This is a genomic window from Ensifer sp. R-19 (assembly GCF_049905105.1).
In the GTDB taxonomy this organism is placed as follows: domain Bacteria; phylum Pseudomonadota; class Alphaproteobacteria; order Rhizobiales; family Rhizobiaceae; genus Ensifer.
In genome coordinates this window covers 3,387,844-3,613,674 of the sequence record NZ_CP184569.1, presented here as the reverse complement: position 1 = coordinate 3,613,674, position 225,831 = coordinate 3,387,844, and the positions used below count along the sequence as shown (strand labels likewise).

Genomic DNA, 225,831 nt, shown 5'->3' with positions numbered 1-225,831 from the left:
TGACCTTCGACTGCTTGCGGTAGACGAGGCCCTTCTCCAGGAAGTCCAGGAACAGGTGCTGCTGGCGCTGGTAGTAGGCGGGGTCGCAGGTCGCGAATTCGCGGTTCCAGTCGAGCGACAGGCCCATGACCTTGAGCTGCGCCTTCATCGAGGCGATGTTCTGGTAGGTCCAGCTTGCCGGATGCACGCCGCGTTCCATGGCAGCGTTTTCGGCCGGCATGCCGAAGGCGTCCCAGCCCATCGGGTGCAGCACGTTGAAGCCGCGGGCGCGCTTGTAGCGCGCCACCACGTCACCCATGGTGTAGTTGCGCACGTGGCCCATATGGATGCGGCCCGACGGATAGGGGAACATCTCGAGCACGTAGTACTTTTCGCGCGGATCGTCGTTCTCGGTCTGGAAGACCTCGTTCTTTTCCCATTCCTGCTGCCAACGGGGCTCGGCATCACGCGGATTGTATCGTTCGCTAGACATGTCTTTTCGATGTTCCGGAAGTTCTGCGGCGCATAGGGCGCGCCTCATGATAGTTGGGGTGACCTTCACCACGAAACCGCCTGACGGTCAAGTTTTTGAAGGGTTTGCCGCGACACTTTGGCGGATTTGCGCCCGTCATGAGGGTGGCGGTCTTGGCAAGCCGATCAACTTTGCCTAATCCGCTCGGTGAGTGGTTTGAGAAATCCGTTTCGGAGAAAAGGTCCATGGAAGTCCAAGAGCGATTGCAGGATGTCGTGAGCCGGATTCAGGCGGCAGAGAAGTCTGCTCATCGCGCCAAGGGTGCAGCCACGCTGGTCGCCGTGTCCAAAACCTTCGACGCCGATGCAATCCGGCTGGTGATTTCCGCAGGCCAGCGGGTCTTCGGAGAGAACCGGGTTCAGGAAGCGCAAGGCAAGTGGCCGGTGCTGAAGGCTGAAACGCCCAGCCTCGAACTGCACCTGATCGGCCCGCTGCAGTCGAACAAGGCGGCTGAGGCAGTCGCCCTTTTCGACGTCATCGAGACGGTCGATCGCGAGAAGATTGCCCGCGCGCTTGCCGCGGAAATGCAGAAGCAGGGCCGGAACCTCAGGCTCTACGTTCAGGTCAACACCGGGCTGGAGCCGCAGAAGGCCGGCATCCCACCGGAGGAAACGGTCGCCTTCGTCGATCTTTGCCGCCAGGAGCTGGGTCTGCAGATAGAGGGGCTGATGTGCATTCCGCCGGTCGAGGAAAATCCCGGCCCGCATTTCGCCCTGCTCGCCAAGCTGGCCGCCGCCTGCAAGCTCGAGAAGCTGTCGATGGGCATGTCCGGCGATTTCGAGACGGCGGTGCAGTTCGGCGCCACCAGCGTCCGTGTCGGTTCGGCCATTTTCGGCGCGCGATAACGCCATTTCGCCGCATTACGCTTTCGTCGGGGTTCCCCTGCCCACCCATTAGCCTATCCTTGTGCACGAGGAGGCCGGACATGTCCGGCAAATGCATAGGGAGGAACGGAAATGGCGAGTCGCTATTCCGAAGTGTACGCCGCCTGGAAGGCGGATCCGCAAGGTTTCTGGTCCGGTGCTGCCGACGCCATCGACTGGTTCGAACGCCCGCAACGCGCTTTCGATGCCGCGGGCGGCACCTATGGGCACTGGTATGCCGGTGGCTCGACGAACACCTGCTATAACTGTCTCGACCGCCACGTCGAAGCCGGGCGCGGCGAGCAGATCGCTTTCATCTATGACAGTCCGGTCACCGGCCGTGTCGAGCGCATCTCCTATGCGGCATTGCTTGCCGATGTGGCAGCACTGGCTGCCGTCTATCGGAAGCTCGGTGTCGGCAAGGGTGATCGCATCATCATCTACATGCCGATGATCCCGCAGGCGGCGGTTGCCATGCTGGCCGCCGCCCGCATCGGCGCCGTTCATTCGGTGGTCTTCGGCGGTTTTGCCGCCAACGAACTGGCGGTGCGCATCGACGATTGCCAGGCTAAGCTCGTGGTGTCCGCAAGCTGCGGCATCGAACCCGGCCGAACCGTCGCCTATAAGCCGCTGCTCGATGCAGCGCTGGAGATCGCGACCCACAAGCCGGCGCATTGCCTCGTCTTCCAACGGGAAATGGCGGAAGCGGACATGATGGAGGGACGCGACATCGATTTCGCTGTGGCGCTGGCGGCGGCGAAGCAGGAGGGTGAAGGGGTCGGATGCACGCCCGTTGCCTCAACCGATCCGCTTTACGTGCTCTATACGTCGGGCACCACCGGCCAGCCCAAGGGCGTGGTGCGCGACAATGGCGGCCACATGGTTGCGCTCAAATGGTCCATGGAGAACTTCTTCGGCGTCCAGCCGGGAGAGGTATTCTGGGCCGCCTCCGATATCGGCTGGGTCGTCGGCCACTCCTATATCGTCTATGGCCCGCTCCTGAACGGCAGCACCTCGATCCTCTTCGAGGGCAAGCCGGTCGGCACGCCCGATCCCGGAACCTATTGGCGGATCATCGCCGAGCACGGGGTCGTGGTGATGTTCACGGCGCCGACCGCTCTGCGCGCGATCCGCAAGGACGATCCCGATGCGTCCTATGTCGGCCGCTATGACCTGTCGCGCTTCCGCGCGCTGTTCCTTGCCGGTGAGCGGGCGGATCCGGATACGATCCGCTGGGCGGAGAAAGCGCTTGGGGTGCCCGTTATCGACCACTGGTGGCAGACGGAGACCGGTTGGCCCGTGGCCGGCAATCCCATGGGTCTCGGCCTGTTGCCGGTCAAGTACGGTTCTCCGGCGGTCCCACTGCCGGGGTATGATGTCCAGATTCTCGACGATGCCGGACATCCGGTCGGCCCGGGCACGCTCGGCAATGTCGTCGTAAAACTGCCGCTGCCGCCCGGCTGCCTGCCGACGCTTTGGAACGCAGACCATCGGTTCCGCGCGGCCTATCTCGAAGATTTTCCCGGCTATTACAAGACCGCCGATGCCGGCTATCTCGACGAGGATGGCTATATCTTCATCATGGCGCGCACCGACGACATCATCAACGTCGCGGGTCACCGGCTCTCGACCGGGGCAATGGAGGAGGTCTGCGCCAGCCATCCTGATGTCGCCGAATGCGCTGTCATCGGGATAGCCGATGATTTGAAGGGTCAGGTGCCAGCGGGCTTCCTCGTCATCAATTCCAATGTTTCCCGTGAAACGTCGGAGATCGAACGCGAAGTGATCAGCCTCGTGCGCGAGCGCATCGGGCCGGTGGCGGCCTTCCGCATGGCGATTTGCGTCAAGCGACTGCCGAAGACGCGGTCGGGCAAGATCCTGCGGGCTACGATCCAGAAAATTGCCGATCGCCAACCCTGGAAAATGCCGGCGACGATCGACGACCCGGTTATCCTGGACGAGATCACGTTGGCGCTGCATGGCCGGGGAATCGGCATCTAGCGACTTCCTGAGCCGGCTTATGATGTGAGCGCCACGGCGCTTGCATTAAGACCTGACGACGGTCGCGAACCAGTCGCTGAACACTGACACTGCCTTTGAGCGCGCGGTCTTGGTAATGAGAAAGTAGCTCTCGTCTTCGAGAGTGGCGATATCGGAGAGGATCACGAGGTCGCCGCTTTCGATTTCGCGCCGGAAGACCTCGACCGGACAAAGGGCCACGCCATGGCCGGCAATGACGGCCGTGGCGAGCAGGTTGAAGTCCTGGAAGATGGGACCTCGCAGGCTTTGTCCCGTCGTCACCCCTGCCCTGGCGAACCAATCGCGCCACCGCGAGGTTGTCTCGTCGTGCAGCAGATCGGCGGAAGCGATCGCCTGCACTGCCCTCAACTCACCTTTCCGTTCGATGTAACGGGGGCTCGCAACTGGCCGATTGATTCGCGAAAACAGCCGGTCTGACCGCGTCCCTTCGCTCGTATCGGCGCCGAGAGTGATGAGGATATCGCAGCCGGTTTCGCGCAATTGCTGTTCGGCCATGGCGTAGACGACCTTGACGTCGACCTCGGGATGACGGCCGAGAAATTCACCGAGTGCCGGTATCAGCCAGCGGGTGGCGATCGAGGGAATACAGGCGACGCTCACTTGCGCCTTGGCATTCAATCGCAGCAACTCCGTTTCCGCGGCGATGCGCTCGAACGCCGATGTCAGCGCCGTTGCTAGGCTTTCAGCCTCTGCTGCTAGCCGCACTCCACGTTTCTCCCGCACGAAGAGCGGGCGGCCAAACCACTCTTCCAGCAAGCGGATCTGGTGGCTGACGGCCGCATGCGTCACATGCAGTTCGTCGCCGGCGCGGGAGAAACTTGCCAAACGCGCTGCGGCTTCGAAGGCGCGCAGCATGCCGAGTGGTGGCAGCATCATCTGTAAATTTTCCTCATCAATTCCGTGAGGAATCGTCGTTTGATTGGCTTCCTATGTCAACGGATACTGAGCTCATCGTGGAAAGGGCGGAAGAATCCCGTCCGAAAACATTAGAAATCCTTACAGATGGAGAGACCCATGTTCGTGCGCAGCCTGCAGCAGATCGAAGCAACCGATCATTTCGTCGAATGGGGCAGCGGCACCAGTCATCGGCTGCTTACCGAAAGGGATGGCATGGGCTTCACCGTATGCCACACGGTGGTGCGCGCCGGCACGGTATCGCTGCTCGAATATCGCAACCATCTGGAGGCCTGCTACTGCATCGCCGGCCACGGTGAGGTCGAGGATATGCAGGGCAAGATCTTCCCGATCAACAAGGGCGATATCTACGTGCTGGACCAGCACGACAAACACTATCTGCGCGGCGGCAAGGACGAAGATCTGATCCTCGTCAGCATCTTCAATCCGCCGCTTAAAGGGACCGAGCGCCACAACCTCAACGATCCATCCGGTTCGGCCTATTGAACGTATTGAACACTGGCCAACAAAAAAGCCCGGATCGACGATCCGGGCTTTTTTCATCGAGCTGGACGGCGATCAATAGTGATCGTCTTCGTCCTCGTCCTTGCGGTCCGACTTCAGCGACTTGAGCTTGGCGAAGACGGCATCGGCGTCAATTTCCTTCTCTTCCTCGCGCTCGTAGTTGAAGCCCAGCTTTTCGGTCTCCTGAGCCGATTCCAGCGTCTGGCCGAGTTCGGCAGCCGTCGGCAGCGGACGGCCCTTGGAGGCGCGTTCGACTTCGAGGTCGAGGTCGATCTGCGAGCAGAGGCCGAGTGTCACCGGATCCATCGGCGTCAGGTTGGCGGAATTCCAGTGGGTGCGCTCGCGGATCTGCTCGATCGTCGACTTGGTGGTGCCGACGAGGCGCGAAATCTGTGCATCCTTCAACTCGGGATGGTTGCGAACCAGCCAGAGAATGGCGTTGGGGCGATCCTGGCGCTTGGAGACCGGGGTGTAGCGCGGACCTTTACGCTTCGAGTCAGGAACGCGGACCTTCGGCTCGGAAAGCTTCAGCTTGTGGTTGGGGTTTCCTTCTGCGCGAGCGATCTCGTCACGCGAAAGCTGGCCCGTGGCAATCGGGTCGAGGCCCTTGATGCCCTGCGCGGATTCACCGTCGGCGATCGCCTTTACTTCAAGCGGGTGCAGCTTGCAAAACTGCGCGATCTGGTCGAAGGACAGCGCGGTATTGTCAACGAGCCAGACGGCTGTTGCCTTGGGCATAAGCAGTTGCTGAGCCATGGATATAGTCCTTTTGTCCGCCGCGCCGGTGTCGCGGGCCGTGGAGTCTACCACTGATTTCCGGGAAATGTGGGCCTCTATACCGTCCTTGTCTCAAAATTGCAATTCTTCAGTTCCAAATGTCCTTTTGTCTAATTGCGGCAGCCATTTGACCTGCTATGTATGTCCGCGAAACGGGCTGGCCCTGGGAGTGGCGAGCCGCACTAGGAATGCGTAGGGAGGAAAATATGTCCGCCAAAATCTATCCGGTGTTGAAGTCTGCCAAGAGCCGGACGTTGCTCGACAACGCCACTTACCTGAAGTGGTACGAGGAGAGTGTTTCGGACCCGGCAAAGTTCTGGGGCAAACACGGCAAACGGATCGATTGGTTCAAGCCCTATACCAAGGTCAAGAACACCTCCTTCAAGGGCAAGGTTTCGATCAAGTGGTATGAAGACGGCCTCACCAACGTCTCCTACAACTGTATCGACCGCCACCTGAAGACGCATGGCGAGAAGACGGCAATCATCTGGGAAGGTGACAACCCCTATATCGACAAGAAGATCACCTACAACCAGCTCTACGAGCAGGTTTGTCGCCTCGCCAACGTGCTGAAGAAGCACGGCGTCAAAAAGGGCGACCGCGTCACCATCTACATGCCGATGATCCCGGAGGCGGCCTATGCGATGCTTGCCTGCGCCCGCATCGGTGCCATCCATTCGGTCGTCTTCGGCGGTTTCTCGCCGGATGCGCTTGCCGGCCGTATCGTCGACTGCGAATCCACCTTCGTCATTACCTGCGATGAGGGCGTGCGCGGCGGCAAGCCGGTACCGCTCAAGGAAAACACCGACACCGCGATCGACATCGCGGCTAAGCAGCATGTCATCGTCAACAAGGTGCTCGTGGTCCGCCGCACCGGCGGCAAGACCGCCTGGGCGCCTGGCCGCGACCTCTGGTATCACCAGGAAATCGCCACGGTGAAGCCGCATTGCGAGCCGGCGAAGATGAAGGCGGAAGATCCGCTGTTCATCCTCTATACCTCAGGCTCGACCGGCAAGCCGAAGGGCGTGCTGCACACGACCGGCGGTTACCTCGTCTATGCGTCGATGACGCATGAATATGTCTTCGACTACCGCGACGGCGAAGTCTACTGGTGCACGGCCGACGTCGGCTGGGTCACCGGCCACTCTTATATCGTCTACGGCCCGCTGGCGAATGCGGCGACGACCGTCATGTTCGAAGGTGTCCCGAATTTCCCGGATGCTGGGCGCTTCTGGGAAGTGGTCGAAAAGCACAAGGTCAACGTCTTCTACACGGCGCCGACGGCGATCCGCTCGTTGATGGGTGCCGGTGACGACTTCGTCAAGCGCTCGTCGCGCTCGTCGCTCCGCCTGCTCGGCTCGGTTGGTGAGCCGATCAACCCGGAAGCCTGGGAGTGGTACTACAACGTCGTCGGCGAGCAGAAGTCGCCGATCGTCGATACCTGGTGGCAGACGGAGACCGGTGGCATCCTGATTACGCCGCTGCCGGGCGCAACCGATCTCAAGCCCGGTTCCGCCACCCGGCCGTTCTTCGGTGTGCAGCCGCAGCTGGTCGACAATGAAGGAAACGTGCTTGAGGGCGCCGCTGACGGCAACCTCTGCATCACCGACAGCTGGCCCGGCCAGATGCGCACGATCTACGGCGATCACGCGCGCTTCGGCCAGACCTACTTCGCCACTTACAAGGGCAAGTATTTCACCGGTGACGGCTGCCGTCGCGATGAGGACGGCTATTACTGGATCACCGGTCGCGTGGACGACGTTCTCAATGTTTCCGGCCACCGTCTCGGAACGGCAGAAGTCGAATCGGCGCTGGTATCGCATCACCTCGTCTCGGAAGCGGCAGTTGTCGGCTATCCGCATCCGATCAAGGGCCAGGGCATCTACTGCTATGTTTCGCTGATGGCCGGCGAAATCGGCAATGACGATCTTCGCGCTGCTTTGGTGAAGCACGTCCGTTCGGAAATCGGACCGATCGCCACGCCGGACAAGATCCAGTTCGCACCGGGCCTGCCGAAGACCCGCTCTGGCAAGATCATGCGACGCATCCTGCGCAAGATCGCCGAAGACGATTTCGGCGCGCTCGGCGATACTTCGACGCTCGCCGATCCGGCCGTCGTCGACGACCTCATCGCCAATCGTCAGAACAAGGCCTGATCTCTTGCGGCCGCTACGAGCCCACTGGGTGTGTAGCGGCCGTTTCGACTGAAACAAATAAGGTTTGCACGTGATTTGCGGTGTCGCTGCACGCAGTGCTCTGCACCTGTGGCGATTTAGTGAGCCGGATTCAGTTCGCAGCTAAGGGGCCGGCGGCTTGCCGCCTCAAGCTTAGAAGTCGATCGCCCGACCCTTGATCTCCCAGTCGCCGTAGCGGGCAGGATCTTCACCGCCGCGTCCGCCGATCTCTGGTGGCAATTCCTTCTTCTCTTCCGCCTGACGCCGCTCTTCGGCTTCCTTCAGCGCGCGCATGGCTGCGGGCGGCAGTGGCCGTTTCGGGCGATCGGGAGCGTTGTCATTGTCGTTCTGCATCTGAACGGTATCCGGATTCGAGCATCAATATTGAAGAACGGGGCATTTGCACCCATCATATAGGATGCCGTTCACACAACGGGAACCCTGATTCACGTGAAACATCGACGATCCGGAGACTTAGATGAACCTTGTCCGCACCGCCATGCTGCTTGCAGTCATGACCGCCCTGTTCATGGCGGTGGGCTTCGTCATCGGCGGACGCGGCGGCATGATGATCGCCTTCGTCATGGCCGCGGGCATGAACTTCTTCTCGTACTGGAACTCCGACAAGATGGTGCTGCGCATATATCGCGCCCAGGAAGTCGATGAGCGCTGTGCGCCGGAGTACTACGGCATCGTGCGTGACCTTGCCCGGAATGCCGGTCTGCCGATGCCGCGCGTCTATGTGATCGACAGCCCCCAGCCGAATGCCTTCGCCACCGGTCGCAATCCCGAAAATGCCGCGGTTGCCGCCTCCACCGGCCTGCTGCATGCGCTGAACTATGATGAAGTGGCGGGCGTCATGGCGCACGAACTGGCGCACGTGCAGAACCGTGATACGCTCACGATGACGCTGACGGCGACGCTTGCCGGCGCGATCTCGATGCTCGGCAACTTTGCCTTCTTCTTCGGCGGCAACCGTGAAAACAACAATCCGCTCGGTTTCATCGGCACGCTGGTCGCCATGATCGTGGCGCCGATGGCGGCGATGCTGGTGCAGATGGCGATCAGCCGTACCCGTGAATACTCGGCTGACCGGCGCGGCGCCGAGATCTGCGGCAAGCCCATGGCGCTGGCCTCGGCGCTGCAGAAGATTGCCGGTGCGGCGCAGCAGATTCACAATGACGACGCCGAACGCAATCCGGCGACGGCGCATATGTTCATCATCAACCCGCTCTCCGGCGAGCGGATGGACAACCTGTTCTCGACCCATCCGAACACCGAAAACCGGATTGCGGCCCTGCAGCAGATGGCCCAGGAAATGTCTTCGGTCTCGACGCCGCCGGTTCGGGCTGATAATCCGGTGCGCAAATCGCGCTCTGTACCCTCTACCGGTTGGGGTCGCGGTGGTTCCGAACCACCCAAAGGTCCCTGGTCCTGATGTCCACAGATAACAAGAACGATTCACTCCCGAAACGATCGCACCGAAACGGCGCCGCAGCGAAATCGAAAAAACCCGCCGATGCGCCTCGCGGCCCGGAAAAACCGGGGCTGAGAGCACGTCAGGCCGCCGCCAAGATTCTCGGCGCGGTGATCGACCGCAAGACGTCGCTCGACGGCATGCTCGACAGCGAGCACGGCAATCCGGCCTATCGCGAACTCAGTGAGGCCGACCGTGCTCTGGTGCGGGCGATCCTGAACTCAGGGCTTCGCCATCTCCCGCGCATCCAGGCCGCCATCAATTCGCTGTTGCAGACGCCTTTGCCGGAGGGCGCGCGCGCGCTCGATCACGTACTTGCCGTCGCGGCAGCGCAGATCCTCTATCTCGATGTGCCTGATCATTCCGCCGTCGACCTCGCCGTTGAGCAGGCGCAGGCGGATCCGCGCAATCGGCGTTTCGCCAATCTCGTGAATGCGGTTCTTCGGCGCCTGTCACGTGAAAAGGATGCCATTCTCGAAGGTATGCGTGATGTCCCGGCGATGCCGGATTGGTTCTTCGAGCGCCTGGTCGCCCGCTATGGCGCTGGACCAGCCCAACAGATCGCGGAAGCGCAGCTGACGCCGGCGGCAATCGATTTGTCGGTCAAGTCTGAGCCCGCAGCTTGGGCCGAGCGTCTTGGTGGCATCGTCTTGCCGACCGGTTCGGTCCGTCTCGGCGCATTTTCCGGCTCCATCCCTTCCTTAGCCGGATTCGACGATGGCGCATGGTGGGTTCAGGATGCTGCAGCGTCGATACCGGCGCGGCTGTTCGGCGACCTCAGCGGCAAGCGGGTCGTCGATCTCTGTGCCGCACCGGGCGGCAAGACCGCACAGCTCATCCTCGCCGGCGCCGAAGTGACGGCGCTTGATCAGTCCGGCAGCCGTTTGCGTCGGCTGAAGGGCAATCTGAAGCGGCTTGGCCTGGAGGCGGAGACGAAGGAAGTTAACATGGCCGACTTCCAGCCGGAAATGCTGTTCGATGCGGCCCTGCTCGATGCACCCTGCTCTTCCACCGGCACGACACGTCGTCACCCCGACGTGCTGTGGACCAAGGGGCCGGAGGATATCGCAAAGCTCGCCACCTTGCAGGAGCGGCTGCTCCGCCATGCGCTCACCGTCGTCAAGCCCGGTGGCATCGTCGTCTTTTCCAATTGCTCTCTCGATCCGCTCGAAGGCGAAGAGGTTGTTAAGCGAGTGATCGGTTCCGGTGCTGCCTATGAACGGGTTGCGATTTCGGCTGCGGACTGGCCGGGGCTGGAGGACGCAATCACGCCGCTCGGCGAAATGCGCACCACGCCGGCGATGTTCCCGCTCGACGCGCCCTTTGCCAGTGGTCTCGACGGCTTCTACGCGGCGGTGATTCGCCGCAAATAGCAGCGCCAACCGAAGTTGAGTCGGTCAAAATGGGGCTCAAGGCCCTGTTTTGCCGCGTCATTTGACGCTATCGCGCCAGAGGCCTATCAAAGACGACAATATTGATAAAAGTTTAACGGTCTCTCTGACACCATGCGGCGGCTGGCGCGAGACCATCGCCCGTTCAGATGTCTTGAGCGGTCGTGCCAGAAATGAGGAAACCGGCGGCCTTGATGTTGTTTTCCGGCAGGCGGAGGCTTTCTTACCTGTATGTGCGTGAAGGTTGGCGCCGGGTGTCGCGCCGGCTGTCGATCGGTCGCGTCTCCACTTTGCGTTTTACTGGCTCGACGCCCAACCGCCTGATCGTCGCGCCGACCGATCTTAGAGCCGTCGATCCCTTTGTTGCCGAAGAAATTCTCGCCGGCCGTTTCCCGCTTGCCGGCCGCGTTGTCGATACGGAAGGCGAGTCGCCGTTCGAGATCGACCTGCCGTCGCGCGAGTTCGCGGCGCGTCTCCACTCCTTCGGCTGGCTGAGGCACCTGCGTGCGATCCGCGAGGATGCCGGCTATGTGCGTTTGCGCCAGATCGTCGACGACTGGATCGCCACCCACGGCCGCGATCTCGGCGGCATTGCCTGGGATCCGGATATCATCGCCCAGCGTATCATTGCCTGGCTTTCCCACTCGCCCGTTGTTTTGCGCAATGCGGAGCATGGTTTCTATCGCCGTTTCCTGAAGAGTCTGGCGCTTCAGGTGCGCTACCTGCGCCACATCGCAGAGACGGTGCGCGATGGCGAGGCGAGGCTTCGGGTGCGGCTTGCGCTTGCCATGGCGTCGGTCGCCATGCCAGCTTCGCCGAGCGCCATTCGCAAAGCCTCGCGCCATCTCGACCTCGAACTCGATCGCCAGATCCTGCCGGATGGCAGCCATTGCTCGCGCAGCCCGCGGGCCGGGCTCGAATTGCTGCTCGATCTGCTGCCGCTTCGGCAGACCTACGTCAATCTCGGCCATGACGTGCCGTCGCGGCTGATCCCCTGCATCGACCGCATGTATCCGGCCCTGCGCTTTTTCCGCCATCAGGGCGGCGAGCTCGCGCTGTTCAACGGCGCGACGTCGGTCCTGGCGCACGAACTGGCCTCGGTGCTGCGTTATGACGAGACCGCAGGCGAACCGTTCCGTTCGCTGCCCCATGCGCATTACGAGCGTCTGGCGATCGAGAACACGGTCGTCATCATGGATACCGGCCGGCCGCTTTCCGTCGATCTCTCGCGCAGCGCCCATGCCGGCTGCCTGTCCTTCGAAATGTCGTCGGGCAAGACGCGCTTCGTCGTCAATTCCGGTGCCCCGAAATTTGCCGGCGACCGTTTCCGGCAGATGTCGCGCACGACCGCAGCGCATTCCACTGTCACCGTCAACGACACGTCCTCTTCGCGCTTCTCGCACTCCCGTTTCCTGGGGCCGATCATGACGACAGGCGTTTCGAAGGTAACGGTGGCACGGAAAGACGAGCCTGGCGGGCTGGAGTCGGTGACGGCAAGTCATGACGGTTATCTTGCGGCCTTCGACCTGGTCCACGAACGCGACATCGGCGTCCTGAACGGCGGCCGCATGATCCGTGGCCGCGACCGGCTGTCGCGGGCCGATGGCAGTGATCCGGACGACGGCAATACGGCAACGGCTGTCGCGCGTTTCCACATTCATCCGGCCGTGGGCATCCGCCAGAATAATGCGCGCGAGATCTTTCTGACCGCGCCGGATGGCGAAATCTGGCTCTTTGCCTGCCAGGACGGAGAGCTTGCGGTGGAGGAGGACATCTTCTTTGCCGATCCTTCGGGCATCCGCGCGTCGTCGCAACTGACCGTAACCTTCGCCGTCGCCCGTCAGCCGGAGATCCAGTGGACCTTCTCGCGCGTGAACTGAGGTGCTTATTTTAGCGCTACCGTCTCGTGGAGGTTCCTTCTCCAGACAAGCTATGCTAACGGGCAGCCATCCCAACCGCCGGAGCTTCCTCCCGGGCGTCCGGCGCCGCCAAAGGAGCATGGTGATGGCTGTCGCCTCGAAGAAAATCCCCGCCCCGAACGAGGTTACGGTCCGCACCGCCCTCCTCTCCGTGTCCGATAAAGCAGGCGTCGTCGATCTGGCGCGCGCTCTTCATGAAAAGGGCATCCGGCTCGTATCGACCGGCGGCACGCACAAGGCGCTCTCGGAGGCCGGCCTGCCGGTGAGCGACGTTTCCGAACTGACCGGCTTTCCTGAAGTCATGGATGGCCGCGTGAAGACGCTGCATCCGGGCGTGCACGGCGGCTTGCTCGCGATCCGCGACGATGCCGATCACGTCGCCGCGATGTCGACGCACGGCATCACCGCGATCGACCTTGCGATCATCAACCTCTATCCCTTCGAAGAAGTCCGCGCCCAGGGCGGCGACTATCCGACCACAGTCGAAAACATCGACATCGGCGGCCCGGCAATGATCCGCGCCTCGGCCAAGAACCATGCCTATGTGACGATCGTCACCGATCCGGCCGACTATCCGGTTCTTTTGGAAGAGCTTGCTGCCGGCAAGACGACCTATGCCTTCCGCCAGAAGATGGCGGCCAAGGCCTATGCCCGCACCGCGGCTTACGATGCAGCCATCTCCAACTGGTTCGCCGAGGCGCTCGATACGCCGATGCCGCGCCACCGGGTGATCGGCGGCGTGCTCAAGGAAGAGATGCGCTACGGCGAGAACCCGCATCAGAAGGCGGGCTTTTATCTCACCGGCGAGAACCGCCCGGGTGTCGCCACCGCGACGCTGCTTCAGGGCAAGCAGCTCTCCTACAACAACATCAACGACACGGATGCGGCCTTCGAACTGGTCGCCGAATTCCTGCCGGAGAAGGCGCCGGCCTGTGCCATCATCAAGCACGCCAATCCTTGCGGCGTTGCAACGGCACCGACGCTGACGGAAGCCTATCGCCGGGCGCTTGCCTGCGATTCCACGTCGGCGTTCGGCGGCATCATCGCGCTCAACCAGGAACTCGATGCGGAAACGGCGGAAGAAATCGTCAAGCTCTTCACCGAAGTGATCATCGCGCCTTCCGTCAGCGATGCTGCCAAGGCGGTCATCGCCCGCAAGCCAAACCTTCGCCTGCTTTCGACCGGTGGCCTGCCGGACCCGCGCATTCCCGGCCTTGCGGCCAAGACCGTCTCAGGCGGTCTGCTGGTGCAGACGCGCGACAACGGCATGGTCGAAGATCTCGAGCTCAAGGTCGTGACCAAGCGCGCGCCGACGGCCCAGGAACTCGAGGACATGAAGTTCGCCTTCAAGGTGGCGAAACACGTCAAGTCGAACGCGATCGTCTATGCCAAGGACGGCCAGACCGCCGGCATCGGCGCTGGCCAGATGAGCCGCGTCGATTCCGCCCGCATCGCTGCGATCAAGGCCGAGGAAGCGGCCAAGGCGCTCGGTCTCGCGACGCCGCTCACCAAGGGCTCCGCCGTCGCCTCCGAAGCCTTCCTGCCCTTTGCTGACGGTCTGCTCTCGGCGATTGCCGCAGGTGCCACCGCCGTCATCCAGCCGGGCGGCTCGATGCGTGACGAAGAGGTGATTGCCGCTGCCAACGAGCACGGCGTTGCCATGGTCTTCACCGGTATGCGCCACTTCCGCCACTAAGGCGCGTGAACGACAAGTCAGAGGCCGTCGCGTCCGAAGGATGCGGCGGTTTTTTTGCGCCCGTCGTCAGCCGGATAGGGCGTGCGCAGGAGGATCAACAGGCCAACGACCAGAAACGCGATGAGGGCCATCATGCCGATGCGGGCCGAACCGGTGGCAAGCGTGATCGTCGCGACCGAGGCAGGGGCAAGGAACGACGTGGCGCGGCCGGAAAGCGCATAGAGACCGAAGTAGCGCCCGGCCTCGTCCAGGCTGACGCTGCGGGCAAGATATGAACGCGACGAGGCCTGAACCGGGCCGAAGGCTATGCCAACCAAGAGGCCATAGAGGATGTAGGCCTTCTCAGCCGCCGTGCCGAACAGGCCCCCGGTATCCTCCGTCGACAGCGGCATGAGACCGAACAGGGTGAAGCCCGGGCCGGTCGAGACGATGCCGATCGTTGCCAATGTCAGGCAGATCAGGCTGGCAGTGACGATGACCTTGGAGCCGAGCCGCGTATCAAGCCTGCTTGCATAGAGGCAGCCGCCGATGGCGACGACGTTCAAGATGATGCCGTAGATGCCGAGTTCCAGCGTCCGCCAGCCAAACATTGCGGCGGCGAAGGTGCCGCCAAGCGCCAGAAGGCCGTTGACGCCATCCTGGAAGATCATGCGCGCGATGAGGAAGCGCAGAATGCCCGTTCTTTCCTTGAGTTCGCCGAGCGTGCCCTTCAATTCCCGAAGGCCGGTGACGGTTGCCTTGCCAAGCGACATGGTCGCCTTAGTCGCATCCGGGGTGAACAGGAACATCGGCAGGATGAAGACGAGGTACCAAAGCGCCGAGATCGGGCCGGTGATGCGCGCATCCTCTCCCTTGGCAGGATCGAGACCAAACAACGGATCGATGCCGGCTGCCGTCTTGCCGGTCTCGGGGCTGCCGGCAAGGAGTGCCACGACGGCGATCAGCACGATCATGCCGCCGAGATAGCCAAGCCCCCAGGCGATATTCGAGATGCGGCCGACGTCCTTCTCCGGAACGAGGCGCGGCATCATCGAATCGTTGAAGACGATCGAGAACTCGGCCGCGATGCTTGCGAGGATCATGAAGATCGCCGGGTAGAGGATGGGCGAGCCGGGTGCCGCGAACCAGAGCATGGCGAGTGATGCGATCTTGATGACCGCAAAGAAGGCGATCCAGGGTTTGCGCGGCCCCGTCGCATCGGCGATCGAGCCAAGTACCGGTGAAAGCACGGCGATAATGATGCCGGAAACCGTCAGCGTATAGCCCCACATCGCCTGGCCGACGGCGTGATCCTCCGTCAGGCGCGAGACGAAGTAGGGGCCGAAGATGAAGGTGGTGATGACCGTGAAGAAGGGTTGCGCCGCCCAGTCGAACAGCATCCAGCCAGCGATGCCCGCGCGCGACGCCCGCGGTTGTTCCTCAGTCCTCTCGGCCGAAATCTGCAAGGTCCCCTCCCGAAACGACTGCGCCGCGCGTCCTCTCGAACGCGCGGCGCAGCCTATCTTCAATCCCACCGATTCCAAAAGGTCCAGAGCAGGATGCGGACGAAAAAACTGCCCGCATCTGCGTTTGTCCCGTTCAGGCGGGCCGGTTCCATCCAACCCGCGCCGATCGGTACGGGATAAAATGCCTTACTTCGCCCTACCGCGTGCGAGGTCATTGAGGAGACCTGCAGCAACGGTGATCTTGGCGAGCGTCGTTTCGCCCTTCTCGGTCAGGAGCCGCAGCTGGCCGGTCGCCTGGGCGACTCGGACGCGTTCGCTCTCTTCCCAGGCGGCTACCGGATTGCGGTCCTTCTTCTGCTCGCGCAGCGCTGCCGCGGTGATATCCCGCCGCGCTGCGGCGATATCGGATACGGCCCGCGACAGAGCCATTGCCTCGAACTGCTCCGTTGCCGGAACACGATCGGACGCCGCAAGCAGGCGGTTGATCCGAAGCGTGTCGGTGACGGCGAAGTAGCCCTGGGCCGTGCGGCTCAGCGTTTCGCCGGTTTCAGCGGCAATCTGCATGATCTCGGGCACGAGCGTCATCAACGCCAGTTCCGAAATCTCCTCGGCGAGCTTGGCGGGTACCCCGCCCTCGACGAAGGCAGCCGTCTTCAACCGGGCCTCTTCGGCGCTCTCGCCGGAGACGGCGGTCCGCATGGTAGCGCGCAGCTTCTGCAGGCCGTCGCCGAGACGCGATACGGCTTCGGAGACCGAGCCGGTCGCCGCGTGGGTACGCAACGCCCGCTCGGTGACGAGTGTGAAGATGCGACCGACTTCCTGGTAGAGGATGTTCTGCAGGCCGCCGCCGATCTTGTTGTCGAGTGCGTCGATCTCGTCATAGATCCGCGGCAGGTCGAAGCCGTCGAGCGCCAGCACAGCGGCCTTGACGACGTCGGCCGAGAGGAAGCCGGTGGCATCCGTCAGCGTCGAGACGAAGGCCGGGCCACCGCGGTTGATGACTTCGTTGGCGAGGATCGTCGCGATGATTTCGCGGCGCAGGCGATGGCCGTGAATGTCGCCGGCATAGGTCTTGCGCATCTTGCCCGGGAAGTAGCGCTCCAGCGTTGCCGTGAAGTACGGATCGTCGGGCAGTTCGCTCGCAATCAGTTCATCGAAGAGAACGAGCTTGGAGTAGGAAAGCAACACGCCGATTTCCGCGCGGGTCAACGGCTTGCCTGCCTGGTAGCGCTCGGTCATCGCCTGGTCGGTCGGCAGCGTCTCGACCTTGCGGTTGAGATGGCCGTCGGCCTCGAGGCGCGTCATGAGCCGGCCAAGCGTCGTGCGGTTGCCGAGCCCTTGCATCGCGGTCAGCGAGATCGCCAGCGATTGCTCGTAGTTGTTGCGCAGCACCAGATGGCCCACTTCCTCGGTCATCGAGGCGAGCAGCGTATTGCGCTTCGGGCGGGTCAGGCGACCATCGCGCATGGCCGAAGCAAGCGCGATCTTGATGTTGACCTCGACGTCGGAGGAGTTGACGCCGGCCGAGTTGTCGATGGCGTCCGAGTTGCAGCGGCCGCCATTGAGGCCGAAGCCGATGCGGCCCTTCTGGGTAACGCCCAGGTTAGCGCCCTCGCCGATGACGCGGGCGCGGACCTCTTCGGCCGTCACACGGATGGCATCGTTGGCGCGGTCGCCGACTTCCGCATCCGTTTCGTTGCTGCCGCGGATGTAGGTGCCGATGCCGCCGAACCATAGCAGATCGACCTGGTTCTTCAGGATCGCATTCATTATCTCGAAGGGCGTTGCCTTCTGCTTGTCGAGGCCGATGGCGGCCATCGCCTGAGGCGTGAGCGTCACCGACTTTTCGGCACGCGAGATGATCATCGCGCCCTCGGACAGCGTCTTGCGGTCATAGTCCTGCCAGCTCGAACGCGGCAGAGCGAACATGCGCGTGCGCTCGGCGAACGAGGCATCGATATCCGGCGACGGATCGATGAAGATGTCGCGGTGGTCGAAGGCCGCGATCAGGCGGATCTTCTCCGAGAGCAGCATGCCGTTGCCGAAGACGTCACCGGACATGTCGCCGACGCCGGCAACGGTGAAGGGCGTCGTCTGGATGTCGATGTCCATCTCGCGGAAGTGCCGCTTGACGGTCTCCCAGGCGCCGCGGGCGGTGATGCCCATCTTCTTGTGGTCGTAGCCGGCGGAGCCGCCCGAGGCGAAGGCGTCGTCAAGCCAGAAGCCCGCTTCCTGCGCCAGGCCGTTGGCCGTGTCGGAGAAGGTCGCAGTGCCCTTGTCGGCGGCAACGACGAAATAGGGGTCGTCACCATCGCGGCGCAGCGTATCGGCGGGCGGCACGATATCCTGGCCGACGATGTTGTCAGTCACCGAAAGCAGAGTGCGGATGTAGGTCTTGTAGGCTTCGGTACCGGCCCTGAAGACCTCGTCACGGGTGCCGCCGACGGGGAGTTGCTTCGGATAGAAGCCGCCCTTGGCGCCAACCGGTACGATGACGGCGTTCTTGACCTGCTGCGCCTTGACGAGGCCAAGCACTTCCGTGCGGTAGTCCTGGGCGCGGTCCGACCAGCGCAGGCCGCCACGGGCGACCTTGCCGAAGCGCAGGTGCACGCCCTCGACCTCGGTGCCGTAGACGAAGATTTCGCGGAACGGACGCGGTTCCGGCAGGCCGTCGAGCTGCTTCGGGTCAAGCTTGAAGGCGAGAACCGCGCGCGGCTTGCCGTCGGCGCCATGCTGGAAGTAGTTGGTCCGGAGCGTCGCTTCGATCGCGTTGACGTAGCGGCGCAGGATGCGATCCTCGTCGAGGCTCGGAACGGCAGACAGCGCGTCCTCGATCGCGGAAAGCAGGGCGCTGCACTTCTTTGCACGCGGCTTTTCCTCGAGCTTCGGATCCATCCGGGTCACGAACAGCTTGAAGATATCGGCTGCGATCGCCGGATACTTGTTCAGCGTGTCGGCGATATAGCCCTGCGAATAGGTGATGCCGGCCTGGCGCAGATAGCGGGAATAGGCGCGCAGCACCGTGACTTCGCGGGCATTGAGGCCCGCAAGCAGGATCAGCCGGTTGAAGTTGTCGTCCTCGATCGTGCCGTTCCAGGCGGCGAGGAAGGCTTCCTCCAGCGCCGCACCCGACTTTTCGAGATTGAGCGCAAGGCCGTCGCGATGGATCAGCTCCATGTCGTGCAGCACGACGCGGTGCTTGTCCTCGCCGTGCCTGCCGACATTGAGGTCGTAGGTCTGTTCGCTGATGACCCGGAAGCCGAGGTTTTCCAGCAGCGGCACGCGGCGCGACAGCGACACGGGCTCGCCGGCATGGAAGATCTTCAGCTCGGCCGTGTCAGGACGGTTGACCGGGCGGTTATAGTTGTAGAACGAGATCCGGATCGGATCTTCCGCCTTGCAGGCGGCAATGTCTGCAAGGTCGGCATAGGCTTCCGCCGGCGTGAAGAACGACTGGTAGGCGCCGTCGACATCAAGCTCGATGCCGTCCTTACGGGCGAGAAGGTCGAACCGATCGATCCAGCGCGTGACGATGCCGCGAACGGCCTCTTCAAGCTTGGCCTGCGGAATGCGCGGGGTCTTGCCGCTGGTGCGGCCTATGATGAAGTGGACGCGCGCCAGACCGCCTTCGGGGAAGGCCGGGTAATAGGCCGAAACGCGGCCGTCATAGGCGGTCTTCAGGTAGTCGCCGATCTTTTCGCGTACGTCGGAATCATATTGTTCGCGCGGCACGAAGACGATGACCGAGACAAAGCGGTCGAAATGGTCGATGCGCGGCAGGACGCGGATGCGCGGCCGGTCGCCCAACTCGTTGATCTGTTCGCAGAAGGCGGCGAGCAGACCGACATCGATCTGGAAGAGGTCGTCGCGCGGATAGGATTCGAGCGTGTTGTCCAGCATCTTGCCGGAGTGGCTCTGCGGGTCGTAGCCGAAATGGTCGACGATCTTCTCGATCTTGTGGCGCAGCAACGGGATTTCAGCCGCCTGGCGGGTATAGGCCGAGGAAGTGAACAGGCCGACAATGCGCAACTCGCCGGCGACATTGCCGTCGGCATCGAAGCGCTTGATGCCGATATAGTCCATATAGGCGCGGCGATGGACGACCGATTTCACGTTGGCCTTGGTGACGATCAGGAAATCGGGGCCGTCGAGGAAGGCGAGGATTTCCGGCGTGGTCAGTACTGCGTCCTTGCCCTGGCGCAGAACGCGCACGTCGGGGTTGGAGAGGATGCCGAGGCCCCTGCCCTTGCCGCGCTCGACCGTCGCCTTTCCGCCCTTGCCCGAGTAGGTATACTCGCGCATGCCGATAAAGGTGAAGTTGTTGTCGCGCAGCCAGCGAAGGAAGGCGAGCGCCTCATCACGGTCGCTTTTCTTGCGCGAGGCGTTGTAGGCCTCGAGTTCCTGCACGGCCTGGTCGAGCAGCGCCGTCATCGCCGGCCAGTCGTGTACCGTCTGGTGTACCTGCTCCAGCACGTCGCGGATGCGGTTGCTGAGCTGCTCGGCTTCGACGGGCGCCAGCTTCGTCAAGTGGATCTGGATGTGGCTGACGCGGTGCGCCGGATCGCTTGCCTCTTCCGGATCGAAGAGTTTTACCGGCTTGCCCGGTTCCTTGACCAGGATGGGATGGATCGCAAGGTGGATATCGCGGTGCGTGCTGGTGATTTCCCCCATGACCGAATCATAGAGGAACGGCATGTTGTGTTCGGTGATCGCGATGATCGAAACCTCGGTGCCACCCGGCGCCACGCCGGCGACGGTTTCGACCGAAACTTGCGGCTTGCCGCCATCCCAGCGGGCGAGTTCACGATGCGCATGGGCTGCAATCAGCGCCAGCATGTCCGCCGAATAAAGATCGAGGTCATCGTTGCTGGCCCCACCGAAGAGGCTCTCCGGCGCCAGCGCGTCGACGCCCAGTTTGATGGCGGCCGCCTTTGCTGCGTCGATGTGTCTGTCCCGCTTCGGATTGTATTTCACGCCCATGAAGTCTCTCCCACTCATGATAGGCCAAACCCTATCAGAACCATGGCTAATGGCGACCGCTATTTACGCCGATTTCGGCAAAATCGAGCCGAAAATTGGAGAATTTCACGTGAAAACAGCTTAAATCCATTTAAATCGAAGGCAATTTCGCGAAAATTGCTCGAAAATCGATGAAAAAGCACGAAAACGCCAGCGGCTTCCACCGGACCTATCTGCCATCGCCTGTTGACAGGGCGGTGACAGTCGGGTGATCAGAGTTTGTAGACCGAAGGATTGGACTCGTCGATGCCCGAAATGCCCTCCCTGCCCGGCGCCGTCATCGTCATCTCGAGCCATGTCGTGCGTGGCAAGGTCGGCAACCGGGCCGCGGTGTTCGCGTTGGAGACGCTGGGGCATCCGGTCTGGGCACTGCCGACGGTCATTCTTCCCTGGCATCCCGGACACGGGCGCTCGACCCGCGTCACCATTTCAGACGCGGATTTCCAGTCGATGATCGACGATCTCATTGCCGCGCCCTGGGTCGGGGAGGTGCGCGCCGTGCTTTCGGGCTATCTCGGATCGCCCGGTCAGGCCGAAGGCGTTGTGCGGTTGGTGACGACTCTCAGGGAACGTAATCCCAAGCTGATCTACGCCTGCGATCCCGTCATTGGCGACGCCGGCGGGCTCTATGTTCCGGAGGCGACCGCGACGGCCATCCGCGACCAGCTGCTGCCGCTCGCCAACCTGGCGACGCCGAACCGCTTCGAGCTCGCCTGGCTCGCCGGCGCGACGCTGGAGACCAATACGGCGATCCTCGATGCCGCCCTCGGCCTCGGTCCGGCCCGCGTGCTGGTGACCTCAGCGGTGCCGATGATGAGCGGCGGTACCGGCAATCTCTTCCTTTCGGGCAATCACGCGCTGCTCGCCGAACATCGGCTCGTCGAGAACCCGCCGAATGGCACCGGAGACTTGCTGACTGCCCTGTTTCTCGCGCGGCTTCTCGAAGGACTATCGGAAGAGCGCGCATTGCAGATGGCGACCGCAAGCGTGTTCGAGATCATCGCGCGGAGCGTCAAACGCGGTGCCGACGAGTTGACGATCGAGCAGGACGCTTCGAGCCTTTCGACGCCGATGGCGATGGTGCAGATGCGCCGCCTGGTGCATCCGAATCAGATGCGGCGCAAATAGAAGAAACTGTTCATGGGCAGCAGCCCTTGTCGCATCGTGGATTGAACTTTAGGTCATGATGATATTCATGGCGGGGCGTGATGCGGGCGGAAGTCCGCTCATCCCGCTCGAAGCAGCAGCGGAGTAATCGATGGACAAGCAGCAACAGCGTTTTCCGGACCACCTTCTGAACGGCTACCACAACTTCATGAATGGCCGCTTCAGCGAACAGCAGAAGCGCTACAAGGTGCTGGCGGAAACCGGCCAGAAGCCGAGGACGATGGTTGTTGCCTGTTGCGATTCGCGGGCGGCGCCGGAAACGATCTTCGACAGCGGGCCGGGTGAACTCTTCGTCGTGCGCAACGTCGCCAATCTCATGCCGCCCTATGAGCCGGACGGCCATTACCATTCGACGTCGGCCGCGCTTGAGTTCGCCGTGCAGTCGCTCCGCGTCAGCGACATCGTCGTGATGGGGCATGGCCGCTGCGGCGGTATCAAGGCGGTGCTCGATCCTGATGCCGAGCCCTTGTCGCCGGGCGATTTCATCGGTCGCTGGATGAACCTCCTGAAGCCGGCCGCCGAGCAGATCCAAAGCAACGACGTCATGACCCAGGCGGAGCGGCAGCGTGCGCTCGAGCGGGTCTCGATCCGCAACTCGCTTGCCAACCTGCGCACCTTCCCTTGTGTTCAGATCCTCGAAGCCAAGGGCAAGCTGCATCTGCACGGCGCCTGGTTCGACATCTCGACCGGCGAGCTTTGGATCATGGATCCCGCGACCGGCGACTTCTCCCGCCCGGGCATGTAACCAGCAAAAAAGCCCGAATCGACGATCCGGGCTTTGCAATCTTCCGAAAGGCATCGTGCATCCGGAGAGATGCGCGAATTGGGTTCGATCAGAGGCCGTCGATCTCGGCGCCGATGATGGCGATTGCCTGCTGGTAGACGGTTGCCGCGTTCCAGCCCTGGATCGCGCCGAAATTCGCCTGGCCTTGTTGATAGCCGGCACCCGGCTGCCAGCCGTGACCGCGCAGGAAGTTGGCGGTCGAGGCCAGCGCGTCGGCCTTGGAGCGAACCATGTCGATGTGGCCGTTGCCGTCGCCATCGACGCCGTATTTCAGGACGTTGGCCGGCAGGAACTGGGTCTGCCCGATCTCGCCGTGGGCCGCACCGCGCGCATCGGGGCTCAGGTCACCGCGCTGTACAAGCTGCAGGGCGGCATAGAGCTGGTCGGTGAAATAGTCCGAGCGGCGGCAGTCATAGGCGAGCGTCGAAACCGCCGAGAGCGTATGCTCTTTGCCCATGAAGCCGCCAAAGCCTGTTTCCATGCCCCAGATAGCGATCAGCGGGCCGGCGGGCACGCCGAAGCGGCGTTCAATGCTGGTGAAGAGCGCCGCATTCTGCTGCTTCATCTTCTTGCCGCGGGAAATGATCGTCTGACCGCCGCGCTTCTGCATGAACTGGTCGAGCGACAGCTTGAAGCTCTTCTGGCCGCGGTCGGCGCGGATCGTCGCCTTGTTGTAGGAGACGCTGGAAAGGGCGCGGTCGAGCACCGCAGGGCTGATGCCGCTGCCTGAGGCTTCCTGCTTGAAATTCTGCACCCAGGCAGCAAATCCGCTTCCGTCGTTGCCGCATTGGGCGGCGGAGGCCACCGCCGGAAAAACTACAGTCGAAACCAGGGCAGCAAGCCCCACCGCTACGCACTTTGCCCTGTGCATGAAATACCCCGTCATAGCCCGAATCTCATTGCTTTCAAAAATGCCAGCCTTGGCCGGCCATGTCACCTGCCGGAAGCGGCGGTAACTTTTTCGTGGTTTCACGTGAAGCCGGGGCGAAACGACCCGCGATTGTGAAACAGGAAACCCGCCAAGCCCGGATGGGCTCGGCGGGAACGAATTGCTCAATTGCCGTTTCAGGCGGCCTGCTTACGCGGCTTGATGAGACCGCGGTTGACCAGGAGCTCGGCAATCTGGATCGCGTTGAGTGCCGCACCCTTGCGCAGGTTGTCGGAAACGACCCAGATGTTGAGACCGTTTTCGACGGTTGCGTCCTCGCGGATGCGCGAGATGTAGGTCGCATCTTCGCCGGCGCATTCGTAAGGCGTGACGTAGCCACCGTTTTCGTGCTTGTCGACGACCAGGCAACCCGGTGCTTCGCGCAGGATGTCGCGGGCCTCGTCTGCGGTGATCTCGTTCTCGAACTCGATGTTGACCGATTCCGAATGGCCGATGAAGACGGGAACGCGCACAGCCGTGCAGGTCACCTTGATCTTCGGATCGAGCATCTTCTTGGTTTCGGCCAGGACCTTCCACTCTTCCTTCGTGTAGCCGTCTTCCATGAACACGTCGATGTGCGGGATGACGTTGAAGGCGATGCGCTTGGTGAACTTCTTCGATTCGATCGGATCAGCGACGAAGACGGCGCGGGTCTGGTTGAAGAGTTCGTCCATGCCGTCCTTGCCGGCGCCGGAAACCGACTGGTAGGTCGAGACGACGACGCGCTTGATCTTGGCATGGTCGTGCAGCGGCTTCAGCGCCACGACGAGCTGGGCCGTCGAGCAATTCGGGTTGGCGATGATGTTCTTCTTGGTGAAGAGCGAGATCGCGTCCGGGTTCACTTCCGGCACGATCAGCGGCACTTCGGCGTCGTAGCGCCAGGCCGAAGAGTTGTCGATGACGACGCAGCCCTGCTGGCCGATCTTCGGCGAATACTTGAGAGAAACAGCGCCGCCGGCCGACATCAGGCAGATATCGGTATCGGAAAAATCGTAGTTTTCGAGGTTCCTGACCTTGAGGGTCTTGTCGCCAAAGGAAACTTCCGTGCCCTGGGAGCGGGCGGAAGCAAGCGCGACCACTTCATCCGCGGGAAAGCCGCGTTCGGAAAGGATGTTCAGCATCTCCCGGCCGACATTGCCGGTGGCGCCTGCGACTGCAATCTTGAAACCCATGATCTAAGCTCTCTTTCTGTCTCTCCTCGTCGGGTGGAGGGGGAACCGCGCGCGTTGCCACGAAGGTTCCGGTCCCCGGCCTTACCGGGGAGAGAGCGGAGGGCCAGAGACGTCAGACGGTTTTCGTCGTCGTTTTGGCCGTTGTTTTGCAAGCGAACGAAAAATCGACATCCTGCCCCGCGGCAAGGGCCGGCAGGATCAAAGCAGCGATGGCTGGACCGATCGGTCGCATGGTGGTGATTTCCTCGTTCGTCGCTGCTCTTACGCGGTTTTGGGGAAGAGTCAAGACGCCGCTGCATCGTGGTGGCTTCCCCGGCGTGGTCCGCGGTCGATCGCCGCATTAGACGAAAGTCATAAGCCGAAAGCATCTCTGCCTGCGCCGCAGGTTTTCTGACATCCTCTTCAACAGGCGCACCACGTCCGGCGGTTCTAGGGAGGAATGCCGGACCAGCCAATGGGCGCTCCAACAAGCTGTTTTGGAGTGGAGGATAAACGAAATGGCAAATGTCGCGACAGTGGACGACGCAAAAACGCGTCCAATGACCGGCGAGGAGAAGAAGGTCATCTTCGCCTCGTCGCTTGGTACCGTGTTCGAATGGTACGATTTCTATCTTTACGGCTCGCTTGCCGTCTATATCGGCGCGACCTTCTTCAGTTCCTATCCGGAAACGACGCGTAACATTTTCGCGCTTCTGGCCTTTGCCGCGGGCTTCCTCGTTCGCCCGTTCGGCGCCCTGGTCTTCGGTCGCCTCGGTGACCTCGTCGGCCGCAAGTACACCTTCCTCGTGACGATCCTGATCATGGGTCTGTCGACCTTCCTGGTCGGCATCCTGCCCGGCGCTGCCTCGATCGGCATTGCCGCACCGATCCTGCTGATCGCGCTGCGCATGCTGCAGGGCCTGGCGCTCGGCGGTGAATATGGCGGTGCCGCCACTTATGTGGCCGAGCATGCGCCGCACGGGCGCCGCGGTTACTTCACCTCCTGGATCCAGACGACAGCGACGCTCGGTCTGTTCCTGTCGTTGGTGGTGATCCTCCTCGTCCAGTTCCTGGTCGGCAAGGAAGCCTTTGCTGCCTGGGGTTGGCGCATTCCGTTCCTCGTCTCCGTCGTGCTTCTCGGCGTTTCCGTCTGGATCCGCCTGAAGATGAACGAATCGCCGGCCTTCAAGAAGATGAAGGAAGAGGGCAAGGGCTCCAAGGCACCGTTGTCGGAAGCTTTCGGTCAGTGGAAGAATGCCAAGATCGCGCTTCTGGCACTGTTTGGTGCCGTCGTCGGCCAGGCCGTCGTCTGGTACTCCGGTCAGTTCTACGCGCTGTTCTTCCTGACGGGCGTGCTCAAGGTGGACGGCCAGTCGGCAAATATCATGGTCGCCGCTTCGCTCTTGATCGGTACGGGCTTCTTCGTGCTCTTCGGCTGGCTCTCCGACAAGATCGGCCGCAAGCCGATCATCATGGCCGGCCTGCTGCTTGCCATGCTCACCTACTTCCCGCTGTTCAAGGCGCTGACCTGGGCTGGTAACCCGGCACTCGCTCAAGCCCAGGCAACCGTCCGCGCGACGGTGACCGCGGCCCCCGGCGATTGCAAATTCCAGTTCAACCCGACGGGCACGGCGAAGTTCACCACCTCGTGCGACATCGCAACCGCATTCCTCACCAAGAACTCGGTGCCCTACGACGTGGTAACGACGGCCGCCGCGGGTACGGCCGCAACGGTCAAGGTCGGCGAAACCACGATCAACAGCTACGACGCGGTCGCCGCAGGCGATGGCGCCAAGGCTGCCAATGCCGCCTTCGAAAAGCAAACCAACACGGCGCTTCACAATGCCGGCTACCCGCTGGTTCGTGGTGCGGCAAAGGTTCCGGAATCCAAGCTTGACGGCTTTGTCGCCGCCAACCCGGAACTGGCGCTTGATCCGGCTGCCGTTCGCGGCGGCGAGAAGACCATGGTTCCGGCCGACAAGCTCGTCGCCGACAAGCTGTTGACGAAGGATGAAGTCGGCACTGCCACCGAAATGGCCGTCTACACGATCGCGGGCGGCGGCACCTACGCGATGGTGGCGGATCCCGCCAATGTCAACTGGACGACGATCATCGCCGTTCTGACCGTGCTCGTCATCTACGTGACCATGGTCTACGGCCCGATCGCTGCGCTGCTGGTCGAACTCTTCCCGACCCGCATCCGCTACACCGGCATGTCGCTGCCCTACCACATCGGCAACGGCTGGTTCGGTGGCCTGCTTCCGGCAACGGCCTTCGCGATGAGTGCTGCCCAGGGCGATATCTACTACGGCCTCTGGTACCCGATCGTCTTCGCAGGCATCACGCTGGTCATTGGCCTCCTGTTCCTGCCGGAAACGAAGGACCGCGACATTCACGCGATGGACTAAGTCTGCAGTCACGCGCTCCCGGGAGAACCATTTCCCGGGAGCGCGCCAAATCTTCCCCGAGCTACTATGGCTCTCCTGACTCCGGCGCGGCCTTCCGCGCCGGCTTTTTTATGGGCGCGGATCGCTGCGCCCCACGAGCGGCCATCCACCCTCGCTCAGATGAAACAGCCGGTTCTGCCGTGCGAAGAGAAACGCCACCATCACGGATGTCCAGAGACCGAGCAGCAGCCCGGCTGCGACGTCGCTTGGGTAGTGTGCGCCGACGATGACGCGGGAAACGCCGATCGTCAGCGCCAGGATCAGAAAGAGTGGCCTCAGCTTCGGCATCAGCATGGCGAAGACACCGAAGAAGGCGCCGGCCGCGGTCGAATGGCCGGAGGGGAAACTTTCGTACAGACCGCTGTTGGCAAACGGCGTCAGGCTGTAGGCGCCGAGCTCGGTGAAGAGTTCCGGCCGGGCCCGGCCGACGATAATTTTCAGTGTGTGGACCAGCGCGCTGGCTGTGCCGATCGTCAGGAGGAAATAGGCCGCAAGATCGCGGGCGGCACTTGCCCTGCGCTGAAGCGGCCCCTGGTTTGCCGCGCGGTGCAGGATGAACGTCGCTGCCAGGACCCCAGCTGAAAGGTAGATCATCCAGGCGAACGTCCCAAAGTCCGTGATCATCCGATTGAAATCGACGATGCTTTCCGGCAGCGCCTGCGCGCTTTGCGACAGATACGGATCCAATGGAATGAGTGCGAGCACGAGGACGAGGGTAGTCAGTGCAATCCATCCGGTGGTCGCAAGTGGTCCGTTCATGAATCTCCGTCCTGCCGCCGCGTCGCATGTCTGCGCAGCGTTCGTTCTTCTCATGGCGTCTAGTTCCCCGATGTGTCGGTTCTTTTGGCAAATTCAAGGCCATGAAACGCAAAACACCTCCGGATGCGCTCCGGAGGTGTCTGTTTTCGCTATGCCTGAAGGCGTCAGATCACGCCGACTGGAATCGTTGGTGGCTCAGGCCGACAGCGCCTTGAACGCGGCGAGGATGGCATCGCCCATTTCCGTCGTGCCGACCTTCTTCGCACCCTCGGCCATGATGTCGCCGGTGCGGATGCCCTGATCGAGCACGGCGGCGATCGCCTTTTCCAGATTGTCGGCTTCCGTCACCAGGTTGAAGGAATAGCGCAGGCACATGGCAAAGGAGGCGATCATCGCGATCGGGTTGGCGATGCCCTTGCCGGCAATGTCGGGGGCCGAGCCATGCACCGGCTCGTAGAGCGCCTTGCGCTTGCCGGTCACCGCATCCGGGGCACCGAGCGAGGCCGACGGCAGCATGCCGAGCGAGCCGGTCAGCATCGCCGCCACGTCCGACAGCATGTCGCCGAACAGGTTGTCGGTGACGATGACGTCGAACTGCTTGGGCTGGCGCACCAGCTGCATGCCGCCGGCATCGGCCAGCATGTGCTCGAGCTGGACGTCGGAGTATTTTGCCTTGTGCGTCTCGGTCACCACCTGGTTCCAGAGCACGCCCGACTTCATGACGTTGCGCTTTTCCATCGAGCAGACGCGGTTCTGCCTCGTGCGGGCAAGCTCGAACGCGACGCCGGCGATGCGTTCGATCTCGTAGGTGTCGTAGACCTGGGTGTCGATGCCGCGCTTCTGGCCGTTGCCGAGATCGATGATTTCCTTCGGCTCGCCGAAATAGACGCCGCCGGTCAGTTCGCGCACGATCAGGATGTCGAGGCCTTCGACGAGTTCGGGTTTCAGCGACGAGGCGGCAGCCAGCGCCGGGTAGCAGATCGCCGGACGCAGGTTGGCGAACAGTTCGAGATCCTTGCGCAGGCGCAGCAGACCGGCTTCCGGACGCACCTCATAGGGCACCGCATCCCACTTCGGACCGCCGACGGCGCCAAACAGCACCGCATCGGCGGCCAGCGCCTTCTTCATGTCCGCTTCCGAGATCGCCTGGCCATGGGCGTCATAGGCCGAACCGCCGACCAGGCCCTCGTCGGTGACGAAACCGGCTGAAAGCTCGGCATTCATGTAGGCGATGATTTTGCGGACTTCCGCCATGGCTTCCGGGCCGATGCCGTCGCCGGGCAGAAGGAAGAGGTTGCGCACAGTCATGGATAGTCCTTCTCGCGGGGGAAAACTCGGCCGCGTTCTAGCGCAACTTCGTGTCGAGGGAAATCGCCGCGACGAAAGATTTGTGCGCGGCTGCGAGCGGCACGTTCCCGGCGGAACAGCTGCTCTACCGAGGAAGTGGGATGCTCTTTTCGAGGCCGCGCATCTTGCCCGGCCATCGATTCTCCGAGGAGAAAAACATGCGCAAGTTCGTCTATGCAGTCGCCACACATATCCGCGCCACGGCCAAGAATCTAACCTTTGCTGGCAAGCGGTCACCTGCGTCGTCATATAGCTGGCTTAGCTTTCCTCTTGACTGAATCGGTGCCTCCGGATCGAATGCGGGCAACACAACCGGGAACCCGCCATGTCCGAGACGCTGCTGATCGGAGCCTTTCTCGCCGCCCTTTCCTATGTCCTCATTCCCGGACCGGCGTTTCTGGCGTTGCTCGGCATCGGCGCCGGCCAGGGGCGCAAGGCAGGCGCCTTGTTCATGGGCGGGCACCTGGCGGGTGACGTTCTCTGGTCGACCCTGGCGCTGGTTGCCATCGTTGGCGCGCGCTCGGTCGGCACCACGATCTTCGATATTCTCGGGCTGTTTTGCGGCGCCTATCTCGGCTGGATCGGCTGGACGGCACTCCGTGCGAGGCCGGCGGGCGAGAACCGGGCACTCCTGACCGTCGAGCGTCCGCTGCGGCGCGGCCTGATCTTTGGGCTCACCAATCCCAAGGGATATCCGGTGGCGCTCGCAACCTTCACGGCGCTGCTTGCCAGCTCGGCGAACGCGCTTGAGTTCAATACGCTTCCGGCGCTGCTTGGCGTCTCGCTCATCGGCTTTCTCGTTGCCGACCTGATCCTGATCGTCATCATCGGCACCTCTGTGGTGCGGCGTTTCTACCGACGCCACGAACTGGCAATCGTCAGGCTCTCCGGTCTCCTGTTCATGGGCTTTGCCGTCCAGGCGATCTGGCACGCCGCGCCGGGGCTTCTCGGCCTGCGCAAGCCTTGACGGTATCCCTGCCGGCAACCACCTTCATTTTCGCCGCTTCCTCATGTCAGAGGTCGCCGGCCCCCCTCCCCGGACCTAAGCCGGACCGCATGCGAAAGGATTTCTGATGACCACCAGCACCCCGCTCAATCCCGCGCTCACGTCATGGACAGGCCACGAGGGCCTGCCGCGTTTCGATCTGGTAAAGGACGAGGATTTCGCGCCGGCGTTCGAAGCGGCCTTCCGGGAGCACGAAGCGGAGATTGACGCGATTGCCGATAATTCCGCCGGTCCGACCTTCGGAAATACTATCGTTGCTCTCGAAATCGCCGGCGATGCACTTTCGCGCGTGTCCTCCATCTTCTGGAATAAGGCCGGGGCCGACACGAACGAAACGGTTCAGGCGCTGGAGCGCGATATCGCCCCGAAGATGTCGCGGCACTATTCCAAGATCGGCATGAATGCCGCGCTGTTCAAGCGCATCGACACGCTGTGGGAAGGCCGCCAGTCCCTGGGGCTTGATCTTGAAGCGACCCGTGTGCTCGAGCGGCACTGGAAGGGTTTCGTCAAATCCGGCGCCAAGCTCGCAAAACCCGAGCAGGAGCGGCTGGCCGCGATCAACGAAAAGCTCGCCGGCATCGGCGCGAAGTTCGGGCAGAACGTGCTTGCCGACGAGAAGAACTGGGTTCTGTTCCTCGAAAGCGAGGAACAGCTCGCCGGTGTGCCGGACTTCCTTCGCGACGCCATGGCGGCAGTGGCCGAGGACCGTGGCCAGAAGGGAAAATACGCGGTTACCCTGTCGCGCTCGATCATCGAACCGTTCCTGACCTTCTCGGAAAATCGCGAGCTCCGTGAACAGGCCTTCCGCGCCTGGGTCGCGCGAGGCGAAAACGGCGGCGACACCGACAATCGCGGGCTGATCGCCGAGATGCTGGCGCTGCGCGCGGAAAAGGCGAAGCTGCTCGGCTATGAAAACTTCGCGTCGCTGAAGCTCGACGACACCATGGCGAAGACGCCGGCCGCAGTGAACGGTCTCCTGATGCAGGTCTGGGAAAAGGCCGTTGCCCGCGCCCACGAGGAAGAGGCGGAGCTTGCCCGGCTCGTTGCCGGCGAGGGTCGCAATCACGACGTCATGCCCTGGGACTGGCGCCATTATGCCGAAAAGCTCCGGGCCGAGAAGTTCAATTTCTCCGAAGGCGAGCTCAAGCCTTACCTGCAGCTCGAAAAGATCATCGAAGCTTGCTTCGACGTTGCCAAGCGCCTGTTCGGCATCACCGCGACGGAGAAGAAAGGCATCGCCGCCTATCATCCTGACGTGCGGGTCTTCGAGATCAAGGACGCGTCCGGCAAGCTGGTGGCCCTCTTCCTCGGCGATTATTTCGCCCGGTCGTCGAAGCGTTCCGGCGCCTGGATGAGCTCGTTCCAGTCGCAGCACAAGCTGAAACTGAAGAACGGCGCCGAAGGCGAACTGCCGATCATTTATAACGTCTGCAATTTTGCCAAACCCGCCGAGGGCAAGCCGGCACTGCTGTCGCTCGACGATGCCCGCACGCTCTTCCACGAGTTTGGCCATGCCTTGCATGGCATGCTATCCAACGTCACCTATCCGTCCGTTTCGGGTACCGGTGTGTCGCGCGATTTCGTAGAGCTGCCGTCGCAGCTCTACGAACATTGGCTGACGGTGCCGGAGATCCTCAAGCGCTACGCAGTGCATTACCAGACCGGCGAGCCGATGCCGCAGGCGCTGCTTGACAAGGTGCTCGCCGCCCGGACGTTTAACTCCGGCTTCGCCACCGTCGAGTTCACTTCTTCTGCTCTGGTCGACATGGCCTACCACACGGCCGAGGAGACGGCGGAGCCGATGGCGCTCGAAGCAAAGAAGCTCGATGAGATCGGCATGCCGAAATCCATCGTCATGCGCCACCGCAGCCCACATTTCCTGCACGTCTTCTCGGGCGACGGCTATTCGGCAGGCTACTATTCCTACATGTGGTCGGAAGTGCTCGACGCCGACGCCTTCGCGGCCTTCGAGGAAACCGGCAATGCCTTCGATCCGGCGATGGCCGCCCGCCTCAAGGACAATATCTATTCGGTCGGCGGCTCGATCGATCCGGAGGATGCTTACAAGGCGTTCCGCGGCAAGCTGCCGAGCCCGGATGCGATGCTGGCAAAGAAGGGCCTGGCGGCCTGAGGTGTCCTGAAACCTGCCCGGTTGGCTGGATATGGAACGGCGCCCTCGGGCGCCGTTTTAGCATTCTGCTCAAGCGCTCTGCTCGACGCCAAATGTCGATAGCAGGCTTTGCATCCGTTGCGCCGCCAGTTCCGGCCGGTCGAGCACATTGGCGCGGTCGGCGAGACGGAAGATGTCGGCATAGTGCAGCGCCCCGCGGGCGGACTGCATGCCGGCGGGCATGGTGAAGTGGCGCTGGTGCCCGTTCAGCCAGGCAAGGAAAACGACCCCGGCCTTGTAGTATTGCGTAGGCGCCTCGAAGATCTTGCGTGACAACGGCACGGTCGGCTCGATCACGCCGCGGAAGGTGGCGAGGTCACTCTTGGCGAGTGCTGCGAGCGCCTTGGAGGCGGAGGGTGCCACCGCATCGAAAATGCCGAGCAGGGCGTGGCTAAACTTCGTGCCGTCGCCTTCGATCAGTTCCGCATAGTTGAAATCGTCGCCGGTAAAGCAGAGCACGCCGTCCGGCAGGCGGTTGCGTAGCGCCACTTCCCTGGCGTTGTCGAGCAGCGAGATCTTGATGCCTTCGACCTTGTCGCGGTTGGCTTCGATGCTCGAGAGCACGGTATCGAGCGCCTGGTCGAAGTCCTCAGAGCCCCAGTAACCCCGAAGTTGCGGGTCGAACATGTCGCCGAGCCAGTGCAGCACGACCTTGTGTCGGGTCTGGCCGAGGATGCGCCCATAGACATGGCGATAGTCGTCGGCGGAGCGGGCAACGCGGGCGAGTGCGCGGCTTGCCATCATGATCGCCCTGCCGCCCTCGCCTTCGACGAAGCCGACCTGCTCTTCGTAGGCGGCAATCACGTCGTCCAGCGATCGCGCATCGGTCGGCGCCAGGTGGTCGGTGCCGGCACCGCAGGCAAGATCGGCGCCCGGAACCTGCCGCGCTTCGGCGAGCGAGCGGCGGATCAGTTCCTGCGCGCCGGGCCAGGCAAGACCCATACCGCGTTGGGCGGTGTCCATCGCCTCGGCGATCTTGAAGCCAAGGCTCCAGAGATGGTGGCGAAACGCCAGCGTCGCCTCCCAGTCGATCGCCGGATTGCCCCAGGGATCGAGATCCCGGAGAGGATCCGAGACCACATGGGCGGCCGCATAGGCGATGCGGTTGAAGGTCGGCGGCGTCTGCGGCCGCGCGATTGGCGTTCCCGTCAGGCGGTAGTGTTCGAGCGAGCCGTCTTGGCGCGGCAGCGTCAGGCTTGTCATCGGGGTTGGTCTCCTCCGCGGAAGTTTGTCTTGAAATACTTTGGATCGTTCCAAATGGCAAGCGGCAATGTTTTCGGGTGTATGGCATGCGCCTGATCGTTGGTGCCGCGACAGAGAAAATATTATTTCTTTTCATTGGTTTAAAGTTCACGATGGTCACACGTGGCATCGGTCAACCAGGCTGACCAATCCTGCAGTGAGCGAGCAAAACGGAAAAAAGTGATCAAGGCTCTCTTGACGAAATTGGAACGTTCCAATTATGAAAGAGAAAAGCAGGTACGAGAATTCGGGAGGATGCTGTGGTCAAGGAACGGGTGACGGTCATCGATATTGCGCACGCCGCCGGCGTGTCGAAGTCGACCGTGTCGCTCGTCCTTCAGGGCAGTTCGCTCGTCAACGAGGCGACCCGCGCCAAGGTGAATGCGGCCATCCGCGATCTCGGCTATGTCTACAACCGTGGAGCTGCCAATCTTCGCCAGTCGAAATCCAAGATCATCGGCATCGTCGTCAACGATCTCACCAACAGCTTCTTTGCCGAACTCGCTGTCGGCGTCGATGCGGTCGTTCAGTCGGCTGGCTTCGTGCAGTTCCTCGCCAACACCGGTGAAAAGATCGAGCGTCAGCGCGAAGTGGTGGCGTCGATGCGTGAGCACGGCGTCTCCGGCCTGATCGTCTCTCCGGCGCGCGGCACGGAAGTTGCCGATCTCGCGCCTCTGGTCGATAGCGGCATTCCCGTCGTGCTTGTCGTGCGCGACATTGCCGGCGCCGACGTTTCTTCACTGATATCCGACAACCACGCCGGCGCCATGGCGGCCGTGCGTCACCTGATCGAGCGTGGCCACCAGCGCATCGCCTTCCTCGGCGGCTTTTCCGATACTGCCGTGTTCGAGGCGCGCATGCGCGGCTACTGCGACGCCCTTATCGAGGCCGGGATGCCGGTGTCGGAGGCGCTGATCATCGGTTCGGCGCCGTCGCGCGCCGGCGGGGTAACGGCGGTGGAACAGGCGATGATGCTCGCCGACCGGCCGACGGCGGCGCTGTGCTTCAACGATGCGGTCGCCTTCGGCGTCTGCGATGGCCTCAGGGCGCGGCGGCTGGAGCCAGGCGCCGATTTCGCCGTCATCGGCTTCGACGACGTGATCGAGGCGAAGACCGCCGTGCCGGCACTGACGACGGTTTCCGTCGATCCGCAGGGCATGGGTCAGCGGGCTGCCGAATTGCTGTTGAAGCAGATCAAGGCCGGCAAGGCGGAACCCGAAGCGATCGTCGGTTCGGTGCGCCTCGTCGTTCGCCAGAGCTGCGGCGCTGCGGTCGAGAGGAAAAGGGAGGTTTTGGCATGACGCGGTGGGGTCTGATCGGCGCAAGCACGATTGCGCGTGAATGGGTGATTGGCGCGATCCGCGCCGCCGGCGGTGAGGTCGTCTCGGTCATGAGCACCAACGCCGAGCGAGGCGCTGCCTATGCCGAAGAAAACGGCATTCCGAAGTCGGTGACGTCAGTTGCCGAACTTGTCGGCGATCCCGACGTCGATGCGGTCTATGTCTCGACCACCAACGAATTGCATCGCGAACAGACGCTGGCGGCGATCGCCGCCGGCAAACATGTGCTTTGCGAGAAGCCGCTGGCGATGAACCTCAATGATGGCTGCGAGATGGTGCTGAAGGCGTGTGAGGCGGGCGTGGTGCTCGCCACCAACCACCACCTGCGCAATGCCGCCACCCATCGTGCCATGCGCAACGCGATCGCCGAGGGTAAGATCGGTCGGCCGATTGCCGCACGCGTCTTCCATGCGGTCTATCTGCCTCCGCATCTCCAGGGCTGGCGGCTGGAGCGGCCGGATGCCGGCGGCGGCGTGATCCTCGACATCACCGTGCACGATGCCGATACGCTGCGCTTCATTCTCAATGACGACCCGATCGAAGCGGTCGCCATCAGCCATAGCGCCGGCATGGGCAAGGAAGGTCTGGAAGACGGCGTCATGGGCGTGCTCCACTTCCGCTCTGGCGTCATCGCCCAGTTCCATGACGCCTTTACCACCAGGTTTGCCGATACCGGCCTTGAGGTGCATGGCACCGACGGTTCGCTGATCGGCCGAAAGGTCATGACGCAGCGACCGGTCGGGACCGTGACGCTGCGCAATGCCGATGGTGAGACCGAGCTATCGCTCGACCATCGCAATCTCTACGAAACCGCACTTTCCGCCTTCCATGCTGCCGTCAGAGGCGAAGGCCGTCCTTCGGCGACGGGCGAAGATGGCGTCTGGTCGCTGGCGACGGGTCTTGCCGTGGCCAAGGCGGCTGCGACCGGCCAGGCCGTGGCGATCGAAACGGGACTTTGAACGATGTCGATGAACAAGCATATCTCGCCGGCCGAAGCGGCTGCCCTGATCCCGGATGGTGCGGTGGTTTCCGTCTCGTCGTCCAGCGGACTCGGCTGCCCCGACCTGATGCTGAAGGCGATCGGTGAGCGCTTCGAGGCGACCGGTCATCCGCGCGATCTCACGACACTGCACCCGATCGCCGCCGGCGACATGAGCGGCATCAAAGGTGTCGACTACATCGCGAAGAAGGGCCTCCTGAAGAAGATCATCGGCGGCTCCTATCCCTCGGGCCCGTCGAGTGCGGAACCGCCGCTGATCTGGCAGATGATCGGCGCCAACGAGGTTGCCGCCTACAACGTCCCGTCCGGCATCCTCTTCGATATGCACCGCGAAGCCGCGGCCAAGCGGCCGGGCGTGATGACCAAGGTCGGCCTCGACACCTTTGTCGACCCGTCGCGCGAAGGCTGCGCGATGAATGCTTCGGCCGCCGCCGAGCCGGTGGTCAAGAAGGTCTCGTTCGAGGGCGAGGACTGGCTGTATTTCAAGGCGATCGCGCCGCAGGTGGCCATCATCCGCGCCACCACCGCGGACGAGCGCGGCAACCTCACCTATGAACACGAGGGCGCTTATCTCGGCGGTCTCGACCAGGCGCTCGCCGCTCGCAACAACGGCGGCATCGTCATTGCCCAGGTCAAGCGCATCACCAAGGAAGGCTCGTTGAAGCCGCACGACGTGCGGGTGCCGGGCGTGCTTGTCGACTATGTCATCGTCGATCCCGACCAGAAGCAGACGACCCAGACGCTCTACGATCCGGCGATCTCAGGCGAAATCTTCCGACCGCTCGAGAGCTTCCGCGTGCCGGAATTCAACATCCAGAAGGTCATTGCCCGCCGTGTGGCGCAGGAGCTTGAGGCTGGCAGCGCCGTCAATCTCGGCTTCGGCATCTCGGCCAACGTGCCGCGCATCCTGCTCGAAGAAGGCCTGCATGGCGCGGTCACCTGGGTGATCGAGCAGGGCGCCGTCGGCGGCGTGCCGCTTCTCGATTTCGCTTTCGGCTGCGCCTCGAACGCTGATGCCTTCATGCCTTCGCCCTACCAGTTCACCTATTTCCAGGGTGCCGGCTTCGACGCGTCGCTGCTTTCGTTCCTCGAGATCGACCGTCACGGCTCGGTCAATGTCTCAAAGCTCTCGTTCCGTCCGCATGTGACGGCCGGCGCCGGCGGCTTCGTCGACATCACGGCGCGGGCGAAGAAGATCGTCTTTTCCGGCATGTTCAATGCCGGCGCCAAGCTTTCGATCGGCGATGGCAAGCTGGTGATCGAGAAGGAAGGCAAGCTGAAGAAGCTGGTCAACGAGGTCGAACACGTCACCTTCTCCGGCCGTCGCGGCATCGAGCAAGGCCAGGACATCACCTATGTGACCGAGCGCTGCGTGATGAAGCTGACGCCTGAGGGCGTCATGCTGACGGAGATCGCGCCGGGCGTCGATCTGCAGACCCATATTCTTGATCAGTCGGAGTTTCCGCTGATCGTGTCCAATCAGCTGAAAACGATGGATGCTGCCCTCTTCCAGGACGCACTGATCGGGCTTGAGCTGCCGAAAAAGGCGCAGCGTCGGCTCGACGGAGGCCACCATGGCTGAGGGGCGCATCCGAATTGAGATAGAAGGCGCGATCGCGACCATGACGGTCGCCCGCCCGGAAAAGCTCAACGCCTTCGACATCGACATGCTGAAGGCCCTGGCCGCCGCCTGCGATACGGTAGAGGCCGACCGCAACATCCGCGTTGTCATCCTCACCGGTGAGGGCAAGGCGTTTTCGGCCGGCGGCGACATCAAGGCCTGGGGCGGCATGGATGCGCCCGCATTCGGTCATGACTGGGTGCGCTTCGGCCATCGTGTGTTCGAGCGGCTGGCGACGTTGCGCATGCCTGTGATCGCCGCGCTCAACGGCCACGCGCTCGGAGGCGGGCTGGAGCTTGCGGCCGCGGCCGACATCCGCCTGGCCGAGGCGCAGATCAAGATCGGTCTGCCGGAAACGAGCCTCGGCATGGTTCCCGGTTGGTCGGGCACGCAGCGCCTGGTCTCGCGCTTCGGTGCCCAGATCGTGCGGCGCATGGTGCTGGGTGGCGAGATGTTCACTGCCGAGACTGCGCTCAAGGAAGGTTTGGTCGATGCCGTCGTCGAGACCGGCACGGTCCTTGCTGCCGCCCGCGACTACGCGGCGCGTGTTGCGAAGCGCGGCCCGGCGGCACTCGAAATCTCGAAACTGATGATCGCTTCGGCGAATGGCGAAGACAATGGCTCGGCGGTCGAGGCTCTCGGTTCGATCCTGGTCGCCAAGACCGGCGACCTCAGGGAAGGCGTTGCCGCCTTTTCCGAAAAGCGTGAAGCCCAATTCAAGGGAGAATGGTAATGACCGTGCTCGTGAAACCCAAGGCGCTTGGCGACCACAAGGTCCGCGCCTTCCAGATGCTGATCGACGGCAAATGGGTGGACAGCGCCGAGGGGCGCATCATCGAGCGCGTGTCGCCGGGCCATGGCGTCGTCGTCAGCCGCTACCAGGCGGGCACGAAGGCAGACGCCGAAAAGGCGATCGCCGCCGCACGTCGCGCCTTCGACGAGGGCAGCTGGCCGCGCATGACCGCGTCGCAGCGTTCGCTTGTGCTGCTTCGTGCCGCCGACATCATCGCGGAACGGGCCGATGAGTTGGCCTATCTCGACGCGATCGAATCCGGCAAGCCGATCAGCCAGGCTAAGGGCGAACTTGGCGGTGCCGCCGATATCTGGCGCTATGCCGCGGCCCTTGCCCGCGATCTGCATGGCGAGAGCTACAACACGCTCGGGGATGGCACACTCGGTGTCGTGCTGCGCGAGGCGATCGGCGTCGTGTCGATCATCACCCCCTGGAACTTCCCCTTCCTGATCGTCAGCCAGAAGCTGCCGTTTGCCTTGGCTGCGGGCTGCACCACGGTCGTCAAACCGTCGGAACTGACCTCGGCCTCGACCCTGCTGCTCGGCGAAATCCTCGAAGCGGCCGGCGTTCCCGCTGGAGTCGTTAACATCATCACCGGCACGGGGCCGGAGGTCGGTGCGCCGATGACGACGCATCCGGATGTCGACATGGTCTCTTTCACCGGTTCGACCGGTGTTGGTCGCCTGACCATGGCCAATGCCGCACAGACGCTGAAGAAGGTGTCGTTGGAACTCGGCGGCAAGAACCCGCAGATCGTGTTCCCGGACGCCAATCTCGACGAATTCATCGATGCCGCCGTCTTCGGCGCCTATTTCAACGCCGGTGAATGCTGCAATGCCGGTTCGCGCCTGATCCTGCATCGCGATATCGCCGACGAGGTGACGCGGCGGATCGCTGAGCTTTCGGCCAAGGTCAAGGTCGGCGATCCGCTCGATCCGGAAACCCAGGTCGGCGCGATCATCACGCCGCAGCATCTGGAAAAAATTGCCGGCTATGTTTCTGCTGCGTCGAAGGAGGGGGCGGCGGTCGCGCATGGCGGCACGGCGCTCGATCTCGGCATGGGCCAGTTCATGGCGCCGACGATCCTCTCGGCCGTGCGCCCCGACATGGCGGTGGCGCGCGAAGAGGTGTTCGGCCCGGTTCTCTCGGTATTGACCTTCGAGTCGACCGAGGAAGCGATCAGCATAGCCAATGCGATCGACTACGGTCTTTCGGCCGGCGTCTGGAGCCGCGACTTCGACACCTGCCTGACGATCGGCCGCCGCGTGCGCGCCGGCACCATCTGGATGAACACCTTCATGGATGGTGCGTCGGAGCTGCCCTTCGGCGGCTACCGCCAGTCCGGCCTCGGCCGCGAGCTCGGCCGACATTCGGTCGAGGATTACACTGAGACCAAGACGCTCAACATGCATATGGGGCCGCGCACCGGCTGGTGGATGCCGCGTTAAGGCTAGGGCGAGGGAGGAGAAGACATGCGGATCGAGGGCGGAGATCAGAGGCGGCAGGAGGCAGCGTCACGCGACGCGGCCTTGCGCATCTTTTCCGCCCGCTCAGCCCGCCGTGCTGAAACTCGCGGGGATCTGCGGACAGAGCAACAGTTGCAGCTTGCTGACGTCGCTTTCGCCGCCGATCTTCTGCAGGAGCACCCGGCCCATATCCTCGCCGGTTGCCGTCAGGTCTTCGTAGATCGTCTCGACCTGCGGCTGGATGGCGCTCAGCAGATGCGAGGTCTGCTTGGCCACGATGTCGTATTCGCGGCCAAGCGTCAGCCCGCAATCGCTCATGCCGGTGATGGTTGCGAGCGCGCAGACCTCCCCGCCGCACATGAAACTGTCCGGCGGACCGGGCTCGGCGTAGCGCTGCCGGATACGGTCGCGGATCGCGCCGGCGGGGCTATCAAGGTCGATGCCGGTGAGGATCTCATAGGCGCAGCCGGCCTCGCGCACGGCGGTCATGAAGCCATGCTGCAGATGACCGGCGAAGGTGAAACCGGCGGGACCGCTGATGAGAGCCGGCTTGCGCCTGCCCTTGGCGATCAGGCGTTTCGTCGCCTGGTAGGAAAAGGTGAAGTTGTCGTAGTCGACATAGGGATGCGGGGTGGAAAGCTCAGTGCGCCCATGGGTGACGAAGGGAAAGCCGAGATCCGACAGCAGCCGGACGCGGGGATCGAGCGGTTCCGTGCGCGAGAAGATCAGGCCGTCGGCCATGCCGTTGCGGGTGATGTAGTTGACCGCCTCGACATTGGTCGAATTCAGGAAGTTCGGCATGACGATCAGGTGAAACGCCGTGCCCTGCAGCGCCTTGGCGATGCCGCTCATGATCGACGTGCCGTAGCCCAGGATTTCCTCATGCGGGTCGAGCAGCACGCCGATGACATTGGTGCGGCCGGTCTTCAGGCGCTGGGCGGCGCGGTCGGGCGAGTAGCCGATCTCATCGGCGACCTCGCGCACCCGCTTGCGGGTATCGAGCGAAATCTGCGGCGCATCGGAAAGCGCGCGGGATACGGTGGTGACCGCAAGGCCGGTGATTTCCGCGATCGTGCGAAGGGTCGGCTTGCCGCGCTTGGCGGTGGAGCCACCGTCTTCGCGATGGGCGGGCTTGGAGGGATCGGCCAATGCAAGTCATCCTGAGAGCGGGCGAGAGCGGGTTTTGTAACGTGGTGCGAACGCTTAGGCAATCGAATCATGAAAACGTTTTAAATCTCGCATCGCGGCATGATTTGCTGCACTGCAATAGCTAATGCGTGCTATATAATTCAGCAAATTCAAAAGGTTCCGAAGGTGCTAAAATACAAAATGGCGGAATGCTTGACTTGCTGAATTTATAACGTTTTAAATGGCCAGCCGCTGGCTAGAGCGGCGCGAATTCCGGGGTGGAAGGAGGTTCCACTTCGAAAACTTGCAAACGGGAGGATAACGATGCGCAAGTTGATGACGACGACGGCCGTTGTGGCGCTGATGATGGCGGCCACCGCCGCGCGCGCAGCCGAGAATGTGGAAGTTCTGCACTGGTGGACATCCGGTGGCGAAGCTGCCGCGCTCGACGTTCTGAAGAAGGATCTGGAAAGCAAGGGCATCACCTGGACCGACATGCCGGTTGCCGGCGGTGGCGGCACGGAAGCCATGACCGTCCTGCGCGCTCGCGTCACCGCGGGCAACGCTCCGACCGCCGTGCAGATGCTCGGCTTCGACATTCTCGACTGGGCCAAGGAAGGCGCGCTCGGCAACCTCGACGAGACGGCTGCCAAGGAAGGCTGGGACAAGGTCGTTCCGACCGCCCTGCAGCAGTTCTCGAAGTATGACGGCCACTGGATCGCAGCTCCGGTCAACGTGCATTCGACCAACTGGGTCTGGATCAACAAGGCCGCACTCGACAAGGCTGGCGGCAAGGAGCCGGCCAATTGGGACGAGCTGATCGCTCTGCTCGACAACTTCAAGGCTCAAGGGATCACCCCGATTGCTCATGGCGGCCAGCCCTGGCAGGATGCGACGATTTTCGACGCCGTCGTGCTTTCGCTCGGCACCGACTTCTACAAGCAGGCCTTCATCGATCTCGACCCGGCAGCGCTCGGCGGCGACAAGATGAAGGAAGCCTTCGATCGCATGACGAAGCTGCGCTCCTATGTCGACGACAACTTCTCCGGTCGCGACTGGAACCTCGCTTCCGCCATGGTCATCGAGAACAAGGCCGGCCTGCAGTTCATGGGCGACTGGGCGAAGGGCGAGTTCCTGAAGGCCAAGAAGGTGCCTGGCACCGATTTCGTCTGCATGCGCTTCCCGGGCACGCAAGGCTCGGTCACCTTCAACTCCGACCAGTTCGCGATGTTCAAGGTTGCTGACGACAAGGTTCCGGCGCAGCTCGCCATGGCTTCGGCCATCGAAAGCCCGACCTTCCAGTCGGCCTTCAACGTCGTCAAGGGTTCGGTCCCGGCCCGCACCGACGTTCCGGACATGGACTTCGACGCTTGCGGCAAGAAGGGCATCAAGGACCTCGCCGAAGCCAACAGCAACGGCAAGCTTTTCGGTTCCATGGCGCATGGCCATGCCAACCCGGCTGCCGTCAAGAACGCGATCTACGACGTCGTGACGCGTGAGTTCAACGGCGAACTGACGTCCGAAGAGGCCGTCAAGGAACTGGTCACAGCGGTCGAGGCCGCGAAGTAACGGGCTCGTTCCGGGGCGCTCAAAGCGCCCCGGACACCCATTCCGACATGCAAGCGTCGTCGTACCGCCGTGGCCAATAGGACGCGGGGAAGGGCGCTTCGATACCCAGAACCTCGCGCGGATGCCGATATCAGGGATTTCCCGACGGCCGCGCCAGAAGTGGTGAACGTTCATGGATAGCCGCAGCCGCCTGCAGGACCTGATACCGAAGCTGGTCCTTGCCCCGAGCTTCCTTATCGTCCTGATCTTTGTCTATGGCTTCATTGCCTATACCGGCTTCTTGTCGATGACGGACAGCAAGATGCTGCCGTCCTACAATTTCGTCGGGTTCAGCAATTACGCGAAACTGTGGGCGCTGCCGCACTGGTGGCGGGCGGTGAGCAACCTGGCGATCTTCGCCGCGCTCTATATCGCCATCTGCTCCGTGCTCGGTCTCGGGCTGGCAATCCTGCTCGACCAGAAGATCCGGGCCGAAGGTTTCCTGCGGCCGATCTACCTCTATCCGATGGCGCTCTCGTTCATCGTGACGGGAACGGCCTGGAAGTGGTTCCTCGATCCTGGCATCGGTCTTGAAAACACCATGCATCTCTGGGGCTGGGAGAGCTTCTCCTTCAACTGGATCAAGGACCGCAACTACGCGATCTACTGCGTCGTGATTGCCGCGGTCTGGCAGTCGACCGGCTTCATCATGGCGATGTTCCTGGCCGGCCTTCGCGGCGTCGACAACGAGATTATCAAGGCAGCACAGATCGACGGCGCCAAGACCTCGACGATCTATCGCCGGATCATCATTCCCTTGATGCGGCCGGTGTTCCTGTCGGCCTTCGTGGTGCTCGCGCACCTGGCGATCAAGGCCTACGACCTGATCATCGCCTTGACCGGCGGCGGCCCGGGGCAGGCGACCGAACTGCCGGCGACCTTCATGTATTCCTACACCTTCACCCGCAACCAGATGGGCATCGGCGCGTCCTCGGCGATCATCATGCTGGTGATGATCTTCTCGATCATCGTGCCGTACCTCTATTCCGAAATCCGGGGAGCAAAACGCTGATGAGCGCTCCGAGCCCAGACAACATCATCTCGCACAACCGCCTCACCCGTGCGCTGATCTATACCGCACTGATCCTTTTCGCGCTCTATTCGCTGCTGCCGCTCTATGTGATGCTGGTGAATTCGGTGAAGCCGCTCGATGAGATCCGCCAGGGCGGCATGCTCAACCTGCCGCAAACCTTTACCATCGAGCCCTGGCTTCAGGCCTGGTCGACGGCGCAGATCGGTGTGCAGCCGACCGGCCTGAAACCCTTCTTCATCAACTCGATCCTGATGGTGGTGCCGGCCGTGGCGATCTCGACGATCATCGGCGCGCTCAATGGCTACGTGCTGACGAAGTGGCGCTTTCCCGGTGCCAACATCTTCTTCGGCATGCTGCTCTTGTCCTGCTTCATCCCGTTCCAGATCGTGCTGATCCCGATGGCGCGCATCCTCGGTATCCTGGGGCTCGCCGGTTCGATCTGGGGCCTGATCTTCGTCCATGTGATCTACGGCCTGGGCTTCACGACGCTTTACTTCCGCAACTACTACGAGGCGTTTCCGACGGAACTGGTGCGCGCGGCGCAGATCGATGGCGCCAGCTTCTTCCAGATCTTCTGGCGCATCCTCCTGCCGTCGTCCGGCCCAATCATCGTCGTTTCGGTCATCTGGCAGTTCACCAACATCTGGAACGACTTCCTGTTCGGTGCGTCTTTCTCCGGCCCCTATTCGACGCCGATGACGGTCGCGCTCAACAACCTCGTTTCGTCGTCGACCGGGGTCAAGGAATACAACGTTCACTTCGCAGGCGCGATCCTTGCCGCCCTGCCAACGCTCATCGTCTACATCGTGTCCGGCCGCTACTTCGTTCGCGGGCTGATGTCGGGCGCCGTGAAAGGATAAGCTCATGTCTTTCTTGAAAATCAGCAACCTGCGCAAATCCTATGGCTCGCTCGAGATCCTGAAGGACATCAACCTGGAGATTGAAAAGGGTGGTTTCCTCGTGCTCGTCGGCCCCTCGGGCTGCGGCAAGTCCACGCTGCTCAACACGATTGCCGGGCTGGAGCCGATCACGTCGGGGGAGATCGCCATCAATGGCCGCTCGGTCGCCGATCTGCATCCGTCGAAGCGCGACATCGCCATGGTGTTCCAGTCCTACGCGCTCTATCCGAACATGACGGTCGCCGGAAACATCGCCTTCGGCATGGAAATCCGCGGCGTGCCGAAGGACGAGCGCGAAAAGGCGATCAAGCAGGTCGCCGACATGCTGCAGATCGGCCATCTGCTCGACCGCAAGCCGAGCCAGCTTTCCGGCGGTCAGCGCCAGCGCGTCGCCATGGGCCGTGCGCTGGTGCGCAACCCGCAGGTCTTCCTGTTCGACGAGCCGCTGTCCAACCTCGACGCCAAGCTGCGCGTCGACATGCGCACCGAGATCAAGCGCCTGCACCATCGCATGAAGACGACGATCGTCTACGTCACGCACGACCAGATCGAGGCGATGACGCTGGCGACCAAGATCGCGGTCTTGAAGGACGGCGTGCTGCAGCAGTTCGGAACGCCGGCGGAGATCTACAACAATCCGGCCAACATGTTCGTCGCCGACTTCATGGGCTCGCCGGCCATGAACCTGTTGACGGCGCGCATCGAAAAGAGCGGTTCCGACGTTGCCGTCACGCTCGCGCGCCCGAACGCCGAGCCGATGAAGCTGGCGGTGCCGCATAACGGCGCACTCGCCCCCTATGCCGGCAAGGACGTCGTCTTCGGCATCCGTCCGGAAGCGCTGACCGATCCTGACGGGGCCGACCGCAATGCCAAGGCGATCGTCGAAGGTGAATGCCTGATCGAGGTGGTTGAGCCCGCGGGTTCGGACACTTTCGCGGTGACCCGTCTCGGCGGCAAGGAGGTCGTTGCTCGCCTGCGCGCCGATGCGCGCATCGCCCCCGGCCAGACCTCGCGCCTTGCCTTCAACCTCGACAAGGCGGTGTTCTTCGACCCGCAGAGCCAGCAGCGGATCGTGTAACGAACGATGCAGGAGCAGCCGGACATCGTCATCATCGGGTCGGGTATCGGCGGCTCCACCCTTGCGGCGGGGCTTGCCGGCTCCGGTGCCCGCATCGCCATCCTCGAGCGCGGCGAGCGCCTGCCCGATACGCCGGAGGCGCGCAGCTACAGCTCGATCTTCGTCAAGGGCCATTTCCGGCCAAAGGAGATGTGGCGCGAGCCCGATGGTGCCGAGTTCAATCCGGGAAATTTCTACTTCGTCGGCGGCAATTCCAAGCTGTTCGGCGCGGTGCTCCTGCGCTACCGTGCCGAGGATTTCACCGAGATGCAGCACCTTGGCGGCGTCTCGCCGGCCTGGCCCTTTGCCTATGAAGAGCTGGAGCCGTGGTACGGCAAGGCCGAGCAATTGTTCGAGGTGCGCGGCGAGCTGGGCCAGGACCCGACGGAGCCGTTCCATGCCTCGCCCTATCCTCACGGCCCGGTACCGGACGAGCCGGCGATTGCCCGCGCGCGCGCCGAGTTGAAGGCGCAGGGACTGCACCCGGCGACGCTGCCGCTCGGTGTCGATATCGAGACGTGGCTCGCCGGCGGGCGCACGCCATGGGACGGATTTCCCAACACCGGCAAGGGCAAGAAGGATGCCGAGACCGCATCGCTTGCGGCCGCCCTGAAGGACCCCAATATCGAGCTGATCACCTCAGCCCATGTCGACACGTTGGAGGCGGGGCCGGGCGGCCGGATCGAGGCGATCCACTATACCCACAGGGGCGAGAAGAAGAAGCTGTCGCCGAAGCTGGTGATCCTGGCGGCGGGCGCGATCAATTCGGCGGCCATCCTGCTGCGCTCCGGCGACGGCAAGGGGCTGGCAAACGCTTCCGACCAGGTCGGCCGCAACTTCATGAACCACAATTGCAGCGCCATGCTGGCGATCAATCCGTTCAGGCGCAACGACAGCATCTACCAGAAGACGCTGATGCTGAACGACTATTACCTGACCGGCGGTAGGGATGGCCTGCCACTCGGCAATGTCCAGCTGCTCGGCAAGATCAATGCCGACATCCTCAAGGCCAATGCGCCGATCTGGGGGCCACGCTTCGCCTTCGACTTCATGGCCGGTCATGCGGTCGACTGGTACATGATGACCGAGGACCTGCCGAACCCGGAAAGTCGTATCATGGTCGACGGCAAGGGCATCATCATGCAGTGGCGGCGCTCGAACATGGAGGCACTTTCCGGGCTCGAAGCGAAGATGCGCGCGCACTTCAAGGCCGCCGGCTATCCGATCGTGCTTTCCCAGGCCTTCGACAAGCGCACGCCGTCGCACCAATGCGGCACGGTGCGAATCGGCACCGACCCGAAGGACGCGCCGCTCGACGTCTATTGCCGTGCCTTCGACCACCCCAATCTCTTCGTCGTCGACGCCGCCTTTCTGCCCACGTCCGCCGCCGTCAATCCGGCGCTGACGGTTGCCGCCCAGGCGCTGCGCGTCGCCGACCATATCGTTGCGAAGGAGTTCCGATCATGACGTCATCGACGCGTCCCGTCGCCATCGTCACCGGCGGCCGCCGCGGCATCGGGCTCGGCGTTGCCCGCGCGCTTGCGCGCGACGGTTTCGACATCGCCATCACCGGTCTCGGCGCTCCAGACACTGCCACGGACCAGACGCTTGCCGAACTTGCGGGCGACAGCGGCCGGGCCATCTACATCGAGGCCAATCTTGCCGATGTCGGCGGGCATGGCGCCACCGTTGAGCGCGTTCGCGCCGAGCTCGGCCCGATCCGCTGCCTCGTCAACAATGCCGGCATCGCCTCGGTCGTCAGGGGTGACTTTCTCGACCTGCTGCCGGAGAATTTCGACACGATCGTCGCCACCAACCTGCGCGGCACGGTGTTTTTCACCCAGGCCGTTCTGGTGTCGATGCTGACCGATCCGGCCGATGTGACGCCGCGGTCGATCATCAACATCACCTCGGTTTCGGCGACGATGAGTTCGCCGGAGCGGCTCGACTATTGCATGACCAAGGCCGGGCTTGCCGCCTTCAGCCAGGGGCTGGCGCTACGGCTCGCCAATACCGGAATCTCGGTCTTCGAGATCCGGCCGGGCATCATCCGCTCCGACATGACCGCGGGCGTCTCGGCGAAATACGACACTCTGATCGATGGCGGGCTGGTGCCGATGCGCCGTTGGGGCGAGCCGGCGGATATCGGCAACATGGTGGCCGGTCTCGCCGGTGGCAAATTCGGCTTTGCCACGGGTTCTGTCATCCAGGCGGATGGCGGCCTTTCGATCGGCCGACTCTAGGAAACAGGCAGGACTTACAGACGCTCGCAAGCGGGCAGGGTTTGGAGTTATCACGTCGAAAACTTGGAACGTTCCAAATGGCGGCGGCGGAGGAAAACAGGGAATGAGCTACGACTACATCATCACCGGTGCCGGCCCGGCCGGCTGCGTTCTTGCCAACCGCCTCTCCGAGGATCCGTCGGTGCGCGTCCTGCTGCTGGAGGCCGGCGGCGGCGACTGGAATCCGCTGTTCCACATGCCGGCCGGCTTTGCCAAGATGACCAAGGGGGTGGCCAGCTGGGGCTGGGAGACCGTGCCGCAGAAGCACATGAAGGGCAGGGTGCTGCGATATACCCAGGCCAAGGTCATCGGCGGCGGCTCCTCGATCAATGCCCAGCTCTATACCCGCGGCAATGCCGCCGACTACGATCTCTGGGCTTCCGAGGACGGCTGCACCGGCTGGGACTATCGCAGCGTACTTCCCTATTTCAAACGCTGCGAAGACAACCAGCGCTTTGCCGACGACTATCACGCCTATGGCGGCCCGCTCGGCGTCTCAATGCCGGTCTCTGCCCTGCCGATCTGCGACGCCTATATTCGGGCCGGCCAGGAACTCGGCATTCCCTACAACCACGATTTCAACGGCCGCCAGCAGGCGGGCGTCGGCTTCTACCAGCTTACCCAGCGCAACCGTCGCCGGTCGAGCGCGTCGCTTGCCTATCTCTCGCCGATCAAGGATCGACGTAATCTGACGGTCCGCACCAGCGCGCGCGTCGCCCGTATCGTGCTTGAGGGCACCCGCGCCGTCGGCGTCGAAGTCGTCACGGGCAAGGGCAGCGAGATCATCCGGGCGGAGCGGGAAGTGCTTGTTTCCTCCGGCGCCATCGGTTCGCCAAAGCTCTTGCTACAGTCCGGCATCGGCCCGGCCGATCACCTGAAGTCGGTCGGCGTCTCGGTGAAGCACGACCTGCCCGGCGTTGGCGGCAACCTGCAGGACCACCTCGATCTCTTCGTCATTTCCGAATGCACCGGCGACCACACCTATGACGGTGTGGCGAAACTTCATCGTACGCTATGGGCCGGACTGCAATATGTGCTGTTCCGTTCCGGACCGGTGGCGTCCTCGCTCTTTGAAACCGGGGGCTTCTGGTATGCCGATCCCAATGCGCGCTCGCCGGATATCCAGTTCCATCTGGGGCTTGGCTCCGGCATCGAGGCGGGCGTCGAAAAGCTGAAGAACGCCGGCGTGACGCTCAATTCCGCCTATTTGCATCCGCGCTCACGCGGCACGGTCCGGCTTTCGTCCTCCGATCCGGCGGCAGCGCCTCTCATCGACCCCAACTATTGGGAGGATCCGCACGATCGCAAGATGTCGATCGAGGGGTTGAAGATCGCCCGCGAGATCATGCAGCAGGCGGCGCTGAAGCCTTTCGTGATGGCGGAACGTCTTCCCGGCAATTCGGTCATCAGCGATGAACAGTTCTTCGACTACGGCTGCGCCAATGCCAAGACGGATCACCACCCGGTTGGGACCTGCAAGATGGGGACGGACGCCATGGCGGTGGTCGACCTCGATCTCAAGGTGCGGGGGCTGGAGGGACTGCGCGTCTGCGACAGCTCGGTGATGCCGCGCGTTCCCTCTTGCAACACCAACGGGCCGACGATCATGATGGGGGAGAAGGGCGCCGACATCATTCGCGAGCGCCAGCCCCTGCCGCCTACCATCTTTGCCCACGAACGTAACGACAGCCGCCCGCGCGCCCGCGCCGATATCCGTTGAGGTCCCCATGATCCGCCATTGCGTCTTCATCCGCTTCCGCCCCGAAATCTCCGAGGAGGAGAAAGCAACGATCTTCGACGAGATCGTCGCGCTGAAATCACGGTTGCCGGGTTTCATGGCAGCCCATATCGGTGGCAATGTCAGCCCGGAAGTGGGCATGGACAAGGGCCATGGCCTAGGTTTCATCGTCGACTTCACCGATGCGGCGGCCCGCGACGCCTACCTGGAAGACGAGGCGCACCGCAAGACCGGCGCCAAGATCGTCGCTGCGGCCGAAGGCGGCGTTGCCGGTATCTTCGTCTACGACCTCGAAATTGCCGATTGAGTGACGATCATGCTCGAAGCGCGCCCGTTCCTGACCCGGCTATTCGAGGAAGCCGTAAGAGCCGCCGACCCCTATGAGGCAATCAAGGCGCATCTGCCCGATCCGCCAAAGGGGCGGACCGTGGTCGTCGGCGCCGGCAAGGCGGCGAGCCAGATGGCGGCCGCCTTTGAGCGGCTCTGGAAGCATCCGTTGCGCGGGACGGTGGTGGCACGACACGGCCCGATCGAACATTGCGAGCGGATCACGGTGCTGCAATCGGCCCACCCTGTGCCGGACGAAGCCGGCCTCGCGGCCTCGAGCGTGCTGCTTTACGCCGTCTCCAACCTGACAGCCGACGATCTCGTGGTTGCGCTGGTTTCCGGCGGCGGCTCGGCCCTGCTGCCGGCGCCGCCTGAAGGCTTGACGCTTGCCGACGAGATTGCGGTCAACAAAGCGCTCCTTGCTTCCGGTGCACCGATCTCAGCGATGAATGTGGTCCGCAAGCACGTGTCGCGCATCAAGGGCGGTCGGCTCGCTGCGGCGGCTTTCCCGGCGCGTGTCGTCACCCTGGTGGTCTCCGACGTGCCCGGCGACAATCCGGCCTTCGTCGCCTCGGGTCCAACCGTTCCGGATCGCAGCACGCCGGCGGAGGCACTTGATATCGTTGCTCGTTACCGCATGGCGCTGCCCGATGGGGTGATGGCGCATCTGCGCTCGGAAGCGGCAAGAGCGCCCGATCCGGACGATCTGCGTTTTGCCGGACATGAATGCCACGTGATCGCCTCGGCGAGCGTGTCGCTCGAAGCGGCCGCGGCTAAGGCGCGCGAACTCGGTATCGAGGCGCGCATTCTATCCGATGCGATCGAGGGAGAGGCGCGTGATATCGGCCGCATGCATGCGGCGCTCGCTCGTGAAGTGGCGCTCAGGAGCCGCCCCTTCGAGAAGCCGGTGGTGCTGCTTTCCGGCGGCGAGACGACGGTGACGATCTCAGGCAAGGACTACGGCAAGGGTGGGCGCAACAGCGAATTGCTGCTGTCGCTGTCGCTCGATATCGATGGCGTTGCGGGCATTGATGCGCTTGCGGCGGATACGGATGGCATCGACGGTTCCGAGGACAATGCCGGCGCCTTTGCCGACGGTGAGAGCATAACCCGCATGCGGGCGGCCGGCATCGATCCGCGCCTGCACCTCGCCCGCCATGATGCCTGGTCGGCCTTTGCCGCGAGTGGTGATCTCTTCGCGCCCGGACCGACCGGAACGAACGTCAACGATTTCCGGGCGCTGCTGATCCGCTAGGACGCGGCTTTCTCGCAGAGATGTTAGCCGGATTCGGCGCCGCATGTGAAATGCAAACGCCGCCGCCGATATCCGCGGCGGCGGCGCTGTTTTGACTTGCTTCGCTTTGACTTACTTGGCGCGCTTCAGCGCATCGCCAAGGATCGATACGATCTCGGCGAAATGCTTCTCTTCGGCGATCAGCGGCGGCGAGAAGGCGATGATGTCGCCGGTGACGCGGATCAGCAGACCCTTTTCGAAGCAATCGACGAAGACGTCATAGGCGCGGGCGCCGACAGCGCCGTCGCGCGACTGCAGCTCGATGCCGGCAATCAGGCCGATCGTGCGGATGTCGATGACGTTTGGCAGGCCCTTCATGGAATGCATGGCATCGTGCCAGGCGTCCTGCAGCTCGACAGCGCGGGTCATCAGGCCCTCGTCGCGGTAGATGTCGAGCGTGGCGATGCCGGCGGCGCAAGCGGCCGGGTGGCCGGAGTACGTGTAGCCGTGGAAGAGCTCGATCGCGTTTTCCGGACCATGCATCAGAGCATCGTGCACCTTGCGGCTGGCAAAGACAGCGCCCATCGGGATCGCGCCGTTGGTAAGCCCCTTGGCGGTCGTCACCAGATCGGGCGTGACGCCGAAGAAATCCGTCGCAAAGGGGGCGCCCAAGCGGCCGAAGCCGGTGATGACTTCGTCGAAGATCAGGAGGATGCCGTGCTTGTCGCAGATGGCGCGCAGGCGTTCCAGGTAACCCTTCGGCGGGATGAGCACGCCGGTCGAGCCGGCGACCGGTTCGACGATGCAGGCGGCGATGGTTTCGGCGCCGTGCAGCGCCACCAGCCGCTCGAGATCATCGGCAAGTTCGGCGCCGTGCTCCGGCTGGCCCTTGACGAAGGCGTTCTTGGCGAGGTCGTGGGTGTGGCGAAGGTGGTCCGAACCGGGAAGCTGCGGGAAGACGCGGCGGTTGTTGAGGATGCCGCCGACCGAAATGCCGCCAAAGCCGACACCGTGATAGCCGCGCTCGCGGCCGATCAGGCGGGTGCGGGTGCCCTGGCCAATCGCGCGCTGGTAGGCGATCGCGATTTTCAGCGCCGTGTCGACCGATTCGGAACCGGAGCCGGTGAAGAACACGCGATCAAGCTTCTGTCCCTCGGGGCCGGGGGCGATCTCCGCAAGGCGTTCGGCGAAGTCGAAGGCGATCGGGTGGCCCATCTGGAAGGAGGGGGCGAAATCCATGGTTGATAGCTGGCGCTCAACCGCGGCTGCGATTTGGCGGCGACCATGGCCGGCGTTGACGCACCAGAGGCCGGCGGTGCCGTCGAGGATCGTGCGGCCATCGGTGCTGGTGTAGTGCATGCCCTCGGCGGACGCGAGCAGGCGCGGTGCCTGTTTAAACTGCCGGTTGGCGGTAAACGGCATCCAATAGCTGTCGAGTATGGGAGCGTTGGGTTTGGTGTGCTGGTTCATGGCATCCTCCTAAGGTCGGCGATTGACGCCATGATTTGATTTGCCAAACAAGTCCTTTTCTGCTGTCACTTAACTCATTGAATTTCATCGGGTCGATGCAGTGTGTTTGCGCTATTTCGAACAACCTGAACACCAAGGTTTGATCTGCATGACAGTCGACATCGGAAACCGGCTTCGTCATCTGAGGCTGATGCACAATCTGTCGCAACGCGAACTCGCCAAGCGCGCCGGCGTCACCAACTCGACGATCTCGCTGATCGAATCGAACGCCTCCAATCCGTCCGTCGGGGCTCTGAAGCGCATCCTCGACGGTATTCCGATCGGGCTTGCGGAGTTCTTCTCCTTCGAGCCGGAGAAGCCGCGCAAGGCGTTTTATGCGGCGGAGGAACTGGTCGAAATCGGCAAGGGGCCGATTTCCTACCGGCAGATCGGCGAGAACCTCTTTGGCCGCAGCCTGCAGATCCTGAAGGAATGTTACCAGCCGGGCGCCGACACCGGAAAGGTGCCGCTGGTGCATGATGGCGAGGAGGGAGGCATCGTACTCTCGGGCCGCATCGAGGTGACCGTCGATGACGAGCGGCGGATACTGGGGCCGGGGGATGCGTATTACTTTGAGAGCCGGCGGCCGCATCGCTTTCGCTGTGTTGGGCCGGTGCCTTGCGAGGTGATCAGCGCTTGTACGCCGCCGACGTTTTGAGGGGCAGGGTTGAGATCGGAAAGCCCCTCATCCCGCTGCCGCGACCTTCTCCCCGCAGGCGGGGCGAAGGGATATGCGGTCTACCTCCCAATCGCTCTCAAGCTTTGTCGGGAGGTAGCAATTCCGGCGCGGATGCGAAGACCTGCCTGGCAAGTGGGGCCGATGCTGCACACTCGACCGTCCCCTCTCCCCGCAAGCGGGGAGAGGGCTAGGGTGAGGGGCCGATCAGCCGGTTACGAAAGCCGCGCGCAGGCGTCGGCGATGCGTTTCAGTGCTTCCTGCAGTTCCGCTTCCGACGTCGCGTAGGAGATGCGGAAGAACGGCGAGAGACCGAAGGCCGAGCCTGGAACGACGGCCACGTGGGCATCGTCGAGCAGGTAGGCGCAGAAGTCCGTGTCCGTCTCGATCTTTTTGCCCGATGGCGTCACCTTGCCGAGCATGCCGGCGCAGCCGGAGAAGGTATAGAAGGCACCTTCCGGAACGCGGCAGTCAAGACCGTCGATGGCGTTGAGGGCGGCCACGACGAGATCGCGGCGGTGCTGGAAGCTGGCAGTGCGTTCCTTCAGGAATTCCTGCGGGCCGGTCAGCGCTGCCACCGAGGCGGCCTGGCTGACAGACGAAGGGCAGGAAGTTGCCTGGCTCTGGACCACGGCCATAGCCTTGATCAGGTCGCGCGGGCCACCGGCATAACCGATGCGCCAGCCGGTCATGGCATAGGCCTTGGAGACACCGTTGACCGTGAGCGTCCGGTCCTTGAGCCGAGGCTCAAGCTGGGCCGGGGTGACGAAGCGGAAGCCGTCATAGACGATGTGCTCATACATGTCGTCGACCAGCAGCCACACATGCGGATGCTTCAGGAGCACGTCGAGCAGCGGACGATAGTCGGCAGCGCTGTAGGCGGCGCCCGACGGGTTCGACGGCGAGTTGAGCAGCACCCAACGCGTCTTCGGCGTAATTGCAGCTTCGAGCTTGTCGGCAGTCAGGCGGAAACCGGAGGAGGCGTCGCAGGGGATCAGAACCGGCTTGCCTTCGCAGATCTGGACGATATCCGAATAGGAGGTCCAGTAGGGCGTCGGGATGATCACTTCGTCGCCGGGATTGATCGACGCCATCATGGCGTTGAACAGGATCTGCTTGGCGCCCGTTGCCACCGTGATCTCGTCCTGCTCGTAGGCAAGGCCGTTTTCACGCTGGAACTTTTCGCGGATTGCCTTCTTCAGGTCCGGCGTGCCGTCGAGCGCGGTGTACTTGGTGTCGCCGCGCTTGATCGCCTCGCAGGCGGCATCCTTGACGTAGTCGGGCGTGTCGAAGTCGGGCTCGCCCGCACCGAGGATGATGACCGGCTTGCCTTCGCGCTTCATCGCTTGCGCGCGGGCGCCGATTTTCAGGATTTCGGAGACTCCGATCGAGGAGATCCGCGAGGCGGGCTGAAAGCCCGCCTCCTTGACCGTTTGATTGATGGTCATGATCGAATCCTACCTGGGTGCGCCGATTATTCGATGTCGAACGACACGCCCTGCGCCAGCGGCAGAGCCTTCGAATAGTTCACCGTGTTGGTGGCGCGGCGCATATAGGCCTTCCACGAGTCCGAGCCGGATTCGCGACCGCCGCCGGTTTCCTTTTCGCCACCGAAGGCGCCGCCGATTTCAGCACCCGAGGTGCCGATGTTGACGTTGGCGATGCCGCAATCCGAGCCGTCGACCGCCAGGAAGCGTTCGGATTCCTGCATGTCGCGGGTGAAGATCGAGGACGACAGGCCGGCCGCGACCGCATTGTGGTCGGCAACGACGGCGTCGAAGTCGCTGTACTTCATGACGTAGAGGATCGGCGCGAAGGTCTCTTCGAGCACCGGGCCAGCCTGCTTCGGCATTTCGACGAGGGCCGGCTTGGCATAGTAGCCGTTATCATAGCCGAGTTCGACGCGTTCGCCGCCGGTGACGGTGCCGCCATGGGTCTTGGCTTCGCCGATTGCCTTCTGCATGCTGTCGAAAGCAGCCTTGTCGACGAGCGGGCCGACGAGGGCGGTCGATTCCAGCGGGTTGCCGACCGAGACCGAGCCATAGGCCTTCTTCAGACGCGGAACGAGCTGGTCATAGACGCTCTCGTGCACGAAGAGACGACGCATGGTGGTGCAACGCTGGCCGGCGGTGCCCATGGCGCCGAAGGCGATGGCGCGCAAGGCCATGTCGAGATCGGCCGAGGGGCAGACGATGCCGGCATTGTTGCCGCCGAGTTCGAGGATGGCGCGGGCAAAACGCTTGGCAAGGCGCGGGCCGACGTCGCGGCCCATGCGGGTGGAACCGGTCGCCGAAACGAGCGGAACCTTCGGGTTGTCGACGAGGACTTCGCCGACGGTGCGGTCGCCGATGAGAACCTGCGACAGGCCTTCCGGCGCATCGCCGAAGCGGGCGAGTGCACGCTCGAAGATTGCCTGCGAGGCAAGCGCCGTGAGCGGGGTCTTTTCCGACGGCTTCCAGACGACGGAGTTGCCGCAGACGAGCGCCAGCGCCGTGTTCCACGACCAGACGGCGACCGGGAAGTTGAAGGCCGAGATGACGCCGACGACGCCGAGCGGATGCCAGGTTTCCATCATGCGGTGGCCGGGGCGCTCGGTGGCGATCGTCAGGCCGTATAGCTGGCGGGAAAGACCGACGGCGAAATCGCAGATGTCGATCATTTCCTGGACTTCGCCGAGGCCTTCGGAGGTGATCTTGCCGGCTTCGATCGAAACCAGGCGGCCGAGGTCGGCCTTGAAGGCGCGCAGTTCTTCGCCGAGCAGGCGGATCAGTTCGCCGCGCTTCGGTGCCGGAACCAGGCGCCAGGCCTTGAAGGCTTCATGAGCCTTTTCGATCTTGGCAGCGGCTTCCGCGGCCGAAACCGTCTTGAGGTTGCCGATCTTTTCGCCGGTGACCGGGCTGTAGGACGGCATGTCGCCGCCGGTGTAGAGTTCCTTGGCGACGCCCATCTTTTCGAGAAGCGCTGCGGCTTCCTTGGTCACGTCGACTTTTTTGGTTGCGATGTTCATGGTCTGACTCCCGTTTTCCTGGCTTGACCTATCCGAAGCGCACGCTGCCGAGCTTTCCCGGCGAGGTGAGCGACTTCAGGCCCGCGGCCATGTCCTTGAGTTTGTCTGGTGTATAAAAGTCGTAATAGGCCTGGTTGCGGCGGCCGATCGCATGTTCCGCGCTGAAGCTGCCGTGATACTCCTCAACGGCGACGGCGAAAACCCATTCGCGAAGCCGGGATTCGAAGGTCTCGTCCTTGAGAAGGTCGCTGTCCTTCGGCACGACGAGGTTGAAGTGCACGCCGCCGTCGCCGATATGGCCGAAGTCGCAGACGGTCACATCAGGGAATTTCGCCGGCATTTCTGCCTTCATATGGTCGCAGAAGGCCATGATGTCACCCCTGCGGAAGGAGACGTCGAAGGCGATCAGCTTGCCGAGATGCTTGACGCCCTCGGACAGCGCGTGGCGCAGCGCCCAGATCTCGTGCGGCGGGCCGACGAAGGCATCGGCGAGCGGTGCCTCTTCCATTTCCCAGATCTCGGCGAGCGCCGATTCCAGCACGGCGTCGAGCGACTGTTCGCCGTCGCGGGGTGCCCAGGTGCGGCTGATCTCGGCGAGGATGACATAGTCGGGAACGTTGCCGCCCTGGAAGGGGTTCTTCAGCGACGGCACATGGGCGAAGGCGGCCGTGACGGCGTTCTTCGACATGCCCTCGAAGGCCGAGAGATAGGCGCCGAGCCGCTCTTCCATGGCTCGGAGCAACGGCAGTACATGGGCGCCGCTTGCCGGAACGAGCAGCGCGGTTGCCGTCTGTTGCGGCAGGCGTTCTAGGTTCAGCACGCATTCGGTGACGATGCCGAAGGCGCCCGAAGTGCCGATAAAGAGCTGCTTCCAGTCAACGCCGGTGTTGTTCTTGCGCAGGTCGCATTGCAGGTCGAGCACGGTGCCGTCCTCGTCTGCGAGAACGACCTTGAGCCCGAGGGTGTTGCGGCGCACGTCGCCATATTTCAGAAAGCGCGAACCGCCGGTATTGGTGGCGATCATGCCACCGATACGCGGGTCGGCGCCGAGATCGATCGGGAAGAACAGGCCGTGCTCTTCCAGGCGCCGGTTGAGATCGGACAGCCGAAAGCCGGCGTCGAGCCGCACCGAGCGATTGTCGAGGTCGAGCTCGAAGCGCTTCGCCAGCCGGTCGAGGCTGAGCACGGCCTCGTCGCCCGACTGATCCGGGGTCGAGCCGGAAACGAGGCCCGTGTTGCCGGATTGCGGGATCAGCGCGATGCCGTTCGTGACGCAATAGGCGACCGCAGCAGAGACTTCTTCCGTCGTTGCCGGCCGCAGCACGAGCGAAGTCCGGCCGCGATCGTAGCGCGCGCCGGTCTCGTAGGCTTCCAGGTCTTCAGGACGCGTAACGACACCCTTGTTTCCAAGGATGTCGGCGAGCGCGTCGATGTGCCGTTTGTCGATCATCAGAAAAGCATCATTCCGCAGCGATCGCGCCGGTCAAGGCCCGGATGCAGCTTTCGATCGAAGCCTGCTCGATGCCGGCATAGTGGTCGAATTCGTTGAGCACGGTGGCGCCGAGATCGCTTTCGAAGCGCTTCTGGTTCGGGCTGGCGACGAAGTCCTGCTGGGCGACGTCGCCGAGGTTCGACTGGAAGATACCCGCGGCGCTGACCGGCAGGAAGTCTTCGTAGACGATCGCGTCGAACTGGACGAGACCGCTCGCGATCAGCGCTTCGATGTCACGCGCCGGGGAGACGCCGGCCTTGCGGCCCTTCTCCGTCAGCGAGTAGCTGAAATAGCCGAGGCCGGCTTCGCGGATGCCTGCCCAAGTGTCCGGGAAGGGCTCAAAAGCCTTGGCGAGGGCTGCTTCGTATTCGCGGGCATTGGAGCCGTCGGCGGCCGGGCGGACGATCTTGCGCGAGGCGTCGAGCAGGTCGTCGTAGAGCGCGCGGCCTTTCGGGGTCAGCGCGATGCCGCGCTGTTCGATCTCGCCGAAACGGGCGGTGTGGGAGCCGGCCTTCCAGGCGCCGTCGGCATCCTTGAAGGAAACAGGCTCTTCCAATGCCTTGAACGAGGTCTGGCGCAAAAGGATCGGGCACTTGCGGGTCGGCGGGCCCTCGACGACGGCCTTCGGCGCGATTTCGTATTCCGGCATCAGCGCCTGCACCTTGTCGATGTCGAGCGTGCGCGGCGTCAGGTGGTTGATGTGCGGACCCTTGAAGGAGACGACGTCGGCGATCAGACGATGGGCGTCGTGCAGGCGCTTGTACATGTCGGCGCTGACATTGGCCTTGTCGTGCCAGCGGAAGGTTTCGAGCACTTCTGAGACGAAACGCTCAGCGTCGGCTTTGTCGAGACCGCCGTCACGTTCAGCCTTTTCGGTCAGTTCGACAGCGACGGGCGTAAAGATCCGGCGCTCGGCGAGGATCGCCTGTGATTCGGCGCGCAGGCTCTCGTCAGCGATCAAGTCCAGGCGCAGAAGCGAGGTGAAAACGCGGAAGGGATTGCGCTTCAGAGCGGCGTCACCAACGGGGCGGAAGGCCGTCGAGTGCACCGGGACACCGGCAGTCGACAGGTCGTAGTAGCCGACCGGGTACATGCCCATGACGGCGAAGACGCGACGCATCATCGATAGCTCGGCGGGTGTGCCGAGACGGATTGCGCCGTGGCGTTCCTCGGAGATGCGGTCGAGCGAATCCGTGGCGTCCAGACGCTCCTTCAGGACCGGGTCGGCGGCGAGCGTATCGTCGTTTACCTTGGCGACCAGTTCCATCAGCGTGCCGTAGGCCGGCACCTCTTCGCGGTACATGACCGACATGGCTGCGGAAAAGGACGAACGGATGTCGTCGGCCGATACGAAACTATTCTCTTTCACTGGGGCTCGCCTCGCGCTATGGGTGAAGGACAAGGTCATTCTCATTTCGGATCATATCCGATCGAACTGGCCATTGATCGCGTTGCTTCTGACTATGTTGATGCGAGGCTGGAATGAAGTTAAGCCGCAGGCTGGTTCCCGACGTGACGACGCTGCAGGCGTTCGAATGCGCGGCGCGACACGGCAGCTTCACGCAGGCCGCCGCCGAGCTGAACCTTACCCAAAGCGCCGTCAGCCGGCAGATCAAGGATCTCGAAAATCAGCTCGGCGTGCTTTTGTTCGAGCGCGTGCGCCAGCGGGTGATCCTGTCGGATGCCGGCCAGAAGTTCCTGCCCGAGGTTCGCCGTCTCCTCAATCAGACGGAGGAACTGATGGTGCGCGCCATGGCTTCGGCGCGGGCAGACTCGACGCTCTCGATCGCGTCGCTCCCGACTTTCGGCAGCCGCTGGCTGGTGCCGCGCCTTCCCGATTTCCTCAAGCGCCATCCGGATACGGTGCTGAACATCGCCTCCCGTTCCGCGCCCTTCGATTTCGACGAGCAGAACTTCGATCTCGCCATTCATTACGGCCAACCGGTCTGGGCGCGCGCCACCTGCAGCTATCTGTGCAGCGAGATCATCGTGCCGGCAGCGAGTCCTGCCCTGTTGGCGAACCATTCGATCGAGACCCCCGAGGATCTCGTCGCCGGCCCATTGCTGCATCTCGCCACGCGGCCGAAGCTCTGGGCGCAATGGTTCGAGGCCAACGACATGGACGGCCGCGGCGCCTATCGCGGCAACCGTTTCGACCAGTTCTCCATGGTGATCGAAGCGGCGACGGCGGGGCTCGGTTTCGCGCTGCTGCCACGTTACCTGATCGAGCAGGAAATCGCCGCCGGCACGCTCAGCATCGTGCTCGACCGGCCGATGAAGACGGAAAACAGCTATTATCTGGCCGTGCCCGAGGGTAAGCTCGAAAACCCCATCAGCCTGGCCTTCCGGGAGTGGATCACCGAGCAAGTGGGCTGAGCGGATCGACGCTTTTCTACGAATCGAGGGAACCTTCCTCGCCGCTTCACGTTTCGCCTCGTCTGCCATTCGCGATGAAGCTTGAGAAGAGGGCAATTGAGAGAGCTGTATCGAAGTGCCATTGGGGGCGCGCACAGCGGCCGGTTTCGGCTTGATTCGTTTGTGCGCAAATCGTCCGAACTTGTATGAGCAATCCTTGCAAGCTGTTGGCACCACGGCTAAAAAATGCCATTTTCATGCATCACCGCGGCCTTGAAAACCAATGCGCCGCCGGCTTTGCGATCTCCGATGCCCAGTCGAGGGCGGTGCCTGTTACCGCCAATTCCCCACATGCGGGAATTGACGGTGGATGGGAGGACACATGACCGTGTCTAGCAATGCGCCGGCTCAGCCTGACTTCTCAGGTCCGCAGCCAACCCGGCAACCCCAAGAGGACCGGGCCGATCAACCCCGGTTGGATTCAGAACCCGTACCCATGCAGCTTCAAACAACGCCGCCCACCTCTCCGCGCGAACCGGAAGCAAAGCAGATCGATTACAACGATTCGATCCGCGCCACCTTCTTCTCGATGGAGGACCTCCGGCAATGCGGCGAGGATCTCGCAGTGAAGGGTGCCTCCTCGCTGCCGGGATTCTTCCCGTTCGAGTTCCGGCCGCGGCATCGCGAAAACGAGAGCGAGATCCTGCGCGTCTACCGCGCGACCGCTGCGGACGTGGAAGCCGGGGCGACGATCACGCCGGCCGCCGAATGGCTGCTCGACAACCACCACGTCGTCGAAGAGGCGATCCAGGAGGTCCGGCGCGATTTCCCGCGTCGGTTCTATCGCCAGCTGCCGACGCTTTCGGTTTCCGGTACGGTGATCCCGCGCACCATGGCGCTCGCCTGGCTCTATGTCGCCCACACCCACAGCACGGTGACGCGCGATAGCATCACGGCGATGGTCGAAGGCTTCCAGAAGCACGACACCTTCAAGATCGGCGAACTCTGGGCGCTGCCGTCGATCCTGCGCTTCGTGCTGATCGAGAACCTCCGCCGGATCGCCATCCGCGTCGAGCGCTCGCGCGGCATGCGCCGAAAGGCGAACGACATTGCCGACCAGATCATCCGCCTGAACGATCCGGAGAAATATCGGGCGCTGCTTGCGGAATCGGAAGCGCTGGCTGCCGACAACACCTTCGTCGCGCAACTGCTCTACCGCACGCGTGACGGCTCGCAGACCTCCGGTGCCGTCATCGGCTGGATCGAGGAACAGCTTGAGAGGCGCGGCAGCGACGTCGAAAACGCGCTGGTCGCCGAACAGAACCGCCTGTCGTCCGGCAATGCGACGATGAGCAACATCATCCGCAGCCTGCGCGAGATCGACGATACCGACTGGGCTGTCTGGTTCGAAAGCGTCAGCAAGATCGACGCGGCGCTACGCGAGGGCTCCGACTATGCGGCGCTCGATTTCGGCTCGCGCAACAAGTATCGCGACACGATCGAGAAGCTCGCGCGTCGTTCCGGTCACAGCGAATACGAGGTGACGCAGATCGCCATCGAGATGGTGCGCGAGGCGGAGACTGCGGCCGAGACCGAAGTGCCGCTGCAGGAGCCGAACGTCGGATCCTTCCTCGTCGGCAAGCAGCGCAAGGTGCTCGAGAAGAAGATCGGCTATCGACCGTCGCTGCTGCAGACCATCATCCGTATCAGCCGCAAGCTCGACTGGTTCGCGATCGCCGGCCCGAACATCCTCTTGACGATCCTGGCGATGATCGCCGTCTATTCCTTCGTCAGTCCGATGGATATTCCGAACGGCGCGAAGCTGATCATGCTGCTTCTGTTCGCGCTGCCGGCGTCCGAAGGCGCGATGGGCCTGTTCAACACGCTGGTGACGCTGTTCGTCAGACCATCGCGACTTGTCGGCTATGAATTCCTCGAGGGAATTCCCGAGCATGCCCGCACCCTCGTCGTCGTACCTTGCCTGATTGCCAAGCGCGACCATGTCGACGAACTCGTGCGCAATCTCGAGGTGCACTACCTCGCCAACCCGCGCGGCGAGATTTATTTCGCGCTGCTCAGCGACTGGGCCGATAGCAAGGTTGAGGAGTCGAGCACCGATTCCGATGTGCTCGACTACGCCAAGCGCGAGATCGCTCAGCTTTCGGCGCGCTACGCCTATGATGGCAAGACGCGCTTCCATCTCCTGCATCGCCGCCGCCTGTTCAACGAGCAGGAAGGCGTGTGGATGGGTTGGGAGCGCAAGCGCGGCAAGCTGCACGAACTGAACATGCTGCTTCGCGGCGACCGCGACACCTCGTTCCTGCAGGGCGCCAACACGGTGCCGGACAACGTGCAGTACGTGATGACGCTCGATTCCGACACGCGCCTGATGCGCGATGCGGTGACGAAGCTCGTCGGCAAGATCTACCATCCGATCAACCGTCCGGTGGTCGACCCTAAGACACAGGACGTGATCGCCGGCTACAGCCTGCTGCAGCCCCGCGTGACGCCGTCGCTGACAACGGGCAGCGAAGCTTCCGCCTTCCAGCGTATCTTCTCGGCCAACCGCGGCATCGACCCCTATGTCTTCACCGTTTCCGACGTCTACCAGGACATCGCCGGCGAAGGCAGCTTCACCGGCAAGGGCCTCTACCATGTCGACGCCTTCGAGGCGGCGCTGAAGGGCCGGATCCAGGAAAATGCCGTTCTCAGCCACGATCTGCTCGAAGGTTCCTATGTGCGTTGCGCGCTGGTAACCGACGTCGAGCTCGTCGAGGACTTCCCGACCCGCTACGAGGTCGAGATGTCGCGCCAGCATCGCTGGGCGCGTGGCGACTGGCAGCTGCTGCCCTACATCTTCAATTTCTCGAACGGGCTGTCGATGCTCGGGCGCTGGAAGATGTACGACAACCTGCGTCGCTCGCTGATCCCGCTTGCCTGGCTCGTCGCCTCGGTGATGGGCTGGTACTACATGGAGCCGACCGAGGCGCTGATCTGGCAGATTGTCCTGATCTTCAGCTTGTTCGTGGCCCCGACCCTGTCGCTGATCAACGGCCTCCTGCCGCGCCGCAACGACATCGTCGCCCGCGCCCACCTTCACGCGGTGCTGACGGAAGTCCGCGCTGCCAATGCACAAGTGGCGCTCCGCATCGTCTTCATCGCCCACAATGCGGCGATGATGGGCGACGCGATCGCGCGCTCGCTCTACCGCACCTTCGTCAGCCGCAAGCTGATGCTCGAATGGCGCACGGCCGCGCAGGTGCAGAGTGCCGGCCACGGCACGATTGGCGATTACTACCGCGCGATGTGGATCGCGCCGGCGCTTTCGGCGCTTTCGCTGGCGCTTGCCGCGATCTCCGACACCGGCCTGCCGTTCATCGGCATTCCCTTCGCGTTGCTCTGGGCGCTTTCGCCTGCGGTCGCCTGGTTCGTCAGCCAGTCGGCCGAAACCGAGGACCAGCTCGTCGTCTCCGATGAAGCGATCGACGAGATGCGCCTGATTGCCCGGCGCACCTGGCGCTATTTCGAGACCTTCGTGACCGCCGAGCAGCACTTCCTGCCGCCGGACAACTTCCAGGAAACGCCGCAGCCGGTCCTGGCCGAGCGCACCTCGCCGACGAATATCGGCGTCTACCTGCTGTCGGTGATGTCGGCACGCGATTTCGGCTGGATCGGCTTCGAGGAGACGATCAACCGGCTGGAGCAGACGATCGCCACCATCGACCGCCTGCCGAAGTATCGCGGCCACCTGTTCAACTGGTATCGGACGAACACGCTCGACACCATGGAGCCGCGCTACATCTCGTCGGTCGACAGCGGCAACCTTGCCGGTCACCTGATTGCCGTATCGTCGATGTGCCGCGACTGGGCCGAGGCGCCGTCGGCGCATGTCCAGGGCAGCCTGGACGGCATCGGCGACGTGGTGGCGATCCTCCAGGAGGTGTTGCGCGATCTGCCCGACGACCGCAAGACGGTCCGGCCGCTGCGTCGCCTGATCGAGGAACGCATCGTCGGCTTCCAGAACGCGCTTGCCGCGGTCAAGCGCGAGCGCGAGTTCGCGTCGATCCGGGTGATCAACCTCGCGGTGCTGGCGCGCGACATGCACAAGCTCACCGTCAACCTCGACCACGAGGTGCGCACGCCGCAGAGCACCGAAGTGACGAAGTGGGCAAATGCGCTCGTCAGCACCTGCGAAGCCCATATTTCCGACGGTGTCTTCGATCTCGGTGCGATCGAATCGTTGCGCCAGCGCCTGCTGGTGCTGAAGGATCGCGCCCGCGACATCGCCTTCTCGATGGATTTCGGCTTCCTGTTCCGGCCGGAGCGGCGCCTGCTGTCGATCGGCTTCCGGGTCAACGCCAACGAGCTCGACGAGGCCTGCTACGACCTTCTCGCTTCGGAAGCACGTCTCACCAGCCTGTTTGCCATCGCCAAGGGCGACTTGCCGACGGAGCACTGGTACAAGCTCGGCCGTCCGATCGTGCCGATCGGCGCGCGCGGCGCGCTGATCTCCTGGTCGGGCTCGATGTTCGAATATCTCATGCCGCCGCTGGTGATGCAGGAGCGGCAGGGCGGTATCCTCAACCAGACCAACAATCTGATTGTGAAGGAGCAGATCAACCACGGCCGCCGTCTGGGCACGCCCTGGGGCATTTCGGAAGCCGCGTTCAACGCGCGCGACCACGAGCTCACCTACCAGTACACCAACTTCGGCGTGCCGACGCTCGGGCTCAAGCGCGGCCTCGGCCAGAACGCGGTCATCGCGCCCTACGCCTCGATCCTCGCCTGCATGTACGATCCGAAATCGGCGCTCGCCAACCTCGGACGTCTGCGCGAGGTCGGCGCACTCGGTGTCTACGGCTTCCATGATGCCGTCGACTTCACGCCGACGCGTGTGCCCGAGGGCCAGAAGTGTGCGGTCGTGCGCAACTACTATGCGCACCACCATGGCATGTCGATCGCGGCTGTCGCCAATGTCGTCTTCAATGGCCGTCTGCGCGAGTGGTTCCACGCCGATCCGGTGATCGAGGCCGCCGAACTGCTGCTGCAGGAAAAGGCGCCGCGCGACATCCCGATCATGAATGCCAAGCGCGAGCCGGAATCGGTCGGCAAGGGTCAGGACGATCTCCTGCGTCCGGAAGTCCGCATCATCGAGAACCCGCTGGCACAGGACCGGGAGACCGTGTTTCTCTCCAACGGCCATTACTCAGTCATGCTGACGGCCAACGGCGCCGGCTATGCCCGCTGGAACGGCCAGTCCGTCACCCGCTGGAAGCCGGATCCGGTCGAGGACCGCACCGGCACCTTCATCTTCCTGCGCGACACGACGACCGGCGATTGGTGGTCCGCGACATCGGAGCCGCGCCGTGCGGCCGGCGAGAAGGTGCTGACCCGCTTCGGCGACGACAAGGCCGAATTCGTCAAGACCGTCGGCGACCTCACCAGCGAGGTCGAGTGCATCGTCGCCACCGAACACGACGCCGAAGGGCGCCGGGTCATCCTGCTCAACACCGGCACCCAGGATCGCTTCATCGAAGTGACCTCCTATGCCGAGCCGGTGCTTTCGATCGACGAGGCCGACAGCGCGCACCCGGCCTTTTCGAAGATGTTCGTGCGCACGGAAATCAGCCGCCGCGGCGACGTCATTCGCGTCAGCCGCAACAAGCGCAGCTCCAGCGACCCGGACATGGAAGTGGCGCATCTCGTCACCGACAATGCCGGCAGCGATCGCCATACGGAAGCGGAGACCGACCGTCGCCGCTTCATCGGCCCGGGCCGGACGCTTGCCGAAGCTGCCGCGTTCGACACGGACGCAGTGCTTTCGGGCACGGACGGCTTTACGCTCGATCCGATCATGTCGCTGCGCCGCGTCGTTCGCGTGCCCGCCGGCAAGAAGGTCAGCGTCGTCTTCTGGACAATCGCTGCGCCGAGCCGCGAGGAGGTCGATCGCGCGATCGACCGCTATCGCCATCCGGAGACCTTCAACCAGGAACTCATCCACGCCTGGACCCGCAGCCAGGTGCAGATGCGCCATGTCGGCGTGACATCGCAGGAGGCCGCGAGCTTCCAGATGCTCGGCCGCTACCTCGTCTATCCGGACATGCATCTGCGTGCCGACACGGCGACGGTGCAGGCAGGCCTCGACTCCCAGTCGAAGCTCTGGCCGCTGGCGATCTCGGGCGACTACCCGATCTTCTGCCTCCGCATCAACGACGACGGCGATCTCGGCATCGCACGTGAAGCGCTGCGCGCCCAGGAATATATGCGCGCCCGCGGCATCACCGCCGACCTCGTCATCATCAACGAGCGGGCCTCGTCCTATGCGCAGGATATGCAGCATGCGCTGGATTCCATGTGCGAGAACCTGAGGCTTCGCGGCCTTTCGGACGGCCCGCGCCAGCATATCTTCTCGGTGCGCCGCGACCTGATGGAACCGGAGACCTGGTCGACCCTGCTGTCGGCCTCGCGCGCCGTGTTCCATGCCCGCAACGGCACGATCTCCGACCAGATCGCCCGCGCCAACTCGCTCTATTCGCCGGCGCCGGCGAAGGGTGCGGAGAAGAGCGGCGAGTTCGTGGGACCGCTTTTGGCGGCGCCGCAGGAGAAGGCAGACGTTGCCCCGGCCGAGATCAAGGGCGATGGCCTTTCCTTCTGGAACGGCTTCGGTGGTTTTGCCGAAGGCGGTCGCGAATATGTCGTGCGCCTTCGTGGCGGCGAAGCGACGCCGCAGCCCTGGATCAACGTCATCTCCAACGAGCAGTTCGGCTTCCACGTTTCGGCGGAAGGCGCGGCCTTCTCCTGGAGCCGCAATTCGCGCGACTACCAGTTGACGCCGTGGACCAATGACACGGTCATCAACCGTCCGGGCGAGGCGATCTTCATCCGCGACATGGAGAGTGGTTCGGTATCGACGCCCTATGCGTCGCTCTCGCGTCGCCGCTCCGTCGTCTTCGAAACGGCGCATGGGCTCGGCTATTCGCGCTTCCGCAGCACCCAGGACGACCTCGAGATCGAGGCGACCCATACGGTGCACCGCAGCTTGCCGGCAAAGCTCGTCCGCGTCTCGATCCGCAACCGCGCGAAGACGGCGCGGCGGTTGAGGCTCTACGGCTATAACGAGTGGGTACTCGGTAACAACCGCGCCCGCTCGGCGCCCTTCATCCTCTCGAAGTGGGATGAGGAGACCGCGGCGCTGGTTGCGACCAACCCTTACAGCATCGACTATGCCGGTCGTTCGGCGTTCTTCACCGCCGATGGCGGCCAGGCTGCCGGTTACACCGCGAGCCGGCGGGAGTTCCTGGGCTCGCTCGGCGGCATCCTCGTGCCGCAGGCGGTGCTTTCGGGTGCCGATCTCTCGGGTTCGGTCGACGTAGACGGCGACCCTTGCGCGGTCATTGCGTCCGATCTGACCATCGAACCCGGTGCCGAGCAGCAGGTCACCTTCATTCTCGGCGATGCCGACAATGAGGATCAGCTTCGTGCCGTACTCGGTGAGTTGCGTGAGACTGCATTCGACACGGTGCTCGGGGCGGCCAAGACGTTCTGGCGCGATTTCACCGATATCGTGAAGGTGGAAACGCCGGATCCGGCCTTCGACGCCATGATCAACAACTGGCTGCCCTACCAGAGCCTCGGCTGCCGCATCATGGCCCGCTCCGCCTTCTACCAGGCGAGCGGTGCCTTCGGCTTCCGCGACCAGCTGCAGGACACGCTGGCTTTCCTGATCCACAGGCCGGAGCTTGCCCGGGCGCAGATCCTGAATGCTGCGGCTCGTCAGTTCGTCGAGGGCGACGTGCAGCACTGGTGGCTGCCGGGAACCGGCGCCGGCGTGCGCACGATGATATCCGACGACGTCGTCTGGCTCGCCCATGCCGTTACGCATTACTGCTCGGTGACCGGTACCTCCGACATCCTGAGAGAACAGATCGCCTTCATCAGCGGTCCGGCTCTCGAAGAGGGCCAGCACGACGCCTTCTACAAGCCTGAGATTTCCGAGGAGGTCGGCGACGTCTACGAGCATTGCGCCCGTGCGCTCGACCTCGCGATCAAGCGGACCGGCGAGAACGGCCTGCCGTTGATCCTCGGCGGTGACTGGAACGATGGCATGAACCGTGTCGGTGCTGCCGGAAAGGGCACCAGCACCTGGCTTGGATGGTTCCTCGCAGGCACGCTCCGCGGCTTCCTGCCTTACGCTCGCGAGCGTAAGGACCAGGCACGCGTCACCCGTTGGGAGGCGCATCTCGAAGCCCTGAAGAAGGCGCTCGACACCGCCGGCTGGGACGGCGACTACTATCGTCGCGGCTATTACGACGACGGCACGCCGCTCGGCACCAGCGAGGCGCTCGAGTGCCGGATCGATTCGATCGGCCAGTCCTGGAGCGTCCTCTCAGGCGAAGGCGACGAGCAGCGTTCGCTCAAGGCGATGGATGCGGTCATGGCCGAACTGGTCGATCCGGACCAGCACATCGTGCGGCTGTTCACGCCGCCGCTCGAGCGGACGTCGCAGGATCCAGGCTACATCAAGGCCTATCCGCCCGGCGTGCGCGAAAATGGCGGGCAATATACCCATGCGGCCACCTGGGTGGCGCTGGCCTTCGCCGAACAGGGCAGGGCGGAAGAAGCCTGGCGCGTCTTCCAGATGCTGAACCCGGTCTCGCATGCGCAGAGCCGCGAGGCGGCGGAACACTACCGCGTCGAGCCCTATGTCGTCGCCGCCGATATCTATGGCGAAGGCGATCTGGCGGGACGCGGCGGCTGGACCTGGTACACCGGTTCGGCTGGCTGGCTCTACCGCGTCGGCGTCGAAGGTATTCTCGGGATCCGCAGACAGGGCGACAAGCTGGTCATTCGGCCGGTGCTGCCGGCGGCCTGGGACGGCTACTCCGCAGAAGTGACGCTCAACGGCGCGCGGCACAAGATTTCGGTGCAGCGCGACCAGAAAAGTGGCGAGCCGATTGTCAGCATAAACAATAGTGTCACAAAAAACGCGCATGAAGGCATTTTGCTGTAACGGCCGGCATTGAAGACAGGATGAGACCGGCTTTGTTCCCGCAAGGGCAAGGCCGGTTTTCTTTGCGGAAATGCGGGCGGCATGACCCCGACGGCCGGGTGTCGTGTCTTGGAGCGCCAGGCGTTCAGACGAACGCGCAAAGGGCGCTCTAACACTTTGAAGCCAGAGCATCTTATCCGCTTCCAGTGACTTCACTTGAAAGCGGGATGCTCTAGATCATCGGAGCGGGATGGGGCGGAGAACTGCAACATGTTCCTCATCCCACCTAGTTCATGGTGCCGGGCATCTCGCGCGTTTGAATGACGGCGCGGGCTGTCGGTGCCCGTTTCAACAGGGATGGGGCAGGGGCGCCAAATCCTGGAAAACGGACCGCATGCTGCAAAAGACTTTTCAGGGTGGTGTCAACCCGACGTCCGCCCGAATGGTTCCCAACGAGCGTGACACACGCCTCGACGTGTTCAGGGCGCTGTGCCTGCTGACGATCTTCGTCAACCACGTTCCGGGACAGTACCTCGAATATCTGACGCACAAGAACTTCGGCTTTTCCGATTCCGCCGAAGCCTTCGTGCTGATCTCCGGCCTGTCGGTCGGGATCGCCTATGGCGGCAAGTTCGCCGCCGGAGAACGGCTGGCGATGACGCTGAAAATCTGGCGCCGGGCGCTGGCGCTTTATGTCGCCCACATCATGACCAGCATCGTGACGCTGGCGATTTTTGCGGCCGGGGCGATCTATTTCGGCCGGCAGGATCTGATCGGCGAGATCAACATTCGGCCGATGGTGGAACAGACGGAACAGGGCATCGTCGCCATGGTGCTTCTGGGGTATCAGCTCGGCTACAACAACATCCTGTCGATGTATGCGGCGCTGTTCCTGATGCTGCCGGGTATTCTCTGGCTGAACGGCGTCAGCAAGAAACTGCTGCTGTCGCTGTCGGCCGCCCTGTGGCTCGCCGCAGGCATCTTCAAGTTCGTGCCGTCGAATTTCCTCGACGAGGGCTATTGGTTCCTCAATCCCTGGTCCTGGCAGTTCCTGTTCGTCATCGGCATCGTCATGATGACCTTCGTTCGCAATGGTGGATCACTCCCCCGATGGCCCTGGCTGATCGTCCTGTCGGGCGCTTATCTTGCGGTCTCCGCTGTCTGGGTGCTCTTCTCCTTCTGGAGCATCGACCTTTCCTTCGGTCTTCCAGCGGTCTTGACCGGCTTTGACAAGACCTTCCTGTCGGGCCCCCGGCTGCTCCATGTGCTGGCGCTTGCCTACATCGTCGCCGTGACGCCTCGCATCAGCAACCTCGCCAAACTCGACAGCGATCATCCGCTCGCGGTTGTCGGGCGACACTCGCTGCCGATCTTCATCTTCGGCACGATCCTGGCGATGTCCGGCCAGGTGCTGCTGTTCGTCACCGGGAGAAACCCGATCTTCGGCAGCCTCTTCGTGCTCGTCGGCATCGGGCTGCATTTCGCCTATGCCTATTATCTCGAATGGTTGCGCGGCATTGCTACTGCAAAGCCGCTGCGGGCGGCGTAACAGAACGCCGCCCCTGCTGGGCGACTAATTTCTGGAACCAAGGGCAAGGCGGCAGGCGAGCCCCGTGAATACGCCGGCGAGAAGATACTGCGGCAGCTTCGGGAAACGCCTGATGCCAGCGAGCCGCGCGCGCAGATGGCTGCCGACCAGGATGACCGAGCCGTTCACGAGGAAGCCGACCCCGTTCAACACGGTCGCCAGCAGAAGCATCTGCGTGACCATCGACCCGCTCTTTGGGTCTACGAACTGTGGGAGCAGCGCCAGTACGAAGAGCGCCATCTTCGGATTGAGCAGGTTCGTCATCAGCCCCTCGCCGAAGATCCGCCAGTTCGAAAGTCGCTTGAGCGTCGAAACCGGTGACGCGCTCGATGCGTTCGAGCGGACTGTCTTGTAGGCGAGGTACAGCAGATAGGCGCAGCCCGCCCAGCGCACGATCTCATAGGCAACCGGCAAGGTGACGAAGAGCTGGGAAAGACCGAGTGCTGCGGCCAGCGCGTGGCAATAGGTGCCGACTGCGATCCCGGCATAGGTGAGGAACCCGGCTGCGCGCCCCTGGCTCACGCTCCGAGAAGCGATGAGCAGCATGTCAGGGCCGGGCGTGGCGGTGAGCACGAGGCTTGCTGTGGCGAAAACTGCGATTGTGGAGATGTCCGGCATGATGATTCCTTTGGAATTGGGGCCGGAATTCCCGTCTACCAACAATCTCGAGAATGGCAAGGCTGGTCGACGCGACGTTGTCAGAAAGCCGAAAAGCAAAAAACCACCCGCGTTTGACCGCGGGTGGTTCGGTTCGTTCGCTTGACTTCAAGCGCGTGTCTTATGCCGCCGTGTGGCTCATGCGGACGTCTTCGTCCGTCAGGATGCCGCTGGCGCGCAAGAGGGCTGCGAAGCGGCCATTGCTCTGGCTGAGCTCGTTGAAACCGCCCATTTCGACGACGCGGCCCTGATCCATGAAGATTACCAGGTCGGCCTCGCGCACCGTCGACAGGCGGTGTGCGATGATGAAGGTCGTGCGGTTCTTGCGCAGGGCATCGATCGCATCCTTCACGCGGGCCTCGGTTTCGACGTCGAGCGCGCTGGTCGCCTCGTCGAGCACCAGGATCGGCGCGTTCTTGAGGATGGCGCGGGCGATGGCCACACGCTGGCGTTCGCCGCCCGACAGACGGTTGCCGCGTTCGCCGACCACCGTGTCGTAGCCGCCCGTCCGGCCCTCGATGAAGTCGCAGGCGGCGGCCGCTTCGGCGGCAGCCATGACTTCCTCGATCGTCGCATCGTCACGGCCGAGGCGGATGTTGTCTGAGATCGAACGGTTCATCAGGCCCGCGTCCTGGAAGACGGTGGCGATCGAGCGGCGCAGCGACTTGCGCGTTACCTTCGAGATATCGTTGCCATCGATCAGGATCTGGCCATCACGCGGATCGTGAACACGCTGCAGCAGGTTGACGAGCGTCGTCTTGCCGGCACCCGTCGGGCCGACGATCGCGATCGTCTGGCCGGCCTTGGCCGTGAACGAGACGTTGTGCACGCCCTGGTTCGTGTTGGCAAAGTCGAAGGAGACGTTGCGGAACTCGACTTCGCCGACAGCTGGCGGCAGTTCAGTCGCGCCTGCCGGCTCGTCACGTTCGCGCACGGCGTCTTCGAGCTGGAAGAAGTCTTCGAGCTTGGCACGGGCTTCGAAAATCTGCGTCACGAAGGCCTTCATCTGGTCGAGACGGCCGATCAGCAGGTTGGCAAAACCGATGAAGGCGATGACTTCGCCGACGCCGAGCTCGCCGCGCTGCACCAGCACGGTGCCGATGACGAGGATCGCCATCATCGAAATGGTGGAGGCGACGCGGTTCAGCGCGCTCGCCAGTGCCCACCAGTCGAGCACCGGGAACTGGGCGGAGATCAGCCGCTCGGTGAACTTCTTCAGCTCGCGGGTTTCAGCCTCGATGCGGTTGTAGCTGTGCACGACCGAGACGTTGCTGATGGCGTCGGAAACGTGGGAGAAAACCGTATGATAGTGGTTCTCGACCGAGGCCTGACCTTCCTTGGTGCGGCTCATCACCGCCTTGCTGATCATGACATAGGCCGCGCCGAGCACGAGAAGGACGAGCGAGAGGCGCACGTCCATGGCAAAGGCGGTCGGAATGAGCAGCATCAGCGCGACGGCCGTAGCCAGGTGCTGGCGCATGAATTCGAGCCAGAGACCGAATAGGGTTTCGCAGGCGCGCAACAGCGTGTGCAGCGCGTTGGACGTGCCGCGCTGGCTATGCCAGGCGAGCGGCATGGAAACGATCCGTCCAAAGGCTTCCGTCAGGAGCGTGGCGCGGCGGCCATGGGCCAGCCGGTCCGCCTCGCGGGCAACGAGCACGAAGGCGACGGTGTTGAAGACGCCGAGGCCAGCCCACATCAAAAGCATCGGCGTGACCTCGCCCTTTGACGAGATGGCGTCGATGATGCGCCCGAACAGGATCGGTTCGGCAATCGAGATGGCTGCCAGAACGACGTTGGCGAGGACGATCGCCGAGACACGAAACTTGTGAACCGCAAGATACTGGAGCGCTCTTGCATACACTTGGAACAATGACACTGTCTCACCCCTTCCGGGTACCGGATTTGACGCGCCGCAGTCCTTCTGCGGCGGATGCACCCGCGTCCTCGAGCTACGGTTGGCGGGCTTGGGCTCCGCCCCTATACACTCGGGGCCGCGCTGAGACGGTCTTTTGCGGCAAAGGGAAGCCGTAGCCGGACGCATGGACAGCCACTCGTTTTCCCGTTTCGCTCGCATGCGAGCTTGGCGAGAATATTCATAGTCTGCTATCTGTCGTGCCAACTCCGATTTCTTGCATATTTCGCATAAGACCGGGCGTGGTATGAGGGATTATCGCGGGTGCAACATGAATGGTCGCTGAACGGTGCCTTTATGTCCGGATTCGGAAATGCGACCATATGCATCTACCTGGAAGGTGATCCATGAACATTACGCTGCTCGTACAGTTTCTCGCGCTTCTGGAGGAGATGAAGACACGCGAGGAAATCGTCCCGGAATTCGAGCGCCTGCTCGATCGCTGCGGCTTCGACTTCTACGGTGTCGTTCGGCAGCCGAAACCGCATGACAATCCGCTGCGGCTGCTGCTCGCCGGCCGCTGGCCGGAAGGCTGGCCGCAGATCTACATCCGCAAGAAGTTCGTGGTGATCGATCCGACCATCCGCTATCTCGGCCATGCGCAGCGCGGCTTCCGCTGGCGTGACACGCTGTTTGCCTTCCGCTCCGATCCACATCGCAAGCGCATGGAAAGCATGATGATCGAGGCCAGAAACCACGGTCTCTACGATGGCTACATCTTTCCGGTGCACGGCCGGCGCGGCCTGCTCGGCAACCTGACGGTCGGCGGTCGCGTCGTCGACTTGAGCCCGGTCGAGATCAGCCTCTTCGACGCCATCGCCAAGCGGCTGTTCTGGAAGCTTCTGGAGCTGACCGATCCCGAGGTTTCGGCCGAACTCGGCTCGCGCGTCGAGGTGCAGATGACGCGGCGCGAAATGGAAGCGCTCAACTATCTCGCCGACGGCATGACTTCGAACGACATAGGCAAGGTGCTCGATATCTCGAGCCATACGGTCGACTGGTATATGAACGGCATCCAGGAGAAATTGAAGGGCAAGAACCGCCATCACGTCGTGGCGATCGCCTTCCGGCTCGGGCTGATCTCCTAGAGTCGAAGGCTTTCGGTTTCCTGTCGCATCTGAAATTGCGCTCTGCTCGGTGACTCGCTAATACTTTATTTCGCGGGTGCAGCATTTCCCGCAATATCAAGTCATTGAGGAGACCGACTTGCCTATCTCGAAGATCCTTGTTGCCAACCGTTCTGAAATTGCCATCCGCGTTTTCCGCGCTGCAAACGAACTCGGTCTGAAAACGGTCGCGATATGGGCTGAAGAGGACAAACTGGCGCTGCACCGCTTCAAGGCGGACGAAAGTTATCAGATCGGCCGCGGGCAGCACCTTGCCCGCGACCTCGGTCCGATCGAGAGCTACCTGTCGATCGAAGAGGTGATCCGCGTCGCCAAGCTTTCGGGCGCCGACGCGATCCATCCGGGCTACGGCCTGCTTTCGGAAAGCCCTGAATTCGTCGATGCCTGTGATGCCGCCGGCATCATCTTCATCGGTCCGCGGCCGGCGACGATGCGCCAGCTCGGCAACAAGGTTGCCGCGCGCAACCTCGCGATTTCCGTCGGCGTGCCGGTCGTTCCGGCCACCGATCCTCTGCCGGACGACGAAAAGGAAATCCACCGCCTTGCGGCCGAGATCGGCTATCCGGTCATGCTCAAGGCCTCCTGGGGCGGCGGCGGACGCGGCATGCGCGCCATTCGCGACCCGAAGGACCTGATCCGTGAGGTGACGGAAGGCAAGCGCGAAGCCAAGGCCGCCTTCGGCAAGGATGAGGTTTATCTTGAAAAGCTGGTTGAGCGCGCCCGCCACGTCGAAAGCCAGATCCTCGGCGATACCCACGGCAATGTCGTGCATCTCTTCGAGCGCGACTGCTCGATCCAGCGCCGCAACCAGAAGGTCGTCGAGCGCGCGCCGGCGCCCTACCTCTCGGATGCGCAGCGCCAGGAGCTTGCCGACTATTCGCTGATGATCGCCCGTGCGACGAGCTATGTCGGCGCCGGCACGGTCGAGTATCTGATGGATGCCAACACCGGCAAGTTCTACTTCATCGAGGTCAACCCGCGCATTCAGGTGGAGCACACCGTCACGGAAGTCGTGACTGGCATCGACATCGTCAAGGCGCAGATCCACATCCTCGACGGCGAGGCGATCGGCACGCCGGAATCGGGCGTGCCGAAGCAGGAGGACATCCGCCTCAACGGTCACGCGCTGCAGTGCCGCATCACCACCGAAGACCCGGAGCAGAACTTCATTCCGGACTATGGCCGCATCACCGGTTATCGCTCGGCGTCCGGCTTCGGCATCCGTCTCGATGGCGGCACCGCCTATCCGGGTGCAGTCATTACCCGCTTCTACGACCCACTGCTCGTCAAGGTTACCGCCTGGGCGCCGAACCCCCTCGAAGCGATCAGCCGCATGGACCGCGCGCTGCGGGAGTTCCGCATCCGCGGTGTGGCAACCAACCTGACCTTTCTCGAGGCGATCATCAGCCATCCGAAGTTCCAGGATAACAGCTATACGACGCGCTTCATCGACACGACTCCGGAACTGTTCCAGCAGGTGAAGCGCCTGGACCGCGCGACGAAGCTCCTCACCTATCTCGCCGACGTCACGGTCAATGGCCACCCGGAGACGAAGGGCCGCCCGAAGCCGCCGGCGGATGCGGCAAAGCCCGTCGTCCCGTTCATCGACGGCGACATCAAATCCGGTACCAAGCAGAAGCTCGACGAACTCGGCCCGAAGAAGTTCGCCGAGTGGGTGCGTGGCGAACGCCAAGTGTTCCTGACCGATACGACGATGCGCGACGGCCATCAGTCGCTGCTTGCGACCCGCATGCGCACCCATGATATCGCCCGCGTCGCCGGCACCTATGCCCGCGCGCTTCCCCAGCTCTTCTCGCTCGAATGCTGGGGTGGCGCGACCTTCGACGTGTCCATGCGCTTCCTCACCGAAGACCCGTGGGATCGCCTGGCCCGCATTCGCGAAGATGCCCCGAACCTGCTGCTGCAGATGCTTCTGCGCGGCGCCAATGGCGTCGGCTACAAAAACTACCCCGACAACGTGGTCAAATACTTCGTGCGCCAGGCGGCAAAAGGCGGCATCGACGTGTTCCGCGTCTTCGACTGCCTCAATTGGGTCGACAACATGCGGGTGTCGATGGAGGCCGTTGCCGAGGAGAATCGCATCTGCGAGGCGGCGATCTGCTATACCGGCGACATCCTGAATTCGGCCCGGCCGAAATACGATCTCAAATACTACACAGCCCTTGCCGCCGACCTCGAAAAGGCCGGCGCGCACATGATCGCCGTCAAGGACATGGCGGGCCTGTTGAAGCCGGCGGCCGCACGCGTGTTGTTCAAGGCGCTGCGTGAGGCGACCGACTTGCCGATCCATTTCCACACCCACGACACCTCGGGCATTGCGGCCGCGACCGTGCTTGCCGCCGTGGAGACCGGCGTCGATGTCGTCGATGCGGCGATGGACGCGCTTTCCGGCAATACCTCGCAGCCCTGCCTCGGCTCGATCGTCGAGGCGCTCCGGGGGTCGGACCGCGATCCGGGTCTCGATCCCGAGTGGATTCGTCGCATCTCCTTCTATTGGGAAGCGGTGCGCCACCAGTATGCCGCCTTCGAAAGCGACCTCAAGGGACCGGCGTCCGAAGTCTACCTGCACGAAATGCCGGGCGGACAGTTCACAAACCTTAAGGAACAGGCGCGTTCGCTCGGTCTCGAAACCAAGTGGCACCGCGTCGCCCAGGCCTATGCCGACGCCAACCAGATATTCGGCGATATCGTCAAGGTGACGCCATCGTCCAAGGTCGTCGGCGACATGGCGCTGATGATGGTGAGCCAGGACCTGACCGTCGCCGACGTCGAAAATCCTGCGAAGGACATCGCTTTCCCGGATTCGGTCGTCTCGATGCTCAAGGGCGATCTCGGCCAGCCCCCGGGCGGCTGGCCGGAAGCGCTGCAGAAGAAGGCGCTGAAGGGCGAAAAGGCCTATACCGCCGTTCCGGGCTCGCTGCTGCCGCCGGCCGACCTCGATGCTGAGCGCAAGGCAATCGAGGACAAGCTTGAGCGCAAGGTCGACGACTTCGAGTTCGCCTCCTATCTGATGTATCCGAAGGTCTTCACCGACTATGCGGTTGCTGCCGACACCTATGGCCCGGTCAGCGTCTTGCCGACGCCGGCCTATTTCTACGGGCTTGCGCCGGGCGAGGAGCTGCAGCCGGAGATCGAGCGGGGCAAGTCGCTCGTGATCCTGCACCAGGCCAAGAGCGAGCCGGACGAGAAGGGCATGGTCAAGGTGTTCTTTGAGCTCAACGGCCAGCCGCGCCTGATCAAAGTGCCGGACCGCAACCGCAGCGCTCAGAGCGCGGTGCGCCGCAAGGCCGAGGTCGGTAACGCCGCCCATCTCGGCGCGCCGATGCCGGGTGTCATCTCGACGGTCTTTGTCTCGCCAGGACAGGCGGTCAAGGCGGGCGACGTGCTGCTTTCGATCGAGGCGATGAAGATGGAAACGGCGCTGCATGCGGAGAAGGACGGCACGATTGCCGAAGTGCTGGTGCGCGCCGGCGACCAGATCGACGCCAAGGATCTGCTGATGGTCTTCGGCGCCTGAGGGTAAGTTCAAACAAACAGAAACGGCCGGATGCGAATCCGGCCGTTTTGTTTTCTGGAAGTAGAGGGGGCGTCTAGCCTGCTGGGGTCGTCCGTCCTGCTCCCCGGACTGAACATCAAGCCCGAGGATGACGGTAGAGATAGACAAGGCTGGCGCAAAGGGTGCCCGACCCACACCCGCCGGATCGTCCTGTGATCCGTCGTCCCCTCCGCTCAGATTTCGTAGTCGTGCGGGGCGCTCAGCGAGGCGATGAACTTCTTGGTACGCTCACGCTCGGGCGCCGAGAAGATCGTCTTCGGGGCACCGCTTTCGACGATGACACCACCATCGAGGAAGATCACCTTGTCGGCGACGCGGGAGGCGAGGCGCAGGTCATGGGTCGCCATGACCATGGTCGTGCCTTCACGGGCAAGCCGGCTCAGGACTTCGACCACTTCCTCCGCCAGTTCCGGGTCGAGGGCAGAGGTCGGCTCGTCGCAGAGAAGCACGCGGGGCGACGGGGCAAGCGCGCGGGCGATCGCCACGCGCTGTTGCTGGCCGCCGGAAAGGGTCGCCGGCCAGGCGTCGGCCTTGTGCGCCATGCCGACCTTTTCCAAGAGTTCCATCGCGCGCGTCTTCGCCCTGTCGGCCGGCCACTTCAGCACCGTGACGAGGCCTTCCATGACGTTGCCGAGCGCGGTCTGGTGGGGGAAGAGCTGGAAGTTCTGGAACACCATTCCGGTCTGCCGGCGCAGGCGCTGGATCGCCGCCCAGCCGACCTTGCGGCCGGGCGAAAATTCGAGCGTCTCGTCCCCAAGCCGGATTGCGCCGGACGTTGGGATTTCCAGCAGATTGATGCAGCGCAGCAGCGTGCTCTTGCCGCCGCCGGATGGGCCGACAAGCGCCGTCACCGTGCCTTCGGCGAGTGTTACGGAAATATCCTTCAGCACGAGATTGTCGCCGAAGCGCTTTTCGATGTGGGAGAGCTCGATCATGCACGTGCCTCCAGGAAGCCGCCATAGCGGGCAAAGCGCCGCTCCAGCCGCACTTGCAGGGCCGAGAGCACGGAGCTCATGGCGAGATAGATCAGCGCCGCCAGGATATAGAGGATCAGCGGCTCGTAGGTGGTGGCGACGATGCGCTGCGCGGTCTGGAACATCTCCGGCACGGTGATGGCGGCGGCCAGCGAGGTGTCCTTCACCAGCGAGATGAAAGTGTTCGACAGCGGCGGCACGGCGACGCGGGTCGCCTGCGGCAGGATGGTGCGACGCATCGCCTGGCTCCAGCTCATGCCGATGGAGTAGGCCGCTTCCCACTGTCCGCGTGGCACTGACGAGATGACGGCGCGGATGATCTCGGAGGTATAGGCGCCGACGTTCAGCGAGAAGCCGATGAGCGCGGCGGTGAAGGCGTCGAGCAGGATGCCGGCGCTCGGCAGCCCGTAGAAGATCACGAAGAGCTGGACGAGCAGCGGCGTGCCGCGGATCACCCAGACGTAAAATCGCGCGATCGCGACGACCGGCGCCGGTCCGAACAGGCGGGCGACGGCGGTTGCGAGCCCGAGGATCAGGCCGAAAATGAAGGAAAGCAGCGTCAGCGGGATGGTGAAGGTGAGGCCGGCCCAGAGCAGGGACGGCAGCGAATCCAGCATCAGTTGGAGCCAGGTGGGCAAGGGGCGGGCCTTTCAAAAAGCGCGATCCGCCCCGGTGTCCGGAACGGATCGCGATTCATAACCGAGAATGGCCGGCGGAGAAACCGACCCGGCGCTCGGGACAGGGGTTACTTCGAGACGTCGGCGCCGAAGTACTTCTGCGAGATCTTGTCGTAGGTACCGTCGGCCTTGATCTCGCCGAGCGCCTTGTTGATCGCTTCCAAGAGTTCCGGCTCGTCCTTGCGGATGATGATGCCGGAGAAGTCGGCGTCAGCCTGTTCGGCCGCGATCTTTACCGGCGCGTCGGGCTTCTTCTTCTTGAAATCGAGGAAGGAGAGGCTGTCGTTTATCGTGGCATCGGCGCGGCCGGTGAGCACGAGCTGGATCGACTGGTCGAAGCCGTCGGTGCCGACGAGTTCGGCGCCGGAGGCGGTTGCGAGCTTGCCGAAGTTGCTGGTCAGCGACTGAGCCGACTTCTTGCCCTTGAGATCGGCGAAGCCCTTGATCTCCTCGTTGTCGGTCTTGACGATCAGCACGGCCTTCGAGGCGATGTAGGGCTCGGAGAAGTCGTACTTCTTCTTGCGCTCTTCGGTGATGCCGACCTGGTTGATGACCGTGTCGTAGCGGTTGGCGTCGAGGCCGGCGATCAGGCCGTCCCACTTGCCTTCGAGGAATTCGGCCTTGACGCCGAGCTTCTCGGCGACGGCCTGGCCGATCTCAACGTCGAAGCCGACAAGAGCGCCGGAGGCATCGTGATAGGTGAAGGGCGCATAGGTGCCCTCGGTGCCGATCTTCAGGACGCCGGCGGATTTGACCGCGTCGAGATTCTCGCCGGCTTCAGCGGAGGCGAGGGCGGCAACCTGCATCAGAGCGGCGGCGAACAGCGTGGGGAGGAGCTTCATCGTGATTTCCATCTTCTTTGTGGTCCGGCCCGTCGTCCGGATTGAGCGGACAATCGCACAAAAGATTGGCGATCTGAGCGTATAAAACACCAATTCCCGAGCGTTTTGATGAAGAATTTTCCTCGAAATGGCGTCGACCACGCGCAAAAGGCACGGTTTGCTCGAATTGCTGGCCCGCGGTGATTTGGCTGACTCCGCGACTTGAAATCGGTTTCAAAATTCGCTATGCACATTTATGGCGATTCATGCACGTTTATGCACGATTGGTAAAAATGTCCGGTGAACTCCTTCTTCGTGAACGAAAGACGCTGATCCAGGAGCGGCTGAAGGCCAAGGGCCGGGTGCTGGCTGCGGATCTTGCTGCCGAGCTCAATGTTTCCGAAGACACGATCCGCCGTGACCTGCGCGAAATGGCGGCAGCGGGGCTTTGCGAGCGGGTCTATGGTGGCGCGCTCCCGGTCGTTCCTGCTGCACACAGCAGTTTGAGCGAGCGGGCGGCGATGGCGCCGGAGCGCAAGGCAGCACTTGCCCGCACGGCGGTCGGATTGATCAAGCCGGGCATGACCGTGTTCCTCGATGCCGGTTCCACAAACCTCGCCATCGCGCAATTGATCGAGCCGGAGCTCCAGGTCACGATTGTCACCAATACGCCGCTGATCGCTGCAGCGCTGATGGAGAAGCCTGGCGTCGATCTCATCCTGCTTGGCGGGCCACTCAACCGTGCGGTCGGTGCGGCCATCAGCGCGCGGGCGCAGCGCGACGCCGAACTGCTCAGGCCCGATCTCTGCTTTCTCGGCACCTGCGGCGCCGATGCCGAAGCGGGCCTGACGGCGATCTATTTCGAGGACGCCGAATTCAAGCGGCTCGTCGCCTTGCGCAGCCGCCGTCTGGTCGTTGCCATCACCAGCGACAAACTCGGGACGGCTGCCGCTCATGGGATCGTCGATATCGACGACAAGGCGACGCTGCTTCTCGAGGCAGACGCGCCTGCTGAGCATCGCGCGGCATTCGAGGCAGCGGGTGCAGACATCCTGATTGCGGGAGGGGTGGAACAATGACGATAACCCATGTGGCTCTCTGGACCCACGAACTCGATAAGATTGCCGGATTCTGGTCGGCGTTCTTCGGTGCGGAGGTCGGCGACGTTTACGAAAGCCGGCGGCGGCCTGGCTTCCGTTCGCGCTTCCTGACACTCGGCAAAGGACCGGCGATCGAGATCATGGAAGGTCCCTGGGTCGCTCCGGGTGATCCGGCCGAGCTCGAGCGCGCAGGCTTTGCCCATGTCGCGCTGTCGCTCGGCAGCGAACAGGCGGTCGATGCCATTGCTGTGCGCGCCGAGGCCGAGGGCATCCTGGTCGCGAAGGCGCGCTGGACCGGCGACGGCTTCTACGAGGCGGTGCTGCGCGACCCCGATGGAAATCTGATCGAAATCACTGTTTGAGCCGGCCCGATCCGGCACAGAGGCAATACCATGGACCAACGTTCTCCCACTGCAACCGTCCGCCAGGGCTATATGACCCGCAACCGGCTGGCGGTTTCCCTGCTCTTTCTGATGAATGGCTTCGTCACCGGCAGCTGGGCGCCGAAGATCCCCGAGTTCAAGGACCGGCTCGGCATCAGCGAAAGCGTACTCGGCCTCCTGATCCTGATGTTTGGCATCGGCTCGCTGGTGCTGATGCCGATTGCCGGCGGCTACATCGCCCGCATCGGCTCGCAGAAGGTCGTCAAGGTCACGGCCATCATCCTGTCGCCGCTGCTTCTGCTTTTGACCTTGGTGCCAAACGTCTGGGCGGCGGCGATCGGCATGTTCGTGCTCGGCGGTTTCGTCGGCGCGATGGATGTCGCCATGAACGCCAATGCGGTCGAGGTCGAGAAATCGATGCGGCGGGCAATCATGTCCTCCTGCCACGCCTATTGGAGCCTCGGCGGCCTGATCGGCGCCGGCATCGGCGGGTTCCTCATGGCGCGCGTCGGCGTGCTGCCACATGTCTTCGTCGTCACCGTGATCTGCCTGACGTTGATTGCGATTGCCTGGCCGATGATCCTTGCCGACAAGCCGCATCCGGCCGCCGCCAAGGAAAAGCTCCGCCTGCCGATGACGCCGCTTCCCTGGCTGATCGGCATCATGGCGCTGTTTTCGATGGTGCCGGAGGGCACGGTGCTCGATTGGGGCGCGCTCTACCTGCGCAACGAGCTTGGTGCCTCGGTGGAACTGTCCGGCTTCGGCTTCGCCGCCTTCTCCGCCACCATGGCGACCATGCGCTTTGCTGGCGACCTCGTGCGCGACCGCTTCGGCGCCAAGAAGACGCTGCGCATCTGCACGGTCACTGCGCTTATCGGCATGATCATCGCGGGCACGGCGCCGAATGCCTATATCGCCATCCTCGGCTTTGCGATTGCCGGCGTCGGCATCTCCAACATGGTGCCGATCGCTTTTTCGGCGGCTGGCAACATGCCGGGCCTGCAGCCTGGCATCGGCCTTTCGGTCGCGACCTTCATGGGCTATTCGGGCATGCTGTTTGCGCCATCGGTGATCGGTTTCGTCGCCGAGCATACGGGCTTTGCCATCGTCTTTGCCTCGGTGCCGGTGCTGTTCATCGTCGTGCTGATGCTGTCGCATCATGCTCATCATGCCGACCACGCAAAGGGACACTGACGGCGGCCGCCTGCCATCAAATCGCCGTCAGGGCATGATGTCGCCGTTGACAACGGTGCTTTCCTCATCCACCTGATGGACGAAAAGCAAGAGCGGGACGGGCAGAAGTCCATGTGGTTTTCCGCCCGCATCCCGCGCTGAAACGATGAGACCAGGTCACTGGCGTGACCTGGGGACCAAGAGGCCTTCATGTCTGCCGCCTTCGATTTTGATCCGCAGCCCCGCCGCGCGTCCGTCGCCGTCGATGTCGGCGGGGTCATAGTGGGCGGTGGCGCGCCGGTGGTCGTCCAGTCGATGACCAACACCGATACCGCTGATATCGACGGAACGGTGGCCCAGGTGGCGGCCCTCCACAAGGCCGGCTCGGAACTGGTGCGCATCACCGTCGACCGCGACGAAAGTGCCGCCGCCGTGCCGAAGATCCGCGAGCGCCTCGAGCGCCTCGGTCTGGATGTGCCGCTCGTCGGCGACTTCCACTATATCGGCCACAAGCTGCTCGCCGATCATCCGGCCTGCGCCGAAGCGCTCGCCAAGTACCGCATCAACCCGGGCAATGTCGGCTTCAAGGACAAGAAGGACAAGCAGTTCGCCGAGATCGTCGAAATGGCGATCCGCTACGACAAGCCGGTGCGCATCGGCGTCAATTGGGGCTCGCTCGACCAGGAACTGCTGACGCGGCTGATGGACGAGAACCAGGCGAACGGCTTTCCGCTGACGGCCCAGCAGGTGACGCGCGAGACCATCGTGCAGTCGGCGCTCTTGTCGGCGGATCTCGCAGAAGAGATCGGCCTGCCACGCAACCGCATCATTCTCTCCGCCAAGGTTTCGGGTGTCCAGGACCTGATCGCCGTCTACGCCATGCTGTCGGCACGCTCCGACCATGCGCTGCATCTCGGGCTGACGGAAGCCGGCATGGGCACCAAGGGCATCGTCGCCTCCTCGGCCTCGCTCGGCATCCTGATGCAGCAGGGCATCGGCGACACGATCCGCATTTCGCTGACGCCGGAGCCCGGTGGCGACCGCACCCGCGAGGTGCAGGTGGCGCAGGAACTGCTACAGGTCATGGGCTTCCGCCAGTTCATTCCGGTGGTTGCAGCGTGTCCCGGCTGCGGGCGCACGACGTCCACCGTGTTCCAGGAGCTCGCGCAGAAGATCCAGGACGACATCCGCCGCAACATGCCGGTCTGGCGCGAGAAATATCCCGGTGTCGAAGGCCTGAAGGTCGCGGTGATGGGCTGCATCGTCAACGGCCCGGGCGAAAGCAAACATGCGGACATCGGCATCTCGCTTCCGGGCACCGGTGAAATGCCGGCCGCCCCAGTTTTCGTTGACGGCCAGAAGGCGATGACCCTGCGCGGCCCGAACATCGCCGCGGACTTCGAGACGCTGGTTTCCGATTATATCGAGAAGCGTTATGGCCGCGGCCAGGCGGCTGCCGAATAGGCGGTTTCTTCCGGGCAGTTCCAAGCGACGTACAAGGCTCCTGCCGCCCGGAAGCGCGCGGCTTGGGGCCTATCGCCGCGACGTCAGCCCGCTCTCAGGTGGAATCACTCGAAGCGGAAAGACGCTCTAGAGGATCTCGTCCAGCGCTTCGATCAGTCGCGCGCATTCCTGATCGGTGCCGATCGTGATGCGTAGGAAATCGGAAATGCGGGGCTTGGCGAAATGGCGGACCAGCACGGCCCGTTCGCGCAGCGCCTTCATCAATGCCTCGCCGTCATGGCCCGGATGCCGGGCGAACACAAAGTTGGCCTGAGATGGCAATACCTCGAAGCCGCGTTGAGCGAGGTCCGCCGCAAGCTGTTCGCGGGAGCCGATGATTTTTGCGCGCGTTTCCTCGAACCAGGTTTCGTCCTCGATCGCGGCGATGGCGCCTGCCTGCGCCGGACGGCCGAGCGGATAGGAGTTGAAGCTGTCCTTCACCCGCTCCAGCGCCTCGATCAGCGGCCGCTGGCCGATGGCGAAGCCGACACGAAGGCCTGCAAGCGCGCGCGACTTGGAGAAGGTCTGGACGACCAGCAGGTTCTCGTATTTCGAAACGAGTTCTGCTGCCGACTGGCCGCCGAAGTCGACATAGGCCTCGTCGATGACGACGGGCTGGTCCGGGTGGCTTGCGACGAGCCGCTCGATTTCGGCGAGCGGCAGGCCGATGCCGGTCGGAGCGTTCGGGTTCGGCAGGATGATCGCGCCGCAGGGGCGATCATAGTCGGCGATGTCGATCTCGAAGGCGTCGTTGAGCGGGACCTCGACCGTGTCGATCTCGAAAAGCCGAGCGTAGGTCGAATAGAAGCTGTAGGAAATATCCGGATAGAGCAGCGGAGAGTCGTGCTTCAGGAGGCCGGCGAAGATATGGGCCAGCACCTCGTCCGAGCCGTTGCCGACGAAGACTTCTTCCGCCGTCACGCCATAGCGCGCGGCGATCGCCTGGCGAAGCTTCAGCGCCAGCGGGTCGGGATAAAGGCGGAGATCGCTGCTTGCTGCAGCACCGATCGCGTCGAGCACGTTTTGCGAGGGACCGTAGGGGCATTCGTTGGTGTTGAGCTTCACCAGATTGGCGATGCGCGGCTGCTCGCCCGGGACGTAGGGCTTGAGCTTGGAGACGATCGGCGACCAGAATTTGCTCACGGGGCTAGTTCCTGCGGTTGGCGACGAAGCGGGCGGTATCGACGAGAATGGCAGAGCGCTCGCCATAGGGCGCGAGCAGGGCTTCGGCTTCTGCGACCAGTTGCTCCAGCCGCTCCTCTGCCCAGACCTGGCCGTGCAGCGCGACGAGCGTGCCTTTGCCGCGAGCGGCGTCCTTGCCGGTCGCCTTGCCCATGGTCTCTGCGTCAGCGGTGAGGTCGAGCAGGTCGTCGGCGAGCTGGAAGGCAAGGCCGATCTTTTCGCCGAAGTGGCGAAGCCGGGCGCGGTCGTTTTCCGATGCGCCGGCGACGATGGCGCCCGCTTCGCAGGCGAAGCGGATGAGGGCGCCGGTTTTCATGGCCTGCAGCGTCACGATGCCGGCCTCGTCGGGCGGCGACTTCTCTGCTGCCAGATCGAGCGCCTGTCCGCCAGCCATGCCGCCGTGGCCGGCGGCGCGTCCGAGCGCCAGGATCAGCTCCACTTTCTGGCCGTCCGTCAACAGCGTTTCGGGGGCCGCGATGATGTCGAAGGCGAAGGTCAGCAGGCTGTCGCCGGCGAGGATCGCGGTTGCCTCGTCGAAGGCCCTGTGCACCGTCGGCTGGCCGCGCCTGATATCGTCGTCATCCATCGCCGGCAGGTCGTCATGGACGAGGGAATAGCAATGTACGCATTCGAGTGCCGCGCCGACGCGCAAGGATGCATCGAGGCCGCCGCCGAGAAGATCCGCACATTCGATCACCAGGAAGGGGCGCAGACGCTTGCCGCCGTTCAGCACGCCGTGCCGCATGGCCGCGAGCAGGTTTGTCGGTCGCGTGATCTCGTCGACCGCCGTCGCCGAGCCGAGCAGGCGCTCGAGCAGAGCTTCGACGGCGCGGGCATTGCCGGTGAGGCGGCGGGTGAAGGGCGATGTGTCCTGGCTCATGCGCGCTCTTTGGCACGGGCGAAGAGGGCTTTCAACGGGGATTCGTGTCGCAGCGGCGCGCTTTCCCTGGGACAGCCGCCTGGGCGCCTTGCCTTTTACCAGAAAGCCCGTTCAACTTTGCCGGACCATACACTAAGAGAAGCGGATGGACAGCGAGGTGAACAGTCAGGCCGTGAACGTCGTTCCGGAAGCGCGCGAGGAGGGCGAAGTGCCTTCCAGTCGCTGGTCGTCGCTTCGCCGGACGTTGCGCACGAAACGCCGCCAGATCATCCTGGCTGTCCTGGGTTTCGTTGCCCTGCCCTATGTGCTGATCGTTCTCTATCTCTTCGAGTTCGTCCACCCGGTCTCCACCTTGATGCTGCGCGATCTCGTTCTACTTCGCGGCTACGACCGCCAATGGGTCGATTTCGAAAACATCTCGCCGGTGCTCGTCCAATCGGTGATGATGTCAGAGGACGGTCAGTTCTGCGCCCATGACGGCGTCGACTGGGGCCAGATGCGCGGCGTGGTCGAGGATGCGCTTGAAGGGGAATCGACCCGTGGCGCCAGCACCATCCCGATGCAGACCGTCAAGAACCTCTACCTCTGGAACGGCCGCTCCTTCCTGCGCAAGGGCATGGAGCTGCCGCTGGCGGTCGCTGCCGATTTCGTCTGGAGCAAGCGGCGGATGATGGAGATCTATTTGAACGTCGCCGAATGGGGTGATGGGATCTACGGTATCGAGGCGGCGGCCCGCCACCATTTCGGCGTTTCCGCGGCGAAGCTCTCGCGCCGGCAGGCCGCACTGCTTGCGGTTTCGCTGCCCAACCCGAAAGAGCGCAATGCCGGCAAACCCGGCCGTGGGCTCAAGCGTCTGGCGAATTTGATCGAGCGTCGCGCCAGCCGCTCCGGCGGCTACATCACCTGCCTTTATGATTGAGATCAGACCTTTTCATTGGATGCGGTTGCCGGGGGATGTCATCCTGGCTTCGTAGAGTTCTGCCATCTGGGCCCTCTCTCCATTCAAAAGGCCCGATCGCTCCCATGACCTCGATTTCCCCTTCGCTTCTCGCCTTTGGCCGCAACGCGGACACCATTCCGCCGAAGCATCTCGGAACCCGCTACGCCACGGACGGCCGCTTCCTGCGTGAGCCGGGCAACACGGTCGTCTCCCACGTCACCGCCGGATCGCCGTCCGAGACGGCCGTGCTTGCCGTGCGCGAGCGTCTGATGGCGATGCCCGAGGCGGGGCAGTTCGCCTTCACGCATCCGTCCAGCCTGCACATGACGATCTTCCAGGGCATCATCGAATATCGTCGCAGGCTACCCTATTGGCCCGTCGATATGGCGCTCGATACACCGATCGATGTGATGACCGAACACTACTGTGCGCGGCTGAGGCACTTTGCGCCGTTGCAGCCCTTCCGTGCCCGCGTGACCGAGATCACGCCAACCGGTCTCGCGCTTGAAGGCGACAGCGTCGCCGATCGGGCTTGCCTCAAGGCCTGGCGCGATGCTTTCGCCGAAGTCTTCGGCTATCGCCATCCTGATCATGACGACTATGCGTTTCACATCACCTTCGCCTATGTCATCGACTGGCTCGATGACGCGGCACTGCCGCGCTGGCAGGAAATGTTGAGCGAACAACTCGCCTGCCTCAGGGAGCGGGCGCCCGTGATCGAGCTCGATCCGCCGGCCTTCTGCTCGTTCGAGGACATGAACCATTTCGAGGAACTGATCGTTTTCTCGGACAGATCAGCAATCACGGCCAGCAATTAAGGCCAGCATCAAGGAATGTAGATGACCGGACTTACCCTTTACGTCGGCAACAAGAACTATTCGTCCTGGTCGATGCGGCCCTGGATGGCGATGACCGCCGCGGGCATCGCCTTCGAGGACGTGGTCATTCCCTTCGATTTCGCGGCCGGCAATCCTGATATCCGCGCGATCTCGCCGACCGGAAAGGTGCCGCTGCTGCGCCACGGCGATCTGCTCGTCTGGGAATCGCTGGCGATCATCGAATATGTCGCCGAGCTCTTTCCCGACGCCGGGCTTTGGCCGTCCGATCGCCAGGCCCGCGCCCGGGCCCGCAGCTATTCCATGGAGATGCTCTCCGGTTTCAGGGCGCTGCGCGGTGCCTGCCCGATGAACATCCGCCGGGAGAGGCGGGCGCTTCAGGTGGATGCCGACGTTCGCGCTGATGTCGTGCGCATCGAGCAGATCTGGAAGGAGGCGCTTGCCCACTCCGGCGGGCCGTTCCTCTTCGGATCCTTCAGCGCGGCCGATGCAATGTACGCGCCTGTGGTCAACCGCTTCGACGTCTACGATCTCGTTGCGGATCAAGAAACGCTCGGCTACATGCAACGGGTGAAGGCACATTTCGCTTTCCGGAAGTGGGAAGAGGCTGCCCGCGCCGAGCCGTGGGTCGTTCCCGATGACGAGGTCTGAATCGGCGCCGCCAGATCTTGAGTCGAAAAATTGCGGCTGGGGACTGGTCAAACAGCAGTTGCCCATGTATAAGCGCGCCAAATTTCCGTGATTGACATCTGTTTAACACGGCCATTTCGGCTGCTGAACAGTGTTTGCCCGATAAGTGGAGAATGAAATGGCTGTACCTAAAAGAAAAACGAGCCCGTCCAAGCGTGGCATGCGCCGTTCCGCTGACGCTCTCAAGACGCCGACCTACGTCGAAGACAAGAACTCCGGCGAACTGCGTCGCCCGCACCACATCGACCTGAAGACCGGCATGTACCGTGGCCGTCAGGTTCTGACCCCGAAGGAAAACGCATAAGCGTTTCCGTTCGTGGAATGGTTCAAAGGGCTGGCTCTGCCGGCCCTTTTGTTTTGCGTCTGACATTTTCTCGCTTGGACCCTGTGTTATCCGCAGGAGCTAGAGCATCACGCGCCAAGGTGAAGTCACTGGAAGCGGAGAGATGCTCTAGACCCTAAGTGCTGGAGCGTCCTTGGTGCGTTCATGCGAACGCACAGCGCTCTACAGCGCCGCGCGTCTTATCAGACGCGCAAACGTCGCTGTAGCACTTTGAATTGCTGCATGTTTTTGTCCTTTAACCGGCTACGATTAAAGGAAACATGCAGTAGGCCTGAAGACGCCGCAAGACGCGGCAAAGGAGTTCGTGCCCGATGCTCGCTGCCGTTCCGCTGCTGATCCTGCCGTTCGTTGTCTACAATCTCGCGATGATCGGAATGTTCGGCGGTATTGCCGGCTTGAACGCCGAGATGCTGTCGCTGTCCATGCTGTCGGGCGCGACCTGGACGATGCGCTTCGGCGACCTCCTGATCGTCGTCGCACTGCTGTTGCTCTTCGTCGAATTGCTGAAGGCGACCCGCACGAGCACGCGTGCGCTGATGGATCACCTGTTGTCGATGATTCTGTTCATCGCCTTCCTGATCGAATTCCTGCTGCTGGCGCCGGCGGCAACCCAGCTCTTCTTCATCCTGATGACGATCAGCTTCATCGACGTCATCGCCGGCTTCGCCGTCTCGATGCGCTCGGCCGGACGGGACGTGTCGATCGGCCTTTAAAGCCTGTCGCGCAAAAGTGCGCAGCGGTTTTGCGACAACGACATGCGAAATATCAAGAACTTAAAGCGCAAGGCGCGAATCTGAAAGATCGCGACGCGCTTTAGGTCACGATCGATCCCGGGGCGTTGGCCCAATTCAAAACATGGTTTGCTGGACGGGAATTGGGCGGGTGACTCACACCCGCCTTTGCAAGGAGAATGCGCTCAGCCGAGATTGTCGAGCTTGGTCTGGAGCGCGCGAAGCTGTTCCTTGAGCTCGTCGATATCCTTGGCTTCGGCCTTCTTGGTTTCCTTCACCGGCGGGGCGGTGATGAAGGGCGAGAACATCTGCATCGCCTGATGGAACATCTCGGTATTGCGGCGGACCTGCTCTTCGACAAGTTGCAGCGGAACCTGCAGGTTCTTGCCGAGCGGCGTGTCACCGAAGGCCTTGTTGATCTGCTCGCGCATCTGCGACTGCTGCTCGGTGAAAGCCTGCATCGAATGCTCGAGATAGCTCGGCACCACCATCTGCATCTGATCGCCGTAGAACGAGATCAGCTGGCGCAGGAAGGAGATCGGCAGCAGCGTGTTGCCGGTCTTGGACTCCTGCTCGAAGATGATCTGCGTCAGCACGGAATGGGTGATGTCCTCTCCGGACTTTGCGTCCTGGACGATGAAATCGTCGCCCTTCTTCACCATGACAGCCAGGTCGTCGAGCGTGACATAGGTGCTGGTCCCGGTGTTGTAGAGCCGCCGGTTCGCATATTTTTTTATAACGATCTGGCCTTCGTGCTTCGCCATCAGGGTCTCCTCTCACCCATCATCCCGTCTTTATTGCGTTTTTCAGAGTATCCGCAAAAGAGCGCCGCTGACAATGTCTTTGTGCGTTGCGGCGACGCAAGTGCGAAATCTTGCGGTTGCGTCTTGGGTGACGGTTTTGTGGCACCGCATCAAGGCGTTTGACTTGCGCCGCGCGCTTTGCCAGTCTGCTTCCATTAGGCAAGAAAGATCTGAGGAAACGTCCCATGAGCAATCCCTCCATCGTGATCGCCAGCGCCGCCCGTACCGCGGTCGGATCCTTCAACGGTGCATTCGCCAACACACCGGCGCACGAACTCGGCGCCGCCGTCATCAAGGGCGTGCTCGAGCGCGCAGGCGTCGAGGCAGGCGAGGTCGACGAGGTGATCCTCGGCCAGGTCCTGCAGGCCGGCGAGGGCCAGAACCCGGCGCGCCAGGCGGCGATGAAGGCGGGTCTTCCGCAGGAGAAAACCGCCTGGGGCATGAACCAGCTCTGCGGTTCCGGTCTTCGTGCCGTGGCGCTCGGCATGCAGCAGATCGCAACCGGTGATGCGGATATCATCGTCGCCGGCGGCATGGAGTCCATGTCGATGGCGCCGCATTGCTCGCATCTTCGCGGCGGCGTGAAGATGGGCGATTTCAAGATGATCGACACGATGATCAAGGACGGTCTGACCGACGCCTTCTACGGCTATCACATGGGCATCACCGCCGAAAACGTCGCCCGCCAGTGGCAGCTCAGCCGTGAAGAGCAGGACGCCTTCGCGCTCGCCTCGCAGAACAAGGCCGAAGCGGCCCAGAAGGCCGGGCGGTTCGCCGACGAGATCATTCCCTTCATCGTCAAAGGCCGCAAGGGCGACGTCACCGTCGACCAGGACGAATATATCCGCCATGGCGCAACGCTCGACCAGATGACGAAGCTGCGTCCGGCCTTCGACAAGGAAGGCACGGTCACCGCCGGCAACGCCTCTGGCCTCAATGACGGCGCCGCGGCCACTCTGCTGATGACCGAAGCGCAGGCTTCCAAGCGCGGCATCCAGCCGCTCGCCCGTATCGTTTCCTGGGCAACGGCCGGCGTCGATCCGCAGGTCATGGGCACCGGCCCGATCCCGGCTTCGCGCAAGGCGTTGGCGAAAGCCGGCTGGGCGATCGGCGACGTCGAACTGGTCGAGGCCAACGAGGCTTTCGCGGCACAGGCATGCGCGGTCAACAAGGACCTCGGCTGGGATCCGTCGATCGTCAACGTCAATGGCGGCGCGATCGCCATCGGCCATCCGATCGGCGCTTCCGGCGCCCGCGTGCTCAACACGCTGCTCTTCGAAATGAAGCGCCGCGGCGTTTCCAAGGGGCTTGCAACGCTCTGCATCGGCGGCGGCATGGGCGTCGCCATGTGCGTCGAACGGCTCTAATCGGTTTGGCGGCATGAACAGCGCCAGGTGGGTTCCGTTTTCCCTTCTTCTGGCCGGTTCGCCGATCGTTTCCGCACATGCCAATCCCGCGCCTCTCGACGAGGCGCGGTTGGTTCAGTGCATGCTGGAACATACGACCTCGGACGACGAGGCCGTTTTCAAGGACATGATGGTTGCGGCCCCGAACGATGACAGTGGCGCTTTGAAAGCGTCGCTCGTTCAGCTCTCCAGTCTGATGATGAACCTCGCGCTCACCAAGTGCGAGGTGGGTATGTCAATGCTCGCGACGCCTCAGTTCCAGGCTGCCGCCGAGCTCTACGGACGACAGGTCGGCGAAAAGCTGATGAAGAAGGCCTTTGAGAAACTGAACTGATCAAGTGGGAGGCGTGCATGAGCAGGGTAGCATTGGTCACAGGTGGGTCGCGCGGCATCGGCGCGGCAATCTCCATCGCACTCAAGAATGCCGGCTACAAGGTGGCCGCAAACTATGCCGGCAATGACGAAAAGGCTGAGGCCTTCAAGCAGGAAACCGGCATCCCGGTCTACAAGTGGGATGTTTCCAGCTATCAGTCCTGCGCCGAAGGCATCGCCAAGGTCGAGGCGGATCTCGGCCCGGTCGAAGTGCTGGTCAACAATGCGGGCATCACCCGCGACGCGATGTTCCACAAGATGACGCCCGAGCAATGGGGCGAGGTGGTCGGCACCAACCTCACCGGTCTCTTCAACATGACGCATCCGATCTGGTCCGCCATGCGCGACCGCGGTTTCGGCCGCGTCATCAACATCTCGTCGATCAACGGCCAGAAGGGCCAGATGGGCCAGGCCAACTATTCGGCGGCCAAGGCCGGTGATCTCGGCTTCACCAAGGCGCTCGCCCAGGAAGGTGCGGCGAAGGGGATCACGGTCAACGCCATCTGCCCGGGTTATATCGGCACGGAAATGGTGCGGGCGGTGCCGGAGAAGGTGCTGAACGAGCGGATCATCCCGCAGATCCCGGTTGGCCGCCTCGGCGAGCCGGAAGAAATCGCCCGCTGCGTTGTGTTCCTGGCCTCCGACGACGCCGGCTTCATCACCGGCTCGACGATTTCGGCGAATGGCGGACAGTTCTTCGTCTGACCTTTTGATCTCATCATTGCTTTTGAACGGCGCCCTTCGGGGCGCCGTTTTTGTGTAGGGCGGAGAGAAGAAACGGCTGTTCCCCCGGCATTTGGACCCGAAGCTGCGCCCGTGATTCTGTTGCCGGCGCGCGGCGCAGACACTATATCTTGTGGAGAACAAAAGCGGAATGATGCGCGTATCACGAGTCGCCATCGGATCCTCCCGTATTGGTCGAGGGTGCTCGGTGCGATTCTCATTCTCTCTGCCCAGCGAATCTGCGATGAATTTCGTTAAAAATTTTCTAGGCTTTCCAGAGTCTTGGATTCGGAATCCTTTGACCTGTCTGGCAATGGGACAGCCAGAATTGAGGCGAGTCGTGGGCTCTAACACAAGCGCGCGGCGTCAGATTCAGCATGTGGTGCAACGTTCGGTGTTGAAATCTATATGTAGTCGTGAACATACAGTGAATCGCGATGAGTCTTCGATTCGTCGCCGATTCGTTCCATGGCTGTTCCTGTTCTCGATTGCGCCAACCACAACAGGTGGTGCAATGGGCTGGGAGACGCCGAACATGGTTTTAGTTGTCGGCGCCCCTTGCGTTTGGCTCGGTGCGTGGGCATGTGTTTGCCGCCAGCGTGAAAAGACGCTGTCGTAATTTCTGAATGCCCGGGATCGATGACGTGTCCGTTCACCCCATGATCCTGAGCGGCCGCGGCGTAACCGCGGTGCTCGGGCCAACCAATACCGGCAAGACGCACTACGCGATCGAGCGCATGATCGCGCATGATAGCGGCGTCATAGGCCTGCCGCTGCGCCTCCTGGCGCGCGAGGTCTATACGCGCCTGGTCGAAAGGGTCGGCCATCACAATGTCGCGCTGATCACTGGCGAGGAGAAGATCACTCCGCATCGCGCCCGCTATTCGGTCTGCACCGTCGAAGCGATGCCGCGCGAGACGACCGCGTCCTTCGTGGCGATCGACGAAGTGCAGCTTGCCGGCGATCTCGAGCGCGGTCACATCTTCACCGACCGGATCCTGCATCTGAGGGGGCGTGGCGAGACGCTGCTTCTGGGGGCTGCAACGATGCGGCCGATCCTGGAGCACCTCCTGCCCGGCATTACCGTCGTCGAGCGGCCGCGCATGTCGCAACTGCTCTATGCCGGTTCGAAGAAAATCACCCGCCTGCCGCATCGCTCGGCGATCGTCGCCTTCTCGGCCGACGAAGTCTATGCGATCGCCGAACTGATCCGTCGCCAGCGCGGCGGTGCCGCCGTCGTGCTCGGCGCGCTTTCGCCGCGCACGCGCAATGCGCAGGTGGCGCTCTATCAGGAAGGCGACGTCGAATATATGGTGGCGACCGACGCGATCGGCATGGGTCTCAACCTCGACGTCGATCACGTCGCCTTCGCGCAGGACCGCAAGTTCGACGGCTACCAGTTTCGCAACCTGAACCCGGCGGAACTGGCGCAGGTCGCCGGGCGCGCCGGGCGACATCTGCGTGACGGAACGTTCGGCGTCACGGGTCGCGTCGATCCTTTCGACAACGAGCTCGTCCATCGCATCGAGTCGCACGAGTTCGATGCGGTCAAGGTGCTGCAATGGCGCTCGAAGGCGTTCGACTATTCCTCGCTTACCGCCTTGAAGAAGAGCCTCGATGCCGCGCCGAAAGTTCCCGGCCTTGCCCGGGCGCTACCTGCGGTAGACCAGCAGGCGTTCGAGCATCTGGCCCGCTACCCGGAGGTCGTCGACATTACGACCAATGCCGAGCGCGTCGAAAAACTATGGGAAGCCTGCGCGCTGCCGGACTATCGGCGCATCACGCCCGCCCAGCACGCCGATCTGATCTCGACGATCTACGCGGATCTCGTTCGCCGGGGTACGGTGAACGAGGACTTCATGGCCGAACAGGTCAGGCGTGCCGATCACACCGACGGTGAGATCGACACACTTTCGGCGCGAATCGCGCAGATCAGAACCTGGACCTATGTGTCGAACCGGCCGGGATGGCTGGCCGATCCGACACACTGGCAAGAAAAGACGCGGGAAATTGAAGATCGATTATCCGACGCACTACATGAACGGTTGACGAAACGCTTTGTTGATCGCAGGACATCTGTGCTCATGAAGCGCCTGAGAGAGAATGCTATGCTGGAAGCTGAAATCAGTGTGAATGGTGATGTCTTCGTCGAAGGACACCACGTAGGACAACTAACCGGTTTCCGGTTTACGCTGGCGACCGGCGGCGACGGCCCGGATGCCAAGGCCGTGCAGGGCGCTGCCCAGAAGGCGCTGGCGCTCGAGTTCGAGGCGCGGGCCGCACGTCTGCACGCCTCGGGCAACAACGACCTGGCGCTTTCGTCGGATGGTCTCGTGCGCTGGCTCGGCGATCCCGTCGCCCGTCTGGCAGCGAGCGACCATGTCATGCGTCCGCGCGTCATCCTGCTTGCCGACGATCAGCTGCAGGCGAACGCCCGCGAGCATGTCGTGGCGCGCATCGAGCGTTTCGTGAACCATCACATCGGTACGGTGCTGAAGCCGCTCGACGATATCTCGCGCGCTGAAGACCTCGAAGGCCTCGCCAAGGGCCTTGCCTTCCAGCTCGTCGAGAACCTCGGCGTGCTCTTCCGCCGCGATGTCGCCGACGACGTGAAGTCGCTGGACCAGGACGGTCGCGCGTCGATCCGCAAATACGGCGTTCGCTTCGGCGCCTACCACATCTTCCTTCCGGCGCTCTTGAAGCCGGCTCCGGCCGAGCTGATCACGCTGCTCTGGGCGCTGAAGAACGACGGCCTCGACAAGCCCGGCTATGGCGACCTCATCCCGATGCTCGCTGCCGGCCGTACGTCGGTCGTCACCGATCCGTCCTTCGAGCGCACCTTCTACAAGCTTGCCGGCTTCCGCTTCCTCGGAAAGCGCGCCGTGCGCATCGACATCCTCGAGCGCCTGGCCGATCTCATCCGGCCGCTGCTGCAGTGGAAGCCCGGCGCGCAGCCGCGTCCTGAAGGCGCCTATGACGGCCGTCGTTTCACCGCCACCACCTCGATGCTTTCGATCCTCGGCGCAACGCCTGATGATATGGAAGAGATCCTGAAGGGCCTTGGCTATCGGGCCGACAGCGTCAAGGCCGAGGAGGCTGCGGCCTTCCTCGCCAGCCAGGACGGTGCGCCCGCCTCTGCTGCCGCCGCCTCCGAGCCGGTTGCCGCCGTCGATGACGCGGACGCTGCTGACAGCGCGACGGATGCCGAGACCGCAGCCATTGAGGCACCTGCCGCCGAGGCCGAGAACGCTGAGGGCAAAGTCGCCACCAGCGACGTGCAACCAGCCGAAGCTCAAGTCGCCGAGACCGGAGAACCGGTCGAAGCCAAGCCCGTGCTGCTGTGGCGTCCCGGCACCCGCCAGGATAACCAGCGCCAGGGCGGCGGTCGCCACCAGGGCGACCAGCGTCGCGGCGGCCAGCGCCATGGACATGGCCAAGGCCAAGGCCAGGGCGAGGGACGTGAGGGCGGACGCAAGGGCGGCCAGCCGGTGCGCGGCAAGCGCCATGACGGCGGCAAGTCGGAAGGCGGTCCGCGCCAGGACCGTGGTGACCGCCATGATCGCCACGACCGCGGCGGCAAGCCCGGCCAGGGCAAGTTCGAGGCGCGCCCGCCGCGTCGCGAGAAGCCGGTGGATCCGGATTCGCCCTTCGCCAAGCTCGCGGCGCTCAAGGAGCAGATGAAGAAGTAAGGCAGGTCATGGAAAAACAGCCCACGTCCAACCCGGCATCGCGCCAGCGTCTCGACAAGTGGCTGTTTTTCACGCGGCTGATCAAATCGCGCTCGCTTGCGCAAAAAGCGATCGAGGACGGCCGCGTGGCCGTCAACGAGCAGCGCGTGACGCAGTCGTCGTTTCAGGTCAAGACGGGGGACCTGCTTGAGCTCGTCCTCGACCGCCGCAGCGTGACCGTGCGCGTGCTTGCTCCAGGGGAACGACGTGGCCCCTACGAGGAAGCGCGGCTTCTTTATGATGATCTCACGCCGGAATTGCCTAAGGAGAAACTCTCGGCATTTGATCTCGCCACACGCGACCGTGGGGCGGGACGCCCGACCAAGAAAGAGCGGCGGGATACCGATCGGCTAAAACCCGATTTCGATCCGCGCGAGGATTAGAAAACTCTGCCTTTGCCGCGGCGTTTCGCGCATTGAATATTCTTGCAAAGGGTCCATAAAGCCTTTACCTGACAGACCCACGTTGGGTGCATCGGTCTTGCTTCGGCAGCTATGCGCGCCGGACATTCCTAGCATGCGCGGACGATGAGCATCACCATTGATTGCCGTCTGCCATCAAACGTGAGCATTGGCTGGAGTACCTCATGACGTATGTCGTGACCGACAATTGCATTCGCTGCAAGTATATGGACTGTGTCGAAGTCTGCCCCGTGGACTGCTTCTATGAGGGCGAGAATTTCCTCGTCATCCATCCCGACGAGTGCATCGATTGCGGCGTTTGCGAGCCGGAATGTCCTGCCGAGGCGATCAAGCCGGACACCGAGCCGGGCCTTGATATGTGGTTGAAAGTGAACGCTGATTTTGCCACGAAGTGGCCGAACGTCACGGTCAAGCGCGACCCGATGCCGGAAGCCAAGGAGATGGACGGCGTCGAAGGCAAGTACGAGAAGTTCTTCTCCGCCGAGCCGGGACAGGGCGACTGAGACGGACGATCTCTATCGTTCGTCGAGGCTGACGCAGCGAGCGCGACCCAGCGCGCCAAACCTGGGGAAAAACCCGCACTGCGCTCGCAGGTGCGAGAATGGTGGCTTGATGGCTGCCATGCAGCAAATTATTGATTTCGGCACTTTTTTGTGATAGGTTCCTTCTACTGATCCACAGAGGGTGTTTTTGCGCGCCCGAAAACCATCACGAAAGCAAACGATCTCCAAAAGGCGGTTTCTCCCTATTACGCAACATGGCTTTGCTCTGTTGCGACCGCATTTCATGAGGCTGTTTGCGTTCCGTGGACGGACCAGGATGTACCCACCCGGCGGTATCCCCGTCTATCCCGGGCCTCACTGACCCGGCCCCGGCCAGAATGGCCGGCGCGAAACAGGGAGTTTTTGAAACGAATGACGACCCAGCAGAAAAAATCTTCGACACGCCAGGGCTTCAAGACCGGTGAATCGATCGTCTATCCGGCCCACGGCGTTGGCCAGATCGTGGCGATCGAAGAGCAGGAAGTCGCGGGCATGAAGCTTGAGCTTTTTGTCATCGATTTCGAGAAGGACAAGATGCGGTTGAAGGTGCCGGTGGCCAAGGCTGTCAGCATCGGCATGCGCAAGCTGTCTGAAACCGATTTCGTCGATCGTGCGTTGAAGGTTGTGCAGGGCAAGGCTCGCGTGAAGCGCACCATGTGGTCGCGCCGCGCCCAGGAATACGATGCCAAGATCAACTCCGGCGACCTGATTTCCATCGCGGAAGTCGTTCGCGATCTCTATCGCGCCGAAAACCAGCCGGAACAGTCCTATTCCGAACGCCAGCTCTATGAAGCTGCCCTCGACCGCATGGCGCGCGAAATCGCTGCCGTGAACAAAATGTCGGAGACCGAAGCTGTGCGCCTCGTCGAGGCCAACCTCAGCAAGGGCCCGAAGCGCGGCAAGGCGATCGACGAAGACGACGCCCAGGACGAAGCAGCATAAGCTTCCAACCCGCAGTGAGACTGCAAAAAAGCCCGGCCATCGCGCCGGGCTTTTTCTTTGATCTGATGGAACTTTTGCCCGCCACGCGCATTTACATTAGCCGGCAGGAACGCGCCGCTTTCGCGCCGGGCGATCTTGGTTCTGTGATCCGTCACCGTTCAGGTTCGTGATTTTGAAGTTAGGGCGCCGCGTCGTTTCTTCAAGTTCGGCGCCGGGGCTCTTGAGCGGGGAAGGAAAAGATCATGCGGTTTTCCGCGCCCATCCCGCTCTGACTTAAAAGAACCGATCACGATGATTTGGATCGATCCGATCCAAATCATCGTGATCTAGACGCCCCTGCTGCCGGACGCGCCATCTGTCCGGCCTTTTAGACTTCACACGCAATGGCGCCCGGGCGCCAGTCACGGAGTGATCGATGAAAACTCTCACTGCAGACCGGCGGATGATCAAGATCGCAATGGAGGCGCCTTATCTCGAGCGCGACGAGGAGCACGCGCTGGCACAGGCCTGGCGGAACGACCATGATCAGGAAGCCCGCAACAAGATCGCCATGTCGCATATGCGGCTCGTGATCTCGATGGCAGCGAAGTTCCGCAACTTCGGCCTGCCCATGGGCGACTTGGTGCAGGAAGGCCATATCGGCCTCCTGGAAGCGGCGGCCCGCTTCGAACCCAGCCGTGAGGTCAGGTTTTCGACCTATGCGACCTGGTGGATCCGGGCATCGATGCAGGACTATGTCCTGCGCAATTGGTCGATCGTCCGGGGCGGCACGAGTTCGGCTCAGAAGGCGCTGTTCTTCAATCTGCGGCGGTTGCGTGCACGTCTGGCGCAAGGCGACAGGCAACTTACATCGCAGGCTATGCATGAGGAAATTGCCGCGGCGCTCGGCGTCAGCATCGCCGATGTGCAGACCATGGATGCGCGGCTTTCCGGCAGCGACACTTCCTTGCAGGCCCCCGTTGGCGGCGCCGATTCCGATGGCGGCGAGCGGCTGGATTTCCTGGCCAGCGATGCGCCGCTTCCGGACGAACAGGTCAGCGACATGATCGACGGCGAGCGGGCCCGTGTGTGGCTCCGCGATGCGCTGGGTGCCTTGACCGAAAGGGAGATGCGGATCATCCGTGCACGACGACTGTCGGAGGACGGTGCGACGCTGGAAGAGCTCGGCCTCGATCTCGGCATTTCCAAGGAACGGGTGCGACAGATCGAAACTCGGGCGCTCGAAAAGCTCAGAGTGGCGCTCGCGACCAAAGCGCCGGCCCTGACTGCGGGCATTCACTAAAGCTTGTCGCGCAAAAGTGCGCAGCGGTTTTGTGATAACGACCTGCGAAATGTCGAGGGCTTAAAGCGCAAGGAGTGAATCTGAAAGATCGCGACGCGCTTTAGCCGTGCATGTTTTCTTTGGCCGTAGCCGGTCAAAGGACAAAACCATGCAGCACTTCAAAGTGCCTTTGCGTGTCTGACAGGACGCGCGGCGCTGTAGGCCTCAGGGGCATAGTCGTACGGGCTCGGACCTCAATCTGAGGCACTGCCCTGTGTTCGAACATCGAGGTCTGGCGCAGCAGCGAAGGCCGGAGCCTTCAGCAGCATATGCGCCTTGGTGCAGGTGCGGTGAGGCTGCCGTGCTTACTCGGAAACGATCTTGACCTTGTCGCCCGGCTTCACTGTCGAGGTGACCTGCATCGCATTGATCACCCGGAACAGGTCCAGCTTGCGATCCGTCCCCATCATGCGGGCGGAAAGCGTTGCGATCGTCTCGCCGGGCCTTACCGTTACGACGCGGATGCGCAGCGGCTTCAGCGATTGGGCCTCGCCCTGCGTCATGCGGCGGAACGAGCTGCGCAGCTGGTTCGCTGTCGGCTCGAGCGCGTTCGAACCCTTGGGAACGGCGGTCAGGAAGCGGTAGATGCGGGTGTCGATGCGGATGACCGTGACATCGAAATCCCAGCGATCGGCCGAGGCACGCGCGGTCGCGGCTTCCAGACCGTTGATGTTGATCGGCCTGATCGTGTCGGGCTGCAGGCCGGTGACCCAGCCGCTGGCGATATAGTCGGTCAGGCTGCGACCGCCCGTATCCGCCACGCCGTCGAAGCGCACAGCGATGTCACCGGGTCCGGTCGCAAGGACCGCTTCTGCCTTGTTGTCGATCTGGAAGCCGGTCGGCACGTCGAAACGGATTCCGAGCTGGCCGTGCAGGAAGGTCTGGCCGCGGACATAGCCTTCCTGGGGGCTGTCGCCGTAGAGCAGGCCGTCGATACCGGCGAGGTAATAGTCCCGGCCGCGATCGCCGCTGGTGCCTTCCGGCCCGAAGGCGCGGGCATGCCTGCGCGCAAGGTCCACACGCTGCGGTGCATTCGGGTGGCTCGACAGGAAGTCGAGGCTCTGGTCGGATTCCGGATCGACGGCGGTAAAGCGGCTATAGGCTGCCATCGAGTCCAGGAAGCGTGCGGCGGCGTAAGGATCGTAGCCGGCTTCGCCGAGCATGCGCACACCGATGACGTCGGCCTGGAGCTCCTGGTTGCGCGAGAAGGCCGCAAGCCGCAGCTTGCCGCGGGCGAGCGCCTGCTTGCCGGCGAGATCGGACGACAGCACCTCGGAGACCACGCGGCTGGCGATGACTTCCGCTTCCTCGCGTTGCTGACGTTCGATGCCGTGGTTGGCGGTGACGTGCGCCATCTCGTGCGAGAGTACGGCGGCGACTTCGGAGGCATCATTGGCAAGGGCCAGCAGGCCGCGGGTGACATAGAGATAGCCGCCCGGCAGTGCAAAGGCGTTGATCGCCGGCGAATTGAGGATGGTGATGCGGTAGGACTGCTGCGGGTTCTCCGAGACGGCGGTCAGCGCTCCGGCGATGCGGGCGACCAGCCGTTCGGTCTTCGCGTCCTTGTATTCGCCGCCATAGCTTGCGACGATGCGCGGATGTTCGCGTGCGCCCATCTTCGCGCGCGGATCGTTCTTCTGGACCTCGTCGACAATCTGCGGATTGGACGAGGGCGAAACTGTCGGCTCGTAGGATTGCTCGATCACCGACTGGCATGCGGAGAGAAGCGCGGTCGCGATCAGTGCAACCACGGCGCGTGCACGCAGCCGTCCGCGTTTCGGCGGGAACCGGTCGTGTGTGACTGTATGCCTCTCCATGCCTCAGCCCGTTTCCCGTCTGTCGCTCCACCCGCATGCAGCGGGGCAATGGAACGACAGCGTTGAAAGTCCTACTTTTTCAGTCCGGCAGCGTTGCTCCGCCGCGACTGTTCAGCCCTGGTCTTGCTGTATCTGATTTCAGCGCCACCTGCCTAGTTTGTCTCGGTAGAAATAGTTGCCCCGTGGTATCACGGCAACGGATGCGCGAATATTCGCGCTCCCGGCCGGATATTTCGCGCGTCGCACGGCGCCGCGGTCAAATTGTGGCGATCGGCTGAGGGCGAGGAGAAACCGGCCCCACCGTCACGCGTTGCCAAGAAAGCGGTCGATTGCCGCATTGTCGCGCCGCTCCAGGAAGCGGTCGAGCGTATCGTGTGCAATGATACGCCCCTGGTCGAGAAAAAGCACGCTATCGGCCAACGCCTTCACGTCTTCGGGATGGTGCGTGATCATCAGAATGGTGTTGCCTTCTTCCGCGTGCAGTTCGCCAAGAAGCGTGCGCATGCCGGTGCGCATCCCGGGGTCGAGGGCCGCAAATGGTTCATCCAGCAAGAGCAGGGGGCGGTGCCGCACAAGTGCGCGGGCGAGCGCGACCCGCTGGCGTTCGCCGCCGGAAAGCGTAGGCGGCAGCCTTCGTCCGAAGCCTTCAAGCCCAACGCGGCGAAGCGCGTCCTCGATCCTCTTCCGATCTTCGTCCGTCAGGCGAAGTGCCGGGTCGATACCGAGGCCGACATTGGTCGCGACATCGAGATGGGCGAAGAGATTGTTGTCCTGGAAGATCATCGAGACCGGACGCTCCGAAGGTGCCTGGTTGGCAGCGTTCTGGCCGAGGACACGGATCTCGCCGTGGTCGGCATCTTCAAAGCCTGCGATGAGGTGAAAGAGCGTCGACTTGCCGGAACCGGAGGCGCCGGCAACGGCGACGATGCCGCCGGCAGCGATAGTGCAATCGAAGTGCAGCGTGGTCGTTTCGAAACGAATCTCGACATTGCGCAGTTCTATGGCAGCGTTGGGCTCGGTCATGCTTTGCGTCCTTCCCGCCGGCGGACGTCTTCCGTTGTGCCGAGGATGGTGAAGATCAGGCAGAGAAGCCCGAGGAAGAGGGCGAGGCCGGCCGCATCGGCGGTGCGGTAGCTGCCCATGCGGCTATAGAGCAGCCAGGGAAGCGTCACCATGTCCTGCGAGCCGAACAGGGCGACGGCGCCGAGATCGCCGAGCGATAGCGCCATGGCGAAGGAGAACGCCATCAGCAGTGGCCTTCGGAGCGCCGGAAGGTCGATCCATCGCAGGCGATGAAAACCGCGGATGCCGAGGCTCGCGGTCAGCCGCTCGGAACGCGCCGCGTGCGTCGCCATGGCCGGCGCCAGGATGCGGTGGACGAAAGGAAGCGCCATCAGGGCGTTGATTGCCACGACGATGGCAGGCGCAAAGCGCGCGACATCGCCGAAGGGGCGAAGGAGCAGAAACCAGCCGGCGCCGAGCACGACAGGCGGCACCAGCAGGATCAGCGAGGTACTGGCGCCGATCGCACCGGCAAGGCCGTGTGCCGGCGCGCCCGCATGGCGTGGCGCGGTGACCGTCGCCGCGGCGCGGATCATCACGGCCGCCATGGCGACGGAGGCGAGTGCCGAGGCGAGCGCGATCGCCGCACTCGTCATCAGTGCCCGGTGCACGCTCGGATCGCGCGCGAGCTTCAGAAGATCGGCCTGCAGGCCGGAGACGACCACCGCAATCAACGGGGCGATGAGAAAGAGCAATGCCAGGATGATCCAGGCGCCATCGTTGAACAGCGCCGCTGTGGTTGTGCCATCGAAGCGTCGAACGGTTCGGCCGCCGGTCATGCCCTCTTCCGGATCCGTTGCCAGACGTCTGAGGATGAGAAGCAGGACGCCGGTCATGGCGATCTGCAGGCCGGACAGCGCGATGGCGCGTGGCGGATCGAAATCGAAGCGCAGCGCCTGATAGATCGCGACCTCGATGGTGCTGGCAGCGGGCCCGCCGCCAAGCGTCAGCACGAGCGTGAAGCTGGTGGCGCAGAGCATGAAGACGAGGCCGGCCGCGCCTGGCAACAGGCCGCGCAGGACGGGCCATTCGATGAAGCGGAAGAGCGCTCGGGAGGGCATGCCGAGATTGGCAGCGCTGCGCCAGTATTCGGCGGGAATGCGCTCGAGGCCGGCCAGGAACAGGCGCGCCGCAAGCGGCATGTTGAAGAAGACATGGGCAAGCAGGATGCCGAACAGGCCATAGATGCTGATCGGTTGCTCGAGGCCGAGCCAGCGCAGGCCGGAATTGAGGAAGCCCTGGCGTCCCCAGATCTCGATCAGCCCGAGTGCGCCGACGAGAACGGGCAGGCCGAGCGGCAGCGCCATCAGCCGCAACAGCCAGATCCGGCCGAAGAAACGCGGCCGCCGCGCCAGCGCCCGCGCCACCGGTATCGCGAAGAGCACGGACAGCAGAGTGGAAAGGCTTGCCTGCAGCAGCGTGAAGCGGGTGACGCGCCAGATATAGGCGTCGAACAGAGTGCCTTCGTCCGTGCCGCCGGTTTGGGCGAGCAAGGCGGCGATCGCCAGGCCGACGAAGAGCAGGAAGGCGCCGAGGCAAATCGCCCCGGCGACAACAGTCATGCGGTTTTCGCGAAGTGCGAACAATCCGGCCTCAGTTCTTGCTCATGGCAGCAAGCCACTCGTCGATCCAGGCCTTGCGGTTCTTCGCGACCTCTTCCGATGGCAGCAGGAAGGTCTTCTCCGGGTTGACCAGCTTGTTGAAGGCGTCCGGCAGCGGCTCCTTGGTTGCTGCGACCGGCATCATCCAGTTGGTTGTCGGAATGATCGACTGGAATTCCGGACCGGTCATGAACGCGAGGAACTGCTTTGCCAGTTCCGGCTCCTTGGCACTCTTGGTCATGCCGGCGACTTCGATCTGGATGTAGTGACCTTCCGAGAAGGTGGCCGCCTGGTAGCGCTCGGTGTTCTCAGCGACCATGTGGTAGGCGGGCGAGGTGGTGTAGGAGAGCACCATCGGCGCTTCGCCCTTGGTGAAGAGGCCATAGGCTTCCGACCAGCCGGGGGTGACGGTCAGAACACGGTCCTTGAGCTTCGCCCAGGCAGCACCCGCCTCGTCGCCATAGACCGCCTTGACCCAAAGCAGCAATCCGAGGCCCGGCGTCGAGGTGCGCGGGTCCTCGATGACGATCTTCTGCGACGCGTCGCCTTCGACCAGTTCCTTGAGGCTCTTCGGCGGTGTCTTCAGGGTCTCGGTGTCGTAGACGACGGCGAAATGGCCGTAGTCATAGGGCAGGAAGGTGTCGTCGGAGAAGTTGCCGGGCACCTTCAGGTCCTTCGCTTCGATGCCATGCGGTGCGAAGAAGCCCGTTGCCTTTGCTTCCGCCACGAGGTTGGTGTCGAGACCGAGCACGATGTCGGCCTTCGAGGCAGCACCCTCGAGCTTTAGGCGCGTCAAGAGTTCGACGCCATCGGCAACACCGACATAGTTGACCTTGCATTCGCAGGTCTTTTCGAAGGCTTCCGCCACCTTGGCGCCCGGCCCCCATTCGGTGATGAAGCTTTCATAGGTGTAGACGGTCAGCGTCTTGTCGGCAGCGGCGGCATAACCGGTGAAAACAAGGCTTGCGCTTGCGGCCAGCGCTAGCCGGCTAAGTATTTTGAGCTGTGATGAATTGGACATGCGAAGCACCTCTCCCAAAGTTCGTTGTTGCACGGGAAAAGGGCGTATCGGTGCGATCGCGTCTAATCCCTCCGCCGGTATGAGCCGGATCAGGTTCCGCGGGTTGGCGTTTTGACGCCTCTCAGCCTCCGGCCGCCATGCGGTCGGGAGGCACCCCGTTAGAGCGGCAAGAGATTTACCGCTGCGGCGGCTTCATGGCAAGCGGTGTTTGGAATGGGCGACGCATGGGGCGAGCCCATTTTCTGTCGGGCGTTTTCGCCAACCGGCAACTGCGCTATGACACCATCACGCTTGGCCGCAAGGAGGAAATCCCATGCCAGATATGCTAGTTCGCCTTTATGCCCTTCCGGCAGAGCCCCAGTCGCGGCTTGGTTCAGGCATCAGCATCCGTCGCGCCATGGCGCCGGAACGCCGTCTGGTGGTCTCCTGGATCGAAAAGACGTTTGGCGCCGGCTGGGCAGGCGAAGCGGAAGCTGCCTTCTCCTCGACCCCGACACGCATGCACGTCGCGGTGCACGACGAAAAGATCGTCGGCTTTGCCTGCCACGACGTGACAGCGCTCGGCTTCTTCGGCCCAACCGGCGTCGATGAAGGTATGCGTGGGCAGGGCATCGGCGAGGCGCTGCTGCTTGCAAGCCTGACGGCGATGCGCGAGGCGGGCTACGGCTATGCGGTCATCGGTGGCGTCGGCCCGGCGAAGTTCTACGAGCGCGTGGCCGGCGCGATCGAAATTCCCGATTCAACACCCGGGATCTATGCCGGCATGCTATTCCCGGAACCGGTGCCGGAAGGACACTGACGGCTTCGGCAAATTGCTGCGATCGCAGCGGTTTGCGGTTTTCTTCGTTTTCCTTCCGCGATCCTTTGCGCTATGGGCATTGCCATGGCTCGATCGACCTTCACCATATTGCTTGGCGGCGCCCTCTCGGTGACCAGCCGGCTGACAGAGCAGCTCAGCGGCAGCCGCTTCGTTGCCGCTGACGGCGGCATGCGCCATGCCCGCTTGCTCGGCGTCGTGCCGGATGTCTGGGTCGGCGATTTCGATTCGACCGAAGACGCCCTGCTGTCCGAGTTCGCCTCCGTTCCACGCGAGCCCTACCCGGCGGCAAAGGCTGCGACGGATGGCGAGATCGCGGTCGAGGCTGCGTTGTCCCGCGGCGCTGATCGGCTGATCTTTGCCGGCGCGCTTGGCGGCAGCCGCAGCGACCATGCCTTCCTGCACCTGCTGCAGGCCGCAGCGCTTGCCGAGCGCGGGCTTTCGGTGCTGATGACCTCGGGCGAGGAAGAAGCCTACCCGCTGCTGGCAGGCACGCTCGATCTCGACCTGCCGAAAGGTTGTCTCTTTTCCGTGCTGGGATTGACCGAGCTGACCGGCCTTTCGATCGTCAATGCGCGCTATCCGCTTGACGATTTCACCCTGCCGTTCGGATCGTCCCGAACCGTTTCCAACGTCGCGGAGGGTCCCCTTCGCTTCAGCCTCAAGAGCGGACGCGCCATCGTGCTTGCCCGCCCCTATGATCTTTCCGGAGCCTGAGCCTTGGCGCCCCCAATTCTGAAACTCGACGATATCTTCTTGACCTTCGGCGGCGCGCCGCTGCTTGCCGGTGCCAATCTGCAAGTGGAACCGGGCGATCGCATCTGCCTTGTCGGGCGCAATGGCTCGGGCAAGTCGACCTTGATGAAGATCGCCGCGGGCCTTTCAGAGGCACAGTCGGGCGAGGTGTTCCGCCATCCCTCAGCGACCATCCGCTATCTCCACCAGGCGCCGGATTTCGACGGCTACGACACGGTGCAGGCCTATGCCGAAGCCGGCCTCGGACCGAGCGACGATCCCTATCGCGTCGCCTACCTGCTGCAGCATCTGGGCCTGACCGGCGAAGAAGACCCGACGCGCCTTTCGGGCGGTGAGGCGCGCCGTGCCGCACTGGCGCGCGTCATGGCGCCGGAACCTGACATCTTGCTGCTTGACGAACCGACCAACCATCTCGACCTGCCGACGATCGAATGGCTGGAAGAGGAGCTTACCCGCAGCCGTTCGGCGCTGGTGTTGATCTCGCACGACCGGCGCTTCCTGGAGAAGGTCTCGACGGCGACCGTTTGGCTCGACCGTGGCCAGTCGCGCCGGCTCGATCGCGGCTTTGGCCATTTCGAAGCCTGGCGCGACGAGGTGCTGGAGGCCGAGGAACTGGAGCAGCACAAGCTCGGCAAGGCGATCGAGCGCGAGGAGCACTGGCTGCGCTACGGCGTGACGGCGCGGCGCAAGCGCAACATGCGCCGCCTCGGCGAGTTGCAGACCATGCGCGCGGTCTATCGCGGCCACAAGGGGCCTCAAGGCACCGTGCAGGCAACGGCAGCTGACGCCAAGGAGTCCGGCAAGCTGGTGATCGAGGCCGAAAAGGTCAGCAAGGCCTATGGTGACCGCACCATCGTCGCGCCCTTCTCGATCCGCGTCCATCGCGGTGACCGCATCGGTCTCGTCGGTCCGAACGGTGCCGGCAAGACGACGCTCCTCAAGATGTTGACCGGTCAGATCGAGCCGGACACAGGCACGGTCAAGCTCGGCACCAACCTCGAAATGGCGACGCTCGACCAGAAGCGCGAAGACCTCAACCTGGACGACACGCTGGCCCATTACCTGACCGACGGGCGCGGCGACAACCTGCTTGTCAACGGTGAGCAGCGCCACGTTACCGGCTACATGAAGGATTTCCTGTTCCAGCCGGAACAGGCGCGCACGCCGATCCGCGAGCTCTCGGGTGGCGAGCGCGCTCGGCTGATGCTGGCGCGCATTCTTTCGCGGGCGACCAATCTTCTGATCCTCGACGAGCCGACCAACGACCTCGACATCGAGACGCTGGACCTGTTGCAGGAGATCGTCGCCGGCTTTGCCGGAACGGTCATTCTCGTCAGCCACGACCGTGACTTTCTCGATCGCACCGTCACCTCGACGATCGCGCCGGCAAACCCGGAGGAGCCGGATGGCCGCTGGATCGAATATGCTGGCGGCTATTCCGACATGATGGCGCAGCGCAAGGGCGCGATTGAAGAAAAGCGCAAGGCAGAGAAGGCGGAAAAGGCCAAAGCCGACGCCGCTGCACCCTCCGCCGATGCGCCGAAGGCCGCCAAGGGCAAGCTTTCCTACAAGCAGAAATTCGCGCTCGAAAACCTGCCGAAGGAGATCGCCAAGGCAGAGGCCGAGGCCGCCAAGCGCGAAGAAAAGATGGCTGATCCCAAGCTTTTCACAAAAGATCCAAACGCCTTTGCGAAGCTCGCGCAGGAACTGGAGAAGCTACGTGCGGATCTCGCCCGCATGGAGGAGGAATGGCTGGAGCTCGAAATGCTGCGCGAGGAGCTCGAAGGCTAGCCGCAACCAGTGGCGCGTTGAACAGCGTCAGGAGATATGATAAGAAAAACTTATTATATCATTTGTGAATGATCCTGATGCCCTTCAAACTTGAATCCGAAACCATCGGAATGCTGCTCACGGACGTCTCGCGCCTTTTGCGCGGGGCTTTCGACCGCAAGGTCAATGCCATGGACCTGGGCATCACCCCCGGCGAGGCGCGCACGCTGATCCAGGTGGCGCTGAAAGAGGGCATCAAGCAGGCCGAGATCGCCACCCGCATGGGCATCGAGCCGATGACGCTTTCGGCCTATCTCGATCGGCTGGAGGCGATGGGCCTTGTTGCCCGCGTACCGGATCCGGCGGATCGCCGCGCCAAGAACGTCGCCATCACCGAGAAGGCCGGTCCGCTGCTCACCGAGCTGATGACGGGGCTCAGGGAGATGATGAACGCCTATACTGCCGGGCTCGACGAGGCGACGCGCGAGGTTCTCTGCGCCAATCTGCGCATCCTGCGCGACAACTTGCGTGAGCTTGACCCGTGCCTTGCCGGCAAGGAGACAGCGGAGAAGTCCGAGGACCAGCCTGGAGCCTCGCAATGACGCGTCGCATGAGCGAGCGGCGCACCAGCATCATCGGGGCGTTCCTGGTGGCGCTCGGGCCAGTTTCCATGGCGCTCTATACGCCGGCGATGCCGGAGCTGGTGCGGGCGTTTTCGTCGAGCGAAGCGGCGATCAAGATGACGCTGTCGCTCTATTTCGCCGGCTTCGCCTTTGCCCAGCTCGTTTCCGGCACGCTATCCGACGTCATCGGGCGCCGCCGCGCGACGCTGATCTTCATGGCGATCTATCTCGTCGGCAGCCTGATGTCTGCCTTTGCGCCGTCGGTTGCGGAGCTGCTTGCCGGGCGCCTGGTTCAGGGTATCGGTGCTTCCGTCGGTATGACGGTGGCGCGGGCGATCGTGCGGGACCAGTTCACCGGGACCGAAGCGGCGCGGATCATGAACATGATCGGCATGATGCTGGCGCTGGGGCCAGCCTTATCGCCGACGCTCGGCGGTCTGGCGCTCGGCCTTTTCGGCTGGCAGTCGATCTTCTTGCTGATGGTCGGCTTTGCCGCCATGGCTTGCATCACCGTGCAGTTCTTTATGGCCGAGACCGCGACGCCCGATCCGAGCAAGGGACACCTAAGGCCGATCTTGGCGGCCTATCGCAGGTTGGTGAGCGACAGCCGCTTCGTCTCCTCGACGCTCGTCATCGGCGGAGCTGTCGGCGCGCTCTATGCCTGGGCGACGATGCTGCCTTTTGTGCTGATCAACGAAGTCGGCCTGACGCCGACCGAGTTCGGTGTCGGCATGCTGATGCAGTCGGGGCTGTTCTTTTCGGGAACGGTGGTGGTACGGCTGCTGATGCGCCGGTTCACGCCGCAGGCGCTGGTACCGGCAGGCCTCGTCTTCATCGGTCTCGCCAGCCTGATCCTCGCCTACAGCATGCACGCGCTGTCGCCGAGCTTCCTTTCGGTCATGCTGCCGATCGGCGTCTATGCCTTCGGCATCGCCTTCGTCATGCCCTACATGATGACGGCGGCGATGGCGCCCTTTCCCGATATCGCCGGCACGGCATCCGCGATGATGGGCTTCGTCCAGATGGGCTCAGGCCTGCTCGGTGGCGCGATCGCCGCTGCGGTGGGGGTCCCGGTGCTGGCACTCGGCACGATCATTCCGAGCTTCGGCCTCGTCTCTATCCTCAGCTATGTCTGGTATCGCCGGACGGTTCGGCTGAAGCCGCTGGCGGCGGCCGTTGACCGCGAGGATCCGCTGCTGGAGGCGGCGGAGTAGCGGAAACAAAAAAGCCTCCGCGAACGGATCGCGGAGGCTTTGTCTTTCAGCGCTTACCGACTTAGCGGTTGCGCGCAGCCAGCGTGCGCAGGCGCAGCGCGTTGAGCTTGATGAAGCCGGCGGCATCCTTTTGGTCGTAGGCGCCCTGGTCGTCCTCGAAGGTGACGAGTTTGTCGGAATAGAGCGACTTGTCGCTTTCGCGGCCGATGGTCATAACGTTGCCCTTGTAGAGCTTCAGCGTCACTTCGCCCTCGACATGCTCCTGGCTCTTGTCGATTGCTGCCTGCAGCATTTCGCGCTCCGGCGAGAACCAGAAGCCGTAGTAGATCAGCTCGGCGTAACGCGGCATCAGCTCGTCCTTGAGGTGTGCGGCACCCCGGTCGAGCGTGATCGATTCGATCGCGCGGTGCGCGGCGAGCAGGATCGTGCCGCCGGGGGTCTCATAGACGCCGCGCGACTTCATGCCGACGAAGCGGTTCTCGACGAGATCGAGACGGCCGATGCCGTTGTCGCGGCCGTACTCGTTAAGCTTGGCAAGCAGAGAGGCGGGCGACAGGCGCACGCCGTTGATCGAGACGGCGTCACCACGCTCGAAGCCGATCTTGATGACGGTCGCCTGGTCCGGAGCGGCTTCCGGCGAGATCGTGCGCATATGCACGTATTCCGGGGCTTCCTGGGCCGGATCTTCGAGAACCTTGCCCTCGGAGGAGGAGTGCAGCAGGTTGGCGTCGACGGAGAACGGCGCCTCGCCCTTCTTGTCCTTGGCAACCGGGATCTGGTGCTTCTCGGCGAATTCGAGCAGGTCGGTGCGGCTTTTGAACGACCAGTCGCGCCAGGGAGCGATGATCTTGATATCCGGGTTCAGAGCATAGGCCGAAAGCTCGAAGCGAACCTGGTCATTGCCCTTGCCGGTGGCGCCATGGGCGATGGCGTCGGCACCGGTCTTCTTGGCGATGTCGATCAGGTGCTTGGAAATCAGCGGGCGTGCGATCGAGGTGCCGAGCAGGTAGACGCCTTCATAGACGGCATTTGCGCGGAACATCGGGAAGACGAAATCCTTGACGAATTCCTCGCGGACGTCCTCGATGTAGATCTCCTTGATGCCGAGCATTTCGGCCTTCTTGCGCGCCGGCTCGAGCTCTTCGCCTTGGCCGAGGTCAGCGGTGAAGGTGACGACTTCCGCGCCGAGTTCGGTCTGCAGCCACTTCAGGATAATCGAGGTGTCGAGACCGCCCGAATAGGCGAGAACGACCTTTTTCACGTCTTTATGCGATGCCATGGTTTCCGTCCGTCTGGTCTTGGGGAGGGCGGCGATGCCGCGTGCAAATCTGCGGCACTTTAGCCAGAACCTGCGGCGATACAAGCGCTAGAACGCGCCATGGCGCGAATCCGCTGGCAAAAGCGAAGGCGTGGCGTTAGAGGGGGCGATCTTGCCCCGAGGTGACTGACGATGGACTTCATTCCTGGCCTGCCGACCCTCGCCACCTTCGCCGCCGCAACGCTGCTTCTGGCGGCGACGCCCGGCCCGGACATGACGCTTTCGATCAGCCGGGCTCTGGCTCAGGGCAAGAAGGCGGCACTCTTCGTGGTGCTCGGCACCAGCTTCGGCATCGTCGTGCATACGCTTCTCGTCGCCTTCGGCATTTCGGCGCTGATCACCGCTTCGCCCACCGCCTTCACCATCCTCAAGACCGGTGGTGCCGCCTATCTTCTGTGGCTTGCGGTGCAGGCGATCCGCTTTGGTTCGAGCATTTCCGTTCAGAAGGTCGAGGTCACGGAGGGCACCGCGCTTGCCAACATTTCGGCCGGCTTCTGGGTGAACCTGCTCAATCCCAAGGTCATCATCTTCTTCATGACCTTCCTGCCGCAGTTCGTCAGCGCCGACGATCCTTCGGTCACCGGCAAGCTTTTGTTCCTCGGCCTGCTGTTCATCCTGATCGGCATGCCGGTCAATATGCTGGTGGTGTTCACCGCCGATTGGCTGGCCTCCTGGCTGCAGCGCAACAGGGGCGTGATGCGAGCGCTCGATTACAGCTTCGCCGGGGTCTTTTCGGTGTTTGCGGTCAAGATCTTCATGACGACGGCGCGGTAAGCGGACAGTTTCGCCCCTCATCTGCCTGCCGGCATCTTCTCCCCGCTTGCGGGGAGAAGAACACGTGCCGCACTGTTCGGCGGAAACGGTGATTGTTGGGGGTGCTTTCAGGCGAAGTGTAAAGCGGTCATAGGTTGCAACCCACGCCATCTGCCGAAAAAGGACTGAGAGACTGCCACTTGTCTCTTCTCCCCGTGGCAACGGGGAGAAGATGCCGGCAGGCAGATGAGGGGCCGGCTGTGACCGCGAGACAGGCAGACCGGATCAGCCGATCAGCAGGGCGTCGTCGTCGAGCGTCTGGCCGCGGATGCGGCGGAACATGGCGATCAGGTCCTCGACCTGCAATTCCTTGCGGCTGTCGCCGGCGACGTCGAGTACGATCTCGCCGCCGTGCAGCATGATGGTGCGGTGGCCGTAATCGAGCGCCTGGCGCATCGAATGGGTGACCATCATCGTCGTCAGCTTGCGCTCCGAGACGATCTTCTGGGTGAGGTTCATCACGAACTCGGCCATGCCCGGGTCGAGCGCTGCGGTGTGCTCATCGAGCAGCAGCACTTCGGAACCCGCGAGCGTCGCCATGACCAGCGAAACCGCCTGGCGCTGGCCGCCGGAGAGCAGATCCATGCGATCGCCCATGCGGTTTTCAAGGCCGAGGTTGAGTTCGGCGATGCGCTCGCGGAAATGCTCGCGGCGCTTGGGGCCAAGCGCGGCAGTCAGGCCGCGCGCCTCGCCGCGCTTGGCGGCAAGTGCCAGGTTCTCCTCGATGGAGAGAGCGCCGCAGCTGCCGGTCAGCGGATCCTGAAAGACACGGGCGACGAGGCCGGCGCGGGCGGCGGTGCCCTTGCGGCTGACATCGGTCTTGCCGATCATCACCTGGCCTTCGCTCGGCAGCACATCGCCGGCGAGCACGCCGAGAAGTGTCGATTTGCCGGCGCCATTGGAGCCGATGACGGTGACGAAGGAGCCTTGTTCGATCGTCAGGCTAACGCCATTCAGCGCCTGCTTCTGCAGCGGCGTACCCTTGCCGAAGACGACCTGGATGTTGTTGACGCTGATCATGCCGCACCTCCACGACGCAGGCGGGGAAGGACGAGGGCGAAGGTGACGAGCGCGGCGGTGACGAAGTTAAGGTCGGAGGCCTGCAGCCCGAGCATGTCGGTCGACAGCGCCAACTGAATGGCGATGCGGTAGAGGATCGAGCCGAGCACGCAGCCGATCAGTGCGATCAGGATGCCGCGCGCGCCGAGCAGCGTCTCGCCGATAATGACGGCGGCAAGGCCGACGACGATGGTTCCGACGCCCGAGGTGACATCGGCGAAACCGTTGGTCTGGGCAAAGAGCGCGCCGCCGAAGGCGACGAGCGCGTTGGAGATCGCCATGCCCAGATAGATCTGGCGGTTGGTGTCGACCCCTTGCGCGCGAGCCATGCGGGCATTGGCGCCGGTGGCGCGCATCGCGAGACCGGCATCGCTCTCAAGGAAGCGCCAGACGATGATGACGGCGATGACGACGAGCACGCCGATGAACAGCGGCCGGACGTAGAAATCACGAAGACCGAGACCGTAGAAGGGCGACAGCATCGTGTCGGCATTGATCAGCGCGACGTTCGGCTTGCCCATGACGCGCAGGTTGACCGAGAACAGCGCGATCATCGTCAGGATCGAGGCGAGCAGGTTGAGGATCTTGAAGCGCACGTTGAGCATCGCCGTGACGATACCGGCGGCAGCCCCCGCGACCATCGCCACGCAGGCGGCAAGCCATGGGTTGACGCCGGCAATGATCAGAACGGCGGTGACGGCGGCGCCCAGCGGAAACGATCCGTCGACGGTCAGGTCGGGGAAATCGAGTACCCGGAATGCAAGAAAGACGCCGACGGCAACAAAGGCGTAGACCAGCCCCAGTTCCACGGCTCCCCAGAAAGCGATTAGACTCAACCCCAGACCCTCTTTTCTACGTGTCGCGCGTGGTTGTCCTTATGCGACGCTCCCGCCTGGCACATGGGGCCATCTGTGGCCGGGCGCATGTGCGGCTTAGAACTTCGGAGCGGCCCCTCAATCCCAAGGATGCAGGCCCCTCATAGCGAACCGCCCCCGTATGGAACGGAGGCGGGCAAAACGCAACAAACTTGAACCTGAAAAGGCAGAAAGCCTTATTCAACGACGCGCGTTGCGCGCTTTACGACACTTTCCGGAAGGGTGACGCCCATTTTCTCGGCGGCCTTCTTGTTGATCACCAGGTCGGAACCGGCGGCGACCTTCACGGCGATGTCGCCGGGGTTTTCGCCCTTGAGGATGCGCACGACGACTTCGCCGGTCTGCTTGCCGACGTCGTAGTAGTTGAAGCCGAGGGCTGCGAGCGAGCCGCGGGCAACCGAATCCGTGTCGGCGGTGAAGAGCGGCAGCTTGGCTTCTTCAGCGACAGCGACGGCGCCTTCCAGCGCGGAGATGATCGTGTTGTCGGTGGGCACGTAGATCGCATCGGCGCGACCGACGAGGGCGCGGGCCGCACCCTGAACTTCAGCCGACTTGGTGGCGGCGGATTCGACGACGGTCAGGCCGGCCTTTTCGGCTTCGGTCTTGAGAACTGCAAGCAGCGAAACGGAGTTGGCTTCACCGGAATTGTAGAGATAGCCGATCGACTTGGCGTTCGGCAGGATTTCCTTGATCAGCGCGACGTGTTCGGCAACCGGCGACATGTCGGAGAGGCCGGTGACGTTGCCGCCGGGCTTGTCCATGTCCTTGACGAGCTGCGCGCCGAGCGGATCGGAAACGGCGGTGAAGACAACCGGAATGTCGCGGGTCGAGGAGACGACGGCCTGGGCCGACGGCGTCGAGATCGGCACGATCACATTCGGTGCCTCGCCGGCGAACTGGCGGGCGATCTGGGCGGCGGTTGCCGGGTTGCCCTGGGCCGACTCGTAGATGAACTTGAGGTTCTCGCCTTCCTTGTAGCCGGCGGCAGCCAGCGCATCCTTCACGCCGTCGCGGGCGGCATCGAGCGCCGGATGCTCGACGATCGCGGTCACGGCGACGGTCACCTCATCGGCACGGGCCGGCAGAGTGAATGCCACCGTGGCGGCAAGGGCGATGAGAAGTGAGCGCATGGGTTGTCCTCCTGAATTGATTTCCCGCTTTCTTAGGAAACCGGGAGAATGAAATCAATCGATAGGAACTGCATCACCCATCAAAGTTCTTCATCGATCCCGGCGAGCCGGGACCGGAAAACCGCCGCGGGGCAGGCGGTTCGTCTCAGTCCTCGCCGTGATTGGCGATCATCATCGCCTCGAAGGCAAGGCGGTCGACCTTGCGCATGCGCTCGGATTCCGACTTCAGCTGGCCGCAGGCGGCGAGAATGTCGCGACCGCGCGGCGTGCGGATCGGAGAGGCATAACCGGCCTGGTTGATGAAGTCAGCAAACTTCTCGATGTGTTCCCAGTCGGAGCACTGGTAGTTGGTGCCAGGCCACGGGTTGAAGGGGATGAGGTTGATCTTCGCCGGTACCCCCTTCAGGAGCTTCACCAGTTGCTTGGCGTCTTCGAGGCTGTCGTTGACATCCTTCAGCATCACATATTCGAAGGTGATGCGGCGGGCGTTCGAGAGACCCGGATAGGCGCGGCAGGCGTCCATCAGTTCCTTCAGGGGGTACTTCTTGTTGATCGGCACCAGCATGTCGCGCAGGTCGTCGCGCACCGCGTGCAGCGAGATCGCCAGCATGACGCCGATCTCTTCGCCGGTGCGGTAGATTTCCGGCACGATGCCGGAGGTCGAGAGCGTGATGCGGCGCTTGGAGAGCGACAGGCCCTCGCCGTCAGACGCGATCAGCAGTGCGGTCTTGACGTGTTCGAAATTGTAGAGCGGCTCGCCCATGCCCATCATCACGATGTTGGTGATCTTGCGGCCCTCGGCCGGCACGATCGCGCCCTGTGGCGTGTCGCGCTCCGGGAAATCGCCGAGCCGGTCGCGGGCAAGCAGCAGCTGCGCCAGGATTTCTTCGGCCGTCAGATTGCGCACCAGCTTCTGCGTGCCCGTGTGACAGAAGGAACAGGTGAGTGTGCAGCCGACCTGGCTCGAAATGCAGAGCGTGCCGCGGCCTTCTTCGGGGATGTAAACGGTCTCGATCTCGACCGGGCGGCCGGCACCGCGTGCCGGGAAGCGCAGCAGCCACTTGCGGGTGCCGTCGCCGGAGATCTGCTCCTCGACGATTTCGGGCCGGGCAATGGTGAAATGCTGCTTCAGCATCTCGCGCATGTCCTTCGACACGTTCGTCATGTGGTCGAAGTCGGAGACGCCGCGCACGTAGAGCCAGTGCCAGAGCTGACTGACGCGCATCTTGACCTGGCGCTCCGGCACGCCCTTTTCGACGAGGGCCTTCGCCATGTCCTCGCGCAGGAGGCCGATCAGCGACGGCTTCTCCGCTTCGGGCGCTGCGCGCACCTGCGGTGCCCTAGCGATCTCCACCCGGTTCAGAATTTCAGTGGCTGCCATGCTCTTGATGTCCTGTCGTACAGCGTGAGGCCGTCCGGAGAGCGGGTCCGGAATTCGTCCTGATGCGCGAATTGAAATCGGTCGAGCCATCGAAAGCGGCCAATCAGGGCGCGGAGGCTCTCAAGTTGGGCCGGGCTTTAGCATTGTTTTGGCCCGGAGTCACGAGGCAGACCCTTTGAATGCAAAAGGCCGGCTTCGCAGCCGGCCCAATGTCTGGTTCTTCGCCATGGCTTTCACGCCTGTTGTGCCGCAAGACCGCTGCACACTGCGTGACATGCCTGGATTACTTGCAGGCTTCGATCTGCTTCAGCGCAGCCGAGATGCCCGAGAGCGAATAGGAGTAGGAGGTGGCCGTGCCCTTGCGCGACTTGGCGTTGACCGACATGGCCTTGCCGGTCTTCATCGCGGCGACGAGCGCCGGTTCTTCCGCCGCGTTTTCCACCCAGGCGGAGTTGCCCTTGGTAAACATCACGAAGGTGCGGCCGTCGATGACGACGTTGACCTTGGAGTTTTCCTGAAGGGGGTAGCCCATCATCGCCTGCGGCTCATAGCTGATGTTCTGGCCCGGGCGCTGGGATACGAGGAAGAAGATGTCGCCGTGGTCGACGCCGGCCGGGCTCTTTTCCTTCGGAACCGAGAGGACGTAGCAGACCTTGCCGCCGCCGGCGTTGTAGGAATAGGCGCCCCAGGCGTTGAACTGCTGGATGCGCGTCGGAGACTGAGCGGCAGCCATGCTGGCGGTTGCCAGAACGAGTGCGATTGCGGTTGCGATCTTTCTTACAAACATGAGGTCCTGCCGCTTTTCTTGCTTTTCGATCACCCGAAACAGGTCAGACGGGCGACGCGTAGTCATGATTTGATTTGTTTTGACTTAATTCAGGTTACCAAACCGTCAACGAAGGCTGAAAACCGCGGGTTTAGCCCCGAAATGGGGCGGTTTGCCCCATCTGCCCCAGCGTCTTTCACCCGATGATTCGCGGTGAGCGAACCAAGGGTCGATGCCGGATGCGCGTCGCCTCGGAATGCTGTTCCAGAAGGTTTCCTGCCCCAAGCCATTACATGGCGCCAGCCGCGCCTAACCGTGCGACCAGCGTCATTTGCAAGTCTATGCCACAAAGATTCGGGCAAGAGTTTGACTTTCGGGCAGGAATGGGGCGCCACAACCTGGCGGCCGGCTTTCAACATCAGCCCTCGGGCGTGTCGGCCAGCGTCTCGTCGGCCTTGGTATAGTGCGTTTCCTTGATCTGTCCGCTGATGGCGGCGAAGGCCGCGGTCAGCACCGCCACGTCGTCGGAGAAACCGACCACTGCCAGCACGTCGGGCAGGAAGTCGAGCGGCAGCACGAAATAAGCGAGCGCTGCGAGCAGAATGCCGCGGGTGCGTGTCGGCGTCTTCGGGTCAATCGCGCAGTAATAGGCGGCGACGAGATCGCGGCTGAACGGGATCTGCCGGGCAGCGCGCCGAAAGGTCGGCCAGAAGCGTCGCTTCACGCGCTTTTCCCGGCGCTCCTGCTCGGATTCTTCGCCTGGCAAGAGAATTTCACCGATCTTGATGTCGTCCATCGTCCCGCTTCCGGCGCTCTAGCATTTTGATTCCAGAGCATCTTATCCGCTTTCCGCTTGAAAGCGGGATGCTCTGGCGTTTCTCAATATGGGGATCGGCCGTGCTATTTCAAATGATCCGGCATCCGGCCGGCCGCCGCCTTGTCCATGCGCGCCGCCAATTTGAAGTCGAGTTCCGTCAGCCCACCGGCATCATGGGTGGTCAGGGTTACGTCGACGCGATTGTAGACGTTGAACCATTCGGGATGATGGTTGAATTTTTCGGCGACGATCGCGCACTCGGTCATGAAACCGAAGGCTTCGACGAAGTTCTTGAAGCGGAACGCCTTCCAGATCGAGTTGCCGTCTTCGGCTCGCACCCAGCCTTCCATCTTGTGCAGGTTTTCGGCAATCGTTGCCTCGTCGAGCTTTTCCGCAGTCATCGTCTCTCTCCCACACATCGACCTGTTCGAAGGCCGAGCTGCTGAGTATAAATGCGCATCAATCTCCAGTCCTGTCGAAATTGAATAGCATGAAACCGGTCAGAGTTCTTTTCGTTTGTCTCGGCAATATCTGCCGGTCGCCGCTGGCCGAGGGTGTGCTGCGCGCATTGGCCGAGCAAAAGGGATTGGCACCAGCGCTGCAGGTGGATTCGGCCGGAACCGGTGCCTGGCACATCGGCGATCCGCCCGACAACCGCTCGATCCAGGCGGCGCGGCGGCGCGGGATCGACATCTCTGCGCTGCGCGGGCGCCAGGTTCGGCCGGACGATTTCCGGGATTTCGACCTGATCCTCGGCATGGACGAAAACAATGTCCGCACGCTCAAGCGCTTGGCGCCCGCCGATGCGGCCGAGAAGGTGCATCTCTTCCTCGACTATGCGTCCGCCCGCAATCAGGATGTCCCGGACCCCTATTACGAAGGGCCAGAAGCCTTCGAGGCGCTCTACCAGATGCTCGAAGCCGGGTGCTCGTCGTTGCTCGAAAGGTTCGGTGACCGCGCCTCGTGAAGCGGGAAGACCTCTTCCGTGAGGTATGGCCCGCCACCGACCGAGTCGCGCGATGACAGAAGCACGAAGCGCGAGACGGTGAAGAGCGAAGTCATGAAATTACCGCGTCCGGAGAGGTACTCGACCACATCCTCGACGCGGCTTGAGCGCAGCCGGGCGAGCGTCACATGCGGCGTGAATTTTCGCGGATCCGGCCCGAGCCCGAGCCGCTGGCAGATGCGCTCGATCTCGGCCTGAAGGGCGTACATTTCCGGGTGGTTGCTGACGCCGGCCCAGACGGAATGCGGCTTCTTCGAGCCGAAAGCGCCGGTGCCGGTCAGCTGCAGTTGGAATTCCGGTCTTTCGATCCGATCGAGCTTGTCGATGATCTCGTCGGCGGTGCGCCAGTCGACGTCACCGATGAAGCGCAAGGTGATGTGGTAGTTCTCCACATCTATCCAGCGAGCTCCGGGAAGTCCTCCGCGCAGCAACGAAAGACTCATTGCTGCATTGCGCGGAATTTCGAGGGCGGTGAATAGTCTCGGCATGGCGAGCTCCCCGAATCTCTTGCAGATGTCTCAGCGAATCACGCATCGAGTCTGCACGCAACTAGTATTTGACACTTACGAATATTAACGTTCCCTTAACTGTGGACGATGTCATCACTCCGTCTTATTCAAGGTTGCCAGAAAGCGTTCGACGATAGGCAGTGCCTTCTCGACCATTACGCCGACGCCGTCGCCATTGGGATGCATGCCGTCTTCGAGCTTGAGCTTCGCCTCGGTCACCACGCCGTCGAGGAAGAACGGGTAGAGTTCCAGCCCATATTTTTCGGCGAGCTCCGGGAAGATCGGGTTGAAGCGGGCGGCATAGTCGGCGCCCATGTTCGGCGGTGCCATCATGCCCGCGAGCAGCACCGGAATGCCACGGTCCTTGAGGCGCGTAATCATCGCCTCGATGTTCTTGCGGGTCTCTTCCGGCGGGATACCGCGCAGCGCATCGTTGGCGCCAAGCTCGAGGATCACGCCCTTTGTGCCATCGGGCACGGACCAGTCGATGCGGGCAAGACCGCCGGATGAGGTGTCGCCGGAAACGCCGGCGTTCGCGATCGTCACGTCCAGGCCCTTTTCCTTCAGCGCCTTTTCGAGCCGAGCGGGGAAGGCGTCCTGCGGCGGGAGCTGATAGCCCGCCATCAGGCTGTCGCCGAACCCCACGAGGCTGATCGTCTCGGCGCGTGCTGCCGATGATAACGCAATTGTCATCGTCAGTGCCAAGAAAACCCGTTGAAATCCTTTTAATGCCATGGGCCTGTTCCTAAATCCCGAATGCCGTTTCTGTTCCCCATTTCGTTCATATAGGGTTGTTTCGCTTGGCCAGCACCATCATCGAACTCAAAAACGCGGATCTGACCCTCGGGGAGGCGGCGGCCTCGGTGCACGTGCTGAAGGGCATGAGCCTCACGATCGATGCCGGCGAGTCCGTCGGCATCGTCGGTCCGTCGGGTTCGGGGAAGTCGACGTTGTTGATGGTGCTTGCCGGGCTCGAGCGGCTGGATAGCGGTGAGATCGTCATCGACGGTACGCCGTTGCATCGGCTTGACGAGGACCGGGTGGCGGACTTCCGCGGGCGCAACATCGGCATCGTCTTTCAGTCCTTCCACCTCATCCCCAACATGACCGCGCTCGAAAACGTCGCGGTGCCGCTCGAACTCGCCAATGTGGCCGGCGCCTTCGAGATCGCGCGCAAGGAACTCGTCGCCGTCGGTCTCGGCGAGCGGCTCAGCCACTATCCCGGCCAGCTTTCCGGCGGCGAACAGCAGCGTGTGGCGATCGCTCGCGCCTTGGCGCCTTCGCCGAAACTGCTGATCGCCGACGAGCCGACCGGCAACCTCGACGCCGACACCGGACGCCAGATCGCCGATCTGCTTTTCGCCGAACAGCGTGACCGCGGCATGACACTCGTGCTCGTGACGCATGATGCGGCACTTGCCGCGCGTTGCGTGCGGCAGGTCCGCGTCCGCTCCGGCGAGATCGTCGCCGGCGGCGAGGCGGGGCCGCTTGCAGTGACGCCGCGCCAGGAGGCGGCCTCGGCATGAGCGGCGCGTCATCGGTTCGGCTGCGGCCGCTGCTTGCCCTTCGCCTGGCACTGCGCGAAATGCGTGGCGGGCTTAGAGGTTTCTACATTTTCCTCGCCTGCATCGCGCTCGGGACCGCGGCGATTGCCGGCGTCAATTCGCTGTCGCAATCGATCACCGCGACGATCGCCACGCAGGGGCAGGAACTGCTCGCCGGCGACATCCGCTTTGAGCTTAACAATCGCGTCGCGACGTCCGACGAGCGGGCCTATCTCGACAGTCTCGGAACCGTCGCGGTTTCCGCCGGCTTGCGCTCGATGGCGCGGTTGCCCGACGGATCCAACCAGGCGCTGGTCGAACTGAAGGCGATCGATGTCGCCTACCCGCTCTACGGCGCGCTGGAAAGCGAGCCGAACCGTCCGCTGCATGAGCTGCTGGCGCGCGATGGCGAGACCTTTGGCGCCGTCGTGGCACCGCTGCTGCTCGACCGTCTTGGCGTGCAGGTGGGAGATGAGATCCTTCTCGGCAACGCCAGGATCCGGATCGCCGGCACGATCGTGCGCGAGCCGGACGCCTTGTCCGACGGCTTCGGCTTTGCTCCCCGCCTGATGGTCTCGGCCGAGGCGCTGGCCGTGAGCGGCCTGGTGCAGACAGGAAGCCTTGTTGAGCATAGCTACAAGGTGAAGGTCGCCGACCCGACGCAGCTCGCGGCCATTCGCACGGATGCCGAGAAGCGCTTTCCGGCGGCCGGCTGGTCGATCCGCACCAGCGCCAACGCCGCGCCGTCGCTGACGGCGAACATCACCCGCTTCTCGCAGTTCCTGACTCTTGTCGGGCTGACGGCGCTGATCGTCGGCGGCGTCGGCGTCGCCAACGCGGTGCGCGCCTATCTCGACCAGAAGCGCAGCGTGATCGCGACCTTCAAATGCCTGGGCGCTCCTGCCTCGCTGGTGGCGATGATCTATCTCGCGCAGATCCTGATGATCGCCTTGATCGGCATCGTGATCGGCCTGTTGCTTGGCATGCTGATCCCCTTCATCGCGGCGCAGTTCCTGGCAGATCTATTGCCGATCTCGACGGAGTTTCATCTCTATCCGGGTGCGCTCGGTCTTGCCGCGCTCTTCGGCGTGCTGACGGCGCTGACCTTCGCCATTCTGCCACTTGGCCGGGCACGGGCCATTCCGGCAACCGCGCTCTTCCGCCAGCAGGGCTTCGACCCCTCCGGCTTTCCGGCATGGCCCTATTTGCTGGGCGCCGTCGCTTGTCTTGCTGCACTTGCGGGGCTTGCGATCTGGACGGCCTACGACCGCTATATTTCGCTGGTGTTCCTGGGCGCGATCGCCTTTGCCTTCATTGTCCTGCGCGTCGTCGCGCTGCTGATCGCCTGGCTTGCGCGCCGCAGCCCGCGGGTCAACTCGCCGGCCCTCAGACTGGCGATCGGCAACATCCACCGCCCCGGCGCCCTCACGTCCTCGGTCGTGTTGTCGCTGGGTCTTGGGCTGGCATTGCTTGTGACGCTGGCTCTGATCGACGGCAATCTGCGCCGCGAGCTTACCGGCAGCATGGCGGAGCGCGCGCCGAACTTCTTCTTCGTCGATATTCAGGGCAACGAGATCGAAGGCTTCCGCTCGGTGCTCAACCGGACGATCCCGAAGGGCAAGGTCATCGAGGTGCCGATGCTGCGCGGCCGGATCATTGCCTTCAACGGTGAGGACGTGAACAGCCGCAACGTGCCGCCCGGCGGCCAATGGGTGCTGCGCGGCGACCGCGGCATCACCTATGCCAAGAACAAGCCGGAGAACTCGACGCTTTCCGCGGGCGCGTGGTGGCCGGCCGACTATAGCGGCGAGCCCTTGGTTTCCTTCTCGGCGGAAGAGGCCGGCGAACTCGGCCTGAAGATCGGCGACACCGTGACCGTCAACGTGCTTGGCCGCAACATCACCGCCAAGATCGCCAATTTCCGCAACGTCGAGTGGGAATCGCTTTCGATCAACTTCGTCATGGTGTTTTCGCCGAACACCTTCGCCGGTGCGCCGCATGCGTGGTTGGCAACCGTCATCGATCCGGCAGCGACGCCGGAAGAGGAGGCGGCGGTGCTGAAGGCCGTCACCAACGCCTATCCGACGATCACAAGCGTGCGGGTGAAGGATGCTCTCGACATCGTGAACGGGCTGCTTGGACAGTTGGCAACCGCCATCCGGGCGGCGGCCGCAGTGGCGCTCGTCGCCTCCGTCCTGGTGCTTGCCGGTGCGCTCGCCGCTGGCAACCGGGCGCGCGTCCACGACGCCGTGGTGCTGAAAACGCTGGGTGCGACGCGCGCGACCCTTATCCGGGCGTTCAGCTACGAATATGCCATTCTCGGCCTCGCAACGGCGGTTTTCGCCCTGTTTGCCGGCGGAGTTGCCGCCTGGTTCGTCGTCAGCCGCATCATGAAGTTGCCGTCAGACTTCCTGCCGGATGTCGCGATCCTGACCGTCGTCGGGGCGCTGGTGATGACCGTCGGCATCGGTCTTGCCGGTACCTGGCGTATTCTCGGGCAGAAGGCGGCGCCGGTCCTGCGGGAGCTTTGAGCGGTGAAGTTAACCGTAAATCCCTGTCGTGCATGCCGGAAACGGCCGGATGCGTTCGAATCCAGGGGCTTCGGGTCTTGTACGCAACGGGTTTCGGCATCATATTTATCCACAGGCATGCTGGAGCTCCGCAGCGGCGCCTGGGCGTGGAAGCCAGCCTTCCAAAGCGAGACTGTTCGCCGCCCGACACCGTAACTTCCACCGGAGCTTAAATGAGGAAACAATGGCTGATCTGAGAAACTACCAAACCCGAATGTCGCCCGCCGGCGCTCAGGCGGGTGCCGTGATCGATGAGGGCCTTCGCGCGTACATGCTGAAGGTCTACAACCTGATGGCCCTGGGCCTGGCGATCACCGGCGTGGCAGCTTACGGAACCTATGCGCTTGCCGCCTCCAATCCGGCATTCGCCCAGCTCATCTACGCTTCGCCCCTGAAGTGGGTCGTGATGCTGGCGCCGCTGGCGATGGTCTTCTTCATGAGCTTCCGCATTAATTCGATGAGCGTCTCCGCAGCACAGACGACGTTCTGGATCTATGCCGCCCTGATGGGCCTGTCTCTGTCGTCGATCTTCCTGGTCTTCACCGGCCAGAGCATCGTGCAGACGTTCTTCGTCACGGCCGCTTCGTTCGGCGCTCTGTCGCTCTACGGCTACACGACCAAGAAGGACCTGTCGGGCTTCGGCACGTTCCTGATCATGGGCCTCTTCGGCCTGATCATCGCGTCGATCGTCAACATCTTCCTTGCTTCGTCGGCCCTCGGCTTCGCGATCTCCGTGATCGGTGTTCTGATCTTCGCTGGCCTCACCGCCTACGACACGCAGAAGATCAAGGAAATGTACTACGAAGCCGATGACAGCACCGTTGCCGGCCGCAAGGCGATCATGGGCGCGCTGACGCTCTACCTCGACTTCATCAACCTGTTCATGTTCCTGCTGCAGTTCATGGGCAACCGGAACAACTAAGCTTGAAACGAATTGCGGAAAAGGCGGCCTCGGCCGCCTTTTTTGTTGCCGGAAATAGTTGATCGCGTCCCGGCCCCCATGGGAGTAAAGGACGACGAAACCTCGAGATGCAGTTTACCGCCATGTCCCTGAGTCTGCGTGACGCCACCTTGGCCGACCTTCCTGCCATCGCAGCGATCTATCGCGAATCCGTACTGAACGGCGTCGCCACCTATGAGATCGAACCTCCTTCCGAAGCGGAGATGCGAAACCGCTTCGAGACGATCATCGGCAACGGCTACCCCTATGTGGTCGCATGCGATGGCAGCGGATCGATCGTCGGCTATGCCTATGCGTCCGCCTTCCGGACGCGCACGGCCTATCGCTTTCTGGTCGAGGTTTCGATCTACCTGGCGCCGGAAGCGCGCGGCAAGGGTGCTGGCAAGGCGCTGCTCGTCGAACTCATTCGTCGTTGCACCGAGCTCGGCTTCCGGCAGATGGTTGCGGTGATCGGCGGTGCCCACCCGGCATCGATCGCCGTACACAGTTCGCTCGGCTTCGAGCATCAGGGCACGATGAAAGCGACCGGCTTCAAGCATGGCCGTTGGCTCGACACGGCGATCATGCAGCTCGCGCTTGGCGAGGGCCAGAAGAGCGATCCGCCGGAAGACGTCTATCCAGACACGCTCTATCAGAACTGATCGTCGCCTCGCGGACGCCCGACATGCGCTGATTGCAGTCGGCCGTCCCGGGGCGGGTCAAAGCCCTGCGTCGGAAGAGGTCGCCGCGCATCTCACCGGGACGCCGGTGCGGATCAGGTCTTAAGGCGCGTCGCGATCTTGCAGGTCCGCTCCCAGCGCTTCAAGCTTCTGATATTTCGCAGGTCGTTATTGCAAAACCGCTGCGCAGTTTTGCGCGACCTGCTTCAGGTTTCCACCAGCTTCAGGACCTTGTCGAACACCTTGAGCACCTGGGCGAGCTCGTGGCCGCGTTTCAGGATCGTGCCGTGAATGTTCAGCACGCTATAGGCGCCCTGTTTCGTCGACAGCTTCGGGTTCTTCTCGATCCGGTAGAGCGGCATTTCTCCCGAACGCTTGAACACCGAGAAGACCGCGCGGTCCTTCAGGTGGTCGATGGCGTAGTCCCGCCATTCGCCTTCGCCGACCATTCGACCGTAGACCCAAAGGATCTGGTCCAACTCGCGGCGATGGAAAGTGATGGGGGGAGGGTTCTTGGCGTTCTTGTATTCGTGAAGATGGACGACCACTTCGGAAGTGGTCTCGCGCTGATGGCGCGCCTCGCCTTGCGGCAAATCCGGCTCATCGGTCATCGGCAATCCGGCCTTCTGTTGTGACAGAACGATAACAGTGTGCCTGACGTGAGCCGAAAAGCAAGCCGGAAGCCGTTGGACGAAGAGGGCATTTCTTACCTCTGCCCCATTTCAGTCAAATCGCCGCCCCAATTCACCGCAAAACTCGCGAGCGCTGACGGACAGAGTCGTTGCCACCGTATGTCCGGTCAGGTCGTCATGCTGCGGGAGTTCACCGAACGCAGCCATGGCCGGTTCGGTCCGGTAACTTCGAACCCTCAGCCCCAGCCCCTCGATGCTGCCGGGCCGAACCACCCCCTTGCGCCGCGCCCGCTTACAACTTGCCTTGCGGGCCGGCGAGCACCGCCGTGGCGCCGATGATCGCGCCCGGCGTTTCCTTGTCCTTCATCGATTGCAAGAGAACGGCACAGCCACTGTTGCCGGGGCGCTCGGTCAGAACTGTTGCGGGAAGGGTGAAGGTTGCCGGCTTTCCGTCCCACATGCCGATCGTCTGAATGTCGCGCACGGCATGCCAGTAGGGGATTTCCTTGCCGCTGTTCTCCCCCTTCTCCATCTTCACCACTTTCGCGCGGTCGAAATAGACGACGACGACGTTCGCCTTGCCGATGCCGCTACCGACGTTGATCTGGATTTCTTCGCCCTGGATCTTCGCCTCGACGGGAACGGCAAGCCCCTTGCCTTCGGCCTTCATTGTCTCCAGCCGCGTTTTGATCGCCTGAAGATTGCCGCCGTTGACATGGTCGCGCCCGTTCAGGATCGCCTGGGGCGTATAGACGCCATTGCGACCGAGCATCCGGGCATAGGCATATTGCCGTTCGGTATTTTCCTTGGAGGCCAGTGTGTCGGCCCAACCGAGATAGTTCCAGTAGTCGACATGGTAGGCGAGCGCCACGACATCACCGCCATCGACAAGCGCCTTCAGCGCCGCATCGGCCGGCGGGCAGGAGGAACAGCCCTGGCTGGTGAACAGTTCCACGACGCCTTTGATCACCTGTCCGTCCTGTGCCCCGGCCGGTGCACCAGCGGCTGCGAACAGCCCGAAAGCCAGTGCAAAAGGGCGAATGAAAGAACGGTCTGCGGATGTCATGGCGTCACTTCGTTGGGGGCCGTCGGCCTACTCCTTATGGGGGAGTTCATTACATACGCCGGCCACGCATCAACGGGAAGTCACGTTGGAGTGAGGTGGCGGGTGAGCACAGGCTTGTGTTGGGACGTTTTGGGATTTGACAACCAAAGAAAGAGCCGGGTCGCCTCTCGGCGTCCCGGCTCCAATGCTTCGCGATGGTCTGGCGATCAGGCGGCGAGGTCGCGCAGAACCGTCTGCAGGATGCCGCCGTTGTTGACGTAGGTCACTTCGTCCAGCGTATCGATCCGGCAGATCAGCGGAATTTCCTTCGCGCTGCCGTCGCCATAGGTGACCTTGGCAACGCGCTTTTCGCGAGGCTGGACATTGGCGAGGTTGTCGATGGTGACGATTTCATCGCCCTTGAGGCCCAGCGATTCCCAGGTCGTGCCTTCTTCGAAGACGAAGGGGATGACGCCCATGCCGACCAGGTTCGAGCGGTGGATACGCTCGAACGACTGCGCGATGACGGCCTTGACGCCGAGCAGATTGGTGCCCTTCGCAGCCCAGTCGCGCGACGAACCGTTGCCGTATTCGACGCCGGCGAAGATGACGAGCGGAACGCCCTCTTCCTTGTATTGCATGGCGGCGTCGTAGATCGACATCTCTTCCTTCGACGGATAGTGGATGGTGTAGCCACCTTCCTTGCCGTTCGGGCCGAGCATGTGGTTGCGGATGCGGATGTTGGCAAACGTGCCGCGCATCATCACCTCATGGTTGCCGCGACGCGTACCGTACTGGTTGAAGTCGGCAACGCCGACGCCATGACCGATGAGGTAGGCACCAGCCGGCGAGGCAGCCTTGATCGAACCGGCCGGCGAGATGTGGTCGGTGGTGATCTTGTCGCCGAATAGGCCGAGGACGCGCGCGCCCTTGATGTCGGAGATGCCCGAGCCGGACTTGCCCATGCCGACGAAGTAGGGTGGGTTCTGCACGTAGGTCGAGCCATCGTCCCAGGCGTAGGTCTGGCCCGGAGGAACCTGAACGGCCTGCCAGTTTTCGTCGCCCTTGAAGACGTCCGCGTACTTGGTCGCGTAGAGTTCGCGGGTGACGTACTTGAAGATGAACTCCTGGATTTCCTTGGAGGTCGGCCAGATGTCCTTGAGGAAGACCGGGTTGCCGTCCTTGTCTTCGCCGAGCGGTTCGTTGGTCAGGTCCTTCTGGACCGTACCGGCGAGTGCATAGGCGACGACGAGCGGCGGCGAGGCGAGGTAGTTTGCCTGGACGTCCGGCGAGATACGGCCTTCGAAGTTGCGGTTGCCGGAGAGAACGCCGGCGGCGATCAGGCCCTTGTCGTTGATCGTCTTCGAGATCGGCGCCGGCAGCGGACCGGAGTTGCCGATGCAGGTGGTGCAGCCAAAGCCGACGAGGTTGAAGCCGAGCGCGTCGAGGTCCTTCTGCAGGCCGGACTTGGCCAGGTACTCACCGACGACCTGCGATCCCGGTGCGAGCGAGGTCTTGACCCAGGGCTTGGACTTCAGGCCCTTGGCAACGGCGTTGCGGGCGAGCAGGCCGGCGGCGATCAGAACCGACGGGTTGGAGGTGTTGGTGCACGACGTGATCGCAGCGATGGCAACGTCGCCATGGCCGAGATCGAAATCGGTGCCTTCTACGGCGTAGCGGTTCGAAAGCTGGCCCGGCTTCTTGTAGTCGCCTTCGAGCGCGGTTGCGAAGCCCGACGCGATGCTTTCGAGCGGGATGCGGCCTTCTGGACGCTTCGGACCAGCCATAGCGGGAACGACGTCGCCGAGGTCGAGTTCCAGCGTGTCGGTAAAGACAAGCTCCGAGCCGTCACCGTCGCGCCACATGCCTTGCGCCCTGGAATAGGCTTCGACGAGCGAAATGCGCTGCTCTTCGCGGCCGGACATGGTGAGGTAGTTGATGGTCTCGCTGTCGACCGGGAAGAAGCCGCAGGTGGCGCCGTATTCCGGACCCATGTTGCCGATGGTCGCACGGTCAGCGAGCGTCATGTTGTCGAGGCCCGGGCCGAAGAATTCGACGAACTTCGAAACGACGCCCTTCTTGCGCAGCATCTGAACGACCATGAGCACGAGGTCGGTCGCGGTGACGCCCTCTTTCAGCTTGCCCGTCAGCTTGAAGCCGATGACTTCAGGCAGAAGCATGGAGACCGGCTGGCCGAGCATCGCGGCTTCAGCTTCGATACCGCCAACGCCCCAGCCGAGAACGCCAAGGCCGTTGATCATGGTGGTGTGGCTGTCGGTGCCGACGCAGGTATCCGGGTAGGCGGTGATTTCGCCATCTTCTTCACGGGTCCAGACGGTCTGGCCCAGATACTCCAGATTGACCTGGTGACAGATGCCGGTGCCGGGCGGGACGACGCGGAAGTTCTTGAACGCCTGCTGGCCCCACTTCAGGAAGCGGTAGCGCTCGCCGTTGCGCTGGTATTCGAGCTCGACGTTGCGGGCAAAGGCGTTCGGCGTGCCGAATTCGTCGACGATGACGGAGTGGTCGATGACGAGGTCGACGGGAACGAGCGGGTTGATCTTTTCCGGGTCGCCGCCGAGCGAGACCATGGCGTCGCGCATTGCAGCGAGGTCGACCACGGCGGGAACGCCGGTGAAGTCCTGCATCAGCACGCGGGCCGGGCGGTAGGCGATTTCGTTTTCAGCCGTGCCCTTGTCGTTGAGCCAGGCGGCAACGTTCTCGATGTCCTTCTTGGTGACGGAGCGGCCGTCTTCATTGCGCAGCAGGTTCTCGAGCAGAACCTTCATCGAGTAGGGCAGCTTGGAAACGCCGGCGAGACCGTTCGCCTCCGCCTTCGGCAGGCTGTAATAGACGTAGTCCACACCGTTGACGGTGAGCGTGGAGCGACAATTGAAGCTGTCTAGGGATTTGGACACTGGATAATACCCCGTTCCGTCTGATCGCCAAAAACTGACGTACGAACGCCCGAGCGCAATGAAGCGCGAATTGGGATGCGGGTGCGGCCATTTCCGCTGTCCGTACGTGGAAATTCATTCCATGTTCGGCGCTAGGATGAAATTCACGCCGACCGCTGGCGTGTTGGCCGCCTTATAGATAATTTCTCCAAAACGTGCCAGAGCAACGAAGGTCCAATTGGAACTTTTTTTGCTCTGCGGAAGACACGCGAAGGGAAGTCTAATATTCATGCGCCTGCTGGCTGAAGGTTTGAGTGCGAAGCGCGGCGAGGATCTGATTTTTAACGATATTTCCTTTGCGCTCGATACCGGTGAGGCCCTTGTGGTGACGGGTCCGAACGGCTCGGGAAAGTCGACTTTGCTGCGGGTTCTGGCCGGGTTGCTGAGCCCCGAAAGCGGACATTTGAAACTTGAGAACGCCCCCCCAGAAATAGCTCACCCATCGGAGCTCAGCCACTATCTCGGGCATCGCAACGCGATGAAGCGCGAATTGACCGTCGCAGAAAATCTTTCCTTCTGGCAGCGTTTCATGGGCGATTCGCCCGGCGGCGTCGGAATCGCTCTTACCGAGGCGGTCGAAGCGGTCGGCCTGCCTGATATCGCGCATCTGCCCTTCGGATATCTCTCGGCCGGCCAGCAGCGCCGCATGGCGATGGCGAAGCTGCTCGTCGCCCATCGTCCGATCTGGATTCTCGACGAGCCGACCGCGGCACTCGACGCCGGCGCCGATCGGCTGTTTGCCGACCTGGTAAAGGCGCATCTCGGGAAGGGCGGCATCGTGATCGCAGCGACGCATCAACCGCTGGGGCTCGATCAAACGAGGGAATTGCACATGAAGGGCTTCGAGCATTTCGCGGGAGGGCTCTGGCATGATGCGTAAAAGCGCGTCCGTGCTCGCTGCCGGGAGAGTGCCGGCATGATCGCGCTCTTCTTCCGCGATCTGAAGCTGTCGATACGCGCCGGCGGCGGCGCGATGATCGGCGTGCTCTTCTTCATGACCGTGGTCGCGGTCATTCCCTTCGGCGTCGGCCCGGATCTGAACCTGCTTTCGCGCATCGGCCCGGCGATCCTGTGGATCGGCGCGCTGCTCGCCTCGCTACTCGGTCTCGACCGCCTGTTCCAGGCGGAGCGGGACGACGGTTCGCTCGACCTGATGCTGATGCAGGAGACGCCGCTGCTTTTCACCGTCTTCGTCAAATGCGCGGCCCATTGGGCAGCGACCGGCCTGCCGCTGGTGATCGCCTCGCCCTTGCTCGGTCTCTTCATGAACATGCGCGAGATCGCGATCGGCGCCACCATGCTGACGCTTCTGATCGGCACGCCGGCGATCACCTTCATCGGTGCGGTCGGCGCTGCCGTCGCCGTGTCGTTGCCACGGGGCGGGCTGCTGGTGTCGATCCTGGTGCTGCCGCTTGCGATCCCGGTGCTGATCTTCGGCGTCAGCGCCGTCTATGCGGCGATCGAGGATCCGGCGCCGTTCCTGCCGCCCCTGATGATCCTCGCGGCGATCACCCTGTTCTTTGCCGTCATCGGGCCGGTTGCCGCCGCCGCAGCACTTCGGCACGCGTCCGATTGACGCAATGAGAGCGGAACGGCTGAAACAGTTTGCGGTTTTCCGTCGCAGCCGTCGCTAAGTCCTTCAGATCGATCACGTTTATGATTGGCGGCCCAAACTGATCGTGATCGGTCGATTGACGCGGATCAATTGCAGCAGGGGGACTTAAGCGTTAAAGAGCCATCATGAGCGAAAACAGCCTGGCCATCCGCAAATTCAGCGACCTCGCCAACCCGACACGGTTCCTGGCGCTGGCCGACCGTCTGCTGCCGTGGCTTGCCGGCCTGACCGCGCTGTTCTTCGCCGTCGGCCTCTGGCTGTCCTTCGCCACAGAAGGCGACTACCAGCAGGGCGAGACGGTGCGCATCATGTATGTGCACGTGCCCGCTGCCTGGCTGTCGATGATGTGTTATTCGGTGATGGCGCTGGCAGCGCTTGGCACGCTCGTTTGGCGCCATCCGCTGGCAGATGTTTCTTCGCGCGCGGCCGCGCCGATTGGCGCCTGTTTCACTTTCCTGGCGCTCGTCACCGGCTCGCTTTGGGGCAAGCCGATGTGGGGCACCTGGTGGGTCTGGGACGCGCGGCTGACGTCGGTCTTTGTGCTGTTCCTCATGTATCTGGGACTGATGGCGCTCAACCGCGCGATCGACGACCCCGCACGGTCTTCCAAGGTTTCCGCAGTGCTGGTGCTGGTCGGTTTCGTCAATATCCCGATCATCAAGTTCTCGGTCGAATGGTGGAACACGCTGCATCAACCGGCGAGCGTCATGCGGCTCGACGGGCCGACGATCGATCCCGAGTTCCTGTGGCCGCTGATCGTGATGGCGGTTGCCTTCACGCTTCTGTTCTTCACGCTGCACATCGCCGCCATGCGCAACGAAATCCTGCGCCGGCGGGTCACTGCGCTGCGCCGTCTGGCGGCGCGCAGCGCTGGCCGGGGAGCGCGCACGAAATGATGAGCCACGCCGCTTACGTCTTCACGAGTTATGGAATAGCGACGCTGACCGTCCTCGGCCTGATCGGCTGGGTGGTTCTGGATGGGCGCGCGCGCCGGCGCGAACTTGCCGAGCTCGAAGCATCCGGCATCCGCAGGCGCTCGGCCGAACCGGCGTCGGGAGAGACACGATGACCAGCACTCCTGCGCCCGGCAGCGACGAGCGCAAACCGGGGCCGATGCGTTTCGTGCTCGCGGCACTGCCGCTCATCATTTTCGCCGGGCTTGCGGCGATCTTCTGGAGCCAACTCAATTCCGGCAAGGACGTGAGCGAGATCCCGTCCGCACTGATCGGCACGAAGGCGCCGAAACTCGACCTTCCTGCACTCGAAGGGGCGACCCGCGATGGCCAGCCGATGCCGGCGCTGACCGACGTGGCGATCAAAGGCAAGCTGACGCTCGTCAACGTCTGGGCCTCCTGGTGCGTGCCCTGCCGTCAGGAGCATCCCTTCATTCTGGAACTGTCGAAGGACCCGCGGCTCACCGTCGTCGGCATCAATTACAAGGACCAGAACGAAAACGCGCTGCGTTTCCTCGGCGAGCTCGGCAATCCATTTTCCGCCGTCGGCGTCGATCCCCGCGGCAAGGCGGCGATCGATTGGGGTGTCTACGGTATTCCGGAATCCTATCTGGTCGGCGCCGATGGCACGATCCTCTACAAGCGTGTCGGCCCGTTCGACGAGAACAGCGTCAAGAATGGACTGCTGCCGGCCATCGAGAAGGCTACCGCCGGCTCGTGAGTGGTTCGGGCCATTTCGAGAGCAGTTGGGGCTGTAAAACCTGACCGAGAACCGGGGCAGTTTTTCGCCGGGGGCTACTTCACCCACCTCATCCCTGTGCTTGTCACAGGGATCCAGCCACGGTGCGTCTGCACCGTGAATGACATCCCGACCAGAAGCAGCCACAGCTCGCCTAGCGGCACATTTCTGAAAAGTTCGCTTCCGGCCGGAACTTTCCAGTCGGAACAGAGCTCCCCAGCGCCGCGGACGCGGCGCTGCTGGATCCCTGTGACAAGCACAGGGATGAGGGAGGCTGAGGGAACGGTTCGCTTCCGATAGATATCTGGATGTGAAAGGTTGGCCTATACGCCGAGCCCGACTAAATCCCCGCCTGCCAATCCCTGACGGCATCGAGCGGCCAGACCAGCATCAGCACGTTCAAAGTGAGGTTGTCGCGGATCAGCCAACCAGTGAAAAGCTCGAAGACGATGGCGATCGTGACCGTCAGCCAGACGGGCATGCGGGCCGCGAACATAAAGCCCGCGACCATCGCCAGGGTGTCCATGGTCGAATTCAGGATGCTGTCGCCGAAATAGTCGAGCGAGATCGTCGCCGATCGGTAGCGGTTGATCACCATGGGGGTGTTTTCGGCGATTTCCCAGGCGGATTCGATCGCCATCGCCAGGAAGAGCTTTGCCGTCAGCGGCTTGCGGCGCAAAAGCAGGTGGCCGAGGCCGTAGAACAGGAAGCCGTGGATGATGTGGGAGGGTGTGTACCAGTCGGCGATGTGCTGCGAGTTGCCGCTGGATTTGACGACGGGTTCGAAGAGTTTGACGTAGCCGCAGTCGCAGATCCAGATGCGACCCATCAGATGCTGGGTGACGATCTGTATCAGCAGAACCGCGAAACAGGCGGCGAGCCAGAGGAGTGCGTGCCGGTTGCGGCTGTCATTCTCCTCAAGCGCGGTGCTCACTCGGCGTTCTCCTGGTCAAGCGAATGTTTCATGATCAAGGGCATCTGGGCGAGCGTGAAGAGGATGGTGATCGGCATCGTGCCCCAGACCTTGAAGGCGACCCAGAAATCGGTCGAGAACGAACGCCAGACCACTTCGTTGAGCACGGCCAGGAACACAAAGAACACACCCCAGCGCAGCGTGAGCTTGCGCCAGCCGTCCTCGTCGAGCTTGAAGGCGGAGTGAAAGACGTAGCCGAGCAGCGACTTACCGAAGAGAAGACCGCCGAGCAGGATCGCGCCGAACAGCGTGTTGACGATCGTCGGCTTCATCTTGATGAAGGTGTCGTTCTGCAGCCACAGCGTCAGCGCACCGAAGACGAAGACGACGATGCCTGAGATCAGCGGCATCATCGGCAGGGTGCGGGTCAGCATCCAGGAGACGGCGAGCGCGATCGCGGTCGCGGCCATGAACAGGCCGGTGGCGATGAAGATCGGACCGCCGAGCTCGGCGAGCGCCGGGAAATGCCCGGCCAGCCATTCGCCGCGCGAATTGGCGAAGAAGAAGACCATCAGCGGTCCAAGCTCCAGCACCATCTTGAGCAAGGGGCTGACTTCCTTCTGCGGCTTGGTAGCCTCGATCGACGACATTTCCGGGTCCTGTTTCTGCATGTGCCTGCTGCTCATAACACCAGCTTTGCGGCAAAACCATATCAAGGCAACGGCCCCGCGCAAATGCGCGGGCGCAGAACGGCCTCGTCAGGCGGCAACGCCGGCGATCGCTTCGGCGAAATCCTTGGCCTCGAAAGGCTCCAGATCGTCGATGCCTTCACCGACGCCGATAAAATAGACTGGCAGCTTGTGCTTGGCGGAGATGGCAACGAGGATGCCGCCGCGCGCCGTGCCGTCGAGCTTGGTCATGATCAGACCGCTGACGCCGGCGATATTGCGGAAGATCTCCACCTGCTGCAGCGCGTTCTGTCCGGTCGTGGCATCGAGCGTTTGGAGCACCGTGTGCGGTGCATCCGGATCGAGCTTGCCGAGCACGCGCACGATCTTCTCAAGTTCGGCCATCAGCTCCGCCTTGTTCTGCAGGCGGCCGGCGGTGTCGATGATCAGCACGTCGGACTTCTTCTCGCGCGCCTGCTGGAACGCTTCATAGGCGAGACCGGCGGCATCGGCGCCGAGCTTGGAGGAAACGATGTCGGACTTGGTGCGCTCCGCCCAGATCTTCAGCTGCTCGATCGCCGCGGCGCGGAAGGTGTCGCCGGCGGCAAGCATGACCTTGAGGCCTGCGCCCGAAAGCTTGGCGGCGAGCTTGCCGATCGTCGTGGTCTTGCCGGTGCCGTTGACGCCGACTACCAGAATGACATGCGGCTTGTGGCTGAGGTCGAGCTCCAGCGGCTTGGCGACGGGAGCGAGCACCTTGGTGATCTCGCCGGCCATGATGCGCGAGACGTCCTCGCCGGAGACATCCTTGCCATAGCGCTCGGAGGCGAGCGTGTCGGTGATGCGCATCGCGGTTTCGACGCCGAGGTCGGCCTGGATCAGCAGGTCTTCAAGGTCCTGCAGCGTTGCTTCATCGAGCTTGCGCTTGGTGAAGAGACTGGCGATCTGGCCGGTCAGTTGCGACGAGGTGCGGGCAAGGCCGCGGCGCAGGCGCTGGTACCAGGTGAGCTTTTCCTTCGGCGCGGCGAGGGGCTCGTCCTTGGGCTTGTTGTCGGTGGTCGCGAAGCCCTTGGGAAGGGCAGGGGCTGCGGCGGCTACCTCTGCTTCGCCGGCCTCGGTCGGCGCGACTTCGGCCACTGCTTCTGCAGCGTCGCTCTCTGTGGTTTCGAAGCTTTTGGGGAGGGCTGCGGCTTCACCCCTCTCTGCCCTGCCGGGCATCTCCCCCACAGGGGGGGAGATTGCGCTGGGCTCGCCCACGGCGTCAGCTACGGGCGTTTCGGCTGTCGTGATGTCGCGTAGTTCCGCTTCGGCATCGTCCGCAGTTGGCAAGGCTTCTGCGGTGCCCTCGATGGTCTCGGCCACGTGGGAGGTTACGACGATCTCAATGGAATCCGCTGGGGAATCCGCTGGCTTCTCGTCGGCAACAGCTTCCGCGGTCTCGGTGGTTAGAGACGCATCGTCGATGGCTGCCTTGGTCTCCGTCTGATCTCCCTCCTTTTGGGGGAGATGTCCCGAAGGGACAGAAGGGGGTATCGCAACGCTGTCCTCAAACGGTGTGGCCCCGGCCTCGTCACGCGTCAGCTCTTCGGCATCGTCGGAAGCCGGACCGCCCGCAGTCTCGATCTCGGCTTCGAGCACCGGATCGTCCTCGGAGAGCGGCAGCGTCTCGATATCGACAGGCGGCTCGAAGGCGGCGTCCGGGGTCTCTTCGGCAATTTCAGCCGCGGCGACAGGCGCAGACGGTTCCACCGCCTCGACACTTGGCTCCACCTCTGGCGAAGAGACAATCGTCTCCTCGGGCACACCTTCCGGCGGCTTCGTTTCCTCCACCGCGCCCTTGCCGAAGGTGAAGATCCTCTTGATGAAACCCATTGCCATTCAGGAATTCCGCATAAATCAGGCCGCAGCCATCTGTTTTACCTGCATCGTCAGATGCTTGCCATTGTGGCCGGTGATTAAGACCGGGACAAGCGCGCGGGCCTTCAGGCCGGCGGCATCGACGAGCGTGAAGTTTTGTGTGTGGGCGAGCCCGTTGTTTTCGACCAGGATCGTCTGCTCGCTGCCGACCATGCCTGCGAGGTGGCGGGCGTAGAGCGTTGCGCCAACCGCGCGCAGACGCGCGGCGCGATCCTTGACGAGCGCCCGATCGAGCTGTGGCATACGTGCTGCCGGCGTTCCAGGACGCGGGCTATAGGGAAAGACGTGCAGATGGGCGATGCCGCAATCCTCGGCGAGCTTCGTCGCATTCTCAAACATCTCCTCGGTCTCCGTCGGGAAACCGGCGATCATGTCGGCGCCAAGACTGATCTCGGGCCGCAGCCGGCGGACTTCATCCGTAAAGGCGCGGGCGTCGGCGCTTGAGTGGCGGCGTTTCATGCGCTTCAGGATCAGGTCGTCGCCATGCTGCAGCGACAGGTGCAGATGCGGCATGAAGCGCGCCTCGTCGGCGATCAGGTCGAAGAGATGTTTGTCGGCCTCGATGCCGTCGATCGAGGAAAGGCGCAGGCGGAGGATCTCCGGCACCTGCTTCAAAAGCGTCTTGGCAAGCAGGCCGAGCGTCGGGGCACCCGGTAGGTCGGCGCCGTAGCTGGTCGCGTCGACGCCGGTGAGCACGATCTCGCAGTAGCCTGTTTCAACGAGCTTGCGCGCCTGGTCGACCACTGCACCCATCGGCACGGAGCGGGAATTGCCGCGGCCATAGGGGATGATGCAGAAGGTGCAGCGATGATCGCAGCCGTTCTGGACCTGGATGAAGGCGCGCACGTGGCCGTCGATATGCTTGACCATCTGCGGTGCCGTCGCACGCACGCTCATGATATCGTTGACGCGCAGTTTCTCTTCCGCCGAAACGCCGAAATCGGGCAGCGAACGATAGGATGCGCTTTTCAGCTTCTCCTCGTTGCCGAGCACGGCGTCGACCTCAGCCATTTCGGCAAAGGTCTGCTTTTCCGTCTGCGCGGCGCAGCCGGTGACGATGATACGGGCATGCGGATTGTCGCGGCGGGCACGGCGGATCGCCTGGCGCGCCTGGCGCACGGCCTCGCCGGTGACGGCGCAGGTGTTGACGAGGATGGCGTTGTTCAGCCCCGCCTTCTCGGCTTCGGCCCGCATCACTTCGGATTCGTAGGTATTGAGACGGCAGCCGAAGGTTATGACCTCGACGCCGCTCAAAGCGCCCGCGCTCCGCTGCCCGCGCTCTCCGCCTCGTCGCGCTGCCAGGTGCCGGTGGTCGGGTTCAGCGTGCCGGACCATTCCCATTCGGCCGGGCCGGTCATGATCACGTGATCGTCGCGCTCGCGCCATTCGATCGTCAGCGGCCCGCCGGGCACGTTGACGATGACATTGCGGTCGGTGCGTTCGGTACGGGCGGCGCTGACGGCGGCGGCGCAGGCGGCCGAGCCGCAGGCAAGCGTCAGCCCGGCGCCGCGCTCCCAGGTCCGAAGATCCAGTTCGCCGCGCGAAAGGACACGGGCAATCGAGATGTTGGCGCGCTCGGGGAAGATCGGATGGTTTTCGAGCAACGGGCCGAAGCGCTCGAGATCGTAGGACCAGACGTCGTTGTCGACCCAAAAGATCGCGTGCGGATTACCCATCGAGGCGACCGACGGCGAATGCAGCACGGGATTGTCGATCGGGCCGATCTGCAGCTCGATGCGGCGCGTGTCGTGGAATTCCTCGGAAAGCGGGATTTCGTTCCAGGCAAAGCGCGGGGTTCCCATGTCGACGGATATGGTGCCGTCGTCGTGTTCCTTGGCTTCGAGCAGGCCGGCGACCGTATGAAAGAGGAAGGCCTTCTTGCCGGTTTCGGCGGCGAGCGCCTGGACGACGCAGCGCGTGCCGTTGCCACAGGCCTGGGCCATGGAGCCATCGGAATTGACGATGTCGATCCAGGCATCGGTGCCGGTGGCCTTCGGGTCGTGGATCGCCATGATCTGGTCGAAGGCAGTTGCTGCGTCGGCATTGAGCGCGATCGCGGCTGCCGGCGTCACCCGATCTTTCCGACCGCGCATGTCGACGACGAGGATCTTGTTTCCAAGCCCGTTCATTCTGGCGAATTGCACGTTGTCGGTCATGTAGCGATGGTCCAAACCGGCCCGCGTCAAGCAGGGCACCCTTCATTCGGGCTGTATATGGCGGAAAAGCCCGGAAATTACCAGTGCCGCCTTCATTCCGCGGCGGATGCAGCGGCAGGCACGTCGAAGACCTCGCCGGGGCGCAGCGGCCGGAAGCGGGCGCGGGCGATACCGGCCGCATCAAGCGCCCGTTCCAGCGCCAGCCGCGGCTCGTCGACGCCCTCGTCGGTCAGGCGGAACGTGCCCCAGTGGTGGCCGGCGACATGGGTGGCGGCGCAATCGATCATCCCGCGCACTGCCTCTTCCGGATTCTGGTGCTGGTCCTGCATAAACCAGCGCGGTTCGTAGGAACCGAACGGCAGGTTGGCGAGGCGGAACGGCCCGTGTTTTTCGCGGGCGGCCCGATAATTTATGCCGTCGTGAAAGCCGGTGTCGCCGACATGGTAGATCTTGCCTGCCGGAGTCTCCAGAACGAAGGCGGCCCAGAGCGCCATGCGGCGGTCGCGCGAGCCGCGGGCCGACCAGTGATGGCAGGGCTCCGCATGGATCACGATGTCATCACCGCAATCGACCCGGTCGTTCCAGTCGACCACGGTTATCTCGGCATCGGGAACGGCGTGGCGGATGATCGTGTCGTTACCGAGCGGGGTGATGATCCGGGGCGCGTGCTCCTCCTGCAGTGCGGCCAGCGTTTCGACATCGAGATGGTCGTAGTGGTTGTGGGTGACGAGCACGATGTCGATCGGCGGCAGATCGTCGAGCTCGATGCCGGGGGCGTTGTAGCGCTGCGGTCCGGCAAAGGCGAAAGGGCTGGCGCGACGCGCCCAGACGGGGTCGGTGAGAATGTTCACGCCGTGCACCTGGACGAGCAACGTCGCGTGGCCGACCATCGTCACGCGCAGGCGTTCGCCTTCGACGCTGAGTTCGGGTTTCACTTGCTCGAACGGACTTGGATTGTGCGCCGGCCAGCGTGCCTTGCCACCAGCGAACTGCCAGCGCAGCAAATCAGCCATGCCCTTGGGCGGCCTGCCGCCGGGATTGAAGAAGCGCGTCCCGTCGAAATGGTCGGAGACGGGGCCTCGATAGTATGGGTTCTGCGATTTCTTCATCCCGAGCCTTTCGGCATGTCTGTGATTGCATGAGATGGTGCGCCGGCGCATCCGATGGAAGATCGGGCTTTAACAAATTCTTGAAAACAGCAACTGGATTGCTATCGTGCTTTGATGCTCGTTCGATTCGACCCGCATGAACGCCTCTACAAGACCCTTCGGCTGGTCCGCTCCGTCCATCTCAATATGCAACGAGCGTCGGAGCATATGCTCGATGGCGCAGGTATATCCGTGGCGGAGCGCGCGGTTCTCGAACTTTTTTACGAAGTGCAGCTGACTGTGCCGGACGCGGCGCGACGCCTGTCGATGAAACGGCAGTTCGTGCTGCGCATCGTCACCGGGCTGATGGACAAGCAATTGCTGGAACGGCAGCCGAATCCGGAGCACCGACGCGCCTATCTTTGCGTCCCGACTGCCGCCGGACGCGATCTGTTCGAGGAAATCCATCGCCGCGAAGTCGAGATGCTGCACGCCTTGCTCGGCGATATCAATCAGACCGAAGTGGTGGCTACGCTCCGGGTGATGACGCGGGTGGCGACGGCCTTTGAGCAGCTGGCGGGCGAACTGGATGCAGCCGTCGAGGGCGAGGCGGTCTGAGCCAAAACGCCGTCATTGCCCTGCCGTCCTTGACTTTTGCCGCGCTTTCCTGTTTATCCGCCGCAATTCCTTCGCAAGCTCAAGTCTTCGAAGCCGCCGACCGGGTCCCGTAAAGGTGTAAAGAGAACCCGGAGGTCAACATCCGACAGCGCGTTGCGCCCTCGGGTGGTTTTTGGCTTTGCGCCTTGTTTTCTGCGCGAAGGAACCCACGTTTCCGGCGAGTTGATCGCCACCGGAAACCAGAAGGAAGTGAGAATGTTCGAGAGCCTCCAGGACCGCCTTGGTTCCATATTGAATGGACTGACCGGCCGCGGCGCATTGTCGGAAGCCGATGTTTCCGCTGCGCTTCGCGAGGTTCGCCGTGCGCTGCTCGAAGCCGACGTCGCGCTCGACGTCGTGCGCTCCTTCACTGAAAAGGTTCGCGAAAAGGCCGTCGGCGCCGAAATCCTGAAATCGATCAAGCCTGGCCAGATGGTCGTCAAGATCGTCCATGATCAGCTGATCGAGATGCTCGGCTCCGAGGGAGTCACCATCGACCTCAACGCGCCGGCGCCGGTTGTCATCATGATGGTCGGTCTGCAGGGCTCGGGTAAGACGACCACCACCGGCAAGATCGCCAGCCGGATGAAGACGCGGGACAAGAAAAAGGTCCTGATGGCTTCGCTCGACACGCGCCGCCCGGCTGCCCAGGAGCAGCTGCGTCAGCTCGGCGTGCAGACCGGCGTCGATACGCTGCCCGTTATTACCGGCCAGTCGCCGACCGATATCGCCGCGCGCGCGGTCCAGGCCGCCAAGCTCGGCGGTCATGACGTCGTCATCCTCGATACCGCCGGCCGTACCCATATCGACGAGCCGCTGATGATCGAGATGGCGGAGATCAAGCGGAAGTCCAATCCGCATGAAATCCTGCTCGTCGCCGATGCGCTGACCGGTCAGGACGCCGTCAATCTTGCCCGCAGCTTCGACGAACGCGTCGGCATCACCGGCCTGGTGCTCACCCGTATGGACGGTGACGGCCGAGGCGGTGCAGCGCTGTCGATGCGTGCCGTCACCGGCAAGCCGATCAAGCTCATCGGTGTCGGCGAAAAGATGGGCGAACTTGAAGAGTTCCATCCGCGCCGTGTTGCCGACCGCATTCTCGGCATGGGCGACATTGTCTCGCTGGTCGAAAAGGCGGCCGAGAACATCGACGCCGAAAAAGCGGCCGCCATGGCCGCCAAGATGGCCAAGGGCAAGTTCGACCTCAACGACCTCGCCGACCAGCTTGGCCAGATGCAGAAGATGGGCGGCATGGGCGGTATCATGGGCCTGATGCCCGGCATGGCCGGCATGAAGGACAAGATGGCCGCCGCCGGTCTCGACGATAAGCTGTTCGGACGCCAGATCGCCATCATCTCCTCGATGACCAAGGCCGAGCGCGCCAATCCGGACCTGCTCAAGCATTCGCGCAAGAAGCGCATTGCCGCCGGTTCCGGCACCGATGCCGCCGACATCAACAAGCTTCTGAAGATGCACCGCCAGATGGCGGACATGATGAAGATGATGGGTGGCAAGGGCAAAGGCGGCATGATGAAGCAGATGATGGGCGGCCTTGCCAACAAGATGGGGCTTGGTGGCCTCGGCGGCGGCGGTGTGCCCGACCTGTCGAAGCTCGACCCGAAGCAGCTCGAAGCGCTGCAGAAGCAGGCGGAAGCAGCCGGCCTCAAGCCGGGCGGCATGCCGGGTCTTGGCGGCGGTGGCCTGCCGGGTCTCGGCGGCGCCAAGCTTCCGGGCCTCGGTGGCGGTTTCCCCGGCCTTCCCGGCCTGCCGAAGAAGAAGTGAGGATCGGTGAGAGATGATTGATCCCGAAATCAAACAGGAATTGGCGGGTTACCGGCAGTCGATCGACAACATCGATGCCGCACTCGTCCACATGCTGGCCGAACGCTTCCGCTGCACCCAGGCAGTCGGCGTTCTCAAGGCCAAGCATGATCTGCCGCCGGCCGACCCGGCGCGCGAAGAATACCAGATCGAACGCCTGCGCCGCCTGGCCAAGGATGCCAATCTGGATCCGGATTTCGCCGAGAAGTTCCTGAACTTCATCATCAAGGAAGTCATCCGGCATCATGAAGCCATCGCCGCCGATCGCTCGCACAACGCGGGCAACGCCGGCACAAACCATTCCGCTTGAACGAAGCGGTCAAGAAAGCCTGCAAGGAGTAATTGAAATGGCACTGAAAATTCGTCTCGCCCGTGGCGGTTCCAAGAAGCGTCCGTACTACCAGATCGTCGTTGCTGACGCCCGCAGCCCGCGTGACGGCCGCTTCCTCGAGAAGATCGGCTCCTGGAACCCGATGCTCGGCAAGGACGACGAAAAGCGCGTCGAGCTCGACGCCGAGCGCATCGCTCACTGGATCGCCCAGGGCGCCCAGCCGACCGACCGCGTTCTGCGCTTCCTCGACCAGGCTGGCCTCGCAAAGCGTCCGGCTCGCAGCAACCCGACCAAGGCTGTTCCGGGCAAGAAGGCTCAGGAGCGCGCTGCTGAAGCCAAGCAGAAGGCTGAAGACGCCGCTGCTGCCGCTGCAGAAGCTGCCGCAGAATAATAGCCGGCAAATGGTTTGAAGCAGGATGCACGGGCTTCCGTCCGCGTCCACTTCCAACCTGTCGTGACTTTAAGGAAACGGGTGGCATTTCCATGCCGCCCGTTTTCCGTTATGTGCACCCTGAACTCCCGAAATGGACGCGGACGATGAGCAAACTCGAAAACCCGGTTCTGATGGCGACGATCGGCGCGGCGCAAGGCTTGCGCGGCGAGGTCAGGGTCAAATCCTTTACCGACGACCCGACGGCGCTCGGCGACTACGGCAATTTGCACAGCGCCGACGGACGTGTTTTCGAGGTGCTGGAAATCCGCGAGGCGAAGAACGTCGTCATCGTGCGCTTCCGTGGTGTCAACGATCGCAACGCCGCCGAGGCGCTCAATGGTCTTGAGCTGTTCATCGAGCGGGACAACCTGCCCGACGACGACCTCGACGAGGACGAGTTCTTCTATGCCGATCTCGAAGGGCTGGAAGCGATCGACGGCAATGGCACCAGCTATGGCAAGGTTAGCGGCGTTTTCGATTTCGGCGCCGGCGATCTTCTGGAGCTGAAAGGTCCGGGCCGGCGCCCGGTGCTGATCCCCTTCACCGAATGGTCGGTTCTGGAGATCGATCTGGAAGCGGGCAAGCTGCTGGTCGATCCGGTCGCGGCAGGCCTTTCCGAGGACAAGGACCAGGATTCGGGCAATCCGTTTTCCGCCAAGCGCAAGTGAGCGATGCGGCGATGACTTTTCGCGCGACTGTCCTGACGCTCTATCCCGAAATGTTTCCGGGCCATCTCGGCGCGTCCCTTTCGGGTAAGGCGCTGGAGCGCGGCCAATGGTCGATCGAGCCGGTGCAGATCCGCGATTTCGCCGAGGACAAGCACCGCACCGTCGACGACACGCCGGCCGGCGGCGGAGCCGGCATGGTGCTGAAGCCGGACGTGCTCGCCCGCGCGATCGACCATGTCTCTGAGGGCGACGACCGTCCACGCCTGTTGATGAGCCCGCGCGGTCGGCCGCTGACGCAAGAGCGGGTGCGTGAGCTCGCGGCCGGGCCTGGCGTCGTCATCGTCTGCGGACGCTTCGAAGGCGTCGACCAGCGGGTGATCGATGCCCGCGGCCTCGAAGAGGTTTCCATAGGCGACTATATTCTTTCGGGCGGCGAGCCGGCGGCGCTGACACTGCTCGATGCCGTGGTGCGCATCCTGCCGGGTGTCATGGGCAATGAGCTTTCAGGCGTGCATGAGAGCTTCGAAGGCGGCCTGCTCGAACATCCGCACTACACCCGCCCGCAGATCTTCGAGGGCCGCGAGATCCCGGCGGTGCTGACCTCGGGCAATCACGGCGCCATTGCCAAGTGGCGCGAGGCAGAGGCGCGGCGTCTGACGGCCGAGCGCAGGCCCGATCTTCTCGATCAGCCCGTGAAGAAATAATAGGCGGCAAGCAGCAGGCCGACGGCGACCACCAGCGCGCGAATGACGGCCTGCGGTACCCTCCGGGCCGCCCAGACGCCGCTGTAGCCGCCAAGTGCTGCCCCCGGCACCATGATCGCCGCATGCAGCCAGGAGACGACGCCGCCGGCGGCGAAGACGACGATGGCGATTGCCGCAATCACGATCGAGATGAAGTTCTTGAGCGCGTTCAGCCGGTGATAGCCACCACCGGTCGCCAGCCCCAGCACCGCCAGCATCATGATGCCCATGCCGGCGCCGAAGAAGCCGCCATAGATGGAGGTGACGAACTGGGCGCCGATGCCGGCCGGATTGATCGCATGCTCGTCGACGCGCGCCTTGGGCTTCAAGAGCGGCCCGGCGGCGAAGATCGCCGTCGCCGCCAGCAGCAACCAGGGCACCAGCGCGCGGAAGGAGGCGTTGGAAAGCGAGATGAGAAGCAGTGCGCCGGCAAGGCCGCCGAGCGCCGAGATCACGCCGAGCAGGATGGCATAGCGCTTGTCGGCGCGGATCTCCTTGGCATAGGCGAGCGCCGAGGTGATGTAGCCCGGGAGCTGGATGATCGAGGAGGTCGCGTTGGCCACGATCGGCGAGAGGCCGCCAAGCGTCATCGCCCCGAAGGTCAGGAACGTTCCGCCGCCGGCGATGGCATTGACGACGCCGGACAGGAAGCCGGCCGCAAACAGCATGAGCACTTCAAAGATATGCATGGTCTCCCCCGACCCACCACGCTCGGGATAGCCGGTGGCAGGGATGGCCGCAAGCCCGTCCGCTCGGACAATCGAGCATGCATCCATCCGGGTTTTCTGATAGAAAGGCGTTTCTTGCCGCGGATCGCCGAGAAAATATGGCTTCCGGGGATGACAAGGCGGATCGATTGGTGTATGTGCCGGCCCGGTTCGGGTTCTGTGCCCGTCGACCAAAACAAAGAATGGCGAATCCGCTCCTGCCGGTTTCCGGCAAGACCTGAAGGCAAGCCCGACAGGTTCATCGAGAGCGCTCTGGCTGTTTCAGAAGAACTTGAAAGGTTAAACCGATGAACATCATCCAGCAGCTGGAAGCCGAACAGGCCGCCAAGATTGCCGCCAAGCGCACGCTCCCCGAATTCTCCGCCGGCGACACGCTGCGCGTCAACGTCCGCGTTGTCGAAGGCAGCCGTACCCGCGTTCAGGCCTATGAAGGCGTCTGCATCGCTCGTTCGGGCGGCGGCATCAACGAAAGCTTCACCGTTCGCAAGATCTCCTACGGCGAAGGCGTCGAGCGCGTATTCCCGGTTTACTCTCCGCTCGTCGAAAGCGTCGAAGTTGTTCGCCGCGGTAAGGTCCGTCGCGCCAAGCTCTACTACCTGCGCGATCGTCGCGGCAAGTCGGCTCGTATCGTCGAGAACACCGGTACGCGCGCCCGCAAGCTGAACGACGCCGAGCGCCAGGCCGTTGCCGAGGAAAAGGCACGCATCGAAGCTGAAAAGATCGCAGCAGCTCAGGCTCTCGCCGCCGAAAAGGCAGCAGCCGAAGCAGCAGAAGCCAAGGCCGCTGCAGAAGCCGCCGAAGCCAAGGCAGCAGAAGCTGCAGCGGAATAAGATTTCAATCCATTCGGATTGTTGGAAAGGCGGCGTCAGGCCGCCTTTCTTTTTTGGTACTATGCGCTTGTCTTTCCGACGGAATTTGTGACATTTTCCGCTGCCACACTTTTCGGGAGCCCTCCAATGACAATCCGTCGCCACGTGCTTGCGGGCATCGCAGCTGCACTTGCCGTTCCTTTCGCATTTTCTGCACCGGCTGTTGCCAGCGATCTGCCCGATCTCGGCGGCAAGACGGTTGTCGTCGTCACGGAGAACGCCTACCCGCCGCTGCAGTTCGTCGACCCCAAGACCGGCGAGGCCAAAGGCTGGGAATACGACGCCATGAACGAGATCGCCAAGCGGTTGAATTTCAAGGTCGAATACCAGAACACCAGCTGGGACGCGATGATCCAGGCAGTGCATGACGGCCAGTACCAGATCGGCATGACCGGCATCACCATCAAGGACGACCGCAAGGAGAAGGTCGACTTCTCGGACCCCTACATGCGCTCGCAGCAGTTCATGCTGGTGCGCAGCGATGAAAACCGTTTCAACGACGGCAAGAGTTTCGGCGCCTTTGCCGACGGTCTCGTCGGCGCACAGCCGGGCACCTCGCCGTTCTACACCGCCGTCTACGAAATGCTCGACGGCAACGAGCAGAACCCACGCATCAAGCTGTTCGAGACCTTCGGTGCGACTGTCCAGGCGCTGAAGGCCGGCGACGTCGACGTGGTTCTGACCGACAGCGTCGCCGCCAAGGGTTATGTCGATTCCTCCGAAGGCAAGCTCAAGGTCGTCGGCGGTCCGCTCGGCACCGAGGATTTCGGCTTCATCTTCCCGAAGGGCTCGGACCTCGTCGCTCCGGTCAACGCCGCGATCAAGGCGCTGAAGGAAGACGGCACCTTCGATGCCCTCGATAAGAAGTGGTTCCTCGAATACAAAATGGGCGGCTGATCCGAGGCTATGGCCGCTCCGCAATCTCCTGACATGTCCGGCAAGGGCGACTATCCCTGGTGGTTGGTCGCCCTTCTTGTGATCGCGGTGGCGCTTGCCGCCGTGATCGTCAGCAATGACATCTTCTCCGAGGTCTTCACCGTCGTCTTCAAAGGCCTTGGCGTCACCGTCTTCGTAACGCTCATGGGCTTTGTGCTGGCGACGACGCTCGGCCTCGGTATTGCGCTGATGGCGCTGTCCGAGCACTCGTCGCTCCGGCAGATCGCGCGCTTCTACACCGAGATCATCCGCGGTGTGCCGATCCTTGTGCTTCTCTTCTATATCGCCTTCGTCGGGGCGCCGGCGCTTGTCGTCGCCGCCAATTTCATCTGCGCGCCGTTGATCGGCGCCGGCTGGATGGAACCCTTCGTCGTGCGCGACATATCGCTGATGTGGCGGGCGATCATCGCCTTGATGATCGGCTATTCCGCCTTCATTGCCGAAGTGTTCCGGGCCGGCATCCTCTCGGTCGACAAGGGACAGATCGAGGCGGCCAAGGCGCTCGGGCTCTCGCGCTACCAGCGCTTTCGCCTGGTCGTCTTTCCGCAGGCAATCCGGGTGATCCTGCCGCCTCTTGGCAACGACTTCATCGCCATGGTCAAGGATTCCTCGCTCGTCTCGGTGCTCGGCGTCGCCGACATTACGCAGATGGGCAAGGTCTATGCTTCCGGTTCCTTTCGCTTCTTCGAGACCTATTCGATCGTCGCCTATGTCTATCTGGTGCTGACCATCGGTCTGTCGCTGGGATTGCGGGGTCTGGAGCGGCGGCTGCGGCGCGCGGAGGCCCGCTGAGCGCGATCACGCCAATTGCCGACCTGTCAAAAAATTGATATGAACGCGCTCATGGAATCCAAATTCGGATGTCGCGAACAGAAAATCGTCGTGCTGCAGGATCACAAGCGCCTGCCGGCACGCTTCTTTGCGCGCGTCCACGGGGCGCTCACAAGCCGCCTATCCTGATCTGCTGATCAGTGTTTCCGGCCGCCCTGCCGCCGGCTTTCCCTACCTTTTGAAAAACTCGATGGATATACCGCCATGAGCGCACCGCGTACCCTCTATGACAAAATCTGGGACGACCACCTGGTCAACGAACAGGAAGACGGCACCTGTCTTCTCTACATCGACCGTCACCTCGTTCACGAAGTGACGAGCCCGCAGGCCTTCGAAGGCCTGCGCATGGCCGGCCGCCAGGTCCGCGCCCCGGAAAAGACGCTTGCCGTCGTCGACCACAACGTTCCGACCTCGCCTGACCGCCACCTCGGCATCAAGAACGAGGAAAGCCGCATCCAGGTCGAGGCGCTGGCCAAGAACGCCGCCGAGTTCGGCGTCGAATACTACTCCGAGAACGACAAGCGCCAGGGCATCGTGCACATCGTCGGCCCGGAGCAGGGCTTCACCCTGCCGGGCATGACCATCGTCTGCGGTGACAGCCACACTTCGACGCACGGCGCCTTCGGTTCGCTGGCGCACGGCATCGGCACGTCCGAGGTCGAGCACGTGCTCGCCACCCAGACGCTGATCCAGAAGAAGGCGAAGAACATGCTGGTGCGCGTCGACGGCCAGCTTCCGCCCGGCGTCACCGCCAAGGACATCATCCTCGCCATCATCGGCGAGATCGGCACGGCCGGCGGTACCGGCCACGTGATCGAATTTGCCGGCGAAGCGATCCGCTCGCTGTCGATGGAAGGTCGCATGACCATCTGCAACATGACGATCGAAGGCGGCGCCCGCGCCGGCCTGATCGCGCCGGACGAGACGACGTTTGCCTATATCAAGGACAAGCCGCGCGCGCCGAAGGGCAAGGCCTGGGACATGGCGCTCGACTACTGGAAGACGCTGCACACGGACGAGGGCGCCCATTATGATCGCGTCGTCGTGCTCGATGCTGCCAACCTGCCGCCGATCGTTTCCTGGGGTTCCTCTCCGGAAGACGTGATTTCGGTTCAGGGTATCGTTCCCAACCCGGACGAGATCCAGGAAGAAACCAAGCGCGCCTCCAAGTGGCGTGCGCTCGACTATATGGGCCTGAAGCCGGGTACCAAGATCACCGACATCGGTATCGACCGCGTCTTCATCGGCTCCTGCACCAACGGCCGCATCGAGGACCTGCGTGAAGTTGCCAAGGTGGTGGAAGGCCGCAAGGTTGCTTCGACGGTTTCGGCAATGATCGTTCCGGGCTCGGGCCTCGTCAAGGAACAGGCGGAAGCCGAAGGCCTCGACAAGATCTTCAAGGAAGCCGGCTTCGACTGGCGCGAGCCGGGCTGCTCCATGTGCCTGGCGATGAACGACGACCGGCTGAAGCCGGGCGAGCGTTGCGCGTCCACGTCGAACCGCAACTTCGAGGGACGTCAGGGCTTCAAGGGGCGCACGCATCTGGTCTCGCCGGCAATGGCGGCGGCCGCTGCGGTTTCGGGTCACTTCGTCGACATCCGCGAATGGAAATAAGCCGGATTTGAGCTTTTCCGGCGCAAATGGCCGCCCTTCGGGGCGGCCTTTTTTGTTTGTCCGCACGTCAGCGCTCCGCGCGGATCGGCGAATTGCGCTAAGCTGCCTGCTCACAAGTCTACAGCGCCGGGCGTCTTATCAGACGCGCAAAGGTCGCTGTAGCACTTTGAATTGCTGCATGTTTTTGTCCTTAAATCGGCTACGATTAAAGGAAACATGCAGTAGGAACGGTTGGCCGAAGGGCGTTTGGGAGGACGACGGATGAGCGACGATCTGCCTGTACAAAGCTACTGCCTGATGCTGTTGCGCCATGCCAAGTCCGCCTGGCCGGATGGTGTTGCCGACATCAATCGTCCGCTCGGCGAGCGCGGCCGCAAGGCGGCGCCGCTGATGGGAAAGTACATAGCCCGGCATAAGCTCGTGCCGGATCTTGCACTGGTTTCGACCGCCAAGCGCGCGCAAGAGACCTGGCAATTGGTGGCGTCCGCCCTGTCGTCCGAGGTCGCGGTCGAGAATACCCGTGCGATCTACGAGGTGGGCGCCTCGCAGATCCTGAGCGTTCTGCGCGCGACGGATCCGGCTGTCAGGACTTTGCTGATCGTCGGCCATAATCCCGGCATGGAAGATCTGGCGCACGAACTCGTCGGCTCCGGCGATGCGGATCTGCGCATACGCATGGCGGACAAGTTTCCGACGGCCGCCCTTGCGGTGCTCGAGTTCGAAGCTGTGGGCTGGCGTGAGCTTATGCCCGGCGGCGCCAAACTCGCGCGTTTTGTGACCCCGCGCTCGCTCGACTGAGTTGTTTGCAGGCCTGGATCAAAGCACCCGCACGACGGTGCCGCGCCGCATATGAGGCATCAGCCGCGACATGGCGGGCAGGCTGACCGCGACGCAGCCCTGCGTCGGTTCATAACCCGGCCGGATCAGGTGGAAGAAGATCGCCGAACCGGCATTTCGACGGCGTGCGAGGAGGTTCCAGTCCATCACCAGGCAGATGTCGTAGAGCCCGTCTTCGCGCATCATCTCTTCGTGGCTCGGTGAGAAAGGTGCCATGACCGGACGATTGTATTGGGCGTGACCTGGGGCGTCGCACCAGAGCATGTCCTTGCGCGTCGCTCGCGTCGGCAGTGGTGTCGGCGGCAGAAAGAGACGATCGCGCCTGACATAGCCGCCGATCACCTTCATGGCGGCACGCGGCGTCGCGCCGTCGCCTTCACGCTTCAGGCTGGTAATGCCGCTTCGTCCGATCGCCGCCTGCTCGACGCGGCCATCGAAACACACCAGGGCCCGCTTTCGATCGCGCGGCGCCGGGCGGACTGTGATGATGGACTTGGCTGGTCTTTTTCCCGACGTTTTCTTGCGCATCATTCTCACGGATTTTTGCTTTGCCCGTGATTTGGGCGGCACCATAAGCACGGTTGCAGGTATAAGGACTTACCGACGCTGGCTCGCTTGCCAACACGGGCATTTGAGCTAGTTTGAAAACGGAAGCAAACAGGAATTGTCCCATGGCGACCCGTACCATTCTTCTTGTCGATGACGACAATGACCTGCGCGAAACATTGGTCGAGCAACTCTCGCTCTACGAAGAGTTCGATCTCATCCAGGAAGCGACCGCCGGCAAGGGCATCCAGACCGCGCGGGCGCAGCAGGTGGACCTCTTGATCATGGATGTCGGCTTGCCCGACATGGATGGCCGCGAGGCGGTGAAGCTTCTGCGCAAGGGCGGCTTCAAGGCGCCGATCATCATGCTGACCGGGCACGACACCGATTCGGATACGATCCTCGGTCTCGAGGCCGGCGCCAACGACTATGTCACGAAGCCGTTCCGCTTCGCCGTGCTGCTTGCCCGTATCCGTGCGCAGTTGCGCCAGCATGAACAGAGCGAGGATGCGACCTTCAGCGTCGGGCCCTATACGTTCAAGCCCAGCCAGAAGCTGCTGACGCTGGAAAACGGCCAGAAGATCCGCCTCACCGAGAAGGAAGCGGCGATCATCCGCTACCTCTACCGCGCCGACCAGAAAGTGGTGACGCGCGACGTGCTGCTCGAAGAGGTCTGGGGCTACAATTCCGGCGTCACGACACACACGCTCGAAACCCACGTCTACCGGCTGCGCCAGAAAATCGAGCGGGACCCTTCCAATGCCGAGATTTTGGTGACAGAGAACGGCGGCTACAAGATCGTACCGTAGCCGGGGTGGGGAAGGTGCGAAGCGGTTTGCCGCCCGAATCCTGCTCCATGTCATCTAGACTGATCGTGCGCGATCCGGCTCGCTTGGGGTCGGGTGCCGTGATTTCGGGAGGTTAGCCGTTTGGCGCTCAACGACGATATCGTGCTTCTGTCCAACGTGCCGCTGTTTGCCGATATCAGCGAGGACAAGCTGAGGCTGATCGCCTTCGGCGCGGAACGACGCCGCATATTCAAGGGGCAAGAGCTGTTTCGCGAAGGGGCGCCCGCGGATTGCGCCTATGCGATTGCGAGTGGCAGCCTGTCCTTGTCGAAGGTTGGCGTCGATGGTTCCGAGGCGACGGTCTCGACGGTCGGCCGCGGGGCGCTGCTGTCGGAACTGGCGCTGATCTCGATGGTCGAACGCAAGTTCACGGCGACCGCCGAGGAAGACAGCGAAGTCATCCGCATCAACCGGCCGCTCTTCCGCCGCATGCTGGAAGAGTACCCGGAAGTGGCAGAGCTCGTCGAAGCGCGCATCCGCGAGAATCTGCAGGCGATGATCCGCCGGGCCGGCGCGCTCGCCGGCCGCTTTGCTTGAAGTAAGTAACGGCTTCCGGGCGCTACCACCGATACTTCAGCGAACCGAGCACCGTGCGGCCCTGCCCGAAATAGCAATAGCCATCGGTGCAGACCTCTTCGCGGCGATCGCCGAGATTGGTGGCGCTGACGGCGAGCGACAGCCCGTCGAGGTCGGGGTTCTTGACGCCGAAGTCGTAGGCGATCGAGGCGTCGAAATAGACGGCACCACCGTTCTTGGCGGTATTGGCATCGGATGTGTAGGAGCTTGATGCCAGGCGCACCCCGCCGCCGAGGCTCAAGCCTGCTAGCTGCATGTCGTCGGGCAGCAGATAGTTGACCCACAGCGATGCGACATGGCGCGGCTTCGTCGACGGCACGTTGCCGATCAGCGACGGGTCGACATTCCCGGTGATTTCGGCGTCGTTGTAGGTGTAGGCGGCGATGACGCTCAGGCCGTTGTCGAACTCCCGGCGCCCTTCCACCTCGAAGCCATTGGTCGTCACTTCGCCTGTCGATTTGTAGTAGTAGCCGACAGGAAGGGACGCGTCCGATACATATTGCGGAGCGCCGGTTTCGACGATCCGGTAGTAGGCCGCCCTCAACGAGTAGGCCTCGCCCTCGGGCTGGTATTTCACGCCAAGCTCGATCTGCTCGCCGGTCGTCGGATCGAGCACGGTGCCGTCGGCCGAAAGTTCGGTGCGCGGCACGAAGGAGGTGCTGTAGCTGGCATAGGGCGCGATGCCGTTGTCGAAGAGATAGAGAAGGCCCGCCTGGCCGGTGAGTTCGCCATCATCCTTGCGGTCGACGACGCCGGTGTTCTTGTTGGTGCTGGTCTGGTCGACCCAGTCATGGCGAAGGCCGCCGACGGCGCGCCAGTTGCCGAACTCCGCCTGGTCCTGGACATAGATGCCGGTCTGCCGGAGATCACGACCGCTGAAGCTGGTGAGCGCAGGCGTCGGGCCGCTGATCCCAAAGATGGGGTTGTTGAGATCGAAACGATAGGCCGGATCGACGGCACCGAAGCCGAGACCGAAATCGGAGGTGATCCAGGTATAGTCGAGGCCGGTCAGGAGCGTGTGCGAGACTGCGCCGGTGTCGAAGGCGGCCTCGAGCTGATTGTCGATCTGGTAGGCACGCTGGTCGTCCTTGATCGCGACGGGCGAGCGATCGAAGACGTCGGGTGCCACCTCGGTCCCGAACTGCAGGTAACGGGCCTTCAGGTCGAGATCGCTGACGCGGCCGTGCTGGCGGAAGGTCAGGCCGTTGTCGAAGTCGTGCTCGAACTTGTAGCCGGCCTGATACTGCCGAACCTTCTGGTAGTCGTGGTCCGGGTCGCTGTAGCGCAGCAGCCGGCCATCATGTTCGAGCACCCGCGGGCTGGCATCGCTCTCGCCCTGCTGCCCGAGGCCATAGACGGTCAGCGACGTGCCCTCGTCCGGCTTCCAGGTAAAGGAAGGCTGCAGCAGGTAGCGGTCGTCGGCGACGTCGTAGTTGGTCTCGCCGTTCCTCAGGAGCCCGACGATGCGATAGAGAAAATCGCCGTCGGCCGTTGCCGGCCCGCCGACGTCGAAGGCGGCCTGGGTGCGTCCGATCGTGCCATATTGCAGCTCGACCTCGCGGTGCGTCTCCTCCTCAGGCATCTTCGATATGCGATTGACGATGCCGCCGACGCCGGCCGCGCCGTACATGACCGAGACCGGACCCTTGAGGATCTCGATTCGTTCGAGGCCGTAGACCTCCGTCGGAAAGGTTCCGTAGTTCATGTAGGGCTGGCGCAGGCCATCGCGGAAGTCGCCGGTCGTCGTCGTCTCGAAGCCGCGGATGTAGATCTGGTCGAAGCGCGGATCGAAGCCGAAGGCGCCGGTCGTGACGCCGGCGGCGTAACGCGTCGCCTGGATCATGTCCTGCACGCCGCGCTCTTCGAGTTCCTTGCGCGTGACCACCGAGACGGAGCGGGGCGTTTCGATCAGCGGCGTATCGGTCTTCAGCGCCGAAACGTTGCGCGTCGGCACGATTGTGTCGTTATCCTCAGCGATCGTCGCGGCTGTCTTGCCGGCCGTCACCTCGATTTTTTCCAGCCGTGTCGTCTTCTGGCTTTCGGTCGATTGCGCAGAGGCCGCAGTCGACGAAAGGAATACGGCGGCAGCGCTTGCAGCCAGGACGGTGGTTGCGGAGAGCGCGCGGCGCGACGCGCGCATGACGTGGATCGGCAAGGTCTTTCGCATGTCTGGCCCTCTTGCGGGCGCACGAAAGCCCTCCGGCGAAGGCCAGAGCAAAGCGCCCCAATATCCGAGCGAGATGAGGAAAAGTGCGTGCGGTTTTCCGCCCGCATCTCGCTCTCATTTCTGAGAATCGATCACGTTTATGATTGTGGGTCGAACGACCCACAATCATCGTGATCTAGTGAAAACGACGGCTGATCTGCCGTCGGAGGCGGTGTCCCCGCCGCCCGAAAAGAGGGATAGTCCGTTTGGAAATGGGCATCAAGAAAAATATGATTCTTTTAGTCATGTTTTTCTTGATGAAAACGTCAAGCGCGCAAGGCGCGTGCCGCCGCTTGGTGAAAAGCGGTTAGATATCGAAATGCGCAATGACGGGCACGTGGTCGGAGGGGCGTTCCCAGCCGCGCGCTTCGCGCAGGATGTCGACGTTCTTGAGCGCCGGCGCCAGGTCCGCGGAGGACCAGATGTGGTCGAGCCGGCGGCCGCGGTCGGCCGCTTCCCAGTCCTTCGCCCGGTAACTCCACCAGGTGTAGAGCTTGGTCGGCGCCGGTGTGTGCTGGCGCATCAGATCGACCCAGCCGCCGCCGTTCATGACCGTGGTCAGCCCTTCGGTTTCGATCGGCGTGTGGCTGACGATCTTCAGGAGCTGCTTGTGCGACCAGACGTCGTCTTCCAGAGGCGCGATGTTGAGGTCGCCGACGAGGATCGAGGAAATGCCAGCCTCGGCTTCGGCATGTAGCAGCTTCATCTCTTCGACGAAATCGAGCTTGTGGCCGAATTTCGGGTTGATGCTGCGGTCCGGCTCGTCGCCGCCTGCCGGGACATAGAAATTGTGCAGGCGGATCTTCTTGCCGCCGGCCTCGAAAACAACCGAGAGGTGGCGGGCATCGCCGACGCCGCAATAGTCGCGGCGGTCGCTGAGCTCATGCAGGGGCAGGCGCGAGATCGTCGCCACGCCGTGATAGCCCTTCTGGCCGTGCATCTCGATATGATTGTAGCCGAGTGCCTTCAGTGGCTTGGACGGGAACTGGTCATTCGGGCACTTGGTTTCCTGCAGGCAGAGGATGTCCGGCTGCCAGGTCTTCAGCAGGTGTTCGACGAGCGGCATGCGCAGGCGAACGGAGTTGATGTTCCAAGTGGCGACGGAAAGGGCCATGCGTCATTCCCTGATCGGCTGGGGCCGGACGCTCGCGAAGGGAAGGCCGGCTCGGGATGGATGTTGACCCGAGCTTTAAGCAGGTCCGGCGCGCCGGGACAAGGAATGCGCGAACGGGAGCGCATGAAAAAGGCCGCCATCCGGCGGCCTGTGTGCATAATACCAGCGGTCGAGATGCCGGCGGTTAGGTCGCTCAGCCGCCCCGCTTGTTGCGGACCTCGTCGTAGGGGATCTGGAAGACCTTGTCGTCCAGCGCCATCCCGGTCTGGACATTGAAGATCATGACCGATGTGTCCTTCTTCTGCGCGTCGGTGATCGTCCACTGGCGCAGGTCATAGGTCTTCGGGTCGAACATCATGGTGATGGTCGAATCGCCGAAAATCGAGCGGTCGCCAAGCACGATGGTGATGAGGTCGGACTCTTCCTTGACGTCGCGCACCATCTTGCCGGTCAGGTCGATCTTCTCGCTGAGCAGCAGATTGAGCGGCGTCTTCGACAGCGGATAGATGTCCCAGGTCTTGAGCTTCATATTGCCGATGACCACCGACTTGCCGTCGGCAATGACACGCATCGGCGAGGGGGCCTCGTAGTTGAAGCGGATGCGGCCGGGGCGGCGGATATAGAACTTGCCGCCGGTCTGCTCGCCGCGCGGGCCGAACTGCACGAACTCGCCGGCCATCGTCTTTACCGAGGAGAAGTGATCGGCGATCTTCTGGGCGGCTCTCGGCGCCCGGGCGAAGGCTTCAGCGATGTCGAGACCGGTGCCGCCGATGCCGGCGAATGCCGCAAGCCCGCACACGAAGAGGCGGCGCGAAATTACCGGGTGGTTGCGCTCGCCGTTCTTGGTCTCTGTCATCTCAGTCTCCTTCATTTACGGATCATCTGGAGCGCAAGTGCGGCGCCTTCAAGGCGCTACTTTCGAGCTTCAAGGCTCGCGCTCTCACATGACCGTTACCAGTTCGGCCCCGCAATCCGGTGCGGGATCGCCGTGTTGATCTATCGGCGTAACTCCGGACGAAAAATGCCCCGAGATCCTGCCGAAATTGCTTTATTCCTCGGTCGGAACCAGGATTTCGCGTTTTCCGGCGTGGTTCGCCGGGCCGATGATGCCTTCCTGCTCCATGCGCTCGATCAGCGAGGCGGCACGATTGTAACCGATCCCGAGGCGCCGTTGAACGTAGGATGTGGATGCCTTGCCGTCACGCAGGACGACGGCGACCGCCTGGTCGTAAGGGTCGTCCGAATCGGCGAGATTGGAGGTGCCGGCCGGGCCGCCGCCTTCGCCATCCTCGTCATCATCCTCGGTAATCGCGTCGAGATATTGTGGCACGCCCTGAGTCTTGAGATAGGCAACCACTTCCTCGACCTCGGTGTCGGAGACGAAGGGGCCGTGGACGCGCTGGATGCGGCCGCCACCGGCCATGTAGAGCATGTCGCCCATGCCGAGCAGCTGTTCGGCACCCTGTTCGCCAAGGATCGTACGACTGTCGATCTTCGAGGTGACCTGGAACGAGATGCGGGTCGGGAAGTTGGCCTTGATCGTACCGGTGATGACGTCGACCGAGGGGCGCTGCGTCGCCATGATGACATGGATGCCGGCGGCACGCGCCATCTGGGCGAGACGCTGCACCGCGCCTTCGATGTCCTTGCCGGCGACCATCATCAGGTCGGCCATTTCGTCGATGATGACGACGATGTAGGGCAGCGGCGTGAGGTCGAATTCCTCGGTCTCGTACATGGCTTCGCCCGTCTGGCGGTCGAAGCCGGTCTGCACTGTGCGGGTGATCTGCTCGCCCTTGGCAAGCGCCTGCTCGACGCGGCTGTTGAAGCCGTCGATGTTGCGCACGCCGATTTTCGACATCTTCTTGTAGCGCTCTTCCATCTCGCGCACCGTCCACTTCAGCGCGACCACCGCCTTCTTCGGGTCGGTGACGACGGGCGAAAGCAGGTGCGGAATGCCGTCATAGACGGAGAGTTCGAGCATCTTCGGGTCGATCATGATCAGGCGGCACTGATCCGGGCGCAGGCGATAGAGCAGCGACAGGATCATGGTGTTGATCGCGACCGACTTACCCGAACCGGTGGTGCCGGCAACGAGCAGATGCGGCATCTTGGCGAGATCGGCGACCACGGGTTCGCCGCCGATCGTCTTGCCGAGCGCCATGGCAAGGCGCGCCTTGGAGGTCTCGAAGTCGCGCGAGCCGATGAGCTCGCGCAGGTAGACGGTCTCGCGCCGCTGGTTCGGCAGTTCGATGCCGATGGCGTTGCGGCCGGGAACGACGGCGACGCGGGCAGCGATCGCGCTCATCGAGCGGGCGATGTCATCGGCAAGGCCGATGACGCGGGACGACTTGATGCCGGGCGCCGGCTCCAGTTCATAGAGGGTTACGACCGGGCCGGGGCGGACGTGGATAATCTCGCCCTTGACGCCAAAGTCCTCAAGCACACCCTCGAGCATGCGGGCATTCTGTTCAAGCGCGTCCGGTGAGAGCGATGCGTCGCGGCCGACGTTCTTCGGTTCCGCAAGGAAATGCATTGGCGGCAGCGTGAAGTCGCCATCGTCTTCGACGAAGGAGCGTTGGGCTTCACGCTCGATCCGCTGGCCAGTCTTCGGACGGGGAGCCGGCGTTGCCACGCGCGAGCCCGACTTCGGCAGACCCTGCTTCGGCGGCGCTGCTCGCGGCGCCCAGTCGGCTGCCGGATCGTCGTCTTCGTCGTCGGGCAGGATGCCGGCGGGGCGACGCTCGTCGATATCGAAGGGCATGTCGTCGTCCTCGTCATCGGCCATGATCGGCGGCGGCGTGACGACACGGCGTTCGGAGCGGTCGAGCGAGGGTTCGATGCGGTCGCCGGCGGCCATCGGCTTCGGCCGGACCGGCTCGTTCAGCGTGCCGAACTCGTCATTGTTGAAATCGTAAGGCTCGTCATACTGGCGCTTGGGCGAACTGCGCGTGCCGCTCATGCCGAAAATGCGGCGCACGCGTGCGTGCATGGTGTAGCGCATATGGGCGAAGGAGCCCATCAGCAGGGTGAAGGGGCCCTCGCTGTCGTCCTCGTCCAGCTCGTCGCGAACGGTGCGCGCCTTGCTCGGCGTCGGCTCGACAACCTCTTCGTCTTCTTCTTCATCGCTGACGCCGATGAGGCCGGCGCTGTAGATCAGGCACCAGGCGGCCGGTGCGGCGAAGATGCAGGCGAGTACGGTCGCGAGCGTGCCGGTCGGGAATGCGCCGGTGAAGAGTGCCGGGAAGCGGAGAATCATATCGCCGAAGACGCCGCCGAGGCCGTTGGGCAGCGGCCAGGTGATCGGGGCGGGGACGCAGCTCAGCGCCGCGCCGGCAAGCACGGAGCCGATGAACCAGACGCCAAGGCGCTTGAAGGTCTTGTCGAAGCGCTTGCCGCTGATCAGCACCAGCGCCCAGGCGACAGCCGGCAGCAGGGCGACGACGCTGGCAAGGCCGAAGAACTGCATGAAGATATCGGCAAAGGCCGCACCCGGATAACCAAGCACGTTGGTCGGTGCTTCCGATGTGGCGTAGGAGAAGCTCGGGTCGGCGACGTTCCATGTCGATAGCGCCGCGACGGCCAGCGCCAATGCGCCGAACAGCGCAAAGCCCGCCAGCGACGCGATCTGTCGCCAAACGAAGGTGGTTAGCACGAACCGGTTGGAACGGCTGTCAAGCGTTGCCGGATTGCTTCTGCTCATGTTGCCTGCTGCCCGTCTCGATCTCTAGGGCGCATTGCGCGCCATGGAATCAACCTAAGCGGAGTACGGTTAATGCGACATTAACCATGCGTAGTTGCCGCTAAAATAGCGGTGGTTGACCTGAAGATCGGCATGAAAAAGGCCCGGACCTTTCGATCCGGGCCAAGGGCGATCCGCATCAGACGGATCGCGACGGGACTATGAGCGGCGCCAGATTCGACGCTGCAATCCGCTTAGATGTGGTAGGCGGCTTCGCCGTGGGACGAGAGGTCGAGGCCTTCGCGCTCGGCTTCGACGGAGACACGCAGGCCGACGATCGCGTCCACGATCTTGAAGATGATGAACGAACCGATGCCGGACCAGACGACGGTGACGAGCACGCCCTTGAGCTGTGCCAGGACCTGGGTTGCCACGCCGGGATAGCCCGCCGCGAAATCCGCGGTCGAGTAGTCGACGATGCCGGCACCGCCGAGCGCCGGATTGACAAGAATGCCCGTGGCGATCGCGCCGAGGATGCCGCCGACGCCATGAACGCCGAAGACGTCAAGGCTGTCGTCGTAGTTGAACTTGTTCTTCACGACGTCGACGAAGAAGTAGCAGACGGGGGAGACGATGAGACCGAGCACAATCGCGCCCATCGGGCCGGCAAAGCCAGCGGCCGGCGTGATGGCGACGAGACCGGCGACGGCACCGGAGGCCGCACCAAGCATCGAAGCCTTGCTGCGGACGAGCGTTTCGACGACCGCCCAGGAGATGATGGCAGCGGCAGTTGCGAGGAATGTATTGATCATCGCGAGGCCGGCATAGGCGTTGGCTTCAAGGTTGGAGCCGGCGTTGAAGCCGAACCAGCCGACCCAGAGCAGCGATGCGCCGACCATCGTGAGCGTCATCGAATGCGGAGCCATGATTTCCCTCTTATAGCCCGTACGCTTGCCGAGCAGGATGGCGCCGACGAGGCCGGCAATACCGGCATTGATGTGGACCACGGTGCCGCCGGCAAAGTCGATCGCGCCGAAGGAGAAAATCAGGCCGGTCGGAGCCGTGTAGGCGCTCGGGCCGCCCCAGAACCAGACCATGTGGGCGATCGGGAAGTAGACGAAAGTGACCCAGAGAATGACGAACAGGACGACGGCCGAAAACCGGATGCGCTCGGCAAAGGCACCGACGATCAGCGCCGGCGTGATGCAGGCGAAGGTCATCTGGAACACCACGAAGACGTATTCGGGGATGAACACGCCCTTGGAGAAGCTCTCGGCGAGCGTTGTCGTATCAACGCCGGCAAGGAACATCTTCGAAAAGCCGCCGACGAACGGGTTGAGCGAGCCGCCGTCAGTGAAGGCCAGCGAGTAGCCGTAGGTGACCCAGATAATCATGACGATCGCGGTGATCATCAGTACCTGCATCAGAACCGACAGCATGTTCTTGGCGCGCACCAGGCCGCCGTAGAAGAGCGCAAGGCCCGGAACGGTCATGAGGAGCACGAGGATGGTGGACAAGAGCATCCAGGTGGTATCGCCCTTGTCGGGAACCGGGACGGCGGCAACAGCCTCCGTTGCAGCCGGGGCTGTTTCCTGTGCGAAGGCGACAACCGGCGCAAGCAAGGCGGCCGTCAGCGCGCCGAGGCGTCCAAGAGAGGTGGAAAGTTTCGTTGATGACATCGAGTAGTGCTCCCTGAACGGCGTGATTTACAACGCTTCTGAATCGGTTTCGCCGGTGCGGATGCGCACGGCATGGTCAATGGCGTAGACGAAGATCTTGCCGTCGCCGATCTGGCCGGTCTTGGCGGCTGCGGCGATCGCTTCCACCGCCATGTCGACGAGCTCCGAGGGAACCGCGATTTCGATCTTCAGTTTCGGCAGGAAGCTGACGGCATATTCGGTGCCGCGGTAGATTTCGGTGTGTCCCTTCTGGCGGCCGTAGCCTTTGACTTCGGTCACGGTCAGGCCCTGGATGCCGACAGCAGTGAGGGCTTCGCGAACCTCATCGAGCTTGAACGGCTTGATAATGGCCATCACAATTTTCATCTGGTTTCATCCTTGTTCGCCTCCGGCGGAGGCCATCTCTCCTTGCTGCGGAGCGCCAGTGCGCCGTGCAACCGGACTATGACATTCAAGGGGCGTGCCAGATTCGGATGACTGTTCTAAGTCTATGAAAAACAATGGGAAAAACGGACGCCGCAGCGACAATGCTGCGGCGCATCAAAAAATCGTCAATTTAGAAGATTAAAAAATAGGCAGATTGAAAAAACTGCCCGTTTTCTATTCAGTTGCCTTTTTCCGGATCAGCCCTTCCTGGGCGACGGAGGCGATCAGCACGCCGGAACGCGTAAAAAGGCTGCCTCTGGTCATCCCGCGGGCACCATGTGCACTCGGACTGTCCTGGGTATAGAGCAGCCAGTCGTCCATCTTGCAGGGGCGGTGGAACCACATGGCATGATCGAGGCTCGCAACCTGCAGGTTCCGATCGAAGACCGAGGTGCCGTGCGCATAGAGCGAGGTGTCGAGCAGGGTCATGTCGGAGAGATAGGCAAGGATGGCCGCCTGGATATGGCGTTCGTCCGGAACCGTGCCCACCGCCTTGACCCAGACATCCTGGATCGGCTTGCCGTCGTTGCGGGTGAAATAATGCTGCAGCGAGGCCGGGCGGATCTCGATCGGTCGCGGCCGCTCCCAGTAACGCCGGATCGCCTCCGGCGCATGCACGAGGAATTTCTCCTTCAGTTCCTGTTCGCCCGGCAAGGTTTCCGGCATGGGGAGTTTCGGCATTTCGATCTGGTGGTCGAAACCGTCCTCGTCATACTGGAACGAGGCGGACATCGAGAAGATCGCCTTGCCGTGCTGGATGGCGACGACGCGCCTTGTGGCGAAGCTCGAACCGTCGCGGATACGGTCGACCTCGTAGATGATCGGCACGGATGGATCGCCCGGCCGCATGAAATAGGCATGCAGCGAATGGACGAAGCGGCCCGCGTCGACGGTGCGCTGGGCCGCCACCAGTGCTTGGCCGATGACCTGGCCGCCGAAGACGCGTTGCCAGCCGACCTGCGGGCTCAAGCCGCGGAACAGGTTTTCCTCCAGCTTCTCGAGATCGAGAATGGCGAGCAGCGCATCCATGGGCGTGGTGGTCTCGGTGGGGCGCGACATTTCGGCTGTCTCCGATGGTAGGAACGTCGATGGCATTGATCTATATAGACATAAAACGATGCTCAAGTGCGACGGAGAAAGCCGATGCTCGATGTCTTGATTGCCGGTGGCGGCTATGTCGGCCTTTCGCTCGCCTTATCCCTGAAAAAGGCGGCGCCGCATCTCAGCGTCATGGTGATCGACGGCGCGCCGGAAGGCGCCTGGAAGAAGGACCAGCGCGCCTCGGCGGTTGCGTCGGCTGCCGAACGCATGCTCGACGTGCTTGGCGTCTGGGATCAGATCGTGCCGGAGGCGGAGCCGATCCGCCGCATGGTGATTACCGATTCGAAGGCGGCCGATCCGGTGCGCCCTGTGTTTCTGACGTTCGATGGCGACAGCGGCGATGGCCGGCCCTTCGCCCATATGGTGCCGAACACGGCAATGGTCGGTGCGCTGCGCGGGGCGTGCGAGGACCTTGGCGTCGTCAATCGTCAGTCGACGATGGTCGAAACCTTTAAAAGCGGGGACCATGCGGTCGCCGTCACGCTCGCCGGCGGCGAACAACTGGAAGCGCGCCTGCTCGTCGCCTGTGACGGCGTACGCTCCAAGCTGCGCGATGCCGCCGGCATCAAGACGGTCGAATTCGACTACGGCCAGTCCGGCATCGTCACGACGGTCGAGCACGAGCGGCCGCACGAGGGCACGGCGGAGGAGCATTTCCTGCCGGCCGGTCCGTTTGCGACCCTGCCGCTCAAGAACAACCGCTCGTCGCTGGTCTGGACCGAGCGCACCGAGGACGCCGAACGCCTGGTCGCCGGCGACGATTTCCTGTTCGAGGAAGAGTTGGAGCGCCGCTTCGGCCACAAGCTCGGGCACCTGAAGGTGGTTGGCGGGCGGCGGGCCTTTCCGCTGGGCCTGACGCTTGCGCGCGATTTCGTCAAACCGCGTTTCGCGCTTGCCGGGGACGCGGCCCACGGCATTCATCCGATCTCGGGGCAGGGGCTCAATCTCGGCTTCAAGGATGTGGCGGCGCTCGCGGAAACGATCGTCGAGGCGGATCGCCTCGGGCTCGACATCGGCTCGCTCGCCGTGCTCGAGCGCTACCAGAGCTGGCGGCGGTTCGACACCTTCCGCATGGGGGTGACGACCGACGTGCTCAACCGGCTGTTTTCCAACGATATCACTCCGGTTCGCATCGCCCGCGACTTCGGCCTCGGTCTGGTCGACCGGCTGCCGTCTCTCAAGAATTTCTTCATTCGCCAGGCGGCCGGGATTGCCGGCGAGGCGGATCCGCGGCTCTTGTCGGGCGAGCCGATCTGAACATCGACCTGAGGATTGCCCCTCACCCTAGCCCTCTCCCCGCAAGCGGGGCGAGGGGACTCGGTCGAATGCGTGGCACTGTCTTGATGTCGAAGAGAAGAGGTTGGCGCCGAGTGCGCCACGAGGTTCCTTCTCCCCGCCTGCGGGGAGAAGGTGGCCGGCAGGCCGGATGAGGGGCTAAAAACTCCGCATCAAAGAAGGCCGCGCCCTCAATCCTCGATCTTGCGGGCTTCCGAGACCAGCATGATCGGCACGCCGTCGCGTATCGGATAGGCGAGGCGGGCCTTTTCCGAGATGAGTTCGTTGGCTTCGGCGTGGTAGCTGAGGCGCCCCTTGGTCAGCGGGCAGACGAGCAGTTCAAGCAGTTTCGGATCGACCTTGCTGGCGTTGATATCCATTATCCGTCGCTCACTGCAGGATGCTGTCCATATCGCCGAAGTCGCGCGCGAGCACGATCTCGGTGATGGCGATCAGGGTTTCCGCGCGTGTCTTGAGATCGGGCGCTTCGAGCAGCGCCTGTTTTTCTGCCGGGCCGTAGGGCGACATCATCGCCATGGAATTGACCAGGGTGCGGTTGCTCGCCCGTTCGACGCTTTCCCAATCGGCCTTGAGCTTGTTGGCTTCGAGATAGGCCTTGAAGGCGGCAAGCAGAGCTGCCCGGTCGACGAGAGTTTCATCGTCACGGTTTTCGAGATCGGCGGCAAAGGGGCCGATGCGGAAACGGCGGTAACCGCGCGTCGCTGAGACTTCCGAAAACAGCCGGTAGCGGCAGACGCCGGTGAGCGAGGTGATGTAGCGGCCATCGCCGGTCTCGGCGAAGGAGGTGATGCGGCCGATGCAGCCGACCTCGCAGAGCGCCTGCATCGGGCCGGTGGCAGTCTCGCTGCGGCCTTCGCAGAAGGAGGGTTGCACGATGCCGATCAGGCGGTTGCCGGAGAGCGCGTCATCGAGCATGGCAAGGTAGCGCGGTTCGAAGATGTTGAGCGGAAGCTGGGCGCCGGGAAGCAGCAGGGCACCGGTCAGCGGAAACACCGGAATGATCTCCGGCAAGTCCTTCGGACCGAGATAGCGTGCATTTCCGACGTGCATTTTCCGATAGACCTTGCAGATGTCCGCTCTTGCCCCGCCAAGGAAGCGTGGTCAACCAGACCAAAAGATGGTGCATTCCTTGAAAATCTCAAGGGACGAGCACACCGATCTTCATGGGTGAATGTGGATCGTGATCAGACGTACTTACGAAAAAGGGGCGCAAACAGCGCCCCTCCTCGAAAAAAATGCCTGACGGTTCAGGAGAACAGGATCGACGAGAGCTTGCGCCGTGCGGCGATCGTTGCCGGATCCTTCGGTCCCCAGACCTCGAAGAAGGAGAGCAACTCGCGCCGCGCGCCGTCGTCGTCGAAAGTTCGATCGCGCTTCATGACCGTCAGCAGGTGATCGGCCGCAGCCGTCCGGTCGCCTTCGACATTGCGGATCTTGGCGAGCAGCACGCGCGCCTCATGATCATCGGGATTTGCGGCAAGGCGCCGCTCGAACTCATTGGGATCGCCGAGCTTGCGGGCTTCCTCGATCTGGTCGAGCTTCTTGCCGATGGCCGCAATGCCTGCGTCCTTGGCAAGGTCTTCCGGCAGCCCGGAGAGCGCTTCGCGGGCTTCGGCGACCTGGCCGAGCGCGATCATGCAATCGACCATGCCGGCGATCGCCACGACGTTTTCGGGGTCGGCCTGAAGCACGGCGCCGTAGAGGCCGGCGGCGTTCTGGGCGTCACCGGCGTCGAGCAGCGCCTTGGCATCGGCGAGAACCGCTTCGATCTCGGCCTTGCTGTCGTCGACGGCCGGACCGGCGATCTTTTCGATGAATTGCTTGATCTGGCTTTCCGGCACCGCGCCCATGAAGCCATCGACCGGACGCCCGCCGACGAAGGCGATGACGGCGGGGATCGACTGGATGCCGAGCTGTCCGGCGATCGAGGGATGATCGTCGATGTTCATCTTCACGAGTTTGACGCGGCCTGCGGCTTCCGTGACCACCTTTTCGATGACGGGGGTCAGCTGCTTGCAGGGGCCGCACCAGGGCGCCCAGAAATCGACGAGAACCGGCTGCTGCCTGGAGGCGTCGAGCACGTCCTTGGTGAAGTTGGCAGTGGTGGTTTCCTTGATCAGGTCACCGTCCGACGCGGCCGCCGGCGCCGGCTGACCGAAAGAGGCCGAAGCCGTCATCTGAGTGCCGAAAGACCCTGCATAGGGATTGTCGCTGCCCGTCATTCTTCTCTCCTCGCCGGCTCGTCTGCCAGCTTACTGCATTCGCGCCAAAGATCGTATGTCAGGCCGTGACTTTCAAGACAAGCGGTTCGTGTCCGGTCGCTTCCATGAAGCGCAGCAGATCGCTGGATGCGATCGAGGTCGTCGCGTCATTGGAGAGCGGATGGCAGTTGACGATGTCGAACTTCATCAGCTCCTCGTCGAGGATCATCTTGACGTTGCCCTCGGTGTCATTGATCGCGCCGAAGGCGGTCACGGCACCTGGAATGACGCCCAGATATTCCATCAGCTTCTCCGGCTTGCCGAAGGACACCTTGCTTGCCGCACCGATCACCTGGTGAACGGTCTTCAGGTCCACCGTCGCGTGTTCCTCGACGGTGAGCAGGAAATAGTTGTCCTTCTTGTCCTTCACGAAAAGGTTTTTCGTGTGGCCGCCAGGGATCTCGTCACGCAGCGCCACCGATTCGGCGACGGTGAACACCGGCTCGTGGCTCTTGGTTTTATGCTCGATCCCAAGTCCGTCGAGAAAATGAAAGAGGTCTTCGGCGGTCTTCGGCTGTGATTCACTCATGATTCTCATCCCTTGGGCATTCGTTTCGCCTCTGCTTTAGGGGAGAAGCCGGTGGCCGCGCAATCTCACAGGCGGCGGCAGCGGCCGAAAACGCGGCATTTCCGGGCTTCGCGAGGGGTCTCCAAAAAAATATTCGATTTCTCGTCATTTCCCTGTTGCATTCCAAAATCGCTTAGGCCATATACCGCCCGTCGCCGCAAGACAGCGACGCCACGGTCCACCGACTACCCCCGGACCGCGGTTTATGAGCGGGTGTAGCTCAGGGGTAGAGCACAACCTTGCCAAGGTTGGGGTCGGGCGTTCGAATCGCCTCACCCGCTCCAATTTCTCCCAACCACTTCATTTCACTGTTATTTTGGAAATGAACGGCATCCGCCGTCAGGCGCATTGCGCTTCGCAACCGGATGCTTCGCCATGCGAACACCTGTCGGCGATCGGACAGCACGACGGTCCTTTGGAACGTTCGCCGTCCCTTCCCTTGTCGCTAGAGATCGTCGACGCCCGCGCGCCACTCAGCTCTTCATGAAGACGTAGTCCGTCTCCTGCCGGCGGATCTCACCGGTCCGCAGTACCGCGTTCGGGAAGCCGGCATGGTTGATGGCGTCCGGCCAGATCTGGGTTTCCAGGCAGAAACCGGCAAATGGGCCATAGCGGCGTCCCTCGAGGCCGGGGACGGTGATGTCGAGCTTTGCGCCGGTATAAAGCTGTACACCAGGCTCGGTCGTCAGCACTTCCATCGTGACGCCGGAATTGATGCTACGGGCAAGCGCCACCGAATGTTTCGTCATGCGCTCGTTCGAAAGGCAGAAATTGTGGTCGTAGCTGATGCGCTCGCCCTCGGTCTGGCGACGCATCGACGTCATTTCGCGGAGATCGAAGGCGGTGCCCTCGACCGCACGGATCTCGCCCGTCGGCACCTGGCGTTCGTTGGTCGGCAGGTAGTGGTCGGCGGCGATCATGATGTCGTGTCCGAGCGCGTCGACAGTGCCGTCGAGATTGAAGTAGCTGTGCTGGCAGACATTGGCGAGCGTCGGCCGGTCGGTCTCGCTCTCGTAGACGACGCTCAAGACGCCGCCGGGCTTCAGCGCGTAGGTGCAAGTGACCTTGCAGTTGCCGGGATAGCCGGCGCGTCCATCCGGATCGGTAATGGTGAGCGTCACGCTATCAGGCGTCTGGCGGCCGATCGTCCAGTTGCGCTTGCCGATATTGTCGCTGCCGCCGTGCAGGTGGGTGACACCCTTCTCGTTCAGTTCGAGCTGGTAGGTCTCACCGTCGAGCGTGAAGCGCCCGTCGGCGATCCGGTTGGCGCAGCGCCCCGGTGTCGCGCCGAGATAGGGCGAATGGGCGAGATAGCTTTCGAGATCGGCGAAACCGAGCACCAATGGCGGCTCATGGCCTTCCAGGCGCAGGTCCTGAATCACCGAGCCCCAGGTCAAGACATGGGCGGTGAGGCCGCCACCGGAGAGCACCATACGATGGACCGGCTCGCCGGACGGCAGATGGCCGAAGATTTCCGTGTTCTGATGCATGTTCACCGCTGGCTCCCTCTTCGCGACCGCAGCAACCTGCGTCATTTCCAAAGGCACGGCAACCGGAAAATCATACTAAATGGGGCCTTGCTTCGTCTCTGGCCTGAGGGCAAAAACGTCTAGCTATTCAAGGTGCTACAGCGACCTCTCTGCGGTCATGTCAGCGCGATAGCTGCTTGGTGGCATCCTGCAGGCCGGCGAGTGTCAAAGGGAACATCCGCCCCTCGAACAGGCTCTTCACCATGCCGATCGACTGGGTGTAGCCCCAGTGCTGTTCGGGCACGGGATTGATCCAGATCGAACGCGGAAAATGCGCTGTCATGCGCGAAAGCCAGAGTGCGCCCGCCTCGTCGTTCCAATGTTCGACCGAGCCGCCGGGATGGCTGATCTCATAGGGGCTCATCGACGCGTCGCCGACGAAGATGGCGCGATAGTCGCCGCCATAGGTGCGCAGCACTTCGGTGGTGCGGGTGATGTCGACGCGGCGGCGACGATTGTCCTTCCACAGACCCTCATAGACACAGTTGTGGAAGTAGAAATGCTCCATATGGCGGAACTCGCCGCGGGCGGCTGAAAACAGTTCCTCGACGATGCGGATGTGATCGTCCATCGAGCCGCCGATATCGAAGAACATCAGCAGCTTGACCGCATTGCGGCGTTCGGGCCGCGTCACCACGTCGAGATAGCCGTGCTCGGCGGTGGCACGGATCGTGCCGGAAAGGTCGAGTTCGTCAGCCGCCCCCTGGCGCACCCAGCGCCTGAGCCTTTTCAGCGCCACCTTGATGTTGCGGGTGCCGAGTTCGACCGTGTCGTCATAATCCCTGAACTCGCGCCGGTCCCAGACCTTGACGGCGCGGCGGTGGCGCGACTGGTCCTGGCCGATCCTGACCCCTTCGGGATTGTAGCCATAGGCGCCGAAGGGGGAGGTGCCGGCGGTGCCGATCCATTTCGAGCCGCCCTGATGCCGGCCTTGCTGCTCCCGAAGCCGTTGGCGCAGGGTCTCCATCAGCTTGTCGAAGCCCCCGAGGGATTCGATCAGGCGCTTTTCTTCCTCGGTCAGGTGTTTTTCGGCGAGCTTGCGCAGCCAGTCCTCGGGGATGACGGCCTCTTCGCCCGTCTCCATGGGATTGACCGCCTCGAGCCCGGAGAAGCAGTGCTGGAACACCCGGTCGAAGCGGTCGATATGGCGCTCGTCCTTCACCAGCGCCGTGCGCGCCAGGAAGTAGAAGGCTTCGACATCGAATGTGGCGATGCCCGCCTCCATCCCCTCGATCAGCGACAGGAATTCCCGGAGCGTCACCGGAACTTTCGCCGCTTTGAGTTCGAGGAAGAAGGGGATGAACATCGGTCAGTCCTGGCTTTCTCCGGTGCCGATCTCTGCGAGATCATAGGGCGTCGTCTGGTACATCTCGTTGATCCAGTTGCCGAAGAAGAGGTGCGCATGGCTGCGCCAGCGGTTCTGCGGCGGCAGGGTCGAATCGTTGTGCGGGAAATAGTCGTGCGGCATCTTGATCGGCACGCCTGCGTCCACGTCGCGAAAATATTCGTCCGACAGCGAGGTCGAATCATACTCCACGTGGTTGAACATGTAGAGCCGGTTGCCCTTTTTCTCGTGCACGAGGCAGACGCCCATCTCCTTCGATTCCATCAGGATTTCGAGGCTGGGCACCTTGTCGATGTCGGCACGCCTGACCTCGGTCCAACGCGAGACGGGGACGGCGAAGTCGTCGGAGAAGCCGTTGAGATAGACCGACGAGCGATTGAGGTTCTGGTGGCGGTAGACGCCAAAGGCCTTCTCGTTCAGCGGATACTTCGGCACGTCGTGGAAATGGTAGATCGCCGCCATCGCCCCCCAGCAGACATTGAGCGTCGAATGCACGTTGGTCTCCGTCCAATCGAGGATGCGCTTCAATTCGTCCCAATAGGTGACGTCCTCGTATTCGAGCGTCTCGACCGGCGCGCCGGTGATGATGAAGCCGTCGAACTTGCGGCCCTTCACCTCGTCCCAGGTCTCGTAGAAAGAAAGCAGGTGATCTTCCGAGGTGTTCTTCGCCCGGTGGGCGCCGATGCGTACCAGCGACAATTCCACCTGCAGCGGCGAGGCGCCGATCAGGCGCGCCATCTGGATCTCGGTCTTGATCTTGTTCGGCATGAGGTTCAGGAGCCCGATCTGGAGCGGGCGGATATCCTGACGGATCGCCACGGTCTCGGTCATCACCCGCACACCCTCATGCACGAGGGTTTCGAAAGCGGGCAGCGTATCGGGAATCTTGATGGGCATGGGCTTCCACTCGATCAATACAAAAAAACCGGCGGCGATTGATCGCGACCGGTCCTCGGAAATCCAACTTTCCTCGGCCCTTTAGCGACTTGTTTAACGTGGCTGCAAGCCGGCCGGCCAAATCACCACGAGGAATTTGATAGCGCGACTGGGGCGCGGGGGTCAAGAAAAACGATTCGGGCGGTCGGGCGGCCCCTCATCCCGCTTCCGCGACCTTCTCCCCGCAGGCGGGGAGAAGGGAGCTTGTGGCACCCGCTCGCGCCTCCCAGGGACCGATCATTTCCGTTCCAGAAAGAAGCCCGGACATCATTGTCTCGCGGCGACCGTCGCCATTTCCGTCCCCTCTCCCCGGCTGCGGGGAGAGGGCTAGGGTGAGGGGCAACTTCCGTGCGTGTGAAGATAATCTAGGCCGTCCTGCATGCCGTATCCGAGCCGACGGCTAGCCTCGTCTAAGCCGAGCCAGAAGAAGCGAAAGCGGATCGGCGCACCACCGCCAAAGGGCGTCATTTCATGGTGCAGCCAGGTTTTCTGTTGCTCGCCGGCAAGGGCGACATGAAAATAGTGCCGGCGATGGCAGATGGTCTGGCCTTCCTTCCGGAAGGAGTAGTCCTTCGTGACGAGATGGGTGAGGCCCCGCGATGGCGTCAGCCCGGTCTCTTCCACGAATTCCCGCAAGGCCGATGTTTCCGGGCTCTCGCCCGGCTCCATCGTGCCGCCGGGCACCTGCAGCTCGATCTCGGGAAAGTCCGGCTCGTCGAAGACCAGCAACTGATCTTGCCAGGTGGCGTAGATCAGGACCTTGTGGGCGTCCGGGCTCATCCGTCGCGGCGTGCCATGAAGGCCAGGCGTTCGAAGAGATGCACGTCCTGCTCGTTCTTCAGCAGCGCGCCGTGCAGCTTCGGCAGCATGGTCTTGGCGTCGGCGCGGAGGTCGGCCGGATCGACCTCGTCGGCAACCAGCAGGCGGATCCAGTCGAGCGCTTCGGAGGTGGAAGGCTTCTTTTTGAGGCCCGGCACCTGGCGGATGTCGTAGAAGGCGGCAAGGGCTGCCGAAAGCAACGTCTTGCGGATCCCGGGATAGTGCACCTCGACGATGCGGGCGAGCGTTTCGGCGTCGGGAAAGCGGATATAGTGGAAGAAGCAGCGGCGCAGAAATGCGTCCGGCAATTCCTTCTCGTTGTTGGAGGTGATGATGACGATCGGCCGGTGACGGGCGCCGATCATCTCGCCGGTCTCGTAGACATGGAATTCCATGCGGTCGAGTTCCTGCAAGAGGTCGTTCGGAAACTCGATGTCGGCCTTGTCGATCTCGTCGATCAGAAGCACCACGCGACGGTCGGCCTCGAAGGCCTGCCAGAGCTTGCCCTTGCGGATATAGTTCCTGACCTCGTTGACGCGCTCGTCGCCGAGCTGGCTGTCGCGCAGGCGCGACACGGCATCATACTCGTAAAGGCCCTGCTGCGCCTTGGTCGTCGACTTGACGCTCCATTCGATCAGATCGAGGCCAAGGGCAGCGGCAATCTGGCGGGCAAGCTCGGTCTTGCCGGTGCCGGGTTCACCCTTGACGAGCAGCGGCCGCTCCAGCCGGATCGCAGCATTGACGGCGATCATCAGGTCCTTGTCGGCGATGTAATCTGCGGTGCCTTCGAATTGCATAATCGTCTTCCGGTTCAGCATAGGTCTAGCAGGCGGTGTCCATGGACTATCGCATATTGGCCAAAATCGGAATCGATTTGAGAAGAGATGGCGTGAGCAGAAAAGCTCGGTCTCAGCCGCGGAGGGCGGTGACTTCGATCTCGATCAGCATTTCCGGGCGGATCAGATCGCAGACGATCATGGTTGCGGCCGGACGGATCTCGCCGAAGACTTCGCCGAAGATCGGGAACACCCGGTCGGCGAAGCTGGCATCGGTGACGTAGTAGTGATTGCGCACCACGTCTTTAAGCGAGAAGCCCGCTTCCTTCAGTGCGCCCTCGATCGTCTTCAGGCAATTGCGCGCCTGCTCTTCCACCGTTTCGGGCATGGTCATGGTGGCATAGTCGTAGCCGGTCGTGCCGGAGACGAAGCACCAGTCGCCCATCGCGACGGCACGCGAATAGCCTGCCGTCTTTTCGAAGGGCGAACCCGAAGAGATGAGCTTGCGCGCCATGTCTCGCTTTAAGCCCAGGGGCGCGAGGCGCCGACCGTCTTCTCGAAGCTGTCGATCGCGGTTGCCTTTTCCAGCGTCAGGCCGATATCGTCGAGGCCGTTCAGCAGGCAGTGGCGCTTGAAGGCATCGACCTCGAACTTGACCGAGCCGCCGTCCGGGCCGGTGATTTCCTGGGATTCCAGGTCGACCGAGAGGATGGCGTTGGAGCCGCGCGAAGCGTCGTCCATCAGCTTGTCGAGGTCGGCCTGGCTGACGACGATCGGCAGAATGCCGTTCTTAAAACAGTTGTTGTAGAAGATGTCGGCAAAGGACGTGGAGATCACGCAGCGGATGCCGAAGTCGAGCAGCGCCCAGGGGGCATGCTCGCGCGAGGAGCCGCAGCCGAAGTTGTCGCCGGCAACCAGGATCTTGGCGTTCTGGTAGGCGGGTTTGTTGAGCACGAAGTCCGGGTTGACCGAGCCATCCTCATTGTAGCGGGCTTCGGCGAAAAGGCCCTTGCCTAGGCCGGTGCGCTTGATCGTCTTCAGGTAATCCTTCGGAATGATCATGTCCGTGTCGATGTTGACGACGGGGAGGGGGGCGGCGACACCGGTGAGCTTGACGAATTTTTCCATAACTTCAGGCCTTCGATTTCAGAAGAATGTTGCGCTAGCGTTTAGATGAGTTTTGCGCCGAAATGAAGGAAAATCTATCCAAACACGCTTCGCCGGGCGGGTGAAAATGCCCGCCCGGTGAAAGCTTCGCCCGGATTTCGATTGTCGGGAAGCCTCAGCCTGCCTTCACCGGGCTGTTCATGGCCCAGAGAACGCCGAAGGGATCGCGGAGCTGGCCGTAGCGGTCGCCCCAGAACATCACCTCGATCGGCATCACCACCTCGGCGCCGGCGGCAACGGCGCGGTCCCACCAGGCATCGATGTCCTCGACGGTGAGCGTCAAGGTAAAGGCCTGCGGCTTTTCCAGCGGATGGCCATATTCCGGATAGGCATCCGCCAGCATCAGCGAGCTGCCGTTGACGTAGAGATGGATGTGCATCGTCCGGCCCTGCTCGTCGAGCGGATGCCGGTTGACCTCCTTGGCGCCGAAGGCGCGCTGGTAGAATTCGGATGCCTTGGCGGCGCCATCGACCTGAAGATAGGGCAGAAGCCCGTTCAGGACCGGTGCCGGCTGCTTCGTTTCGGTTTGCTGCGTCTCAGTGTCCATGTCGTTCTCCATCCTGTTCGAAGAGCCAGGACCGTGCTGGCCTGCCTCAAGGACGGACATGGAGCGATGGATCCGACACGGGGATGGAAAAATTTCGCAGCCGGCTGAATGGCAGCTCTCGAGAAACAGCAAAAGGCTTCGAGCCGATTACGGATCGGCCCGATTGCGGATCACTACGATCGCCGGGATCAGAGGTCGATGATCGTGCCGCGACCGTCGTTCCAGATGCGCATCTCGCGCTGGCTGTGGGCGGCAGCGGCGGCGGCCGGACGGGCGGTGGCGCGGGCCGGCCTGAGGTTCAGCCGGGCGGCAATCGCGCTGCCGATCACGACGACGGCGGCGATGCCGGCCAGTGCCAGCGCCAGCGAGGCGGTCAGAACGAAGGCCGCAAACGTGATGGTCAGGGCTGCGGCCGTGAAGAGAACAGAGCGAATGCTTTGCATAATCGTCACCTTTCTGATGGCGATGTGGGGGCTCCTCCCCGCACTTGCAAGAGGCGGCTTTGCGAAAGGGGTGCGGCGGTTCGCCTCGTCTTGCGGAACGAGGCAAAGGCGGGCACAACTGAAACATGAGCAAATCGATCGAACATCACCCGGTGCGCCTGCGTCGCTCGGTGCTATCGGTGCCGGCCGACAATGCCCGCGCGCTTGCCAAGGTCGCTGAACTCGCGACCGATGCCGCGATCTTCGATCTCGAGGATGCGGTTGCGCCTGAGCGCAAGATGGAAGCACGCGAGGCGCTGGTTCGGCATCTGACGACGAACCGGCCGGATTGTGAGATCGTCATCCGCATCAATGCGCTCGGTTCCGGCTTTGGCCAGGACGATCTCGCCGCGGTGCTTGCGGCGAAGCCCGACGCCATTCTTCTGCCGAAGGTCGAAAGCCCGGCGGATATCCAGGCGGCGGCCGACTGGCTGGCCGAAAACGATGCGCCGGAGACGCTGCGTCTCTGGGCGATGATCGAGACGCCGCGCGGTGTCATCAACGCGCCTCTTATCGCCGAGACCGGCCGCACCTTCGGCGGCCGGCTCGATTGTTTCGTCGTTGGTCTCAACGACCTGCGCAAGGACACCGGCGTTCCGGATCGCCCCGGTCGCCCCTATCTCGTTCCCTGGCTGATGCAGATCCTGCTTGCCGCCCGCGGCGGCGGGCTCGACGTCATCGACGCCGTGTTCAACGATTTTCGCGACGCTGATGGATTCGACGAGGAATGCCGGCAGGGCCGCGACATGGGCTATGACGGCAAGATGCTGATCCACCCGGCCCAGATCGGCCCGGCAAACGAACGTTTCGGCGTCGAGCAGATCGCCGTCGACGAGGCGCGCGCGATCATCGCTGCCTTTGCGCTCTCGGAAAACGCCGGCAAGGGCGTCATCAATCTCAACGGACGGATGGTCGAGCGGCTGCACCTCGATCAGGCCGTGATGCTCGCCGCCAAGGCGGATCTCATCGAAAAACGAAAGACAAGATCTTGAAACTCTATCGCTTCCTGACCGGTCCCGACGACGCTTCCTTCTGTCACAAGGTGACGGCAGCGCTGAACCAGGGCTGGAGCCTGCACGGCTCGCCCACCTATGCCTTCAATGCCGATACGCAGCACATGCAGTGCGGCCAGGCGGTGTTCAAGGAGGTCGAGGGCAAGGATTACACCCCGGATATCAAGCTGTCGGAACAGTAGTCGAGGCTGTTTGCCGTCGTGCAAGTTTGCCCCTCACCCTAACCCTCTCCCCGCAGGCGGGGCGAGGGGACGCGGTTGATGCTCGCAATCGGCGTGTGAGGCCTGTTTTCTGGTATCGGTTAACCCGTGCTCCGATTGGGATGCGAACGGTACCGCGAGTCTCCTTCGCCCCGCTTGCGGGGAGAAGGTGCCGGCAGGCGGATGAGGGGCAGATAAAACGGGTTAGCCGCCGACGTGCTCGACGCTGGCTTCGATCCGCTCCATGTCGTCGTCGGAAAGGCCGAAGTGATGGCCGATCTCATGGATCAGGACATGGGTGATGATGTCACCCAGCGTCTCCTCGTTCTCAGCCCAATAGTCGATGATCGGGCGGCGATAGAGGGTGATGCGGTTTGGAAACTGGCCGGTTTCCATGGTGAAGCGCTCGCTGATGCCACGGCCCTCGAAAAGGCCCAGCAGATCGAAAGGCGTTTCCAGTGCCATGTCCTCGAAAATGTCGTCGCTCGGGAAGTCGGCAACTTCGATGATGAGGTCGGTCGTCAGCTGGCGGAATTCCTGCGGCAGGTGGCCGTAGGCTTCCAGTGCGAGCTGTTCAAAAGTGGTAAGCGTCGGTGCGTGGCGTTCCCGCCAATCATCGGTCTGGTCAATGCGGGCCATAGGCACTCCTTGTTGCCCTCCATATAGCGATTTTGCCAGTGTTTTTCGAGTGTTGAATTCCGCGGGCATGGGGACAGGAATAAATTCTTAGAATTGGCTGTTGACTCATTTAGGAAGCTCTGGAATCTAATAGAACATAACATGAACATTTATGATGGGAGTTGACCGTCATGGCCGACAAAGCCGTGGAGCGGGAGACGGTACTTTCGCTCCGAGAGACCATAGCCAGGATCGAAAACCGTCGGCTTCCGGGCGTCGTGCGCGCCGCCAAGGCGGCCGATCCCGGCGGCTTCCGTCAGCGCGAGGAAGATGAGCCTGGCCGTCGGGCGCTTGCGCTTGGCGTTACGGATCTGGACACGCTTCTCGAAGGCGGCCTACCGCTCGAAGGCATGACGGAAATCCGCAATGCCGAGACGCGCGATGCCGGCGCTGCCGCCGGTTTTGCCGCAGCGCTCAGTGTGCTCTGCCAGCAGGCGCGCCTGGAAAAAGGCGAGCCGGCAGCCCCCGTTCTCTGGATCAGCCAGTCGATGGCTTCCAACGAGGCGGGCCTGCCCTATGGGTTGGGTCTCAAGGCCTATGGGCTCGATATCCGCGGCCTCGTCTTCAGCCTGCCGCGCACGGTGAAGGACGCGCTCTGGATCGCCGAGGCGGCGCTTTCCGTTCCAAGCTTCTGTGCCGTCATCCTGGAAATTCGCGGCAATCCCGCAGCTCTTGCGCTCAGCGAGAGCCGGCGCCTGCATGTTCGCTCACGCGCGGGCCATGTTCCCCTTCTGCTCCTGCGCCAGTCCGGACACGAGGAGGCCAGCAGCGCCTTCTTCCGCTTCCTTGTCGAGCCGGCGCCGGCGCGCGAGCGTCCCCTACCGGATGGATCGATGCTTCGCGGCAGCATCGGCCATCCCGTCTTTCATGTCATCGCCGAGAAGAGCAGGGCTCCTGCGCCGCTCGGCTTCCTGCTGGAGTGGAACCCCCATGACCGCCGCCTTTACCCCATCGAGCCCCTACCAGCCGCTGCTGCGGCAGATCCAGAACCAGCGCATTCTGTCGCTCGCCTTTCCGCATCTCCCGGCCGATCGGGTCGCGCGCAAGCGCTGGGGGAACTCGTGGCTTTCCCGCGGGCGTCCTGAGCATCCGCCCCTCGTCTTTGCCGACAAGGTGAAGAGTGCGATGCGCCTCGTCGCGCTCGACGGTTACGCCGAAAAAGCGGGTTTTCACATCGGCCAGGGTGTTGCCGAAGCCCGGGCCATGTGTCCCGAGATCGACGTGCTGCCGGCCGATCCCGCCGCCGATCGGGCCCTGCTCGAAGGGCTTGCGGATTGGTGTTGCCGCTATACGCCGCTCGTCGCGCTTGATGGCGACAGCGGCCTCTTTCTCGACATCACCGGCTGCGCCCATCTTCTCGGTGGGGAAAAGGCGCTGCTCGACGATCTGCTTGCCCGCCTCTTCCATCTGGGGGTCGAGGCCCGGGCGGCGATCTCCTCGTCCGCCGGGCTCTCCTGGGCGGTGGCGCGCTTCGGCTCCGACGGCATTCTCGCCCCGGACGAGGCGGCGCGGGTGCTGGCGCCGTTGCCGATGGCGGCGCTCCGGCTGCCGCGGGAAACGATCGAAACGCTTGGCCGGGTCGGGCTCAAGCAGATCGGCGACATCATCGAGGCGCCGCGCGCGCCGCTTGCCCGCCGGTTCGGCGCGACCCTGCTTCTGCGCCTCGATCAGGCGCTCGGGCGGGAGGATGAGCCACTGTCGCCGCGGCTGCCCGTTGCTGCCCTCTCAGTGGAGCGCCGTCTCGGCGAACCGGTCCAGGGCGAAGACGATATTCTCGGCTTGACGGAAGAGCTGGCGATGCGGCTGAAACCGGAACTGGAAAAGCGTGGGCAGGGCGGGCGTCTGTTCGAGCTTCTGCTTTTCCGCGTCGATGGCGCGGTCTTCCGCATCGCCGCCGGCACGTCCTCGCCGCTCAACGAGCCGCGGCGCGTCGCCGGTCTCTTCCGCGAACGGCTGCAGGCGGTGCACGAGGATCTCGATGCCGGCTTCGGCTTCGAAATCCTCAGGCTCTCGGTGCCGAAGAGCGAAAAATACGAGGTGATGCAGGAGGATTTCTCCGGCACGCCGGACCGCGAGCGCCCGCTTGCGGCTTTCGCCGACCGGGTGATGGCAAGGTTCGGGGCGGAGAGCCTGCTGGTGCCGGCTCTTTCGGAAAGCCACGTGCCGGAGCGGGCGGCAAGCTTCCGCCCACTCACGGATCTGGGGCTCATGGGCAAGGCCGAGGCGCCTGCGCAAAACATTCCCGCGACCCTGCTTGCCGCGGCGGCTCGGCCGCAGCGGCTCTTTCCAAGCCCCGAACCGGTAGAGGCGGTGGCCGAGGTGCCGGAGGGGCCGCCGAGAAGCTTCCGCTGGCGGCGCACGCTGCACCGCATCGCACGGGCCGAAGGGCCGGAGCGGATCGCCGGCGAATGGTGGCTCGACGGCGAGCCGGCGATGGAGCGCGATTATTTCCGGGTGGAAGACGAGCGCGGCCGGCGGTTCTGGCTGTTTCGCGAGGGTCATTATGGTGCGAGCGCCCCGCCGCGCTGGTTCATGCATGGAGTCTTCGCATGAGCGACGCTGTCCCCTATTTCGAGATCGGCGCCTGGTCGAATTTCTCCTTCCTCGAAGGCGCGTCCCATCCGGGCGAGATGGTGGTTGCGGCGAGCCGTCTTAACATTGGCGGCCTTGGTATTGCCGACCGCAACACGGTTGCCGGTGTGGTGCGCGCCCATGCGCAGGCCAAGGTGGAAAAATACGCCTTCCAGCCCGGCGCGCGGCTCTCCTTTGCGGAGGACCTGCCCGACGTGCTCGCCTATCCCTGCAATCGCCACGGCTGGGGCAATCTCTGCCGGATGCTGAGTGCTGGAAACCTGCGCGCCAAGAAGGGCACCTGCACGCTCTATGAAGCCGATCTCGTCGAGTGGGGCGAGGACCTGTTGCTCGTCGTGCTGCCGGATCCTGTCATCGGCGCGCCGGAAGCAACCTTGCTTGCCGACTTTCTCAAGCGCCTGAAGCCGCATTTTGCCGACCGGCTCTATCTGGCGCTGGTGCCGCGCTATGACGGCTTCGACCAGCTTGCCTTCGCCGGACTTGCGACCATTGCCCGCCATGCCGCGATCAAGCTCGTCGCCACCAACAGTCCGCTGTTTCATGTCGCCGCGCGACGGCCGCTTGCCGATGTCGTCACCGCCATCCGCGAGCATGTGACGATCGCCACCGCAGGCTACCGGTTGCATGCCAATGCCGAGCGGCATCTGAAGACGCCCGCCGAAATGGCGCGCATCTTCCGCGACTATCCGGAAGCGATCGCCAATACCGGGCATTTCTTCGGGAGGCTGAAGTTCTCGCTGTCGGATCTCGAATATCAGTATCCGGATGAAAGCATTCCGGGCGAGACGCCGACGCAGACCCTTAGGCGGCTGACGATGCAAGGCGCACACGAGCGCTATCCCGAGGGCATTTCGCAGAAGGTTTCGACGCAGATCGAGTACGAGCTCGAGCTGATCGCCAGCAAGCGTTACGAGCCCTATTTCCTGACGGTGCGCAATATCATGCAGTTTGCGCGCAAGGCCGAAATCCTCTGCCAGGGCCGCGGCTCGGCGGCGAATTCCACCGTCTGTTACTGTCTGAGGATCACCGAAGTCGATCCGCTTTCGACCACCCTGCTCTTCGACCGCTTCCTCTCGACCGAGCGCGACGAGCCGCCGGATATCGACGTCGATTTCGAGCACGAGAAGCGGGAAGAGGTGATCCAGCATATCTACCGCACCTACGGCAAGGAGCATGCGGGGCTGACGGCCGCCGTCATCAGCTATCGGGCGCGCTCGGCCGGCCGCGAGACTGCCAAGGCTTTCGGGTTCTCAGAAGACGTGCAATCGGCGCTTGCCGGTTCGGTCTGGGGCTGGTCGGTCGCCGATCTCTCGGAGCGTGAGGCGCAGGCTGCCGGGCTCGATACGAAGGATCCGACGACGGTGAAGGTGCTCGACTATGCCACCGAACTGATGAGCTTCCCGCGCCATCTTTCGCAGCATGTCGGGGGCTTCGTTATTACCCGCGACCGGCTCGACGAGGTCGTGCCGATCATGAACACGGCAATGCCCGACCGCTACATGATCGAGTGGGACAAGGACGATCTCGACACGCTGAAGATCCTGAAGATCGACGTGTTGGCGCTCGGCATGCTCACCTGCATCGCCCGCGCCTTCGAGCTTCTCGACCGGCATTACGGCGAGCGGAAAAACCTGCACCAGCTCTTCAAGGATGAGCAGAAAGCCGTCTACGACATGATATGCCGCGCCGATACGATCGGCGTCTTCCAGATCGAAAGCCGGGCGCAGATGAGCATGCTGCCACGGCTGAAGCCGCGCATCTTCTATGATCTCGTCATCGAGGTGGCGATCGTCCGGCCCGGGCCGATCCAGGGCAACATGGTGCATCCCTATCTGAAGCGGCGCGAGCAGCGCGCACGCAATATCCCCATCGAATATCCAAGCCCTGAGCTGAAGGTCGTGCTGGAGCGGACGCTCGGCGTGCCGCTGTTCCAGGAGCAGGCGATGCAGATCGCCATCACCGCCGCCGGTTTCTCACCCAGTGAGGCCGATCGGCTGCGTCGCGCCATGGCGACCTTCAAGCGCACCGGCACCATCCATACCTTCCACGAGAAGATGATCGAAGGCATGGTCAAGAACAAATATCCGCGCGATTTCGCCGAGCGCTGCTTCAAGCAGATCGAAGGTTTCGGCGAATATGGCTTTCCCGAAAGTCATGCCGCGTCCTTCGCGCTCTTGGTCTATGTCTCGTCCTGGCTGAAGACCTATTATCCGGATGTCTTCTGTGCCGCCCTTCTGAACTCGCAGCCGATGGGCTTTTACGCGCCCGGGCAACTGGTGCGCGACGCGCGCGAGCATGGGGTCCGGGTGCGTCCCGTCGACATCAATCATTCGGTCTGGGATGCCGATCTCGAAGAGGGTGGCCTCGATAAGGGTGCCATCGAGCCGCGTCATCGCGAAATGGAGGACGTGATCAAGACTGACAAGGCGATGCGCCTCGGCTTCAATTCGATCAAGGGGCTGAACCAAGAAGAGATCGAGAAGAAACTCGTCGCCAACCGGGGTACCGGTTACGGGACGGTCCGTGACCTCTGGCTGCGCTCGGGTCTCTCCCGTTCCGCGCTCGAAAGGCTCGCCGATGCGGACGCTTTCCGTTCGATCGGGCTCGATCGCCGCAAGGCGCTCTGGGCGGTGAAGGCGCTGGACGAAAAGAGTGCTGCCGAAAGGCTACCGCTCTTCGAAGGCGCGGCGAGGGCGGAATTGCGGCCGGAGCCAGCCATGATCCTGCCGGAGATGTTGCCGGGCGAGCAGGTGATCAACGATTATCGTTATCTCTCCTTCTCGCTCAAGGCGCATCCGGTCTCCTTCCTGCGAGAGACGCTTTCCGAACAGGGCATCGTCACCAGCCGCACGCTTGCGACCGCCCCGGTCGGGCGGCGGATAACCGTCGCCGGGTTGGTGCTCGTTCGCCAGCGTCCGGGCTCCGCCAAGGGCGTCATCTTCATGACGATCGAGGACGAAACCGGCGTTGCCAATGCGATCGTCTGGCCGAAGGTGTTTGCGACCTATCGCCCGGTGGTCATGGGCGCGCGGTTGGTCAAGATCCGCGGCCGGCTGCAGCGCGAAAGCAGCGTCATCCACGTGGTCGCCGAACACATCGAGGACATCACGCCGATGCTGGGACTGTTGCGCACGGAGGCGCGGCGGTTCGGCGCAAGCGACCGTGCCGATGAAGCGCTGAGGCCCACCGGCGACGCGCGCGAGAAGAAGGCGCAGGGCGATCTGCGCCTGGCCACGGTGCGGCGTTCCGGTGGCAGCCCGGAACAGACGACGGCCGAGGTGGCAGACGTGATGCCGAAGGGGCGCAATTTCCATTGAAGGGAGGGTCCGACCCTCGCTGCTTCAACGGGCAGCCGGGTGGGCCTTTCGAGGAAAAAGCAGATCAACTTACCTAGGTCCGGAACGGTCCGGATCATCATGTGTGAGGCCACAGTCGGGCTCTTCATAGTAGGGTAGCGCCTGCGGTGTGTAAAAATGTCGCAGGAAACGCGCGGCATGATCGACCTCTGGTTTACAAGAATAGTCGTTCACGTTTCTCTAAAATTCTGAAAAGACGAAGTTTTTTGTCAAGTTTAGAGTCGTTCTAATCGACCTGCAACTTCCGCTCGCGGAGTTTTTAGTTGACACTAAATGTCCTGTTTTGCTTTATGCGCTGATACAGGGCGTTGCGTACGACAGGCGAGACGACATGCTGGTTTGCAGCTGCAATTTCATCACGGAAAAAGAGATCGAGGATACGATCATCGGCCTCCTCGACGAGGACTGTTGGCAGCTGATCGTGCCGGCGAAAGTCTATCACGCGATGGAAAAGCGCGGCCGTTGCTGCGGTTGCTTCCCCAATGTCGTCGACATCATCATCCGCACCACCGAGCAATATCACGCGCACCGCGACTCGACGGACGCCGAGATATTTGATTTCATGACCCGCCTCAAACAATTCCATGAGGATAATCGGAGGGCGGATCTTGAAAGGCGACACAAAAGTCATCGAGCAGCTTAACGAAGCGCTCTATCTCGAACTCGGTGCCGTCAACCAGTATTGGCTGCATTACCGCCTCCTCGAAGACTGGGGTTACACGCTTCTCGCCAAGAAGGAGCGCGCAGAATCCATCGAGGAGATGCAGCATGCCGACAAGCTCGTTGCGCGCATCATCTTCCTTGAAGGCCACCCCAACCTGCAGACGGTTGCGCCGTTGCGCATCGGCCAGAACGTCAAGGAAGTGCTGAAGGCCGACCTCGCCGGCGAATACGACGCCCGCACCGCCTACAAGAAATCACGCGACATCTGTCACGCCGCTGGAGACTATGTCTCCATGAAGCTCTTCGAAGAACTGCTCGCCGACGAAGAGGGCCACATCGACTTCCTGGAAACCCAGCTCGAGCTGCTCGACAAGATCGGCGAAGAGAAATACGGCCAGCTCAACGCTGCCCCGGCCAACGAGGCCGAAGCCGACTGAGTTCGGCGCAATATTTGAAAGAAAGGCCGGCGATCTCGCCGGCTTTTTTGTCAGTGAGAACTGCTGCGCACTTTTGCGCCACACGCCTTACGGCGCGAGATGCGCGAAGGCCGTGACGACCTCCTCGTAGACCTTGCGCTTGAACGGCACGATCAGTTCCGGCAGTTCGCGCATCGGTTTCCACTCCCAGGCGTCGAACTCCGGCTCATGCCCGCCCGGCGGCGGGTTGATGGCGATTTCGTTCTCCTCGCCCTCGAAGCGGAAGGCATACCAGCGTTGTGTCTGGCCGCGATACTTGCCCTTGAGACCGATGCCGATCAGGTGCTCGGGCAGATCGTAGTTGATCCAGCCGGGCGCTTCGGCGAGCAGCGACACTGTGCTCATGCCGGTTTCTTCGTAGAGTTCGCGATAGGCGGCCTTCAGCGGATCCTCACCCTTGTCGATGCCGCCCTGCGGCATCTGCCATTGCTGCGGCGAGCCATCATATTCGGAATTGCCGACGGCGATGCGATGTCCAGCCCAGACGAGACCCGCGCGGTTCAGCACCATGACCCCTACGCAAGGACGATAGGGAAGGTCCTCCGCTCTGAGTTGTTTGTCCTTGTCTTTGCTCATCGGCTGCCTCTTCTTTACAATCGTCAAATCATCCTGTCGGGATGGCTGTAACCTAGTTCTGTTGCGGATCCTTGACGAGCGCGGAAACGCCGACGATCTCGATGCCGCGCCCCTGTGCCTCGCCGATCCAGGAGGCAATCGCGCCGACGCTTTCGTCGAAGGCGGAGGCGACGCCGATGGCGGTGCCATTGCGGCGCGCAATGCGCTCGAGCTCGTCGAGCTTCTTCAGGATCGCGCTGCGGCTGAGCTCCGTGTCGAGTGTCAGGTCGGCAAAGCCATGCGGCACATCGAAGGCATCGGCGAGCTTGCCCGAGAGCGATTGCGCCGAGGTACCGTCGTCGAGGAACAGCAGGCCGCGCTTGCCGAGATCGCGCATGACCGGCTCCAGCGCATCGGCATCCGACAGGAAGCGGCCGCCGAGATAATTCATGATGCCGGTATAATTGGTGATCTCGGCGAGGTTGCGGTGCAGTTCGGTCAGGTTCTTCTTGGCGCCGAGACCGATGCGCAAGGCGTTGGGACCGGGATCATTGGCCGGATAGTCGAACGGCTCCATCGGCACCTGCAGCAGGATCTCATGGCCGCTTCGGCGTGCCTCCTGCATCCAGCGCTGCAGGCTGTTTCCGGCGGTAGCAAAGCCCAGCGTCACTTCGCCCGGCAGGTCGCGGATCGCCCTCTGCGTTCCGGTCTGGCTGAGGCCGAGACCGCCGACGACCAGCGCGATGCGGGTGCCGCGCGCGCCGGACCAGGGCCGCGCATATTGATCCATCGGGCGCAGCCCGTCCGGACCGGTGATCGGCAGGCGCCCGGCGGGGCTCTCTTCCAGGAGATCGTCATTGGGCATGGCCGCCATGCGCGGATCCTGGCCGCGGATCGGACCGACATTGATGAGGGCAGGGCCCTTGCCGTCGCGGCCGCGCGGCGAAAACGTGGTAACGGTGGAACCGTCATCGGTGAGCGTATGTTCGACGTCGGCGCCGGAATAGGCGGTCCCCGGCTTCATCGTTCCGCCCGCGCCCGATTGGCCATTTTCTGCCTTCGCTGGTTTCTCGTCGGTGCCCTTGGCGCTCTCGTTCGCCGCTGTTTCGGTCTGACCGCGCTTCAGTCCATCAGGCGCAAGGGTGCCCCACAGCGACAGTCCGACAACCGTCGCAATACAGAGGCCGAGTAAAGAGAACCCGAGCATGCGTCGGGGATTGCGCTTCGCCGCTGGCTTTACCCGCCGGTTCTGGCCCAGGGGGGCATTGAGATCAGTTCCCAAACGGAGCCTCGGTCGATCTGTGCGATGTTGCCGCTTCTGCACGCCCGCCTAAGATCATAGTCGATCACAGGACAAAACACGCAGCAATTCAAAGTGCTGCAGCGACCTTTGCGCATCGAGCAGGACGCGCGGCGCTGCAGTGCGAGGCGGCGCTGAGACGCTTCGCCTGTTCTTCCCTTAGCGCGCCGGTGGCCTGAGAATCAGTGGCCGCGACAGCGCCTGTACCCCTATAATTTAGCGGTGTCGCGTTGACCAGTGCATCTGCCTTGGGCGGAGGATGCGCCTTACTGAAATGCAGAGCGCCGCGTGTTCTTTCGAACACGCGGCGCTCTCAATTGCATACCCTGCAGGCTTACTTCTTGAGCTGCGCCTGTTCCGGGTTGGCCGGGAAGGTCGGATCCGTCTTCTTGCCACGCAACAGGTCGAGTGCGTAGTTGAGCTGCAGGTCGTCCTTCGTTTCCGGCGGCACATAGGCGACCGAGCCCGAACCTTCGTCGGTCTCGCTCTGACCCTGGATGTGACCGCGCAGGTCGGATTCGCCCTGAGCCTCGACCTTGCCGAGCAGTTCCGGCGGTAGTGGCTGTTCGACCTTGATGTCGGGCGAGATACCCGTGCCCTGGATCGATTTGCCCGACGGCGTGTAGTAGAGCGCCGTCGTCAGACGCAGTGCACCGGCTTCTCCGAGCGGGATGATCGTCTGGACCGAACCCTTGCCGAAGGAGCGCGTGCCGAGAACGGTTGCGCGCTTCAGATCCTGCAGGGCGCCGGCGACGATTTCCGAAGCGGAAGCCGAGCCGCCGTTGACGAGCACGATCACCGGCTTGCCATCGGTCAGGTCGCCCGGCGTCGCGTTGAAGCGGCGGGTTTCGTCCGGGTTGCGGCCGCGGGTCGAAACGACCTCGCCACGCTCCAGGAAGGCGTCGGAGACGTTGATCGCCTGGTCGAGCAGGCCACCCGGATTGAGGCGCAGGTCGAGCACATAGCCCTTGAGCTTGTCGGCCGGCACTTCCGCCTTGATCTTCTCGATGCCCTTCTTCAGGTCGTCATAGGTCTTCTCGGTGAAGGAGATGACGCGCAGGTAGCCGACGTCGCCTTCGGTGCGAACCTTGACGGCGCGAACGGCGATGACGTCGCGAACGATCGTCAGTTCGATCGGCTTGTCCGCGCCCTTGCGCAGGATCGTCAGCTTGATCGGGGTGCCGACGGCGCCGCGCATCTTTTCAACCGCGTCTTCGAGCTTCAGGCCACGAACGTCCGCACCGTCAATCTTCGAAATGAAGTCGCCGGCAAGCACGCCGGCGCGTGCCGCAGGCGTGTCGTCGATCGGGCTCGTCACCTTGACGAGGTCGTCTTCCATCGTGACTTCGATGCCGAGACCGCCGAACTCACCGCGGGTCTGGGTGCGCATGTCCTCGGCGTCGGCCGAGTTCATGTAGCTCGAATGCGGATCAAGCGAGGAGAGCATGCCATTGATGGCGTTCTCGATCAGCTTGTCGTCCTGCGGCGGCGTCACATATTGCGCGCGCACGCGTTCGAATACGTCGCCGAAAATTGCCAGTTCGCGATAGGTCGAGGTGTTGGCAGCGACGGCCGGAACGACAGCCGAATAAACCACGCCCATCGCGGTCGCGCCCATGAGCGCTCCGACCAGAACAAGTGAAGCCCTACGTATCATTTCGCGCCTTTCCAACCTCTGCTGCGGTCCACCACGGTCGGGAATCAACCGGTTTTCCGTCTTTTCGGAATTCAATGTAAAGCGTCGGCCGGTCCGTTTCCAGCGCCAAGGCCGCAGCACTTGCGACTCTTTTTGCGCCCATCGTCGCCAGCGGTTCACCCGCCACGACGAATTGTCCGGTCTGCACGCTCACCGTCTCCATGCCGGACAGCACCACATGGTAGCCGTCACCAGGATTGAGAATGATCATCTGCCCATAACTGCGGAAATTGCCTGCATAGACGATCCAGCCATCTGACGGCGCAGTCACCAGCGCGCCGGGATTGGTTTCCAGCATGATCCCTTGCAGGGAGTGCCCCGTGCCATCGGCATCACCAAACTTTCGCAAAAGCGATCCCGCGGCCGGATAGGCAAGCTTATTCCTCAGCTCCGAAAACACGTATGCTGGCGCAATGCGGTTTTTGTCGGGCACGGCATTGCGGGCCAACTCGCGTGCCGCTTCGCGCTCGGCCTCGCTCATGCGCAGGCGCTCTTGCTCCTGGGCGCGGGCTGCTTCTGCGGCCTCTCGAACAGAGGCGATCTGGCTTTCGAGCGAGCCGATCAGGCCCTGGAGATTGGTGGCCTGGCTGGCAAGTTCCTGCGCCTTGCGCTGCTCGGCGGCGAGCTCGCTGGCGCGCGACTGGCGCAGCTTCTCCTTTTCGGCGACCAGCATCGACATGCGGCGCTCTTCTTCGACATTGGCCGTCATCGTCGCAGTCAGCTCTTCACGCTGCCGGTCGATGCCGGCGCGAATGTCGGCCAATGCCTTGAGGTCGGCCACCAGGTTTTCGGTTTCCTTGCGAAGACCGGGTACGACGGCGCCGAGCAGAATGGCGCTTCGCACCGAGGACAGCGCATCCTCCGGCGTCACCAGGATCGCTGGCGGCGGGTTGCGTCCCATCCGCTGCAGCGCGGCGAGAACTTCGGCAAGTACCCCGCGGCGCGAATGCAGGGACTTTCGGACGGCGTCCTCCTTGGTTCGCAGATCGCTCAGTTTCTTTTCGCCGTCGACGATCTGTTGCTCAAGGCCCTGGCGTTTTTTGGCGGAATCGACGATCGCAGCGCGCAGCGTCTCGTTGGTCTTGTCGATCTCGGCGATGGTCTCGGTCAGCGCGTTGGCGCGTTCCTGCGACAGCGTGATGGTCTTCGAAAGCGCGTCGAGTTCGCTGCGCGTGCTGTTGCGGCGAAGGGTGAGGTCGGCGGCAGGATCGGGTGGCCCCTGTTCCTGGCCGGCCATCGAGGCGCCGGGCGGCGTGACCTCCTGGGCGCCGGCCGGCAGGCCGATCGCCAGCGCGAGCGCAAAGGCCGCCGCTTTACGGGCAAGCCGTCCTGCGTCGTCTCTTCCCATGCTGAAAGCGCTGGTCCTGCCTCGGCGCGTCATCGGTTTGCGTGCGTCCATCCGAAAAATATGAAGAAAAAACCTAATCTGATTTGTCGCGCACGACCAAGCATATTCTCGTTATCGGTGCGTGTTGCCGGGTGAAGGATCCCGCGGAAAACGGCCCACGTCGCCTAGACCCGATGATAGGGGTGGCCGGAGAGAATGGTGACGGCGCGGTAAAGCTGCTCGGCGATCAGAATACGCACGAGCTGGTGCGGCCAGGTCATCTTTCCAAGGTTGAGCACCGCATCGGCGCGGGCGTGAAGGCTCGGGTCGAGGCCGTCGGCGCCGCCGATCGCAATCATCAGGTCGCGCTTGCCGCTGTCGCGGAACGTACCGAGGAGCGATGCAAAGCCTTCGGAATCGAGCGCCTTGCCACGTTCGTCGAGAAGCACGAGCAGGCTGCCTTCGGCAAGCGCCTTCTCAAGCTGGGAGGCTTCTTCCCGCTTGCGCGTGTCGGCATTCGACGCACGGCTTTCGTTGACTTCGACGACGCGGGAAAGTTCCAGACCGATCGCCGGACCGGCCTTGGAAAAGCGATCGAGATAACGGGCCGCGAGATCCTTTTCCGGCCCCGCCTTGAGGCGGCCGACTGCGAAAAGTCCGATACGCATGACCTTACCCGTCCTCGCTTGCGCTGCAACGCACACTGCATAGTTCCTGAAATCGGATCGATTCAAGGAGAATCTTATGCCGCGTCCATGGAGCCTTGCAGCGTCGTTCGCGCCTGGTCCGGATAACGAGCCCAAAAGGTTACGATCAGTCGCAACAAACTTCCGGCTGACAACGCCGCGAGCGGCGCCAGCCCTTCAAATTCATGCATGACCGCATCTCGGCTCGTCCGGCACTCAGCTGCGCGGCGACCCGGTCGGTCTCAATGCAAGGTGCCGTCCTCGATCTCAGGAGCCGCCCACATCCTCTCGATGTTGTAGAACTCCCGGATCTCCGGCCGGAAGATGTGAACGATCACATCGCCGGTGTCGATCAGCACCCAGTCACCGCCTTCCAGACCTTCGACACGGGCATTGCCAAAGCCCCCGTCTTTCAGGTCGGTCGTCAGGTGATCGGCAATGGCCATCACATGCCTCGTCGATCGCCCGGAGACAACGACCATGAAGTCTCCCAGCGCCGATTTTCCGGCAATGTTGATGCTGACGATATCTTCTGCCTTCGAGTCCTCTAGGCTTTCGAGGACCAGTTGAAGCGCACGGACAGCGGCTTCGTCGCTAGATCCCGTGCTGCGCGGGAACGCGGAGACCGCATATCCCTTGGCGTGTGCTGTTGTCAGGGTCTTTCCTTTCCACATGAACAGAACAGGCACTATCGATTCGAACAAAGATCGAACCGTTAGTGAATGTAGGCATCAAACCGTAGCGGTTTCAAGACAGGAGAAGTGAATCATGGGAATTCACGTAGGCTTCGCCGCCCGAAGCGCGGTCGAGCTCATCGATGAGCGCGGCCCATGGATGAAGGTCCAGGCGGGGGCTGCGTGATAGGCCAGACGGCGGGCGTCGTCCTCGTCGATGCGGGCATAGTCGAAGGTCCTGGCCATGCGCGAGGAGAGATAGGCGAGCGTCGAGCCCGGCCGGTCGATGACGGCGATCGGGAAGGTGCGGGCGATCTTCTGCCAGTTCTGCCAGCGGTGAATGCTCTTCAGGTTGTCGGCGCCCATGATCCAGACGAAGCGGATATCGCGGTTGCGGGCGCGCACCGTCTCCAGCGTGCGGGCGGTGTAGCTTTGGCCTAGTGCCTGTTCGAAGGCGGTCACCTTGATGCGCGGGTTGGGTGCGATCTTCTCGCTCAAGGCGATGCGGTCGGCGAGCGGCGCCAGGTTGTTGTGGTCTTTCAGCGGATTGCCGGGGGTCACCATCCACCAGAGCTGGTCGAGCCCCAACCGCTGGATCGCCGTATCGGCAACGAGCACATGGCCCTCGTGCGGCGGATTGAACGATCCACCGAAGAGGCCGACCACCATGCCGCTCTCGACATGGGGCATGCGCAGGTAGCGGGCGTTGACCTTGCCCGCGGTCACTTCAGGGCCTGACCTGTCCAGCACCACGCACCCGATACTTGAAGGAGGTCAGTTGCTCGACACCGACTGGTCCGCGCGCGTGCATCTTGCCCGTCGCGATGCCGATCTCGCCGCCCATGCCGAACTCGCCCCCATCGGCAAACTGGGTCGAGGCGTTGTGCAAGAGGATCGCGGAATCGATCTCCGAGAAGAAACGCTCGACCACCGCAGCATCCTCGGCGATGACGGCCTCCGTATGGGCCGACGACCAGGTGGCGATGTGCTCGATGGCGCCCGAGATGCCGTCGACCAGCTTCACCGAGATGATGGCGTCGAGGTATTCCGTTGCCCAGTCTTCGTCGGTCGCGGCCTTTAGGCCGTCGATAGTGCCTGCGAGCTCATCCGACACACGCACTTCGCAGCCGGTCGCAAGTAGGGCGCTCAACAGTGGCTTGACCAGCCGCTCGGCGTCGTTGCGGTCGATCAGCAGCGTTTCGGCCGCGCCACAGATGCCGGTGCGGCGCATCTTGGCGTTGACGACGATCTTTTCCGCCATGGCAAGGTCGGCCGAAGCGTCGACATAGATGTGGCAGAGACCTTCGAGATGAGCAAAGACCGGCACGCGCGCTTCATTCTGGACGCGGGCAACCAGGCTCTTTCCGCCGCGTGGCACGATGACGTCGATTGCGCCGCCAAGACCAGCAAGCATGGCGCCGACGGCGGCGCGGTCGGCGACCGGCACCATCTGGATCGCGTGCTCGGGCAGGCCCGCGGCCCTGAGGCCCTCGACGAGGCAGGCGTGGATGGCGCCCGAGGAATGGAAACTGTCGGAGCCGCCGCGCAGGATCACGGCATTGCCGGCCTTGAGGCAGAGCGCGCCGGCGTCTGCCGTCACGTTGGGCCGGCTTTCATAGATGACGCCGATGACGCCGAGCGGGGTGCGCACGCGCTCGATGTGTAGGCCGTTCGGCCGGTCCCATTCGGCAATCACGTCGCCGACCGGGTCCTTGAACTCGGCGATGGCGCGGATGCCGTTCGCCATGTCGCGGATGCGGCCTTCGGTGAGCGTCAGGCGGTCGATGAAGGCGCTGGCGACGCCGGTCTCGCGGGCGTTTTCCAGGTCGATCGCGTTCGCGGCGAGAATCTCGTCCATGCGCGCGACGATCGCATCAGCCATGGCGATGAGGGCGGCGTGCTTGCGTTCGGCGCTGGCGACAGCAAGCGGTCGGCTGGCGGCCTTGGCCCCGCGGCCGATTTCCAGCATGACGCTCTCGACGTCGTCCTTGTTCTTCACCTCGTCAAGCATGGACCTCATCCTTCCGGCTGCCCCCTTCTTGGGCGCGTTTTCCGGTCATCACCATATCGTCGCGATGCACCATGGCGGCGCGGCCGGCATAGCCGAGGATCGCGGCGATCTCGGCCGATTTCTTGCCGGCGATCTGGCGCGCCTCGTCGGCGTCGTAGCCGGCAAGCCCTCGGGCGATCTCGCGGCCCGATGTGCCGAGAATAGCGATGGTATCGCCGCGGCTGAAGCTGCCGGTGACGTCGCGAACGCCGGCCGGCAGCAGGCTCTTGCCAGAGCGCAACGCCTCTTCGGCACCGGCGTCGACACTGAGTGTTCCGGCGGGCAGCAATTGCCCGGCAATCCAGGTCTTGCGCGCGGTCACCGGTGAACCCGAGGGGGCAAACCAGGAGGAGCGGGCGCCTTCTTCGATTGCTGCAAGCGGATGGTTGGGCTTGCCGGAGGCGATGATCATGGCGCAGCCGGCGGTCGTCGCGATCTTGCCGGCATCGATCTTGGTGCGCATGCCGCCGCGCGAAAGCTCGGACGCGGCACCACCGGCCATGGCCTCGATTTCCGGCGTGATCTCGGCAATCGTTTCGAGGAAGCGGGCATTCGGGTCGAGATGCGGCGGGGCGGTATAGAGCCCGTCGATATCGGAGAGCAGCACCAGGAGGTCGGCGCCGACCATGGTGGCGACGCGGGCGGCGAGGCGATCATTGTCGCCATAGCGGATTTCGGTCGTTGCGACCGTGTCGTTCTCGTTGATGATCGGCACGGCACCGAGCTTCAGCAGCTGGTTGATGGTGGCGCGGGCATTGAGATAACGGCGGCGCTCCTCGGTGTCGCCGAGCGTCAGCAGGACCTGGCCAGCGACGATCGCATCGGTCGAGAGGCTCTCCGACCAGGCGCGCGCCAGCGCGATCTGGCCGACGGCGGCGGCCGCCTGGCTTTCTTCCAGTTTGAGCGCGCCCGCCGGCACGTTGAGCACCGTGCGGCCAAGCGCGATCGCGCCCGATGAGACGACCAGCACTTCGACGCCGTTAGCCTTGAGATTGGCGACATCGGTGCACATCGCGTCGAGCCAGGCTTTTTTCAACCCGGTGGCGCGGTCGACCAGCAATGCCGACCCGATCTTGATGACGACCCGGCGATACTTCAAAAGCGGCTTGCGGGTCTTGGTCATCTTAGAGGTTCTCCTCGCCGAAGCCTTCGCCGGCCTTGGCGGCGACGATGACGCTGCGCAGCGCCCTCAGCGCCTCGGTCATGCCCTTGCCGACTGCGGCGGAAAGCAGAAGGGGCTGTTCGCCACAGGCCTTTGCCAGCGCCTTGGCCTTCACCTTCAATTCGTCCTCGTCGAGCACGTCGATCTGCGACAGCGCGACGATCTGCGGCTTATCCTCGAGGCCGCCGCCATAGGCTTCGAGCTCGTACTTCACCGTCTTATAGGCCTTGGCGACATCTTCTTCCTGGGCGGAAACCAGATGCAGCAGAACGCGGGTGCGCTCGACATGGCCGAGGAAGCGGTCGCCGATGCCCACACCCTCATGCGCGCCTTCGATCAGACCCGGGATATCGGCGATGATGAACTCGTTGCCGTCGATGGTCGCGACGCCGAGATTGGGATGGAGCGTCGTGAACGGGTAGTTGGCGATCTTCGGACGCGCACGGGTGCAGGCGGCGAGGAAGGTCGACTTGCCGGCGTTAGGCAGGCCGACGAGGCCGGCGTCGGCGATCAGCTTCAGCCGCAGCCAGAGGGTCTTCTCATCGCCTTCGAGGCCTGGATTGGCCCAGTTCGGCGCCTGGTTGGTGGACGACTTGAAGCGGGCGTTGCCGAAGCCGCCATTGCCGCCGGCGGCCAGCCGGTAGCGCTGGCCCTCGGCCACCATGTCGACGATCAGCGTCTCGTTGTCTTCCTCGAAGATCTGGGTGCCGACCGGCACCTTCAGCGTCACGTCGTCGCCACCGGCGCCGGTGCGGTTGCGGCCCATGCCGTGCTGGCCGGTCTTGGCCTTGAAGTGCTGCTGGTAGCGGAAGTCGATCAGGGTGTTGAGACCGTTGACGGCCTCCACCCAGACATCGCCGCCGCGACCGCCATCGCCGCCGTCCGGTCCGCCGAACTCGATGAACTTCTCGCGCCGGAACGAGACGGCGCCTGCGCCGCCGTCGCCGGAGCGGATATAGACTTTCGTTTCGTCGAGAAATTTCATTGGGCTGCCATCTGTTCGGTGTAGGTGCGCGGTCTTAATTTGCCGCCATCGATATAGGCGGTTTATTCGGAGGTCAAAGAATATCGTGCGGTTCGTCAGCTACAACATCCAATACGGTATCGGTCTCGACGGCCGCTTCGACCCCGAACGCATCGCGGCCTCGGTCGGGGACGCCGACATCATTGCGTTGCAGGAAGTAACGCGCGGTTTTCATCGCAACGATCACGTCGATCTCGTCGCCCGCTTCGAAAAGTTGTTCCCGGGTCATTTCGCGGCCTTTCACGCGCCCTGCGATATCGACGTCGGCTCGACGATCGAAGATGGCCGCGCCGTCAGCCGCCGCTTCCAGTTCGGCAACATGATCCTGTCGCGCTGGCCGATCCTTGCGACGCGGCTGATCCCCCTGCCACGCACCCGCACGATCAGCCCGATGAACCTGCAGCGCGGTGCGACCGAAGCGTTGATCGCGACGCCCGGCGGTCCGCTCCGGGTCTATTCCGTGCATCTCGATCATGTGCTTCCCGCCGAGCGCATCGCCCAGATCCGCTACCTGAAGGACCGGTTGCTCGGCTATCCGCTCGAAGGTGGCGCGATCACCGGGGCGGTCGATTTCGGCCTTGCCGAGCCGCCGCATCCGGAGGACTTCGTCGTCATGGGCGATTTCAACATGGAGCCGGAGACGCCGGAATATTGTGCCATGGTGGGTGCGCGCGATGCCTACTATGGCCGTTCGCTGCGGCTTGAGAATCCGGTCGACGTGCTTGCCCATCTCGGTCGACTGACGCCGGAAAGCTATAGCTGGATTCATCCCGAAAACCCCGAAAAACGCATGCACCTCGACTATTGTTTCTTAAGCGCCGGCCTCGTTCCGCGGTTGACGGACGCCTGGACGGAATATGACGCCAAGGGCTCCGATCACCTGCCAGTCGGCTTCACGCTTTCATGAAAAATCCCCCGCAAAGGCGAGCTTCGCGGGGGATGTCGTTCAATGCGGTCGGTGCAGATCGGCAGCGGTCAGCCGGGTTTCGATATGCGCGACCATGGCGTTGCGGGCGAGCGCATAGACCTGGGTGCAGCCGGTGATCTGAAAGCCGATCTTTTCCTGCACCTTCAGCGAGCCCGGATTGTCGGCAAAGACGCCGGAATGCAGCATCGTTTCCGGCATGCGGCGGAAGAAGCGCTCGACCGCGGCATAGACCGCCTCGGAGGCAAAACCCTTGCCCCAGTAGAAGCGGTTCAGCCAGTAGCCGACATGCCATTGGCCATGGCGGAGCTCGATGCCGACGCAACCGATATGCACGTCGTCGCCAGTGGTGACGGCGAATGTCCAGTCGGGCGTCAGGCCTGAGGTCTGCGCCGTCAGCCAGTCGAGCGCGTCCTGCAGGTCGTAGGGCGCCGGAACGCGCGCAAGCATGCGCGCCACCTGGAAATCGCCGAGCGACTGGGCGATCGCCTCGGCGTCATTTCGCCGGTGCGGGCGCAGGACAAGACGCTTCGTCTCGATGACCGGGCAGGGCCCGGGACCGGGGCGGGCGACGACCCGCTGGCGTTCGGAAACGAGCGCGTTCATCGCATGCCTCCCCAGCTTCTCAAGGAGACCCAGGTCTTGCGGTCGAGCCGGTACCATTCGACAGCGATCGAGCCGCCGAGCGCCAGGCTGCCGACCATGCCGCTTCCCTGGAACTGGAAGCCGCACTTCTGGATGACCCGGCGGGATGCGAGGTTCATGACCCGGCAGCGCGCATCGATCTGGTCGATATCGCGGGTGCGGAAGGCCATGTCGGTCAGGACCTGGGCCGCCTCGGTGGCATAGCCCTGGTTCCAGTATGGTTCGCCCAGCCAATAGCCAAGTTCCGCCGTCTTGCCGTCGGGATGCGGCTCGATACCGCAGCAACCGAGAAATGCGCCATTGTCCGCCTTGGTAATCGCGTAGACGCACTTGCCAATCGTGCCGGCTTTCGCGCGTCGCACGAAGTCGGCGGCATCGGCCGTCGTATACGGGTGCGGCATGCGCGAGACCATGGTCGCGACATTGGCATTGTTGGCAAGATGGGCAAGGGCGTCGATATCGTCTTCATGGGGCGCGCGCAGAACGAGCCGGGGTGACAACAATATCGGGCAATCGGTCCTTGACCGTTGGGGCCTCAGCCTCTGCTCGGGAGACCGGGATTGGTCTTCCCTCAACAACTCGGTTTGCATGGTTTCCTCCAGAAACGAAAAAGGGGAGTTGGGTATTGCCCCATCTCCCCTTTGAAGTCTGGCTTGGAACCATCAGGTGCGTCAGCCGGGTCGATGAGACGCCGGCTGTTTTAGAGCGCTACCGGCTTATTCCGCTGCTTCGGCTTTCGGCATTACAGACACGTACACGCGGCCATTGGCCTTCGTACGGAAGTCCACGTTGCCGGCCGTAAGTGCAAAAATCGTGTGGTCCTTACCGAGGCCGACATTGGCGCCCGGATGCCACTTCGTGCCGCGCTGGCGCACGATGATGTTGCCTGCAACGACGTTTTCGCCGCCGAACTTCTTCACGCCAAGGCGCTTGGACTCAGAATCGCGACCGTTACGCGACGAACCGCCAGCTTTTTTGTGTGCCATTGGTGTTCTCCTTTAAACCTTAGATCCCTGAACTCAGTTTGCAGCGGCTTCAGCGGCGGCTTCGGTCTTTTTCGAAGCCTTCTTCGCCTTGCCACCAGCAGCAGCGATGTCCAGGATGCGGACGGTCGTCTGGTGCTGGCGGTGACCGCGCGAACGCTTGGAGTTCTGGCGGCGACGCTTCTTGAAGGCGATGACCTTCTTGGCGCGGCCCTGTTCCACAACTTCAGCGCTGACAACGGCGCCTTCGACAAACGGAGCACCGATGGTTGCATCGGCGCCAACGCCGACCATCAGGATCTCGGTGAATTCGATCTTGTCGCCTGCAACGCCTTCCAGCTTTTCGATGGTGAGGACGTCGTTGGCGGCCACGCGGTACTGCTTACCGCCGGTCTTGATGACTGCGAACATTTTTTATCCTTTCATGTTCGATCCGGCTCTCTGCCCGAGGACAAGGCCGTCTTTTTGTCAGTCGACAGTTGAGTGGAATGCCCAAAAGGATATCCACCGGTGAAAGGGCGCAAATCACACCCGATGCGGAATGGCCAGGCCACACCACTTCATTGCGCGGATTACAAGGAATCGCGCGTGTGTGTCAAGGCGAAAGCAACGGGGCCGTTACATATTCTTCAAACAGGCCCTTGCCAGCACCCGAATCTGCCGCTATGAACCCGACCGCGCTAACCAAGCGCCGACCAGCAAAGCGGAGAGGTGGCTGAGTGGTCGAAAGCACCGCACTCGAAATGCGGCGTACGGGCAACCGTACCGTGGGTTCGAATCCCACCCTCTCCGCCATATTTTCTTCGACTCAATCGTCGCAATCATGCCGCAGTTCGTCAAACGGCCAGAGATGGCGGCGCGAATCTCGTAGTTCCGTCAAAGGCCCGTTGCACGACGTGACCTGCTCCGGCAGGGCCTGCGTCAGGCGACTTTCAGAGCTGCCGATATTTCCGACAAGGTAGCTTTCTCCGCGTCGCTCACCGCAACGCCGCCAAAGCCCATGAAGCCACCTTCCTTGGCGGCCTCTGCCACCCGTTGGCTGATCTGGTACAGCCATGCGGCGAATGCCCCGGCGTCGCCGGGCGCCTTGGTCTCGACGGTGGTTCGGGCCTGCCGCAGCGTTTCAATGCAACGAGTCTTCATTTCTTGGGGCTTGGCACCTTTGAGTTTTGCCTGCAGGCCGTCGCGGGCGGCGGTCCGTCCTTCCGAGGTTTCGAAGTCGGCGACAAGCGCTTTGACAAGGGGATTTGCGGCATCCGATTTTGCCTGCAGAAGCGCGCTGCTATTGGCGATGCCCTCCTTCAGCATACCCCAGAGGCCGCTCGGCTCTGCCGCCGTCACGGCAATGCCGGCCATCATCACGCTCTCCAAGAGCAGCGTCCATTCTTCCGAGGTGAATGTCGATTTGTCAGCCATGGCTGATCCTCCTTCGTTCGATTTTGTCGATGACAATTGCCGCCAGTCCGCGCAGCGCGCAAAAGGCCGGCGGTCTCTCTCTCTCTCTCTCTCTCTCTCTCTCTCTCTCTCTCTCTCTCTCTCTCTAGCCGCTCTGTCAGGCCGACAGGCCGGCGAGCTTGGCCTTCAATGCGTCGATCGTCGGCTTTAGGATGTCTGAAACGCCGGGGATGGCCAACACCTTGTCGAACAGCCCGTTGAGCGTCGGCATCATCGGCCCGACCAGTGCCGAAAGGGCTGCCTTTTGCTCGGCAGACAGTTGCCCGGCCGTGCTGCTTACCTTGTCGAACCCGCCTGAGATCTCCTCCAGGCCATTGGCTTTTCCTCCACGTTGATGTCGTCGGACATCGACAGCACTCATGGAGCGGTCGCCCGACGGCGCGGCAATTGGCTGCAAACAATTCGCGTTTATCTGATTATCGTCTGCGAGACCGGTTCGTCTGGAACCCTCGGCGCGAAAATATTAGCACTTGTGGGTGTATTTGCCCAGTTCACGGCAACTTGCGGAAACGGCGGCGCTCGGGGCAAGCAACACGCGCCACGGTGCGCCCGCATTTTGACCGACCCATGGCCTGTCGCCAAAAAGGGAGCGAGGCGGGCGGACGTTCTCCAGCTCGTAGGCCGGATTTCCCGGTCGGAGCGGCAGCGTCGGTGACTGCTCACAGTCGGATCCCCGGCCCCACAAGGGGTCAGGGATCTTGTCAGTCTTGCCTTACTTCTTCGGTGCTTTCTCCGCAGGTGCCGGGGCCTGTAGGTCGCCGAGCAGCGAGGAAATGGCGTTTTCGCCGTTGAAGCCGGCCTCCTTCAGCAGCTGGTCGAGGACCGGTTTGTTGGCCTGATAGGCGAGTAGCTGGCCCGCAAGGCCGTCGCCGAGGCCGATGCCGTTCTTGGCGCCTTCGCCGCCTGCACCGCGGCCGAGCATGCCGCCGGTGTCGAAGATGCGGATGTCGGAGATCTTCTCGATCGGCTTGACCGCTTCAGCCAGCGCTTCGGGAATGATGCGGATGCGCTCGCGTAGGATCTCGAACTCGATGATGGCGGAGCTCAGCTTGTTGCGGGCTTCGTTGAGCAGGGCCTCGCTTTCGGCCGCGGCCTTGCCGGTTTCGAGCACGCCCTTGGCCTTGATGATGGCCGCTTCGGCTTCGGCGGTGGCGAGCGTCTTGATCGCATCGGCCTGGTCGAGGGCCGCCTGCTTTTCGGCTTCGGCGCCAACGGTCACGGCCGTTGCTTCGGTTTCGGCGTTCTTGCGGGCGTCGATGACGGCGATCTGGCGTTCGCGTTCGGCGATTTCCACGGCCTTTGCGGTTTCGACCTTTTCTTCTGCGGCAATCGCTAGGGCACGGGCGTTTTCGGCCTTGGCCTTGGCTTCCGATTCCTCGCGGCTCTTGTTGGCGACGGCGATGGCGCTTTCCTGAGAGACGATCTGCAGATCGCGCTTGGCTTCCGTGTCGCGCTGCTGGACAGACCGGGTCGCGTCGATGTTGGCGCTTTCACGAACCTGCTTGGCGGTCGCCTCGCGCTCGGCAATCGCCTGTTCGGTGGCAATGCGGGCTTCTTCTTCCGCGCGCTTGGCGGCCTGCTCCTGCTGCGCGGTTTCGGCCCGGGTGGCGGCCGACTTGTTGGCGATGTCGCGCTCCTGGTTCAGTTCCGCCTCGCGCTTGGTGCGCTCGATCGCCAGCGACTGCTGGCGGGCTTCCAGGTCCTTCTGGGCGATGGCGACTTCGGTGTCGCGGACGATCTCGTTGCGCTCCTTCTTGCGGCCCTCGGTGATGCGGGTCAGCGCCGCCAGGCCATGGGCGTCGAAGAAGTTGTTGGCGTTGAAATGCTTGATATCCGTCTGGTCGAGGCGGGTCAGCGAAACGGATTCGAGCTCGAGACCGTTCGACTGCAGGTCGGCGCCGACCGCCTCCTGCACCGCCTTGACGAAATCCATGCGCTGCTCCTGCAGCGCGTCGAGGCTCATGGTGGCGGCAACCGAGCGCAGGCCGTCGACGAACTTCGCCTCGATCAGCACGCGCAGTTGCTCCGCGTCATTGGTGCGGTCGCCGAGCGTCTGGGCCGCAAGCGCGATCGAGGAGGCATCGGGTTTGACGCGGACATAGAATTCCGCGCCGATATCGACGCGCATACGATCCTTGGTGATCAGCGCGTCGCCTTCGCCGCGGCGGACCTCGAGGCGGAGCGTTTTCAAGTTGACGCGGGCGATCGAGTGGAAGATCGGCAGCACGATGGAGCCTCCGTCGAGGACCACCTTCTGGCCGCCGAGGCCGGTGCGCACATAGGCTTCATCGCGGCTCGAGCGGGTATAGAGCGATGCAAGAACAAAGCCGATGCCGAGGATCAGGACGATGCCGATGCCGGCCGGCACCAAGAGTTCGTAAAACATGGTTGCTCCGATGAGGAAGGATTAAGGGTTTGGCGGCGTCAGCAGGTCCGACGGCGCGGATATCGCAATAAAAATGTCTGATGCGCGATCAACGATCAGCACCTGCGCGCCGATGGCGATCGGCTGCTCGTTGCGGGCGGCCCGCGCGCGCAGTACGTGCCAGTTGCCGTGGCGATCCTTGAGGCGGATGCGTCCCGGCAGGCCCTGGTCCAGCGGACCGACAGTGACTTCGCCGCTGCGGCCGACGAAATCGCCGAGGTCGACGACATAGCTTTCGTCACGCGGGACGATCTTCGCCACCCACCGGCTCGACGCGCGAACTGCGGGTAGCGAGAAGGCGAGCGCCGGCAGGGCCGCGGCAAGCGCCGGCAGCGGCGCCCACAGGGCTCCTGCCACCGCCTGAATGACAAACCCGGACATGGCGAAGAGGCCGAGGAAAAGCATCAGCAGAACAAGCAGCGGCACGCCGCCGACATTGAACCAGGACATCAGTCCGCCCAGCGCGTTGTGGTCGTCCAGCCAGGCCTTGTCGATCGCCTCGCCCAGCGAAAAGCCGAGCAGCAGGCAGAGGATCTCGATGCCGGTGAAGGCGGCCAGCATCACCGCCGCAACCGCGAATGGCAGGGATTCCGGGGCGAGGAAAAACAGCATGGGCGTCAGTGCTGCCTTGCCTTGAGCGCGGCCAGCCTCGCCTCGATCGCCCGGTCGCGATGCAGGCGGTCGAGTTCGTCCAGCTCGGCGCTGCTTCCTTGTTCTCCACCCGGCACGCCCGTAGCGCGGGAGACGGCGGCGGCGGCGCGGGCCGCGCCTTCCACCGGGCTCGGCTTGGCCAGGCTGGATGCCTTGCTCTCGGGGAACTGGGCGATGCTGCGCTTGAGATCGGCGAGCCGCGCTTCGGCTTCGCGGCGGGTGGCGAGGACCGCCTGGAGCGCCTGCTGGCCCTCTTCGAGATCGGTGCGGGCGCCGGCCAGCGCCTTGTCCAGAGCGGCAAGCTGCGATTCCAGATCGATCTGGCGTGCGACGCCGGCCTTGGCGAGGTCCTCTCGGGCGGCGGAGATCGCGGTCCGGATCTTTTCGTCCAGTTTCGTGAGATCAGCGCCGATTTCGTCGCGGCGGCTGAGGATGCGGTATTCCTCGGCACGCGCCTGTCCGATATCGACCCGGGCTTCTTCGGCGGCGGCGTCGATTTCGCGGAGCGCCTGTTCGACGATCACGATCTTGTTGCTGCCTTCCGCCTTGTCGACGGCGGCATTGGCGAGACCGGCGATCAAGCGGCCCATGCGCGATAGGATGCCTTCATTCGTCATCATTTTCTTCTCCGTTCGGTCGGAATGCGTGGTGACGCCGATGTGGATCTGATAGCCGCCGTCTTGTGCAACGAGCTGGGCGGCGAAGATATTCAAGGTGCCGGGCGAATAGCCGGCGACATCGTAGGGGATGGCGACGCGACCGCGCACGGTGGCGACGGTCAGATCCGACGGTCCCTTGATTGCAAAAAGCTTGTCGTCCAGCGGCAGCCTTTCGGCGTTGGCCGCCTGTCCCCGGTTCGCCGCGAAGTCGCGCAGTCCGAGCGTGACCATCCGTGCCGGAAGCCCCGTACGCTCGCGGACCGTTTCGTAGGCAAGCTCGTGCAGGGTTACGAGGTTGGCCCCCGCCTTTTCACCGGCCAGTTCATCGAGCATTGCGAGCATATTGGCGTAGGCGACGAAGGTTTCCTCCAGCGCGTGTCTGGCCTCCTCGTCAGGCGCGAGGTCGTAGCACAAGATCGACGTGTGGTTGCTCTGAGCCATGAGTAATTACATAAAGCACCGCTTTTGTGCTTTCAAGGATCGGCTCAGTTTTAGGTTGTAATTTTCTTACATTGAACGCGGCCACGACCGTTGCGCTCGAAAAGCGGGTCGGGACCGGCGGAGGAGGGTGACGCCGGAGGTGCGAAATCGCCCGGCGGACTCAATCCGCTGCGTTGTTGCGGAGCCAGGTTTCCAGCGCGGCGATGACGGACAGTCGCAGGCTTGCGCCCTTGGACAAAGCGCGGGTGAGGGACATGTCGTCGCCTGCAAAACCCATCTCGGCCATGATGTCGTTCGCGCGCATCCGGCGGCGGTTCATGATGGTGCGGATTTCGGCGATCGTTTCAGGAAGGAGATAGCGACCGCTGGCAATCGCCGCGGCTTGGTGCGCCACGAGCGGCGGATCGTTTTCTGCTTGTGCGGAGGCCATTTCCACGGCGCCATTGCTGCTCAGCCACTTCAGGAAAGTCTCACGCTCGGCGGGGCTTGCCTTGGTCCAGGAATTCTTGAGTTTGTCGAGGCGGGTGCGCTCGTCCTTGAGCCCTGCCGCAACAAGCGCCTTGCGCAGCGATGGGATGCGGCCGGCCAGCAGGTCCGCATGAATATCAGGGAAATCGAGCTTCAGGCGCTGCACGTCAACGGTTTCGTCGCGCTTGATTTTTTTCGACATGCTCGTTCCCGCGTCGTTCGTCCGCGACATGCTCTAGCGCGCTCGCGCGCCGGGCGCGAGCGAAATAGGTCGCTATCCTCTATCCTTTGGAGGTCGATCCCGTTAGGGAGCACATGAGTATAACGCGCAGCTGCGTGCAGAGTGCCCTTCCTCGCACATCATGCGTCCAGCTTTACGCAAGTCCCTTTGCCTATCGTCACCTCAATGGCCGGGATGTGACACGGCGAATGAAGGACAATGATATGTCAAACGATATCGAGCATTACCGCGACCCATCCGATTCGATGGTTGCCCTCTATCTCGCGAACAATGACGGCGACGAACTGACCGATGTCCTGGTCGCCGCGCTTGAAGATGCGTTCCGCATCCTCCGCGACGAGATCTCCGGCGAAACGATGCATTGAGCGGAGCGTGTCTCCTCCACGAAGTATTCTTGGAACGTAATCCACCATCGGTTGCGAATCGAATCATGGATATCCTATTCTGGCCGGGTTCCAATCGGCGACGCGTCGGATTTCGGGAGAGTTCGCGGCCGCTTATCGCCAGCGCTAGGGGAGGCGTATGAGCATGACATTTTCTATCTGGCATATGGTCATGGCGCTGCTGATCATCGGCGTACCCGTCTGGCTGATCCTTCGGGCCTTGAAGCGCTCACGCTAAAGCACGCCGCGATCAATTCTGCTTCATCGCATATCGCTGTCGCAAAATCGGCGCGCACTTCACTCGGCATGCTTGGCGCATCAAGGCGCGAGCGATCGGCCGTAGAGAACAGGGCGTTGCGGGGTCCGATTTCGACGGGATTCGTGCCCGCTCGATGTCCTTATCGACAGCGACTGCTGAACCGGCCTGTTTACAGGCCGGTGTTTCATTCGATGACCATCGGGCGACGCTCAATTTTCCTGAAGCAGCGCCTCGGCCGAAAGGGCTGAGGCCAGTACGGTCGCATCGGTTCCGTTTCGCCCAACCAGCATCAGTCCGGCCGGCCGCACGAGACCCGGCATCGGCAGGGTGATGGCGTTGAGATCGAACTGGTTGGCAACCTGGCAATTGCGTAGGAGCAGTCCCTCGACGCGGTTGTATTCCGCCACGTCCGTTTCGACGCTGGCGATCGGCACGGCGGCGATCGGTGTCGTCGGCAGTGCGATGAGATCGAAGGGCGAAAGCCGCTCGTCCATGGCGGCGGCGAGTGCGCGCCGAGTTTCCAACAGGGCCGAGATGGCTGCATCCGGTACGGTGAGGCGGCGGCGAAGCGGGAGCTTGACCCTGTCATCGACGGGAGCACCATCGTCATTTAGCCAGCCGGCATGGATGCGGCTTGCTTCCAGGCCGGCGATCGAGCCGATTCGCGTTGCTTCGGCAAGCCGCTCAATCAAGTCATCGAGTGTACAGTCGACGATCTCGGCGCCCGCCTTGGCCAGCCGGTCGAGGCTTGCGGCAAAGGCATTGGCGATTTCGGGCGAGAGCTCTTCGAGCAGCCTTCCCCGGGGAATACCGATGCGAAGTCCTGCAATCGGGCGGGCGACAGGCGGTATCGGTTGCTCACCGGCCATCACGGCGTCTGTTATCGCGCAATCGGCAACGGTTCGGGCGAGCGGCCCGAGCGAATCGAGGCTCGGCGACAGCGGAAAGGAACCATCGAGCGGAACGCGGCTGGCCGTCGGTTTGAAGCCGACGATGCCGTTGAGCGCTGCGGGGATTCGTATCGAGCCGCCGGTGTCGGAACCGATGGCGATGTCGCAGGTGCCTTCGGCCGCCGAAACCCCGGCACCGGAAGACGAGCCGCCGGGGATGAGCCGCTGGTCGGTGGCGTTTCCGGGCACCGGATAGTGCGGGTTGAGGCCGACCGCGGTGAAGGCGAACTCGGTCATGTGGGTCTTGCCGATGATTACGGCACCCGCGGCGCGCAGCCGCTGGACGACGAGCGCGTCTCTTTGGGCCGGTGCCGCATCGCGACGGATGATGGAACCGGCAAGCGTTTGCTCGCCCGCCACGTCGAAGAGATCCTTGATCGAAACGATCTTGCCGTCGAGCGCACCAAGGCTCGCGCCGCCTTGCCGCCGGCGGTCGGCGGCATCAGCTTCCGCGCGGGCACGTTCCGCATAGAGGCGCACGAAGGCTTTTTCTTCGTGCCGGCGATCGTTGAGCCGGCTCAGGATCTGTTCCAGTCGATCGCGGGCGGGCGTGTTGGCAAAGTGAGACACGATGATGACCTGTCGATTTCGGTGTCGCCGCGCGGCGGCATGAGGCGGGATCATTGCCCGGATTCGCGAAAGCTGCCGAGCTATCTACTTTGATAGCAGCATTGGCAGCGAAAGCCATTGCTCCGATGCAGAGCGAAGTGCCCCTACCTTCACTGAACTGTCGCCAAACCGTTCAAATAGTTTCATGCCGTTGTTACGCCGCTGACATCGGTATGACCAAAGGTCCGGTACGCGCGGTCGCGCTGCCGAATCGGAGGTCTGTTTGGCCGATATCCTCAAGACGCTTTCCCGGCGTTCTTTTCTGCTTTCCGCTGGTGCCGCGGGCTTCGTGGCTTCGTCCGGTCTTGCGACACCCTTCTATGCGAGAGGCTACGGCCGGCCGGAGTTCATACATGGCGTGCAATCGGGCGATGTCGATACGTCCTCCGGCATGATCTGGACGCGGGTGGATCGACCGTCGAAGGTGTCGGTCGAGTATTCGACCACCGAGAGCTTCTCCAATCCGGTTCGCCTTGCCGATCTCACAGCGACGCCGCAGACGGATTGTGCGATCAAGTGTTCGCTCGACGGATTGCTGCCGGACCAGGACATCTTCTACCGGTTCACCGCCACCGATCTTTATGATGTCAACCGGGTCTCCGAACCGGTCACCGGCCGGTTTCGCACAGCACCCTTGCGCAAGCGCTCGGTCCGCTTCGTCTGGTCCGGCGATACCGCCGGCCAGGGCTGGGGAATCGATGATGTCGGCATGAAGACCTATTCGACCATGCGGCTGCATGAGCCGGATTTTTTCATCCATTCCGGCGATACGATCTATGCCGACAATCCTATTCCTGACGAGATCCAGCTGCGCGACGGCGGCGTCTGGAAGAACCGGGTGGTGACCCATGAAAAGCGTGACGTGGCGCGAACGCTCGAGGAATATCGCGGGCAATGGAAATACAATCTGCTCGACGATCATGTGCGGCAGCTGAATGCCGTCTGTCCCACCTTTTATCAATGGGACGATCATGAGGTCTTGAACAACTGGTCGGCTTCGACCGACCTTCGCGACGATGCCCGCTATCCGGAAAAGGACGTCGCCGTCTACGCGGAACGGGCAGCCCGCGCGTTCCACGAGATGACGCCGATACGCAACGTCGCGACGCAGCCCGGCCGCATCTTCCGCAAGGTCGGCTATGGGCCGCTGCTAGATGTGTTCTTCGTCGACCTGCGCTCCTATCGCGGCGCCAACCAGGGCGAAGACGGCGGCGGCGCGCTGTTCGGCTGGCGGCAGGCGGATTGGCTGAAGCGCGAGCTTGCCGCTTCGCGCGCGGTCTGGAAGGTGATTGCCTGCGACATGCCGATCGGGCTCGTGGTCTGGGACGACTACACGAATAAGCGCGGCTCCGACGCCATCGCCAATGGCGACAACGGCCTACCTTCGGGGCGCGAGCCGGAGTTTGCCGATCTCCTGCGCTTCATCCGCGACAACGGCATCGACAACCTCGTCTGGCTGACGGCGGACGTACATTATACCGCCGCGCATCACTACGATCCCACGCGTGCCGCGTTCAAGGAATTCACGCCTTTCTGGGAGTTCGTGTCGGGGCCGCTTCATTCCGGCACCTATGGGCCGAAGGAACTCGACATGACCTTCGGGCCGGAGGTCCGCTTCATCAAGGCGTCGGGCGGCGGCATCGACAGTAACCTGCCGCCATCGGCCGGCTTACAGTTCTTCGGCATCGTCGATATCAACGGTCAGACGCAGCAGATGACCGTGCGGCTGATGGACCGGCAGGACCAGGAACTGTGGCGCGTGACGCTCGATCCGGCCGCGATTGCATGACGAATCTGGTCGCGGCCAACAGCTTTCCAAACCCCTCACGCGAGACCCCTGGCGGTTGCAAACCCATGGCCTACCGGCATTTGACCGCGGCACTGATGCGCGCGCCCCCTTTCGCAATCGCAAAAAAACCTGTATGAGCGCGACCATTGAAAAAGCGGCGTGGCCCATCGGGGCTTGCCCTGAACCTCCGAGACGAAAAATGAGCATTCGTAACATCGCGATTATCGCGCACGTTGACCATGGGAAAACGACCCTTGTTGACGAGCTCCTGAAGCAGTCGGGCTCGTTCCGCGAAAACCAGCGCGTTGCCGAACGCGTCATGGACTCCAACGACATCGAAAAAGAGCGCGGCATCACCATTCTCGCCAAGGCGACCTCGGTCGAGTGGAAGGGCGTGCGCATCAACATCGTCGACACCCCCGGCCACGCCGACTTCGGCGGTGAAGTCGAGCGCATCCTGTCGATGGTGGACGGTGCCATCGTTCTCGTCGACGCTTCCGAAGGTCCGATGCCGCAGACGAAGTTCGTCGTCGGCAAGGCGCTGAAGGTCGGCCTGAAGCCGATCGTCGCGATCAACAAGATCGACCGTCCGGACGGTCGCCACGAAGAAGTCATCAACGAAGTCTTCGACCTCTTTGCCAACCTCGACGCCTCCGACGAGCAGCTCGACTTCCCGATCCTCTACGGTTCGGGCCGCGATGGCTGGATGAACGTCAACCCGGAAGGTCCGAAGGACCAGGGCATGGCGCCGCTTCTCGACCTCGTGCTGCAGCACGTACCGGAGCCGACGGTTGCCGAAGGCCCGTTCCGCATGATCGGCACGATTCTCGAAGCCAACCCCTTCCTTGGCCGCATCATCACCGGCCGCGTTTATTCCGGCTCCGTCAAGCCGAACCAGGCCGTCAAGGTTCTCGGCCAGGATGGCAAGCTGCTTGAAACCGGCCGTATCTCCAAGATCCTCGCCTTCCGCGGCATCGAGCGTCAGCCGATCGAAGAAGCACAGGCGGGCGACATCGTCGCGATCGCCGGCCTGACCAAGGGCACCGTCGCCGACACCTTCTGCGATCCGTCGGTCACGGAAGCGCTGACGGCACAGCCGATCGACCCGCCGACCGTTACCATGTCGTTCATCGTCAACGACAGCCCGCTTGCCGGCACCGAAGGCGACAAGGTCACGAGCCGCGTCATCCGCGACCGTCTGTTCAAGGAAGCCGAAGGCAACGTTGCGCTGAAGATCGAGGAATCTTCGGAAAAGGATTCGTTCTTCGTCTCCGGTCGCGGCGAATTGCAGCTCGCGGTTCTGATCGAAACCATGCGCCGCGAAGGCTTCGAGCTTGCCGTGTCGCGTCCGCGCGTCGTCATGCACAAGGACGACAATGGCCAGCTGCTCGAGCCGATCGAGGAAGTCGTCATCGACGTTGACGAGGAGCACTCCGGCGTCGTCGTTCAGAAGATGTCGGAGCGCAAGGCCGAGATGGTCGAACTGCGTCCGTCCGGCGGCAACCGCGTCCGTCTGGTGTTCTTCGCTCCGACCCGCGGCCTCATCGGTTACCAGTCGGAACTACTGACCGACACGCGCGGCACGGCGATCATGAACCGCCTGTTCCACGCCTACCAGCCTTACAAGGGCGAGATCGGTGGTCGCGTCAACGGCGTTCTCCTGTCGAACGATGCCGGTGAATCGGTTGCCTATGCGATGTTCAACCTGGAAGACCGCGGCCCGATGATCATCGAGGCCGGCGAGAAGGTCTATGCCGGCATGATCATCGGCATCCACACCCGCGACAACGATCTGGAAGTGAACGTTCTCAAGGGCAAGAAGCTCACCAACATGCGCGCTGCCGGCAAGGACGAAGCTGTTCGCCTGACGCCGCCGATCCGCATGACGCTGGAGCGCGCGCTCTCCTGGATCCAGGACGACGAACTCGTCGAAGTCACGCCGAAGTCGATCCGTCTGCGCAAGCTGCATCTCGACCCGAACGATCGCAAGCGCTTCGAGAAGGCCCGCACCGCCGGCGCGGCTTAAGCTTCTGACATTACCGAGCCTGAAAAAACCCCGGAGCGATCCGGGGTTTTTTGCTGTGTGTGCCACGGATGGGCGACTTGCGGATAAAGTTAAAAAGGCGTTAACCTTCCATAGGGTGCCGTTAAAGTTGCCTGTGGGTTAACGCTGGCCGGCAACCGGGCGGGATTCCTGTTCGCCTTGTGTGCGTTTAGAGTCGCGAGTCATGAAGACTGTTTCGATAGAGATTCGGCCCGGAGAGCCGCAGGAAGCGTCGGCAATTGCCGATGTGCACCGCGTTTCGTGGCTGCAAGCCTATGGCGGTCTCATCCCCCACCGTCCCCTGGTTCAGATGGTCAACCGCCGCGACGAGGTCTGGTGGCGCAAGGCGACACGCGGGCCTGCTACGCTGCTCGTCGTCGACGTGGCCGGAACCATTGCCGGCTACGCCACGCTCGGCCTCAGCCGCGCCAAGGCCCTGCCGCAGGAAGGCGAGATCTACGAGATCTATCTCCGGCCGGAATATCAGGGCATCGGTCTCGGGCGCATTCTCTTCGGCGAAGCCAAGAGCCTGCTGCGTTCGCTCGGCTGCCGCGGCCTCGTCGTCTGGTGCCTCGAGGATAGTGAGCACGCCTACCAGTTCTTCCAGGGCGCCGGTGGCACGGACATCGCCGAAGGCATGGAAGATTTCGGCGACAAGCATCTGAAGAAGGTCGGCTTCGCCTGGAACTAGAGCATCCCGCTCTCAAGTGGAATCACTGGAGGCGGAAAGATGCTCTAGAATCAAAGTGCTAGAGCATCCTTTGTGCGTTCATTTGAACGCACGGCGCTCTAGGCTTTCCCGCTTCCGGTTGAGATCAGCCGCTATTCCGGCAGTTCGTTGCGTGGTGCGCTTGCCTTGTCGCCTTGCGTGCCATGGTAGACCGCCTTGTCGACGCCACAGCGGAAGGTCGGCGCCACCTCGTCGGCGATCTTGCGGGCGAGCGCGTTGGGATCGGGATTGGCGAGCGCATCGACATAGCCGGCGACGCAGCCCTTGCCGTCGTCCTTCTGGGCTACCGTGGAGACGACGAGAACCTGCCCTTCAAGCGCAGGTGCCGATGCTCCCGTCGCCGGGTCGGGGTTCTCGATGAACCAGCGCAGGATCGTCGCGACCGGGGTGCCGCCTTTGACGATGCGCCATTCCACTGTGGCGCCGGCGTGGTTGAAGGGGATGAAGGTTTCGAACGCCTCGTTGCGGTAGCGCTCGTTGAGGTGACCGAAGGAGAAGCTCTGGCGGATATCCATCTCCTTGAAATGAGCCGGATAATCGCCATGGCCCGGGCAGGTCATCAGGGAGTACCTGCCCGGCTCCTCTTTAATCGTCTTGCACTTTTCGCGGCTGACGTTGACATAGACGCTCTCATTGGCCACCGCGGGTCCGGCGGACAACAGGACCAGCGACAGGCATGCAACCTTTCCGTTCATCGTGAACTCCCTCGAACGAGATTTTGACGATCATGCGGGTCGTTCGGTGATGACAAAACGACCGGTTGAATCTGCATTTCGGACGAAAGTTATGTTGCATCGCGGCATGTTTCCCTTTATCCGACGGGGCAAACTTCTCAAACTGACCCTGGAGTAGATCCATGCGCATCGACGCGATTTCCATCGGAAAGAATCCACCAGAAGATGTCAACGTCATCGTTGAAGTTCCCGTCGGCGGCCATCCGATCAAGTACGAGATGGACAAGGAAGCCGGCACGCTGGTCGTCGACCGCTTCCTCTACACGCCGATGACCTATCCGGGTAACTACGGCTTTGTGCCGCACACGCTCTCGGACGACGGCGATCCGATCGACGTTCTGATCTGCAACACCCGCCCTCTCGTTCCGGGCTGCGTCATCAATGTCCGCCCGATCGGCGTGATGATGATGGAAGACAATTCCGGCCAGGACGAAAAGATCATCGCGGTTCCGTCGGCTCACCTGACGCAGCGCTACGACAAGGTGCACGAATACACCGACCTGCCGGAAATCACGCTCAAGCAGATCGAGCACTTCTTCGAGCACTACAAGGATCTGGAGCCCGGCAAGTGGGTGAAGATTTTTGGTTGGAAGGATGCTTCCGTCGCAAGGCAGCTGATCAAGGAAGCCGTCGAGCGCGCCAAGGGCGCCAAGTAAGTTTACTTGCCGACCAACTGTGCAAGTCGCTCTATCAAATCCTCCGGGTCGCCATCGATCCGGAGGATTTTTTTGCGCTGCGTTTCGCCTGAGATGAGGGAAAGCTTGCTCTTGGCAAGCCCGAGCTTCTTCGAAAGAAAGGCAATCAGCGCCTGGTTGGCCTTGCCTTTTTCCGGAACCGCGCTGACGCGCACTTTCAAATGTTCTTCCCCGTCGGCAGCCGCTTCCAAGCCATCAATGGCATCGCGGCCGCCGTTCGGCGTCAAGCGTACCGTCAGGCGAACGTGGTCGCCATGCGCGGTGAAGGCCGGATTGGCCATCGTCAGCCAAGCAGCGCCTGCGCGACCGTCGTGTTCAGGAAGAGCTGGATGAAATAGAGGATCACCAGCACCACCAGGGGCGACAGGTCCACGCCGCCCATGTCGGGCAGCACGCGGCGGATCGGGCGATAGAGCGGCTCCGTCAGCTGATAGAGCGAGCGGCCGATCATGTTGATCGCCTGGTTGTTCACGTTGATGACGTTGAACGCGTAGAGCCAGGAAAAGATGGCCGACGCGATAACCAGAAACCACGCGATGTTGATGATGAAGTTCAAGGTGCCGATGACAGCAAGCATGCCGGTCTCCAAATCGTTATTGACAGACATGTAGACATTGAGACCTAAACGAGCAAGTACGCCGGTTTATCGGGCGCGATCATGTTTAACATGGGACCGCACGATAACCGAGCCTCAGCAGGAGCCCCTTCCGCATGTCCGCCGTTCATGCCTCGCATCGTTTTGCCGCCTTTCGGCATGTCGGCTATCGCCGCTATTTCTTCTCGCGCTTCCTGGCGTACTTCGCGATCCAGATCATTTCGGTCGCCGTCGGCTGGCAGATCTATGACCTTACGCGTGACCCGTTCGATCTCGGCCTGATCGGCCTCTTCCAGTTTCTGCCGTCACTGGTGCTGATCCTCGTCACTGGCGCGGCTGCAGACCGCTACAACCGGCGCATGATCATGGGGATCTGCATGGTCATCAGCACGCTCTGCGCGACGGCATTGCTGCTGCTGACGGTATCCGGATTGTTTTCGCCCTGGCCGGTCTATGCAATCCTAGTCGTCTTCGGCATCGAACGCGCCTTCCTGGCGCCCGCGTCCCAGTCACTGGCGCCCAACCTTGTGCCGCCCGAAGACCTACCCAATGCGATCGCCTGGAATTCCACGTCCTGGCAGACGGCGATGATCGTCGGCCCCGTTGCCGGCGGCTTGATCTATGCGCTCGGCGCCGTCGTTCCCTATGCCGTCGGCGTCTGCTTCTTCCTGGCATCCGCGCTCATGGTCTTTGCCATCCCGAGGCCCGCGACCCGCACGCAAGCCTCCGCCCAGAGCTGGGAGACGATCACCGCCGGTTTCCGCTACATCAAGGCCGAAAAGGTGGTTCTGGGCGCGATATCGCTCGATCTCTTCGCGGTCCTGCTCGGCGGTGCGGTGGCGCTGATGCCGGTCTTTGCCCGCGACATCCTCGATCTCGGTCCCTGGGGTCTCGGCCTCTTGCGCGCCGCTCCGGGTATCGGTGCCGTCAGTATGGCGGTCTGGCTCGCGGCGCATCCGATCCGCCACCGTGCCGGTTTCTACATGTTCACCGGTGTCGCACTCTTCGGGCTCGGTACCGTTGTCTTCGGTCTTTCGGCGACGCCCTGGATATCGATCGCCGCGCTCATCGTCATGGGCGCTGCCGATATGATCTCGGTTTATGTGCGCGAAATCCTGATCACGCTCTGGACGCCGGACGAGCTGCGCGGCCGGGTCAACGCCGTCAACATGGTGTTCATCGGCGCGTCGAACGAGCTTGGCGAGTTCCGTGCCGGCATGATGGCATCCGGCTTCGGCGCCGTCTTTGCGGTGGTCTTCGGCGGCATGGGCACGCTGCTCGTGTCCGGGCTCTGGGCGCTCGGCTTCCCGCAACTGCGCAAGATCGACACGCTCGACGTGCCCGACCACCACAAGTAAGGGCGCACGCCCCAGGGGGGCTCCTATGGGGTCTTACGGTCTTCCTGGAATTGCTTCCGGCCGCTCATCGCGCAGGAAGATCAGTTCCAGGAAGTTTTCCATCCAGGTGCGCAGTGGACCGTCATGCTGCATGCGGCCATCGAGATGCGCCTTGCCCACCTGGGCACCGGGCATCTCGAAGCGGTGCGCGCCGTGCACGACCCAGCGGTGCATCATCGCGCGTGTCAGCTCGCCGTGGAACTGAATGCCCCAGGCATTGTCGCCATAGCGGAAGGCTTGGTTGGGGTAGGTGTTACCGGTTGCGAGCAGCTCGGCTCCGGCAGGTAGGTCGAAACCCTCGCGGTGGAAATGGTAAACCATATCAGGCCAATCCATCAGCGCCTTGCCGGCATCGGTTGCGATCAGCGGATACCAGCCGATCTCGGTCATGCCCTCGTGATGCGGCGCCACGGAGCCGCCGAGATTGCGCGCCAGCATCTGCGCGCCGAGGCAGATGCCGAGATAGGGCTTGTTCTCCTTGAGCGGCACGGACAGCCAGTCGATCTCGCGGCGGACAAACTCTTCCTCGTCATTGGCGCTCATCGGACCGCCAAAAATGATCGTGCCGCTATGATGCTCCAGGGTCGGCGGCAGGTCATCGCCAAGGGCCGGCCGGCGGATGTCGAGCCGAAAGCCCTTCTGCTCCAGAATCTGGCCGACACGGCCGGCACTCGACCGCTCCTGATGCAGGATGATCAAGACTGGTTTTCGCGCGCTTGTGTCCGGCATCGGCATTTCAGGTTTCCTGTTGCGGCTCGGCGTCCTCGACGGTGTCGCTTCTCGCTGCGGCCTCCTGCCGCTGCAACACCCGGTCGCGCCCGGAGACGGCGAGCAGATCGGCGATGCGCCAGATCACGTGGTCTTCCATTTCGCTGCGTTTGCCGTCGGCATAGACGATATCCCAGAGCATGCCGACGAGTTCGATGCGCTGTTCCTCCGAGAGGTGGCGCTTGAGCTCGGCGGTGAACTGGTAGTAATCGATCGCCTCGCTTTCGGCAGTCTTGCCCGCTTCGATCAGCGCGGCAAGCGAGGCATCGTCGAGCTTGTAGTGTTGCTTGATGACCGATCGCATCTTGCGCCGTTCGGACGCAAGGATCCGGCCGTCGGCTTCCATGACCTGGAAACAGAGGGCGATGACCGCCACGCGTGGATCGCCGTGCTCTATCCGCGTCGCCGGGCCGGTCAGGCCGTCGAGAAACGTCCGTAAGCGTTCAAACATGTATTCTGCCACAGCCCCTTGAGAGTTCAGAACAGTCGGAAACTAGCCTTTTCCGGCGCCTTCTCGCCGGTAGCTGGATCGCGCACGCCGGGATCATCCGGCGGACGGCCGAAGAAGGGATCAGGCATGTGCTCGCCGTTGGTAACCTCTTCCTTCTCCGTCTTCTTGACCGGAGTCTTGTCGGCGATCGGCTCGGACGGTTTGCGCTCCGTGACCTTGATCGGTTGCGGTTCCCGTTCGGCCTCGAGGATGACGGGCGCTTCGCTGCGGCGGGCTACGGGGGCCGGTTCATGCGCACGCGGCTCCGCGGCCACCGGCGGCAGACTGCGGATCGCTTCGTCGGCATTCGATTGGTCGTGGTCGACGGTCGCCGAAAGCGTATGCGGCGGCGCTTTCCATTCGAACGCATCGAGCCGTCCGCTGACGGGCGAGACCGGCAGCCAGGTCGGCGACGTCACGCCGTCGGCAGTCCAGGCCGGATCCCGTGGGCTGCGCAGGGCCTGCGCCATCCAGTGGCGGATGCGGCCCTCGTCGCCGGTGTCGGCTTCTTCTATGTCGGCGAGCAACAGGAAGACGCTCTCGGTCGGATCGAGCCTGGCGGCGGCTTCCGCCTTGGTGCGGGCCAGAAGCAGTTCGCGCGCTTCGAGCGCGGCCTCGGCGACAGCTGCCATCGCCACGGCATTGTTGGGCCTGAGGGCTTCAAGTTTGCGCGCCCGCTTCAACCGGTCGACGGCGGTGTCGCCGCCGCGGGCACGCACGTAAAGCCGCGCCACGTCCGGGTGAGGCTCGTGCTTCCAGTTTTTCTCCAGGATCGAGGTCCCCTTGCGCAGGTTGTCCTCGCGAAACAGCGCCTTGGCGGCCGTCAGCGCCGCCGGCACCAGATGTTCGTCGAGCTTCAGTGCCGCAAGCGCATCGTCGCGGGCACCCTTCACGTCGCCGTCGAGCTTTGTGATCGCCCGGGCGGTCAAGAGCACCGCCCTCTTACGGTCGGCCTCCTTGCGTTCGACCACATGGGCGGCGCGGCTCTTGTCGAGAAGACGCAGAGCATCGTCCCACTCCCCAGCCTGGCTCTGGCTGTCGAGCGTCGCGAGAGCCGCCCATGGCAGATGCGGTGCTTTCTCGGCGGCGCGTTCGGCATATTGCCGGGCGGCCTCGTGGGCACCGAGGCGCTTGGCTTCGAGGTAGAGGCCGCGAAGCCCGAGTTCGCGGGTCTCCGGATCGTCGGCCATCAGCTCGAACTTGCGGCGCGCGTCGTCGTACTTGCCTTCGATGAGGGCGGTTTGCGCTTCGAGCAGGTGGATCAACGGCTCCTGGTCGGCGCTGATCAATCCGCGGGTGCGGGCGGTCATCTTGCGGGCAAGATTGGCGTCGCCGGCGCCGGCAGCGATCAGGCCGGTCGAAAGCGCCTGGTAGCCACGGTCGCGCTTGCGGGCGCGGAAATACCGGGTGACGGTGTGGGGCGAGAGCCAGATGGTGCGTACCAGCCAGACGGCGATCAGCACGGCCGCGATCAGCGAAATCAGCAGTGATGCGGCGCGCATCAGGCTCATCTCGATGAGCTGACCTTGCCAGACCAGCGAAAGTTCACCCGGTCGGTCCGCGAGCCACGCGAAGCCGAGGCCGAGACCAAGCACGATCAGGATGAAAATCAGAATGCGGATCATATCTGGTTCCCTCAGATCACGATGATTTTGGGTCGCCGACCCAAAGTCATAGACATGATCGTTTTCCATAAGTTAGAGCGGGATGCGGGCGGAAAACCGCATACACTTTTCCTCATCCGCTCTAGCCCTCTGTGCCCGGCTTTGCCATCGTCGCGGCGACGGCGGCATCGATCGCGGCTTCGACACGCAGACGCTGGTCGAGCTTGGCCTTGAAGGCCTCGCCCGCCGGTTTGGCGGCATCCGGCAGGCCATCCCACTCCAGGGCAGCGCCCTTGAGATCGCCATTGTTCAGCTTGTCCTCGATGCGGGCAATGACGGCTTCGGGCGTTTCACCCTCGACGCTGCCGACAGGGCGTACGCGAATGCCGGACATGGCGCTGGACACCAGCCGGTCGAAGATGCCCTCGTTCGGATCGGGTTGATTGAGGGCGTCGAGCATGGCGTCGGCCGTCTTCGGGAACTCGCGCCGTAGATCGGAGCGGGTCGGCACGCCGACCTGAGCGTCCTGGGCCAGAGCGGCGACGGCCTGTTCGTCCGGTGCGATGCTGCGCAGCGCGTCGAGTTCGGCGAGGAAGGGGCCGCCGCGATCGATTGCCGACTTCAGCGCGGTGACCGCGACCGCCTTAGCCATCTGGATGTCGTTGACCGGCTCGTTGAGTTTCTGCTCTGCGGATTCGATGCGGCTCGTCAGTTCCGCCTTCTCCGTTGTCGCCGTCTGCTGGGCGTCGGCGAGGGTCGTCTTCAGCCCTGCTAGTTCCTTGGTAAGGTTGTCGATCTCCGCCTTCAGCGTTTCGACCTCGGCACTCGGCGCGCCGTTCGTGCCGGGTTGGGCGGCTGATTGTTCGAGGGCGGCGATGCGGCCTTCGAGCGCCGTGTTGTCGACGACTGCGGCGGTCGTGGGCAGTGCTGCGACCTGATCGCGCAGTGCCTGCAGTTCGCTGGAGATGTTCTGCTCGACGCCACGCTCAGGGCCAAGTCCGGGGACGATGCCGGCATATTGCAGGCCGCCAAAGCCGAGCAGCGTCACAAGGCCACCGAGGATACCGGCGGCGAGCGCGCCGGAGTTCGACACCGGTTTCTGTCGAGGCGCCGGTTCCGTCTCCTGTGCCGCGTGCGGCGGTTCTTCGGCGAAGACGGCTGCGGCCGCGTCGGCACGCTGCTCCTCGATCTCTTCTTCCAGGCGCGATCCGGCGGCGCTGTCATCGCTGCTGTCCGTTGCCGTCTCATCCGCCTTGGCGTCGCTTGTCGGACTTTCGCTTGCCACGTCCGTCACCGTCTCGCGGGTTGTTTCGGCCTCAGCCGGTTCCGCAACGGTTTTTTCCGCTTCGAGGTCGATCGTCAGCGGTTCCTTCTCGGACTTCGAGCGGCGCGGCGGGTTTTCCGATACCATGGTGACCTCTTACCGTTGGTTCCTGTCGGCTCTTCTCCCAAACCTAGTCAGCCCGAACGGTGAGGGAAAGCCCCTCCGTTTCGATTTTGGCTGAATCGGCCCTGGAGTGACGTGGAATGCGGGCGGAAAACCGCCAACATTTTTCTTCATCCCATTTTAGATCAAACTAAAAAGGTTTTCTTCGTCGGGCTTTGCGGCAATCTGCGCCATGACGTTGCTTGGCAGCGCCTCGGCGACGGCAGCGCTCAGGCAGAGATAGCGCGGGCTGAAGGACGCAGCGTCCAGACAGCCCTCCAGCAGCAATGCCGCCAGGCGTCGAGCCGTCTCGCGGGAATAGAGCAGAACGGCGTCGGGCCGGCCGGTTTGCACGAGATCCCGTAGCGTGTCAGGCGGGTGTGCGATCGGTTCCATGCGGTAGCATTCTACCGTTCTATGAGTGATGCCATGATGCCTGAGGGCGGCCTCGAGACCATCGGAGCGCGGAGAGCCGGTCAGGTAGAGCAGCGGCTGTTTCGGCAAGGTGCCGACGGCCGAAACAATCAGCCCGGCCAGCGCTTCGCCGGTGCCATCGCCGATGCGGAGATCGGTGAAGCCAAGTTCTCGTGCTGCCCGCGCAGTCGCCTCGCCGACGCAGAAGCATGGGGTTTTCAGATGCTTTTCCATTTCGCCGCCCAGAGCGGCGAGGACCCGAACCGCTTCGGCGCTGGTCAAGACAATGGCTGCAAACGGTATGTCTAGCGCTGCTTCGGCAACGGCGGTCAGATGCATGGCCCGCATCAATGGCAGGAGGATCGGCTGGTGGCCGGCAGCCTCCAGCCGACGCGCAGTCGCCTCGGCGGCGGGAAGCGGCCGGGTGACGAGCACGCGCATCGGCTCAGGTCCAGCTTGCAAAGAAGCCCGGGCCGGCCTTGGCGCGGATTTCCTCGCCCGCCTTTTTGCCGAGCGCTTCGGCGTCGGTGGCCTTGCCTTCGATCGTGACGCGATGATGGGTCTGGCCATCGGGCGTGAGGATCATGCCGGAAAAACTGAGATGGGTGCCATCCGAGGTGGCGAGGCCGGCGATCGGCGTGCGGCAGGAACCGTCGAGCGTCGCGAGGAAGCCGCGCTCGCAGGTAACCGCCTCATGGGTGCGCGGATCGTCGACGGCGGCGAGCAGGTCGTTGATGCGGCTGTCGCCGACCCGGCTTTCGATGCAGATCGCGCCTTGCGCCGGGGCCGGCGGGAAATCGGCCGGGTCCAGCAGTTCGGTTGGAACGTCGGTCATGCCGAGCCGCTTCAGCCCGGCATAGGCGAGCAGCGTTGCATCGACCTGGCCCTCGGCGAGTTTTCTCAGCCGCGTTTCCACCTGGCCGCGATAGGTGATGACGTGGAGATCCGGCCGCAGCCGGCGGATCAGCGCCTGGCGGCGCAGCGACGAGGAACCGACAGTGGCGCCTTCAGGCAGTTCCATCAGTTTCGGTGCCGTGCGGCCGATGAAGGCGTCGCGAATGTCCTCGCGCGGCAGGAAGGCGGAAAGACAGAGCCCGTCCGGCAGCTTCGTCGGCATGTCCTTGGACGAATGCACGGCGAAATCGAGTTCGCCCGACAGCAATTGCTGCTCGATCTCCTCGGTGAACAGGCCCTTGCCGCCGATCTCGGCGAGCGAGCGGTCGGTGATCCGGTCGCCCTTGGTCGAGAGAATGACGACCTCGAACATTTCCGGCGCCAGACCATGCGCCGCTGCGAGGCGATCGCGCGTTTCATGGGCTTGTGCGAGCGCCAGCGGACTGCCGCGCGTGCCGATCCGGAAAGGTTTTGTTTGCATCAAAGGCTATCCATTGTTACCGGAGTTCCGTGTACCCACCTTTCGGTGCGACCGCAATCTTTGAGTATACTCTGATGTCTCCGCCCCTGCGCATCCTCGGCATAGAAACAAGCTGCGACGAAACCGCCGCTTCCGTTATTTTGCGCGATTCCGACGGCAAGGGTCACATTCTCGGCGACGTCGTTCTGAGCCAGCTGGAAGAGCATAGCGCCTATGGCGGCGTGGTTCCGGAGATCGCCGCGCGCGCCCATGTGGAAGCGCTCGACACGCTGATCGAGGAGGCGCTGCTGCGCGCCAGCGTCACGCTTGCCGACATCGATGCGATCGCTGCGACAAGTGGTCCCGGTCTGATTGGCGGCCTGATCGTCGGGCTGATGACCGGCAAGGCGATCGCGCGCGCGACCGGCAAGCCGCTCTACGCCGTCAACCATCTCGAAGGCCACGCGCTGACGGCGCGGCTGACGGACGGACTTTCCTTTCCCTATCTGATGTTGCTCGTCTCCGGCGGCCATACGCAGCTTATCCTCGTCAAGGGCGTCGGCGAATACGAGCGCTGGGGCACGACGATCGACGATGCGCTTGGCGAGGCCTTCGACAAGACGGCGAAACTGCTCGGTCTTGCCTATCCGGGTGGTCCGGCGGTCGAGCGTGCGGCGCTCGCCGGCAATCCCCAGCGTTTCGATTTTCCGCGCCCGCTCGTCGGTGACGCCCGGCTCGATTTCTCCTTCTCGGGACTGAAAACGGCGGTGCGCCAGGCGGCGCAATCGCTGGAGCCCGTGACGGAGCAGGACATCGCGGATATCTGCGCTTCCTTCCAGCGTGCGATCTCGCGCACGCTGAAGGATCGCGTCGGGCGCGGGCTGAAGCGCTTCAAGGCGGAACACGCGGGCGTGGCGCGTCCGGCCCTGGTGGTTGCCGGCGGCGTTGCCGCGAACCAGATGCTGCGTTCGACGCTGCAGACCCTGTGCGCTCAATCCGGTTTCGACTTTATCGCGCCGCCGCTTTCGCTTTGCACTGACAATGCCGCGATGATCGCCTGGGCCGGTGCGGAGCGCCTGGCGGCGGGCATGGTGGCCGATGGCCTCGACGTTGCGCCGCGCTCGCGCTGGCCGCTCGACGCCCAAGCGCAGGCACTGCTCGGCTCCGGCAAACGCGGCGCCAAGGCATGATGCCAGAATGTGACGGATAAAGAATGAGCGAAACCTCCAAGATCGGGCCGAAAATCGTCGTGGTTGGCGCTGGCGCCTTTGGCACTGCCTTGGCTGCGGTTGCGGCCTCGGCGGCAGGCAGCGACGTGACGTTGCTCGCCCGTCGGCAGGAGATTGCTGAAGCGTGCCGCAATACCGGTCGCAACGAGGATGCCCTGCCGGGCATCGATCTGCCGCCGGCGCTGAAACATACGGCGGATGTCTCCGTTCTCGCCGAAGCCGAAGTCGTGCTGTTCGCCATGCCGTCTCAGGCGCACCGTGATGCGGCGCGGCAATATGGCCCGCAGATCAATGCAGCCGCTACGATCGTCACCTGTGCCAAGGGCATGGAGCAAGCGACCGGCCGGTTGCTGACCGACGTTCTGGCGGAGGAATTGCCCGGTCGTTCGATCGGCGTGCTCTCGGGTCCCGGTTTCGCCGCAGATATCGCCAAGGGCCTGCCGACTGCGATGGTAATCGCTGCCGCCGATGCTCAAACGGCGACGATGCTGGCAGAGGTGCTTTCAGGCCCGACCTTCCGGCTCTACCCGTCGCAGGATCGCATCGGGGTGCAGCTCGGCGGCGCGCTCAAGAACGTGCTGGCGATTGCCTGCGGCATCGTCGAGGGTGCGGGTCTCGGCGATTCCGCCCGCGCAGCGCTGATCTCGCGCGGCCTTGCCGAGATGTCGCGCTTCATTGCCGCCGAGGGTGGTGAGGCCGACACGGTGCGCGGCCTCTCGGGTCTCGGCGATCTCGTGTTGACGGCCACCAGCCACCAGTCGCGCAATTTGCGCTTCGGCATCGCGCTCGGCCAGAACGGCCGCGCCGATGGGGGCAAGGGCGAGCTGGTCGAAGGCGCCTTTGCCGCGTCGGTCGCCGCGCGCGTCGCCCATGATCTCGGCGTCGAGATGCCGATCACCGAAGCGGTGGCGGCGATTATCGACGGCAAGCTCGATGTCCGCACCGCACTCGAACAATTGATGACACGCCCGATCACCCAGGAATAATCCGGTAGCGGGGTGCGCAAAAGTGTAAAGCGGTTTTCCGCTCGCATCCCGCGCCAAACGACAACTTCAGGAGGAAGCATGCTCTTCGCACTTCATTGCACCGACAAACCCGGCGCGCTGCAGCTTCGGCTCGATACCCGCCCCGATCATGTCGCCTATCTCAACGATCTCAACGCCAAGGGCATTCTAAAGATCGCGGGCCCGTTCCTGGGTGACGACAGCAAGCCGACCGGCAGCCTGGTGATCGTCAAGGCCGAGACCATCGCAGAAGCCCGCGCCATTGCCGAAGCGGATCCCTATGCCAAGGCGGGCCTCTTCTCCGATGTCGAGATCAAGGCCTTCAACTGGGTCTTCAACAATCCGGAGGCCTGAGACGCGATGGCGCATTGGCTCTACAAATCCGAACCGGTCAAGTGGTCCTGGCAGATGCAGAAGGATGCAGGCGCCAAGGGCACCGAATGGACCGGCGTGCGCAACTATCTGGCGCGCAACAACATGCGGGCGATGCAGATCGGCGACAAAGGCTTCTTCTACCACTCGAACGAGGGTCTGGAGATCGTCGGCATTACCGAGGTCTGCGCGCTTTCGCATCCGGATTCGACTGCCGAGGGTGACGCCCGCTGGGATTGCGTCGATATCCGCGCTGTCACCGACATGCCGCGTCCGGTGACATTGAAAGAGATCAAGGACAATCCGAAGCTCGCCAAGATGTCGCTCGTCACTTCCATGCGCCTGTCGGTGCAGCCGGTGACCGAGGACGAATGGATCGAGGTCTGCCGCATGGGCGGGCTCGACAATCCTCCGCGGTAATCTTGTTTTTCCGCCTATCCTGAAACCGCTTTCGCCTTTCGGATAGGCTCGGAGAGTTTTCGTGAAGACCGATCCGGAAAGTTTCATCCTCGCCAATACCGGCGTGCTTTCGCCGCCTCACGTGCCGGAGGTGCGCCTGCATCTGGCAACCGAGGCGCATGAGCTCTGGCTGAAGACCGAGGAGGAATTGCAGGAAATCGGCCTGCCGCCGCCGTTCTGGGCCTTTTGCCTGGGCCGGCGGGCAGGGGCTTGCCCGCTACATCCTTGATCATCCCGAGACGGTGCGCGGCAGGCAGGTCGTCGACTTCGCCTCCGGTTCGGGCTTGGTAGCAATCGCCGCGATGAAGGCGGGGGCGGCATCGGTTCTTGCCGCCGATATCGATCCCTGGGCGAAAACGGCGGTCCGGCTCAATGCCGAACTCAACGGCGTCGCCCTTTCCTATACGGACGAGGACGTGACCGGTCGCGAACTTGGGGCCGATGTCTACCTCGCCGGCGACGTCTTCTACGACAAGGCTTTTGCCGACCGGCTGAAACCGTGGTTTTCGGATCTGACGGCGAAAGGGGCGACAGTGATCGTCGGCGACCCCGGCCGTTCCTATTGCCCGCGCGAGATGATGACGGCCCTTGCCACCTACGAGGTTCCCGTGACCCGCGCGCTGGAGGACAGCGAGGTCAAGTGCACGACGGTCTGGCGCTTCGGGGGCACTGCGAACACGGACAGTTGACAGCCCAAAGGCCTTCGATTCCAATCCCCGCAAAAACGGGGGAACGAACATGGTATTTGCGGGCATGAACTATCTGGCGGTGCTGATCGCCGCCATTGCGGCCTTCGTCATCGGCGCGATCTACTACGGCGTTCTCGGCAAACCCTGGATGAAGGCGGCGCGCATCGATCCCGCGGCTGCGCAAATGTCGCCGGTTCTCTTTGCCATTTCCTTCGTCTCGGAACTGGTGATGGCGACCATGGTCGCCGGCGTCGTCGGCCACCTCGGGCCGGGCGAGGTCACGCTCGTCAACGGCGTCGTCTCGGCCTTCTTCCTTTGGCTCGGCTTCGTCGCGACGACCCTCATCGTCAACCATCGCTACCAGGGCTTCGGTTGGGACCTGTCGCTGATCGACGGCGGACACTGGCTGCTGGTGCTTCTGGCAATGGGCGCGATCATCGGCGCCATGGGCGTGTGATGCTGAGCCGGTCGGTGACTTCGCCTCGCGGGCGGCCGCTCGCATGAGGAGAACGCCAACACGCTGACGAGCGTTATCCGACCTCTGCTAGATCGAGGCGCGTGTGACGCGCTCGACAAGATGCGCCCGCGCGGCACTTGAGAATGTCCAGTCCGGAAGTGATTTGCTTTCAAGCGCCTCTTTTAAGCCGGCCTCCGAATTGCATGTCAGCAATAGCCGCAAGCCGTGGCGCTTGATCAATTCCACCAGACGCAACGACCGTTCATCGTCAGAGAGCGGGTATTCAAGGTTCAGCAGCTTCTTGCACAGTTCGCGCGAGTGGGCGGGCAGAGTCTCTTCGAGCCTGAAGCGGTGTCTCCATGGTATTCTTTGGGTTGTGGCACTGTCGAGATCGCTCGGATGACCACAGAAAAGTTGAGGTAATACTGGGGGCCGAACTGCGACCTTTGGACGTTTACGATCAGAACGGTTTCGTCATTTTCGAGATACCAGCTTGATGACTTTCTCCTGAAGCCAAGTGGCTTCAACAGCGACGACACGGCATCAGCGACGGGGTTTGCTACAGGCATTTGGACGAAATGGCTCCAGACGGGCTCATAGCCGCGGTTTCCCGCGAATCCGTGACATGAACTAACGCCGGATCACACAGACGCCGTGTTCATAGGCGCAGGAGCCGTTCATCGTCTGCGGCGTGACATTGATGATCTTGCCGCGTCTGGTCTGCGGCGGCGATTCGGACTGCCCGTCGTCGGCATAGCCATAGTCGCCTTCCTGGTTGAAATAGATGCCGTTGCCGAGATCCACATAGGCGGAAATGCCGCCGACATAGGTGCCGATGCCCGGGATGGTGTCTGGATATTCATCGCCGCCATAGTAGCCCTGGCGATAGTCGCGGCGCTGGCCACCGGACGTCCAGATCTCGCGGCCGGCCCTGTCGCGAACCCATCCGCCGCCGCTTCCCCAGTGCTCGGCATAGCGGCCGGGATATGGGCGATACTGCGGGAGGCGAACATGCCGCGTGCGTGTCTCGACTTCCGGCAGTCCATTGGCGATGCGTGGTCGACCATCGTGGCGACGGCCTCCGGACGTCCAGATGTCGTTGCCTGCCCTGTCACGAACCCATCCGCCGCGATGCTCCCAGCGCCCGGTGTAGGGGCCGGGATAGGGGCGATATCGGGGAATGCGAACG

General features: G+C 62.9%; 203 protein-coding genes, 2 tRNA genes, 1 pseudogene and 2 riboswitches (2 of these 208 cut by a window edge). Of the genes and pseudogenes, 102 read left to right on the top strand and 104 right to left on the bottom strand.

Features of this window, described 5'->3' with window-relative positions:
- On the bottom strand, positions 1-472 hold the 5' end (the start) of the coding sequence (leuS, locus tag ACN9MO_RS17405; RefSeq protein ID WP_112995093.1) for a leucine--tRNA ligase. It extends 2,156 nt beyond the left edge of the window; 472 of the gene's 2,628 nt are visible here — the first part of the coding sequence; it begins with the start codon at positions 470-472; its stop codon lies off the left edge, out of view.
- A gap of 224 nt (positions 473-696) precedes the next feature.
- Between leuS and ACN9MO_RS17400 the strand changes: the two genes are divergently transcribed.
- Entirely contained in the window at positions 697-1,356 is a 660-nt protein-coding gene (locus ACN9MO_RS17400) for a YggS family pyridoxal phosphate-dependent enzyme (protein WP_058321629.1), read from the top strand.
- Positions 1,357-1,467: 111 nt separating this feature from the next.
- Positions 1,468-3,375 carry an AMP-binding protein gene (locus tag ACN9MO_RS17395; protein ID WP_113133124.1) on the top strand — a complete coding sequence of 636 codons (1,908 nt, stop codon included), beginning with the start codon at positions 1,468-1,470 and terminating at the stop codon, positions 3,373-3,375.
- A gap of 45 nt (positions 3,376-3,420) precedes the next feature.
- On the opposite strand, the gene ACN9MO_RS17390 is transcribed toward ACN9MO_RS17395, so the two are convergent.
- The gene (locus ACN9MO_RS17390; protein WP_375374154.1) at positions 3,421-4,290 is read right to left on the bottom strand and encodes a LysR substrate-binding domain-containing protein; all 870 of its coding nucleotides are present in this window, start codon (positions 4,288-4,290) and stop codon (positions 3,421-3,423) included.
- A gap of 138 nt (positions 4,291-4,428) precedes the next feature.
- Between ACN9MO_RS17390 and ACN9MO_RS17385 the strand changes: the two genes are divergently transcribed.
- Positions 4,429-4,815 (top strand): ectoine synthase, encoded by a 387-nt coding sequence (locus ACN9MO_RS17385; protein WP_093233471.1) that lies wholly within the window; start codon positions 4,429-4,431, stop codon positions 4,813-4,815.
- Between the two features lie 72 nt (positions 4,816-4,887).
- On the opposite strand, the gene ACN9MO_RS17380 is transcribed toward ACN9MO_RS17385, so the two are convergent.
- Positions 4,888-5,589, bottom strand: coding sequence for a DUF1013 domain-containing protein (locus ACN9MO_RS17380; RefSeq protein ID WP_093233470.1), 702 nt, complete (start codon positions 5,587-5,589; stop codon positions 4,888-4,890).
- 227 nt (positions 5,590-5,816) lie between these two features.
- Between ACN9MO_RS17380 and acs the strand changes: the two genes are divergently transcribed.
- Positions 5,817-7,766, top strand: coding sequence for an acetate--CoA ligase (gene acs, locus ACN9MO_RS17375; protein ID WP_057252006.1), 1,950 nt, complete (start codon positions 5,817-5,819; stop codon positions 7,764-7,766).
- A gap of 171 nt (positions 7,767-7,937) precedes the next feature.
- On the opposite strand, the gene ACN9MO_RS17370 is transcribed toward acs, so the two are convergent.
- Positions 7,938-8,138, bottom strand: coding sequence for a DUF1674 domain-containing protein (locus ACN9MO_RS17370; protein WP_057252005.1), 201 nt, complete (start codon positions 8,136-8,138; stop codon positions 7,938-7,940).
- Between the two features lie 124 nt (positions 8,139-8,262).
- Here ACN9MO_RS17370 and htpX point away from each other — a divergent pair, with 124 nt between their 5' ends.
- The 4 genes from htpX to purH all read left to right on the top strand — a co-directional run bounded on the left by htpX (position 8,263) and on the right by purH (position 14,267).
- Positions 8,263-9,222, top strand: coding sequence for a zinc metalloprotease HtpX (htpX, locus tag ACN9MO_RS17365; RefSeq protein WP_112995095.1), 960 nt, complete (start codon positions 8,263-8,265; stop codon positions 9,220-9,222).
- A complete protein-coding gene (locus tag ACN9MO_RS17360) occupies positions 9,222-10,634 on the top strand; it encodes an RsmB/NOP family class I SAM-dependent RNA methyltransferase (protein WP_113133125.1) in 1,413 nt (470 codons plus the stop codon). Before htpX ends, ACN9MO_RS17360 begins: the two co-directional genes overlap by 1 nt.
- A gap of 212 nt (positions 10,635-10,846) precedes the next feature.
- Positions 10,847-12,532 carry a heparinase II/III family protein gene (locus ACN9MO_RS17355; RefSeq protein WP_113133126.1) on the top strand — a complete coding sequence of 562 codons (1,686 nt, stop codon included), beginning with the start codon at positions 10,847-10,849 and terminating at the stop codon, positions 12,530-12,532.
- Between the two features lie 124 nt (positions 12,533-12,656).
- A complete protein-coding gene (purH, locus tag ACN9MO_RS17350) occupies positions 12,657-14,267 on the top strand; it encodes a bifunctional phosphoribosylaminoimidazolecarboxamide formyltransferase/IMP cyclohydrolase (RefSeq protein WP_112995098.1) in 1,611 nt (536 codons plus the stop codon).
- Positions 14,268-14,284: 17 nt separating this feature from the next.
- Here the strand turns inward: purH and ACN9MO_RS17345 are convergent, their stop codons facing one another.
- Both ACN9MO_RS17345 and ACN9MO_RS17340 read right to left on the bottom strand, forming a co-directional pair.
- Complete coding sequence (locus tag ACN9MO_RS17345) at positions 14,285-15,712, bottom strand: MFS transporter (RefSeq protein WP_112995099.1); 1,428 nt, start codon at positions 15,710-15,712, stop codon at positions 14,285-14,287.
- 186 nt (positions 15,713-15,898) lie between these two features.
- Positions 15,899-20,692 carry an NAD-glutamate dehydrogenase gene (locus tag ACN9MO_RS17340; protein ID WP_112995100.1) on the bottom strand — a complete coding sequence of 1,598 codons (4,794 nt, stop codon included), beginning with the start codon at positions 20,690-20,692 and terminating at the stop codon, positions 15,899-15,901.
- Positions 20,693-20,977: 285 nt separating this feature from the next.
- Between ACN9MO_RS17340 and pdxY the strand changes: the two genes are divergently transcribed.
- Both pdxY and ACN9MO_RS17330 read left to right on the top strand, forming a co-directional pair.
- Positions 20,978-21,859 (top strand): pyridoxal kinase PdxY, encoded by an 882-nt coding sequence (gene pdxY / locus ACN9MO_RS17335; protein ID WP_058321638.1) that lies wholly within the window; start codon positions 20,978-20,980, stop codon positions 21,857-21,859.
- Between the two features lie 130 nt (positions 21,860-21,989).
- Positions 21,990-22,643, top strand: coding sequence for a carbonic anhydrase (locus ACN9MO_RS17330; protein ID WP_058327505.1), 654 nt, complete (start codon positions 21,990-21,992; stop codon positions 22,641-22,643).
- An 88-nt stretch (positions 22,644-22,731) separates the two neighbouring features.
- Here ACN9MO_RS17330 and ACN9MO_RS17325 read toward each other — a convergent pair whose 3' ends face one another.
- Positions 22,732-23,553 carry a lytic murein transglycosylase gene (locus tag ACN9MO_RS17325; protein WP_093233510.1) on the bottom strand — a complete coding sequence of 274 codons (822 nt, stop codon included), beginning with the start codon at positions 23,551-23,553 and terminating at the stop codon, positions 22,732-22,734.
- A 194-nt stretch (positions 23,554-23,747) separates the two neighbouring features.
- Positions 23,748-24,782, bottom strand: a complete 1,035-nt coding sequence (locus ACN9MO_RS17320; RefSeq protein ID WP_057251996.1) for an aspartate-semialdehyde dehydrogenase — start codon at positions 24,780-24,782, stop codon at positions 23,748-23,750.
- Between the two features lie 497 nt (positions 24,783-25,279).
- Between ACN9MO_RS17320 and ACN9MO_RS17315 the strand changes: the two genes are divergently transcribed.
- On the top strand, positions 25,280-27,169 hold the full coding sequence (locus ACN9MO_RS17315; RefSeq protein ID WP_057251995.1) for an MFS transporter: 1,890 nt from the start codon (positions 25,280-25,282) through the stop codon (positions 27,167-27,169).
- Between the two features lie 108 nt (positions 27,170-27,277).
- Here ACN9MO_RS17315 and ACN9MO_RS17310 read toward each other — a convergent pair whose 3' ends face one another.
- Both ACN9MO_RS17310 and leuB read right to left on the bottom strand, forming a co-directional pair.
- Positions 27,278-27,967 carry a phosphatase PAP2 family protein gene (locus ACN9MO_RS17310; RefSeq protein WP_113133127.1) on the bottom strand — a complete coding sequence of 230 codons (690 nt, stop codon included), beginning with the start codon at positions 27,965-27,967 and terminating at the stop codon, positions 27,278-27,280.
- 195 nt (positions 27,968-28,162) lie between these two features.
- Positions 28,163-29,275: a 3-isopropylmalate dehydrogenase gene (gene leuB / locus ACN9MO_RS17305; RefSeq protein WP_425985771.1), complete on the bottom strand. Its 1,113-nt coding sequence runs from the start codon at positions 29,273-29,275 to the stop codon at positions 28,163-28,165.
- 364 nt (positions 29,276-29,639) lie between these two features.
- On the opposite strand from leuB, the gene ACN9MO_RS17300 reads away from it, so the two are divergent.
- Entirely contained in the window at positions 29,640-30,281 is a 642-nt protein-coding gene (locus ACN9MO_RS17300) for a LysE family translocator (RefSeq protein ID WP_112995622.1), read from the top strand.
- A 106-nt stretch (positions 30,282-30,387) separates the two neighbouring features.
- Positions 30,388-32,451: a M3 family metallopeptidase gene (locus tag ACN9MO_RS17295; RefSeq protein ID WP_112995623.1), complete on the top strand. Its 2,064-nt coding sequence runs from the start codon at positions 30,388-30,390 to the stop codon at positions 32,449-32,451.
- Positions 32,452-32,520: 69 nt separating this feature from the next.
- Here the strand turns inward: ACN9MO_RS17295 and ACN9MO_RS17290 are convergent, their stop codons facing one another.
- Positions 32,521-33,693, bottom strand: coding sequence for a dihydrodipicolinate synthase family protein (locus ACN9MO_RS17290; protein ID WP_425985767.1), 1,173 nt, complete (start codon positions 33,691-33,693; stop codon positions 32,521-32,523).
- Between the two features lie 299 nt (positions 33,694-33,992).
- Here ACN9MO_RS17290 and ACN9MO_RS17285 point away from each other — a divergent pair, with 299 nt between their 5' ends.
- The 5 genes from ACN9MO_RS17285 to ACN9MO_RS17265 are packed head-to-tail and all read left to right on the top strand — an operon-like array spanning position 33,993 to position 39,934.
- Positions 33,993-35,033 (top strand): LacI family DNA-binding transcriptional regulator, encoded by a 1,041-nt coding sequence (locus ACN9MO_RS17285; RefSeq protein WP_112995625.1) that lies wholly within the window; start codon positions 33,993-33,995, stop codon positions 35,031-35,033.
- On the top strand, positions 35,030-36,031 hold the full coding sequence (locus ACN9MO_RS17280) for a Gfo/Idh/MocA family protein (protein WP_112995626.1): 1,002 nt from the start codon (positions 35,030-35,032) through the stop codon (positions 36,029-36,031). The genes ACN9MO_RS17285 and ACN9MO_RS17280 overlap by 4 nt, the downstream gene beginning before the upstream one ends.
- A gap of 3 nt (positions 36,032-36,034) precedes the next feature.
- Positions 36,035-37,654, top strand: a complete 1,620-nt coding sequence (locus tag ACN9MO_RS17275) for an acyl CoA:acetate/3-ketoacid CoA transferase (protein WP_112995627.1) — start codon at positions 36,035-36,037, stop codon at positions 37,652-37,654.
- Positions 37,647-38,426 (top strand): enoyl-CoA hydratase/isomerase family protein, encoded by a 780-nt coding sequence (locus tag ACN9MO_RS17270; protein WP_113132344.1) that lies wholly within the window; start codon positions 37,647-37,649, stop codon positions 38,424-38,426. Before ACN9MO_RS17275 ends, ACN9MO_RS17270 begins: the two co-directional genes overlap by 8 nt.
- Positions 38,426-39,934: an aldehyde dehydrogenase family protein gene (locus ACN9MO_RS17265; RefSeq protein WP_058328037.1), complete on the top strand. Its 1,509-nt coding sequence runs from the start codon at positions 38,426-38,428 to the stop codon at positions 39,932-39,934. The genes ACN9MO_RS17270 and ACN9MO_RS17265 overlap by 1 nt, the downstream gene beginning before the upstream one ends.
- 102 nt (positions 39,935-40,036) lie before the next feature.
- Here ACN9MO_RS17265 and ACN9MO_RS17260 read toward each other — a convergent pair whose 3' ends face one another.
- A complete protein-coding gene (locus ACN9MO_RS17260; protein WP_058328036.1) occupies positions 40,037-41,101 on the bottom strand; it encodes a LacI family transcriptional regulator in 1,065 nt (354 codons plus the stop codon).
- 315 nt (positions 41,102-41,416) lie between these two features.
- On the opposite strand from ACN9MO_RS17260, the gene ACN9MO_RS17255 reads away from it, so the two are divergent.
- From ACN9MO_RS17255 to ACN9MO_RS17215, 9 genes are all read left to right on the top strand, one after another.
- Complete coding sequence (locus ACN9MO_RS17255) at positions 41,417-42,649, top strand: ABC transporter substrate-binding protein (RefSeq protein ID WP_425987127.1); 1,233 nt, start codon at positions 41,417-41,419, stop codon at positions 42,647-42,649.
- Between the two features lie 172 nt (positions 42,650-42,821).
- Positions 42,822-43,700 (top strand): carbohydrate ABC transporter permease, encoded by an 879-nt coding sequence (locus ACN9MO_RS17250; protein WP_057254851.1) that lies wholly within the window; start codon positions 42,822-42,824, stop codon positions 43,698-43,700.
- On the top strand, positions 43,700-44,581 hold the full coding sequence (locus tag ACN9MO_RS17245) for a carbohydrate ABC transporter permease (protein ID WP_057254852.1): 882 nt from the start codon (positions 43,700-43,702) through the stop codon (positions 44,579-44,581). Before ACN9MO_RS17250 ends, ACN9MO_RS17245 begins: the two co-directional genes overlap by 1 nt.
- 4 nt (positions 44,582-44,585) lie before the next feature.
- On the top strand, positions 44,586-45,698 hold the full coding sequence (locus tag ACN9MO_RS17240; RefSeq protein ID WP_425985759.1) for an ABC transporter ATP-binding protein: 1,113 nt from the start codon (positions 44,586-44,588) through the stop codon (positions 45,696-45,698).
- A gap of 6 nt (positions 45,699-45,704) precedes the next feature.
- On the top strand, positions 45,705-47,204 hold the full coding sequence (locus ACN9MO_RS17235; protein WP_093233457.1) for an FAD-dependent oxidoreductase: 1,500 nt from the start codon (positions 45,705-45,707) through the stop codon (positions 47,202-47,204).
- The gene (locus ACN9MO_RS17230) at positions 47,201-47,980 is read left to right on the top strand and encodes a 3-ketoacyl-ACP reductase (RefSeq protein WP_093233456.1); all 780 of its coding nucleotides are present in this window, start codon (positions 47,201-47,203) and stop codon (positions 47,978-47,980) included. The genes ACN9MO_RS17235 and ACN9MO_RS17230 overlap by 4 nt, the downstream gene beginning before the upstream one ends.
- Before the next feature lie 103 nt (positions 47,981-48,083).
- The gene (locus ACN9MO_RS17225) at positions 48,084-49,739 is read left to right on the top strand and encodes a GMC family oxidoreductase (protein WP_425985755.1); all 1,656 of its coding nucleotides are present in this window, start codon (positions 48,084-48,086) and stop codon (positions 49,737-49,739) included.
- 7 nt (positions 49,740-49,746) lie between these two features.
- A complete protein-coding gene (locus ACN9MO_RS17220) occupies positions 49,747-50,064 on the top strand; it encodes a Dabb family protein (RefSeq protein ID WP_057254857.1) in 318 nt (105 codons plus the stop codon).
- A gap of 9 nt (positions 50,065-50,073) precedes the next feature.
- Positions 50,074-51,339 carry a glycerate kinase type-2 family protein gene (locus tag ACN9MO_RS17215; RefSeq protein WP_112995708.1) on the top strand — a complete coding sequence of 422 codons (1,266 nt, stop codon included), beginning with the start codon at positions 50,074-50,076 and terminating at the stop codon, positions 51,337-51,339.
- Positions 51,340-51,450: 111 nt separating this feature from the next.
- Here ACN9MO_RS17215 and ACN9MO_RS17210 read toward each other — a convergent pair whose 3' ends face one another.
- Positions 51,451-52,788 carry an aspartate aminotransferase family protein gene (locus ACN9MO_RS17210; protein WP_112995629.1) on the bottom strand — a complete coding sequence of 446 codons (1,338 nt, stop codon included), beginning with the start codon at positions 52,786-52,788 and terminating at the stop codon, positions 51,451-51,453.
- A gap of 148 nt (positions 52,789-52,936) precedes the next feature.
- On the opposite strand from ACN9MO_RS17210, the gene ACN9MO_RS17205 reads away from it, so the two are divergent.
- Positions 52,937-53,485 (top strand): cupin domain-containing protein, encoded by a 549-nt coding sequence (locus tag ACN9MO_RS17205; protein WP_057255083.1) that lies wholly within the window; start codon positions 52,937-52,939, stop codon positions 53,483-53,485.
- Positions 53,486-53,718: 233 nt separating this feature from the next.
- Here the strand turns inward: ACN9MO_RS17205 and ACN9MO_RS17200 are convergent, their stop codons facing one another.
- The 4 genes from ACN9MO_RS17200 to hglS are packed head-to-tail and all read right to left on the bottom strand — an operon-like array spanning position 53,719 to position 59,371.
- Positions 53,719-54,951: a pyridoxal phosphate-dependent aminotransferase gene (locus tag ACN9MO_RS17200; RefSeq protein ID WP_112995630.1), complete on the bottom strand. Its 1,233-nt coding sequence runs from the start codon at positions 54,949-54,951 to the stop codon at positions 53,719-53,721.
- Between the two features lie 26 nt (positions 54,952-54,977).
- Positions 54,978-56,510 carry an L-piperidine-6-carboxylate dehydrogenase gene (locus ACN9MO_RS17195; RefSeq protein WP_057254860.1) on the bottom strand — a complete coding sequence of 511 codons (1,533 nt, stop codon included), beginning with the start codon at positions 56,508-56,510 and terminating at the stop codon, positions 54,978-54,980.
- Between the two features lie 28 nt (positions 56,511-56,538).
- The gene (locus ACN9MO_RS17190) at positions 56,539-57,960 is read right to left on the bottom strand and encodes an FAD-binding oxidoreductase (RefSeq protein ID WP_113132346.1); all 1,422 of its coding nucleotides are present in this window, start codon (positions 57,958-57,960) and stop codon (positions 56,539-56,541) included.
- 10 nt (positions 57,961-57,970) lie between these two features.
- Positions 57,971-59,371 (bottom strand): 2-oxoadipate dioxygenase/decarboxylase HglS, encoded by a 1,401-nt coding sequence (gene hglS / locus ACN9MO_RS17185; protein WP_113132347.1) that lies wholly within the window; start codon positions 59,369-59,371, stop codon positions 57,971-57,973.
- A gap of 113 nt (positions 59,372-59,484) precedes the next feature.
- Here hglS and ACN9MO_RS17180 point away from each other — a divergent pair, with 113 nt between their 5' ends.
- The 3 genes from ACN9MO_RS17180 to ACN9MO_RS17170 all read left to right on the top strand — a co-directional run bounded on the left by ACN9MO_RS17180 (position 59,485) and on the right by ACN9MO_RS17170 (position 70,895).
- Entirely contained in the window at positions 59,485-60,378 is an 894-nt protein-coding gene (locus ACN9MO_RS17180; protein WP_112995633.1) for a LysR family transcriptional regulator, read from the top strand.
- A 361-nt stretch (positions 60,379-60,739) separates the two neighbouring features.
- A complete protein-coding gene (gene ndvB / locus ACN9MO_RS17175; RefSeq protein ID WP_113132348.1) occupies positions 60,740-69,367 on the top strand; it encodes a cyclic beta-(1,2)-glucan synthase in 8,628 nt (2,875 codons plus the stop codon).
- Positions 69,368-69,740: 373 nt separating this feature from the next.
- Positions 69,741-70,895: an OpgC family protein gene (locus tag ACN9MO_RS17170; RefSeq protein ID WP_057254865.1), complete on the top strand. Its 1,155-nt coding sequence runs from the start codon at positions 69,741-69,743 to the stop codon at positions 70,893-70,895.
- 24 nt (positions 70,896-70,919) lie between these two features.
- Here the strand turns inward: ACN9MO_RS17170 and ACN9MO_RS17165 are convergent, their stop codons facing one another.
- Positions 70,920-71,552, bottom strand: a complete 633-nt coding sequence (locus tag ACN9MO_RS17165) for a LysE family translocator (RefSeq protein ID WP_058321656.1) — start codon at positions 71,550-71,552, stop codon at positions 70,920-70,922.
- A 160-nt stretch (positions 71,553-71,712) separates the two neighbouring features.
- On the bottom strand, positions 71,713-73,470 hold the full coding sequence (locus ACN9MO_RS17160; RefSeq protein ID WP_057254867.1) for a glucan ABC transporter ATP-binding protein/ permease: 1,758 nt from the start codon (positions 73,468-73,470) through the stop codon (positions 71,713-71,715).
- 383 nt (positions 73,471-73,853) lie between these two features.
- Between ACN9MO_RS17160 and ACN9MO_RS17155 the strand changes: the two genes are divergently transcribed.
- Together ACN9MO_RS17155 and pyc are read left to right on the top strand one after the other, a co-directional pair.
- Positions 73,854-74,594 carry a helix-turn-helix transcriptional regulator gene (locus ACN9MO_RS17155; protein ID WP_057254868.1) on the top strand — a complete coding sequence of 247 codons (741 nt, stop codon included), beginning with the start codon at positions 73,854-73,856 and terminating at the stop codon, positions 74,592-74,594.
- A gap of 118 nt (positions 74,595-74,712) precedes the next feature.
- Positions 74,713-78,171 (top strand): pyruvate carboxylase, encoded by a 3,459-nt coding sequence (pyc, locus tag ACN9MO_RS17150; RefSeq protein ID WP_112995636.1) that lies wholly within the window; start codon positions 74,713-74,715, stop codon positions 78,169-78,171.
- A 212-nt stretch (positions 78,172-78,383) separates the two neighbouring features.
- Here the strand turns inward: pyc and ACN9MO_RS17145 are convergent, their stop codons facing one another.
- The 3 genes from ACN9MO_RS17145 to ACN9MO_RS17135 form a co-directional block, all read right to left on the bottom strand.
- Complete coding sequence (locus ACN9MO_RS17145; protein WP_058328026.1) at positions 78,384-79,145, bottom strand: amino acid ABC transporter ATP-binding protein; 762 nt, start codon at positions 79,143-79,145, stop codon at positions 78,384-78,386.
- Positions 79,142-79,822, bottom strand: a complete 681-nt coding sequence (locus ACN9MO_RS17140; RefSeq protein ID WP_082616163.1) for an amino acid ABC transporter permease — start codon at positions 79,820-79,822, stop codon at positions 79,142-79,144. Before ACN9MO_RS17140 ends, ACN9MO_RS17145 begins: the two co-directional genes overlap by 4 nt.
- A gap of 107 nt (positions 79,823-79,929) precedes the next feature.
- The gene (locus tag ACN9MO_RS17135; protein ID WP_057254872.1) at positions 79,930-80,703 is read right to left on the bottom strand and encodes an amino acid ABC transporter substrate-binding protein; all 774 of its coding nucleotides are present in this window, start codon (positions 80,701-80,703) and stop codon (positions 79,930-79,932) included.
- 272 nt (positions 80,704-80,975) lie between these two features.
- Between ACN9MO_RS17135 and ACN9MO_RS17130 the strand changes: the two genes are divergently transcribed.
- The 4 genes from ACN9MO_RS17130 to ispG all read left to right on the top strand — a co-directional run bounded on the left by ACN9MO_RS17130 (position 80,976) and on the right by ispG (position 84,802).
- On the top strand, positions 80,976-81,761 hold the full coding sequence (locus ACN9MO_RS17130; RefSeq protein WP_093233449.1) for a DeoR/GlpR family DNA-binding transcription regulator: 786 nt from the start codon (positions 80,976-80,978) through the stop codon (positions 81,759-81,761).
- Positions 81,758-82,144, top strand: a complete 387-nt coding sequence (locus tag ACN9MO_RS17125) for a VOC family protein (protein WP_425985739.1) — start codon at positions 81,758-81,760, stop codon at positions 82,142-82,144. Before ACN9MO_RS17130 ends, ACN9MO_RS17125 begins: the two co-directional genes overlap by 4 nt.
- A gap of 30 nt (positions 82,145-82,174) precedes the next feature.
- On the top strand, positions 82,175-83,359 hold the full coding sequence (locus tag ACN9MO_RS17120; RefSeq protein WP_058328023.1) for an MFS transporter: 1,185 nt from the start codon (positions 82,175-82,177) through the stop codon (positions 83,357-83,359).
- Positions 83,360-83,548: 189 nt separating this feature from the next.
- Positions 83,549-84,802, top strand: a complete 1,254-nt coding sequence (gene ispG, locus ACN9MO_RS17115; protein WP_057254876.1) for a flavodoxin-dependent (E)-4-hydroxy-3-methylbut-2-enyl-diphosphate synthase — start codon at positions 83,549-83,551, stop codon at positions 84,800-84,802.
- Positions 84,803-84,928: 126 nt separating this feature from the next.
- Here the strand turns inward: ispG and hisC are convergent, their stop codons facing one another.
- Positions 84,929-85,984, bottom strand: coding sequence for a histidinol-phosphate transaminase (hisC, locus tag ACN9MO_RS17110; RefSeq protein ID WP_112995637.1), 1,056 nt, complete (start codon positions 85,982-85,984; stop codon positions 84,929-84,931).
- 4 nt (positions 85,985-85,988) lie between these two features.
- Positions 85,989-86,903 carry a polyprenyl synthetase family protein gene (locus ACN9MO_RS17105; RefSeq protein WP_112995638.1) on the bottom strand — a complete coding sequence of 305 codons (915 nt, stop codon included), beginning with the start codon at positions 86,901-86,903 and terminating at the stop codon, positions 85,989-85,991.
- 145 nt (positions 86,904-87,048) lie between these two features.
- On the opposite strand from ACN9MO_RS17105, the gene mtgA reads away from it, so the two are divergent.
- The 5 genes from mtgA to ACN9MO_RS17080 all read left to right on the top strand — a co-directional run bounded on the left by mtgA (position 87,049) and on the right by ACN9MO_RS17080 (position 90,425).
- Positions 87,049-87,822, top strand: coding sequence for a monofunctional biosynthetic peptidoglycan transglycosylase (gene mtgA / locus ACN9MO_RS17100; protein WP_112995639.1), 774 nt, complete (start codon positions 87,049-87,051; stop codon positions 87,820-87,822).
- Positions 87,823-87,926: 104 nt separating this feature from the next.
- A complete protein-coding gene (locus tag ACN9MO_RS17095; protein WP_058321665.1) occupies positions 87,927-88,661 on the top strand; it encodes a DUF1868 domain-containing protein in 735 nt (244 codons plus the stop codon).
- 21 nt (positions 88,662-88,682) lie between these two features.
- Complete coding sequence (locus ACN9MO_RS17090; RefSeq protein ID WP_057254880.1) at positions 88,683-89,330, top strand: glutathione S-transferase family protein; 648 nt, start codon at positions 88,683-88,685, stop codon at positions 89,328-89,330.
- Positions 89,331-89,487: 157 nt separating this feature from the next.
- On the top strand, positions 89,488-89,673 hold the full coding sequence (rpmF, locus tag ACN9MO_RS17085; RefSeq protein ID WP_057254881.1) for a 50S ribosomal protein L32: 186 nt from the start codon (positions 89,488-89,490) through the stop codon (positions 89,671-89,673).
- A gap of 350 nt (positions 89,674-90,023) precedes the next feature.
- Positions 90,024-90,425: a hypothetical protein gene (locus tag ACN9MO_RS17080; protein ID WP_057254882.1), complete on the top strand. Its 402-nt coding sequence runs from the start codon at positions 90,024-90,026 to the stop codon at positions 90,423-90,425.
- Between the two features lie 203 nt (positions 90,426-90,628).
- Here the strand turns inward: ACN9MO_RS17080 and phaR are convergent, their stop codons facing one another.
- Positions 90,629-91,207, bottom strand: coding sequence for a polyhydroxyalkanoate synthesis repressor PhaR (phaR, locus tag ACN9MO_RS17075; RefSeq protein WP_057254883.1), 579 nt, complete (start codon positions 91,205-91,207; stop codon positions 90,629-90,631).
- A gap of 224 nt (positions 91,208-91,431) precedes the next feature.
- Here phaR and ACN9MO_RS17070 point away from each other — a divergent pair, with 224 nt between their 5' ends.
- The 8 genes from ACN9MO_RS17070 to ACN9MO_RS17035 all read left to right on the top strand — a co-directional run bounded on the left by ACN9MO_RS17070 (position 91,432) and on the right by ACN9MO_RS17035 (position 100,663).
- Positions 91,432-92,613, top strand: a complete 1,182-nt coding sequence (locus ACN9MO_RS17070; RefSeq protein ID WP_058321666.1) for an acetyl-CoA C-acetyltransferase — start codon at positions 91,432-91,434, stop codon at positions 92,611-92,613.
- A gap of 13 nt (positions 92,614-92,626) precedes the next feature.
- The gene (locus ACN9MO_RS17065) at positions 92,627-92,986 is read left to right on the top strand and encodes a hypothetical protein (protein ID WP_057254885.1); all 360 of its coding nucleotides are present in this window, start codon (positions 92,627-92,629) and stop codon (positions 92,984-92,986) included.
- 17 nt (positions 92,987-93,003) lie between these two features.
- Entirely contained in the window at positions 93,004-93,729 is a 726-nt protein-coding gene (locus ACN9MO_RS17060) for a beta-ketoacyl-ACP reductase (RefSeq protein ID WP_058321668.1), read from the top strand.
- A gap of 677 nt (positions 93,730-94,406) precedes the next feature.
- Positions 94,407-97,436, top strand: coding sequence for a helicase-related protein (locus tag ACN9MO_RS17055; protein ID WP_112995709.1), 3,030 nt, complete (start codon positions 94,407-94,409; stop codon positions 97,434-97,436).
- A gap of 8 nt (positions 97,437-97,444) precedes the next feature.
- Complete coding sequence (locus ACN9MO_RS17050; protein ID WP_057254887.1) at positions 97,445-97,858, top strand: RNA-binding S4 domain-containing protein; 414 nt, start codon at positions 97,445-97,447, stop codon at positions 97,856-97,858.
- Between the two features lie 203 nt (positions 97,859-98,061).
- Positions 98,062-98,400 carry a ferredoxin FdxA gene (gene fdxA / locus ACN9MO_RS17045; RefSeq protein ID WP_057254888.1) on the top strand — a complete coding sequence of 113 codons (339 nt, stop codon included), beginning with the start codon at positions 98,062-98,064 and terminating at the stop codon, positions 98,398-98,400.
- Positions 98,401-98,811: 411 nt separating this feature from the next.
- Positions 98,812-99,381: a CarD family transcriptional regulator gene (locus ACN9MO_RS17040; protein WP_034802893.1), complete on the top strand. Its 570-nt coding sequence runs from the start codon at positions 98,812-98,814 to the stop codon at positions 99,379-99,381.
- A gap of 415 nt (positions 99,382-99,796) precedes the next feature.
- Positions 99,797-100,663, top strand: a complete 867-nt coding sequence (locus ACN9MO_RS17035) for an RNA polymerase factor sigma-32 (RefSeq protein WP_057254889.1) — start codon at positions 99,797-99,799, stop codon at positions 100,661-100,663.
- A gap of 344 nt (positions 100,664-101,007) precedes the next feature.
- On the opposite strand, the gene ACN9MO_RS17030 is transcribed toward ACN9MO_RS17035, so the two are convergent.
- From ACN9MO_RS17030 to thiB, 4 genes are all read right to left on the bottom strand, one after another.
- Entirely contained in the window at positions 101,008-102,519 is a 1,512-nt protein-coding gene (locus ACN9MO_RS17030) for a M48 family metalloprotease (RefSeq protein WP_057254890.1), read from the bottom strand.
- Positions 102,520-102,822: 303 nt separating this feature from the next.
- Positions 102,823-103,542 carry a thiamine ABC transporter ATP-binding protein gene (thiQ, locus tag ACN9MO_RS17025; RefSeq protein ID WP_057254891.1) on the bottom strand — a complete coding sequence of 240 codons (720 nt, stop codon included), beginning with the start codon at positions 103,540-103,542 and terminating at the stop codon, positions 102,823-102,825.
- Positions 103,539-105,143 (bottom strand): thiamine/thiamine pyrophosphate ABC transporter permease ThiP, encoded by a 1,605-nt coding sequence (gene thiP / locus ACN9MO_RS17020; RefSeq protein ID WP_113132360.1) that lies wholly within the window; start codon positions 105,141-105,143, stop codon positions 103,539-103,541. The genes thiQ and thiP overlap by 4 nt, the downstream gene beginning before the upstream one ends.
- 31 nt (positions 105,144-105,174) lie before the next feature.
- Complete coding sequence (gene thiB / locus ACN9MO_RS17015) at positions 105,175-106,203, bottom strand: thiamine ABC transporter substrate binding subunit (RefSeq protein WP_058321672.1); 1,029 nt, start codon at positions 106,201-106,203, stop codon at positions 105,175-105,177.
- Between the two features lie 49 nt (positions 106,204-106,252).
- Positions 106,253-106,371, bottom strand: a riboswitch (TPP riboswitch).
- A gap of 145 nt (positions 106,372-106,516) precedes the next feature.
- Between thiB and ACN9MO_RS17010 the strand changes: the two genes are divergently transcribed.
- The 5 genes from ACN9MO_RS17010 (at position 106,517) to ACN9MO_RS16990 (ending at position 111,383) form a co-directional block, all read left to right on the top strand.
- Positions 106,517-107,002 (top strand): GNAT family N-acetyltransferase, encoded by a 486-nt coding sequence (locus ACN9MO_RS17010; RefSeq protein ID WP_057254893.1) that lies wholly within the window; start codon positions 106,517-106,519, stop codon positions 107,000-107,002.
- 84 nt (positions 107,003-107,086) lie between these two features.
- Entirely contained in the window at positions 107,087-107,737 is a 651-nt protein-coding gene (locus ACN9MO_RS17005; protein WP_057255087.1) for a thiamine diphosphokinase, read from the top strand.
- 3 nt (positions 107,738-107,740) lie between these two features.
- Positions 107,741-109,567, top strand: a complete 1,827-nt coding sequence (locus ACN9MO_RS17000) for an ABC-F family ATP-binding cassette domain-containing protein (RefSeq protein ID WP_112995643.1) — start codon at positions 107,741-107,743, stop codon at positions 109,565-109,567.
- Between the two features lie 77 nt (positions 109,568-109,644).
- The gene (locus ACN9MO_RS16995) at positions 109,645-110,148 is read left to right on the top strand and encodes a MarR family winged helix-turn-helix transcriptional regulator (RefSeq protein WP_112995710.1); all 504 of its coding nucleotides are present in this window, start codon (positions 109,645-109,647) and stop codon (positions 110,146-110,148) included.
- Positions 110,145-111,383, top strand: a complete 1,239-nt coding sequence (locus tag ACN9MO_RS16990; protein WP_112995644.1) for a multidrug effflux MFS transporter — start codon at positions 110,145-110,147, stop codon at positions 111,381-111,383. The genes ACN9MO_RS16995 and ACN9MO_RS16990 overlap by 4 nt, the downstream gene beginning before the upstream one ends.
- Before the next feature lie 61 nt (positions 111,384-111,444).
- Here the strand turns inward: ACN9MO_RS16990 and ACN9MO_RS16985 are convergent, their stop codons facing one another.
- Positions 111,445-112,662, bottom strand: a complete 1,218-nt coding sequence (locus ACN9MO_RS16985; protein WP_057254897.1) for an argininosuccinate synthase — start codon at positions 112,660-112,662, stop codon at positions 111,445-111,447.
- 171 nt (positions 112,663-112,833) lie between these two features.
- Here ACN9MO_RS16985 and ACN9MO_RS16980 point away from each other — a divergent pair, with 171 nt between their 5' ends.
- Positions 112,834-113,475 (top strand): LysE family translocator, encoded by a 642-nt coding sequence (locus tag ACN9MO_RS16980; protein ID WP_058321677.1) that lies wholly within the window; start codon positions 112,834-112,836, stop codon positions 113,473-113,475.
- A gap of 264 nt (positions 113,476-113,739) precedes the next feature.
- Here the strand turns inward: ACN9MO_RS16980 and ACN9MO_RS16975 are convergent, their stop codons facing one another.
- The 7 genes from ACN9MO_RS16975 to ACN9MO_RS16945 all read right to left on the bottom strand — a co-directional run bounded on the left by ACN9MO_RS16975 (position 113,740) and on the right by ACN9MO_RS16945 (position 119,943).
- Positions 113,740-114,534, bottom strand: coding sequence for an ABC transporter ATP-binding protein (locus ACN9MO_RS16975; RefSeq protein WP_058321678.1), 795 nt, complete (start codon positions 114,532-114,534; stop codon positions 113,740-113,742).
- Entirely contained in the window at positions 114,531-115,409 is an 879-nt protein-coding gene (locus ACN9MO_RS16970) for an ABC transporter permease (protein WP_113132349.1), read from the bottom strand. The genes ACN9MO_RS16975 and ACN9MO_RS16970 overlap by 4 nt, the downstream gene beginning before the upstream one ends.
- A gap of 215 nt (positions 115,410-115,624) precedes the next feature.
- Positions 115,625-116,578, bottom strand: coding sequence for an ABC transporter substrate-binding protein (locus ACN9MO_RS16965; RefSeq protein ID WP_112995646.1), 954 nt, complete (start codon positions 116,576-116,578; stop codon positions 115,625-115,627).
- A gap of 145 nt (positions 116,579-116,723) precedes the next feature.
- Positions 116,724-117,959, bottom strand: a complete 1,236-nt coding sequence (rlmN, locus tag ACN9MO_RS16960; protein ID WP_057254902.1) for a 23S rRNA (adenine(2503)-C(2))-methyltransferase RlmN — start codon at positions 117,957-117,959, stop codon at positions 116,724-116,726.
- A gap of 283 nt (positions 117,960-118,242) precedes the next feature.
- Positions 118,243-118,746, bottom strand: a complete 504-nt coding sequence (locus ACN9MO_RS16955; RefSeq protein ID WP_057255088.1) for an invasion associated locus B family protein — start codon at positions 118,744-118,746, stop codon at positions 118,243-118,245.
- 397 nt (positions 118,747-119,143) lie between these two features.
- Positions 119,144-119,521: a YkvA family protein gene (locus ACN9MO_RS16950; protein WP_057254903.1), complete on the bottom strand. Its 378-nt coding sequence runs from the start codon at positions 119,519-119,521 to the stop codon at positions 119,144-119,146.
- 104 nt (positions 119,522-119,625) lie between these two features.
- Positions 119,626-119,943, bottom strand: coding sequence for a 4a-hydroxytetrahydrobiopterin dehydratase (locus ACN9MO_RS16945; protein WP_057254904.1), 318 nt, complete (start codon positions 119,941-119,943; stop codon positions 119,626-119,628).
- Between the two features lie 89 nt (positions 119,944-120,032).
- On the opposite strand from ACN9MO_RS16945, the gene ACN9MO_RS16940 reads away from it, so the two are divergent.
- Positions 120,033-120,509 (top strand): low molecular weight protein-tyrosine-phosphatase, encoded by a 477-nt coding sequence (locus ACN9MO_RS16940; protein WP_057254905.1) that lies wholly within the window; start codon positions 120,033-120,035, stop codon positions 120,507-120,509.
- Here ACN9MO_RS16940 and thpR read toward each other — a convergent pair.
- Together thpR and ACN9MO_RS16930 are read right to left on the bottom strand one after the other, a co-directional pair.
- Positions 120,446-121,036, bottom strand: a complete 591-nt coding sequence (thpR, locus tag ACN9MO_RS16935) for an RNA 2',3'-cyclic phosphodiesterase (RefSeq protein WP_057254906.1) — start codon at positions 121,034-121,036, stop codon at positions 120,446-120,448. The genes ACN9MO_RS16940 and thpR overlap by 64 nt on opposite strands.
- A gap of 114 nt (positions 121,037-121,150) precedes the next feature.
- On the bottom strand, positions 121,151-121,792 hold the full coding sequence (locus ACN9MO_RS16930) for an arylesterase (protein WP_057254907.1): 642 nt from the start codon (positions 121,790-121,792) through the stop codon (positions 121,151-121,153).
- 65 nt (positions 121,793-121,857) lie between these two features.
- Here ACN9MO_RS16930 and ACN9MO_RS16925 point away from each other — a divergent pair, with 65 nt between their 5' ends.
- From ACN9MO_RS16925 to ACN9MO_RS16910, 4 genes are all read left to right on the top strand, one after another.
- Entirely contained in the window at positions 121,858-122,583 is a 726-nt protein-coding gene (locus ACN9MO_RS16925) for an ABC transporter ATP-binding protein (protein ID WP_112995711.1), read from the top strand.
- Positions 122,580-125,132, top strand: a complete 2,553-nt coding sequence (locus tag ACN9MO_RS16920; RefSeq protein ID WP_113132350.1) for an ABC transporter permease — start codon at positions 122,580-122,582, stop codon at positions 125,130-125,132. The genes ACN9MO_RS16925 and ACN9MO_RS16920 overlap by 4 nt, the downstream gene beginning before the upstream one ends.
- A 223-nt stretch (positions 125,133-125,355) precedes the next feature.
- The gene (locus ACN9MO_RS16915) at positions 125,356-126,093 is read left to right on the top strand and encodes a Bax inhibitor-1/YccA family protein (RefSeq protein ID WP_057254909.1); all 738 of its coding nucleotides are present in this window, start codon (positions 125,356-125,358) and stop codon (positions 126,091-126,093) included.
- A gap of 122 nt (positions 126,094-126,215) precedes the next feature.
- A complete protein-coding gene (locus ACN9MO_RS16910) occupies positions 126,216-126,773 on the top strand; it encodes a GNAT family N-acetyltransferase (RefSeq protein ID WP_425985701.1) in 558 nt (185 codons plus the stop codon).
- 224 nt (positions 126,774-126,997) lie between these two features.
- Here the strand turns inward: ACN9MO_RS16910 and ACN9MO_RS16905 are convergent, their stop codons facing one another.
- The 3 genes from ACN9MO_RS16905 to acnA all read right to left on the bottom strand — a co-directional run bounded on the left by ACN9MO_RS16905 (position 126,998) and on the right by acnA (position 131,386).
- The gene (locus ACN9MO_RS16905) at positions 126,998-127,402 is read right to left on the bottom strand and encodes a DUF2794 domain-containing protein (RefSeq protein WP_058325742.1); all 405 of its coding nucleotides are present in this window, start codon (positions 127,400-127,402) and stop codon (positions 126,998-127,000) included.
- A 313-nt stretch (positions 127,403-127,715) separates the two neighbouring features.
- Positions 127,716-128,489, bottom strand: a complete 774-nt coding sequence (locus ACN9MO_RS16900; protein ID WP_112995648.1) for a DUF1223 domain-containing protein — start codon at positions 128,487-128,489, stop codon at positions 127,716-127,718.
- 206 nt (positions 128,490-128,695) lie between these two features.
- Positions 128,696-131,386 carry an aconitate hydratase AcnA gene (gene acnA, locus ACN9MO_RS16895; RefSeq protein WP_112995649.1) on the bottom strand — a complete coding sequence of 897 codons (2,691 nt, stop codon included), beginning with the start codon at positions 131,384-131,386 and terminating at the stop codon, positions 128,696-128,698.
- 268 nt (positions 131,387-131,654) lie between these two features.
- Between acnA and ccmA the strand changes: the two genes are divergently transcribed.
- The 5 genes from ccmA to ACN9MO_RS16870 all read left to right on the top strand — a co-directional run bounded on the left by ccmA (position 131,655) and on the right by ACN9MO_RS16870 (position 134,714).
- The gene (ccmA, locus tag ACN9MO_RS16890) at positions 131,655-132,305 is read left to right on the top strand and encodes a heme ABC exporter ATP-binding protein CcmA (protein ID WP_057254912.1); all 651 of its coding nucleotides are present in this window, start codon (positions 131,655-131,657) and stop codon (positions 132,303-132,305) included.
- A gap of 36 nt (positions 132,306-132,341) precedes the next feature.
- The gene (ccmB, locus tag ACN9MO_RS16885) at positions 132,342-133,001 is read left to right on the top strand and encodes a heme exporter protein CcmB (protein WP_112995650.1); all 660 of its coding nucleotides are present in this window, start codon (positions 132,342-132,344) and stop codon (positions 132,999-133,001) included.
- Positions 133,002-133,165: 164 nt separating this feature from the next.
- Positions 133,166-133,936: a heme ABC transporter permease gene (locus ACN9MO_RS16880; RefSeq protein WP_112995651.1), complete on the top strand. Its 771-nt coding sequence runs from the start codon at positions 133,166-133,168 to the stop codon at positions 133,934-133,936.
- Positions 133,933-134,109 (top strand): heme exporter protein CcmD, encoded by a 177-nt coding sequence (gene ccmD, locus ACN9MO_RS16875; RefSeq protein WP_082616171.1) that lies wholly within the window; start codon positions 133,933-133,935, stop codon positions 134,107-134,109. Before ACN9MO_RS16880 ends, ccmD begins: the two co-directional genes overlap by 4 nt.
- A complete protein-coding gene (locus ACN9MO_RS16870) occupies positions 134,106-134,714 on the top strand; it encodes a DsbE family thiol:disulfide interchange protein (RefSeq protein WP_057254914.1) in 609 nt (202 codons plus the stop codon). The genes ccmD and ACN9MO_RS16870 overlap by 4 nt, the downstream gene beginning before the upstream one ends.
- 358 nt (positions 134,715-135,072) lie before the next feature.
- Here the strand turns inward: ACN9MO_RS16870 and ACN9MO_RS16865 are convergent, their stop codons facing one another.
- The 6 genes from ACN9MO_RS16865 to ACN9MO_RS16840 form a co-directional block, all read right to left on the bottom strand.
- Positions 135,073-135,666, bottom strand: a complete 594-nt coding sequence (locus tag ACN9MO_RS16865; protein ID WP_057254915.1) for a DUF2585 domain-containing protein — start codon at positions 135,664-135,666, stop codon at positions 135,073-135,075.
- Positions 135,663-136,295, bottom strand: a complete 633-nt coding sequence (locus ACN9MO_RS16860; RefSeq protein WP_112995713.1) for a septation protein A — start codon at positions 136,293-136,295, stop codon at positions 135,663-135,665. The genes ACN9MO_RS16865 and ACN9MO_RS16860 overlap by 4 nt, the downstream gene beginning before the upstream one ends.
- Before the next feature lie 108 nt (positions 136,296-136,403).
- A complete protein-coding gene (ftsY, locus tag ACN9MO_RS16855; protein WP_112995653.1) occupies positions 136,404-138,191 on the bottom strand; it encodes a signal recognition particle-docking protein FtsY in 1,788 nt (595 codons plus the stop codon).
- An 18-nt stretch (positions 138,192-138,209) separates the two neighbouring features.
- Positions 138,210-139,484, bottom strand: a complete 1,275-nt coding sequence (mtaB, locus tag ACN9MO_RS16850; RefSeq protein ID WP_112995654.1) for a tRNA (N(6)-L-threonylcarbamoyladenosine(37)-C(2))-methylthiotransferase MtaB — start codon at positions 139,482-139,484, stop codon at positions 138,210-138,212.
- On the bottom strand, positions 139,481-140,386 hold the full coding sequence (gene dapF / locus ACN9MO_RS16845; RefSeq protein ID WP_058321794.1) for a diaminopimelate epimerase: 906 nt from the start codon (positions 140,384-140,386) through the stop codon (positions 139,481-139,483). Before dapF ends, mtaB begins: the two co-directional genes overlap by 4 nt.
- A gap of 92 nt (positions 140,387-140,478) precedes the next feature.
- Complete coding sequence (locus tag ACN9MO_RS16840) at positions 140,479-141,495, bottom strand: MBL fold metallo-hydrolase (RefSeq protein WP_112995655.1); 1,017 nt, start codon at positions 141,493-141,495, stop codon at positions 140,479-140,481.
- Between the two features lie 207 nt (positions 141,496-141,702).
- On the opposite strand from ACN9MO_RS16840, the gene ACN9MO_RS16835 reads away from it, so the two are divergent.
- The 6 genes from ACN9MO_RS16835 to trmD all read left to right on the top strand — a co-directional run bounded on the left by ACN9MO_RS16835 (position 141,703) and on the right by trmD (position 146,088).
- Positions 141,703-142,092 carry a MarR family winged helix-turn-helix transcriptional regulator gene (locus ACN9MO_RS16835; protein WP_255571351.1) on the top strand — a complete coding sequence of 130 codons (390 nt, stop codon included), beginning with the start codon at positions 141,703-141,705 and terminating at the stop codon, positions 142,090-142,092.
- A gap of 255 nt (positions 142,093-142,347) precedes the next feature.
- The gene (gene ffh, locus ACN9MO_RS16830) at positions 142,348-143,913 is read left to right on the top strand and encodes a signal recognition particle protein (protein WP_093233080.1); all 1,566 of its coding nucleotides are present in this window, start codon (positions 142,348-142,350) and stop codon (positions 143,911-143,913) included.
- Positions 143,914-143,926: 13 nt separating this feature from the next.
- Positions 143,927-144,262: a chorismate mutase gene (locus ACN9MO_RS16825; RefSeq protein ID WP_065374094.1), complete on the top strand. Its 336-nt coding sequence runs from the start codon at positions 143,927-143,929 to the stop codon at positions 144,260-144,262.
- Between the two features lie 37 nt (positions 144,263-144,299).
- A complete protein-coding gene (rpsP, locus tag ACN9MO_RS16820; RefSeq protein ID WP_057254922.1) occupies positions 144,300-144,674 on the top strand; it encodes a 30S ribosomal protein S16 in 375 nt (124 codons plus the stop codon).
- 146 nt (positions 144,675-144,820) lie between these two features.
- Entirely contained in the window at positions 144,821-145,384 is a 564-nt protein-coding gene (rimM, locus tag ACN9MO_RS16815; RefSeq protein ID WP_065374096.1) for a ribosome maturation factor RimM, read from the top strand.
- Between the two features lie 11 nt (positions 145,385-145,395).
- A complete protein-coding gene (gene trmD / locus ACN9MO_RS16810; RefSeq protein WP_058321797.1) occupies positions 145,396-146,088 on the top strand; it encodes a tRNA (guanosine(37)-N1)-methyltransferase TrmD in 693 nt (230 codons plus the stop codon).
- Here trmD and ACN9MO_RS16805 read toward each other — a convergent pair.
- The gene (locus ACN9MO_RS16805) at positions 146,070-146,816 is read right to left on the bottom strand and encodes a sulfite exporter TauE/SafE family protein (RefSeq protein ID WP_112995715.1); all 747 of its coding nucleotides are present in this window, start codon (positions 146,814-146,816) and stop codon (positions 146,070-146,072) included. The genes trmD and ACN9MO_RS16805 overlap by 19 nt on opposite strands.
- Positions 146,817-147,142: 326 nt before the next feature.
- Here ACN9MO_RS16805 and rplS point away from each other — a divergent pair, with 326 nt between their 5' ends.
- The 5 genes from rplS to ACN9MO_RS16780 all read left to right on the top strand — a co-directional run bounded on the left by rplS (position 147,143) and on the right by ACN9MO_RS16780 (position 151,903).
- Positions 147,143-147,685: a 50S ribosomal protein L19 gene (rplS, locus tag ACN9MO_RS16800; protein ID WP_057254924.1), complete on the top strand. Its 543-nt coding sequence runs from the start codon at positions 147,143-147,145 to the stop codon at positions 147,683-147,685.
- A gap of 126 nt (positions 147,686-147,811) precedes the next feature.
- A complete protein-coding gene (locus ACN9MO_RS16795) occupies positions 147,812-148,621 on the top strand; it encodes a basic amino acid ABC transporter substrate-binding protein (protein WP_057254925.1) in 810 nt (269 codons plus the stop codon).
- 9 nt (positions 148,622-148,630) lie between these two features.
- Positions 148,631-149,452: an amino acid ABC transporter permease gene (locus ACN9MO_RS16790; RefSeq protein ID WP_110878749.1), complete on the top strand. Its 822-nt coding sequence runs from the start codon at positions 148,631-148,633 to the stop codon at positions 149,450-149,452.
- Between the two features lie 243 nt (positions 149,453-149,695).
- Positions 149,696-151,105 carry a 3-isopropylmalate dehydratase large subunit gene (leuC, locus tag ACN9MO_RS16785; RefSeq protein ID WP_057254927.1) on the top strand — a complete coding sequence of 470 codons (1,410 nt, stop codon included), beginning with the start codon at positions 149,696-149,698 and terminating at the stop codon, positions 151,103-151,105.
- Positions 151,106-151,366: 261 nt separating this feature from the next.
- Entirely contained in the window at positions 151,367-151,903 is a 537-nt protein-coding gene (locus tag ACN9MO_RS16780) for a SixA phosphatase family protein (RefSeq protein ID WP_057254928.1), read from the top strand.
- Positions 151,904-151,921: 18 nt separating this feature from the next.
- Here ACN9MO_RS16780 and ACN9MO_RS16775 read toward each other — a convergent pair whose 3' ends face one another.
- Positions 151,922-152,470 carry a L,D-transpeptidase family protein gene (locus tag ACN9MO_RS16775; RefSeq protein ID WP_110878750.1) on the bottom strand — a complete coding sequence of 183 codons (549 nt, stop codon included), beginning with the start codon at positions 152,468-152,470 and terminating at the stop codon, positions 151,922-151,924.
- A gap of 143 nt (positions 152,471-152,613) precedes the next feature.
- On the opposite strand from ACN9MO_RS16775, the gene ACN9MO_RS16770 reads away from it, so the two are divergent.
- Both ACN9MO_RS16770 and ACN9MO_RS16765 read left to right on the top strand, forming a co-directional pair.
- The gene (locus ACN9MO_RS16770) at positions 152,614-153,297 is read left to right on the top strand and encodes a response regulator transcription factor (protein ID WP_034802783.1); all 684 of its coding nucleotides are present in this window, start codon (positions 152,614-152,616) and stop codon (positions 153,295-153,297) included.
- Between the two features lie 120 nt (positions 153,298-153,417).
- Positions 153,418-153,873: a cyclic nucleotide-binding domain-containing protein gene (locus tag ACN9MO_RS16765; protein ID WP_112995657.1), complete on the top strand. Its 456-nt coding sequence runs from the start codon at positions 153,418-153,420 to the stop codon at positions 153,871-153,873.
- 22 nt (positions 153,874-153,895) lie between these two features.
- Here ACN9MO_RS16765 and ACN9MO_RS16760 read toward each other — a convergent pair whose 3' ends face one another.
- The 7 genes from ACN9MO_RS16760 to tesB form a co-directional block, all read right to left on the bottom strand.
- The gene (locus tag ACN9MO_RS16760) at positions 153,896-156,079 is read right to left on the bottom strand and encodes a TonB-dependent siderophore receptor (protein WP_113132351.1); all 2,184 of its coding nucleotides are present in this window, start codon (positions 156,077-156,079) and stop codon (positions 153,896-153,898) included.
- Positions 156,080-156,425: 346 nt separating this feature from the next.
- Positions 156,426-157,232: an exodeoxyribonuclease III gene (locus tag ACN9MO_RS16755; protein ID WP_057254932.1), complete on the bottom strand. Its 807-nt coding sequence runs from the start codon at positions 157,230-157,232 to the stop codon at positions 156,426-156,428.
- Between the two features lie 193 nt (positions 157,233-157,425).
- Entirely contained in the window at positions 157,426-158,088 is a 663-nt protein-coding gene (locus ACN9MO_RS16750; protein WP_112995659.1) for an outer membrane lipoprotein carrier protein LolA, read from the bottom strand.
- Between the two features lie 192 nt (positions 158,089-158,280).
- Positions 158,281-160,935 carry an FtsK/SpoIIIE family DNA translocase gene (locus ACN9MO_RS16745; protein WP_112995660.1) on the bottom strand — a complete coding sequence of 885 codons (2,655 nt, stop codon included), beginning with the start codon at positions 160,933-160,935 and terminating at the stop codon, positions 158,281-158,283.
- Positions 160,936-161,168: 233 nt separating this feature from the next.
- Positions 161,169-162,593, bottom strand: coding sequence for an ammonium transporter (locus ACN9MO_RS16740; protein ID WP_112995661.1), 1,425 nt, complete (start codon positions 162,591-162,593; stop codon positions 161,169-161,171).
- A gap of 27 nt (positions 162,594-162,620) precedes the next feature.
- Positions 162,621-162,959, bottom strand: coding sequence for a P-II family nitrogen regulator (locus ACN9MO_RS16735; protein ID WP_057254936.1), 339 nt, complete (start codon positions 162,957-162,959; stop codon positions 162,621-162,623).
- A gap of 234 nt (positions 162,960-163,193) precedes the next feature.
- Positions 163,194-164,078, bottom strand: a complete 885-nt coding sequence (gene tesB, locus ACN9MO_RS16730; protein ID WP_112995662.1) for an acyl-CoA thioesterase II — start codon at positions 164,076-164,078, stop codon at positions 163,194-163,196.
- Positions 164,079-164,162: 84 nt separating this feature from the next.
- Between tesB and ACN9MO_RS16725 the strand changes: the two genes are divergently transcribed.
- Entirely contained in the window at positions 164,163-165,377 is a 1,215-nt protein-coding gene (locus ACN9MO_RS16725) for a ubiquinone biosynthesis hydroxylase (RefSeq protein WP_112995663.1), read from the top strand.
- 209 nt (positions 165,378-165,586) lie between these two features.
- On the opposite strand, the gene ACN9MO_RS16720 is transcribed toward ACN9MO_RS16725, so the two are convergent.
- The 4 genes from ACN9MO_RS16720 to ACN9MO_RS16705 form a co-directional block, all read right to left on the bottom strand.
- On the bottom strand, positions 165,587-165,775 hold the full coding sequence (locus ACN9MO_RS16720; RefSeq protein WP_057254939.1) for a Trm112 family protein: 189 nt from the start codon (positions 165,773-165,775) through the stop codon (positions 165,587-165,589).
- 10 nt (positions 165,776-165,785) lie between these two features.
- A complete protein-coding gene (locus ACN9MO_RS16715; protein ID WP_057254940.1) occupies positions 165,786-166,466 on the bottom strand; it encodes an LON peptidase substrate-binding domain-containing protein in 681 nt (226 codons plus the stop codon).
- Between the two features lie 197 nt (positions 166,467-166,663).
- A complete protein-coding gene (gene trxA, locus ACN9MO_RS16710; protein WP_057254941.1) occupies positions 166,664-167,638 on the bottom strand; it encodes a thioredoxin in 975 nt (324 codons plus the stop codon).
- Between the two features lie 58 nt (positions 167,639-167,696).
- Positions 167,697-168,206, bottom strand: a complete 510-nt coding sequence (locus ACN9MO_RS16705) for a prolyl-tRNA synthetase associated domain-containing protein (RefSeq protein ID WP_093233086.1) — start codon at positions 168,204-168,206, stop codon at positions 167,697-167,699.
- 248 nt (positions 168,207-168,454) lie between these two features.
- Here ACN9MO_RS16705 and ACN9MO_RS16700 point away from each other — a divergent pair.
- Positions 168,455-168,529: transfer RNA gene (locus ACN9MO_RS16700), tRNA-Gly, on the top strand.
- 189 nt (positions 168,530-168,718) lie between these two features.
- Here the strand turns inward: ACN9MO_RS16700 and ACN9MO_RS16695 are convergent.
- The 9 genes from ACN9MO_RS16695 to ACN9MO_RS16655 all read right to left on the bottom strand — a co-directional run bounded on the left by ACN9MO_RS16695 (position 168,719) and on the right by ACN9MO_RS16655 (position 175,807).
- Positions 168,719-169,735, bottom strand: a complete 1,017-nt coding sequence (locus tag ACN9MO_RS16695; protein ID WP_112995664.1) for an aldose epimerase family protein — start codon at positions 169,733-169,735, stop codon at positions 168,719-168,721.
- 160 nt (positions 169,736-169,895) lie between these two features.
- Complete coding sequence (locus tag ACN9MO_RS16690; RefSeq protein WP_057254944.1) at positions 169,896-171,080, bottom strand: vWA domain-containing protein; 1,185 nt, start codon at positions 171,078-171,080, stop codon at positions 169,896-169,898.
- A gap of 3 nt (positions 171,081-171,083) precedes the next feature.
- On the bottom strand, positions 171,084-172,016 hold the full coding sequence (metA, locus tag ACN9MO_RS16685) for a homoserine O-acetyltransferase MetA (RefSeq protein ID WP_057254945.1): 933 nt from the start codon (positions 172,014-172,016) through the stop codon (positions 171,084-171,086).
- Positions 172,017-172,077: 61 nt separating this feature from the next.
- A riboswitch (SAM riboswitch) is annotated at positions 172,078-172,155 on the bottom strand.
- Positions 172,156-172,382: 227 nt separating this feature from the next.
- Positions 172,383-172,835 carry an NUDIX hydrolase gene (locus ACN9MO_RS16680; RefSeq protein WP_112995666.1) on the bottom strand — a complete coding sequence of 151 codons (453 nt, stop codon included), beginning with the start codon at positions 172,833-172,835 and terminating at the stop codon, positions 172,383-172,385.
- Entirely contained in the window at positions 172,832-173,671 is an 840-nt protein-coding gene (locus ACN9MO_RS16675) for an AAA family ATPase (RefSeq protein ID WP_112995667.1), read from the bottom strand. Before ACN9MO_RS16675 ends, ACN9MO_RS16680 begins: the two co-directional genes overlap by 4 nt.
- Positions 173,672-173,783: 112 nt before the next feature.
- Positions 173,784-174,164 carry a RidA family protein gene (locus tag ACN9MO_RS16670; RefSeq protein WP_057254948.1) on the bottom strand — a complete coding sequence of 127 codons (381 nt, stop codon included), beginning with the start codon at positions 174,162-174,164 and terminating at the stop codon, positions 173,784-173,786.
- 8 nt (positions 174,165-174,172) lie between these two features.
- Positions 174,173-174,778 carry a 3-isopropylmalate dehydratase small subunit gene (gene leuD, locus ACN9MO_RS16665; RefSeq protein WP_057254949.1) on the bottom strand — a complete coding sequence of 202 codons (606 nt, stop codon included), beginning with the start codon at positions 174,776-174,778 and terminating at the stop codon, positions 174,173-174,175.
- A 154-nt stretch (positions 174,779-174,932) separates the two neighbouring features.
- Positions 174,933-175,364 (bottom strand): VOC family protein, encoded by a 432-nt coding sequence (locus tag ACN9MO_RS16660; RefSeq protein ID WP_057254950.1) that lies wholly within the window; start codon positions 175,362-175,364, stop codon positions 174,933-174,935.
- A 188-nt stretch (positions 175,365-175,552) separates the two neighbouring features.
- Positions 175,553-175,807 carry a hypothetical protein gene (locus ACN9MO_RS16655; RefSeq protein WP_058321700.1) on the bottom strand — a complete coding sequence of 85 codons (255 nt, stop codon included), beginning with the start codon at positions 175,805-175,807 and terminating at the stop codon, positions 175,553-175,555.
- A gap of 125 nt (positions 175,808-175,932) precedes the next feature.
- Here ACN9MO_RS16655 and ACN9MO_RS16650 point away from each other — a divergent pair, with 125 nt between their 5' ends.
- Positions 175,933-176,838 carry an HpcH/HpaI aldolase/citrate lyase family protein gene (locus ACN9MO_RS16650; protein WP_112995668.1) on the top strand — a complete coding sequence of 302 codons (906 nt, stop codon included), beginning with the start codon at positions 175,933-175,935 and terminating at the stop codon, positions 176,836-176,838.
- Positions 176,835-177,041, top strand: a complete 207-nt coding sequence (locus ACN9MO_RS16645; RefSeq protein WP_057254953.1) for a DUF1737 domain-containing protein — start codon at positions 176,835-176,837, stop codon at positions 177,039-177,041. The genes ACN9MO_RS16650 and ACN9MO_RS16645 overlap by 4 nt, the downstream gene beginning before the upstream one ends.
- 222 nt (positions 177,042-177,263) lie before the next feature.
- Here ACN9MO_RS16645 and ACN9MO_RS16640 read toward each other — a convergent pair whose 3' ends face one another.
- The gene (locus ACN9MO_RS16640) at positions 177,264-177,698 is read right to left on the bottom strand and encodes a metallopeptidase family protein (protein WP_057254954.1); all 435 of its coding nucleotides are present in this window, start codon (positions 177,696-177,698) and stop codon (positions 177,264-177,266) included.
- A 170-nt stretch (positions 177,699-177,868) separates the two neighbouring features.
- Between ACN9MO_RS16640 and ACN9MO_RS16635 the strand changes: the two genes are divergently transcribed.
- The 3 genes from ACN9MO_RS16635 to ACN9MO_RS16625 are packed head-to-tail and all read left to right on the top strand — an operon-like array spanning position 177,869 to position 183,646.
- Entirely contained in the window at positions 177,869-178,822 is a 954-nt protein-coding gene (locus ACN9MO_RS16635) for an ImuA family protein (RefSeq protein ID WP_058321701.1), read from the top strand.
- Positions 178,707-180,290 carry a DNA polymerase Y family protein gene (locus tag ACN9MO_RS16630; RefSeq protein ID WP_425987126.1) on the top strand — a complete coding sequence of 528 codons (1,584 nt, stop codon included), beginning with the start codon at positions 178,707-178,709 and terminating at the stop codon, positions 180,288-180,290. Before ACN9MO_RS16635 ends, ACN9MO_RS16630 begins: the two co-directional genes overlap by 116 nt.
- Entirely contained in the window at positions 180,287-183,646 is a 3,360-nt protein-coding gene (locus ACN9MO_RS16625; protein ID WP_113132353.1) for an error-prone DNA polymerase, read from the top strand. The genes ACN9MO_RS16630 and ACN9MO_RS16625 overlap by 4 nt, the downstream gene beginning before the upstream one ends.
- A 298-nt stretch (positions 183,647-183,944) precedes the next feature.
- On the opposite strand, the gene ACN9MO_RS16620 is transcribed toward ACN9MO_RS16625, so the two are convergent.
- The gene (locus ACN9MO_RS16620; protein WP_244495724.1) at positions 183,945-184,169 is read right to left on the bottom strand and encodes a hypothetical protein; all 225 of its coding nucleotides are present in this window, start codon (positions 184,167-184,169) and stop codon (positions 183,945-183,947) included.
- On the opposite strand from ACN9MO_RS16620, the gene ACN9MO_RS16615 reads away from it, so the two are divergent.
- Positions 184,068-184,328, top strand: a complete 261-nt coding sequence (locus tag ACN9MO_RS16615) for a (2Fe-2S)-binding protein (RefSeq protein ID WP_425987125.1) — start codon at positions 184,068-184,070, stop codon at positions 184,326-184,328. The genes ACN9MO_RS16620 and ACN9MO_RS16615 overlap by 102 nt on opposite strands.
- Positions 184,294-184,785, top strand: a complete 492-nt coding sequence (gene bfr, locus ACN9MO_RS16610) for a bacterioferritin (protein ID WP_112995672.1) — start codon at positions 184,294-184,296, stop codon at positions 184,783-184,785. The genes ACN9MO_RS16615 and bfr overlap by 35 nt, the downstream gene beginning before the upstream one ends.
- A gap of 87 nt (positions 184,786-184,872) precedes the next feature.
- Here the strand turns inward: bfr and ACN9MO_RS16605 are convergent, their stop codons facing one another.
- The 10 genes from ACN9MO_RS16605 to obgE all read right to left on the bottom strand — a co-directional run bounded on the left by ACN9MO_RS16605 (position 184,873) and on the right by obgE (position 195,259).
- Complete coding sequence (locus ACN9MO_RS16605; protein ID WP_057254959.1) at positions 184,873-185,400, bottom strand: RNA pyrophosphohydrolase; 528 nt, start codon at positions 185,398-185,400, stop codon at positions 184,873-184,875.
- 52 nt (positions 185,401-185,452) lie between these two features.
- Positions 185,453-186,661 carry a divergent polysaccharide deacetylase family protein gene (locus ACN9MO_RS16600; RefSeq protein WP_113132354.1) on the bottom strand — a complete coding sequence of 403 codons (1,209 nt, stop codon included), beginning with the start codon at positions 186,659-186,661 and terminating at the stop codon, positions 185,453-185,455.
- Positions 186,662-187,013: 352 nt separating this feature from the next.
- Positions 187,014-188,336, bottom strand: coding sequence for a S41 family peptidase (locus tag ACN9MO_RS16595; protein WP_057254961.1), 1,323 nt, complete (start codon positions 188,334-188,336; stop codon positions 187,014-187,016).
- Positions 188,326-189,723: a murein hydrolase activator EnvC family protein gene (locus ACN9MO_RS16590; protein WP_112995675.1), complete on the bottom strand. Its 1,398-nt coding sequence runs from the start codon at positions 189,721-189,723 to the stop codon at positions 188,326-188,328. Before ACN9MO_RS16590 ends, ACN9MO_RS16595 begins: the two co-directional genes overlap by 11 nt.
- A 164-nt stretch (positions 189,724-189,887) precedes the next feature.
- Positions 189,888-190,370 carry a 23S rRNA (pseudouridine(1915)-N(3))-methyltransferase RlmH gene (gene rlmH, locus ACN9MO_RS16585; RefSeq protein ID WP_057254962.1) on the bottom strand — a complete coding sequence of 161 codons (483 nt, stop codon included), beginning with the start codon at positions 190,368-190,370 and terminating at the stop codon, positions 189,888-189,890.
- Between the two features lie 260 nt (positions 190,371-190,630).
- Entirely contained in the window at positions 190,631-191,062 is a 432-nt protein-coding gene (gene rsfS, locus ACN9MO_RS16580; RefSeq protein WP_057254963.1) for a ribosome silencing factor, read from the bottom strand.
- Positions 191,063-191,164: 102 nt separating this feature from the next.
- Entirely contained in the window at positions 191,165-191,752 is a 588-nt protein-coding gene (locus tag ACN9MO_RS16575; RefSeq protein ID WP_112995716.1) for a nicotinate-nucleotide adenylyltransferase, read from the bottom strand.
- Between the two features lie 37 nt (positions 191,753-191,789).
- The gene (locus ACN9MO_RS16570) at positions 191,790-193,073 is read right to left on the bottom strand and encodes a glutamate-5-semialdehyde dehydrogenase (protein WP_113132355.1); all 1,284 of its coding nucleotides are present in this window, start codon (positions 193,071-193,073) and stop codon (positions 191,790-191,792) included.
- A complete protein-coding gene (proB, locus tag ACN9MO_RS16565; protein WP_058325720.1) occupies positions 193,066-194,235 on the bottom strand; it encodes a glutamate 5-kinase in 1,170 nt (389 codons plus the stop codon). Before proB ends, ACN9MO_RS16570 begins: the two co-directional genes overlap by 8 nt.
- Before the next feature lies 1 nt (position 194,236).
- A complete protein-coding gene (gene obgE / locus ACN9MO_RS16560; protein WP_057254966.1) occupies positions 194,237-195,259 on the bottom strand; it encodes a GTPase ObgE in 1,023 nt (340 codons plus the stop codon).
- Between the two features lie 85 nt (positions 195,260-195,344).
- Here obgE and ACN9MO_RS16555 point away from each other — a divergent pair, with 85 nt between their 5' ends.
- Positions 195,345-196,205 (top strand): endonuclease/exonuclease/phosphatase family protein, encoded by an 861-nt coding sequence (locus ACN9MO_RS16555; RefSeq protein WP_112995677.1) that lies wholly within the window; start codon positions 195,345-195,347, stop codon positions 196,203-196,205.
- A gap of 39 nt (positions 196,206-196,244) precedes the next feature.
- Here the strand turns inward: ACN9MO_RS16555 and ACN9MO_RS16550 are convergent, their stop codons facing one another.
- The 4 genes from ACN9MO_RS16550 to rplU form a co-directional block, all read right to left on the bottom strand.
- Positions 196,245-196,829, bottom strand: coding sequence for a GNAT family N-acetyltransferase (locus tag ACN9MO_RS16550; protein WP_093233098.1), 585 nt, complete (start codon positions 196,827-196,829; stop codon positions 196,245-196,247).
- The gene (locus ACN9MO_RS16545; RefSeq protein ID WP_034802649.1) at positions 196,826-197,458 is read right to left on the bottom strand and encodes a GNAT family N-acetyltransferase; all 633 of its coding nucleotides are present in this window, start codon (positions 197,456-197,458) and stop codon (positions 196,826-196,828) included. The genes ACN9MO_RS16550 and ACN9MO_RS16545 overlap by 4 nt, the downstream gene beginning before the upstream one ends.
- Positions 197,459-197,584: 126 nt before the next feature.
- The gene (gene rpmA / locus ACN9MO_RS16540; RefSeq protein WP_037470908.1) at positions 197,585-197,854 is read right to left on the bottom strand and encodes a 50S ribosomal protein L27; all 270 of its coding nucleotides are present in this window, start codon (positions 197,852-197,854) and stop codon (positions 197,585-197,587) included.
- 33 nt (positions 197,855-197,887) lie between these two features.
- Complete coding sequence (rplU, locus tag ACN9MO_RS16535) at positions 197,888-198,262, bottom strand: 50S ribosomal protein L21 (RefSeq protein WP_057254969.1); 375 nt, start codon at positions 198,260-198,262, stop codon at positions 197,888-197,890.
- A gap of 294 nt (positions 198,263-198,556) precedes the next feature.
- On the opposite strand from rplU, the gene ACN9MO_RS16530 reads away from it, so the two are divergent.
- Positions 198,557-198,646 (top strand) — tRNA-Ser (locus ACN9MO_RS16530).
- 126 nt (positions 198,647-198,772) lie between these two features.
- On the opposite strand, the gene ACN9MO_RS16525 is transcribed toward ACN9MO_RS16530, so the two are convergent.
- The 6 genes from ACN9MO_RS16525 to ACN9MO_RS16500 form a co-directional block, all read right to left on the bottom strand.
- Positions 198,773-199,210 carry a hypothetical protein gene (locus tag ACN9MO_RS16525; RefSeq protein ID WP_309239058.1) on the bottom strand — a complete coding sequence of 146 codons (438 nt, stop codon included), beginning with the start codon at positions 199,208-199,210 and terminating at the stop codon, positions 198,773-198,775.
- 193 nt (positions 199,211-199,403) lie between these two features.
- The gene (locus tag ACN9MO_RS16520) at positions 199,404-199,667 is read right to left on the bottom strand and encodes a hypothetical protein (protein WP_058325717.1); all 264 of its coding nucleotides are present in this window, start codon (positions 199,665-199,667) and stop codon (positions 199,404-199,406) included.
- A gap of 351 nt (positions 199,668-200,018) precedes the next feature.
- The gene (locus ACN9MO_RS16515; protein ID WP_113132356.1) at positions 200,019-201,692 is read right to left on the bottom strand and encodes a flotillin family protein; all 1,674 of its coding nucleotides are present in this window, start codon (positions 201,690-201,692) and stop codon (positions 200,019-200,021) included.
- 21 nt (positions 201,693-201,713) lie between these two features.
- Complete coding sequence (locus ACN9MO_RS16510; RefSeq protein WP_112995680.1) at positions 201,714-202,343, bottom strand: OB-fold-containig protein; 630 nt, start codon at positions 202,341-202,343, stop codon at positions 201,714-201,716.
- A 5-nt stretch (positions 202,344-202,348) separates the two neighbouring features.
- Positions 202,349-203,482 carry a PspA/IM30 family protein gene (locus ACN9MO_RS16505; RefSeq protein WP_112995681.1) on the bottom strand — a complete coding sequence of 378 codons (1,134 nt, stop codon included), beginning with the start codon at positions 203,480-203,482 and terminating at the stop codon, positions 202,349-202,351.
- Between the two features lie 160 nt (positions 203,483-203,642).
- A complete protein-coding gene (locus tag ACN9MO_RS16500; protein ID WP_113132357.1) occupies positions 203,643-204,152 on the bottom strand; it encodes a hypothetical protein in 510 nt (169 codons plus the stop codon).
- A gap of 242 nt (positions 204,153-204,394) precedes the next feature.
- Between ACN9MO_RS16500 and ACN9MO_RS16495 the strand changes: the two genes are divergently transcribed.
- Entirely contained in the window at positions 204,395-204,556 is a 162-nt protein-coding gene (locus ACN9MO_RS16495) for a hypothetical protein (protein ID WP_192495158.1), read from the top strand.
- Positions 204,557-205,042: 486 nt separating this feature from the next.
- Here the strand turns inward: ACN9MO_RS16495 and ACN9MO_RS16490 are convergent, their stop codons facing one another.
- Positions 205,043-206,353, bottom strand: a complete 1,311-nt coding sequence (locus ACN9MO_RS16490; protein ID WP_058325751.1) for an amidase — start codon at positions 206,351-206,353, stop codon at positions 205,043-205,045.
- Positions 206,354-206,615: 262 nt separating this feature from the next.
- On the opposite strand from ACN9MO_RS16490, the gene ACN9MO_RS16485 reads away from it, so the two are divergent.
- The 3 genes from ACN9MO_RS16485 to ACN9MO_RS16475 all read left to right on the top strand — a co-directional run bounded on the left by ACN9MO_RS16485 (position 206,616) and on the right by ACN9MO_RS16475 (position 210,916).
- Positions 206,616-208,181, top strand: a complete 1,566-nt coding sequence (locus ACN9MO_RS16485; protein ID WP_112995683.1) for an alkaline phosphatase D family protein — start codon at positions 206,616-206,618, stop codon at positions 208,179-208,181.
- 199 nt (positions 208,182-208,380) lie between these two features.
- Positions 208,381-210,207, top strand: a complete 1,827-nt coding sequence (typA, locus tag ACN9MO_RS16480) for a translational GTPase TypA (protein ID WP_058325711.1) — start codon at positions 208,381-208,383, stop codon at positions 210,205-210,207.
- A 202-nt stretch (positions 210,208-210,409) separates the two neighbouring features.
- Positions 210,410-210,916, top strand: coding sequence for a GNAT family N-acetyltransferase (locus tag ACN9MO_RS16475; RefSeq protein ID WP_057254977.1), 507 nt, complete (start codon positions 210,410-210,412; stop codon positions 210,914-210,916).
- 131 nt (positions 210,917-211,047) lie between these two features.
- Here the strand turns inward: ACN9MO_RS16475 and ACN9MO_RS16470 are convergent, their stop codons facing one another.
- A complete protein-coding gene (locus ACN9MO_RS16470) occupies positions 211,048-211,650 on the bottom strand; it encodes a hypothetical protein (RefSeq protein WP_057254978.1) in 603 nt (200 codons plus the stop codon).
- A 161-nt stretch (positions 211,651-211,811) separates the two neighbouring features.
- Between ACN9MO_RS16470 and ppa the strand changes: the two genes are divergently transcribed.
- The gene (gene ppa, locus ACN9MO_RS16465; RefSeq protein ID WP_057254979.1) at positions 211,812-212,345 is read left to right on the top strand and encodes an inorganic diphosphatase; all 534 of its coding nucleotides are present in this window, start codon (positions 211,812-211,814) and stop codon (positions 212,343-212,345) included.
- 2 nt (positions 212,346-212,347) lie between these two features.
- On the opposite strand, the gene ACN9MO_RS16460 is transcribed toward ppa, so the two are convergent.
- Both ACN9MO_RS16460 and ACN9MO_RS16455 read right to left on the bottom strand, forming a co-directional pair.
- On the bottom strand, positions 212,348-212,665 hold the full coding sequence (locus tag ACN9MO_RS16460; protein WP_057254980.1) for a DUF167 domain-containing protein: 318 nt from the start codon (positions 212,663-212,665) through the stop codon (positions 212,348-212,350).
- A gap of 2 nt (positions 212,666-212,667) precedes the next feature.
- The gene (locus ACN9MO_RS16455; RefSeq protein ID WP_093233116.1) at positions 212,668-212,961 is read right to left on the bottom strand and encodes a YggT family protein; all 294 of its coding nucleotides are present in this window, start codon (positions 212,959-212,961) and stop codon (positions 212,668-212,670) included.
- A gap of 134 nt (positions 212,962-213,095) precedes the next feature.
- Here ACN9MO_RS16455 and ACN9MO_RS16450 point away from each other — a divergent pair, with 134 nt between their 5' ends.
- A complete protein-coding gene (locus ACN9MO_RS16450; protein WP_058325708.1) occupies positions 213,096-214,337 on the top strand; it encodes an MFS transporter in 1,242 nt (413 codons plus the stop codon).
- A 33-nt stretch (positions 214,338-214,370) separates the two neighbouring features.
- Here ACN9MO_RS16450 and ACN9MO_RS16445 read toward each other — a convergent pair whose 3' ends face one another.
- The 6 genes from ACN9MO_RS16445 to hemC all read right to left on the bottom strand — a co-directional run bounded on the left by ACN9MO_RS16445 (position 214,371) and on the right by hemC (position 220,453).
- Positions 214,371-215,111: a glutamine amidotransferase gene (locus tag ACN9MO_RS16445; RefSeq protein WP_058321716.1), complete on the bottom strand. Its 741-nt coding sequence runs from the start codon at positions 215,109-215,111 to the stop codon at positions 214,371-214,373.
- Between the two features lies 1 nt (position 215,112).
- A complete protein-coding gene (locus tag ACN9MO_RS16440; protein ID WP_057254984.1) occupies positions 215,113-215,595 on the bottom strand; it encodes a TerB family tellurite resistance protein in 483 nt (160 codons plus the stop codon).
- A gap of 26 nt (positions 215,596-215,621) precedes the next feature.
- The gene (locus ACN9MO_RS16435) at positions 215,622-217,259 is read right to left on the bottom strand and encodes a heme biosynthesis protein HemY (RefSeq protein WP_112995685.1); all 1,638 of its coding nucleotides are present in this window, start codon (positions 217,257-217,259) and stop codon (positions 215,622-215,624) included.
- Between the two features lie 121 nt (positions 217,260-217,380).
- Complete coding sequence (locus ACN9MO_RS16430; protein ID WP_112995686.1) at positions 217,381-218,649, bottom strand: COG4223 family protein; 1,269 nt, start codon at positions 218,647-218,649, stop codon at positions 217,381-217,383.
- A 156-nt stretch (positions 218,650-218,805) separates the two neighbouring features.
- Positions 218,806-219,519, bottom strand: coding sequence for a uroporphyrinogen-III synthase (locus ACN9MO_RS16425; protein WP_113132358.1), 714 nt, complete (start codon positions 219,517-219,519; stop codon positions 218,806-218,808).
- A gap of 4 nt (positions 219,520-219,523) precedes the next feature.
- Positions 219,524-220,453 (bottom strand): hydroxymethylbilane synthase, encoded by a 930-nt coding sequence (gene hemC / locus ACN9MO_RS16420; protein WP_112995688.1) that lies wholly within the window; start codon positions 220,451-220,453, stop codon positions 219,524-219,526.
- Positions 220,454-220,527: 74 nt separating this feature from the next.
- Here hemC and tsaD point away from each other — a divergent pair, with 74 nt between their 5' ends.
- The 6 genes and pseudogenes from tsaD (at position 220,528) to ACN9MO_RS16390 (ending at position 224,642) form a co-directional block, all read left to right on the top strand.
- Positions 220,528-221,622 carry a tRNA (adenosine(37)-N6)-threonylcarbamoyltransferase complex transferase subunit TsaD gene (gene tsaD / locus ACN9MO_RS16415; RefSeq protein WP_112995689.1) on the top strand — a complete coding sequence of 365 codons (1,095 nt, stop codon included), beginning with the start codon at positions 220,528-220,530 and terminating at the stop codon, positions 221,620-221,622.
- 23 nt (positions 221,623-221,645) lie between these two features.
- A complete protein-coding gene (locus tag ACN9MO_RS16410; protein ID WP_112995690.1) occupies positions 221,646-222,647 on the top strand; it encodes an NAD(P)H-dependent glycerol-3-phosphate dehydrogenase in 1,002 nt (333 codons plus the stop codon).
- Between the two features lie 78 nt (positions 222,648-222,725).
- A complete protein-coding gene (locus ACN9MO_RS16405) occupies positions 222,726-223,019 on the top strand; it encodes a YciI-like protein (protein WP_113132359.1) in 294 nt (97 codons plus the stop codon).
- A gap of 6 nt (positions 223,020-223,025) precedes the next feature.
- Entirely contained in the window at positions 223,026-223,457 is a 432-nt protein-coding gene (locus tag ACN9MO_RS16400) for an EVE domain-containing protein (RefSeq protein WP_058325701.1), read from the top strand.
- Between the two features lie 61 nt (positions 223,458-223,518).
- A pseudogene (locus ACN9MO_RS16395) lies at positions 223,519-224,185 on the top strand (class I SAM-dependent methyltransferase).
- A 49-nt stretch (positions 224,186-224,234) separates the two neighbouring features.
- Positions 224,235-224,642 carry a DUF1761 domain-containing protein gene (locus ACN9MO_RS16390; protein WP_093233124.1) on the top strand — a complete coding sequence of 136 codons (408 nt, stop codon included), beginning with the start codon at positions 224,235-224,237 and terminating at the stop codon, positions 224,640-224,642.
- A 290-nt stretch (positions 224,643-224,932) separates the two neighbouring features.
- Here ACN9MO_RS16390 and ACN9MO_RS16385 read toward each other — a convergent pair whose 3' ends face one another.
- Together ACN9MO_RS16385 and ACN9MO_RS16380 are read right to left on the bottom strand one after the other, a co-directional pair.
- Entirely contained in the window at positions 224,933-225,211 is a 279-nt protein-coding gene (locus tag ACN9MO_RS16385) for a DUF4304 domain-containing protein (RefSeq protein WP_112995691.1), read from the bottom strand.
- A 61-nt stretch (positions 225,212-225,272) separates the two neighbouring features.
- Positions 225,273-225,831, bottom strand: the 3' portion of a protein-coding gene (locus ACN9MO_RS16380) for a hypothetical protein (RefSeq protein ID WP_425985632.1). The gene runs 275 nt beyond the window's last position; the window shows 559 of its 834 coding nt (coding positions 276-834); the start codon falls outside the window, past its right edge — the gene reads right to left on this strand; the stop codon is at positions 225,273-225,275.

What these genes read in the sequence shown, in the direction of transcription:
- ACN9MO_RS17400 (WP_058321629.1), top strand. Translation starts at nt 697, where the DNA reads ATGGAAGTCCAAGAGCGATTGCAGGATGTCGTGAGCCGGATTCAGGCG.
- ACN9MO_RS17395 (WP_113133124.1), top strand. Translation starts at nt 1,468, where the DNA reads ATGGCGAGTCGCTATTCCGAAGTGTACGCCGCCTGGAAGGCGGATCCG.
- ACN9MO_RS17390 (WP_375374154.1), bottom strand. Translation starts at nt 4,290, where the DNA reads ATGATGCTGCCACCACTCGGCATGCTGCGCGCCTTCGAAGCCGCAGCG.
- ACN9MO_RS17385 (WP_093233471.1), top strand. Translation starts at nt 4,429, where the DNA reads ATGTTCGTGCGCAGCCTGCAGCAGATCGAAGCAACCGATCATTTCGTC.
- ACN9MO_RS17380 (WP_093233470.1), bottom strand. Translation starts at nt 5,589, where the DNA reads ATGGCTCAGCAACTGCTTATGCCCAAGGCAACAGCCGTCTGGCTCGTT.
- acs (WP_057252006.1), top strand. Translation starts at nt 5,817, where the DNA reads ATGTCCGCCAAAATCTATCCGGTGTTGAAGTCTGCCAAGAGCCGGACG.
- ACN9MO_RS17370 (WP_057252005.1), bottom strand. Translation starts at nt 8,138, where the DNA reads ATGCAGAACGACAATGACAACGCTCCCGATCGCCCGAAACGGCCACTG.
- htpX (WP_112995095.1), top strand. Translation starts at nt 8,263, where the DNA reads ATGAACCTTGTCCGCACCGCCATGCTGCTTGCAGTCATGACCGCCCTG.
- ACN9MO_RS17360 (WP_113133125.1), top strand. Translation starts at nt 9,222, where the DNA reads ATGTCCACAGATAACAAGAACGATTCACTCCCGAAACGATCGCACCGA.
- ACN9MO_RS17355 (WP_113133126.1), top strand. Translation starts at nt 10,847, where the DNA reads ATGTTGTTTTCCGGCAGGCGGAGGCTTTCTTACCTGTATGTGCGTGAA.
- purH (WP_112995098.1), top strand. Translation starts at nt 12,657, where the DNA reads ATGGCTGTCGCCTCGAAGAAAATCCCCGCCCCGAACGAGGTTACGGTC.
- ACN9MO_RS17340 (WP_112995100.1), bottom strand. Translation starts at nt 20,692, where the DNA reads ATGGGCGTGAAATACAATCCGAAGCGGGACAGACACATCGACGCAGCA.
- pdxY (WP_058321638.1), top strand. Translation starts at nt 20,978, where the DNA reads ATGCCCGAAATGCCCTCCCTGCCCGGCGCCGTCATCGTCATCTCGAGC.
- ACN9MO_RS17330 (WP_058327505.1), top strand. Translation starts at nt 21,990, where the DNA reads ATGGACAAGCAGCAACAGCGTTTTCCGGACCACCTTCTGAACGGCTAC.
- ACN9MO_RS17325 (WP_093233510.1), bottom strand. Translation starts at nt 23,553, where the DNA reads ATGCACAGGGCAAAGTGCGTAGCGGTGGGGCTTGCTGCCCTGGTTTCG.
- ACN9MO_RS17320 (WP_057251996.1), bottom strand. Translation starts at nt 24,782, where the DNA reads ATGGGTTTCAAGATTGCAGTCGCAGGCGCCACCGGCAATGTCGGCCGG.
- ACN9MO_RS17315 (WP_057251995.1), top strand. Translation starts at nt 25,280, where the DNA reads ATGGCAAATGTCGCGACAGTGGACGACGCAAAAACGCGTCCAATGACC.
- ACN9MO_RS17310 (WP_113133127.1), bottom strand. Translation starts at nt 27,967, where the DNA reads ATGAACGGACCACTTGCGACCACCGGATGGATTGCACTGACTACCCTC.
- leuB (WP_425985771.1), bottom strand. Translation starts at nt 29,275, where the DNA reads ATGACTGTGCGCAACCTCTTCCTTCTGCCCGGCGACGGCATCGGCCCG.
- ACN9MO_RS17300 (WP_112995622.1), top strand. Translation starts at nt 29,640, where the DNA reads ATGTCCGAGACGCTGCTGATCGGAGCCTTTCTCGCCGCCCTTTCCTAT.
- ACN9MO_RS17295 (WP_112995623.1), top strand. Translation starts at nt 30,388, where the DNA reads ATGACCACCAGCACCCCGCTCAATCCCGCGCTCACGTCATGGACAGGC.
- ACN9MO_RS17290 (WP_425985767.1), bottom strand. Translation starts at nt 33,693, where the DNA reads ATGACAAGCCTGACGCTGCCGCGCCAAGACGGCTCGCTCGAACACTAC.
- ACN9MO_RS17280 (WP_112995626.1), top strand. Translation starts at nt 35,030, where the DNA reads ATGACGCGGTGGGGTCTGATCGGCGCAAGCACGATTGCGCGTGAATGG.
- ACN9MO_RS17275 (WP_112995627.1), top strand. Translation starts at nt 36,035, where the DNA reads ATGTCGATGAACAAGCATATCTCGCCGGCCGAAGCGGCTGCCCTGATC.
- ACN9MO_RS17270 (WP_113132344.1), top strand. Translation starts at nt 37,647, where the DNA reads ATGGCTGAGGGGCGCATCCGAATTGAGATAGAAGGCGCGATCGCGACC.
- ACN9MO_RS17265 (WP_058328037.1), top strand. Translation starts at nt 38,426, where the DNA reads ATGACCGTGCTCGTGAAACCCAAGGCGCTTGGCGACCACAAGGTCCGC.
- ACN9MO_RS17255 (WP_425987127.1), top strand. Translation starts at nt 41,417, where the DNA reads ATGACGACGACGGCCGTTGTGGCGCTGATGATGGCGGCCACCGCCGCG.
- ACN9MO_RS17250 (WP_057254851.1), top strand. Translation starts at nt 42,822, where the DNA reads ATGGATAGCCGCAGCCGCCTGCAGGACCTGATACCGAAGCTGGTCCTT.
- ACN9MO_RS17245 (WP_057254852.1), top strand. Translation starts at nt 43,700, where the DNA reads ATGAGCGCTCCGAGCCCAGACAACATCATCTCGCACAACCGCCTCACC.
- ACN9MO_RS17240 (WP_425985759.1), top strand. Translation starts at nt 44,586, where the DNA reads ATGTCTTTCTTGAAAATCAGCAACCTGCGCAAATCCTATGGCTCGCTC.
- ACN9MO_RS17235 (WP_093233457.1), top strand. Translation starts at nt 45,705, where the DNA reads ATGCAGGAGCAGCCGGACATCGTCATCATCGGGTCGGGTATCGGCGGC.
- ACN9MO_RS17230 (WP_093233456.1), top strand. Translation starts at nt 47,201, where the DNA reads ATGACGTCATCGACGCGTCCCGTCGCCATCGTCACCGGCGGCCGCCGC.
- ACN9MO_RS17225 (WP_425985755.1), top strand. Translation starts at nt 48,084, where the DNA reads ATGAGCTACGACTACATCATCACCGGTGCCGGCCCGGCCGGCTGCGTT.
- ACN9MO_RS17220 (WP_057254857.1), top strand. Translation starts at nt 49,747, where the DNA reads ATGATCCGCCATTGCGTCTTCATCCGCTTCCGCCCCGAAATCTCCGAG.
- ACN9MO_RS17215 (WP_112995708.1), top strand. Translation starts at nt 50,074, where the DNA reads ATGCTCGAAGCGCGCCCGTTCCTGACCCGGCTATTCGAGGAAGCCGTA.
- ACN9MO_RS17210 (WP_112995629.1), bottom strand. Translation starts at nt 52,788, where the DNA reads ATGAACCAGCACACCAAACCCAACGCTCCCATACTCGACAGCTATTGG.
- ACN9MO_RS17205 (WP_057255083.1), top strand. Translation starts at nt 52,937, where the DNA reads ATGACAGTCGACATCGGAAACCGGCTTCGTCATCTGAGGCTGATGCAC.
- ACN9MO_RS17200 (WP_112995630.1), bottom strand. Translation starts at nt 54,951, where the DNA reads ATGACCATCAATCAAACGGTCAAGGAGGCGGGCTTTCAGCCCGCCTCG.
- ACN9MO_RS17195 (WP_057254860.1), bottom strand. Translation starts at nt 56,510, where the DNA reads ATGAACATCGCAACCAAAAAAGTCGACGTGACCAAGGAAGCCGCAGCG.
- ACN9MO_RS17190 (WP_113132346.1), bottom strand. Translation starts at nt 57,960, where the DNA reads ATGATCGACAAACGGCACATCGACGCGCTCGCCGACATCCTTGGAAAC.
- ACN9MO_RS17180 (WP_112995633.1), top strand. Translation starts at nt 59,485, where the DNA reads ATGAAGTTAAGCCGCAGGCTGGTTCCCGACGTGACGACGCTGCAGGCG.
- ndvB (WP_113132348.1), top strand. Translation starts at nt 60,740, where the DNA reads ATGACCGTGTCTAGCAATGCGCCGGCTCAGCCTGACTTCTCAGGTCCG.
- ACN9MO_RS17170 (WP_057254865.1), top strand. Translation starts at nt 69,741, where the DNA reads ATGCTGCAAAAGACTTTTCAGGGTGGTGTCAACCCGACGTCCGCCCGA.
- ACN9MO_RS17165 (WP_058321656.1), bottom strand. Translation starts at nt 71,552, where the DNA reads ATGCCGGACATCTCCACAATCGCAGTTTTCGCCACAGCAAGCCTCGTG.
- ACN9MO_RS17155 (WP_057254868.1), top strand. Translation starts at nt 73,854, where the DNA reads ATGAACATTACGCTGCTCGTACAGTTTCTCGCGCTTCTGGAGGAGATG.
- ACN9MO_RS17145 (WP_058328026.1), bottom strand. Translation starts at nt 79,145, where the DNA reads ATGATCGAGCTCTCCCACATCGAAAAGCGCTTCGGCGACAATCTCGTG.
- ACN9MO_RS17135 (WP_057254872.1), bottom strand. Translation starts at nt 80,703, where the DNA reads ATGAAGCTCCTCCCCACGCTGTTCGCCGCCGCTCTGATGCAGGTTGCC.
- ACN9MO_RS17130 (WP_093233449.1), top strand. Translation starts at nt 80,976, where the DNA reads ATGTCCGGTGAACTCCTTCTTCGTGAACGAAAGACGCTGATCCAGGAG.
- ACN9MO_RS17125 (WP_425985739.1), top strand. Translation starts at nt 81,758, where the DNA reads ATGACGATAACCCATGTGGCTCTCTGGACCCACGAACTCGATAAGATT.
- ACN9MO_RS17120 (WP_058328023.1), top strand. Translation starts at nt 82,175, where the DNA reads ATGGACCAACGTTCTCCCACTGCAACCGTCCGCCAGGGCTATATGACC.
- ispG (WP_057254876.1), top strand. Translation starts at nt 83,549, where the DNA reads ATGTCTGCCGCCTTCGATTTTGATCCGCAGCCCCGCCGCGCGTCCGTC.
- ACN9MO_RS17105 (WP_112995638.1), bottom strand. Translation starts at nt 86,903, where the DNA reads ATGAGCCAGGACACATCGCCCTTCACCCGCCGCCTCACCGGCAATGCC.
- mtgA (WP_112995639.1), top strand. Translation starts at nt 87,049, where the DNA reads ATGGACAGCGAGGTGAACAGTCAGGCCGTGAACGTCGTTCCGGAAGCG.
- ACN9MO_RS17095 (WP_058321665.1), top strand. Translation starts at nt 87,927, where the DNA reads ATGACCTCGATTTCCCCTTCGCTTCTCGCCTTTGGCCGCAACGCGGAC.
- ACN9MO_RS17090 (WP_057254880.1), top strand. Translation starts at nt 88,683, where the DNA reads ATGACCGGACTTACCCTTTACGTCGGCAACAAGAACTATTCGTCCTGG.
- rpmF (WP_057254881.1), top strand. Translation starts at nt 89,488, where the DNA reads ATGGCTGTACCTAAAAGAAAAACGAGCCCGTCCAAGCGTGGCATGCGC.
- ACN9MO_RS17080 (WP_057254882.1), top strand. Translation starts at nt 90,024, where the DNA reads ATGCTCGCTGCCGTTCCGCTGCTGATCCTGCCGTTCGTTGTCTACAAT.
- phaR (WP_057254883.1), bottom strand. Translation starts at nt 91,207, where the DNA reads ATGGCGAAGCACGAAGGCCAGATCGTTATAAAAAAATATGCGAACCGG.
- ACN9MO_RS17070 (WP_058321666.1), top strand. Translation starts at nt 91,432, where the DNA reads ATGAGCAATCCCTCCATCGTGATCGCCAGCGCCGCCCGTACCGCGGTC.
- ACN9MO_RS17065 (WP_057254885.1), top strand. Translation starts at nt 92,627, where the DNA reads ATGAACAGCGCCAGGTGGGTTCCGTTTTCCCTTCTTCTGGCCGGTTCG.
- ACN9MO_RS17060 (WP_058321668.1), top strand. Translation starts at nt 93,004, where the DNA reads ATGAGCAGGGTAGCATTGGTCACAGGTGGGTCGCGCGGCATCGGCGCG.
- ACN9MO_RS17055 (WP_112995709.1), top strand. Translation starts at nt 94,407, where the DNA reads ATGATCCTGAGCGGCCGCGGCGTAACCGCGGTGCTCGGGCCAACCAAT.
- ACN9MO_RS17050 (WP_057254887.1), top strand. Translation starts at nt 97,445, where the DNA reads ATGGAAAAACAGCCCACGTCCAACCCGGCATCGCGCCAGCGTCTCGAC.
- fdxA (WP_057254888.1), top strand. Translation starts at nt 98,062, where the DNA reads ATGACGTATGTCGTGACCGACAATTGCATTCGCTGCAAGTATATGGAC.
- ACN9MO_RS17040 (WP_034802893.1), top strand. Translation starts at nt 98,812, where the DNA reads ATGACGACCCAGCAGAAAAAATCTTCGACACGCCAGGGCTTCAAGACC.
- ACN9MO_RS17035 (WP_057254889.1), top strand. Translation starts at nt 99,797, where the DNA reads ATGAAAACTCTCACTGCAGACCGGCGGATGATCAAGATCGCAATGGAG.
- ACN9MO_RS17030 (WP_057254890.1), bottom strand. Translation starts at nt 102,519, where the DNA reads ATGGAGAGGCATACAGTCACACACGACCGGTTCCCGCCGAAACGCGGA.
- thiQ (WP_057254891.1), bottom strand. Translation starts at nt 103,542, where the DNA reads ATGACCGAGCCCAACGCTGCCATAGAACTGCGCAATGTCGAGATTCGT.
- thiP (WP_113132360.1), bottom strand. Translation starts at nt 105,143, where the DNA reads ATGACTGTTGTCGCCGGGGCGATTTGCCTCGGCGCCTTCCTGCTCTTC.
- thiB (WP_058321672.1), bottom strand. Translation starts at nt 106,203, where the DNA reads ATGTCCAATTCATCACAGCTCAAAATACTTAGCCGGCTAGCGCTGGCC.
- ACN9MO_RS17010 (WP_057254893.1), top strand. Translation starts at nt 106,517, where the DNA reads ATGCCAGATATGCTAGTTCGCCTTTATGCCCTTCCGGCAGAGCCCCAG.
- ACN9MO_RS17005 (WP_057255087.1), top strand. Translation starts at nt 107,087, where the DNA reads ATGGCTCGATCGACCTTCACCATATTGCTTGGCGGCGCCCTCTCGGTG.
- ACN9MO_RS16995 (WP_112995710.1), top strand. Translation starts at nt 109,645, where the DNA reads ATGCCCTTCAAACTTGAATCCGAAACCATCGGAATGCTGCTCACGGAC.
- ACN9MO_RS16990 (WP_112995644.1), top strand. Translation starts at nt 110,145, where the DNA reads ATGACGCGTCGCATGAGCGAGCGGCGCACCAGCATCATCGGGGCGTTC.
- ACN9MO_RS16985 (WP_057254897.1), bottom strand. Translation starts at nt 112,662, where the DNA reads ATGGCATCGCATAAAGACGTGAAAAAGGTCGTTCTCGCCTATTCGGGC.
- ACN9MO_RS16980 (WP_058321677.1), top strand. Translation starts at nt 112,834, where the DNA reads ATGGACTTCATTCCTGGCCTGCCGACCCTCGCCACCTTCGCCGCCGCA.
- ACN9MO_RS16975 (WP_058321678.1), bottom strand. Translation starts at nt 114,534, where the DNA reads ATGATCAGCGTCAACAACATCCAGGTCGTCTTCGGCAAGGGTACGCCG.
- ACN9MO_RS16965 (WP_112995646.1), bottom strand. Translation starts at nt 116,578, where the DNA reads ATGCGCTCACTTCTCATCGCCCTTGCCGCCACGGTGGCATTCACTCTG.
- rlmN (WP_057254902.1), bottom strand. Translation starts at nt 117,959, where the DNA reads ATGGCAGCCACTGAAATTCTGAACCGGGTGGAGATCGCTAGGGCACCG.
- ACN9MO_RS16955 (WP_057255088.1), bottom strand. Translation starts at nt 118,746, where the DNA reads ATGTTTGTAAGAAAGATCGCAACCGCAATCGCACTCGTTCTGGCAACC.
- ACN9MO_RS16950 (WP_057254903.1), bottom strand. Translation starts at nt 119,521, where the DNA reads ATGGACGACATCAAGATCGGTGAAATTCTCTTGCCAGGCGAAGAATCC.
- ACN9MO_RS16945 (WP_057254904.1), bottom strand. Translation starts at nt 119,943, where the DNA reads ATGACTGCGGAAAAGCTCGACGAGGCAACGATTGCCGAAAACCTGCAC.
- ACN9MO_RS16940 (WP_057254905.1), top strand. Translation starts at nt 120,033, where the DNA reads ATGAAACCGGTCAGAGTTCTTTTCGTTTGTCTCGGCAATATCTGCCGG.
- thpR (WP_057254906.1), bottom strand. Translation starts at nt 121,036, where the DNA reads ATGCCGAGACTATTCACCGCCCTCGAAATTCCGCGCAATGCAGCAATG.
- ACN9MO_RS16930 (WP_057254907.1), bottom strand. Translation starts at nt 121,792, where the DNA reads ATGGCATTAAAAGGATTTCAACGGGTTTTCTTGGCACTGACGATGACA.
- ACN9MO_RS16920 (WP_113132350.1), top strand. Translation starts at nt 122,580, where the DNA reads ATGAGCGGCGCGTCATCGGTTCGGCTGCGGCCGCTGCTTGCCCTTCGC.
- ACN9MO_RS16915 (WP_057254909.1), top strand. Translation starts at nt 125,356, where the DNA reads ATGGCTGATCTGAGAAACTACCAAACCCGAATGTCGCCCGCCGGCGCT.
- ACN9MO_RS16910 (WP_425985701.1), top strand. Translation starts at nt 126,216, where the DNA reads ATGTCCCTGAGTCTGCGTGACGCCACCTTGGCCGACCTTCCTGCCATC.
- ACN9MO_RS16905 (WP_058325742.1), bottom strand. Translation starts at nt 127,402, where the DNA reads ATGACCGATGAGCCGGATTTGCCGCAAGGCGAGGCGCGCCATCAGCGC.
- ACN9MO_RS16900 (WP_112995648.1), bottom strand. Translation starts at nt 128,489, where the DNA reads ATGACATCCGCAGACCGTTCTTTCATTCGCCCTTTTGCACTGGCTTTC.
- ccmA (WP_057254912.1), top strand. Translation starts at nt 131,655, where the DNA reads ATGCGCCTGCTGGCTGAAGGTTTGAGTGCGAAGCGCGGCGAGGATCTG.
- ccmB (WP_112995650.1), top strand. Translation starts at nt 132,342, where the DNA reads ATGATCGCGCTCTTCTTCCGCGATCTGAAGCTGTCGATACGCGCCGGC.
- ACN9MO_RS16880 (WP_112995651.1), top strand. Translation starts at nt 133,166, where the DNA reads ATGAGCGAAAACAGCCTGGCCATCCGCAAATTCAGCGACCTCGCCAAC.
- ccmD (WP_082616171.1), top strand. Translation starts at nt 133,933, where the DNA reads ATGATGAGCCACGCCGCTTACGTCTTCACGAGTTATGGAATAGCGACG.
- ACN9MO_RS16870 (WP_057254914.1), top strand. Translation starts at nt 134,106, where the DNA reads ATGACCAGCACTCCTGCGCCCGGCAGCGACGAGCGCAAACCGGGGCCG.
- ACN9MO_RS16860 (WP_112995713.1), bottom strand. Translation starts at nt 136,295, where the DNA reads ATGTCGTCGATCGAGGCTACCAAGCCGCAGAAGGAAGTCAGCCCCTTG.
- ftsY (WP_112995653.1), bottom strand. Translation starts at nt 138,191, where the DNA reads ATGGCAATGGGTTTCATCAAGAGGATCTTCACCTTCGGCAAGGGCGCG.
- dapF (WP_058321794.1), bottom strand. Translation starts at nt 140,386, where the DNA reads ATGACCGACAACGTGCAATTCGCCAGAATGAACGGGCTTGGAAACAAG.
- ACN9MO_RS16840 (WP_112995655.1), bottom strand. Translation starts at nt 141,495, where the DNA reads ATGAAGAAATCGCAGAACCCATACTATCGAGGCCCCGTCTCCGACCAT.
- ACN9MO_RS16835 (WP_255571351.1), top strand. Translation starts at nt 141,703, where the DNA reads ATGCTCGATGGCGCAGGTATATCCGTGGCGGAGCGCGCGGTTCTCGAA.
- ffh (WP_093233080.1), top strand. Translation starts at nt 142,348, where the DNA reads ATGTTCGAGAGCCTCCAGGACCGCCTTGGTTCCATATTGAATGGACTG.
- ACN9MO_RS16825 (WP_065374094.1), top strand. Translation starts at nt 143,927, where the DNA reads ATGATTGATCCCGAAATCAAACAGGAATTGGCGGGTTACCGGCAGTCG.
- rpsP (WP_057254922.1), top strand. Translation starts at nt 144,300, where the DNA reads ATGGCACTGAAAATTCGTCTCGCCCGTGGCGGTTCCAAGAAGCGTCCG.
- rimM (WP_065374096.1), top strand. Translation starts at nt 144,821, where the DNA reads ATGAGCAAACTCGAAAACCCGGTTCTGATGGCGACGATCGGCGCGGCG.
- trmD (WP_058321797.1), top strand. Translation starts at nt 145,396, where the DNA reads ATGACTTTTCGCGCGACTGTCCTGACGCTCTATCCCGAAATGTTTCCG.
- ACN9MO_RS16805 (WP_112995715.1), bottom strand. Translation starts at nt 146,816, where the DNA reads ATGCATATCTTTGAAGTGCTCATGCTGTTTGCGGCCGGCTTCCTGTCC.
- rplS (WP_057254924.1), top strand. Translation starts at nt 147,143, where the DNA reads ATGAACATCATCCAGCAGCTGGAAGCCGAACAGGCCGCCAAGATTGCC.
- ACN9MO_RS16795 (WP_057254925.1), top strand. Translation starts at nt 147,812, where the DNA reads ATGACAATCCGTCGCCACGTGCTTGCGGGCATCGCAGCTGCACTTGCC.
- ACN9MO_RS16790 (WP_110878749.1), top strand. Translation starts at nt 148,631, where the DNA reads ATGGCCGCTCCGCAATCTCCTGACATGTCCGGCAAGGGCGACTATCCC.
- leuC (WP_057254927.1), top strand. Translation starts at nt 149,696, where the DNA reads ATGAGCGCACCGCGTACCCTCTATGACAAAATCTGGGACGACCACCTG.
- ACN9MO_RS16780 (WP_057254928.1), top strand. Translation starts at nt 151,367, where the DNA reads ATGAGCGACGATCTGCCTGTACAAAGCTACTGCCTGATGCTGTTGCGC.
- ACN9MO_RS16775 (WP_110878750.1), bottom strand. Translation starts at nt 152,470, where the DNA reads ATGCGCAAGAAAACGTCGGGAAAAAGACCAGCCAAGTCCATCATCACA.
- ACN9MO_RS16770 (WP_034802783.1), top strand. Translation starts at nt 152,614, where the DNA reads ATGGCGACCCGTACCATTCTTCTTGTCGATGACGACAATGACCTGCGC.
- ACN9MO_RS16760 (WP_113132351.1), bottom strand. Translation starts at nt 156,079, where the DNA reads ATGCGAAAGACCTTGCCGATCCACGTCATGCGCGCGTCGCGCCGCGCG.
- ACN9MO_RS16755 (WP_057254932.1), bottom strand. Translation starts at nt 157,232, where the DNA reads ATGGCCCTTTCCGTCGCCACTTGGAACATCAACTCCGTTCGCCTGCGC.
- ACN9MO_RS16750 (WP_112995659.1), bottom strand. Translation starts at nt 158,088, where the DNA reads ATGACAGAGACCAAGAACGGCGAGCGCAACCACCCGGTAATTTCGCGC.
- ACN9MO_RS16745 (WP_112995660.1), bottom strand. Translation starts at nt 160,935, where the DNA reads ATGAGCAGAAGCAATCCGGCAACGCTTGACAGCCGTTCCAACCGGTTC.
- ACN9MO_RS16740 (WP_112995661.1), bottom strand. Translation starts at nt 162,593, where the DNA reads ATGTCATCAACGAAACTTTCCACCTCTCTTGGACGCCTCGGCGCGCTG.
- ACN9MO_RS16735 (WP_057254936.1), bottom strand. Translation starts at nt 162,959, where the DNA reads ATGAAAATTGTGATGGCCATTATCAAGCCGTTCAAGCTCGATGAGGTT.
- tesB (WP_112995662.1), bottom strand. Translation starts at nt 164,078, where the DNA reads ATGTCGCGCCCCACCGAGACCACCACGCCCATGGATGCGCTGCTCGCC.
- ACN9MO_RS16725 (WP_112995663.1), top strand. Translation starts at nt 164,163, where the DNA reads ATGCTCGATGTCTTGATTGCCGGTGGCGGCTATGTCGGCCTTTCGCTC.
- ACN9MO_RS16720 (WP_057254939.1), bottom strand. Translation starts at nt 165,775, where the DNA reads ATGGATATCAACGCCAGCAAGGTCGATCCGAAACTGCTTGAACTGCTC.
- ACN9MO_RS16715 (WP_057254940.1), bottom strand. Translation starts at nt 166,466, where the DNA reads ATGCACGTCGGAAATGCACGCTATCTCGGTCCGAAGGACTTGCCGGAG.
- trxA (WP_057254941.1), bottom strand. Translation starts at nt 167,638, where the DNA reads ATGACGGGCAGCGACAATCCCTATGCAGGGTCTTTCGGCACTCAGATG.
- ACN9MO_RS16705 (WP_093233086.1), bottom strand. Translation starts at nt 168,206, where the DNA reads ATGAGTGAATCACAGCCGAAGACCGCCGAAGACCTCTTTCATTTTCTC.
- ACN9MO_RS16695 (WP_112995664.1), bottom strand. Translation starts at nt 169,735, where the DNA reads ATGCATCAGAACACGGAAATCTTCGGCCATCTGCCGTCCGGCGAGCCG.
- ACN9MO_RS16690 (WP_057254944.1), bottom strand. Translation starts at nt 171,080, where the DNA reads ATGTTCATCCCCTTCTTCCTCGAACTCAAAGCGGCGAAAGTTCCGGTG.
- metA (WP_057254945.1), bottom strand. Translation starts at nt 172,016, where the DNA reads ATGCCCATCAAGATTCCCGATACGCTGCCCGCTTTCGAAACCCTCGTG.
- ACN9MO_RS16680 (WP_112995666.1), bottom strand. Translation starts at nt 172,835, where the DNA reads ATGAGCCCGGACGCCCACAAGGTCCTGATCTACGCCACCTGGCAAGAT.
- ACN9MO_RS16675 (WP_112995667.1), bottom strand. Translation starts at nt 173,671, where the DNA reads ATGCAATTCGAAGGCACCGCAGATTACATCGCCGACAAGGACCTGATG.
- ACN9MO_RS16670 (WP_057254948.1), bottom strand. Translation starts at nt 174,164, where the DNA reads ATGGCGCGCAAGCTCATCTCTTCGGGTTCGCCCTTCGAAAAGACGGCA.
- leuD (WP_057254949.1), bottom strand. Translation starts at nt 174,778, where the DNA reads ATGGAAAAATTCGTCAAGCTCACCGGTGTCGCCGCCCCCCTCCCCGTC.
- ACN9MO_RS16660 (WP_057254950.1), bottom strand. Translation starts at nt 175,364, where the DNA reads ATGGACACTGAGACGCAGCAAACCGAAACGAAGCAGCCGGCACCGGTC.
- ACN9MO_RS16655 (WP_058321700.1), bottom strand. Translation starts at nt 175,807, where the DNA reads ATGCAAAGCATTCGCTCTGTTCTCTTCACGGCCGCAGCCCTGACCATC.
- ACN9MO_RS16650 (WP_112995668.1), top strand. Translation starts at nt 175,933, where the DNA reads ATGAGCAAATCGATCGAACATCACCCGGTGCGCCTGCGTCGCTCGGTG.
- ACN9MO_RS16640 (WP_057254954.1), bottom strand. Translation starts at nt 177,698, where the DNA reads ATGGCCCGCATTGACCAGACCGATGATTGGCGGGAACGCCACGCACCG.
- ACN9MO_RS16635 (WP_058321701.1), top strand. Translation starts at nt 177,869, where the DNA reads ATGGCCGACAAAGCCGTGGAGCGGGAGACGGTACTTTCGCTCCGAGAG.
- ACN9MO_RS16625 (WP_113132353.1), top strand. Translation starts at nt 180,287, where the DNA reads ATGAGCGACGCTGTCCCCTATTTCGAGATCGGCGCCTGGTCGAATTTC.
- ACN9MO_RS16605 (WP_057254959.1), bottom strand. Translation starts at nt 185,400, where the DNA reads ATGAGCAAAGACAAGGACAAACAACTCAGAGCGGAGGACCTTCCCTAT.
- ACN9MO_RS16595 (WP_057254961.1), bottom strand. Translation starts at nt 188,336, where the DNA reads ATGATACGTAGGGCTTCACTTGTTCTGGTCGGAGCGCTCATGGGCGCG.
- ACN9MO_RS16590 (WP_112995675.1), bottom strand. Translation starts at nt 189,723, where the DNA reads ATGGGAAGAGACGACGCAGGACGGCTTGCCCGTAAAGCGGCGGCCTTT.
- rlmH (WP_057254962.1), bottom strand. Translation starts at nt 190,370, where the DNA reads ATGCGTATCGGACTTTTCGCAGTCGGCCGCCTCAAGGCGGGGCCGGAA.
- rsfS (WP_057254963.1), bottom strand. Translation starts at nt 191,062, where the DNA reads ATGTGGAAAGGAAAGACCCTGACAACAGCACACGCCAAGGGATATGCG.
- ACN9MO_RS16575 (WP_112995716.1), bottom strand. Translation starts at nt 191,752, where the DNA reads ATGCCCCATGTCGAGAGCGGCATGGTGGTCGGCCTCTTCGGTGGATCG.
- ACN9MO_RS16570 (WP_113132355.1), bottom strand. Translation starts at nt 193,073, where the DNA reads ATGCTTGACGAGGTGAAGAACAAGGACGACGTCGAGAGCGTCATGCTG.
- proB (WP_058325720.1), bottom strand. Translation starts at nt 194,235, where the DNA reads ATGACCAAGACCCGCAAGCCGCTTTTGAAGTATCGCCGGGTCGTCATC.
- obgE (WP_057254966.1), bottom strand. Translation starts at nt 195,259, where the DNA reads ATGAAATTTCTCGACGAAACGAAAGTCTATATCCGCTCCGGCGACGGC.
- ACN9MO_RS16550 (WP_093233098.1), bottom strand. Translation starts at nt 196,829, where the DNA reads ATGAACGCGCTCGTTTCCGAACGCCAGCGGGTCGTCGCCCGCCCCGGT.
- ACN9MO_RS16545 (WP_034802649.1), bottom strand. Translation starts at nt 197,458, where the DNA reads ATGCAAACCGAGTTGTTGAGGGAAGACCAATCCCGGTCTCCCGAGCAG.
- rpmA (WP_037470908.1), bottom strand. Translation starts at nt 197,854, where the DNA reads ATGGCACACAAAAAAGCTGGCGGTTCGTCGCGTAACGGTCGCGATTCT.
- rplU (WP_057254969.1), bottom strand. Translation starts at nt 198,262, where the DNA reads ATGTTCGCAGTCATCAAGACCGGCGGTAAGCAGTACCGCGTGGCCGCC.
- ACN9MO_RS16525 (WP_309239058.1), bottom strand. Translation starts at nt 199,210, where the DNA reads ATGATGGCCGGCATTGCCGTGACGGCGGCAGAGCCGAGCGGCCTCTGG.
- ACN9MO_RS16520 (WP_058325717.1), bottom strand. Translation starts at nt 199,667, where the DNA reads ATGAGTGCTGTCGATGTCCGACGACATCAACGTGGAGGAAAAGCCAAT.
- ACN9MO_RS16515 (WP_113132356.1), bottom strand. Translation starts at nt 201,692, where the DNA reads ATGTTTTACGAACTCTTGGTGCCGGCCGGCATCGGCATCGTCCTGATC.
- ACN9MO_RS16510 (WP_112995680.1), bottom strand. Translation starts at nt 202,343, where the DNA reads ATGCTGTTTTTCCTCGCCCCGGAATCCCTGCCATTCGCGGTTGCGGCG.
- ACN9MO_RS16505 (WP_112995681.1), bottom strand. Translation starts at nt 203,482, where the DNA reads ATGGCTCAGAGCAACCACACGTCGATCTTGTGCTACGACCTCGCGCCT.
- ACN9MO_RS16500 (WP_113132357.1), bottom strand. Translation starts at nt 204,152, where the DNA reads ATGTCGAAAAAAATCAAGCGCGACGAAACCGTTGACGTGCAGCGCCTG.
- ACN9MO_RS16495 (WP_192495158.1), top strand. Translation starts at nt 204,395, where the DNA reads ATGTCAAACGATATCGAGCATTACCGCGACCCATCCGATTCGATGGTT.
- typA (WP_058325711.1), top strand. Translation starts at nt 208,381, where the DNA reads ATGAGCATTCGTAACATCGCGATTATCGCGCACGTTGACCATGGGAAA.
- ACN9MO_RS16475 (WP_057254977.1), top strand. Translation starts at nt 210,410, where the DNA reads ATGAAGACTGTTTCGATAGAGATTCGGCCCGGAGAGCCGCAGGAAGCG.
- ACN9MO_RS16470 (WP_057254978.1), bottom strand. Translation starts at nt 211,650, where the DNA reads ATGAACGGAAAGGTTGCATGCCTGTCGCTGGTCCTGTTGTCCGCCGGA.
- ppa (WP_057254979.1), top strand. Translation starts at nt 211,812, where the DNA reads ATGCGCATCGACGCGATTTCCATCGGAAAGAATCCACCAGAAGATGTC.
- ACN9MO_RS16460 (WP_057254980.1), bottom strand. Translation starts at nt 212,665, where the DNA reads ATGGCCAATCCGGCCTTCACCGCGCATGGCGACCACGTTCGCCTGACG.
- ACN9MO_RS16455 (WP_093233116.1), bottom strand. Translation starts at nt 212,961, where the DNA reads ATGCTTGCTGTCATCGGCACCTTGAACTTCATCATCAACATCGCGTGG.
- ACN9MO_RS16450 (WP_058325708.1), top strand. Translation starts at nt 213,096, where the DNA reads ATGTCCGCCGTTCATGCCTCGCATCGTTTTGCCGCCTTTCGGCATGTC.
- ACN9MO_RS16445 (WP_058321716.1), bottom strand. Translation starts at nt 215,111, where the DNA reads ATGCCGATGCCGGACACAAGCGCGCGAAAACCAGTCTTGATCATCCTG.
- ACN9MO_RS16440 (WP_057254984.1), bottom strand. Translation starts at nt 215,595, where the DNA reads ATGTTTGAACGCTTACGGACGTTTCTCGACGGCCTGACCGGCCCGGCG.
- ACN9MO_RS16435 (WP_112995685.1), bottom strand. Translation starts at nt 217,259, where the DNA reads ATGATCCGCATTCTGATTTTCATCCTGATCGTGCTTGGTCTCGGCCTC.
- ACN9MO_RS16430 (WP_112995686.1), bottom strand. Translation starts at nt 218,649, where the DNA reads ATGGTATCGGAAAACCCGCCGCGCCGCTCGAAGTCCGAGAAGGAACCG.
- ACN9MO_RS16425 (WP_113132358.1), bottom strand. Translation starts at nt 219,519, where the DNA reads ATGCGCGTGCTCGTCACCCGGCCGCTTCCCGCCGCCGAGGCGACTGCG.
- hemC (WP_112995688.1), bottom strand. Translation starts at nt 220,453, where the DNA reads ATGCAAACAAAACCTTTCCGGATCGGCACGCGCGGCAGTCCGCTGGCG.
- tsaD (WP_112995689.1), top strand. Translation starts at nt 220,528, where the DNA reads ATGTCTCCGCCCCTGCGCATCCTCGGCATAGAAACAAGCTGCGACGAA.
- ACN9MO_RS16410 (WP_112995690.1), top strand. Translation starts at nt 221,646, where the DNA reads ATGAGCGAAACCTCCAAGATCGGGCCGAAAATCGTCGTGGTTGGCGCT.
- ACN9MO_RS16405 (WP_113132359.1), top strand. Translation starts at nt 222,726, where the DNA reads ATGCTCTTCGCACTTCATTGCACCGACAAACCCGGCGCGCTGCAGCTT.
- ACN9MO_RS16400 (WP_058325701.1), top strand. Translation starts at nt 223,026, where the DNA reads ATGGCGCATTGGCTCTACAAATCCGAACCGGTCAAGTGGTCCTGGCAG.
- ACN9MO_RS16390 (WP_093233124.1), top strand. Translation starts at nt 224,235, where the DNA reads ATGGTATTTGCGGGCATGAACTATCTGGCGGTGCTGATCGCCGCCATT.
- ACN9MO_RS16385 (WP_112995691.1), bottom strand. Translation starts at nt 225,211, where the DNA reads ATGCCTGTAGCAAACCCCGTCGCTGATGCCGTGTCGTCGCTGTTGAAG.